Here is a 230686-nt window from a genome sequence, read left to right as displayed (position 1 = left end):
CTCGAAGAATTTCTCGCTGTACGGCGAGCGCGTCGGCGGCCTGAGCGTCGTCTGCGAGGATGCGGCCGCGGCCGAGCGCGTGCTGGGCCAGCTGGCCGGCGCGGTGCGCTCGAACTACAGCAACCCGCAAACCTACGGCGCGAAGGTCGTGGCGACGGTGCTCAGCACGCCGGCGCTGCGCCAGCAGTGGGAAGAAGAGCTCGCGGCGATGTGCCGCCGCATCGCGCGGATGCGCCAGTCGATCCACGACGGCCTGCGCGACCACGTCGGCGGCGAAGCGCTCACGCGCTACGTGAAGCAGCGCGGGATGTTCACGTACACGGGCCTGACCGAAGCCCAGGTCGACGCGCTGCGCGAAGTGCACGGCGTGTACATCCTGCGTTCGGGCCGCATGTGCGTCGCGGGCTTGAACGATTCGAACGTCGGCATCGTCGCGGAAGCGATCGGCAAGGTGCTGAAGAGCGGCGTCTGACCGCACGCCTTCGGGCGCCCGATCGTTTCGCCGAAACCGGCTGCCTCCTTCGTGGAGTCAGCCGGTTTTTTGTTGCGCGGCGGCGGCGCGGCGCTACGATGGAAGCTCGAACGCAGGACGAAGGAGCGGCATGGCAATTCGAATCGTACGGCTCGGCACGCCGCGCGCGGCCGGCGAGGGCCTGAGGATCGGCACGGTGCGGCGACCGCCGCGCGGCGTACCCAAGGCGGAATTCGCATCGCGCAACTACTATGATGTATGGTTGCCGACGCTGTCGCCGAGTCCCGAGCTCGTCGCGCAGGCGCTGGCGGCCGAAACCGACGCCGAATGGCGCGCGTTCACGCGCCGCTTTCGCGCGGAAATGGCGCATGGCGACGCGCCGAAGGTGCTGGACCTGCTGGCCGCGCTGTCGGCGACGAGCGCGTTCTCGATCGGCTGCTACTGCGAGGACGAACGCCGCTGCCATCGCGGCGTGCTGCGCGAACTGCTGGCCGAGCGCGGTGCGGCAATCGACGCGGACGCGGGCTGAACGCCGCTCCACGCCAAGCGAAGGGCGCCGCATCGTGCGGCGCAGCGAAGCCGTTGACGTGGGTCAAGCGTGCGGCCGTGCAGGCGGCTATGCTCATGTCATGGGATCGTCACGACGATGACAGGCGGACAGATGCAGATTGCCTTTCCACCGGAACCGCCCGAATATTGCGGACGCGATCTGGTTGTCGCATTTTCGGCGCTGGTCGATGGTCGCTGTGTGCAGTGCGCGATCACGGCCGAAGCGCTGGAAGATCATTTCGGCGCGCCGTCGCTGCTCGAGCGGGATCTGCTTGCTGCGTTCGAAGCGCATCGGTCGGCGATCGATGCGATGGCACGACGGATGCTCGAAGAAATCGGCGGACGGCCGGTGCTGCTGCATAGCGGTCATTTCCGGCTCGAGGACGACTGATCCCGCAGGAGGGCGCATGACACTGCAAGGTACGATTCATGAACGCGACTGGTCGGTCGAGATCGAGACGCGACCGTGCGAATCCGGCGAGTTCCGCTGTCGTGTGTCCGTCGAGCATGGCACGGGGGCGGCGCGTTTTCATCACACGTTCGAACACAGTCACGCGTATCCGACCGAGCACGAGGCGGCGATCGAAGGGCTGCGGGCCGGGATGACGTGGATCGAAATGAAGGCGTCGCAGACATTCAGCGTATGAATTCTCTCGCGCCGATGGTTGCGCGCAGGTGGGGCTGCCACGGGCAGTGAACGCCGCGTCGGTCATCGCGCCGCGTACGGGACAGGGATACACAGTGACAGGTACGCGGTCGACGGGCACCGATCTCGTCAGGAGGCGCCCCATGGGCGTGGGCATGCAGATCGTCTGCGTCGGATTCACGGGGTACGCCGCACTCGAAGCCGAGGCGGGGGCGCAACTGGTGCGGCTCGAACGATTCCGCGCACGGCTCGCCGATTGCCGGCTGACGATCGAGTCGCGCACGAGCGATGACGGCGACCGGACCTACGACGTGCGGCTCGAACTGCTGATGCGCGATCGCGCGCCGGCATCGCTGCCGTCGAGCACCGGCCACGACGTGAACGACACGATGCGCCGCGCGTTCGCGCATGCCGAACAGGCGCTGTCCGCGTGGCACGCGGACGAATCCGAAGCCGTTGCGTTACGTCAGGTCAAGACGGGTGCCGCCGCGCAATGATGCCGGCCGCACGCGCTGCCGTCAGACCTGGGCGAGCGCCTGCGCGTCGATGATCCGCACGCGCTTGCCGCGCGTTTCGACGAGCGACTCCCGATGGAACCGCGAGAACATCCGGCTCACCGTCTCGAGCTTCATGCCGAGATAGCAGCCGATTTCCTCGCGCGTCATCCGCAGGTTGAATTCCGATGCCGAATAACCGCGCGCCTCGAAGCGCGACGACAGGTTCAGCAGGAAATGCGCGACGCGCTGCTCGGCCGACATCGTGCCGAGCAGCAGCATCTGGCTCGATTCGCGGACGATCTCGCTGCTCAGCATCTGATAGAGAAAATGCTGCATCGATTTCATTTCGCGGCACGCCGCTTCGAGCGCGACGAACGGGATGATGCACACGACGCTGTCCTCGAGCGCGATCGCGTCGCAACAGTGCCGGCCGCTGCCGATGCCGTCCATGCCGAGCGTTTCGCCGGCGATCTGGAAGCCGTTCACGTGCTCGCGGCCGTCGCGATGCATCATCACCGTCTTGAACGAGCCCGCGCGCACCGCATAGATGCTCTGGAACGGGTCGTCGGTACGGAACAGCGAGTCACCCTGGCGAACGTGCCGGGTCGAGCAGATGATCGCGTCGAGGCGGCCGTATTCGTCCGCGGTCAGATCGGGCGGCAGGCACATCGAGCGCATCGCGCAGACGGAGCAGCGCGCGGCCGGATGTTTGGCGGTATCGGCGCGTGCGACCGCGTGAAGCGGCATCGGTGGCCGAGCCGCGACGGGCGGGGCGGTGGCGAAGGCGGTAGACATGAATCACTCCGGCTCGATCAGGGGCGGTGCGCGCGAGCGCGCACCAGGGATTCGATGACGCGGCATGCGGCGTCGAATTCGGCGGTCTTGTCGAAGAAATAATCGGCTCCGGCCGCCGCGCATGCCTCTCTGAATGCAAGCGCCGAGTGGTTCGTCAGCACGATCGTGACGACGGGCGGCGCGGCCTTCGACAGCATCCCGATCAGCTCGAGACCGCTGCCGTCCGCGAGCCGCAGGTCGACGATCACGACGTCCGCGCGGCTGCTGCGGATGTGCGTCCACGCGTCCTGGCCGTCCTCCGCTTCGCCGACGACCACGACGCCGCCGATCGCGCCGACGAGCAGCGCGATGCGTTGCCGCACGGCGACGGCGTGATCGACGAGGAACACCCTGAGCGCGACGGCGGGTGACAGGCTGGCATTCATGCCCGCAGTATCGTGGTGCGCCGCCGAAAATGAAATCGGCCGAATTGGAAGTTTGTGTAGGCCGCTTCGACGCGTTGTAGGGCGATTCCTACAAGCGTGGGCGAAAGCGGCGGCGGCGCGCGGGGCGGGCCGCCAGCCGTGGGGCGCGCAGGCGGATGTCGGCCGTCGCCGCCGTGGAATCAGCCGCCCAGGCGCGCGTCCAGCGCATCGCGTGCCGTGCGGCACGCGGCCAGATCCCATGCGGCACATCCGACGGTCTTGAACAGCAGCGGTCCGCTCCGCTCGAATGCGCCGCGCAGGACGTCGGCGAGCGACGCGACTTGTTGCCAGTCGACCTGCGCGACGATCAGGTCGCCGGCCTCGTGGCGCGCGCCGGCCGGGTCGTCGACGACGAGCCGGCTGTGGCGCACGGTGTCGGCGTCGATCTCGGCGGCGTCCGCGGTGAACGCGCCGACGCCGACCACGAGGCGGCCTTCGCGCGCCGCTTCGCGATAGACGGGCGTGCGGCTCGTCGTCAGCGTGACCACGACATCGATCGCATCGGGAATCGCGTCGCCGTCGAGCGGCGCGAGCCGCGGCGCCTGCGCGCGGTGCGCGGCGCAGAACGCGGCCGCGCTGTCGGCGCGCGAGCCGCGCACATGCAGGCGGGTGTCCGGAAAGATCGCCGCCAGCGCTTCCGCGTGATTGGCCGCCTGCTTGCCGGTGCCGATCAGCAGGATGTCGCGCGGCGCGGCGCCGTGCAGCGCCTGGATGCCGAGCGCGGTGATGGCCGCCGTGCGGCGCCCGGTGACGGTCGGGCCGTCGAGCACGAAGCGCATCTCGCCCGTCGTCGCGTCGTACGCGCTCACCTGGCCGAGGATCGTCGGGAGGCCGCGCGCGGCGTTGCCGGGGCACACGTTCACGAGCTTGTGGCTCGCGAGGTCGCGCGCGCTCGACGGCATCGACAGCATCACGCCGCCACCCTGCAGCGGCACGACGAGCCGTTCGGGGCTGACGATCTCGCCCGCCGCGTATTCGGCGACGGTGTGCGTGAGCGTGGCGAGCAGCGCCGGGTAGTCGAGTAGCGCGGCCGTTTCGGCGGTATCGAAAGCGGGAATCCGGGAGAGGGCGGTCATCGTGTCGGTCGGTTGGATCGGTGAGCGTGGACGACGGGCGCATCGCGCGCTCGCCACGAAAGCTGCCGGAAATAGCCACGGCAGGCGGTCTGGATCAAATCTATACCAGTTGATGGCCGCCTTGCAATCCGTAAAATCAGGCAGATTACCGATTTTGGTTCTAATATCCGTCCAGATGGGCCGTCGCACGTGCCGGCCCGCTGCGCTGCGGTATCGTGCGCCCCATTCCCGAACCACGCCCCGACCTGGCAGGAGCCCCAGATGATGTCCGCGCGTCCCGAATCCCTTGAAGCCGGTTTCCGGCCGCTGCAGATCTACGAGCAGGTCGCCGAGAAGATCCGCGACGAGATCCGCGCGGGGCGCTATCCGGCCGATTCGAGGCTGCCGTCCGAGCGCGAACTCGCGGCACTGTTCCAGGTCGGCCGGCCGGCGGTGCGCGAGGCGCTCGGCGCGTTGCAGAACGAAGGGCTGGTGTTCACGAAGCGCAATTCGGGCACCTACGTCGTGCCGGCACCGCTCGACGTGCTCGCGCAGCGCGGCGACACGCGCAGCGCGCCGGATGCCGACTTCAGCCCGACGTCGACGCTCGACGTGCGGCTCATCCTCGAGCCCGCGATCGCGCGTCTCGCGGCCGCGCATGGCCGGGCCGATCCAATCGCCGAAGGCTATCTCGCGCAGATGGAAACCATCACCGATGTCGACGACCCGCGGCAGCGCGCGCTGTGGAACGAGAGCGACCGGCTGTTCCACCGGCAGCTCGCGCTGATGACCGGCGATGCGCTGATCGTGAAGATCGCCGACGAAGTCGCGAAGACGATGGACCAGCCGCTGTGGAAACGGTTGAAGGACGACGGCATCTACGACGCGGGCCGGATCCGGCTCTATGTGTCCGAGCACCGGCTGATCTACGAGGCGATCGTGTCCGGCGACGCCGACGCGGCCGCGTTCTACGTCGAGCAGCACATTCTCCGCGTGCGGCGCGACATCACGCCGAAGTAACGCACGCCGCGGCATTCTGGTCTGAAATATGACCAGAATCGTAAATAGTATTTTGAAATTGCTTGCATCGTGACCATGCGTGTCCTACATTGGTTTCACACAAAACCAATCAGGAGACACCATGCGACACCTCATTACCGCGCTCTCGGTGGCCGTTGCTGCCGGCGCGCTGACTTCCGCGCACGCGCAGGAGGTCGTGACGATCGGCCACTCGGCGCCGCTGACCGGCCCGCAGGCCGCGAACGGCAAGGACAATGAAAACGGCGCGCGCCTCGCCGTCGACGAGCTCAACAAGGCGGGTGTGAAAGTGGCCGGCAAGACGGTCACGTTCAAGCTGGTGTCCGACGACGATCAGGCCGACCCGAAGGCGGGTGTGCAGGTCGCGCAGAGCCTGGTCGACAAGGGCGTCGTCGCGGTGCTCGGCCCGTACAACTCGGGCGTCGCGATTCCCGCGTCGCGCGTGTACGCCAATGCCGGCGTGCCGATGCTGCCGGTCGCGTCGAATCCCGCGCTCACGCGCCAGGGCTTCAAGAACATCTTCCGGATCGGCGCGAGCGACGAGCAGCTCGGCGGCACGATGGCGACCTTCGCAGCGAAGACGCTGAACGCGAAGACCGCCGTGGTCATCGACGATCGCACCGCGTACGGGCAGGGGGTCGCCGAGCAGTTCGCGAACGTCGCGAAGGCCAACGGGATCAAGATCGTCGACCAGGAGTACACGAGCTCGTCGGCGACCGATTTCCTCGGCATTCTCACCAAGATCAAGGCCAGCAATCCCGACGTGATCTTCTTCGGCGGCTATGCGGCGCAGGGCGCGCCGATGGCGAAGCAGATGAAGCAGCGCGGCTTGCGCGCGAAGCTGCTCGGCGGCGACGGCATCTGCTCGGCCGACATGGGCAAGGTCGCGGGCGAGGCCGCGTCGATCGTCTATTGCGCGCAGGGCGGCGTCGCGCTCGAGAAAACCTCGGCCGGCCGCGCATTCCTGAAGAAGTACCACGACACCTATCACACGGAGACGCAGGTCTACGGCGTCAACTACTACGACGGCATGAAGCTGCTCGCCGACGCGATGGTCAAGGCCGGCACGACCACCGACAAGGCGAAGCTGATCGCGCAACTGGCGAAATCGAACTACGCGGGTGTCGCGGGCACCTATTCGTTCGACGAACACGGCGACCTGAAGGGCGCGCCGACCACTGTCTACGTGATCCGTAACGGGCTGCCCGAGCCGTACGCGAAGTAACCGCCACCGGACGGCGCCGCGGCGCCGTCCTTCGTCTTCCCGCTTTCGATCCCCATGAAAATTTCCCGATCCCTTTCGACCGTCGAAGTCCATACCGGCGGCGAAGCCTTTCGCATCGTCACGAGCGGGCTGCCGCGCCTGCCGGGCGACACGATCGTCCAGCGCCGCGCGTGGCTCAAGGAGCACGCCGACGAGATCCGCCGTGCGCTGATGTTCGAACCGCGCGGCCACGCCGACATGTACGGCGGCTACCTGACCGAGCCGGTGTCGCCGAACGCGGATTTCGGCGTGATCTTCCTGCACAACGAGGGCTATAGCGACCATTGCGGGCACGGCGTGATCGCGCTGTCGACCGCCGCGGTCGAACTCGGCTGGGTGCAGCGCACGGTGCCGGAGACGCGCATCGGCATCGATGCGCCGTGCGGCTTCATCGAGGCGTTCGTGCAATGGGACGGCGAGCACGCGGGGCCCGTGCGCTTCGTCAACGTGCCGTCGTTCATCTGGCGGCGCGACGTGTCGGTCGACACGCTGTCGTTCGGCACCGTGACCGGCGACATCGCGTACGGCGGCGCGTTCTACTTCTACGTCGACGGTGCGCCGTTCGACCTGCCGGTGCGCGAAGCGGCGGTGGAGAGGCTGATCCGCTTCGGCGCCGAAGTGAAGGCCGCCGCGAACGCGAAGTATCCCGTCGTGCATCCGGAGATTCCGGAAATCAACCATATCTACGGCACGATCATCGCGAATGCGCCGCGCCATCCGGGCTCGACGCAGGCGAACTGCTGCGTGTTCGCGGATCGCGAAGTCGACCGCTCGCCGACCGGCTCCGGCACCGGCGGACGTGTCGCGCAGCTGTACCAGCGCGGCCTGCTCGCGGCCGGCGACACGCTCGTCAACGAGTCGATCGTCGGTACGGTGTTCAAGGGGCGCGTGCTACGCGAGACGATGGTCGGCGACATCCCGGCCGTGATCCCGGAAGTGGAGGGCAGCGCGCACATCTGCGGGTTCGCGAACTGGATCGTCGACGAACGCGATCCGCTGACCTACGGTTTCCTCGTGCGCTGAACACCGGCGCACGGCATCCGGTTGTACCAGGCTTGGCGCGCGGTCCCCTTGCGGGGCGCGCGCCTTTTTTGTTGTGAAAAGGCGCGAGCGGAGGCCATTCGCACAGGCGCCGGCTGGCCGCCGGCCGGTGGGCCGCGCGAGTTTTGGTACGATGCTGCCTTTCCAGCCGATCCCCCACCCGCGTGAATCGCCGAAACGTGTCGTCAGTGCGTGATCTCTGTGCCAAATGGGTCGCGCGCGCCCAACCCGTCGCGGCCGCTGCCGCCGTGCCCGTCAAGCGTGTGCTGGCCACCGCCTGGCGCCATCTCCGTCATCCGACGCGCCGCGGCGTGCTGCTCGCGGCCGCCGCCGTGCCGGTGCTGTTCCTGCTGTACGTGCTGGCGCTGATTCCGTTCACGCCCGGCATCGGCGACATCCGCAAGGCGCGCGTCGACCAGCCCGCGCAGGTGCTGTCCGCCGACGGCAAGCTGCTGGCGGAATTCAAGCCGTCGAACCGCGAATGGGTGCCGCTCAAGCAGATTTCGCCGCACATGGTCGATGCGCTGATCGCGACGGAGGACCACCGCTTCTACGAGCACCACGGCCTCGACTGGAAGCGCACGGCGTCGGCCGCGCTCCATACGTTCTCCGGCAACCGCCAGGGGGGCTCGACGATCACGCAGCAGCTCGCGCGCAACCTGTATCCGGACGAGATCGGCCGCGCGCCGACGCTCACGCGCAAGGTGAAGGAGGCGATCACCGCGCTGAAGATCGAGGCCATCTACAGCAAGCCGCAGATCCTTGAGACCTACCTGAACACGGTGCCGTTCCTGTACAACGCGTACGGCGTCGAGATGGCCGCGCGCACCTATTTCGACAAGTCGGCCGACCAGCTCGACGTGCTCGACAGCGCGACGCTCGTCGGGATGCTCAAGGGCAACAGCTACTACAACCCGGTGCTGAACCCCGAGCGCGCGCTGCAGCGGCGCAATACGGTGCTCGGCCAGATGGTGAAGTACGGCAAGCTGTCGCCGGCGCAGTTCGCGCAGTTGCAGCGCCGGCCGCTGCGTGTCGACTTCGAGCGCCAGAAGGAGCCGCCGGGGCCCGCGCCGCATTTCGCGCAGCAGTTGCGCAAATGGCTGATCGGCTGGGCCGACCGCAACGACTACAACATCTATTCGGACGGGCTGATCGTGCGCACCACGATCGATGCGCGGCTGCAGCAGATGGCGACTCAGGCGCTCACGCAGCAGGCGAACCAGCTGCAGGGGATCGCGAACAACGCGTGGAGCGGCCGCGACGGCTGCGGCACCGACAACGAGGTGTTCCGCACCTTCATGCGCGAGTCCCCCGAATACAAGGCCGCGCAGGACGCCGGCAAGGACGATGCGGCCGCGATGAAGCAGCTCGCCGCCGACCGAGGCTTCATGCGCGCGCTGTGCAAGGCGAAGACCGACGTGCAGGCCGGCTTCGTCGCGATCGATCCGCGCGACGGGCAGATCCGCGCGTGGGTCGGCAGCCGCGACTTCACGAACGAGCCGTTCGACCACGTGTCGCAGGCACGGCGCCAGCCGGGTTCGACCTTCAAGCCGTTCGTCTATGGCGTCGCGTTCGCGAACGGGATGAAGCCGGAGGACACGTTCGTCGACCAGGCAATCGAGATTCCGCTGAAGGGCGGCGAGATCTGGCGGCCGAATGACGACGCGCCGCCCACCGGCAAGCCGATGACGCTGCGCGACGCGGTCGCGCTGTCGCGCAACCGGATCACCGCGCAGGTGATGGAGAAGGTCGGTCCGGCGGCCGTCGCGCGGCTCGCGCGCGACATGGGCGTGCGCGAAAGCCCGCTCGAGCGCGTGCCGTCGCTCGCGCTCGGCACGAGCCCCGTGACGCTGAAGGAGATGGTCGCGTCGTACGCGACGATCGCGAACGGCGGGCTGTACGTCGAGCCGCAGATGGTCACGCGCATCGAGACCCGCCAGGGCGACGTGCTCGCCGAATACGCGCCGGCGCCGCCCGAGCGCGCGCTCGACGCCGAAACCGACAAGACGCTGCTCGACGTGATGCGCGACGTCGTCACGCGCGGCACCGGCGGCAGCATCCGCACGCGCTTCGGGATCCGCGGCGATGTGGCCGGCAAGACCGGCACCACGCAGGACAACGCGGACGGCTGGTTCATCCTGATGCAGCCCGGGCTGGTCGCGGGCGCGTGGGTCGGCTTCGACGACGGCCGCGTGACGCTGCGCAGCGACTACTGGGGGCAAGGCGCGCACAGCGCGCTGCCGATCGTCGGCGACTTCTTCCAGCGCGCGCAGCGCGCCCGGATCGTCGACACGAAGCTGAAATTCGACACCGAGCCGTCGCCCGGCTGGTTCGCGTCGGCGCGCGAACGGGTGACGGACCTGTTCGACGGGTGGTTCGGCCCGGAATCGAAGCAGGAGCCGGCGCCCGTGAGGACCCAGCGTATCGAGCGTCAGCCCGACGAGGACACAGACGAGGCGTCGGCGGCGTCCGCCGCGTCGGCGTCCGGGCCGGCATCGGGCGGCATCGTCGAGGAGTGGATCCCGGCGTCCGAGGTGGCGGCGTCGGCCGCCGCGTTGTCGGCGGGCGCGTCGCAATCGCAGCCCGTGCAGCCGCCGGCGGCGGCGGGAGGCAGCGCGGCGAGTTCGGGCAATACCGGTGGCGGCGGCCTCGGCTCCGCACCGGCGACCGCGCCTTCCGCCGTGCCGGCACCTTCACCGGCTCCGGCACCGGCACCGGCGCCCGCTTCACCCGACGCGACCAGCGGTTCGGAGTAACGAGCCGTTCAGATTTCGCGCGATGCTGCCGTAATCACGTTGTCACGACAGCTCGCGCGGCCGCTCCGCGCCATTCCGATGCCGCTCATCACCGATTACGTCGCGCTCGCGCGCGATGACGTCGCCGCCGGCGTCCCGCTCGGCTTCGATCTCTACGATGCGGGCGGCGCCGCGCTGCTGCCCGCCGGCGCCACGCTGCGCGATCCCGCGCAGCACGACTTCCTGTTCGATCACTTCCGGCCCGTTCGCAGGCGCGATGACGCCGGACCCGGAGCGTCCGACGGCGACACGGTGCCAGCGGCTGCGCACATGGGACTGTCGGCCGGCGCCGCGATCGGCATCCGCCGGCGCGTCGGTGCGGCCCGCGTGCTGCAACGCTGCCGGTTGATCGGGGTCGGCGCATCGGGCGTGCTGTTCGTCGAACCGCGGCCGTCGGCCGTGTTCGATTTTGCCCGCGGCGACGACGTCGAGGCGGTCGCGATCGGCCGCTCGGCGGTGTCGCGCTTCGGTGCGACGGTCGAGGCGGTGCAGACCGTAGGCGGCGCGCCGTTCATGGTGCTGTCGCCGCCGGGCTTCGTGGACCGGTTGCGCACGCGCGTCGAGCCGCGCGTGCCGGTACGGATCGCGGCCTGCTGCACAGGCGGGGCGGCACAGGCCGACGGTATCGGGATCGTTCACGATCTGAGCCTGAACGGATTGTCGATCGCGGTCGACCGCCCGCTCGCCGATGCCGGCGAGCCGTTTCGCGTGCAGCTGCCGTACATGGACGGAGACCGTATCGCGTTGCTGGCGCTCGACGCCACGGTGCGCGCGGTGCACGCGGAGCCAGCGACACCGGGCTGGACGCTTCATCACGCAGCATTCAGCGAAATCGCCGCGGCCGACCGGATCCGCCTGAAGGCGTTGCTGTTCGACCTGTCGGTGGAAAGCACGGAGGCCGATCACGTCCGCTGACGTGGGGTCGCCGTCCATGGCCGGCTGGATTGGCCGGCCCAGGCGCGGCCTGCTACAGCGCGCCGCAGTTTAATTGGGTGCGGATGTGACGCTAATCCTCTGATGATTTGACCGAATGCGCGGAAATTGTACGGAATTCGGTCAACAGTGAATTCGCGATTTAAGTATTTACCCTGATAGCCGAGCCGCCTAGACTTTCACTCATGCGCAACGACTACCCAGTCCGAAGCGCCTGACAAAACAATCTGGAGGTAACGCATCATGAAATCGCTGATCAAGGCAGTTGCACTGGCCGCACTGGTGGCCGCACCGATCGTATCGTTCGCTCAATCGAACCAGCAGCCGCTGACGCGCGCGCAAGTGCGTGCCGAGCTGGTCCAGCTCGAGAAGGCCGGCTACAACCCGAACGACTGGATGAACTATCCGGAAAACATCCAGGCCGCACAGGCAAAGATCGCAGCAGCCCAGAACACCGGCGCGCAGGCTGACGCCACGGGCTACGGCTCGAACCCGGTCGCGACGTCGCAGTCGGGCCAGCGCGTGACGGTGCCGGCCGCGGCCGACCGTTCGTCGGTGTACTTCGGTCACTAAGCCATTCGCTGCGCGTCCTGCGGGCCGCCGGCAACGCTATATCAAAAGGCCTGCACTCGTGTCGAGTGCAGGCTTTTTTGCGTCCGCCGCACGCGTGGCGCCGGCTGACAATCCGCGGCGCGTGCGCTAGCATCGCGGTCGGCATCGCCACGCCACGGCAGCCGTGGCGGATGGCGTGGCGCCGGCTCGTCGGCGACGCCGCGCACCGAGGCGCGGCGGCAAGCCCGGCACGAGGTTCCACCAATCAACGAAAACAAACAGGAGCATCCATGCGTGTCTTGACCGGTCTGCTGTGCGCGCTCGCGCTGACGGCGAACCTTGCCCATGCGCAGGCGAATTGTGCGGAGGCGACGGATCAGGCGGCGATGACGGCGTGTGCCGATCGCGCGTACAAGAAATCCGACGCGGAGCTGAATCGCACTTACCAGGCCGTCACCGCGCGCCTGCGCGATGCGAAGCCGCTCGCTGAGAAACTCGTGAGTGCGCAGCGCACGTGGATCGCCTACCGCGATGCCGAATGCAACTTCTCCAGCGCGAACGCCGAAGGCGGCAGCGCGTATTCGATGGTCGTGTCGACCTGCCTCGACGATCTGACGAAGATCCGCAACGAGACGCTGAAGGGGTATCTGTCCTGCGAGGAAGGCGATCTCGCGTGCCCGGTGCCGGCGAAGTAAAAGCCGCGCGGCGTCCGGCGTCCGGCCGGACCGCACGTCGCGCGGCCGGCGCAAGCCGGGGGTTAGCGTGAACAGGCGCTAGACATCGTCCGTTTCGTCGAGCAGCTTGTGCCGCATCGCATAGCGGACCAGCGCCGCTTCGTGGGGCATCTGCATCTTTTCCAGGATCCGGGTCTTGTAGGTGCTGACCGTCTTCGCGCTCACGCACAGCGCCTGCGCGATCTCGGTCAGTGTCTGTCCGGCGGCGATCCGGCGGAACACGTCGAACTCGCGATCGGACAACCGCTGGTGCGGCAGCGTCTCGGCCGGCTCGTTCAGGCTCTGCGCGAACTGCTCGGCCATCGCGAGGCTCACGTAGACGCCGCCCGACGCAACCTTCGTCACCGCGCCGACCAGTTCCGCGCTCGCGCTTTCCTTCGTCAGATAACCCGATGCACCGGCGCGGAACGCGCGCACCGCGTATTGCTGCTCCGCGTGCATCGTCAACACGAGCACCCGCAGCGCGGGCTTCTCGTCCTTGATCTGCTTGATCAGCTCGACGCCGTTGCGGCCCGGCATCGACAGGTCGAGCACCAGCACCTGCGCGGGCGTCGAACGAACCAGCGCGATCGTCGACGGGCCGTCGCACGCTTCGCCGGCCACCTCGAATCCGGTGGCGTTCTGGAGGATGTGCCGCAGACCGTCGCGCACGAGCGTATGGTCGTCGGCGATGAGCACCTTGATCATGTGAGGGTGGTTTCCTGTTGAACTGTGCCGAGCGGGAAGGCGACGGTGATCGAGAAGCCGCGCGCGAGCGCGGTGTCGATCGTCACGTTGCCGCCCAGCATGTGTGCGCGTTCGCGAATGCCGATCAGCCCGAACGATTTGTCCTCGTGGGCGCTGCCGCCCGGTGCCGCCCCGCGGCCGTTGTCCGCGACGCGCAGTACGCAGAAGCCTTCCTCGATGTCGAGCCGCAGCGCGACGCGGGTCGCATCCGCGTGGCGCGCGACGTTCGTCAGCGCTTCCTGGACGATCCGGAACAGCGTGGTCGCCCCCGCGCTGGTGAACGTGAGCCCGCCCGTTTCGATGTGGCGTTCGACGTCGATGCCGTAGCGGTTCGTGAAGTCGTTCGCCAGCCACTCGATCGCGGGCACGAGGCCGAGATCGTCGAGCATCACCGGACGCAGGTCGGCTGCGATGCGCCGCACCGACGCGACGGTTGCATCGATCAGACGGCGCATGCCCTGCAGGTGCGACAGCACGTCGTCGTTGGGTTGCGCACGGCCCGGCGCGCGCAGTTGCTGCTCGATCACCGACAGATCCATCTTCAGCGCGGTCAGTTGCTGGCCGAGATCGTCGTGCAGTTCGCGCGCGATGCGGGTCTTTTCCTCTTCGCGTACGTTCTGCAGGTTCGCCGAGAGTTCGCGCAGTTCCTCGCGCGACTGCTTCAGCGCGTTCTCCGCGCGCTGCCGCTCGGTGATGTCGCGCAGCATCACCGTATAGAGCTTGCCCGATGCATCGCGGATCTGCGAGATCGACGCCTCGATCGGAAATTCCTCGCCGTTGCCGCGCAGCCCGAACAGCACGCGCTGGCGGCCCATTTGGCGCTCGGACACGCCGGTCACGCCGAACTGGTCGACATGCTTCGCATGCGCGGCGCGAAACCGCTCGGGGATGAAGCGCGACAGCGGCGCGCCGATCGCCTCCATCGCCGACACGCCGAATACCTGTTCGGCCATCGGATTGAAGATGACAACCGTCTGCTTCTCGTCGATCGTGATGATCGCTTCCATCGACGAACGGATGATGCCCATCATCCGCGCCTCGTTGAGGATGCCGCGGCTGCTGGCGCCGGTATCGGCCGTCCCGGCGCGGCCGCGCAGCAGTGCATGGATGAGTGCCGCGAACGCGAACGACGCGATCAGCCCGGCGGCGAGCACCGTGCCCGCCGCGCGCTGCGCGCCGGTCGCGCTCGGGCGGCCGTCCGCGGAATAGGCGAGCGTCAGCACGGTGCCGCCGAAATTCAGCTGGTCGGTGCGGCGCATCAGGTCGGGCGACGTGGAGGCCTCGTCGGTCGTCGTCTCCGCGCTCGCGATCGGATGCGGATCGTCGCCGGCGCTCATCCGCAGGTCGAGCCCCCGTTCCGCGTCGAGCGCGCGCTCCACCACGCGATTCGGGCTGAGTGCCGCGAACAGCACGCCGCCGGCAGCCGTGTCATGGGCGCCGGCTGGCGTGACGGGCGTGCGCGATGAAGGCGTCGCCGGCACGAACAGCATGAGGATGCGGGTATCGCGGGACGTATCGTCGTCGGCCGGATGGATGCCGAGCGCGACATTGCCGGTGCGCAGCGCGCGTGCCAGCGGCGCCTGATCCGGTGCGCCGAAGCGCGCGCCGGCCGCGCTCGACAGCGGCGCGCTGAGCGTCGCGACCGCGAACGGGCCGGCCGGCAGCGGTGAGTCGCCGGCGAGCGCGCTGCGTGTCGCGGGCGACAGCGGCGCATAGCCGAGCTGCCGGACCGGCGAACGGCCGTTGTCGAGCTCGAGCGTGTCGGCATACCGGCGCCATTGCTCGGGTGTCATCTGCGGCGCGAGCAGGAACGCGCCGCGCGCGCTTTCGAGCACGGCGGCGCCGGTCTGCAACTCGTGGCGCAGCATCGCCGTCACGTGCGACGTGCGGCGTTCGAAGCGCGTATGCACGGCGCCTTGCCACTGCTCGCGCACCAGCAGCGCGACGCCGAGCGACAGCGCCGCGCCGGCGAACAGTGCAGCGACGCCAGCCACGAGTGGCTGGCGTAACATGGTCGGAAGGCGCGTGGGCCCTCGGGCGTCACGCGACGGGGTGCCACTGGCGGTCATTCGATTGGCCATTCTGGTGTCGGGGCCGCCCGTGGCGCGCCGGGCGGTGCGGCAAAACCGGGAAAAACTCGCACCCGCCGCGTGCTACTTTTGTTTTCAAGCTGAAATTGTGCGCGTTTTATTGGTTTTTTGTAATAGGGCCAGCTGAAAACGCGGTAGCGGGGCGGTGCAGCGGACGTTCCGGCGGCGATTGACGCGCGTCAACGGGCGCGTCGGCAGGTGGGGGCAGACTGTTCGGCAGGCGAGCCGGCATCGGGCCGGCTCGCGGTGACGGGCGCGTGGTTGCGCGATGCACGGCGCGTGCCCGGTCGGAGGGCGGACCATGTACAAGCGAATTTTCGTCGGGCTCGACGGCGGCCCAAGCGCGCGTCTCGCGCTGAACGAGGCGATCCGGATCGCGCTGGCATCCGGCGGCGAGGTGACGTGCGCGTATGTCGTCGAGCATCGGCCGCAGCTCGTCGACGTCGATGCGGGTTTTGCGGCCGAACGCGACCGCGACGCGGCGGCAACCGCCGCGGCGACGCCCGTGCTCGACGACGCGCGAGCGGTGCTCGCGCAGCAGCATGTGCCGGGCGCCGTGCGCGCGCTCGATGCATATGGCGAGGACGTCGCCGCGGTGCTGATGCGCACGGCGGCCGAGGTCGGTGCCGATCTGATCGTGATGGGGACGAGCGGGCGGCACGGCCTGCGCCGGCTGCTGCTCGGCAGTGTCGCGGAATCGCTGCTGCGCTCGGCCGACCGGCCGGTGCTGCTGGTGCGGCACGACGAGCCGGCTGCGGTGGCGACCGCGCGATGACCGGGGTGGGGTGTTGAGGCGCGGGTGGCAGAGGGCGGCCGGGCGGATGGCGGCGTGACGGCGTGACGGCGTGACCGCGTTGTCGGTCACGCGTCCGGCACATCGATCAACGGGCCGTGCATGCGCGGCCACACAGGGGCGTGATCGCATCGCCCCGGTTGCATCGTGACCGGCACTTCTGGCAGCATCGACCGGTGTCCGCTTCATCGTCGCGCGGGTTCAAGCGCGATCCAGTCGCCGCGTGCATGGCCGCGGCGATCGACGCAGCGGCACGCGACGGTGCGGGAGATTGCATATGCGATCGTCCTGCGCGGTGCGTCGCGTGCCCGGTTTCCTACCTTACCGACGTCATCCGCCATGCCGATTTCCGCCGCCGACCTGATTCACCAGTTCGATCTTCAGCCGCATCCCGAGGGCGGCTATTTCCGCGAAACCTACCGCGCGACCGATACCGTCGTGCGTCCTGCCGACGGCGCGCCGCGCGCGGCGTCGACCGCGATCTACTACCTGTTGTGCGACGGCGCGTATTCGTCGTGGCATCGGATCCGTTCCGACGAGGTCTGGCATTTCTACGCGGGCGATCCGCTCGAAGTGTGGGTGCTCGACGAGCACGACGGCCTGACGATCCATCGGCTCGGCAACCCGCTCACGCATCCGGGCACCGTGTTCCAGGCCGTCGTGCCGGCCGGACGCTGGTTCGGCGCGCGCTGCGCGTCGCCGGAGCACGTCGCGCTCGCGGGCTGTACGGTCGCGCCGGGGTTCGAGTTCGCGGAATTCGAGCTCGCGGATGCGACCGCACTGGCCGCCGCGTTTCCCGAATACGCGGAATACGTCGCGGGGCTCGCGCAGCGCCCTGACGCGTGAGCGTGCGGGCTGCCGCCGACGGCAGCCGTTCCGCGCGGCCCTCGCCAAACCCGTTTAGAATGCAGCGTGGTGCAGGGTCGGCCGCGGACCTGCCGCGGCGATCGCTGCCAGCCGTATCGACGGCCGCCTCCGTCGCACGGTCCGCATGTCTTCCAGGAGCGCCGCCGTGTGGCACTTTCCCATTGCAATTCCCTCGTCGCTCGGCCCGTGGGCCGTGTTCGCGAGCGTACTCATCACGCAGCTCGGCGTGCCGGTGCCAGCTGTGCCGATGCTGATTCTCGGCGGTACGATGGCGGCGATGGGGCAGGCGTCCTGGACGAGCATGTTCGCGGCGGCGATCGGTGCGACGATGCTTGCCGATTCGCTGTGGTTCTTCATGGGCCGCACGCGCGGGCGGCGCTTGCTGAACGGGCTCGTGCGCTTCTCGCTGTCGCTCGACACGACGCTGCGCTTCGCGCGTAATGTGTTCGAAAGATACGGCGCGCCGCTCCTCGTCATCTCCAAATTCCTGCCGGGCCTCGGCCTCGTGTCGGCGCCGCTGCTCGGCACGACCGCGATCGGCGTCGGCGTGTTCCTGTTCTGGGATCTGGCAGGAGCGTCGTTGTGGGCCGCGGTCTGGCTCGTCGGCGGCGCGGCCGTGCATGACCAGATCGTCCAGTTCGTGCTGTGGGTGCGCTCGAGCGGCGGTACGATCCTCGACGCGTTTCTCGCGATCTTCATCACGTTCGTGCTGTACCGCTGGGTGCGCCGCGTGCAATTCCGCCGCTACCTCGCGCAGTTGCGCATCTCGCCGCCGCAGCTCGTCGAGATGATGACGTCGAATGAACCGCCGCTGATCTTCGATGCGCGGCCGCGCGCGATTCGCGAACGGGAGCCGTACCGGATCGCCGGTGCGGTGCCGGTCGATCTCGATTCGCCGGACCTGCTCGATCCGGAACTGCTGAAGCGGCCGATCGTCGTGTATTGCGTGTGCCCGAACGAGGCGACCGCGAAGCGCCTGATCGCGAAAATGCAGCGCAAGAAGATGCTCCACAACATCAGGGCGCTGAAGGGCGGCCTCGATGCGTGGGAGAAGCACGGTTATCCGGTCGAACCGATGCCGGCCGATGCGGATGCGTCGCGGTATTTCGTGCGGCCGGCCCACGCCGCGCCGCTCGAGGGCGAATATACGGTGCGGGCGACGCTGTCGAAATGAATCATGCGCGCAATGCCGCGCACGTTCCGATTCCGCCACCGGTTTCCCGCTTCTCGTTCGCGCGAAACTCGGTTGGCACGAAACCCCTGATCCCATAAGCGAACCGGCGAAAATCCACCGCGCCGCGCGCCGTACACGCGCACGCAACGCGTCTCGGCCCGCACGCGCATTGATCCCGATCATGCACGCGTCGGCAGGACGTCATATCCTGTCGGAATCGCTTGTCCGCGCTTCGCGTGGCCATCCACCGATCCCGCGCCACGCCGGCCTTCCGCCCGCCGTGGGCCGCTGCCGCGCGAAGCTCCGGTCGTCGTCCGCGACGACGCGTCCACAGAGGCCTTCGCCATGCAAACCACCCCGACCACCTCGACCATCCCCCCGCTCGCGCGCATCGCGCTGGCCGTCGATCTGACGCCCGAGTCACTGTCCGCCGCGCGCTATACGCGAACGCTGCTGCGCCCCGGCATGCAGGTGCGCATCGTCTGCGCGATCGACAATCCGCGCCTCGTGCTGCCCGACATCCCGCGCGTCGACGCGCTGCTGACATCGGCGCGCGAGGAAATGATGCACGAAGCGCAGGCGACACTCGAACGCACCGCCGCACTGTTCGCCGGCAGCGGCGTGGCCGTCGAGCAGGTGATCCTCGATACGTCGGTCACGGGCGGTACGGTTGCGGATGCACTCGCGAACGAGACGTCGGGATGGCATGCCGACGTGCTCGTGGTCGGCGCGAATCCGCACCACGGGCTGTTGCGGCTCGTCGAAGGCGCGATGTCCGACACATTGGCCGCGCGCGCACGCTGCGCGCTGCTGATCGTCCCGGCCGACTATGCGCGGCCGGCGGACGGGCCGCTGCAGCGCCTGATGTTCGCGGTCGACGGCAGCGAGCCGTCGCTGCACGCGGTGCGCGTCGGGCTCGGCTTCGCGGCGCCGACGACGCTGCTGTACGCGGCCTATGTCGTCGATCGCGCGGTGCGTCTGACGGATCTCGTGCCGGTGCGCGCGCTCGAGGACGCCTATCGCGCGGAAGGCGAGGATGCGCTGGCCCGGATCGGCCCGCTGTTCCATGCGGCGGGCAACCCGGCCAAGCGCGGCATCGTCGAAACCCGTCCGACCAGTGACGACGTCGCCCATGCACTGATGCGCGACGCGGTGCACTGGCATGCGGAACTGCTGGTGGTCGGCACGCACGGCCGGCGCGGCATCGCCGCCTGGCTGATCGGCAGCGTCGCGCGCCGGGTCGCGCATCTCGCGCAGGTGCCGGTGCTGCTCGTGCGTGGCGACGCGTGAAGAGCGCAGCGCGATGCAGGTGAAGCGGGCTTTCGTTGACCTGCATCAGAAACGCCGTGCGCCGCGCGTGAGACAGTGACACAACGTCCGGCGTGGCGGACCGGCTGTCGTCCGTACGTGACGTTGCGATTGGACGCGTCGAGTCCGAGCCGCGCGAACGGACGCCGAACGCACGCATGTCCGAGATCGTTGCGATCAACCGATTTCCGGAGCCGTGCCGCGCCTCGCGTGGCGCGTGAGCCGATCAAGAACTCTCCGGCACGAGGGTAGGCAGCTAACGGCTGCCTTGGAACGACGGACGGGGTGTATCTCACCCCGTCCGCTTCCTGGCCCCGTGCAGACTACTTTCCTCGCAGGTATTGTCTTCGTCGATATCGCCGAGTGGAACGGCGTGTGGGGACACGCGATCGCGCGACGGCGGAGCGGCGCGGATGACGGCAAGCGAGGCGCGCAGCGCTCGCTGCCGAATGGGTGTAGCAGTCGACGCAGCCATCGCGCGACCCCGTGCCGCGCCTGCTGCGTTCAGGCTCTCATACGTAGCGCATCGTTCGCTGGTCGCGCCCGCGGCGGGTGATGCGGCATACGCAGGCGCCGCGACGCACGCCATGCGGACGTCCTCGTCCGCCCGGTGTGCGATTGCGCAACCGCGGCCAGCCGGGTCGTCCCTTGCGGCGTGGCTCCGCGACGGCAACGGCCGGTGTGTTGGCGTCGGCCCGCGCACGCAGCGCAGCGGCGAACCGCTGCAGCGCGAGCACCGACCCCGCGACACTCTGGTATTTTTCGCGTCCGATCTGCCCGTCGAGCATCACGAGCAAGCCCGCTTCGCGCGCGATCGCGAGCAACGCGTCGAGATCGTCGGGCGGCTGGATACCGGCCGGCGCGGCGGGCGCGGACAGCGTGTGCCGCCGTCCGTCCCGGGCCGGGAAATTGCGATGTCCCATGATTGGTCTCCTGCGCCGGACCCCGCATGCCGACTCAACGGCCGGCTGAGCGATGACCGGATATGAACGTATCGTTCATGACATCAGTATCCGTCACCGATACCTCGCTGCCAATCGGCGCGCGCTGAACTCGTTGTCAGACATTGCGTGCGGCGTATCGGAATCCGCTGACAAACGGCACCGGCGTTCGACCGCCGCGGCGCGATGCGCGGGCCGCGGCACGCCATGTGCGGCGCGGCGATGCGGTGCATAAAAACAGACGAATCGCGGCCGGCGCGCTTTGCTTGACGCAGGATTTCGACCGGTCTAAGTTGCTCACTGCATCGGCGTCACGCGACGGTTCCTCGTCTGCGCGAGCGGCGGTGCCGCGCCTCGGGGTGGCGTGGCAATCCTTCCAGTCGTTCGCGGGCCATGCGCACCGCGAATCCCGCGCGCGGGCCGATCCGGCAATCGATCGGCGCGGCGGCACGCAAGGTGCCGTTGATCGCGCGCAAACACGCTTCGGCGCATCGTACGCCGGGTGGCCATTCAGTCCTTAATCTTCCGGTAGCGTCTTTTTTTCCTTTCGTTCCTCGACCGTCAGGAGCCCGTCGATGTCACAACAGGACACCATGCTTGAAGCCTTGAAAGCCGTCGCCGAACAGCGCGAGATCGGCGACGACCAGCTGCGCACGATGCTCGACGACGAAGTGCGTGCGTTGTCGTCCGATGCCCGCGTGCACGACTATATCCACGTGTTCGCGATTCGTCACCTGCGCGAACGGATGCGCAGACAGGACGACCTCGAGCGCGACACCTCGTCCGGTACGCAGCACAAGGAGCCGGACACGCGTGCCGATCGCCGTCTGTGACGGACGCTCGCCGCGATCAACGCCACTGGTGCGCTCGGGACGCGGCCGGCGTTCGACCGGTACGCTCGCCATCTCGCAGCGCAAACCGCCGTCCGCGGGCTGACAACACGCTTACGCGCCGGCAGCGCCTTTCTTCATACGTTTCATTGAATTGCCACAACGGCCTCAAGTAAGTGGCGCGGATGCCGTTTACCCGGTGAATCCGTCCACCGGGCGGTCCCGCTTCCTTACCGAGTCGTTGCCATGTTTTCGTCCATCCGGACCCGCATTCTTGCCGCGTGCGTCGCCATCGTCGTCTTCGCGCTCGTCGCCACCACGCTGATCAACTATTTCATCGCACGCTCGTACAACGAGGACGCGATCGACCGCAACCTGACCTCCGTCGCGAGCGGCCACGTGGTCGGCATCGGCGACTGGGTCGCAACCAGGAGCCGGATGATCGCGTCGCTGCAGGACGCCGCGCTGTCGCCGGATCCACTGCCGGTGTTCAAGCAGATGGCCGCGGCCGGCGGCTTCACGAACGTGTACGCGGGCTACGCGGACAAGGTGTTCCATTTCTCCGATCCGACGGGCATCCCGCCCGACTATGATCCGACCGGCCGCCCGTGGTACAAGCAGGCCGCTCAGGCCGGCAAGCCGGTTGTCACGCCGCCTTACGTCGACGCGGGCACCGGCAACCTGGTCGTCACGTTCGCGGTGCCGATCCTGCGCGACGGGGCGCTGAAGGGTGTCGTGGCGGCCGACGTCGCGATGGATAGCGTGATCGCGAACGTGAAGTCGATCCACCCGACGCCCGCGAGCTTCGGCATGCTGATCGACAGCAACGGCCACGTCGTCGCGCATCCCGACGCGAAGCTCACGCTGAAGCCGGTGGCGGACGTGTCGCCCGACCTCGGCAGCATGAGCGCCGCGTCGCTGGCCGCGGCCACCGCGCCGGTCGAAGTGCACGTCGGCGATGACGCGAAGCTCGCGCGCGCGCAGGCCGTGCCGGGCACCGACTGGTATGCGCTGGTGCTGCTCGACAAATCGGAAGCGACGGCCGGCATGCGCTCGCTGCTGACCGCGTCGCTGGTCACGCTGGTCGTGATCGTCGGCGTCGCGTCGGTGATCATCGGCGCGATCACCACGACCGCATTCCGCCGCCTGTCGCAGGTGCGTCAGGCGATGGCGTCGATCGGCTCGGGCACGGGCGACCTGACGCAGCGCTTGCCGGCCGAAGGCCGCGACGAAGTGGCCGATATCGCGCGCTCGTTCAACAGCTTCGTCGACAAGCTGAACGACGTGATGCGGCAGATCCGCGACGCGAGCGAATCGGTGCGCACGGCCGCGAACGAAATCGCCGCGGGCAACCAGGACCTGTCGTCGCGCACCGAATCGGCGGCGGCGAGCCTCGAGGAAACGGCCGCGTCGATGGAAGAGATCACCGCGACGGTCGGTCAGTCTGCGGCGGCTGCCGGCCAGGCCGACGAACGCGCGGCCGCGGCGTCGCGGATCGCGTCGCACGGCGGCGTGGTCGTGTCGGACGTGGTGGCGACGATGGGGAAGATCGAGGAGGCGTCGGGCCGGATCGGCGCCATCATCGGCGTGATCGACGGCATCGCGTTCCAGACCAACATCCTCGCGCTGAACGCGGCCGTCGAAGCGGCGCGCGCCGGCGAGCAGGGCCGCGGTTTCGCGGTCGTCGCGCAGGAAGTGCGCAGCCTCGCGCAACGCAGCGCGCAAGCCGCGCGGGAGGTGAAGGTGCTGGTCGAGTCGACGGTGGCGAGCGTGTCGGCCGGGTCGGGGCAGGTGCGCCAGGCCGGCGACACAATGCGCGAGATCGTGTCGAACGTCGCCAACGTGACGACGATCATCTCCGAGATCACGCACGCAGCGAACGAGCAGACGCGCGGCATCCAGGAAGTGAATCGCGCGGTCTCGCAGCTCGACGAGATGGTGCAGCAGAACGCCGCCCTCGTCGAACAGTCGACCGCGGCCGCGACCGCACTTCAGACGCAGGCGAACGCACTCGCGACGACGGTCGGGCAGTTCAAGGTCGCATGACCCGCGCCGAGCGACGCAGGTCGAGCCGCCGCGCGGCGACGCTCAGGCGGGGCCGCCGTCGCGCATCAGCGCAAGCCGGTTGTAGAGCGTCTTCAAGCTGATGCCGAGCGCTTTCGCCGCTTGCGGCTTGTTGCCGTCGAAGTGGTCCAGCGTGGCCGCGATGAAGCGCTGCTGCGCGTAGTGAAGGGTCGCGCCGAGCGGCAGCGCCATTGCGTCGTCCGACGTTTGGTCGGGCAGCAGCGTCGGCTGCGGCAGCGCGACGTCGATGCCGTCGTCCGCGAGGATGTATGCGCGCTCGATCGTGTTGTGCAGCTCGCGCACGTTGCCGGGCCATGAATACGCGCGCAGCGCGGCGATCGCAGCGTCGGTCAGCCGCTTGTGCGAGCGGTGCCGCTCGTTGAGCGCGTCGACGAACTCGTGTGCGATCGCCTCGACGTCGCCGTTGCGCTGGCGCAGCGGCGGCACGTACAGCGCAAACGCGGCGAGCCGGTAGAACAGATCTTCGCGCAGCCGGCCGTCCCGGACGGCATCGGCCGGATTGTGGCGGGTCGCCGACACGATGCGTACGTCGAGCGGAATCGACTCGGTGCCGCCGACGCGCACGATCGTGTTCGATTCGAGCGCCCGCAGCAGCTTCACCTGCAGCGCCGCAGGCATTTCCGCGATCTCGTCGAGGAGCAGCGTGCCGCCGCACGCGGCTTCGAAGAACCCCTCGCGCTGCGCGATCGCGCCGGTGAAACTCCCTTTCTCGTGGCCGAACAATTGCGCTTCGGCGATGTCGGCCGGAATCGCGCCGCAGTTGACGGGCACGAACGGCCCGTCGCGGCGCGCGCTCAGGTCGTGCAGCCGCCGCGCGACGATGTCCTTGCCGACCCCGCTTTCGCCGGCAATCATCACGCTCGCGCGGGTCGGCGCGATTTTCTCGATACGGTCGAGCAACGTGCGCATCGCCGCGGAGCGGCCGGACAGCTGGCGTGCATCGGCGCGTTGCTTCGGACGGTTTGCGGTTTCAGCCATAGGCGTCAGGGGGCCGCTTTGAAAATCGGCATTGCCCGTTTCCCTCGTTGCAATATTTATCATCGACAGCGGAACGGACCAAAAGGTGCCGCGACATAGAAATTTCCAATGTCCGGTGCGATACCGGAAGAAATAGGTGATTGCAGCATCGCGATGCCGGCATGTGGCAACCTTGCGCGCCATTGGTGCCTTTTTACACCTGCTGAATGAAAATGCGAAAGGCACTTGCAAGCGCGCGTTCGGCATCACCAAAGGCGGCAGAAGGCCGAGCGCCAAGACAGTCGGGCCTCACGCAGATTACGCGGCGATGGCGCGCAACGTCGCAATCGGGCATGCGTGTTGCTGCGCCAAGTAGCTCGCCCCGGCACGCGTGACGGATGCCGACCGCCGAGTCAGCATGCCGTCGAGCGACGGTTGCCGGTGCGATGCAGGGAAACGATGAGGACCTTTACCCGTGAGCTGTTTCGGCAGGGCATATGGGTCGTGCTGGCCGTCGGGGTGGCGGCCGTGCTGCAGGCGTGGGCGATCCACGTCATCGGCATGCATGAACCGTTCGCGCCGCTGCCTTTCTACGCCGGTGTCGCGGCTGCGGCCTGGCTGACGTCGTTTGCCGGCGGCGTCGCCGCGAGCGCCGTGAGCCTCGCCGTGATCGGCGGCCTGTGGTGGCGCAATATGCCGCTGCCCGATCTCCTCTCCCAGGCCGGCGCTTTCGTCGCGATCAGCTTCGTCGAGTGCGTGCTCGTGATGGCCGTCAAGCCGCTGCTCGCCAACGACCGCTTGCGCGGCGCCGAGGATGCGGAAGAGGGCGACGCGCGCACATCGCGCCGCGAACCTGAACCTGGAAGCCTGGCGCGCTCGGTCGATGACACAGTGCTGCGCCGCGTGGTCGATGCATCGCCCGACGCGATCGTCGGCGTCGATGTCGCACGCCGGATCACGAGCTGGAACCCGGCCGCGCGGCGCCTCTTCGGCATCGACGCGGCGGCGGCGATCGGGCACGACGTCACGACGCTGATCGCGCCGCGCTGGCTGCGGTTGCATCCCGTTCCCGCATCGTTCGCGGACGCGGGCGCGCCGGCCGGCCCGCTCGACATCCTGTGCCTGCGCCGCGACGGCAGCCGCTTTCGCGCGACCTTCACGGCGTCCCCGATCATCGACGCGCAAGGCAATTGCACCGGCCTGTCGATGACGCTGCGCGAGGCGCGCGAACGCCGCCGCTGCGAGCAGCGCGATCTGCGCATGTTGCGCGGCGCGCGCGACGCGCGCGTGCAGGCCGACGAGTCGAACCGGATGAAGGACGAGCTGCTGGCTACCGTATCGCATGAACTGCGCACCCCGTTGAACGTGATCTACGGATGGGTCGAGGTGTTGCGCAGCGGCGAGGGGCAGGGCTTCGCGCATCAGGCGATCGACGCGATCGATCGCAGCGCGCGATCGCTGTCGCGGATGGTCGGCGACCTGCTCGACGCGTCATCGCTCGCGACGGGCCGGGTGCGGCTCGAACGCACGCCGGTGGACCTCGTGCGGATCGTGCAGGAGGCCGTGCGCGAAATCGGCGAGACCGCGGAGGCGAACGGCCTCGATTTGTCGACCGAGTGCGCGATGCCCAGCTGCGTGATCGCCGCGGACGCCGAGCGCCTGCGCCAGTTGCTGTCGAACCTGTTGTCGAATGCGATCAAGTTCACGCCGCGGGGCGGACGCATCAAGGTGTCGTTGAATCCGGCCGGCGCGCGCGTGCGGCTATCGGTCGCCGATACGGGGCAAGGTATTTCCGCGGAACGCCTGCCGCACCTGTTCGACACGTTCAGCCGGCCGGAAGGCGCGCCCGCGTTGCCGAAACGCGGCTTAGGACTCGGCCTGTCGATCGTGCGCAACATCGCGCGGCTGCACGGCGGCGAAGTCGCGGCGGCGAGCGAAGGCGCCGGGCGCGGTACGACCGTGACCGTCATGCTGCCGGCGGACCTGGGTGCCGACGATCCGACCGGCCACCCGGTACGGCCGAGCGGGGCGTCGACGGCGGTCGCGCTCGACGGCCGGCGCGTGCTGGTGGTCGACGACGACGCGACGTCGCGCGCCAGCCTCGCGGCCGCGCTCGAAACGTTGGGCGCCGAGGTGTCGACCGCGCAATCGGGACACGACGCGCTCGACGTGGTCGCGCGGCAGCACCCGAGCGTCGTGCTGTCCGATCTCGCGATGCCGGACGGCGACGGCTTCTGGCTGCTCGACCACATTCGCGATCTGCCGGACGGCGGCGGCCGCCTGCCCGTCGTCGCGGTGACCGCGCATGCGGGCACCGCGGACCGCAGCCGCGTGATGGCCGCCGGCTTCGACGCGTATCTGTGCAAGCCGGTCGACGTTCCGACGCTGGCCAGCGTGATCGTCGACGTATCGCCCGCCGACGCGACGGGCGGCACCGGGCGGCGCCACTGAGCGCATCGAGGGTGCATCGAGCGACGGTGCGTGGACCGATTTCTTCACGTCCGCGCATCGTCCCGCATGACGGACAGGCCACAGCGTTCGGCGAGGCCGGTCCGTCGACGAATCCGGAGGTCCGGATGAACGTGAACGACAGTAACCCGCACCGAGGCGTCGTGCTTGCCGCCACTGCGTGCATGCTGATATCGGCGATGCTCGTGGTGCTCGGCCCGCGGGCATTGACGCCGGTGCATGCGCAGGCACCGCCGGCATCGTCCATTCATGTCGCGCCGGGCGTCGTTCGGCCGGGCGAGACCCCCGACGAAGCGGAGATGACGCGGCGGCCGAGCGGCATCGACGCCGAATTCGTCGACAAGGCCGGCATCATCGGCAAGACAGCGTCGCAGGCCAGCGAGCTTGCGCTCGATCGGTCGTCGAATCCGCACGTGAAGGCCTTCGCGCGGCGGATGATCGACGATCACGACCACATGGCCACGCAGCTGCGGCGCCTCGGCGCGCAAAAGGGCGTGCCCGTGCAGGCGCGCATGGTCGTCGATCCGGAGGTGACGGCGCTGCGGACCAAGAACGGCCTCGCATTCGACAAGAGTTATGTCGCGCTGGTGGGGCCGAACGCGCACGAGGCGGCGATCAGGCTTTACGAGGCGGAAGCGCGCAACGGGCGCGACCCGCAGATTCGCGCGTTCGCGGCCGGCTCGCTGCCGACGCTGAAGGCGCACCTGAACGCCGCGCGCCAGCTCGAGAATTCGATCGCGGCGGCGCACTGATCCGCGCGGCCCACCCGCAGCGCGTCGGTCAGTGCCGCGTGCCGCTGTCCGGGCCGCCCGGCGATGCCTCGTAAGGCGGCGCGTCGAGCGGCGTTTCGCCTTCCTCGATCAGCCAGTACGGTGACGCACCGTAGTACGTGTGCAGCGCCTCGGCCCAGATCGGATCGGCCATCGCCGGCCAGTGGTCCTTGTCGAAGCCGGGGGCTTCGCGCACGCGCTCGGTCGACACAGGCAGCACGAAGCAGTGACGCTCGGCATCGAGCGTCAGCACATTCCACGGCACCGCGAGCAGCTTGTCACCGATCCCGAGAAAGCCGCCCGACGACACGACCGCATAGGCGATACGCCCGGAGCGGACGTCGAGCATGATGTTCGTGACCTTGCCGATGTCGTCGCCGTCGATCGTCAGGACGTGATCGCCCTCCAGCGTGCCGGCGGCCATCACGTCCGGCCCCGGGCCGCCGGCCGAACGGCCGCTGTCGCCGACGATGCGCGCATGCGTGGGCGAAGGTCTGTCCGTTGTCATCGCTTTCCTCCTGGTCGAAGCGGCGCGGCGAAGTGGCTCGCAGCCGCGCAGGGAAGGGCCGGCCGCGTTAGCGGCGGCGCGGCAGGGATACGTCCTCGAGCGTGTTCGCCAGCTCGTCGCGGGCCGGGCCGCCCGCGCGCGTCGCGATGTCGCCGAGCGACACGATGCCGACGATCTGGTGCTTCGCATCGAGCACCGGCATCCGGTGCAGTTGCAGGTCCGCCATCCGTTGCTGGACATCGCCGACGCCGTCGTCCTCGACACACCACTGCACGGGCGCGGAGGCGACGGCCTTCACGGGCGTGTCGGGCGAATGCCCGTGCGACAGTGCGCGCACCGCGAGGTCGCGGTCCGTCACGACCGCGACGAGTTCGTTGCCGTCGCAGACCGGCAGCACGCCGATGTCGAAGCGCTGCATCAATTGGGCTGCATGGCGAATCGTGTCGGTCGGCGCGACGCACACTACGTCGCGCGACATGATCTCGTTGACGCGATACATGAACGCCTCCTTCGTGAGCGAGACGAACCGGAAGCAGAACGCGTGCCGCGTTCAATCGGCACCCGTGCGCGCAGCGCGCCCGGGCCACGGAGAAATTTGCCAGCCAGCTTGTACATCTTCCACGACGGTGGCCGCAGCCGGCGCGCAACCGGCGATCAGTGGCCGACCCCCGTCATCACGACGATGGCGAGCACCACCGCACTCTCGATTGCGGCCAGTGCCGCGACGCCCGCGGCGCCGCTGACTTCGTTCCACGCACGTTCGATCCGTTTCATCACTTCACTCCGGTTCTGCCGGTTCCGCGCTGCGCTACCGCGCAGGGCGGGCCGGGGTGCCGCCGTCAGCCGTGATCGCGGGGCGGTGCTGGGGCGTCGGGCGCGCGACGTTCGCGTGGGCCGGACGGCTTCGCGGGGTCGATACGGGTCGCGCCGCCAACGGCGGGCGGATCGCTGGCCGGGAAACTCTCCTCGAGCCCTTCGTCGATGCGCTCCTCCGTCTTGTCCTTGGGCGGTTTGCGCGACGCGGCGAGCGAGACTATGCCGGCAGCCGGGGACACGGCATCGCGGCGGCCGGGGGCAAGAGCGATCATGATCGAACCTCCTTACACGTAATGAAAAGCGCAAGCGCCGTACCCGTGGGGGGCGGCGCGCCATGACGCTCGCGGCTCATTGAGCCGGCCGGAGTGGTAGACACATCGGCCGCTCGTCGGTGGTTGAACCACGCCGCCTACGCGGGCCGGCGAGCGCGCGGCGGCGGGGCGCTGGTCGCGCGATGCGCGGCGTGCGATCCGTTCGCGCTCGTGGTCAAGCTCGCCGCCGAAGGGCGCATCGTGTCGCTGGTGATTGGAGCTTACGCCGGATGACGCCGCGCGTGTCGGCGACGATGCGCGGGCACGCTGCTTGCGTCCGGTCGCCGCGCCAATCGACACGCGCGAGCCGCCGCGCAGGAGTGACATGAACACGCCATCCATGCTGCACCGTCCCGAACCGACACCTGACGTCGATCCCGACCCGACGCGGCCCGAGCACGACGATCCGGTCGATCCGCCCGTGCCCTTGGGGCCGCCGCATGGCGATCCGCCGTCGCAGCCGCCACCGATGCGGATGCCGGACGGACGCAGCGTAACGCGGCCGGCCGCGCGATTACTGAAAGGAGGACCATCATGGACATTCACGTGCAATCGCCGGACAAGCGCGCGATCGCCCAGGTGCTGGGCCGCTATTTCGAGTCGCGCTCGTTGCGTTATCACATCGAGGAGTTGCCGGGCGGCGTGCTGCATATCGGTTTTCGCGCCAGCGGCCGTCCGGTCGCCGTCACCGTGTCGTTCGACGATTCCGCCTACGACACCTACACGCACTGGGACGCAAGCCAGAAGCAGCTCGCGCTCGGGCGGCTCGCCGATGGGTTCTCGCGCATGATGTCCAAGCGCAGCCCGGCCGCGCTCGCCGGCGACTACCACGTCGAGCGTTTCTGATTCCGCAACCATCCGCCTGCTCGTGCCGGAAACCGGCAAAGTGCCCGTGCTCAACGGGCGCTTTGCGGGTTCGCTGCGCCTCGCGTAGGATGTTCGTTAATTCAGCGCACGCTACGTTCGCGCTGTCAGCTGCCTGCCTTGGCAGCCGGACAAGCGCGACGCGCTTTCCTGCAGGTTCGTTTCGCGCAACCGACGGAGACCGCCTTGATGACCGTTGCTCGCCCGTTGTTGTCACCCGCCACCCGGCGGCTCGTGTCCGGCCTGTCGGCCTTCGCCGCGCTCGCGGCGGCCGGCGCCCGCGACGCGTCGGCCCAGACGCCTTCGCCGCTCGGCGAATGGCAATACTCGGCGGGGGTGCCGCTGCAGAAGCTGTTCAATCCGACCGTTCCCACGTGGCAGGTCAGCGTGGGCGCCGCGATGACGCTGCAGCCGCGCTATGCGGGTTCCGACCGCTACCGCGTGATGGGCGGCCCGAATTTCGACGTGCGCTATCGCGACCTGTTCTTCCTGTCGACAGGTGACGGGCTCGGCGCGAACGTGCTGCGCGGGCCCAACTGGCGGGTGAGCCTGTCGGTCGGCTATGACCTCGGGCGCCGCTCGGCCGACGATCTCGACCACCTGAACGGGCTCGACAACATCAACGCGGCGCCGGTGATGAAGCTCGCGGCCGATTACGTGATCTCGAAGGAGTTCCCGCTCGTGCTGCGCGCGGATGTCAGGCGCAGCATCGGCGGCTCGAACGGCTGGGTCGGCGATTTCTCCGCGTACATGCCGATGCCGGGCAGCAACGAACACTTCTTCTGGTTCGCCGGCCCGACCGTGTCGTTCGCCGATTCGCGCTACATGAACGGCTGGTTCGGCGTGAATCAGGGGGCCTCCGCGCGTTCGGGGCTGCGGACCTATTCGCCGGGTGCGGGGATGAAGTCGTTCGGCGCCGGCGTGACGATGGTCTGGTTCGTCAACAAGCACTGGTTCGTCACGGTGGACGGCGCGATCGAGCAGCTCGTCGGCCGCGCACGGCGCAGCCCGATCACGCAGCAGTCGACAAACGGTGTGTTCGACATGTCGGTGAATTACCAGTTCTGACCGGATGGGCGTCGGCCCGGCGGCGCATCGGCGTGCGGCATTTGTCGTCAGATTTGATATGATTGGCACCTGTACAAACGTACAGTGATCGATCCCCGTGACGCCTGCATCGACGCCTCCGGCGTTTTACTACCTGACCAATTTCGAACGCGCGCTGGCCTGGCTCGGCGAGCGTTACGACGACCTCCTCGACGCGCACGAACACGCGTTTCTCCGGCAGTTCGCGCAACTGCCGAAGGCGTCGCGCGCGTTGCTCGTGCGGATGCTGATGCGCAGCGGATCCGACTTCCGGGCGAGCAAGCTCGTGTACGACGAAATCGGCAGCACGCTCGACGCAGCGGCGCCGCTCGTCGCACTCGGCTGGATCGATCCGGCGCCCGCGCTCACGCTCGACGAGCTGTTCGCGCTGTCGACCAAGGCCGATCTGCTGAAGGCGTTCCCGTCGCTCGCCGCGCACGCGGGCGAGCGCAAGCCCGACTGGCTCGAGCGGCTGCGGCTCGTGCACGACGTCGCGCAGCCGCTCGACGCGTGGTGCGCGCAGGCCGACGATTGCGTGCTGCGCGTGACGGTCGGCGCGCTATGCGACCGGCTGCGGCTGATGTTCTTCGGCAATCTTCATCAGGACTGGAGCGAATTCGTGCTCGCCGATCTCGGCGTGTTCCAGTACGAAAGCGTGCCGTTCGCGCCGTCCTCGCGTGCGTTCCAGCAGCGCGCCGACGTCGATGCGTATCTCGCGCTGCAGACCTGCCGCGAAGCCCTCGACGCATGGCCGGCCGACCTCCCCTTCGACGACCTGCTGCACGCGATCGAAGCGGTCGGCTGCGCGCAGCCGTGGCTTGCGACCCGCCGCTCGAAGCTGCTGTTCTCGCTCGGGCAAGCGTGCGAGCGGCGCGCCGACTGGGACGCCGCGCTCGACGCGTATGCGCGCAGCGCGTGGCCGGGCAGCCGGCATCGGCGCATTCGCGTGCTCGAGCGCTGCGGACGCGATGACGACGCACTCGCGCTGGCGCTCGACGCGCGCGGCGGTTTCGAAAGCGACGAGGAACGTCAGCGCGTCGAGCGGATGCTGCCGCGCCTGCAGCGGCGTCTCGGGCAGCGGGTCGACCGCGCGGGCCGCGCGCACGATGTGCCGCGCGAAACGCTCGTGCTCGCGCGTCCCGACGCGTTCGTCAGCGTCGAATTCGCGGTGCGCGACCATCTTGCGCAGCCCCACGCGCCGGTTCATTACGTCGAGAACACGCTGATCAATTCGCTGTTCGGGCTGCTGTGCTGGGAGCCCGTGTTCGCGGCCGTGCCCGGCGCGTTCTTTCACCCGTTCCAGCGCGGCCCGGCCGACCTGCACGCGCCCGATTTCGCGGTGCGCCGCACGGACGCGTTCGACGCCTGTTTCGCGCAGCTCGACTCGGGCGCGTACCGCGACACGATCCGCCGGCATCATGCGACGAAAGCAGGGCTGCAATCGCCGTTTGTGTTCTGGGGCGTGCTGACCGACGAACTGCTCGACGAGGCCCTGGCCTGCCTGCCGCCCGAGCACCTGCGGTTGTGGTTCACGCGCCTGCTCGCGGACATCCGCAGCAACCGTTCGGGGCTGCCCGACCTCGTGCGTTTCTGGCCCGGCGAACGGCGCTACGAGCTGATCGAGGTGAAGGGCCCCGGCGACCGCCTGCAGGACAACCAGACGCGCTGGCTCGCGTACTGCGTCGCGCACGGCATTCCGGTGCGTGTCGTCGATGTCGAATGGGCGGGCGCCGACGTCACGCAGGCCGAGGCGGCGGGGCTGTCCGCATGAGCTATGTCGTCGCCGTGCGGGCAATGTGCGAGTTCACCGCGCGACGCGGCGATCTCGACCTGCGCTTCACGCCCGCGCCGACCGCGCTCGAAGGCATCGCCGGTCACGGCGCGGTCACGTCGAAGCGCGGCGCGCGCTACGAAACAGAGATCGCGCTGACCGGCACGTGGGGCACGCTGACCGTGCGCGGACGCGCGGACGGTTACGATCCGGTCGCGAACCGGCTCGAGGAGATCAAGACCTACCGCGGCAGCCTCGATGCGATGCCGGCCAATCACCGCGCGCTGCACTGGGCGCAGGCGAAGGTCTATGCGCACCTGATGTGCGACGCACGCGGCCTCGCGGAAATTAACGTCGCGCTCGTGTATTTCGACATCGTGTCCGAGCGCGAGACCGTGCTGACGGAAACGCTGAGCGCGAGCGTGCTCGCTGCGTTCTTTACCGAGCAGTGCGCGTGCTTCGTCGGCTGGGCCGAGCGCGAGACCGCGCATCGTGCGGCCCGCGATGCCGCGCTGCGTGCGCTGGCGTTTCCGCACGGGCAATTCCGCAGCGGTCAGCGCGAGCTTGCGGTGTCCGTCTATCGGGCGGCGCGCGACGAACGCTGCCTGATGGCGCAGGCGCCGACCGGCATCGGCAAGACGCTCGGCACGGTCTTCCCGCTGCTGAAGGCGTGCGGCGAGGGCGAGCTCGATCACGTGTTCTTCCTGACCGCGAAGACGCCCGGCCGCGCGCTCGCGCTCGAGGCGGCGACGACGCTCGGCGCCGGCACGCCGGCGCTGCCGCTGCGCGTGCTGGAGCTCGTCGCCCGCGACAAGGCGTGCGAGCATCCGGACCGCGCGTGTCACGGCGAATCGTGCCCGCTCGCGCAAGGCTTTTACGACCGGCTGCCGGCCGCGCGCGACGCGGCGATCGGCGCCGGGCTGCTCGATCGCGCCACCGTGCGCGACGCTGCGCTCGCGCACGACGTCTGTCCGTATTACCTCGCGCAGGAGCTGGCGCGCTGGTCGGACATGGTGATCGGCGACTACAACTACTACTACGACGGCAGCGCGATGCTGCATACGCTTGCGCAGCAGAACCAGTGGCGTGTCGGCGTGCTCGTCGACGAGGCGCACAACCTGCTCGATCGCGCCCGCAGGATGTACAGCGCGTCGCTCGACCCGTTCGCATTCGCGGCCGCGCGCGAGGCGGCGCCGGCGGCGCTGCGCAAGGCGTTCGACCGGCTTGCGCGCGCATGGGGCACGGTCAATCGCGCACAGGCCGAGCGCTATGCGGCCTATCCGGAGATTCCGGGGCCGATCGTGTCGGCCGTGCAGAACCTCGTCGCGGCGATCGGCGAACACCTGACCGATGCGCCGCGCGCGAACGACGACGCGCTGCTGCGGTTTCATTTCGAGGCGATCCAGTTCGGCGTGCTCGCCGACGCGTTCGACAGCGCGTCGATCTTCGACGCGACGCTGCACGGCGAGCCGCTGCCGCGCCAGTCGGGGCTCGACGGCGTCGCGCCGGCCGGCCGCCAGCGCCGCATCCAGTCGACGCTGTGCGTGCGCAACGTGATTCCGGCCGCCTTTCTTGCGCCGCGCTACGAAGCCGCGCGCGCGACCGTGCTGTTTTCCGGCACGCTGAGTCCGTTTCATTTCTATCGCGACACGCTCGGGCTGCCGGCCGATACGGGCTGGCTCGACGTCGACGGGCCGTTTCGCGCCGAGCAACTGACCGTGCGCGTCGCGAGCCATGTGTCGACCCGCTGGCGCGACCGCGACCGTTCGCTCGAACCGATCGCGGACCTGATCGCCGCGCAGTATGCGACGCGGCCCGGCAACTACCTCGGTTTTCTCAGCAGCTTCGACTATCTCGGCCGCGTCGTCGCGCTGATGCAGACGCGCCATCCGGACGTGCCCGTGTGGGCGCAGGCGCCCGGCATGGCCGAAAGCGAGCGCGACGCGTTTCTCGCGCGCTTCGACGCGGGCGGGCGCGGGGTCGGCTTCGCGGTGCTGGGCGGTGCTTTCTCGGAAGGTGTGGATCTCGTCGGCGAGCGGCTGATCGGTGCGTTCATCGCGACGCTCGGACTCCCGCAGGTCAACGACGTCAACGAACAGATGCGGCGCGCGATGGAGGCGCGTTTCGGCAACGGCTACGACTACATGTATCTGTACCCGGGCCTGCAGAAGGTCGTGCAGGCTGCCGGGCGCGTGATCCGCACCGAGCACGACGAGGGCGTCGTGCACCTGATCGACGATCGTTACCGGCGGCGGGAGGTGCGCGATCTGCTGCCGCGCTGGTGGCGAATCGGGTGACCGTCAGGGGCGTATGGCGTGCGCGCTTGCGCCCAATCCCTACAGCACGTTGAGCATCGCGAGCGCGGCTTCCTGCAGATGCGGCAGCACGCGCCGCACGGCCGCATCCGTTGATTCCGTGCCGATCGGCATGTTCGTGCTCAGCGCGGCGACGACTTCGCCGTGACGGTTCTTCAACGGCACCGCGACGCCGCGCACGCCGACCTGCAGTTGCTGCTCGATGACCGCGAAGCCCGCGTCGCGCGCGTGGTCGACCTGTTCGAGCAGTCGTGCCTTGTTGGTGATCGTGTGCGGCGTGAACGGCGCGAGTTCGGCGTCGGCGAGCCACGCGCGGACGGCCTCCCGATCCGGATGATGCGCAAGCAGCACCACTCCGGGCGACGTCAGCGGCGCCGGCACGCGTGCGCCGAGCACGAAGCCGGTCGTCATCACGCGCGACACGCCGTTGCGGGCAATGAACACGAGTTCCCAGCCATCGAGCACGCTCACGTACGCCGACTCGTTCAGCGACGCGCTCAGTTGCTGCAGATAGGGCTGGACCGTGCGCGGCAGCCGCGCCGAATCGAAGTACGACCAGCCGACCCGCAGCACGCGCGGCGTGAGGCCGTACAGCTTGCCATCGGTGTACACGTAGCCGAGCGATTCGAGCGTCAGCAGGTAGCGCCGCGCGGCCGTGCGCGTGAGCCCGGTGCGGGCGGCGGCCTGGGTTGGCGTCATCCGCGCGTGCTGGCTGTCGAACGCTTCCAGGATCGCCAGGCCTTTTTCGAGGCCGGCGATCCAGTCGCGTCGGTCGAGGTCCGTTTTTTTCATCGGCGGGGGCAAAGGTGGGCGCGCGGTATTCGCGCAGATTTGGGCGATTATCGCGCGAAGTGCGGGGCGGCGCGACGTGCCGCGTTCTCCATTTGGCTAGCTGGGCGAACTTGCGGCAAGGATATACAATCATCTATGTATATCCATGGAGGTTAATATGCAGGTTGCAAAGTGGGGCAATAGCCTGGCGGTCCGCCTGCCGGCCAGCGTGGTCGATGCACTCGAGCTCCGCGAGGGAGACGACATCGAAATCGTGGTTGACAGCCCCCGCGTTTTCGCGGTGAGCCGCAAGCCGCGGCCCGACGAACTTCTGCAGCGGTTGAGGCGTTTCCGGGGCAAGCTGCCCGCTGACTTCAAGTTCAGCCGGGACGACGCAAATGAGCGGGATTGAGCCGGCGAAATCGTTCGTCGACAGCAATGTCGTGCTTTATCTGCTGTCCGAGGACGAGACCAAGGCGAATCGTGCGGAGGCGCTGTTCCTTCGGCGGCCGACCATCAGCGTTCAGGTACTCAACGAAGTTGCCAGCGTTTGCAGCCACAAATTGCGCATGCCGTGGAGCGACATAGGGCAGTTTCTGGAGCCGATCAGGAGTTTGTGCCAGGTCGTCCCGATCACGGTGGACACGCATGACCTGGCGCGAAGGCTGGCGGAGCGGCACGGTTTCTCTTTCTACGACGCGTGCATCGTGGCAACCGCTTCGATCGAGGGCTGCGAATACCTGTACACGGAGGACATGCACGACGGCTTGCGCGTGGAGGGTGGTCCGGTGTTGCGAAATCCGTTTGCCTGAGCGCCGACGATTTCGGGCACGCTGCGGAGTCATCCCGGGCGACGAAGGGGGCCGTTCGGTGTGGTCGCCTCGATCAGGCCAGCATGAGCGATGTCGCTGGCGGCGAAACGGAAGGAGGGCGGGGAGCGGCCGCGCGTCGATGCCGCCGCTCAAACATGAAAATCAGGCGAACCGGATGCGGCGCGACCACTACGCGCGCCGCATCCGTACCAACCTTACTCGCCGCTCGTCCACTCGACGTTCGCACCGACCGAACGCAGGTTTTCGACGAAGTGCGGGTGCGCGCGGCGGATCGGCAGCGCGTTCATGATTTCCGAGCGGCCTTCGATGCTCGCGGCCACCATCAGCAGCGCGATCGCGACGCGGATGATGTACGGGCTCTCGACGCGCGCCGGCGTCAGTTGCAGCCCGCCGAACGTGATCAGCCGGTGCGGATCCGACAGCAGCACGTGCGCGCCGAACTTCGACAGTTCGCCGGACCAGCCGAGCGCGCCGTCGTAGACCTTGTTCCAGAACATCGCGCTGCCTTCCGCGCGCACGCCGAGCGCGATGAAGATTGGCAGCAGGTCGACCGGCACGTACGGCCACGGCGCGGCTTCGACCTTGGTCAGGATGTTCTGCGTGAACGGCCGGCGCACGCGCAGCGGGCCGTCGCGTTCCGCGCGGGACCAGCCGTCGCGGTGCGTGACGGTCACGCCGAATTTCGCGAACGTGCGGTCGATCAGCGGGAAATGCTCCGGCGACGAGTTGCGCACGGTGATGTCGCCGCCCGTGATCGCGCCGAGCGCGAGGAACGTCGCGATTTCGTGGAAATCCTCGGCGAAGCGGAATTCGCCGCCGCCGAGCTTGCCGCCGCCCGCCACGCACAGACGCGACGTGCCGATGCCCTCGATCGAAACGCCGATCATCGCGAGGAACTGGCAGAACTCCTGCACGTGCGGCTCGGACGCCGCATTCATCAGCGTCGACGTGCCGCTTGCTGCAGTCGCGCACAGCGCGAAGTTTTCGGTGGTGGTGACCGACGCGTAGTCGAACCAGTGATGGTTGGCCGTCAGCGGGCCGTCGGCACGGACGATCAGCGAATCGGGCGTGCGCTCGATATGCGCGCCGAAGCGCTCGAACACCTCGACGTGCGGATCGATCTCGCGCACGCCGAGCGTGCAGCCTTTCACGTCGTTCTCGAGGCGCGCGACGCCGAAGCGCGCGAGCAGCGGCGGAATCAGCATGATCGACGAGCGCATCGCCTCGGGCAGGCGGTGAATGGCCGGGTCGAACGTCGTGTTGCGATGGTGGAGCTCGAGGATGCCCGTCGTGAAATCGACCGACACGTCGCTGCCGAGCGTGCGGAAGATGTCGAGGATCTTGCGCACGTCGGTGATGTCCGGCACGCCGACGAGGCGCAGCGGCTGATCGGTCAACAGGCTCGCGCACAGAATCGGCAGGACGGCGTTCTTGTTCGCGGACGGCTGGATGTCCCCGCGCAGCGGAGTGCCGCCGTGGACGATGAGATTCGACATGATATGGGGGCGTATCGGTGACTGACGTAGGCCCATATGATGCCATTGGTCGGCGCGCGGCGTGGAATGTTCAGCGGGGAAAAGGAGCTTCTGCGTGCGGGATTGACCGTGTTTGACGTTGGGCGTGCGCGGGTTGCGCCCGACTGCCGGCAGACGGAAGCCGGTGCGAAATGGCCGGCCGCGTAGCGGGCCGGCCATGCGGTCATTGCGTCATTGCGCCGCCCGCATCCGCGCGGCGACCACCAGCGAGATCAGGCAGCCCACCGCGAGATAAGCGGCGACGAAGTGCCACGAACCGCCGGCCATGCTGACCAGCGCCACCGCGATGAACGGCGTGAACCCGCCGCCGACCACACTCGCGAACTGATAGCCGACGCCCGCGCCGCTGTAGCGGTATTCCGCGCCGAACAGCTCGGTGAAGAGCGGCTGCTGGACGCTCACGACCAAGTCGTGCGCGGCATTGGCCAACAGGATCGAGAACACGACGATCCACGCGATCGAGCGCGACTCCAGCGCGACGAAGAACGGCACCGCCGACACGAGGCCGATCACCGCGCCGATGAGGTAGATGCGGCGCAGGCCGAAGCGGTCGGCGAGCCATGCGAAGCACGGGATCGTCACGCAGCTCACCGCGCCGACCAGCAGGCCGATGTTCAGGAACAGGTCGCGCGACAGGCCCAGGTTCGACGTCGAATAGCTGAGCGCGAATGCCGTGACGATATACATCGTGAACAGCTCGGCGAGCCGCAGCGCGACGATCAGCAGGAATGCCTTCGGATGGCGCGTCAGCGCTTCGAGCACCGGCAGGCGCAGCTTGCGGTTGCCGTGCTCGACCTTCTCGACGAACTCCTGCGACTCGTCCATGCTCTTGCGGACCCACAGCCCGATCAGCACCAGCACGATGCTGAACACGAACGGCAGGCGCCAGCCCCACGACTTGAACGCGGCCTCGCCGAGCGTATGGCTGAGGATCGACACGATCCCCGTCGCCAGCACGAGCCCGACGCCGTAGCCGACCTGCACGCCGCTGCTGTAGAACGCCTTCTTCTGCTTCGGCGCGCTCTCGACTGCCATCAGCGCCGCGCCGCCCCATTCGCCGCCCACCGCGAAGCCCTGGATCGCACGCATCAGCACCAGCAGCACGGGCGCCCACCAGCCGATCGTCGCGAAACCCGGCAGCAGGCCGATCGCGACGGTCGACAGCCCCATCAGCATCACGGTCAGCACGAGCATCCGCTTGCGGCCGAGCCGGTCGCCGAAATGGCCGAACACGACCCCGCCGAGCGGACGGAACAGGAAGCCGACGCCGAAGGTCGCGAACGCCGCGAGCGTGCCCATGGTCGGGCTGATCTTCGGGAAGAATTCCGAATTGAATACGAGCGCGGCGACGATCCCGTACAGCAGGAAGTCGTACCAGTCGACGACGGCGCCGACAAAGCTGCCGATTGCGGCCTTGCGGGCCTGGCTGCGCGCGCGGGCGCCGGCGGCGGCGTCGAGGGTGTCGAAGGTTGGGGTCATGGCGAAGTCTCCTGGCACGGCGCATCGTGGAATCGTGGCGGCGCCGCGTCCGATGCTGCATTAAGTCGATGGGGTGAGCGGAGAATAGGGTGCGCGCGCTGTCACGGCAATTAGCCGATCGGTCAAAATGCGCGATTATCGTTCTATTCTGTGCGATTATCGAACGCTTTTCGGGTTTGCACTAGGCGAGGCACCGATATCCCGTTTGGCCAGGGTGTGCCGCCGTGAACGAACTGGTTAAAATCTGGACCATCAAAACGTCGCCCGGATCGGGCGGATGTCCGGCCCTCGCATCGGCCGGGCGTGCCGCGCGAACCGGGCGTCATCCCCATCGACCGCCCCCGGAGACTGGAATGCCCGGCAATCCCCACCCCCTGTCCAGCGATACGCCGCCCGTCGCCGATCCGGCCGCCAATCCGCTCGGGATGGCCGGACTCGAATTCGTCGAATTCGCGGCGCCGGTGCCGGACGCGCTCGCGCAACGCTTCGAGCAGCTCGGGTTCAAGGCGATCGCGCGCCATGTGAGCAAGAACGTCACGCTGTACCGGCAAGGGCAGATGCAATTCCTGATCAACGCCGAGCCAGAATCGTTCGCGGCGCGCTATGCGGAGGAATACGGGATGGGCGTCTGCGCGATCGGGCTGCGCGTGGCGAGCGCGCGGCGCGCGTTCGAGCGGGCGATCGAGCTGGGCGCGTGGGCGTTCGAGGGCGAGCGGATCGGAGTCGGCGAGCTGAAGATTCCCGCGATCCAGGGGATCGGCGATTCGCACCTTTATTTCGTCGACCGCTGGCGTGGGCGGGACGGCCAGCGCGGCGGCGTCGGCGACATCTCGATCTTCGACATCGATTTCCGGCCGATCGACATCGCGACTGCCCATACCGATCACGATTGCGTGGGCACGGGCCTGCAGCAAGTCGACCACTTCACGCAGACGGTCGGCGCGGGGCGCATGCGCGAATGGCTCGACTTCTACCATGACCTGCTGCACTTCCGCGAAATCCATGAAATCGATGCGCACTGGCATGTATCGGAAGAATCGCGCGTGATGGTGTCGCCGTGCGGCGCGGTGCGGATTCCCGTGTACGAGGAAGGCACGCGGCGCACCGAGCTGATGCACGCGTATCTGCCGGACCATCCCGGCGAAGGCGTCCAGCACGTTGCGCTGTCGACCGACGACATCCTGGCGAGCGTCGATGCGCTGCGCGCGAACGGCGTCGAATTCATCGAGCCGCCGGCGCGCTATTACGACGAAGTCGATGCGCGGCTGCCCGGGCACGGCGTCGATCTCGACGCGCTGCGCCGCCGCGCGGTGCTGGTCGACGGCGAAATCGGCAGCGATGGCGTGCCGCGGCTGTTCTTCCAGACCTTCGTCAAGCGCCGGCCCGGCGAGATCTTCTTCGAGATCGTGCAGCGGCAAGGGCACCACGGATTCGGGGAAGGGAACCTCGCGGCGCTGGCCCGCGCCCGCGACGCGGGCTGAACGGCTGAACGGCCGAGGGGCGTGTCGGTAGCCGCGATCGCGGGGTCAGCCGCGGCTCGACCTCAACCCCCCACCGCCGACACGCAGTTCGGCGCCGGGTCGTCCAGGTGGACGACCTGCCAACGTAGCGCAGCCGCGCCCGCACCGCCTAGTCGGCGGCGCCGAGCTTGCGCGCCTGGCGGCGCATCCCGTCGAAGATCGCATCGGCCACGTCTGCCGGGAATTCCGCGGGAATGCGCGACGCGACGTCGGCGATCGCCGGTTCGGTGCGGGCGGCCACGCCGGCCATCGCCACGCGGACCTCGTCTTCGGTCAGACCGACACGCGCGCCTTGCGCGATCCAGTGGCGCGGCTGGATGTCGCCGATCACGTAATGGCGATTCTTCCCGCATACGGCCATGGCCAGCCGCGCGCGTCGCGGCGGCAGCTGGTTGCGTCGCGTGCCGATGATTGGATGCGCGGACAGCACGTCGTACAGCGGCGTGCTCCGATACGTGTTGCCGGGCAGATGCGCGATGCTGAAATTCTTCGCATGGCCGTCGATGGCTGCGAGTACCCAGAACACGAGCTGCGTGATGAAGAAGTTGTTCCGGTCCTGCGCGGCCTCGGCGGAATTCGCGAGGATGCCCATGATCGTCGCGATGCCCGGGCCGCCGTCGGATTCGTATTTCGCGCCCGACGGCGTGCCGGTCGCCTGGCACATGTCCTCCTGCGGCAGCCGCAGGATCCACGTGCCGTCGCGCGACGGGCGGCGGTCGAAGCGCTCGACGATCAGCGCCTTCTGGTCGTCGAACCGGCCGATGTCGCACGCGGCCACCGGCAGCCCGTATGCGGCGACGATCTTCGAGCACAGCCATTCGTTCTCGACCGACGTGCGCATGTCGGCCTGCATGTTCCCGACGCGTCCCAGCGGCAGCTTGAAGATATGCGTGGTGGGCGTGCTGCCCGCCGGCAGCAGCCAGCGGTTGCCGTGGCGCAGCAGCGCGGTCTTTTCCTGCGCGCCGGCGATCGACAGACGCAATTCGCCGTCCGGTTCCGCATGGCCGGGCAGCGGCGCGGCGGTTGCGTGGCGCAGCACGTCGGCGACGGCTGCGTCGTCAAGCGCGGTGCCGGCGATCGCCTGCAGGTCGACCGGCGTCTCGTCGGGCGGCAGCAACTGCAGCGCACCGACGCAATCGCGGCCGATCGACGCGAGCAGTTCGAACGGCGCCGTCGAGCCGAGCCGGTAGCGCTGCGCGATGCGGCGGCGGATCGGCTGGCTGTCCGGCAGCAGATTGTCGAAGTAGTCGGCGACGATCGCGCCCTGGTGCGGCTGGTTGCCGGGCGTGAACGGCAGGGACAGCGACAGCGGACGCCCCTGCGGATCGTCGATCCACGCCGGCAGGTAGACGAGGCGCTCGACGCCGCGCCGGACTTCCCAGTATCCGACCGGGATGCCGTTCATCCACAGGTCGAGGCGGTCGTGGCGGGGGCGGCGGGCCATCGTCACCAGTCCTCCCGCTTGGGGTTGCGGGGCTTGCCGGGTGTCGCCGCGGCAGGTCGTTTCCGCGTGGCGGCGAAGGGCGCCTTCGCGGCGGCCGGCGGGCGGACTGGTTTATCGGATAAGGCGGCCGAGCCGGACGAACCTGACTTGCGACCGCGCGCGGCCGCAGCACGCCTGGACACAGGCGTGGGCGCGGCGACGTCCGGCGTCGCCACGTCGTCCGGCGTGCCCGGATCCAGCGTCAGGTGCACCCCGAGCACGTTCAGCACCTTGAAAAACCGTTCGATGCTGACCGCGGACGGATTGGCTTCGAGCTGCGCATACGACTGCTGCGTGACGCCGAGGCGGGCGGCGAGTTGCGCCTGCGTGAACCCCGCCGACTTCCGGAAGCCGACGAGGATCGGGCGCAACTGGCTCAAGGTCTGGACAGGGAATGCCATGGGCTCTCCGCGATATGACAGGCGATCGCTTGTAATCGAAAAATACAGTCTATGGTATGTATCGTCAAAATACAAACCCGAGACTGTATTTCAGAAAAACAAACGATAGCCTGTCAGGCGGAAACTGACGGATCGATGCAACGCCGAGCGATGCGTAGGACGGATGCTTGGTCGCGCAGTCGACAACCGGATACAGCAGCAATTGGTGCGCGATCGCGATGCCCGACCCGCGCAACTGCAGCGCGGCGACCGCGGCCAGGTTGCCGCCCGCGCTGTCGCCGGCCACGGCGGTCGCGCCGTTGCGCGCACCGAGATCGCGCTCACTGGCGGCAGCCCAGCGCACGGCGTTGCACGCGTTTCGTACGCCATCGAAGGCGGGGTTCGAATGCTTCAGCTCATCGCCCGGGAAGAGACGGCGAACCTCGTCACGACCCGCGCGTCGAACGGTTCGCCCACGCCGCCAATGCCGGCCATTGCGCGCCACCGCGGCGGATGAATCCCGCGCCCGTACGGATCACGATCGCGCCGATCGCAAACGCGGCGAGATCGTCGAGACGGCCGAGGCCGACCCACGCCGCGCACATCGCCATCGCCGCCAGCAACGCGGACAGCGCGTCGGTGCGCACATGCCAGCCGCTCGCCTCGAGCAGCGCGGAGCCGGTTTCGCGCGCCTTGCGCAGCATCCAGCGCGACAGCGCGGCCTTGCCGGTCAGCGTGACGACGACGAGCGCGAGCGTCAGCGCGCCGGGCTGCACGACCGGCGGCGCATCGAACCGGTTTGCCGCGTGCCAGATCATCTGCACGCCTGTGGCGACGAGCAGCGCGCCGAGGCCTGCCAGCGCGAGCGGTTCGTAGGTCGGGCGCCGCTCGGGCGGCAGCCGCGCGTCGAGCCGGCACGCGACGAGGATCAGCGCGTCGGCCGCGAGATCGATCGCCGCATGCGCGACGTCCGCAAGCAGGCCGGACGAATGCGCGGACCACGCCGCGACCGCTTCGGCCGCGAGCAACAGCAGGTTGATCGCGAGACTGGCGGCGAGGGCGCGGGAGGTGGCCGCATAAACGTAGGGCGTGGCGCGCGCGGTGCGCTGCATGGCGGATTCGTCTGTCGAAAGCGTGAGCAGCCTCGAACGCTACCGGTCGACGATGGCAGATACGTGACAGCAGCGGCTGAAGCTCCGCAAGGAATCGTGCCGATGTGATCGGTTGGTTCCTGCACGGCGCGCCGCGTCGGAAGCGCATCGAAGCGTGCCGGCGCGCACTACGGGGCGTCGTTGCCGACCGTGGCATCCGGCCTCGTCCGTAGCGGCCTGCCGTACACCTTCGCGAGCGTCGCACCGCCCGCCGGCCGTTGACCCACATCAAGCGCCCGTCACCGGGTCGTGCGGACGCAATGCGCGACGAGTAGCCTTGAAATACGAAGCGCGCGAACACGATCGCGCGGTGGGGAGACGAGCATGCTCGCGATGATGTTTGACGGCACGACACCGCATTTGCGCGAAGCGCGCATGCCGGGTCCGTCGCCCGCTGCCGGTCAGCTCCTGATCGACGTCCATGCGTGCGGCGTCTGCCGAACCGATCTGCACGTCGTCGACGGCGAACTCGCGCATCCGAAGCTGCCGCTGATTCCGGGGCACGAAATCGTCGGAACGGTGCGCGCGCTCGGCGAGGGCGTGACGGGTTTCTCCGTCGGCGACCGGGTGGGCGTACCGTGGCTCGGCTCGACCTGCGGGCATTGCGCGTATTGCACATCGGGCCGCGAAAACCTGTGCGACAGCCCGGGCTTCACCGGCTATACGATCGACGGTGGCTATGCCGAGCGCACCGTCGCCGACCATCGGTATTGCGTGCATCTGCCGCGGCGCTATTCCGACCTGGAAGCCGCTCCGCTACTGTGCGCCGGGCTGATCGGTTATCGAACCTTGCGCATGGCGGGCGACGCTCGCCGGATCGGAATCTACGGCTTCGGCGCCGCGGCCCATCTCGTCGCCCAGGTCGCGCATCGCGAAGGACGCAAGGTGTTTGCGTTCACGAAGCCCGGCGACACCGTGGCGCAGCAGCTCGCGCTATCGCTGGGCGCCGCGTGGGCCGGCGGCAGCGACGAAGCGCCGCCCGAGCCGCTCGATGCCGCGCTGATCTTCGCGCCGGTCGGTGCGCTGGTGCCGGCCGCGCTGCGGGCGGTCGACAAGGGCGGGATCGTCGTATGCGGCGGCATTCACATGAGCGACATCCCGGCCTTTCCGTACGCGTGGCTGTGGGGTGAGCGCCGTATCGCGTCGGTGGCCAACCTGACGCGTGCGGATGCAGTCGAATTCATGCGGATCGCGGACGCGATGCCGCTGCAGGTCGAGGCCGTGCGCTATGCGCTGACCGATGCCAACCGCGCACTCGACGACTTGCGCAGCGGGCGCGTGTCGGGCGCCGCCGTGCTGGGCATGCGCGGTTGATCTCCTCGACGGAGCCAGGCGGCGCGATCAGATTTGCCGCAGGCCTTCCAGGTCGACGATCCGGATCTGCTTGCCCTGCGTCGCGACGAGCCCCTTGTGCTGGAACTTCGACAGCATGCGGCTGACCGTTTCGAGCTTCATCCCGAGATATTCGCCGATCTCGTCACGCGTCATCCGCAGCACGAATTCCGCGGCCGAATAGCCGCGCGCCTTGAAGCGCGCGGAAAGATTCAGCAGGAACGCGGCCACGCGCTGTTCGGCGGTCATCGTGCCGAGCAGCAGCATCTGCGACGATTCGCGCACGATCTCGCCGCCCATCATCTGATACACGTGATGCTGCATCGGCCGCACTTCGCGGCACATCTGCTCGAGCTGGCCGAACGGAATGATGCAGACGGTACTGTCCTCGAGCGCGATCGCGTCGCCGTTGTGGTGCCCGGTGTGCACGCCATCGAGCCCGAGCGACTCGCCGACGAGCTGGAAGCCGGTGATCTGTTCGTTGCCGTCGCGATGCATCACGATGGTCTTGAACGACCCGGTTCGCACCGCATAGATGCTGTTGAACGCGTCGCCTGCACGAAACAGCGTTTCGCCGCGCTTGACGTGGCGCGTCGTGCAGATCATCGCGTCGACGCGCGCGAAATCGTCAGGCGAGAGATCGGATGGCATGCAGACGGTACGCAATGCGCACGTCGAACAGCGGGCCGCGGCGCGCTTGGGCTGATCGGCCGGCTGGACCGCGTGCAGCGGGATGAACGGGCGTGACGGCATGGTCGTCGAGACTTCGGCACTGCTCTGCATGGTCGGCTCCAGTTGGGGCAGCGGCGGCTCGCCGTCGGGCGGAATCGCGCTGGCCGTTGTACCGGCGGCCTTGGTGTCTGCCGCCTTCCTCTCGGGAAAGCCTCATCGGACGCGCAGGAAAGACCGATACGCCGGTCTCGACGATGCTGCTGCCCTGGCTCCGTGAGGCACGTTTGCTTTTCGGAATGCAGTATGGATGTTGCGCGCCGTCAAGAAAATCAGCGGGAATTGAAGTTGCGGTAGGTGAAAGGGAAGTCTTGTAGGGAGATTCCTACAGGGGCGCGGCAACTTGTCGCGATCGGCGCTGGCAAGCGCCGGACGCGGATGGCGAGCGTTGACCGGTCTCAAGGCAACGGTGCCCGTCAGGATCAGACTGGCTCGATGAACCCATCGAACCCGCACGGCAGCAGGGAGGCAACATGTACCAAAGGATCCTCGTGGCACTCGACGGCAGCCACGGCGCGCGGCTCGCGCTCGACGAGGCGATTTCGCTCGCGCGCCATTCGGGCGGCCGGGTCATCGCCACGTGCGTGGTATCGGACGCGCTGCGGCCGGCCGGCGTCGACCATGGCGATATCGATCAGCGCGACTCGACCGGACTGGACGCGAAAAACGCCGCGACCGCGATCTCGGACGCGGAAGCCGCGTTTCGGCGGTCCGGCGTACACGGCATCGCGCGCGCGATCGATGCGTGTGGAGTGGACATTTCGGACGTGCTGGCGCGCGCCGCCGCCGAATGCGATGCGGACCTGATCGTGATGGGCACGCATGGTCGTCGCGGGCTGCGCCGGGCGTTGCTCGGCAGCGTCGCCGAATCGCTGGTGCGCATCGCGGATCGGCCGGTGCTGGTCGTGCGGGAAGGGCCGGGCGGGTGCGCCGGCGTGTTGTGACGGTCGTGACAGGAAGCGGGCAGCCGCAAGCGGCGGCCCGCTTTCACGCGCTCAGTGGGACAGCAGGACCGGCACCGTCATCGTCTCGAGGATCGTGCGCGTCGCGCCGCCGAGCACGCGTTCGTGCATGCGGGCATGGCTGTACAGGCCCATCACCAGCAGATCCGCATGCACGTCGGTCACCCGGTTCAGCAGCGTCGCGCCCACGCTCACCGATCGCTCGCGCGACGTGGTGGAGAACGACGCGCGAATGCCGTGCCGTTCGAGATACGCGGCGACATCGACGCCGGCCGGCGTTTCGTCCGGATCGGGATGCCCACGGGTGACCGTTTCGACGTGGACGAAGCGCGCGCGGGCGAGCAGCGGCAGCGCGTCGGCCGTCGCGCGGGCGGCCTCGCGTCCGCCGTCCCAGCCGATCAGCACGTTCTCGCCGAGCGTTCTCACGTCGCCCGCGTACGGGACGACGATCGCCGGCCGGCCGCTGCCCATCACGACATCCTCGACGAAATGGCGCGCCACGTAGGTCATGCGGTCGTCGGGATCTTCCTGACCCAGGATCAGCAGATCGGCGTGGCGGGCATGCAGGATCGCGGCAGCGGTCACGTCGCCGGCCGGCGCCTGCCATTCGACGCTGCGTCCGGCGCGCTCGGCGGCCATCAGGAATCGTTCTTCGGCATCCTTGCGTCGCTGCTCGCACAGGCGTTCGTAGACGGCCAGCTTGAGCGGCTCGTCCGGCCGCCGCAACGGCTCGAAGAGATCCTGACAGACCGCGTAGAGGCCGATCAGGTGCGCATTCCAGCGTCCCGCGAGTTCGAGCGCGAGGTTGACGCGCGCCTTGCAGCGGTCGCTGTCGTCGAGATGGACGAGCAGGGTCTTGTAGCTCATGACGGCTCCTTTTCGGTTGATGCGGCGGCGGTCCCGGCGGTTGCTCCGGTTGTGCAACGCGCCGGAATCATCAGCACCGGACACGTGGCATGGCGCAGCACGCGTTCGGCCACGCTGCCCAGCACGAGGCGGCGAAAGCCGCGCCGGCCGTGCGTGCCGAGCACGATCAGGTCGGCATCGATCTCGCCGGCGAAGCCGACGATCCGTTGCGCGACGTCTTCGCCGGCCGGCGCGACATTGGCGATCTGCGGCGTGCCGGCCACGTCGCGCGCCTTCATGCGTGTTGCCGCGTCCGCCGTGACGCGCAGCCCTTCCTCGCGGAATGCATCGATCAGGATCGATGGATCGTATCCGGCCGCGTCGTACGCCGGCACCAGGAAATCGACGACGTAGACGGGCGTCAGCCGTGCACGGGTCTGCGACGCGAGGTCCAGCGCGGCGTCGAGTGCGCGCGACGACGTATCGCTGCCGTCGAGCGCAACCAGAATGTTCGAGTACATGACGTTTCTCTCGAGCGGATGTCGATGGAATCATCATCGGCGCACGCGTGCGGGTCGCGCTGATCTGGATCAACCGTCGCGGTTGCCGCGCAGCACGCGCACCGCGGCGCGCGCCGCGATCCAGGCTTCGTTGGTCGGCTCGACGACCACCGTGACCGCGCTCGACGCAGACGACACGACATGGGCATGCGCGGCATTCGCGCGCGCGTCGAGCGCGATGCCGAGCCAGCCGAGCGACGTGCAGATCCGCTCGCGCAACACCGCCGAGTGTTCGCCGATGCCGGCGGTGAAGACCAGCATGTCGAGACCGCCGAGCAACGCGGTCAGCGCACCCGCTTCACGCACGATGCGATGGGCGTAGAGCGCCAGCGCATCGCGAGCCAGCGTGTCGCCGGCCGCTTCGCACGCCAGCAGCACACGCGGATCGCCCGATGCGCCCGACACGCCTTTGAGCCCCGATTCGTGATACAGCAGGTGCCCCAGCTCGTCGCCCGACAGCTTCCCGGCCTCGAGCAGGTGGAGGACGACACCCGGATCGAGCGTCCCGCAGCGGGTGCTCATCATCAAGCCGTCGAGCGCGGAGAAACCCATGGTCGTCGCGACGCTGCGGCAGTCGCGCAGCGCGCACAGGCTCGCGCCGCTGCCGAGATGGGCGGCGATCACGCGACCGTGCGCGCGCGAGCCGAACGACTCGTCGAGCGCGACGGCGAGATATTCGTACGACAGTCCATGGAAGCCGTAGCGACGCACGCCCCGGTCGAACCATGCATGCGGCAACGGCAGCAGTTGCTCGACACGGGGCAGCGTGCAATGAAACGCCGTGTCGAACACCGCGATTTGCGCGACGTCCGGAAACGCGTCGCGCAGCGCGTCGATCGCGTCCAGGCTGTGCGGCTGATGCAGGGGCGCGAGCGGCGTCAGCGTGCGCAGCGCGTCCAATACTTCGTCGTCGACGACCACCGGATCCACGTACCGCGCGCCGCCGTGCACGACGCGATGCGCGATCGCGCCGAGCGTGACGTGCGGCAACTGCACGCGGATCCACGTCGCGATCCGCGCGAGGACGGCGCGGTACGGATCGCCCGCGACGAGCGGCAGCGAATCGTGCGGCTCCGCATCGAAGCGGATCGACGCGCCGTCGCCGGTTGTGACCGCCTCACCGTCGTGCAGCGGCCGCCGCGCGGGATCGCCGTGCGGCGGATACGCAAAGACCGCGAACTTCACGCTTGACGAACCGGCATTGACGACGAGCAGCGCGAGCGTACGCATCGGACGGCTCAGTGCGACATCAGCACCGGCAGCGTCATCGACGCCAGCACCGTGCGCGTGGCGCCGCCCATCACCAGCTCGCGCCAGCGCGCGTGGCCGTAGGCGCCCATCACGAGCAGGTCGGAACCCGTTTCATAAGCGCGCGACAGCAACGTGTCGCCGACCGACGAACCGTCACCGGTATCGATATCGAGCACGTTCACGTCGCGTGCATGGCGCGCGAGCATCAGCGCGGCATCGGCGGCCGGAATCCGCGTGGCCGCGGCTTCGGAAGCGCCGTCGACCACGGCGGCGACAGTCGTGCGCTTCGCATGTTCGAGAAAGGGAGTCGCGTCGTGCGCGGCGCGGGTCGCTTCCCGGCCGCCGTCCCACGCGACGAACACCCGTTCGCCGATCGACGGGAATTCGCCGGTGTACGGCCAGAACAGCACCGGACGGCCCGCCGACAACACGAGATTTTCCGCAAACTGGTCGTCGATATAGGTCTCGGGGTCGTTGGGGTCGCTCTGGCCGGCAATCACGAGATCGGCAAGGCGTGCGGCCCGCGGCACGGCCAGGTTCGCGCGCTCGTCGGCACGTATCCAGGCTGCCGGCACTTTCGCGCGCGCCGTTTCCGCATGGAACAGCCGCTCCAGCGCGGCGCGCCGTTCGTCGCGCTGTTCGCGGTGCTCGCGGAAATAATCGGCCGACCCGGCCATCACGTAGAACGAATGCGGCTCCGGCGTGTAGACCGCGAACAGGCCGGTCAGATGCGCACCGAAGCGCCGGGCGACGCGCAATGCGAACTCGAGGCGCGAATGCGCGCGGGTGCTCGTATCGAGGTGCACGACCATGCTCTTGTAGCTCATCGGAATCGCTCCATCGACGGGTGATCCGCCAGTGCAAACCAGTCTACGAAGCAGGGTTTTCGCGGGCTTGACTCAGATCAACGGCACTCGTGCGCCGTGGCCGCACAGTGAAACGGTCGCGATGCCGATCCCGGGCACGCGGCATGCGGCGTGATGCCGACCCATTGACCGGATCGAAAGAGGGAAGCCGATGAGCACGTACGCTTTGACGACACCGAACGACGTTTGCCGCGCGGGCTGCGATCTCGCGCTGCGGATGGTCGAGCTGAACAGCGACTGGCAGCACGAATGGCATGCGCTGGCAGGGCGGCGCATCGAGCGGGACCGCTCGGCGGTGCACCAGCTGCAGCAGACGCTGGCGGACACGAACGAGTGGACGGCCTTCGGCGAGGCAACCCGGCAGGTGATGCGCGACTACGCGATCGCGAGCATCGCGATCTGGCAGGATGCCACCGAGCTTTGCATGCGTGCGCAGTACGAGAGCGCGGGCGTATGGCGTACCTGGTTGCGCGAATACGGTGCGGGTGCGCTGTCGCGTTTTCAGACCGACTGGCTGCCCGATCTGGGACGACTGGCGGTGGTGAACGAGGCCAGCATGCCGTGGGCGGACTGGATGACGTCATTGGAGCACGGGATCGAGGACGCGGCCGGTGCGAGTAACGGTGCGCCGGGTGGTCCCCGGCGCCTGAACGGCATGACCGGCGCACGGGAGAATGGCAATGTGCGCTGATCGCGTCGCATTCGTCACGGGCGGCATGGGCGGCCTCGGCGCCGCGATCAGCCGCCGCCTGCACGAGGCCGGCATGACCGTTGCGGTGTCGCATACGGAAGGCAACGACCACGTCGCGACGTGGCTCACGCACGAACGCGAAGCGGGGCGCACGTTCCATGCGTTCGAGGTCGACATCGCCGACTACGATTCGTGCCAGCAGTGCGCGGCACGCGTGCTCGCCGAATTCGGGCACGTCGACGTGCTCGTCAACAACGCCGGCGTCACGCACGACGCCACCTTCGTGAAGATGACCAAGAGCATGTGGGATGCGGTGCTGCGCACCAATCTCGACGGCATCTTCAACATGACGAAGCCATTCGCGCCGGGCATGATCGCAGCCGGTTTCGGGCGCATCGTGAACATCGGCTCGGTGAACGGTTCGCGCGGCGCATACGGGCAAGCCAACTACGCGGCCGCGAAGGCCGGGATCCATGGCTTCACGAAGGCGCTGGCGCTCGAGCTCGCGCACCACGGTGTGACGGTCAACACGGTCGCACCCGGTTACCTGGCGACCGCGATGCTCGAGTCGGTGCCGAAAGAGGTGCTCGATACGAAGATCCTGCCGCAGATACCGGTCGGCCGCCTCGGCGATCCCGACGAAATCGCGGCGCTCGTCGCCTTCCTGTGTTCCGACGCGGGGGCGTTCGCGACCGGCGCGGAATTCGACGTCAATGGCGGGATGCACATGCGTTGAGGTCGTCCTATGCCACTCCCGCCATACGCCCCGAAGGAAAGTCCCTTGGGAAGAGGCGGGGTTTCTCGGAGCAGATTCTGATGAAAGCGTCCGTTACGCGCGCCCCGCGCGGGAACGAATCGATACGGCCATCGGGCGCGGTCGAACCCGAGTCGAGCATGACCCAATGCCCGCAAGCCGGTACGACGCCCGCGGAACAATGGAACCGCGCGGCACATGCGAACGTGGCAGCGATGACGTTCGGGCTGTCGCCCGTGTCGCTGGCGCTGGCCACGCTCGACTGGGCCGCGCATCTCGCGGTGTCGCCGGGCAAATGCTTCGATCTCGCGATGCAGGCGTGCGTGGCCGCCGTTGCACCTGCGGCAGACCAGTGCGAGGCCGAGGCCGGCGAGGCGGACCCGACGGGCCTGGCCGTGCACGCGGGGCAGGCCGATCCGCGCTTCGCGGCGCCCGCGTGGGCCGGATGGCCGTTTCACGTGTACCGTGACAGCTTCCTGGCGATCCAGCGCTGGTGGCGCGACGCGACGCACGGCGTGCCGGGCGTCGAGCGGCACCATGAGGAACTGGTCGGATTCGCTGTGCGACAGTGGCTCGATGCGTGCTCGCCGGGCAATTTCCTGGCGACCAATCCGGTCGTGTTCGACGCGACGATGTCCAGCGGCGGGGCGAATCTCGCGGCAGGCGCCTTGAACTGGCTGGAGGATGCGAAGGCGCTGCTCGAACGTGCCGGCGGCACGCATGCCCATGACGCGCGGACGTATCTGCCGGGGCGCGACGTGGCCATCACGCCGGGCCGCGTCGTCTGGCGCAACGCGTTGTGCGAACTGTTGCAGTACGAGCCGACCACGGCGCGGGTCGCGCGCGAGCCGATCCTGATCGTGCCGTCGTGGATCATGAAGTACTACATCCTCGATCTGCAGCCGCACAATTCGCTGATCCGTTTCCTGGTCGATGCGGGCTACACCGTGTTTGCCGTGTCGTGGCGCAACCCCGGCGCGGAGGCGCGCGACCTCGGGCTCGACGACTATCTGCGCGACGGATGCGTGGCGGCGTTGGATGCGGCCCGGTCGGTCTGCGGCGGAGCTGTCCACGCGGTCGGCTATTGTCTCGGCGGCACGCTGCTGGCGATCGTTGCGGCGGCCCTTGCGCGCGACGGGCGGCAGCACGAAGCGCTGCGGTCCGTCACGTTGCTGGCGGCGCAGACCGATTTCAGTGAACCGGGCGAACTCGGCCTGTTCATCGACGCGAGCGAATTGTCCGCGCTCGATGCGCTGATGTGGCGGCAGGGCTATCTGGACGGCGCGCAGATGTCGGCCGCGTTCCAGCTGCTGAATGCGCGCGACCTGATCTGGTCGCGGATGATGAGCGAATACCTGCTCGGCACGCGCACGAAGCCGAACGACCTGATGTCGTGGAATGCGGACACCACGCGCATGCCGTATCGCATGCATTCGGAATACCTGACGCGGCTCTTTCTCGACAACGATCTCGCGGTCGGCCGCTACTGCGTCGACGGGCGGCCGGTCGCGTTGTCGGATATCGACGTGCCGACGTTCGTGGTCGGCACCGAGCGCGATCACGTGTCGCCGTGGGGCTCCGTCTACAAGCTCCATCTGCTCACGCACCACGCGCTGACCTTCGTGCTGACGTCGGGCGGCCACAACGCGGGCATCGTGTCGGAACCCGGTCACCCGGGGCGTCACTACCGCCGCGCGACCCGCGAGCCCGGCGCGCCGTATCGCAGCCGGCACGACTTCGTGCGGGAAACGACGGCGGTCGACGGATCGTGGTGGACATGCTGGCGCGACTGGCTGCACGAGCGTTCGTCGGGCGACGTGCCGGCCCGCACGCCGGCCGCCGGATTCGACGCGGCGCCCGGCACCTACGTGCTCGAAACATGAACGGGAATCCGTATGCCGATGCACCCGACTGCGCGCGCCTGCCCGGCCTGCTGCCGCGTGCGGACGGCGCACTGCCGTCGCTGATCGCGCGTGCATGCAACGCGCCGGCGCTCGTCGTTGCCGTCGTGCATCCGTGCGACGCGACCAGTGTCGCGGCGCTTGCCGCGCTCGCCGCTTCGCCGCTGGGGGCATCGATCGAGCCGCTGATCGTCGCGCCGCGCGCAAAGGTGCTGCGCGTCGCGGACACCGCGGGTGTCGATCTTTCGAAATGGACGATCGAAGACGTGCCGCACAGTCATGCGGCAGCGGCCCGCGCGGTGGAACTCGCGGCGGCCGGCCGCGCCGGCGCGCTGATGAAAGGCAGCCTGCATACGGACGAGCTGATGGGCGCGGTTGTCGCCGCCGGTTCGGGGCTGCGCACCGACAAGCGCATGTCGCACTGCTTCCTGATCGAGACGCCGGCGTATCCGAGGCCGTTCATCCTGACCGACGCGGCCGTGAACATCGCACCGGATCTCGCGCAGAAGGCGGCCATCACGCAGAACGCCGTCGACGTCGCACATGCGCTGGGCGTTGCCTGCCCGCGCGTGGCCGTGCTGTGCGCGGTCGAGACCGTCAATCCGGCGATGCGTTCGACGCTCGACGCGGCGGCGCTGGCGAAGATGGCCGAGCGCGGGCAGATCACGGGGGCGATCGTCGACGGCCCGCTCGCGTTCGACAACGCGATATCGCTGCGCGCCGCGCGCGACAAGGGGATCGATTCGCCGGTTGCCGGCCGCGCCGACATCCTGATCGTGCCCGATATCGAAGCGGGCAACATGCTCGCGAAACAGCTCGAATACCTGGGCGGTGCCGCGAATGCGGGGATCGTCGTGGGCGCGCGCGTCCCGATCGTGCTGACGAGCCGCGCCGACAGCGTGGCCGTCCGGGTCGCGTCCTGCGCGTTGGCGGCGCTGCTGGCGCAGGATCGGCATGCGCCGGTGTCGATGACCGAACAGGCCACCTTTTCGATGGAGTAACAGCGATGAAAGCACTCGTTTACCACGGCCCGGGGCGCAAGGCGCTCGAACAGCGGCCCAAGCCTGAATTGCAGTCGCCCACCGACGCAATCGTGCGCGTGACGCGCACGACGATCTGCGGCACCGACCTGCACATCCTGAAGGGCGACGTGCCGACGTGCGAACCGGGCCGCATTCTCGGCCACGAAGGCGTCGGCATCGTCGAGCAGGTCGGCGTCGCGGTCGACTCGCTGAAGCCGGGCGATCACGTGCTGATTTCATGCATCTCGTCGTGCGGCCGGTGCGAGTATTGCCGCCGCGGGCTGTATTCGCATTGCACGACCGGCGGCTGGATTCTCGGCCACCGGATCGACGGCACGCAGGCCGAGTACGTGCGCATCCCGCATGCGTCGACCAGCCTGTACCGGATTCCGCCAGGTGTGGACGAGGACGCACTCGTGATGCTGTCCGACATCCTGCCGACCGGATTCGAATGCGGCGTGCTGAACGGCAAGGTGCAGCCGGGTTGCTCGGTCGCGATCGTCGGCGCGGGGCCGATCGGGCTGGCGGCGTTGCTGACCGCGCAGTTCTACTCGCCCGCGCGGATCATCATGATCGACCCGGACAGCAACCGCCTCGAGGTCGCACGGCAGTTCGGCGCGACCGACTGCTTCGATGGCCGCGGCGGCGACCCGGTCGAGGAGGTGATGAAGCTGACCGACGGCGTCGGCGTGGATTGCGCGATCGAAGCGGTCGGCATTCCGGCGACGTTCGAGATGTGCACGTCGCTCGTGGCGCCGGGCGGCGTGGTCGCGAACGTCGGCGTGCATGGCGTCAAGGCGGACCTGCACCTCGAGAAGCTGTGGGATCGCAACATCTCGATCACGACGCGGCTCGTCGACACGGTCAGCACGCCGATGCTGCTGAAGACGGTGCGCGCCGGGCGGCTGGATCCAAAGCGCCTGATCACGCACCGGTTCTCGCTCGACGACGTCGAGCGGGCGTACGACACCTTCGGGCGCGCCGCACAAACCCACGCGTTGAAGGTGATCATCGAAGTGAGCTGATTGGCGGGCGGGGCGTGACAGGAACCGGGCTGGCGGGCGGGTGCTTTCGCCCCAAGCGCGGCCGGCATCACCGCATGACGCGACAGCGTCGCTATCGCGCCCTTGACGCCGGATTCAGCTGCGCGACGAACGCGACGATGCCTGAAACCAGCGTGACGATCGCGTAAGGGACGATACGCTCGTCGACCAGCATCGCGTGGACGACACCCAGCAGCGATGCGAGTGCGATGAACACGCAGGCCGTCGCAAGCGCGCTTCGGTATTGCGGTCGGATCATGATGTTCTCCCGGGAAGGCGGCCGCCGGTGACCCGGCTTGCCGCAGGCAAAGATGCCGCTAGTTGCGCAGGACATGGCGTCATGATCGCGTGCCGGGCTCCTGCACGGTTGATCTGTATCAACGGACAAAACCTGATCGCGCCCCCGTGGGCCGGGCCGACCCGGCGACGGCAATCAGCGCGCCTTGAAGCCGGCCGCCCGAAATCCCATTCCGAAACCCGCGTGACTCGGGCGCCCCGGTGCGGCGACAACGCACCCGCGACGCCATGCGATTCGGGTAAAGTGCCGCTGAACTTGCCGGCTCGGCATTACTAGACGACCGGTCTAATCGTTGCTAAGATACGCCATCATGAATGCATCTTCAGGCGCGGAAGTCCGCCAGCACATCCTGAACACCGCGAAGCCGATCATGCTCCAGAAGGGGTTCTCGGCGGTCGGTCTGAACGAGATTCTCGCCGCGGCGGGCATCCCGAAGGGCTCGTTCTACCATTACTTCGGCTCGAAGGAAGCATTCGGCGAGGCGCTGCTCGAGTCGTATTTCGAAGGCTATCTCGCGTATCTCGACAACCTGTTCAAGCATCAGGCCGGCACGGGCGCGCAGCGCCTGATGACGTACTGGAACAACTGGCTGCACATGCAGTGCGCGGACGATCCGGAAGGCAAGTGCCTCGCGGTCAAGCTCGGCGCGGAGGTGTCCGACTTGTCGGAGGCGATGCGCGCGGTGCTGCGGCGCGGCACCAGTCAGATCATCGAGCGGCTCGCGGGCGGCATCGAGGCCGGGCTGGCCGACGGTTCGCTGAGCGGCGTCGACGATCCCGCGCATACGGCCGCGATCCTGTACGAGCTGTGGCTGGGCGCAACGCTGCTGGAGAAGATCCACCGCAACCGCCAGCCGCTCGAGCGCGCGATGCTCGAAACCCGGCGGATGCTGAACCTGCCGCCCGTCGAGCCGGACGGAGCGCAGTCATAACCCGGGCGCGCACAGGCGCGCCTTGTTTTTCCGTGCGGGCTAGACGACTGGTCTACTTGCGCCGGAGTCCGATTGCTTGATGCGCCAGGCCGCGGCTGCACCGGCTGATTCGCCGGCACGGCCGCGGCCTCGCGCATCACGGTTGTCGAACATTGATCCGATCGTGCCCGTGGCACATCCATTCCTGTTGACGGAGGTTCCCATGCCGCAAACCAAGACAGCAAACCGCAGAATCGTCCTGAACGCGCGTCCGGTCGGCGCACCCACCCCAAACGACTTTCGCACCGAGACCGCCGACGTGCCGGTGCCCGGCGCCGGACAGGTGCTGTTGCGCACGGTGTGGCTGTCGCTCGATCCGTACATGCGCGGCCGCATGAGCGACGCGCCGTCGTATGCGCCGCCGGTCGGGCTCGGCGACGTGATGGTCGGCGGCACGGTCAGCCGCGTCGTCGCATCGAACCTGCCCGCGTATCGCGAAGGCGACCTGGTCGTCGCGGGCGGTGGCTGGCAGGACTACGCGTTGTCCGACGGCAGCGATCTCATTGCGCTCGGCCGCGACTTCGCGCATCCGTCGTATGCACTCGGCGTGCTCGGCATGCCGGGGTTCACCGCGTACACCGGATTGCTGAAGATCGGCGAGCCGAAGGCCGGCGAAACCGTGGTCGTCGCCGCCGCGAGCGGGGCGGTCGGATCGGTGGTCGGCCAGATCGCGAAGCTGAAGGGCTGCCGCGTGGTCGGCGTCGCGGGCGGCGCCGACAAGGTCGCGTACGTGAAGGACACGCTCGGCTTCGACGCCTGCATCGATCATCGCGATCCGCAGTTCGCGGCCAAGCTGAAGGAAGCGTGCCCGAACGGCATCGACGTCTATTTCGAGAACGTCGGCGGCGCCGTGTTCGACGCGGTGTGGCCGCTGCTCAACGATCACGCGCGCGTGCCGGTGTGCGGCATCATCGCGCATTACAACGACGCGGCGTACGACGACACCGCGGTGTCGAGCGGCCGTGACCGCGTGCCGGCGCTGATGGGGACCATCCTGCGCAAGCGCATCCGGATGCAGGGTTTCATCATTCTCGATCATTATGCGACGGGCTATGCGCCGTTCCTGAAGGAGATGAGCGAGTGGGTCGCGCAGGGCAAGGTGAAGACGCTCGAGGACGTGATCCCCGATCTCGCCGATGCGCCGAACGCGCTGATCGGCTTGCTCGCCGGCAAGAACTTCGGCAAGGTCGTCGTGCGCGTCGGCCCGGACGAACTGGCATGAGGCGGCGCGTCCGTCTGCACGCTGGCGTCACCGGATGCCGGCTTATGGCATGCTCGATCCCGTTTCCCAAGGAGTGAAAAACATGGCGCTTTATGTGATGGCATCGGTATTTCCGAAACCCGAACACGCGCAGGCCGTCGAGGCCGAACTGCGCAGCATGGTCACGGCAACCCGTGCCGAACCCGGCAATCGCCGCTACGACCTGTTCCGCGAACAGGACGGCTCGCCGGCGCTGCACCTGTTCGAGATCTACGACGACCAGGCCGCGTTCGACGCGCACCTCGCAAGCCCGCACTTCACCGCGTTTCGCATCAAGTCGGCCGAATGGTTCTCGGCGCCGCCCGTGATCAAGGTGCTGTCGGGCATCGACGCGGCCGAATAACCCGCGCGGAACCACCGCCGCGGCTCGCCCCACCCGGGCCGGGCGGCAGCCGCCGTGCACTGCGCGGCGGCGATGAACAACCCGGCGCGCCGGTCGCGCCGCTTCCCCAATACACCGGCCCCGGAGGCTGAATGGTCACCCTCAATATCAACGGCGAGAGCCGCACGGTCGACGCCCCCGACGACATGCCCCTGCTATGGGTGCTGCGCGACGTCGTCGGCCTGACCGGCACGAAATTCGGCTGCGGGATCGCGCAATGCGGCGCGTGCACCGTGCATCTCGACGGCGTCGCCGCGCGCTCGTGCGTGCTGCCGGTCGCGGCCGTCGCGGGCCGCAAGATCACGACGATCGAAGCCGTCGGCGCGACGCCGGCCGGCCAGAAGGTCCAGGACGCGTGGCGCGAGCTCGACGTCGTCCAGTGCGGCTACTGCCAGTCCGGGCAGGTGATGGCGGCCACGGCGCTGATCGCGTCCAACCCGAGCCCGAGCGATGCCGACATCGATGCGGCGATGGCCGGCAACATCTGCCGCTGCGGCACGTACAACCGGATTCGCGCGGCCGTGAAGCACGCCGCGAAGGGGAGCTGACATGTCGCGAGGACTGATCCAGGCAGGTCGGGCCGGCGCGGGCGTGTCGCGCCGTTCGTTTCTCAAGGCGGGCATGTCGCTCGGCGCGGCGGCGGGCGGCGGCCTGCTGCTCGGCTTCAGCATGCCGGCGGCCGGCGATGATGCGCGGCGCTCGGTGATCGGCGGCGATGCGGACGAAAACGCGCGTGCCGGCGTATTCGCGCCGAACGCGTTCGTGCAGATCGACCGCAGCGGCAAGGTCACGCTGGTGATGCCGAAAGTGGAAATGGGCCAGGGCGTCTACACGGCGCTGCCGATGCTGATCGCCGAGGAACTCGAAGTGCCGCTGTCGAACGTCACGCTCGATCATGCGCCGCCGAACGAGAAGCTGTTCCTCGATCCGCTGCTCGGCGGCCAGCTGACGGGCGGCTCGACGTCGGTGCGCTACGCGTGGGAACCGCTGCGCCGCGCGGGCGCGACCGCGCGCACGCTGCTGGTTGCCGCGGCCGCCAAACAATGGAGCGTCGATCCGGCCACCTGCCGCGCGGAAAACGGCGAAGTGCAGCACCCGCCGAGCGGCCGGCGCGCATCGTACGGCCAGCTCGCGGATGCCGCGTCGAAGCTGCCGGTGCCGAAGGACGTCGCGTTGAAGCAGCCGGCCGATTTCAAGCTGATCGGCAAGCCGGTGAAGCGGCTCGATTCGCCGGAGAAGGTCGACGGTACCGCGCAGTTCGGGCTCGACGTGCGCCTGCCCGGCATGCTGTACGCGGTGATCGTGAACAGCCCGGTGTTCGGCGGCACGGTTGCGAGCGTCGACGAGACGGCCGCGAGGAAGATTCCCGGCGTGCGCCAGGTGGTGCGCGTCGACAACGCGGTCGCGGTGGTCGGCGATCACACGTGGGCCGCGAAGCGCGGCGCGTCGGCGCTCGTCGTCAAATGGAACGAAGGCGCGGACGCGAAGGTGTCGACGAAGGACATCGTCGCCGATCTCGCGCAGGCCGCGGCGAACGGCAAGGGCGCCGTCGCGCGCAAGGAAGGCGACGTCGGCCGTGCGTTCACGAATGCGAAGACGCGCGTCGATGCGGTCTATGAGCAGCCGTTCCTCGCGCACGCCACGATGGAACCCGTGAACTGCACGGTGCAGGTGCGCGCCGACGGCTGCGAGATCTGGGTCGGCACGCAGGTGCCGACGCGGGCGCGCGATACGGTGCAGCAACTCACGGGGCTCGCACCCGAGAAGATCGTCGTGCACAACCATTTGCTCGGCGGCGGCTTTGGCCGGCGGCTCGAGACAGACATGATCGGACAGGCCGTGAAGGTCGCCAAGCAGGTCAACGCGCCCGTGAAGGTCGTGTGGACCCGCGAGGAGGACATCCAGCACGACATGTACCGGCCGTACTACTACGACCGGATCTCGGCCGGCCTCGACGCGAACGGCAAGCCGGTCGCATGGCAGCACCGGATCGTCGGCTCGTCGATCATCGCGCGTTTCGCGCCGCCTGCGTTCAAGAACGGCGTCGATCCCGACGCGGTCGAGGTTGCCGCCGAATTGCCGTACGACCTGCCGAACCAGCTCGTCGACTACGTGCGGCAGGAGCCGCGCCACATCCCGACCGCGTTCTGGCGCGGCGTCGGCCCGACGCGCAGCACGTTCGTCGTCGAGAGCTTCATCGACGAGCTGGCGGCGCAAACCAAGACCGATCCGGTGCAATACCGGCGCGCGCTGCTCGACAAGACGCCGCGTGCGCGCAACGTGCTCGACGTCGCGACGAAGGCGGCCGGATGGGGCACGTCGCTGCCGAAGGGGCAAGGGCGCGGCGTATCCGTGATGCACGCGTTCGGCAGCTTCTTCTCGATCGTCATCGACGTCGCGGTGGAGGAGGGCGAAGTGCAGGTCAAGCGCGTCGTGTGCGCGGTCGACTGCGGGATGGCGGTCAATCCGAGCACGATCGAGGCGCAGGTGCAGGGCGGCATCATCTTCGGGATCACGGGCGCGCTGTATGGCGAGATCACGATCGAGGACGGCCGCGTCGTGCAGACCAACTTCACCGACTACCGGATGATGCGCATCAACGAGACGCCGCCGATCGAGGTTCATCTCGTGAAGAGCGCCGAGGCGCCGGGCGGCATCGGCGAACCGGGCACCGCCGCGACCGCGGCGGCCCTGTCGAACGCGATCTTCGCGGCGACCGGCAAGCGGCTGCGCAAGCTGCCGGTCGGCAGCCAATTGAAGACGGCCTGAGGGGAGGGACGAACCATGCGAAACCTGAACCTGAACCGCTCGAATCGCGTCGCTCGTACGTTCGGCGCATCGTTGATCGCGCTGTCCGCGCTGACGGCCGGCACCGCTGCGGATGCCGCGCAAACGGCGCCGGCCGACAGCGCGCTGGTCGCACGCGGCGCATATCTCGCGAAGGCGGGCGACTGCGTGGCGTGCCACACCGCGCCGCGCGGCGCGCCGTTCGCCGGCGGCCTGAAGATGGTCACGCCGATGGGCGCGATTTACACGACCAACATCACGCCCGACCCGGAAACCGGCATCGGCGGCTATACGGAAGCCGAGTTCGCGGGCGCGCTGCGCGCGGGTGTCGCGAAGGACGGCCATCACCTGTATCCGGCGATGCCTTATCCGTCGTATGCGAAGCTGCGCGACGACGACGTGAAGGCGCTGTACGCGTACTTCATGCACGGCGTCGAGCCGGTGAAGCAGGCGAACCGTGCGTCCGAGATTCCGTGGCCCCTCGGCATGCGCTGGCCGCTGGCACTGTGGAACGCGGTGTTCCTCGACACGAAGCCGTACGCCGACAAGCCGGCCAAGGACGCGGCGTGGAACCGCGGCGCGTATCTCGTGCAGGGGCTCGGGCATTGCGGGTCGTGCCACACGCCGCGCGGCGTCGGCTTCCAGGAGAAGGCGCTGGACGAAGGCGGCGCGGCGTTCCTGTCGGGCGCGGCGATCGACAACTGGTTCGCGTCGAACCTGACCGGTGAGCACAATACGGGGCTCGGCCGCTGGAGCGATGCGGAACTCGCGCAGTTCCTGAAGACCGGCGCGAACCGCCATGCGACCGCGTTCGGCTCGATGGTCAGCGTGATCAACCACAGCACGCAGGAACTGACCGACGACGACCTGACGGCAATGTCCCGTTACCTGAAATCGCTGCCGGCGGCAGGCGGCACGGGTGCGCCGCCTTACCGTTATGATCCGAAGGCGACGCAGGTCTCGCTTGGCCGGCCGGCGAACGATCCTGGCGCAAAGGTGTATAACGCTTACTGCCTGCATTGCCATGGCGTGGACGGCCGCGGCTACGCGCCGCTGCTCGCGCCGCTCGCCGGCAACCCGAACGTGCTCGAGGCCGATGCATCGTCGCTGATCAACGTGACGCTGAACGGCAGCGAGTCGCTCGTGATCGGCGGCGTGCCGTCCGCGTATCCGATGCCGGCGTTCTCGAACCAGTTGAACGACCGCCAGATCGCCGACGTGCTGACGTTCATGCGCGCCGGCTGGAACAACGGCGCGCCGGCCGTGCAGCCGGCGGACGTCGCGAAACTCCGCAAGGCGACGGCGGCCACGCGCTGAGCGCGGCCGACCGTGGCGGATGACGACGGGCATGCGTGCCGCTTGCCCGTCGTCGAACATTGCCGGGTGCATCGCGCCCGGCAACGCAGCGCTTTCTGTCAACCGGCGCGCGGCCATTCGCGGCAGCGCGCGTTTTATCGACGCAAAGTAGGGGTGTGTGGATGGCTAACGTGACTTATACGGATACGCAACTGCTGATCGACGGCGAGTGGATCGACGCCGCGAGCGGCAAGACGATCGACGTCGTGAACCCGGCGACGGGCAAGGCGATCGGCAAGGTGGCCCACGCGGGCATCGCCGATCTCGATCGGGCGCTGGTTGCCGCGCAGCGCGGTTTCGAGGCATGGCGCAAGGTGCCCGCGAACGAGCGCGCGGCGACGATGCGCAAGGCCGCGGCGCTGGTGCGCGAGCGCGCCGACACGATCGCGCAGCTGATGACGCAGGAGCAGGGCAAGCCGCTGACGGAAGCGCGTGTCGAAGTGCTGTCGGCAGCCGACATCATCGAATGGTTCGCGGACGAAGGCCGCCGCGTGTACGGCCGGATCGTGCCGCCGCGCAATCTCGGCGCGCAGCAAATGGTCGTGAAGGAGCCCGTCGGCCCGGTCGCGGCGTTCACGCCGTGGAATTTCCCGGTCAATCAGGTCGTGCGCAAGCTGAGCGCCGCGCTCGCGACCGGCTGCTCGTTCCTCGTGAAGGCACCGGAAGAAACCCCGGCGTCGCCCGCCGCGCTGCTGCGCGCGTTCGTCGACGCGGGCGTGCCGGCCGGTGTAATCGGGCTCGTGTACGGCGATCCGGCGGAAATCTCGTCGTACCTGATCGCGCACCCGGTGATCCGCAAGGTGACGTTCACGGGTTCGACGCCCGTCGGCAAGCAACTTGCCGCGCTCGCGGGCCAGCACATGAAGCGCGCGACGATGGAGCTGGGCGGCCACGCGCCAGTGATCGTCGCCGAGGATGCGGACGTCGCGCTGGCGGTGAAGGCCGCCGGTGGCGCGAAGTTCCGCAACGCGGGCCAGGTGTGCATTTCGCCGACGCGTTTTCTCGTGCACAACAGCATCCGCGACGAATTCACGCGCGCGCTGGTGCAGCACGCCGAGGGGCTGAAGATCGGCAACGGCCTGGAGGAAGGCACGACGCTCGGCGCGCTGGCGAACCCGCGCCGGCTGACCGCGATGGCGTCGGTCGTCGACAACGCGCGCAAGGTCGGCGCGAGCATCGAGACCGGCGGCGAACGGATCGGCTCGGAAGGCAATTTCTTCGCGCCGACCGTGATCGCGAACGTGCCGCTCGAAGCGGACGTGTTCAACAACGAGCCGTTCGGTCCGGTCGCGGCGATCCGCGGCTTCGACAAGCTCGAGGATGCGATCGCCGAAGCAAACCGTCTGCCGTTCGGGCTGGCCGGCTATGCGTTCACGCGCTCGTTCGCAAACGTGCACCTGCTGACGCAGCGCCTCGAGGTCGGGATGCTGTGGATCAACCAGCCCGCGACACCGTGGCCGGAAATGCCGTTCGGCGGCGTGAAGGATTCGGGCTACGGATCGGAGGGCGGGCCGGAAGCGCTGGAGCCGTATCTCGTCACGAAGTCGGTGACGGTGATGGCGGCCTGACGATCGTTGGAGTGCGTGCGTGCCGGCGGTTGTGCGGCGCGCATGCTGTGTTGCCGCAGGCCGGGCTTTTTGCCCGGCCTTGTCGTTTCGGGTCCTTCTGCTTCGCTCAATGCCGGTTGCTGCCGCGATAGCTTTCCACTTCCGCGTCGTACGCCGCCAGAAACGCCTTGCCGAACACCGACGCGAAATCGTCCTCGATCGCGAACACCGTGTCGCGATGGGTCGCCGCGTAGCGATCCCACATCCTCGCCTTGTACAGCGCCGGCACGCGCTTCTCGTACCAGCGCAACGCATCGTCGCGCTCGCGCAGCCGTTGCGGCGAAAAGCGCGTCAGCAGGTCCATCAGCGCGGCGCGCATGCCCGCGACCATGCCGATCTGGTGCGCGTGCAGATCCTGGAACGCGTCGCTGACCGCGCTCTGCGGCGACATGAAGCCCGGCAGCGGCAGCCCGAACATCTGCCGCAGCACGGCGCCGCCATCCGGCAGCAGCTTCAGCGGATTGTTCTCGCGATCGAGCAGCATCGTCATGTGCGCCTTCACCTCCCGCTTCAGGATGCTGCGCGACGACAGCAGCTCGACCGTGCCGTGCGCGAACAGCGCCAGCAACTGTCCCGCGATGTAAAGCTGTTCGGCCGACCACTGATGCGATTCGGCGGAGGTATCGAGTCCGGCGCCTTCGAAGAACGCGTTCAGCAATTCGTCGGGCGTCGGCACGCGGCCATCCTGCGGTGCAGGCGCGTCGGCCGGCCGCGCCCCGGCGTGCGCTGCCGCCGGTTGCACGCGCACGTGCTGCGTCCACTCGGGCGCGTGGTCGGCCTGCGTCGCGGACGGTGCGCCGCGATCCGCATCGCCGCGTTCGGCCGGTGATGCCGAACCCGATCCAGCGATATCGGGCGACGACTGCGTGAACAGGTCGAGCGGATCGATCGACAGCTGATTCAGGTCGCGCGGCGATGGCACCGATGGCGCCGATGGCGCGGTGCGGCTTGCCGGCTGCGCAGCGTCCCCGCGCGCCGTGCCGGACCGGGTGCCGGCGTCCGCCGCGTTGCCGCGCGGGGCGAGGCGATCCTGCAGCAGGCTCCATAAGCGGTTGCCGGCGCCTTTCGTCTCGTCGGTTGCACGAGCAGCAGGCTCCGGCGCGCGTCGCGGGTCAGCGCTCGTGTTGGCAGCGGAGGGCATGTCGACGACCGGCGCCTCATGGCCGTCGTCACGTTCGGCGCGCAGCACGTACGGCCCGATGCGGATGATGTCGCCGCTATTGAGCGGCCGCTCCTGTGCATAGCCGACCGGCTCGCGATTCACCTCGATCGTCGACACGCTGCTCAGGTTCTTCAGCAGGCACGCATCGTCGCCGACCTGCAGCAGGGCCTGCAGCCGGGAGATCTGCCGGGTGTCGTCGCGCAGCACGAGATGGTTGTCGGTGGCCCGCCCGATGGTGCCGCCGGGCGGGTGGAACACGACGGCGTCGTAGGAGTCGCCTCCGACCGGCTCGCCGGCATGTTCGATCACGATCAGTTGCATGTCATACGTCGCTCGGTAATGAAGCGCTCGCAGGGAAACCGGTTCGGTCAGGATGACGACGCATGTCTGCGACGTGCGAATTCGAACGCGGGCCCCCAGATCGGATGTCCCTTCTCGGCGGGGGACAAGTCGAAGCGCGGGTTGAGGTCGAGACTCTTCGAGAACTCGGCGCGGCACTGCGCGATGCGGTTCGTCACGCAATAGCTGAACGCGAGCAGCTTGTGCGCGGCGACCTGCGTGTCGGTGTCGGCGCCGTCGATCTCCTTCGCCCGGTTCAGGATCGCGATCGTGCGTCCGTAGTCGCCCGCGCCATAGGCCGCACGCGCGCTGTCGACCGCGGCGCGCGCCGCAGACTGCGTGGGGGACGTGCTGCACGCGCCGATTCCCAGCAACAAGGCGCCGAGAAAAATCACGATCGATGAACGGCCTTTCATTTTGGAATGAAATACTTGCGTAATTGGATGGTGTCGCATAAGCGCTGTTGGATTCTAGTTCCAATCATGCCGGCCGATGTCGCCGTTACGTTTTGTTTCAATTGGGAAATTGCGTTCGAGTTACCACTCAAATCCATTCCCGGTTTTTGACTTGTTAATCCATAAAATCGATTCTATAGTTCGCTGTGCTTTTTGGATTCGTCAGTTGTTTGCCCGCCACCCGTCAATGGCCGGAAAAACGGGCCGTCCGTTCGGGCAACGCAAACAGCCTGGCACAACCCACAGGGCGGGACCGCCCACCGCCGACGGCTGGCAGGCTTGGGTTCAGCGTCCATACAGCAAGTGTCCATGCAATAGAACCGGGCCGCCGCGGCGAACCGGTCGGATTAACACGTCTTCTCGAAATGACCGAAATTAATTCAATTCATTGTCATCTCCCCAATTTCGATCCAGGCTCGTAATGGGCGATTTGACCCGGCTTTTTACCAGAATAAATTGCCGCATGAAATTTCAATGGAAGAGTGTGCAAGCCACGTAATTACCGGTCAATTAATTGTCCCTTTTTAATCCGGAGCCCCGATTTCGCTTATGTAAATCGGCGGGGGAATTATTGCGCTGCGAGGGTGAAATATGCGTCGGCGGTCCAGCGGGTTCATCGTATTGGGATGTGCATTGCTGTTGCCCGGCTGCGGCGCCACCGAGCGTGCCGCCGCGGTGCCGTATGCGATCGCGGTCGACGTGGCGCCCGACGTCAACCCGGACCTCAACCGCAAGCCGTCGCCGATCGTGTTGAAGGTGTTCCAACTGCGCGCGGCGTCGGCATTCGATGGCGCCGACTTCTTCTCGCTCCAGGACAAGCCCGAGAACATTCTCGGCGCAGACCTGCTCGGCACCGACCGCGTGATCCTGCGGCCGGGCGAGTCGCGCACGCTGCACTACCGCGGCAATGTCGAGGCCGGTGCGATCGGCGTGATCGCCGAGTACCGCATGCTCGAAAGGAACCGTTGGCGCCTGACGGTGCCGCTGCCGCGCGCCAGGCAGCTCAACGTATACAAGTTCTGGCAGACGTCGCCCGGCGAGCTGAAGCTGTCGATCACGGTCAGGAACGGCGGTCTCGCATTGAATGACACGCGGGGGCGCCCATGACGGAACCGACGATGTCCGCGACGCCGGTCGCCGCATTGCGCCAGCGGGTGGTGTGGACCGAAGGGATGTTCCTGCGGCCGCAGCATTTCCAGCAACTCGAACGGCACTGGGAACGCTATGTCGCGCTGCGCTGCCTGCCGCTGCAGGGGTTCTACTGGGGCTTCGATACCCTCGAGATGGACCGTGAGCAGCTGGCGCTCGGCAAGGTCGCGCTACGTGCGGCGGCGGGCGTGATGCGCGACGGCACGCCGTTCGACCTGTCGCATCCAGATGATCTCCCCGAACCGCTCGACGTACCGGCCGATGCGAAGGACCGGCTCGTCGTGCTCGCGCTACCGCTGTGGCGCGGCGGCGGCGAGGAGGTGTCGTTCGGCGCGGACGCGGGCAGCAGCGGCAACGCGGACGTCGCCCGCTACGTCGTGCGCGAATACGAAGTGGCCGATGCGAACGCGGTCGCGCTCGGCCCCGCGCTGCTGCAAACGGGGCGGCTGAACGTCCGGCTGATGCTCGACACCGAGCTGACCGGCGACTGGCATGCGCTCGGCGTCGTGCGGATCGTCGAGCGGCGCACCGACGCGCGGCTGCTCGTCGACGACGGCTACATTCCGCCGCGGCTGGTCGCGCAGCGCGACTCGGCATTGCTCGCGTACACGCGCGAACTGCATGGACTGCTCACGCAGCGCAGCGACGCGCTGGCCGAGCGCCTGTCGGAACCGGGGCGCGGCGGCGTATCGGAGGTCGCGGATTTCCTGCTGCTGCAGCTCGTGAACCGCTATCTGGCGCTGACCTGGCACGCGCAGCAGGACGTCGCGACGCATCCGGAGGCGCTGTTCCGCGACTGGCTGAAGCTCGCGTGCGACCTCAGCACCTTCACGGCGGCCGGCCGGCGCCCGCAGTCGCTCGCGGTCTACGTGCACGACGACCTGCGCACGAGCTTCGCCGAACTGATGACGGAGCTGCGCCGGTCGTTGTCGACGGTGCTGGAGCAAAACGCGATCCAGATCGAGCTGCGCGACGCGGGCAACGGCATCCGGGTCGCGACGCTCGCCGATCCCGCGCTGCGCGACACGGCCGGTTTCGTGCTCGCGGTGCGCGCGGACATACCGGCCGACAGCCTGCGCGCGCGGTTTCCCGCGCAGGCGAAGCTCGGGCCGGTCGAGCGGATCCGGGACCTGGTGCAGTTGCAGTTGCCGGGCATCACGATGCGCCAGTTGCCGGTCGCACCGCGGCAGATCCCGTACCACGCGGGACATACGTACTTCGAGATCGACAAGGGCAGCGACCTGTGGAAGCAGCTGGCGCGCTCCGGCGGTCTGGCATTTCATTTCGCCGGCGAGTTCCCCGGGCTCTCGATGGAGTTCTGGGCGATACGCGGGTGACGGCGGGACAGCGCGATGAATTCTTCCTCCGATTCGATCTCCGCCGGCGCAGGCGGATTCGTGCCACCGAATCCGGGCGGCATGCATCCGGCCGCGGCGTCCGGTGCGGCCGGGCCGACGGCCACGCAACCGCGCCCCGGTCGCTGGGCCGCGAGCGGCACGAACCCGCTTGTCGCGGCCGCGAACCCGCTACTCAATCTCGTGCCGCAGATCCGTTCGACCGTCCATCATCCGAATCCGACGTGGCTGCGCGAGCATCTCGTCGTCGAGATCCGCCAGTTCGAGGCGCGCGCGCAGGAAGCCGGTGTGCCGTCGGAGGCGATCATCGGCGCGCGCTACTGCCTGTGCACGGCGCTCGACGAAGCGGCCGCGCTGACGCCGTGGGGCGGCAGCGTGTGGTCATCGCACAGCCTGCTCGTGTCGTTCCACAACGAAACCTGGGGTGGCGAGAAGTTCTTCCACCTGCTCGAACGGCTGTCGCAGCAACCGCGTCAACACCTCGATCTGCTGGAGCTGCTGTATTTCTGTCTCGCGCTCGGTTTCGAGGGCCGCTATCGCGTGCTCGAAAACGGCCATGCGGAGCTCGACGCGCTGCGCTGGCAGCTGGCCCACACGATCCGTTCAGTACGCGGCGAATTCGATCCCGCGCTGTCGCCGCACTGGCGCGACGTCGTCACGCGCGACTCGTCGCGCCGCTTCGTCGTGCCGCTGTGGGTCTGCGTGGCGCTCGCGCTGCTGGTCGGCTTCGGCGTGTTCGTCGGGCTGCGCGTCGCGCTGGCCGGGCATTCGGACCGGCTGTTCGCGTCGATCGACGCGCTGCACGTGCCAAGGCTGCAGCCCGTGCAGGCGCCGCCGCGCCCGGCGCCGGTGCCGCGGGTCGCGAAGTTCCTGGCCCCCGAGATCGCGGCCGGCCTCGTGTCGGTGCGCGACGACGCCGATCGCAGCGTGATCGTGCTACGCGGCGACGGGTTGTTCAAGTCAGGTTCGACGTCGGTGATCGACCGTTACGCACCGGTGCTCGCACGGGTCGCGGATGCGCTGAACCACGTTCCCGGCAACGTGCGCGTGACCGGCTATACCGACGACACGCCGGTGCACACGGCACGTTTCGCGTCGAACTGGGATCTGTCGCGCGACCGTGCGGAAGCCGTGCGCAGCATGATCGCCGGGCGCCTCGATCATCCGGAGCGGCTCGCGGCCGAAGGGCGCGGCACGCTCGATCCGGTCGCGCCGAACGATACGCCCGCGAACCGCGCGCTGAATCGGCGCGTCGAGATCACGCTGCTGCCGGCGCCCGGCAGCGCCGCCGTCGGCGCGAGCGCGACGCAGGGGGCCAACTGACATGAACCAGGCTGTCGCGCGTTTCGTCCGGCCGTTGCCGTCGCGGGAGATCTGGACCTTTGCCGGTCTGCTCGTGCTCGCGTGCTTCGTGTGGCTTGCCGGGCCGCTGTTCGCGTTCGCCGAGGTCCGGCCGCTCGAGAGCGGCTGGGCGCGCGCGGTGACGATCGCGGTGCTGTTCGGCGCGTGGGGCGCGCGCGTCGCGTGGCGAAGCTGGCACGCGAGCCGCCTGAACGCGCAGCTGCTGAACCAACTACGCGAAGCCGCGCCCGGGCCGGCCACCGCCGGCGATCCGGCGAAGGCCCAGCTCGACGAGCTGCGCAGCCGCTTCGACGAGGCCGCGACGCTGCTGAAGAAAGTCCGCTTCGGGCAGGCCGATACCGCGCACAAGGGGCTGGCGCGCTGGTTCGACCGGATGTCGCGCCAGTATCTGTACCAGCTCCCGTGGTACGTGTTCATCGGCGCGCCGGGCTCGGGCAAGACGACCGCGCTCGTCAATTCCGGGCTCAGCTTTCCGCTCGCCGAGCAGTTCGGTCGCGCGGCGATTCGCGGCGTGGGCGGCACCCGGCACTGCGACTGGTGGTTCACGAACGACGCCGTGCTGATCGACACGGCCGGCCGCTATACGACGCACGAGGGCAACCGCGCACTCGACGAAGCCGAGTGGAAGGGCTTCGTCGAGCTGCTGAAGAAGTACCGCACGCGCCAGCCGCTGAACGGCGCGATGCTGACGATCAGCGTCGCCGACCTGGTCGGTGCGTCGGAGGCCGAGCGCACGCAGCACGCGATGGTGCTGCGCAAGCGGTTGCTCGAGTTGCGCGCCCAGCTCGGCATCCGGTTCCCCGTCTATCTGCTCGTGACGAAGGCCGACCTGCTGGCCGGCTTCGCCGAGTATTTCGGAACCTTCGGCCGCACGGAATGCGCGCAGGTGTGGGGCTTCACGTTTCCGCTCGCGCAGAGCGAGGCGCCGGGCTTCGACCTGCGCGCCGCATTCGACCGCGAATACCGGCTGCTCCACCAGCGGCTGAACGACGGGCTGCCCCAGCTGCTCGCCGCGCAGACCGATGCACGCCAGCGCGAAATGGCGTACCTGCTGCCGCAGCAGATCGCCGACCTGCAGGACATGCTCGGCCAGTTCGTCGCCGAGGTGTTTTCCGTGTCGAGCTTCGAGCCGATGCCAATGCTGCGCGGCGTGTATCTCACGAGCGGCACACAGGAGGGCACCGCGTTCGACCGCGTGATGAGCGGCATCAAGCGCTTCCTGAAGATCGAGGGCGTGCCGCCGGTCGCACCGGTCGGCTCGACCGGGCGCAGCTTCTTCCTGAAGTCGCTGCTGCAGGAGCACATCTTCCGCGAAGCCGCGCTCGCCGGCAGTGACCTGCGCTGGCATCAGAAGCGGCGCGTGCTGCAGATCGCCGGCTACGCGCTGCTTGCGCTCGTGAGCGTGGCCGTGCTGGCCGCATGGCTGCGCAGCTATTCGAACAATCGCGCGTATCTCGACCGGATCGCGCAGCGCGTGCCAGCCGTCGATGCGCAGATCGCCGGCGCGAAATTCTCGGATGCGGCCGACATCGCACGGCTGCTGCCGGTGCTCGATGCGCTCGGCGGGCTCGCGAATGCCGGCGGCGTCGACCGGTCGCATCCGCCGCTCGCGTACCGCTGGGGGCTCTTTCAGGGCGAGAAAATCGACGAGGCCGTCGACGCCGTGTACCGTCGCGCGCTCGACGATGTGCTGCTGCCGATCGCCGCGCGCCGGATGGAGGCTGCGCTGAGCGATGCACGGCCCGACGAAACCGACTACGCGTATGCGGCGCTGAAGGCCTATCTGATGCTGTACGACAGCGCGCACTATGATCCCGCGTTCGTGCAGGCCGTCGTCGACCTGGAAATGGAGCGCGCGTTGCCGCCCGATTTCTCGCCGGCCGAACGCTCGGCGCTGCGCGCGCATCTCGCCGCGTTGTTCGGCAACCGGGTGGCCGTGTCGCCGTATCCGATGAACGAGCGGCTCGTGGCCGACGTGCGCGACCGGCTGCGCCAGGTGCCGTTCTCGCAGCGGCTGTACCGCCAGCTCACGCGCACGCTGCGGCCGGCGACTTCCGCGTTCGATTTCAGCGTCGCGCGCGCGGTGGGGCCAGACGCATCGCTGGTGTTCCGCCGCCAGAGCGGCAAGTCGCTGTCGGAAGGCGTGCCGGGCCTGTATACACGCAACGGCTATCGCAACGTGTTCTCGCTGCGCCTTGCCGGCGAAGTCGACGGGTACGGGCGCGAGGAGGTGTGGGTACTGAACCTCGGGCTGTCCGAGATTCCCGGGCCGAACGATGCGGCCGCATGGGCGCGCGACATCCGCCAGCTGTACCTGAACGACTACCTGAAGATCTGGGACGATCATCTCGCCGACATCAAGCTGCAGCGCACGGCAACGCTCGCGCAGAGCATCCAGGTCGCTCGTGCCCTGTCGTCGGCGGACTCGCCGCTCACCCGGCTGATGATCGCGCTGGCGCGCGACACGGCGCTCGGCGATACGCCGGGCGGCGCGCGCAACCTCGCGTCGCGCGCACAGGACAAGGTCGACGAGGCGCGCAGCTCGCTGTCGCAGATCTTCGCGGGGCAGGGCGCAAGCGACGCGAATCCGTCCGCGGCGGCGCCCGCGAGCCCCGAGCAGGTGGTCGACAGTCATTTCGCCGGGTTGCGTGCGTTCGCGCCGGGCAGCGGCGACCAGGCGCAGGCATTCGACGCGGTACTGAAGTCGATCGACGCCCTTTATACGTACCTGACGGCCACCGACGACGCGCTGAGGAGCGGCGCGCAGCCGCCGCCGTCCGACGCGCCCGCGCGGCTGCGCGCGCAGGCCGGCCGGCTGCCGACGCCGTTCCGCGAGGTGCTCGACGACCTGTCGAACGTCGCGAACGGCAGCGTCGCGACCGTCGAGCAGCGCAGCGTCACGACGCGGGCCGGCGCGAACGTCGGCGATTTCTGCCGGCAGGCGATCGCGGGCCGCTATCCGTTCGCGCGAGGATCGTCGCGTGACGTCGCGCCAGCGGACTTCGCGCAGATGTTCGCGCCGGGCGGCCTGATGGACGATTTCTTCCAGAAGAACCTGCAGTCGATCGTCGATACGACGTCGCACCCGTGGCGCTTCGCGAACCGCAACGCGGACGCCGATCCGGCGGCGGCCGCGATGCTTTCGTCGTTCGAGAAGGCCGCGGTGATCCGCGACGTCTATTTCGGCGGCGGCGCGCGCACCGCGCAACTGAAGGTGCAGGTCCAGCCGCTCGAAATGGATCCGTCGATCACGGAGATGGTGCTCGACGTCGACGGCCAGATCGTCCGCTATGCGCACGGCCCGCTCGTGCAGAGCGCGGTGGACTGGCCGGGCCCGCGCGGCAGCAGCCAGGTGCGGCTGCAGGTGTCGGGGCAGGCCGGCGCGACCGACGGCTTCACGACCGGCGGCCCGTGGGCACTGCACCGGCTGTTCGACCGCGCGGCCGTGTCGGCCGGACGCGGCTCGGACCAGATGGTCGCGCGCTTCACCGTCGACGGCAAACCGCTCGTGCTGCAAGTGAACGCGGGCAGCGTCCGCAACCCGTTCAGGCTGCCCCAGATGGAGTCCTTTACATGCCCTCCGAAGCAATGAGTCGCATCCCGCCGCTCACGCGCGCCGATCGCGACGCACCGGCCTGGTACGGAAAGATTCCCGGCGCCGGCGACTTCGTGAACAGCCGGCTGCCGCATGCGCTCGCGCTGTGGTGGGAACGCTGGCTTCAGCTGGGGATGGCCGCGATGCGCCAGCGCGGCCCGGACGAGTTCGCGCGCCACTACACGGTCGCGCCGGTCTGGAATTTCCTGGTGCCGGCAGGCGCCGGCGCGTCGTACGTGCAGGCAGGCTGTCTCGCGCCGAGCTGCGATCGCGTCGGGCGTTACTACCCGGTGATCGCCACGCTGCCGATGCCGGCGGCCGATTACTGGAACGGGCTGCCGGACGCGGCCGACGCGTTCTACTGGCAGATCGGCCATGCACTGCTCGACGCGATCCGGCATGCCCGCGCACCGGTCGATCTCGAGCAGACGCTCGACCGCGTGCGGCTCGCGCCGGGCCGCGAGCTGCCTGCGGAAGGCGCCGACGGGATCCCGGCGACGCTGCCGGAGCGGCCGGCGCTCGCGGCATGGCCCGGGCTGTCCGGCTATTTCGATCCGCACGGCGGAACGAGCTTCTGGTGGACCAATCGCGCCGACGGCTCGCCGCTGCGCACGCATGCGCATACGGGCGCACCCGACAACGCGCTGTTCCTGACGCTGTTCGGCGGCTAGCGGCCGGCGGCGGGCAACACGGATGCGGTATCGCGAGGTGGACATGAAGGACCCTTTATCGAGAGACAACGAGCACGACACGGCAACCCGCGTCGACGCGCCCGAATTCACGGTGCGGCCGCTGCCGCTCGGTCATCGCCTGGGCGAGCTGCAGCTCGACGAGGTGCTGGGCATCGGCGGTTTCGGCATCGTCTATCGCGCGTTCGACCGCACGTTGCGGCGCGCGGTCGCGATCAAGGAATACATGCCGTCGATGCTCGCGACGCGCGGCGGCGACTACACGGTGTCGCTGCGCTCCGAGCGGTTCGCGCAGGCGTTCGACGCGGGACGCGGCGCATTTCTGAACGAGGCGCGCCTGCTCGCGCAATTCGACCACCCGGGGCTCGTCAAGGTGCTGCACTTCTGGGAGAGCCACGGCACCGCGTACATGGTGATGCCGTTCTATGAAGGGCGCACGCTCAAGCAGCTGCTCGACGGCGGCATACGCATGAGCGAGACGCAATTGCGCAACATCGTCGGCGCGCTGCTCGGCGCACTCGACACGCTGCATCGCGCGCAGTGCTTCCATCGCGACGTCGCGCTCGACAACGTGCTAATCCGCCCGAACGGCAGCGCGATCCTGCTCGACTTCGGCGCGGCGCGCAAACGGATCGGCGATCTCGTCGACGACGGCGCGATGATGATCAAGCCCGGCTACGCGCCGATCGAGCAGTACACCGACGATCCCGCGTTCAGCCAGGGGCCGTGGACGGATCTCTATGCGCTCGGCGCGGTGATGCACGCGATGATCACGGGCGAACTGCCGCCCGCCGCCGTCGTGCGCAGCATCAAGGACACGTACCGGCCGCTCGCGTCGCGCGAGCTGCCGGCCGGCGAGGTGTACAGCCCGGCGTTCCTCGCGGCGGTCGATCATGCGCTGCAACTGCGGATTCCGGACCGGCCGGAGTCGGTCGCGGCGTTCGCGGCCGAACTCGGGTTGCGGGATGTCGATCGGGCCGGCGGCGGGTATGGTGCGGCCGTCGTGCCGCCGTCTGCCGCACCAGCTGCGCCAGATGCGCCAACTGCCGCAAGCGACAAGGCGGAAGACGGCGCCTCGTCGGCGTCGAAGGCAGCTGCAGCGGCGGTGGCGTCGTTCGCTTCTTCTCCCACTTCTTCGTCCGTATCGCAAGCGTCGTCGCCCTCCGCGAAAACGGCCAGCCCCGAAGGGCGTGAAGTCGATGGGGAGCGCGCAAAGGACGCGCAGCAGGCTCAGCAATCAGCGTCTAAGCCCGAAGCGCATGATGGCGCCGGCATGCGATCGGCAAGCGACGGGACGAACATCGGGCAGCGCAGTGCAACGGCTAGCGGAAACCTGAACGGAACGTCAGGGCCGATTGCTAGCGCTGCTGGTGCATCCACATCGGCATCCCCGGCAGGCGCATCGCCTCCGTCCCGCGCCCCGCGCCGCCCGTCGTTCATCCCGGCCGGCAACCGGCGCATGCCAACCTACGCGGGTGGCGTGCTGCTCGCGCTGATCGTCGTCGGCATCGCCGCGACTTATCTGTCGCGACCCGCGCGTGTCGCGAGCGAACCGGACGCCGGCGCAAGCCAGCCGCTGGCCGGCGTCGCGTCCGCGGCCAGTGTTCCGGAAGCGATGCTCGCCCAGCATGGTCCGACGCCGATCGTCGTGCCGCCGTCGAGCCTGCCGGCCGGATCGTCCGCGCAGGTGCCGCCGCCATCGCTGCCCGCCGCGTCCGCGCCGCAGGTCGCGACGGCTGCCACGGCCGTCGCGGGCGCCACGCCGTCGCAAGCCGGTTCGAGCTCGACGATCGCGCCGGCCGGCAGCCTCGACGCATCGGAGCGCGTCGTCAACGCGCCGCCGTCGGAGGCCGCCGCAGCGCCGTCCGCCAACGCGTCCGTTCCGGCGCGGGCATCGCCGTCGGAGGCCGACATGGCCGTCGCCGCGGTCAGCGCGCCGGTCACCGCCGAGCAGCGCCCGCCGAAGCAGGAAACCGTGCAGGTGCGCTTCAACGTGCGCCCGTGGGGCGACGTGTACGTGAACGGCGCACGGCGCGGCGCGAGCCCGCCGCTGCGCTCGGTGTCGCTGACACCGGGCGTCTATCAGATCGAGATCCGCAACGGCTCTCTGCCGCCGTTGCACCGCACCGTGGCGATCGACTTCGGCAGCAAACCGGTCAGCATCGACTATGCATTCGAATGACGTCAGCCAGGCGGCGCTGGCCGTCGCCGCATTGTCCTCGCCGTCGCCCGGCCTGCCGGCGGCGACACAGCGCGCCGACCCGATCGGCCGTCTGCTCGCGCACGTCGCGCCCGATGCGCCGTGCGGCCCGAACCTCGAATACGACGCCGATTTCCTGCAGCTTCAGGAACGCGCGACGCCGCGCGCCGAGCAGCAGTACGGCGACACCGTGATCCCGGCCGAGACGCCCGACTGGCGCGTGGTCGAGCGCCTCGCGATCGCGCTGAGCGCGCGGACGAAGGACCTGCGCGTCGCCGCGTATCTCGCGCGCAGCTGGACCGAGCAGCGCGGCATGCCCGGCTACGCGGACGGGCTTGCGGTCGTCGCGGGCCTGCTCGAGCGCTGGTGGGACGAACTCCATCCGCGCCTCGACGCCGACGGCGAACTGGACCCGACACCGCGGATGAACGCGCTCGCCGATGTCGTCGGCGCGCACGAGTGTGCACGCGCGGCACGGCGCCAGCCGCTGTTCGACGGCGGTCCGAGCGTGCGCGATGCCGAACGCGCGCTCGACGGTCGCGACGAAGCGGGCGGGCCGGCGGCAGCCAGCCGCGACGGCCTGATCGCCGCGCTGTCGACCGCACGCGATGACGGCCGCGTGCCGATTGATGCGGTGCACGCCGCACTGCGCGCGCTGGACACGATCCGTGCGCGCGTGACGGACCGGCTCGGCCGCGAATGGTCGCCCGACGCGAGCGATACGGAAAAGGCGTTGCAACGCATCGCGCGCGCAATGCCGACGCCGGTACCGGCGGTACAGGAGTCCGCGCCTGACGGTTCGATTCCGGCCACGCCGGCCGCATCCGGCGCCGCGCAAGCCGCATCCGCGCCGGCCGTTTCATCGAACGGACAGGCCTGGCGCGATGCCGAGGTCACGAGCCGCGACGACGTGCGCATCGGCCTCGACAAGATGTGCCGCTATTTCGAACTGCACGAGCCGAGCCACCCGGCGCCGCTGCTGCTGCGGCGCGCGCAGCGGCTGCTCGCGCTCGACTTCTACGAAATCATCCGGGATCTCGCTCCGGAGAGCCTGCCGAAGCTGGACCTGCTGAGCGGCGAGCGCAGCGAATGAGGCAGAGCGCCAGGCGGCGGCCACGTACGCGCAATCTGATCGATGTGAAGGAGTAGACGATGACGGACAAAACCAAGGCGGCAGGCAGCGGACAGAAGTTCATCGCGCGCAATCGGGCGCCGCGCGTGCAGATCGAGTACGACGTCGAGACCTACGGCGCCGAGCGCAAGGTGCAGCTGCCGTTCGTGATGGGTGTCATCGCGGACCTGGCGGGCAAGCGCGCCGAACCGCTGCCGGATCTGCCGGAGCGCAAGTTCCTGGAGATCGACGTCGACAACTTCGACGAGCGGATGAAGTCGGTCGCGCCGCGCGTCGCGTTCCAGGTGCCGAACACGCTGACCGGCGAAGGGATGCTCAGCGTCGACATGACGTTCGAGCAGATCGACGATTTCTCGCCGGCGGCGATCGCGCGCAACGTCGACGCACTGCGCCGGCTGCTGGATGCGCGCACCGAGCTGTCGAACCTGCTGTCGTACATGGACGGCAAGCACGGCGCCGAACAGCTGATCGAGCGCGCGATCAACGATCCCGACCTGCTCAAGACGCTTGTGCGCGACCCGAGTGCCGACGCGCCGCGCGGCGCCGCGACCCAACCGGAGGCCCGCGATGAATGACCCTGTCCAGTCCCGCGCGGATACCCGCGACGCACGCAACGCCGCGCAACCGTCCGCCGCGCCCGGCGAGTTCGCCGCGCTGCTGCAGAAGGAGTTCAAGCCGAAGACCGCCGAGGCGCGCGAGTCGGTCGAGCGCGCGGTGCGCACGCTCGCGCAGCAGGCGCTCGAACATACGGTCGGCATGACGACCGACGCCTACGGCAGCGTGAAGCAGATCATCGCGGAGATCGACCGGAAGCTGTCCGAGCAGATCAACCAGATCCTGCATCACGACGAATTCCAGACGCTCGAAGGCGCGTGGCGCGGCCTGCATTACCTCGTCACGCACACCGAGACCGACGAACTGCTGAAGATCAAGGCCTTGCCGGCGTCGCGCAACGAGGTCGGGAGGATGCTCAAGCGCTACAAGGGCGTCGCGTGGGACCAGAGCCCGCTGTTCCGCAAGATCTACGAGGAGGAATACGGGCAGTTCGGCGGCGAACCGTTCGGCTGCCTCGTCGGCGACTTCTACTTCAATCACAGCCCGCCGGATGTCGAGATGCTCGGCGAGCTGTCGAAGATCGCGGCGGCCGCGCACGCGCCGTTCATCGCGGGCGCATCGCCCGAACTGATGCAGATGGATTCGTGGCAGGAGCTATCGAATCCGCGCGACCTGACCAAGATCTTCCAGAACACCGAATACGCGGCGTGGCGCAGCCTGCGGCAGTCGGAGGATTCGCGCTACGTCGGCCTCGCGATGCCGCGTTTTCTCGCGCGGCTGCCGTATGGCGCGCGCACCAATCCGGTCGACGAATTCGACTTCGAGGAAGACACCGACGCCGCGAACCACGACCGCTACACGTGGGCGAACTCGGCGTACGCGATGGCGGCGAACATCAACCGTTCGTTCAAGCAGTTCGGCTGGTGCTCGTCGATCCGCGGCGTCGAGTCGGGCGGGGCGGTCGAAGGGCTGCCGAGCCATACGTTCCCGACCGACGACGGCGGCGTCGATCAGAAATGCCCGACCGAGATCGCGATCAGCGACCGCCGCGAGGCCGAGCTCGCGAAGAACGGCTTCATGCCGTTCGTGCACCGGAAGAACTCGGATTTCGCGGCGTTCATCGGCGCGCAGTCGCTGTACCAGCCGGTCGAGTACCACGACCCCGACGCGACCGCGAACGCGCGGCTGTCCGGCCGCCTGCCTTACCTGTTCGCGTGCTGCCGCTTCGCGCACTACCTGAAGTGCATCGTGCGCGACAAGATCGGCTCGTTCCGCGAACGCGACGACATGGAGCGCTGGCTCAACGACTGGATCATGAACTATGTCGACGGCGACCCCGTGAATTCATCCCAGGAAACCAAGGCGCGCAAGCCGCTGGCGGCCGCGCAGGTGGTCGTCGACGAGGTCGAGGACAACCCCGGCTACTACACGTCGAAGTTCTTCCTGAGGCCGCACTACCAGCTCGAAGGGCTCACCGTGTCGCTGCGGCTGATCTCGCGGCTGCCATCCGCGAAGGCGGCCAACGAGTGAGCAGCAACGGGCATTCAATCCAGCGTTCGACCCGGCATTCAACCTGATTTCGCACCGAAACGGAGACGGCAATGGGCGTGGCAATGTTTATGAAGGTGGACGGCGTGACCGGCGAATCGGCGGACGCGCAGCACAAGGGCTGGACCGACATCGAATCGTTCACATGGGGCGCGAGCCAGCCGGGCGCGATGGCCAGCGGCAGCGGCGGCAATGCGGGCAAGGCGAGCTTCAACGATCTCGTCGTGGCCGCATACATGGACAAGGGCGCGCCCGCCATCATCAAGAACTGCGCGAGCGGCAAGCACTTGCCGAAGGTCGAGATCTCCGCGTGCAAGACCGGCGGCTCGCAGATCGAGTTCATGCGGGTGACGCTGCAGGAAGTGCTCGTCACGTCCGCGCAGGTCGCGGGCATCGACCCCGGCGACGCGGCCGACCGGCTGATGATGCATTACGGCTTCCAGGCCGCGAAGGTGAAGAAGCAGTACTGGCAGCAGAACGACAACGGCGGCAAGGGCGCCGAGGTGTCGGTCGGCTGGAACATCAAGGAAAACACCGAGATGTGACCGCGGAGCGATGACGATGGACGACCCGAACGCCCGCGACGGCCGGCACGGCGGCATGCGCGACCGGCTGCAACCCGCGCTGCTCGACCGGCTGACCGACGACGCGCCGCAGCGGACGACCGATCTGCCCGGCACGCAATGGATCGGTGCCGAGCGCCTGCGCGCGGCCGTGCTGCGCGATCTCGCGTGGCTGCTCAATACGCGCAACGCCGAGGACGGCTTCGTCGACTGGGCCGCGTTCGCGCACGCGCAGGCATCGGTGCTCAACTACGGGATGCGGCCGTTCGTCGGCAAGCCGATGTCGGGCGTCGAGCGGATGTCGGTCGAGGCGTCGATCCGCGACGCGATCGTCCGCTTCGAGCCGCGCATCGCGCCCGACAGCGTCGAGGTCCGCAGCATCGACGATGCATCGGATGGCCGCGCCGGCGAACGACGTCACAACATGCTGCTGTTCGAGATTCGCGGCACGCTGTGGTCGATCCCGCATCCGGTCGAATTCGTGCTGCGCTCCGACCTCGATCTCGAGACAGGTGCGATGTCGCTGCAGTCGTCAGCGGGAAACTGACACGATGGATACGCGCCTGCTCGACTACTACAACCGCGAACTCGCGTACCTGCGCGAACTCGGCGACGAATTCGCGCAGCAGTTCCCGAAGGTCGCCGCGCGGTTGCGGCTGCACGAATCGGGGCCGCCCGATCCGTACGTCGAACGATTGCTCGAAGGCTTCAGCTTCCTTACCGCGCGTGTGCAACTGAAGATGGACGCCGAGTTTCCGCGCTTCACGCAGGCGCTGCTCGATGCCGTGTATCCGGGTTACCTCGCGCCGTTGCCGTCGATGGCGATCGTGCGGTTCGCGCCGATGCTGAACGAAGGCAGCCTCGTGCAGGGCTGGCGGCTGCCGGCCGGCACCGCGCTGCGCGCGCGGCCGGCCGCATCCGAGCAGACCGCGTGCGAATTCCGTACCGCGCACGACCTGACGTTGTGGCCGCTCGAACTGACCGATGCGGCCGTCACCGGCGCGCCGTCGTGGCTGCCGCGCGGCGCCGTGCCGGCGCGCCAGGACGTGCGCGGTGCGTTGCGCATCCGACTGAAGGCGCGCGGCGGCGCCAAACTCTCGCAACTGCCGCTCGAGCGGCTGACCTTTCATCTCGCGGGCCCCGAGCGCGACGCGCTGCACCTGCTCGAACTGATCGCCGCGCATGCGCTCGGCGTCGTCTGCCACGATCCCGGGCAACCGCCGCGCTGGCTGCACGCGCTCGACGCCGATGCGATCGTTCACGAGGGTTTCGATCCGGCGCAGGCAATCCTGCCCGACGACGGACGCAGCTTCCACGGCTATCGGCTGTTACGCGAGTATTTCGCGTTTCCGGCGCGCTTCCTGTTTTTCAGCATCGGCGGGCTGCGCGCCGCGCTTGCGCGCGCCACCGGCGACGATTGCGAGCTGACCGTGTTGCTCGACCGGCACGATGCGGCGCTCGAGGCGGCCGTCGATGCGCGGCATCTGGCGCTGAACTGCACGCCGGCCGTGAACCTGTTCGCGCGTCGGGGCGACCGCATCCGGGTGCAGCCCGGCGCGCGCGAGCATCATGTCGTCGTCGACCGCAGCCGGCCGCTCGATCATGAGATCTATGCGGTGCAGCGGCTCGCGAGCGAGCAGCGCGACGACGGCCAGTCGCGCGAATTCCGGCCGTTTCACGCGTCGTTCGCGAGCGACGACGGCAACTACGGCGCGTACTACACGGTGCGGCGCGAGCCTCGGCTGGTGTCCGCGCAGGCACGCACGAACGGCACGCGCACGGGCTACGTCGGCAGCGAAACCTACGTGTCGCTCGTCGACAGCCAGTGCGCGCCGTACGACGAGACGATGCGCTATCTGTCGGTCGACACGCTGTGCACGAACCGCGATCTCGCGCTGCTGCTGCCGCCCGGCGACGCGAACGCGTTCACGCTGCGCATCTCGGCCCCCGTCGAGCGCATCGTCGCGATTCGCGGCCCGTCGCGGCCGCGCCCGCCGATCGCCGATGCGCAGACGGCCTGGCGGCTCATCCGTCATCTCGGGCTGGCCCGGCAGACGATGACCGATCTCGACGACGAGGAGGGCGCGCATGCGCTGCGCGAGCTGCTCGGCCTGCACGCCGACCCGGCCGATGCCGCGATGCGCCGGCAGATCGACGGCGTGCGGCGCGTCGCGTTCTCGCCCGTGTTCCGGCGGCTGCCGGCGCTCGGGCCGTTGATGTTCGGACGCGGCGTGCAGGTCGACGTGACCGTGGACGACCATGCGTTCTCCGGCGACAGCCCGTTCCTGCTCGGCGCCGTGCTCGAGCAGTTCTTCGCGCGGCATGTGTCGATCAACGCGTTCGCCGAATGCATGCTGACCAGCGCGCAGCGCGGCATGCTCGCGCACTGGCCGGCGCGCATCGGCAGGCGGCCCGCGATATGAAACACGGCACGCCGCCCGGCGCTCGGCCGGCCACCGAAGCCGCACGCCGCGATGCGTGGTGGGCGCGGCTGCGCGCCGCGCCGCATGGCTACGACCTGTTCCAGGCATTGCGCTGGCTCGATGCGCTGTCGCCCGGCCGCGCACCGCTCGGCCATGCCGCGCGGCCGCGCGACGAACCGGTGCGGCTCGGGCAGCAGCCTTCGCTCGCGTTCGCGGCGTCGATGCTGGCAGGCGTACCCGACGATGGCGGTGATGGCGGCGGCACCGCGCGGCCGCGCATCGCGATCCATGGTTTCGGGTTGTTCGGACCCAACGGACCGCTGCCGACCCACCTGACCGAATACGCACACGAGCGCGCGGCCCAGCACGACGACCCGACCTTCACCGCATTCGCGGACCTGTTCCATCACCGGCTGATCCTGCTGTTCTACCGGGCGTGGGCCGACGCGCAGCCGACGGTGAGCCTCGATCGCCCGGGGCTGGCGCGATTCGACGCGTATGTCGCGAGCCTGGTCGGGCGCGCCGCGCATGGCGACGGACCGGCCGCGCCGGCCGATGCCGGACCAACGGATGCCGACACGCTCGCGCCGCATGCACTCTATTTCCATGCGAGTCATCTCGTCCGGCACACGCGCAACCCGGAGGGGCTCGTGCAGATCCTGCGGCGCCATTTCGGTGTCGACGCGCACATCGTCGAGCATGTGCCGCGCTGGGTCGCCATCGAACGCTCGCAGCGCTGCGTGATCCGGGCGACGCGGCCAACCCTGCGCGTCGGCGGCGTCGCGCTCGGCATCGCGGTGCGCGATGCGCAATCGCATTTCCGGATCGTGCTCGGGCCGCTGTCGCTCGACGCGTACCGGCGCTTCCTGCCCAGCGGCCCGCACGCGCGGCAGCTCGCGCACTGGGTGCGCGAATACGTCGGCATCGAGTTCGACTGGGACGTGCAGCTCGAACTGGCAGCCGACGCGGTGCCGGCGATCGCACTCGGCGCACCGCACGGCCTCGGCCGTACCGCGTGGCTCGGGCAGCGGCTCGAAGCAGGGCCCGCGCGCGATCTCGTCGTCCGTTACGACGCGCGCCGTGGCGGCCCGCCGCGCACCGGCGCCGCCCTTCATCGCGAAACCGCCTAAACGGGAACCGTCATGTCCGATATCGGCCGCGTCAACCTGTTCGGAAAACTCGATCCGCTGCTCTACGAGACGCTCGAGCAGGCGACCGGCTTCTGCCGGCTGCGCGGCAATCCGTACGTCGAGCTCGCACACTGGTTCAAGCAGATGCTGCAGCGGCCCGACGGCGACCTCCAGCGCGTGCTGCGGCGGTTCGAGATCGACGAGGCCGCCATCGAGCGCGGACTCGTCGCCGCGCTCGACCGGCTGCCGCGGGGCGCGGGATCGGTGTCGGACCTGTCCGTGCACATCGACGACGCGGTCGAGCGTGCGTGGGTCTATGCCACCCTGAAATACGACGCGACGCGAATTCGCGGCGCGGTCCTGCTGCTCGCGATCCTGAAGACGCCGCAGTTGCGCAACGTTCTGTACGCGATCACACGCGAGTTCGAGCGCATCGTGCCCGACGTGCTTGCGGACGAACTCGAATCGATCGTCGACGGCTCGCCCGAGGCGCAACCGGTTGCGCGTGCCGCTGCGGGTACCGGCCTGCGCGCCGGTGACGCCACGATTCACGGTGTGCCAGCCGCGGACGGTTCGGCCCTGGCGCGCTTCGCCGTCGACCTGACCGCCCGCGCGCGGGCCGGCGAGATCGACCCCGTCGTCGGGCGCGACGCGGAGATCCGCCAGATCGTCGACATCCTGCTGCGGCGCCGGCAGAACAATCCGCTGCTGGTCGGCGAGGCCGGTGTCGGCAAGACGGCGGTCGCGGAAGGCTTCGCGCTGCGGATCGCCGCCGGCGACGTGCCGCCGTCGCTGCGCGACGTTTCGCTCTATCTGCTCGACGTTGGTCTGCTGCAGGCCGGCGCGAGCGTGAAGGGCGAATTCGAGAGCCGGCTGCGTGGCGTGATCGACGAAGCGATGTCGTCCGAGCGGCCGGCGATCCTGTTCATCGATGAAGTCCATACACTCGTCGGCGCGGGCGGGGCGGCCGGCACCGGCGACGCCGCGAACCTGCTGAAACCCGCGCTCGCGCGCGGCTTGCTGCGCACGATCGGCGCGACCACCTGGTCCGAGTACAAGCAGTACATCGAGAAGGATCCCGCGCTGACGCGGCGCTTCCAGCTCGTGCACGTGCTCGAGCCCGAAGAGGCGGCCGCCGTGACGATGCTGCGCGGCCTCGCCGCGAAGCTCGAAGCCCACCATCGCGTGCTCGTGCTCGACGACGCGCTGCAAGCCGCCGTGACGTTGTCGCACCGGTATATCCCCGCGCGGCAGTTGCCGGACAAGGCGATCAGCCTGCTCGATACGGCTTGCGCGCGCGTCGCCGTCAGCCAGCACGCGGTGCCCGCGCCGATCGAGGACGCGCGGCGGCGCATCGACGGCTTGCGCGTCGAGCGCGAACGGATCGGGCGCGAATGCGCGCTCGGCAGCGGCGACACCGCGCGCCGCGACGCGATCGACACCGAGCTTGCCGCCGTGCAGACGGAACTCGACCGGCTCGATACGCGCTGGCAGGCCGAACGCGATGCGTTGACGGCGATCGTCGAGTCGCGCGCGGCGCTGCTCGACGATAATCCGTCGCACGAACTTTCCGCCGTCGCACGCGCCGATGTTCAATCGCGCCTAACCGCCGCGCAGCAGGCGCTGGCCGAGATGCAGGGCGACGCACCGCTCGTGCTGCCCGCCGTCGACACGCATGCGGTCGCCGCCGTCGTCGCCGACTGGACCGGCATCCCGCTCGGCCGGATGGTGCGCGACGAGACGCAGGCCGTGCTGAAGCTTGCCGAGACGCTGGGCGAACGCGTCGTCGGCCAGCGCCATGCGGTCGAACTGATCGCCGAGCGAATCCAGACCGCGCGCGCGAAGCTCGACGATCCGACCAAGCCGCACGGCGTGTTCTTGCTGTGCGGGCCGTCCGGCGTCGGCAAGACCGAGACCGCGCTCGCCCTGGCCGACACACTGTACGGCGGCGAGCGCAACGCGATCACGATCAACATGAGCGAGTTCCAGGAGGCGCATACCGTGTCGACGCTGAAGGGCGCGCCGCCCGGCTACGTCGGCTACGGGCAGGGCGGGGTGCTCACCGAGGCCGTGCGCCGCCGCCCGTACAGCGTCGTGCTGCTCGACGAGATCGAGAAGGCGCATCGCGACGTGCACGAGATTTTCTTCCAGGTGTTCGACAAGGGCTGGATGGAGGATGGCGAGGGGCGCGACATCGACTTCCGCCATACGGTGATCCTGCTGACCTCGAATGTGGGCGCCGATCGCGTGATGCAGCTGTGTCGCGATCCCGAGCGTCTGCCCGACATGCAGGCGCTCGCCGATGCGCTGCGCGCGCCGCTGCTCGACGTGTTCCCGGCCGCGCTGCTCGGCCGGTTGACCGTGGTGCCGTACTACCCGCTGACCGATGCGACGCTCGCGCGCATCGTCGAACTGCAGTTGCGGCGTTTCGAGAAGCGGATCGACCTGCATCACGGGATCCGGCTCCGCTGTACCGACGCGGCGACCGCGCTGATCGTCGAGCGCTGTCGGACGATCGAATCCGGCGGCCGGATGGTCGACGCGATTCTCACGCATACCGTGATGCCGCGCATCGGCCGCGCGATTCTCGAGGCCACGCTCGAAGGGCGCGCGCTGGTGGCGATCGAGCTGAGCGCGACCGACGGCGAATTCGCGTACCGGTTCGACGAGGAGGAGGCGACTTGAATCGCGTATTCACACTCGACAGCCCGCACGGCGACGACCTGAAATTCCATACGCTCGACGGCAGCGACGAACTCGGCCGCCTGTTCGAATTCCGGATCGAGGCGCTGGCGGACAGCCACAGCCTGTCGCTGAAGGACATGCTCGGCAAGCCCGTGACCGTGCGGATCGAGCAGCAGGATCGCTCGACGCGCTACCTGAACGGGATCGTCGCGCGCGCGACGCTGGCCGGCCGGCGCGCCGAACGGCACTACGGTTACGAGCTGATCGTGCGGCCGTGGCTGTGGCTCGCGACGCGCCGCTCGGACTGCCGGATCTTCCAGAACCGCACCGTCCCCGACATCGTGCGGGAGGTGCTGGCGCCGTATGGCTTTCCGATCGAGAACAAGCTGACTGAATCCTATGCACCCCGCGAGTACTGTGTGCAGTACAACGAGACCGATGCCGCGTTCGTGTCGCGGCTGATGGAATTCGAGGGCATCTATTTCCATTTCCGGCACTCGGCCGACAGTCACACGCTCGTGCTGTGCGATGCGATGTCGTCACACGTCGCGTTGCCCGGTTACGAAACGATTCCGTACATCGCCCAGGATCGCACGGCAATCGCCGACGAGGAGCACATCGACGCGTGGCTGCCCGCGCAGGAAGTGAGCGTCGGCAAGCATCAGACCACCGACTACGACTATACGAAGCCGCGCGCCGATCTTTCGACGCAGAAAGTCGACCCGCGTGGCCACGAGCACGACAGCTTCGCGTCTTTCGAATGGCCCGGCGGGTATCGCGACGATGCGCCGGGTGCGCATTACAGCCGCGTGCGGCTCGAGGAACAACAGGCCGAGCATGAGCGCGCGAGTGCCGAGGCGGACGTGCGGGGAGCGGGGCCCGGGTATCTGTTCACGCTCGAGCATTGTCCACGTGCTGACCAGAATCGCGAGCATTTGATCGTGCGGTGCCAGTACCGCTTTCAGGAGAACGCTTACGCGAGTGATCAGGGCGCGGAGGCCGTCGTGCATCAAACGATGATGATCGTGCAGCCGTCGAGCCTGCCGTATCGGTCGCCCCGTCTCACGCTGCGGCCACACACCAATGGGCCGCAAACGGCTACCGTCGTCGGGCCGCCGGGTGAAGAAATCTGGACCGATCAGTATGGGCGCGTGAAGCTGCAGTTCCGGTGGGATCGGTATGGGCAGAGCAACCAGGATTCGTCGTGCTGGGTGCGGGTGTCGAGCCCCTGGGCCGGCGGCGGGTTCGGCGGGGTGCAGATTCCGCGTGTGGGCGACGAGGTCGTGGTCGATTTTCTCAACGGCGATCCGGACGAGCCGATCGTGACGGGGCGGGTTTTCAACGGCGAGAAGATGCCACCGTGGGGGCTGCCGGGGAGTGCGACGCAGAGCGGTCTGCTGTCTCGGTCGTCACCGGGAGGGACGACCGAGCATGCGAACGCGTTCCGGTTCGAGGACAAGAAGGGCGCCGAGCAGCTGTGGATGCATGCGGAACGGAATTTTGATGCGGAGACGGAGGCCGATCACACGCTTTCTGTCGGGAACAATCATACGCATACGGTCGGGAACGACGAGACGATGCAGGTGAAGAACAACCGGCAACGCAGCGTCGGGCAGAACGAGGCGGTGAATATCGGGCAGAACAGGACGGCACAGATCGGCGGAAACGAGACGCATAGCGTTACGGGAAGCCGCACGCGAACCGTCGGACAGAACGAAACCGTGACGATTTCCGCGAACCGCGATACGACCATCGGCGGCACGCACAGCGAGACCGTCGCGAAAAGCAAGACCGAAACGATCGGCGAAGGCAAGACACTGAACGTGACGCAGCTATATCACACGACGTCGCAGGACATGAAGACGCAGGTTGCGTCGACGCATACGGAAGAGATCGGCGCACGCACGTCGACGATCGCGAACGCGCATACGCTCACGGTCGGTGCAGACCACACCGTCAACGTCGGCGCGAACCACACGACCAGCGTGCAGCATCAGGTGCTGGTCACGGCCGGCGACCAGCTGGTGCTGATGTGCGGCGCATCGAGCATCGTGATGAGGCGCGACGGCACGATCGCGATCGAGGGAATCAACGTGACCTCGACCGGCAAGGAAAGCCACACCGTGAACGGCAAGACGGTGACGTCGTCGGCGACCGGCGAGCACACGGTCGAAGGCACCGTTTTGAAACTGAATCCGTGACGGAGGTTCGCCCCGATGCAGAACTGGCAGCCGACCAATCCGGTGGAGCGCAGGTTCATGGATGCGCATGCGGACTGGATGAATTTCGCGCGGGAGCGGGACGCGCGATTGATGATCTGGCAAACCGACGAGACGGATGCGGAGCTCGTGCGGCTGTATTTCCAGGTGCAGGACGAGACGTCGTGTGCGGTCAGGACGATGCGGGCGTCGTTCGTCAATGAAGCGCGTTATGCGAAGGCGCTGACGGACGAGCTCATTGCGTTCTACGACAGCCGGCGAGAGGCGTCCAATGGGCAGGGCGTACGCGCGGACTGGCAGGCGCCGTACGACGATGGCAAGAATCCTCTGCTGTATCTGTTCGCGGTTGCCGACAGCCTGATGCAGCACCACCCGGATATTTTTCCGGCGATGGTGTTCGTGCTGGAACCGGCGAAAGTGCGGGATGACACGGCATGGGTGCGATGGATGGACGATTTGCTGTCGATCATTGCGGTCGCGCCTGAGCTCGGTGAGCGTGTGCGCTTCGTCGTGCCGCGTACGGATGTCACACCGTTCGCAGCATTGATGCAACGGCATCGGGCAACGGTGCGCGTCGTGCAAGGCAAGTATTCGATGGCAAGCGTGCCGCGTGAACTGCTGGCGGAATCGGGCGAGCGCGGACCGAGCGGCGAGTTTCGACGGCATTTCGTGATGCTGACCGAGATAATCGAAGGCGGTAGTCCTTCTCGACTGGAGGAATTGCGTGCAGCGGCGTTGAAGGTCGCGGAGCGTGAGCAGTGGTTCGATCAATGCGTTGTCGTGCATCTGATTGCAGGGGCTGCGTATCTGAAGTGGCGTGATCGGGAGAAGGCGATCGATGCGTATCGGAGTGCCGCCGGCAGCGGCATGCGCGCGGTCGAGGCAGGGCATCCGGCGGGGCACAAGCTCGTTGCGAACGGGTTGTTCGGCGAGGCGAGCGTGCATCTGACGCACAAGGATTACGCGCACTCGGCGTATTGCTACGAGCGTGCGGCGGCGTCGACTACGGCCGCTCAGGACGGGCTGATGACGGTCGAGGCGTGGCGCATGAGCGCCGTGTGCTGGCAGCGGGCGGGGGAGCGCGAGCATGCGCTGGAGGCCGGGTTCAATGCGCTCGATGCGGGATTGATGATCGATGAGCCGATGCGGGCTAACAGTAATCTGCCGATGGTTGTCGAGTGGATGGTGTCACAGCTGGGTGCGATGGACCGGAGACGCAACGCGCTGAACGCGAAGGTCGCGGCGTTGCGTGGCGGACGCTGAGCTGGGAGGGCTGAATGGGATTGCTGGCGGTCAAGCATCTGGATCCCGTTGTCGGTATCGACGTTCATTCGGTCCTGGTTGCACCGAGTCCGACGCCCATGTTTCTGCCGCACCCGCATGTCGGGTTCATGCTCGATCTTCGGGAGTACATCGAGGCGGCGAAGGGCGTGGTCGGAAGCATCGCGATGGCGATTGCACAGGAGAAGGCGGCCGAGTATCTCGAAGACCATCCCGATGTGGCAAAGAAGCTCGACGACGCGGCCGAGTTTGCATCGGGAAAACTGACTGATATCGAGGAAAACTCGATCGTCGCGGAGGGGCTGAAACTCGAGCAGCAAGCCGCAGCGCTCCAGAGCCGCATTGGAAACATGTTCGGCGCAGGTGTCGGAATGGGCGGCGCCGCTGGACGGCCGATCTTCGTGAATGGCTTGATGCGGGCAACTGCCGGGACGCATTCATACCATGTCCCAGGGCTGCATTTTCCGCTCGGCGAGTCGTTTGCCCCGCCGCCGGAGCCGGATCCTATCCCTTCGGACGATGCGGAATCGTACATGGGCAGCCGGACGGTGCTCGCCAATAACGATCCGATGTCGTTCATGGCGCTGCCGGCGTTGAGCTGCTGGTCTATTGGCCTGGAACCGCCTGGCCACAACAGCGCGCATACCGATCGTACCTATCCGTCGATGCCGAGCTCGGTGATGCTGCCGATTCCGGCCGGACGGCCGGTGATGGTCGGGGGGCCGCCGGTGTTGAATATGGCTGCTGCGGCGAAAGGGTTGTTCAAGGCGTTTCAGGGGTCCAAGTGGGCGAAGAGCCTGGCGGACAAGCTGAATTTGAAGCCGGGGTTTCTGCGGTGCAAGGTGTTGCACGCGGAGCCGGTGAACGCAATCACGGGCGAGGTGATTTTGCAGCAGCACGATTTCACGGTTGCGGGCCGTCTGCCGCTCGAATGGAATCGTTACTATGCAAGCCACGACGAGCGCCGGGGCGCGATCGGTGCAGGCTGGCGGACGCCGGCCGATATTCACCTCGAACTGATGCGATACGAAGGCGCGATGCGTGTCGTGGCGGAGTTCCACGATAGCGCGACAGCGTTCGATTCAGTCCCTGATGCTGCCGGGTGGTCGGAACGGATATACGACCGGCAGCACGGACATGCGCTGTATCGGCGCGACAACCGGCTGGTTCTGCGCACACGCGCCGCGATCGAGTATGAATTTGTGTTGCCAGAGCCTTGGCAATACATGAGTGCCATGGTAACGACAGAGCCTGCGTTGACGCTGGCTGTCGAACGGATCGCCGACCTTAACGGTAATGCGTGGGTGTTCGAGCGCGTACGCGACGGCAGCGTGGCCCGCCTGATGGAATGGAACGTGGACGGGCCAACCGGGCGCATGATCCAGTGCGATGAACGCGCGAACCACTCGGCCGAGAACAGCGAATCCCTGCTCGCAGTGTTGACGCTGATTGATGTGGATACCCGGGCACATCCGCTCGTCCGATATGAGCACGACCACGACGGGAATTTGATTGCCGCGCTGGACGCGATGAGCCAGCCGCACCGGTTCGTATATGCAGACTGTCACCGGATGGTGCGTCATACGAGCGCGGCCGGCCTGTCTTTCCATTACCGTCACTGTCGACACGACGACGGCGTGTGGCGGGTCGATCACGCATGGGGCGACAACGGCCTCTTCGATTACCGCTTTGTTTACGACGTCGGGCATCGCGCAACGCGAATTACCGATTCGCTGGGATACGCGACGACGCTTCAGGCGAATGAGCGCGGCCTGCCAGTGGCCAGTGTCGATCCGCTTGGCGGCATAACGAGTTACAGGTACGACGCGTACGGACGAACCATCGCGGAAACCGATGCCGCCGGTTGCGTGACCACGTGGCGTTTCGATACGGACGGCAGTCCCCTTGAGCAGACACTGGCGGATGGTAGCACCGTACGGGCGGCATACGATGAGAACCGGCAACTCGTGCACGTAAGCACTCCTGGGGGCCGTCAATGGCACTACGTCTGGGACGAACGCGGCAATCTGCTACAGCACGATGCGCCCGCTCGGGCCGGATTCCGCTACGAATACGACCGATACGGCCAACTCATCGCGCATCGGGACTCCGGCGGTACGAAGATGCACTTCGACTACGATCGCGACGGAAATCTGGCGGAAGTGCTCGACGCGCTCGGCAACCGGACCCGATACATTCATGACGCGCGTGCCAATATGACCGGAATCGTCAATGCGTTCGGTCAGGCGAGCCACTATGAATACGATCGCAACGGCAATCTGACGCGCGCCGTCGAGCCAGGCGAGCGGGAAACGACTTGTTGTTATGACGCCGTTGGCAACCTGACGCGCTATCGTGATCCGAATGGCGAGGTGACGCAACTCGAATACACAGCGCTCGGGCAGGTAGCGAGGCGCTTGAAACCGGACGGAAGTGTCATCGAATTCCGATATGACACCGAGGAACAATTGACTGATGTGGTCAACGAGCGCGGCGAATGGTATCGACTGAAACGCGATGCCCTGGGCCGTATCGTCGAGGAAGTTGACTACTGGGGCCAATCGCGACGTTATGAGTACACGGCGACGAACGATTTGCGTCGAAGCATCGATCCGCTTGGTCGCGTGATCGACTATGAAACGGACCCGCTCGGCCGCATCGTGCGAAAGCGTGTGCCTGATCCACGACAACCCGAAGGCACCCGTATCGAGACATTTGTATATGACTGTGCCGGGAACATGATGGTCGCGGAGAATCCGGATAGTCGCGTCGAGTTGACATATGATCCAGCCGGTCGCGTGGTGGATGAGAAGCAGGGGGGGCGTTTCGTCATTGTCAACGCGTATGACGAAGCAGGTCATCGCATCAGTTGCGGAACTCGGCTCGACACGGGGAGGAATGTCGTTTCCCACGTGGTTCGCCACGAGTATGACCTGCTCGGTGGTATCAGATCGATTCGGATTGACGATGCAGAGGCGATGACTTTTGAACGGGATGCAGTCGGGCAGATCTGCGTCGAGCACCTCAAGGGCGATCTGCGGCGCGACCTTTCATACACGTCAGAGGGGCTGCTGGAGAAACAAGTGCTGTTTGCGGGTGCGGGCCCGCTGTTTGTCAACGAATACGCATACGATGCGAACGGCTATGTGTTAGAGAAGCGCGATTCCCGCTTTGGTATCGGACGCTATCAACATGACCCGGTCGGCAATCTGACGCAGCATCTCGATCCTGTCGGCAATCTGCACCGCTTCCTGTATGACGCGACCGGCGATCTTCTGAAGACGCGGGTCAGTCAGGGCAAGCATGCGGATGTTCGTCGTGCGGGCGAGCAAACCGACACGTGGAGCCGGGAAGGCGAGTATGGCGGCTGCCGCTATACGTTCGACCGCGCCGGCAATTTGGTGCGCAAAGTGAGTTCGCAGCAGGACTTGTCGCTGCTTTGGGATGGCGATGGGTTGTTGATCGAAACGATCAGCCTGCACCCAGCGCCGTGCGGTTCCCACAACGGTCAAGTCGCGGTCCGCACATGGTATGCGTACGACGTATTTCATCGGCGGACGGGTAAACGGACCTGGCGGAGCGCACATTTTGAGAGGACGGCGGTACCAGCATTTGACGATGCGCAAGCGTGCCACGAGAGCAGTTTCTTCTGGGATGACAATGCACTGGCCGTGGAACTTTCGACCGTCGAGGCGTCAAGCGTGTCGAGTGACGACGAAAAAGCATCGCAATACTTCCGGACGCCGAATTTGCTCACGGATATCACCCGGCAGTTTATTTACTACCCGGAGACGGTTCGGCCATTGGCGATGGTTTGTGATGCGTCAGAGGTTTATTTTTTTCATAACGACACAAATGGCGCACCTGTCCGAGTGACTGACGCGAAAGGGCTGATTGTCTGGGACGCGTGTTTCGAACCTTGGGGCACACGCAGCGACCGCGCAGAACATGCAGATATCCTGGACATTCCAATTCGGTTTCAAGGTCAATACCACGACGAGGAAACCGGATTCGACTACAACAGGTATCGCTACTACGATCCGGCGCATGGCTCCTTCATTACGCAGGATCCGGTTGGTCTCGCAGGTGGACCAAACCTGTACAGGTATGCGCCGGAAACCAGCCGATGGTCCGATCCATTGGGGCTGGCGAAATCGATTGATCCGTTTTTCATATTGCCGGACCGTGAGGACGAGTGGACGACGGGGCTACTGTACTTTACTCGTCCTTTGCCCGGCAACGGCATCGCGCTGGTCAGCGGCACGGAACGGGACAAATCAGGGCAGACAGCCGAAGGCCGTCTGTATCAGCAAACCGCAAACCGTCTGGGCGCGCAGGCACGTGGCGCGTGGACGCATGTGGAACCAAAGGCCGCCATGGAGCTCGCTGCTCATGCGTCGAAGGTGGGAGTGCTTTACATGAACAACAAGGATGGGCCGTGCCCGAACTGCCAGCGCGCGACGCCGCTGTTTTTGCCGGGCGGCAAGATTCTCTACGTCAGATATGCCGACACATATGGTCATTTTCATGGCGGCAGGAAGGGATTCGAACGAGGATTCGTGTTCAAGGGGAGCCCGTGCGAGCTATGTGACTAGTCCACTGTAAGACCTGACAAAAGTACCGCTTTCGCTAGTAGCATGATTTTACATAAGGTGAATTATCAACATTAAATCGGGGTTAAGGATCAGACCCTATAAATGGTTCCAAGGGCCCATGTCGCACCATGCCCAACCCGGACCCAAGAGCCGCCGGCCCGGCGCTCTCGATCATCCGCGATCGCTACGTCGATTTCGGGTCGACGCTGGCCTGCGAGAAGCTCCGGGAGTGTCACGGCATTCGGCTGGCCAAGGAGACGTCTATTCGTCGATGCCCGCTGCAGCAAGTGCACCACAGCGGGCCACGGCTTTCGGTCGGCCAAGGAGCAGACTCGGACGAGCGGTCCAAGGCACGCTGACGAACGTAAGCGCCCTGCCGCTCCCGGCTTGTTCCTTCAACGCTGCACGAGGGAACGACCGATGAGACATGCGACATCTGTATTTAGCTGGCGCTACGAGATCCGAATCCGGGCATGACACGATAAAAAACAGCATCCGTTCATGTCGGACTATGATTTAAAATATTTACAAATCGAAGCCAACAGGCCTTGCCGCGAGTCATCTTAAATTGATCGCACTCCCGCTGAGCGAAAACCAAATAATCTGAAAACTCAAGCATATGACAATCTATATCATTGTTATAAAATATGAAAATTAATGAAATGAAGTCCGCCTTTTCGATTGAATTTATAATCGACATAATTGTTTGAAATTTCGTGTAGCCAGTTTTTTATCTTCTCGTGCCGTGACGACACGTGCTGCGCGCCGCCGGGCAGCATGACTGGGCGCGCACGTCGCAGCAATTCGCCCTCGGGCATCGCAAAATTCTCCAATCACGCTCCGTCGATGCAACTTCACCGACACGTCCGGAGCGGCCAACCGAATCATTTCACATTCCTCACCAAATCATTCCTCGATTAACGTCTTCGATATTAAAAATTAATCTCCCTGAAAATATCTTGTAATTATAAAAGCGACCTCCTAGCATGCCTCTGCGGTTCGCGACGTGTCTTATATCAACGTCTTCACTTGATTCATTCCTCGAACATCATCCATTCATAATCTGGGGGATTGCATGAAGAAATTGTCTCGTCTGCTGCCCATCGCCGCGATTACCATTGCGAGTCTCAGCGCTTTTGCCCAGGCCGGCGACCCTTCGGCCACGGTCGACAAGGCGCTGCAACTGATCCAGCAGAATCCGTCCGCCTTCAGTCTGGCTACTGGCGGCACAGCACGCACGTTGAAGTTCGCGGGGCCGCAAGCAAGCGCGCCGACGGACGGAGATCAGTTCCAGGTACGCGACGTGATCGTCGATCCCGATGGCACCGAGCACGTGCGCTTCGATCGCTTCCATGCGGGCCTGCCCGTGATAGGCGGCGACGTCGTCGTCCATTCGCACCGAGGGCAGTTGAAGCAGGCGAGCCAGACCCAGCTCGCACCGATCAATCTCGCCGGCACGATCGGCAAGGTCGGAAACCGCTCAGTGGTACGCAACGCGCCCGACGTAGGCGCGGCCAGGGCCAAGCTCATCGCGGCCGCGCGTTTCGACTCGAACGTGCGTCGCGTCGATGACGCGGAACTCGTCGTATTCGCACGCGACGTCGCGCCGACACTGGCCTACGCGGTGCGCGTATACGGCAACGCGACCGATGCGCACGGCGATGCCGTGCTGTACTACATCGATGCGCGCACCGGCACCGTGCTCGACGCCCAGGACCTGATCAAGACCGCCGCCGCGACCGGCACCGGCCGCTCGCTGTACTACGGCAACCTGGCGCTCACGACGGACCAGACCGGCACGAACGCTTACCGGATGCTCGATCCCAGCCGCGGCGGCGGCTCGGTCTACGATGGCCGCGGCCTGAGCTCGGACGACGTCGAGCAAGCAACCGACCTGCCGATCTTCACGAGCAGCACGAACGTGTGGGGCAACAACACGACGACCGACCGGCAGACGGTCGCCGCGGACATCGACTATGGGCTCGCGTTGACTTGGGACTACTACAGGACGACGCACAACCGCAACGGCATCTTCAACGACGGCCGCGGCGTGAGGAGCTACGCTCACGTCGTATTCAACACGGGCAGCGGCACCACCGGCGCGAACGCGGCATGGCTGTCGTCGCGCGTGATGGTGTACGGCGACGGCGATCCAGGCACCCGCCTGCCGAAACCCGTCGTTTCGGTCGATGTCGCCGGGCACGAGATGAGTCACGGCGTGACCGAGGCCACCGCCAACCTGAACTATTCGGGCGACGCGGGCGGCCTGAACGAATCGACGTCCGACATTTTCGGCACGCTCGTGAAGTTCTACGCGAACAACCCGAACGATCCCGGCAATTACGTGATCGGTGCGCGCGTGACGAGCGGCGGCCTGCGCAAGATGTACAAGCAGGATCTCGACGGCCGGTCGTTCAGCTGCTACCCGTCCGGTGGCTTCTCGTGGTCTAATCCGCGCCACGATCCGCATTTCACGTCGGGTGTCGGCAACCACTTCTTCTACCTGCTGTCGGAAGGCCCGGTGGTACCGTCGACCGATACCGGCCTGTCGAGGACGCAGCTGGTGTGCAACGGCGACACGACCTTCAGTGGCCTGGGCCGGGAGAAAGCCGGCAAGATCTGGTACCGGACACTGACCGTGTACCTGAACGCCAACTCGAGCTACCCGAACGCACGGCGTGCGTCGATCCAGGCAACGAACGACCTGTATGGCGCGAACTCGGTCGAAAGTGCAACGGTCGCGCGTGCCTGGAGTGCGGTCGGGGTGAATTGACCGCGCTTGTGTGGGCGCGTGGAACGTCCGGAGATCGCGTGGTGGTATGTCGCTGCGCGCCGCACGGGCGAATGACGGGCGGGTGTCGATCGACTGCCTGCGCTTGCAGGCGGTCGATCGGCCGACAATGCTTTCTTGCTGCGGGGACGATGCTCCCCTGGTCGAGTGTTGATCAGATATGCTCTCGACCGGCGCTGACAGTCAATTCAGCGATCGGTGGTAGGTCGCGATATATCGTGCCTGCCCGAGGATGTTTCCATGCATCTGATATGCAACGACCGCCGGACTCGATGTCGATTTCACCTCGACACTCGGGATGGACAGCGCAGATACCGTCACGATATATCGATGGGATTCACCTTGCGGCGGGCATGGCCCGCCGTACTTGGATTCGCCAAAATCCGTCAGCGTCTCGAGCGCGCCCGCCGGCATTCGTCCCGCATCTCCTGACGCACCCTTCCGAATCGACGTTTCCGAAGGCGGAATATTGACGACTTCCCAATGCGTCCATCCGAGCCCTCCAGTCGGGGCATCAGGATCGTACATGGTGACGACGATGCTTCTTGTTCCAGGCGGAACGTGCGACCACGAGACTTGAGGCGAGACGTTATCGCCACGACATCCAAAACCGTTGTAGACCTGCGCGTTCGCAAACTGACCATGGTCGAGACCGTCAACCTTGACAGTAAGCGGATCAGCAAAAGCAACTGCTGGCACGACTGTGAAAAGTATCGTGGAGCAAATCCTCGATCGCAGAAAGAGACCAAATCGCATGGCGCACTCCTAAGACAGGTTCAGTGTGACGTTTCGTACGACCGGATTGACATACTCGAGATACAGCGTATGTAACGATCATCGACGCGGATTCTAGAACCGAGCTGCCAACATAAGTAGCACCACGGACGTTCCCACCATATTGCTCGGGCGACAACAATCCGCGACGTACAGAAATGTGGATTCACGTCGAGACGAATACAACGACAACCAGATTCGTCCCGATAGCGGCGCGCTGAGTCGCGTCGCAACTCCGCTTGGTCGGGCCGTTGGTGCATTTCGCGCACGACTGTATTGCCCCGTGACTCCATCGACCATGAAACGGTCGCACTCGATAATGTTCATCAGCAACGTCAACCGCGCGCAGCGCTTCCGCGCTCGACAAGCGACCTTTTCGCGGCTGGATCACCGACTGCTAATGAAACTCGACATGTCGAAAGCCCGTGAAGGTCAGCGCGTGACTAAACCATGCGGCACCCGACGCGCTGCATACCGGCCGGATTGTGGTGTTCTCCAAGGTCCGGCCGCCCTTACTGCGCGAAGGCGAAAACAATTGCTGTTTGACCGCGAGATGGATTACGTCGACATACCACTCGACCATAAAATCCGCGGAAAAGTACTGAGCCCGGTATCGGGCAGCATGACCGCGCCGCGCCGGGTGGAGGTTAACCACGGACTCGGTTCATGCCGTTGGCGGCAAGATTTTCGCTCAACTGTGGCACGTGGGTCGTGTATCGCACACAAGCCTCCAGCCTGATGGCGGTGCGCCACGCAGCGCCACGTCACGGCTTGCAAAAGACTCGATCGTGTTTGCTTACGACGCCAACGGGAAGCCGGGGTTCGTCCAGACGTCAACGCCGTCCGCATTGTCGACAATGGAGGTCGAATGCGTGGTCGAGGACTTCGTTTCCGCTGCGGCCAACGCCATCGAGGCCGGATTCGACGGCGTGGAAATCCACGCGGCAAACGGATATCTGTTCGAGCAGTTTCTGAATCCGCTGGTCAACGATCGCACTGACCGCTATTCAGCGACGACGCGCGAAAATCAGTTGCGCTTCGCGCTGGAAGTCGTTGACGGCATGCCGAGCGTATCGGCGCCGGCAAGATAGGCATCCGGATTTCACCGTATGGGCAGCTATTCGATATGCCGCACTACCCGGGCATTCTCGATACCTATGGTTCGCTTGCGTTCGAGCTCGGCATGCGGCGCATCGCGTACATCCACGTCATGGATCAGTCGAACGTCTCGGTGGCGCCCAAAGACGACACCGCCTCGGACGATCGCACGATCGAACTGCTGTCCCGCATCAAGCGTGAGGCAGCCAAGACGCCGATCATCCTCGCAGGAGGGATGACGATCAACCGTGCGAAGGCACTTCTTGATGACGGTCTGATCGATCTCGCTGCATTTGGACAGCCATTCATCGCAAATCCGGATCTCGTGCACCGACTCAAAACCGGATTGCCGCTCGCTACCGCCGATCGGGCAACGTATTACGGTGGCGGCCTGAAGGGCTACGTCGATTACCCGCCGTTCGGTGCGCAATTTTCAGCGGAACCGCTCGAAAACGTCATGTGAACAACGCTGCTGTTCGAACCCCGTCCACACAACTTTGTGGTGGCGCGCATGCCACCCGCTCTGACCAACTACATCATGAACACGCTTGCAGGAAAGGTTGCAGTCGTCACTGGCGCAAACAGCGGTATCGGATTCGCCATGGCCTCACGTTTTGCCGAAGAGGGAGCCAGTGTCGTTATCGTCGGACGCCGATCGAGCGCCGTAGACGAAGCGGTTGCACGACTCGGTGAGAATGCCACTGGTGTTTCCGGTGACCTCGCCGACGTCACGACACACGAACGTGTTGCGTCACTCGTCGCCGAGCGCTTCGGCAAGGCCGATATCTACGTAGCGAATGCCGGTATGAACGTGATTACGCCATCTGATCAAGTCTCGGTTGAAGAATACGACAGACAGTTCGCAACCAATACCAGGGCAGCCTTTTTTGGCGTGCAGAAGATTGCACCACTCCTTGGCAACAACGGTTCAATCGTGCTGATCAGCTCGATCGCAAGCAGCAAGGTGCTGGACGGGCATGCCGTTTATGCCGGAAGCAAGGCGGCGCTCGAAGCTTTCGCCCGTAACTGGGCTCTGGAGTTCAAGGAACGCCGCATCCGCGTGAATGTCATCAGTCCCGGTCCGACGGATACCCCGATCCTCGGCAAGCTTGGCATTACGGCAACGGATCGCCCTGCTTTCGAAGCCGTCATGGCGGGCGCTATTCCGTTTGGCCGACTTGGGCGCGCAGAAGAAATTGCCAATGCCGCGCTGTTCCTCGCAGGAGACGAAGGCAGCTTCATTACCGGCGTCAACCTGCGAGTTGACGGGGGAATTTCACTCGTCTGATCCCGAGGCCGGACTGGATGAATACCGTTGACATTGAGCCATCTCTTCGCCATTGTCCAGGATAACGAAGCGAGTGCAACACGATCCCTCGAGTACCTGCAAGCGCCGGCCCGGCCACGCCAGCTGCGTGCCGGGCAGCAGCGCCGCATCCACCTCGCGCAGCCGGCCGCGCGAGGCTAGCTATTCGAGCGACCACCACGCTGCCGGTGCCAAGCGAATACGCGACCACCACGCTGCGCTTGCCGCGATAACGCTCGACGAGAGCGCAAATGTTCTGCACTCGAATCGAGGCGCGCCGCTCAGGCCGGCAGCACGAGCAACGTGTTGCCGGCCTGCTGGTTCCAGTTGTCGAGCGCCTGCAGATAATCGCCCGCCGGATTCACCTTGAACGCGAGCTTCGCGGACGCCACCGTCACCACGCCCGCCTCCGACAGATTGAAGCCCCACTCCACGCCGCCCAGATAGGCGCTGTGTTGCACATCCACCGCGATCGTCACGAGCCGGACCTGCACCAGCTCGCCGACCCGCGCCGCCATTTGCCGGGGCGTATCGACGATCCATGCGCGCTGATAGCCCTTGCCGCGTCGCGAGCCCGCGCCTGACAAGGTCTGGACGCCGCTCTGCTTGATCCAGTCACGTAACTGCGGCGTGATGTTCGGCGTCAGATCGCGGATGGGCCGGGGCGCACCCAGATCATTGGTGCCGTACCAGGGCGACACACTGTTGGAATCGAGCGACCAGCCGTTCGCCGCGCGCTCCCGTTCGCGATCGTTGATCCACTGTCCCTGCGGCCGGATCAGCTGGACCAGCCGCACGTTGTCGCTGTCCCGGTCGGCTCGGAACCAGAGTGCCGTATCGACGCCCACGTTGATGCGCCCGCCCACGGGTTCGTCCGGGCTCGAGTTGTAAGGGGCATACACGGCGAACTCGAATTCGCCGCCCGAGGTGGAAATTGTCGTCATCGATTTCTCCTGGATGAATTGAGCCTGCACTGAGTTGGACGTGAGCGCGGCGCGCGCGTGAATGGCGTTGTTGGATAAATTTGAAGGGACGCGGTGAGGTTTGCGCTCGACCGCCGATTGGGCGCCCCGCTCAACAATTCGGGTTCAGGTGAGTCGTCGGGCTGTGCTTCGGAGTTGACCCCCTTCCCTTGAATTCGTCGTCCTGCGACGAAACGAGCGCGGATTGGCGACGTGTCAAGAAGGCAGCGGGTTATGGAGGGCCGCGACGGACACGGCAGAAACCGCGCAGCCACGGTCGGGAGAGATGGACGAAGAACCAGGCGAACGAAGGTGTCGGTAGCGCCAATTGCTCGCCGAGGCAGAACGCCCCGCGCGGCAAGCGCGCTATCCGAGCGGAGCGCTGACGGCGCTCCGCGAGGCTGGCGCGGATGGCACGCGGTACGGGTCGTATCGTAAGCCGCGCGAGCTCGTGTGGATCATCGGCTGCGCGATCTTCCAGTGCCTGACGCAGTCCCAAGAGCAGGACCGAAGTGATCGCGCATGCGCTGCACGACCTCCTGCTCGTCCCGCCGCTTTCCAACGATATCGGCACAGAGGAAGTGGTGATTCGCGCACCCTCGCCCTCACCGTGACAACAACGAGCCGGCGGAACGACGAACCGTTCCGCCGGACGACTACTCACCGGCCGTACAGTGCAAGATGCCCATCACCGGTCGTATTCGAGCGATTCGGAGAACAGCATGTCGCCCGTATCCGACCAGCTCAGATTCACGAACGAGAAGTCGGTGCCTCCCGTCCACCCGGCCACCGACGGAAACGCCGCGCCCTGATCACCCGGCACGTCGAGCTTGATCGCGGCGCCCGGCTGCACCGGCAACGCGCGCGCGGCGCCGTTGACGAACATCGGCGACGGCTGCCCTGCCGCGGTGGCGCGAATCTGCACGTTGCCCCGCTTGACGAACGGCACCCCCGCTTTCGACGTCCAGCTCAACGGGAACGTCGCGCCGCCCGCAAAGGTGCCGGCGCTGCCCGGCGTCAGCGCGTCGCGGGTCGACTGCGCGACGTCGTGCCATGCGTATTGACGCAACGCATCGGGCAACGGCGACGGCGTGCGCAGCCGGACCGTATAGTGCAACTTCGGCGCCGCGGTGTCTCCGTTCTGGTAAACGTCGATCGTGTACGCGCTGAACGGCTTGATGTCGGCGAGCTCGGCGGCGCTCAATTGCGGCTTCGCCCATGCGGTATTGTTGTGCGGCGCATCGCCCGGCCACGAAAGCAGGCCCTGGTTGGCCGGATCCTGTGCGACGCCCGCCAGGCGGTAATTGTTGCGGCACTGGGGCGACTTCAACAGCGCGGCAAGCTGAGCCGGGGTCTGCCCGCTCGCAATCTGTGCGCGGATGTTCAGCGTATCGCAGGTGCCGCTCGACGGCTGCAGGAACACGCCATGGCGCAACCCGGGGCCGTTGACGATCGCGAAGTCCACCGGGGTGCCCGCCGCATCGACGGTTCCTACCTGCAGGTTCAGCGAATCGATGAGCGCGTTAGTGCCGGTCATCGGGTTCGCCGAATTCAGCCAGTCCCACTTCTGCCCGTTCGCGTTCACCTTGCTCAATACCGCGCGCTGACAGGCGTTCGGCTTGTCGAGTGCCGAAGCGGCCGTTGCGGAAGCGCTGCTCTGCGGCAAGACGCCGGACGAATGCGCGGCGAGTACCGGCGTCGCGCTCACGACCATTCGCACGCAGTTGCGCGCGATCTACGAAAAGACCCATTCGCGCAACCAGGCCGAGGCCGTTGGACGCATGCTCTGGGTGCTGCCGCAGCGCAAGCGCGAAGGCTGACCCGCCGGTGCCGCGGGTCGGCCCTCGCCGCGCCGGGCTCACCCGACAATGACCTGCTGCCCCGGCGCGATCTCGCCCGGATTGCCCGCCAAGTTCCGGTTGAGCTGCAGGATCTCGTTGAGCGCAACGTTGATCCGCTGACCGTCGGACATCCGCTGCTGTTCGTCGGCCGGCACGTGGGCCGCGGCAAGCAGCGATCCTTCGTGACGTTCGGCGATCGTCCACAACGAATCGCCGGCCACCACGTTGACCGTCAGCGGTGTCGGCGTCGGGCTCGGCGAGTTCGTCGGGGCCTGCGTCGGTTGCGATGGCGCACTCGACGGCTGCGCGCCGGCCGTTGAAGTCGCCGATGCCGATGGCGACGGCGTCGCGGACGCAGTCGGCTGCGACGGCGCACTCGTCGCGCCCGGCGACGGCGCGAACGATGCACCCGGCGCCGGTGTCCCCGCATTCGAACCCGACGGTTGCGGCGACGAACCCGGCGGCTTGTGCTTGTCGTCCGGCGCGGTCGCCGACGTGTACAGGTTGATCCCCTGCATGATCCCGAAGATCGCCACCGGCGCCAGCGCGATGCCGGTCGGCAGGCGCTCCATCCACGGCGTCGCATTCGGGAAATGCGAATGCAGCCGCCCGGCGCCGAGCAGCGCGCCGGACGTCGCGATCAGCGAGCCGGTCATCGGATCCCCGGTCAGCGCGGTATGGGCCCCGGTTGCGATACTGACCGCCGACGTCAGGTAGTCGCCGGTCGCGCTCGCGATCCGCGCGAGTTGACTGCGGTTCTCGGCGTTCACGCCGCGCACGCTGCCCTTGTAGACGATGCCGGTGTAGACGGCGCTGAACGCGCCGCCGATCGCCTGTCCGCCGGCGAGCAGGTCGCCGTGCCAGATCGCCCGGCTCGCATTCATCATGATCGACCCGCCGTAGCCGCCGAGCGCCAGCACGCGACCGATCCGCCCAATCGAATGCCGCGGGCTGCCGTGGTGCAGCAGCTTCAGCGACGTCCCGCCGACCACGCCCTGCATCTGCGCGAGCATGTCGGCGGCGATCGCCTTCGTATGCGCGACGGTGTCGTCGAACGACAGCATCCCGTCGTTGTTCAGCGCGCGAAGCTGCGCGGCCATCGCCTTGCCTTCGTGCGCGATCTGTTCGAGCTGCGTGCCGCGCGCGGTCACGTCGAAGCCGTTCGCCTTCAGTTGCGCCTGCAGCCCGCGCACGAGCCGGTCGACGACGCGGTCGAACACGCGCGGATCACCATTCTTCAGGCTGGCCACCGCGCCGTGATGCAGCGCCTGGAATACCCGACCGACCCGCAGCCCCGCGTACAGCGAATTCGTCGCGGTGCGCACCGACTCTCGCCCGGCCCAGACGAGCACGCCCGCGCCGGCGCCGCCGGTGAACGTGGCCGCGGTGATGTCGCCGGCGATCCGCCGTGCCGAAGGCGGCGGCGTGTTCTCGCCGATCGGTTCGTCGTGCACCCGCAGCGCATGCAGTTCGGCCTGCGCGCGTTTCTCGTCGGGAATGTCGATCTTCCCGAGCTGGGCCGCTTCACGGCGGCTCGCACCGATCGGCTTGGTGCCGTCGTTGATCAGCACCGGATCGTGCACGACCGCGTTCCAGTGTTCGCGCGGGTCGACGGCGGACGGCCGCTTGCCGGTCGTCACGCGCTCGGGCACGTTTCCGCCGTATGCGTCCAGCCAGCGTCCGCCGAACGTGCGGGCGCCCTTGTCAGTCTTGGTGCGCGGCGCGTTGCCGTCGGCCTCCCACAGCTGCGTCGCATGCTCGATCGTCGCCTTGCGCGCCTGGTTCAGCCACACGGTCGTGTTGCCTTCATAGATCTTCTGGCGCAGCGCGGCCACCTCGGCGGGCGTCATCCCGTCCGCGATGCCGATCCGCTCGACTTCCGCGAACAGCAGCTGATGCTGGTTCGCGAGCGTCTGCCGGTCGACGCGCTCGAACACGCGCGTCAGCGCGTCGGCGCCATGCAGGCGATTGATGATGTCGGGCCGGTTGCGGTTTTCGACGATCAGCTTCGCGAGCGCGCCGGTGAGATCCTGGTTGCCGACGAAGTCGGCGCCGTGCGTGCCGTACGACAGCCCCATGTGCACCCATTCGAGCCCCTTGCGCTCGAGCACCGCACGCAGCAGTTTCTCGTGCCCGCCGCCCGGCACCGATTCCGGCACCGCGTCCCAGCCGTGGAACGTGACCATCACGTTCGGCGCCGTCGTATCCGGGTGCGCGTTCGACCAGCTTTCGAGCGCGCTCATGACCCGCACGTAGTCGTGATACGTGTCGTTGGTGCCCGACTGGAACCGGTAGTCGGCGCCGGACACGAGCGCGCGCGACGGCGCGGTCTCGAGCCGGATCGCGAAGCCGGTGCGCGCGGCCTCGTCGAGCCAGCGATGCAGGTGCGCGAGATCGTCGAGCGCGAGCGCCGTGCCGTCCGAGTCGCGCGCGGGATGGATCATCCCGTTCGCGCCATCGAACACCGCGTTCTTCTGGTCGCCGAGCGCACGCACCGCGCGCAGGAAGTCGGGATCGTGCGCCTTGCCGAGCACCGCGGCGAGCGAATGCGGATCGATCACGAGCGTGACGACCGGCATCACGCCGCCGTACCGCTCGACGAGCGCACCCATCAGCGCCGGATCGTCGCTCAGCGAGAACGAGCGCGCCATCGGCACCATGCGGTCCTGCAACGCCTCGTCCGAGCGCGTGAAGAACTGCCGGATCCGCTTGTCGGCGACGGTCGCCGCGCCCAGGTTGCGCGTCCGTGCGCGCACCTTGCCCGGCACCGGCAGGAAGCGCGACGCCGACGTCGACACGTCGCGCGCGACAAACAGCTTGTTGAGCAGCGTCCGCCACATGCCCACGTCGACCATCACGGCCTGCGGCTCGCCCTTCAGCATGAGGTTCACATTGCCCGGCCGCTGCGCCTGCTTGTTGTACGCCTCGATCTGCTCGTGCGTCGCGAAATACTGCTCGGGCTTCGCCGCGCCGTTGCGCAGGCCGAACTGGACGACGGTGGCCGAGGACAGGCCCGGCTGATACGGTTCGATCGACAGCGGCGCGGGCGCGGCGCCGTTGCGCCGCAAGCGCCGCAGGTCGCCGAGCACCTCGTTGTAGCCGTGCCGCGTGCGGGCCGCGAGCGCGCGGAACGGCGCCGAGTTCAGGCTGCGCGCTTCCGCATCCTTCCATTGATCGTGCAGCGCCTTCGCGCGCGCTTCGAGCGCGGCGACGCGGGTCGGCCGCGCGCTGTTCAGGAAGTCGCGCGGCGACAGTTGCGTGAGCAGGAAATGCACGTCCGTCCCGAAGCGATCGTTGCCGATCGGCATTTCGTCGAGCGGCACGCCCCGATGGTGCAGGTTGTTGACCTGCGGGATCTTGTCGAACCAGCGCATCTCGCCGTTGCGCTCGGCGATCACGCCGAGCGGGTCGCCGAGCGCCTCGGCCACCGCGCCGTCGGTCCTGAACACGTAGATCACGTGGCGGCCGCCGTCGAGCGCGCCGTTGCGGATCGCGCTCAGCAGGTGTGACACGCTGTTGCCGCTGAAGTCGACCGCGTTGAGCGCTGACTTCTCCGACGGCAACAGGTGCGGATCGACCGGCGGCAGCGGTGTGGCGTTCGCGGCGTTCGCGTCGTCACCCTCTTCCGCGCGCGAGAGCGGCCGGCGCACCGGCACGATCGACTGGAACAGGTCGCCGGCCGAGCGGAATGGCTTCTTCTCGACGGCGGGTGCCTCCTTCGCCGGCCGGAATCCGCCGATGCGCTCGATGGTCGCGGGCGTCACGTCGCTGACGACGAAGCGGATGCCGCGGCGCGGCGACCGGCCGACCGGAATGCCGCCCCGGCGGCGGCGTCGGAACACCGTGCGCAAATTCTGCTCGGGAATCTCGGTATCGCCGACCGACGCCTTCTCGAAGTACTTCCATTCGTGGTTCGTGTTGCGTTCCGCATAGCCGAGCACCTTGCCGGTCTCGTCGTCGACCACGTGAATCCAGCGTTGCTCGCCTGACACCGCGCGCACGGCCTGGCGCGGCCGCTTGAAGACGGGCGCGTCCTGCAGCTTCGACACGTCGGCGGCGAGCGTCTGCTCGACCGCTTGGCCCGACGTCGTCACCGGCCACGACGTCTTGCCGTCCGGCGTCTCGATCTTCGACGGGCCGCCGAACCGCACGAGTTCGTCGTGCGCGACCGGCGATACGTAGAAATCGTACTTGCCGCGTGCGCGCCGGCCGCCGCTGCCGGCGTTCTCCAGCGCCTTGGTCAGCGCGGGTGGCACGCGCTTGCCGTCCAGCATCCGCACCGGGCCGAGTGCGCCGTTCGCATCGGTCTCGAGCACGGCGACGAATGTCGGTGCCGGATGTTCGTCACTCCCGGCGGGCGGCTCGGCATGAGACGTGATCAGCACATGCGCGTTGGGGCCGAGCTGACGAGCGAGCCCGTCCAGCGTCGGCGCATGCCGGCCGTCGACGCGCGTGAGCGTGCGGCGGCCGAGCGTGTCGAGCCATGACGCGGCACGCGCCTGCTGCGTGTCGGCCACGGCGCTCGTTTCCGGTGTGGCTGGCACGGCCGAATGCCCGGGCACGGCGGCAGGCGTCGAGCCGGACGGGTCGCCCGCGGCGCTCGCGAGACGGCTGCCCGGCCCTGCCGGCCCGATCATCGGCCAGGTCGGGCTGCCGTCGACCGCGCCGACCGCACGCGTTCCGCCGGCATGCACGGCCGTATAGCCTTCCGGCAAGCCCGAACGATCGACGCCGGCAAGTTGGTACGACACGTCGCCGGTCGCCGGATCGCGGGTGCGCACGACATACATGTCGACGCCGGCCGGCTTGTACAGCTCCCCGCCGTCGGGCGTGGTGATGCGCAGCGCGCTCGCCGGATCGTGGCCGAGCGCCGACAGCAGCACGACGTCGGTCGGTGCGGCGCCCTCGACCGCGGCGAGATTCGCGGTGGCGCTGGCCGCGACGCGCTCCTGCGGCGTCAGATCGCCCTGTGCGAACGCGGTGCCATCCGGCAACGCGTCGGTCGGCACGTACGCGTGATTGCGCGGCCCGGTTTGCGCGGCATCGAGTGCCTGCGCGAGATCGTCGTGCGCGACCGTCCGCGCGCCTTCCGGCAACGCGAGCGGGGCATCGGCACCCGCGCGGCCCGGCGAGTGCGTGGCGGCCGCCGCCGGTGCGTCGGGCACCTTCCCGCTGAACCGGAACCAGCCCGCCTCGGGATCGAGCGCGCCGAAATCGGTACCGCTGCCGAGTTCGATGCTGCCGTCGTGCGTCACGAATTCGACGCGCAGGTTGGTCAGCCCGGCCGCGTCGAACGCCTGCATCACGTCGTCGATCACGCGGGTCGGTTCGGCGCCGTCGAGGAAATAACTCGGCCAGTGCTGGCTCACGGTGCCGCCGGGTTGCGTGACGCGCGCCGCGTCGCCGATCACGCCCGGCCGGTCGGCCAGCGCGGTGCGGAACGGATGGTCGAGCGTGACCGATTCGAACGTGTCGTCCGGAATCGCGGTGAAGTCGTAGTCGGGATCGGCAAACGTCGGATCGGCCACGCGCGGCACCGTGGGACGCGGCGGCGGATCAGCGATCGGGCGCGACGCGGTGCGCGTGGTCGTCGGCGCCGGTTCCGCGTGCGGCCCTGCGGGAAGCGCCGGGCGGCCCGCGCGTGCCGGGTCGCCACGGAAGCTCTGCATCGGCAGACGATCCCTGTCGACCTGCCCCGTCAGTCGCGTTCCGCGCACGGTGGTCGAACCATTGGGTTCCACGAGCAGGATGTCCGGCGGCGCCCAGACGGATATCGGCCGTCCGGTGATCTCGGACAGACGCTGGGCCAGCGCCGCCGCGAACGTCGTGCTCGCGGCCCGCACCTGGCCCGGCGCCACGCGCAGCGGATCGTGCTTGTTCGATCCGCCGAAGCACGAATACAGCGTGACGTCCTGCCCCGGCTCGAGATGCGGCGCGACGCGCTCGGCCACCTCGTCCGGCGCGAGCGGCCGGCCGTCCGGGCCGAGCATCGCGTCGGCCGACATCCCGTGTCCGAACACCACGTGATGACCGGGCGGCGACATCAGCCCGCGCGCGCCGATCGGATGCAGCGGATCGTCGGGCGGCATCAGCAGCGTATCGGCCGGACGCAGGAATTCGGGATGCTGCGTCGCGTCGACGCCGGTCACGTCGTCGAACCCGGGCTGCAACACCGACTTGCCATGGATCGTCGTCGTGACCACGCCGCCGTTGGCGATCTTGCGGTCCGTATAGACGCGGCTGGTCGGCGGATAGATTTTCTGCGTTTTCCCGGACAGCCCATCGTCGGCCTCGGCTTCGGCGACCTGCTCGGTGCGCGCGGCCCATTCGTCCGCCGTGAAGATCTGCCCTGGCCCGACCTCCACGAGCGGGGTCGGCTCGTACACGGGCGGTTCGCCCGCCTCCGGCTCGGGCGCGAGCCGCGGATGCGCGGGCTCGCCGGGCGTCACGCCCCGCCGGCCGGCATCGCCCGGCGCAGCGCCGGCGCTGCGCCGCCCGCTGTCCGCGTCCGGATCGATCTGCGTGTCGATCGGATGTACCGGCTCGACCGGCGCATCGTCATGCGCGAGCGGGCGCGGCGGCGGTCCGCCGCGCTGCGCGAACACCGTCGGCGGGTCGCTGGCATCGGGCGCCTCGGGCACATGCAGATAGAGCCGCGTCGCGACGTCGGGATCCTGCGCCGGCACGCCGATATCGTCGTCGAGCGGATAGAGTTCCAGCGCACCGGTGCCGCGCACCGAGTTGGACGAGATCGACGCGATCACCGGCGCCTGCAGCTCATACGCGAGCTCCTGCGCAAACGAATAACCGCCGGAAGCGAGATAGCAGCCCGTCAGCAGCACGCCATTGCCTTCCGTATAGGCCGGATCCTCCAGCAGCCTGCGCGCGAACTCCTTCGGCGCGATCGTCTTGCCATTCATGATGGCGATCGAGCTGTCCCAGCTGACGTCGCTCGGCTTCGTGCCGTGCGATTCGACGATATCGAAACCCGACACCTTCAGGAACTGCCGCGCGGTCGCGTGGCCGAGCAGGTTCACGACGCTCGAACCCGGCACGGGCCGCAGTTCCAGCGGATTGACGCGAACCGGCTGCGCGCGGCCCGGCGAGAACTTGCCGTTCACGTCGGGTTCGATCTGGAAGCGCGCGAGCCGGCGGTTCGGATTGGGCAGCGCACGCCACCATCCGGCCGTATCATCGTCGCCCAGCCGGCCGAATACCGGCGCCTGGATCAGGTCCGCGAATTCCTGCAGCAATTCGGGATTGGCGCCGCTGCGCGGCCCATCCAGCGCGATCGGCGTGCCCGGCGTATAGCCCTTCCACGCCAGATCCTCCAGCGCGTGCGTCATCTCGAGCGCGCTGGCGGAACGGCCGCTGCGCGGATTGATGATCGACCCGCGTTTCGTCAACATGCGCCACACGTACACGCCGAGCGGCACCCGCACGTCGCCCGCCGTCGCGCTGCCGCCCCACTGATTCGACACCGGGCGCGGCGCGACGCCGCTCCAGTTGACCGGATGCGCGCCCTGGTCGATGACCGCCAGCGCCGGCGAGAACCGATAGGTACGCGGTCCGCTGCTGACCGAATGGTCCGGCACGCCGTCCCGATCGGGCGCACCGGGCTCGATCAGGATGCCGCTCGTATAACCGGAATCGGGGCTGCCGTCGGCGCGATAGCGCGGCGAACGCCATGCGACGAAGCCGCTTGCGCCGTACACGTCGACACCCAGCACGTTCGCGAGCAATTGCGCGAGCGGACTCACGCGCGAGCCGGCGCCGCACGCATAGAGGATCACCGGCGATTTGCCGTCCCAGCCGCTCTGACGCACCATCTCGGCCAGGTCTTCCGCGCTCATCGCCTTGCCGGTCGCGCTCGCGAATGCATCGGCCCACGCGTGCGCGTACACGGCGAAGTAACCGGGCGGCACCGGCATCAACGGCCGCTCGCCCGGCGGCAGCCGGTTCTCCGGCTGGCCCGCGTTGTTCGAATAGATCGCGAGGTCGGCCTCGCGGCGCGGATAGGCGGCCCACTGCGTTTCGCTCATGCCGAACGGCGCGTTGATCACGTCGACGCGCCGGCCGTCCTCGCTGCGGATCAGTGGCTTCTGCGGATCGAAGCCGCGCGGGTACACCACGCGCAGCGTCCGGTCGTACGCATCGTTCATCGACAGCATGAACGCATCGCCGGCGTCGGTCAGCCCGACATGGCCGACGACCGCTTCGGGCGGCACCGTGCCGTCCGCGGCGAGCGCTCGCTGATCGACCAGCGCGATCCGGTAGCGGCCACCCGCGACGCCGTCGGCGCCGACCATCAGCGCGTCGTGGTACGTCGTGTAGCGTGTCACGCCGATCGTGCCGTCCTCGTCCGGCGCAGCGGCCGCGCGCGCCGCGGCGTCGTCGGCCGCCTTCGCGCGCCGTTCGTCCGCCTTCGCCGCGTTCATGTCGTCGAGCAGGTTGCCCTTTTCGGTCGCGGGCAGCCCGTCTTCCTCGGGGTTGCGCACGTTCCCTTCGGCATCCTCCAGCGCATACACGTAGTACTCGACGTCCTCGAGCCGATTGCCGCTCTGGAGGATCCGCCCGACCACTTCGCTCAGCATCGCGCGATCGGCCGCGATGCGCGCGGGAATCTCCCACGACGCGGGGTGCGCGCCGTTGGCCGGCACGCCGGCCTTGGCCGACGGCGACGCACCCTCGCCCGCCAGTGCGTCGGCGACGGCCGGCGTCGCCGCGCCGTCGATCGGTTCACCGTCGGGCGCGAGCCGCAACGCGATCGCGTCGTCGTCCGGCGTGCCCTGCGTGCGGCGCGCGCGCAGCCAGTCGGAGAAGCGCGCCCGCAGCCCCTTGTCGGCCGGCGCGACCGTGCCGCCGTCGTCGGCCGGTTCGCCGAAAGTGTGCGCCTGGTCCTCCGCGTGCTGCCACGGGTTGCCGATCTCGCCGACCGCGAGACGCTGGTTCGCCAGCCCGTTGGCGAACATCGCGTTCGCGACGTCGAACGCGACCGGCCGCGGGATCGTCGGCGGCGCGGGCGTCTTCGTGATCGCGCGGATCGGCCGCTCCATCAGCGTGTGCGAGCCGAGCCCCATCTGCGCGACGCCGATGCCGAGGTTCAGCAGTTGCTGCGCGCGGTCGGATTCGGACAATGCGTCCCAGTTCTTCACCAGCGACGCACCCTGGTCGAGCATCTGGTAGCCGCCGACCACGCCGCCCGACACGTTGAGCACGCCTGACGTGCGGCCCGTCGTCTGCGCGAGCGACTGGAACGCGTCGGCTTCCTGCGCGAAGCGGCCTAGACCGGCCACGTCGGCCGTCACGCCCTCGCCGCGTGAAGCCAGCGTGATCATGTCCGACACCTGCCCCGTCGTACGCAGCAGCGACGAGGCCTCCGCGAGCGACTTCGCCGCCACGCCGAGACCGCCACCCGCGATGCCCGCGCCGCTGCCGATCAGGCTGATCCAGTCGCCGCGCGCCTGGGCGTTGCCGAAGCCGGTCGACTGGCCGTGATCGCTCAGGTTCTTCAGGTCGGCGATCGCGGCCGGCACGCCGACGGCCATGCCCGCGCCGACCGCCGTCCACGCGGCGCCGAGCAGGAGGCCGCCGACCGGCGCGCCGATGCCGCTCGCGACCAGCACGGCGCCACCGGCCGCCGCGAGAATGCCGGTGCCCATCTCGACGTAGTGTTCGAGGTGCTGATACCACTCCGTCTTGTGCGCGTCGATCGATTCGTACTGCGAGTAACCGCCGGTCGCCCCATCGGTCGTCAGGCTCTTCGGCACGTAGAGCTTGCCGTCGTCGGACAGCGCGTTGTTGTGCTGGTAATCGTCGACGGTGTCGTACTTCCAGCCGCGATCGTCGATCAGCTTGTACTGGTCCGGATGGCCCTCGACCTGCACCTTGAACAGTGCGCTCGGCGCGGTACCCGTTCCCTTCGACACGTAGTAGATGGGCACCAGCGACACCACGGCATGATCGCCGCCGACCTTGCGGATCTGGTCGACGACGGCCTGGATCATCTGCGTCGTCGCCGAGTTCTGCGCGTACAGCGAGCGGCTGTTGACGGCCGTACCGTTCGGGAGCTGACCGTTGCTCACGATCAGCTGCTCGAGCTGCGCCATCGACGGCACGTCGTTCCGGTCGGTCGGCACGGCGCCGGGGTCGTCCGGCTGCAGCCCGAGCCCCGCGCCGACGAAGTTCGTCATCTGGTCGGAGCCGGTCGTGAACGTGTAGGACTTGTCGCCGAAGTTCTTCTGGAAGTCGTCGAAATACGCCTTCAGCTGCTTGTCAGGATCGGCCTGGAACAGCTTGTAGCTGGCGTTGGCGGTTTCCTTCTGCTGCTTGCTCTGGGCATTCTTGATGCCCTGGTCGTAACGCAGCTGGAAATCGTTCGCGAAACCGGAGCGGAACCGGTCGTCGTTCTGCATCTTCGACAGCAGCGCCTTCGACAACGCCGGATCGACACCCGACGACAGCGCCTGGCGCACGCCGTCGAACCCGTAGCCGGTGTCGCTGCCGCGCAGCGTGTAGATCAGCGTCTTCGCGTTGCCCTTGTCGTCGAGCAGCCAGTTCGCGACGTCGTCCTCGCGCTGCACGGGCACGCCGCTGTCGGTCGGCTGCTGGTCGGCGAGCCCGACCGCCGTGCTGAGCCCCTTGTAGAACTCGATGCCGTCGCCGTAGGGCTGCGGCGTGCCCGTGTTCGACTGGGTCCACTTGTTGCCGAAATCCTTCTCGACCGTGTCGAGCACGACGCCCGCGAATTCGGGCGGCGCATTGGCAAGGATGTCCTGCATCCACTTGCCGGCCTTGTCGGCATTCATCCTGCCGTCGGCACGCGCCTGCATGCTGGCCTGATCCGTCGCCTGCGAATCGGGCTTCTGCATCAGCGGATCGATCTGCGAATGGATGAAGCTCGCGTTGAAATGCGGCTGGCCGGCCTGCGTCCACAGCGTCTGGCGCTCGTCCAGCGAGAACGACGCGTTCATGTTGGTCTTCAGCACCTGAAGCGCCGCGCCGGGATTGCTGTCCGGGCCCTGCATCAGTTGCGTGACCTGCTGCTTCGTGTACTGGAGCCGCACCTCGGGCGCCGCCGCGAGCAACGTCTGGACCTGCTGATAACCGGGATTGTTCTTCTGCGCCTGAGCCTGCGCCATCGCATACGCGAACACGCCGCCCGCCTGGTCGATCTTCGCGTTCAGCGCCTTCGCGTCCGCATCGCTCAGCCCGTCCGTGTTGACCTTGATACCCGTCATCTTGACGAACGCTTCCGCGAGCGGATTCTGCTGCGCGAGCGCCTTCTCCTGCGTCGACAGCTTCGGGTCGTTCGGGTCGACGCTCACACCGGTGTCCTGCAGCAGCGCGAACGTGACCGGATCGGACTGCGCGAGCTGCTTCATCTGCGGCGACAGCGATGGATCGTCGGGATTGATCGTCGCGATCGTGCGCTTGAGCTGGCTCTCCTCGCCGAGCGCGTCGACGAGGCCGGTGTACCACATGCCGTCGTGATTCTGCTTCACCGACGCGACGACCTGCTTCTGCTCGTCGGCCGTCACGTAGGTCAGCGCGGTGTCGTCGCCGCCCGTCACGACCTTGTCGTACTGGTTCTGCGCCTGCGACAGTTCCCGCGTGATGTCGGCCTCGTCGGCGCGGCGCAGGCCGCCCGGCTCCTTCTGCCACGCCGCGTAATCGGCCTTCGCGTTGTCCAGTCGCAGTGTCGCGGCCGACGTGCTGTATTCGTGGCGCAACGCGGTGGTGAGCGCGGTGTACGCGTTGTTGGCGTTCGTGTCGGCGGTGCTGGCGGTCTGGCGCAGTTGCGCGCCGATGTCGGGATCCGCGCGCCGGACGCCGCCCGGCAACGCGTTGTATCGCTGCAAGTCGGCGTTCGCGTCCTGGTCCTTCTGCCACGCCATCGCGAGCTGGAACGCCTTCACGTTGGTCGCCCGCTCGGGCGCCGATTCGGCCGACACCGCCTTCTGCGCGTCGTCGAGCACCGAGCCGAGCACCGGATCCTTCGGCGACGCATTGCGCAGATCCGAGGCCACGCCGGCGATCGCCTTGTTCGTGTCGCCGCCGCCCTCGGCCGCGACGCGCATCTGGTTCTCGACGGCCGCCTGCACCGCGCCCCATGCGGTTTCGGCCTTCTTCACCTGCTTGTCGAGATCGGCTTGCGACGCGCCCTGGTCGTGCAGGCGCTTGAGCGCCGCCATCTCGGCCTGGGCGAGCTGGAGCAGACGCTGCGTCTCGGCCTGCGCGGCCGCGAGGGCCTGCTGTTCCGGTGTCTGGGCCGGCGGGGCGCCGCCGGTCCCCTTCTTCGGCGCCGGATCGTCGTCATTCTGCGGCTGCGGCACGCTGACCGGCCCGCCCCCGCCCACTGCCATCAACACCATGTCCGTTCTCCCGCGGCATGCGTGACGGGCCGGCACAGCGGCAGGCGAGCCACGCGCAATGGTCCATTGTGCCGAACGCTCGCGGGCGAAAAAGTCGTGCATTACGTAGTCGCCGGCCGGGTTGCGGCGGCGCGAGGAGACTCTTGCTACGAACGCGCCGGTGCTTGGTCGCCGCTTGGTCGATGATTGCCGTCGGCGGAAAAATTTGCCGGTTGTGCCGGCGTGCGTCATAAATACGTACTGCGTTCCACCGGTAACCCATGATCCGCGCGATGCCGTGACGCGATCGTTTGCCTGCGCAACCAGCTTGCGTCGCTGCCGCGCATGGCCGTCCGGTTACGGCCTGCGCTCTCCGCGGACGCGTTCGAAGCGCGGGCGATCGCGGTTCGTGCCGCGTATCGGCACGGCGGTGCCGACGCCGCGCTTCCGGTAGCCCGTCGTTAACACGCACACGCATTCGTGCCTGTGACCCGTGCGCTGGCCGCCCCCCGGCCGCGCCGCGACGTCGCGATTCCATGCGATTTCGCAGAGGACCTTTCCTGTGCAGCGCCTTAATCGACGATCGCACGATCTCCAATAATGGCCGCTCGATCCGTCGGCCACGCGCCGACGCGACCCACCGGCGATCGGGCCGGAGACCAACGATAAAAACTCCTATGTATTCCTACAAAATCGGCCGGCGCGCCCGCTTGCGCGCCGCCACGCCGCATGGCGTCCGCCGCCACCACCGCACCGTAGCACTCCCCGCGACCGCGATTGCCGCCTGCATCGCCGGCTTGATTCCGTGCGTCGCTCACGCGCAGAGCAGCGTGACGCTGTACGGCCTGATCGACACGTCGATCACCTATGCCACCAATCAGCGTACGCAAGGCGCCGGTTCGCCGGGCAGCGGCAGCGTCGCGCTGACGAGCGGCGCATTGAACGCATCGCGCTGGGGGCTGCGCGGCCGCGAGGATCTCGGTGGCGGGACGGCGGTCGTCTTCGCGCTCGAAAACGGCTTCTCCGGAACGACCGGCAAGCTGTCGCAGAAAGGCGTCGACATGTTCGGCCGTCAGGCATGGATCGGCGTGAGCTCGCGCACGGCCGGCACGCTCACGTTCGGCCGCCAGTACGACCCTATCCTCGATTTCGTGACGCCGCTCGGCGCGTCGGGCCCCGGCTGGGGCGGCAACCTCGCGGTGCACCCGTACGACAACGACGACTCGAACCGCAACCTGCGCATCAATCACGCAGTGAAGTACACGAGCGCGACGTATCGCGGCCTGACGTTCGGCGCGCTGTACGGGTTCTCGAACACGGCCGGCGCGTTCTCGAACAACGCCGTATGGAGCGCGGGGCTCGGCTATGCGAACGGACCGCTGAAGCTCGGCGCCGGTTATCTGAAGATCAGCCGCGACCGCAACGCGCCGAACCCGGACGGCGCGCTGAGCACGGTCGACGGCTCGGCGACGATCACCGGCGGCAACCAGCAGATCTGGGCCATGGCCGGCCGCTATGCGTTCGGCCTGCATTCGGTCGGCGCCGCGTGGTCGCACTCGGCCACGGACGGCGTGAGCGGCGTGCTCCAGGGCGGTGGCATCACGCCGCTGAAGGGCGAATCGCTGGCCTTCGACAATTTCACGGTCGACGGCCGCTTCTTCGTCACGCCGGCGTTCAGCCTGTCCGCCGCGTACACGTACACGATGGGCCGATTCGACACGCGCACCGGCCAGACGCGCCCGAAATGGAACCACGTGGTCACGCAGGCCGGCTATGCGTTCTCGCCCCGCACGGACGCGTATCTCGAAGCCGTCTATCAAAGCGTGAGCGGCGGAAACGGCAATCCCGCGTTCAACGCGACGGTCTGGACGATGACGCCGTCTGCCAACAGCAACCAGCTAGTCGTCGCGCTCGGGTTGCGGCACAAGTTCTGACGATCCGGCCAAGCTCGATGCGCACGCACCGAAATCGCGCATCGCGCTAGCGGATCCTGTTGCGCCCGCGCAAGCAAGAATGCGTCCCCGCGTCGTTGTTGCGTGAAATAGACGGAGAAACTGGTCACGCTGTGACATTTTTCCTAATCTAGTTGCAGCGGCGCCGTGAAATCGGCGTTCCGGCCGAGACAATCTTTCATTTGACACATCGCCGGCTTACGAAAGCGCGTCGTATTGCGCACGGGAGCCAGCACTTTTCGTGCCGTCCCGGTCGGATTCGTGACGTTGCCGCTTGGCACGCACGACGCTTTCCCCGCAGTCAACCGCAGGAGACGCCCAATGAACAAAACGAACCGGTTTGCGGTCCTGGCAGCTTTCGCCCTGCTGGCGGGTTGTCACCACGCGGCGAAAACGCCCGAGAATGCCGGCATGGCGCCGACGCCCTCGAGCGAAGCGGTCGCCACGGTGACGACCGACGATCTGAACAATCCGAACAGCCCGCTCGCCAAGCGCAGCGTCTATTTCGATTTCGACCAGTACTCGGTGAAGCCGGAATTCCAGTCGCTGCTGCAGTCGCACGCCGACTACCTGCGCAACCACCCGTCGCGCCGCGTGCTGATCCAGGGCAACACCGACGAGCGCGGCACGTCCGAATACAATCTCGCGCTCGGCCAGCGCCGGTCGCAAGCCGTGATGAGCGCGCTCGAAACGCTGGGCGTTCAGGCGACGCAACTCGAAGCGGTCAGCCTCGGCAAGGAAAAGCCGGTCGCGCTCGGCCACGATGAAGATTCGTGGGCGCAGAACCGCCGCGCCGATCTCGTCTATCGTTGACCGGAGGCCGCCGCGACGGCGGCCTCCCGGCCACGCATCACTCCTGGCCTTTCATGCGGCGAGTCGCCGGGGCGCACCGCGCGCCCCGGCTGCCCGTTGCCGTGCGATCTCGGTTCGTCCGGTTCATGCGCGCCATCGTCCCGGCCGTCACCGGTCGAACGCACGGCGCCCACTGGCCCACCGCTTCAACTCGAACGCGCGCGTTCGAGCCTTCGATGCAGCCAGTGCGACATCACGGCCGACGTCACGATCGAATCGAGTATCGCGATCACGTTGATCCCGCCGATTTCGCCGTCGTTCAGCAGATAGGACTGCAGCAGCACGTAACCGATCATCAGACCGGTGCCGACGATCGTGCCCAGCAGCACGAACCAGCGCCGCCGGATGCGCGTGCCGATCGCGCCCATGATGCCGCCCGCGAGCGTCGCCGGCAGGAAATAGCCCAGGAAGAACGACGCGCCCAGGATCAACAGCACCATGCTTGCGCAGAGTGTGAGCGTCTCCCAGTGCGGGCCGTTGATCACGGACCATGCAACCAGCATCACGGCCGGCCACACGAGCGCCGCGACCAGCGGCGCGCCGAAGGTAAATGCCAGACAGCCGAACACGACCGGATTGGACGGGCTCGATGATTTGCGCGGCGGATGCTCGCGAGTGGCGCTCATGGTTATTGTCGTGGGAATCGGAATGGCGGCGAGCCGGAGTGTACCAAGCCGCCGTGCCGGGCAGCCGATCCGGCACCGGCAGGCGGCGCACACGGATCCGGGCCGATCCTCAAAAAGGATGGAATAAACCGCGCGCCGGAAACGTTTCGTCTTCGCGCGGCGCCGGTTCATGCGAACCGCGCGGCCGCGCGGCCTGCGCGGTGCAAGGAGAGTGAAATGAAATCGGCAAGACTGGCCGCGGCACTGCTCGCGGCGCTGATGCTGGTGCTGTCGGCGGGATGTACGTCGTCGGGCGGCGGCGTATCGCAAGGAGCCGGCATGAGCCGGTATGGCGGCGCGGGCGGCAGCGGAGGCGGCGGAGGCGGCGGAGGTGGTGGAGGTGGTGGCGGCGGCTACTGAAGCGCCGCCGGACAGATGCGGGCGGAGCGTCGTGCGCGAGCGCAACCGGAAACCGGCCGGCTCGCGCGCGGCGCCGCACGACTTACTGACGCATGGCCTTCACGTCGGCCGGCGTGACGTTCGCGGGCTGGCCGCCCCAAGTCGCACGCAGGTAGTTCGCGAGCTGCGCGAGTTCGTCGTCGCTCAGCGTATGCGCGAAACCCGGCATCGCCTGCAGGTTTTCGAAGCCGGCGAACTTCTGCTCGTCGATGCCGTCGAGCATCGCGACCAGCAGGTTGCGCGAGTCGCCCTGGCGCAGCGTCGAATTGCCGTTCATCGGCACCGCCACGTGCGGCTTGCCTTCGCCGTTCAAGCCGTGACAACCCGCGCACACCGCGAGATACACCGAGCGGCCCGCCGCGAGCTGCGCGGCGTCCGCCGACACTGGTTTCACCGGCTGCGGCGCGGGCGGCATATCGCCGAGCAGGTACACGGACAGCGCGCGCAGGTCGTCCTTCGTCAGGGTCTGCGTGCTCAGGTGCACGACCGGATACATTTCCCCGAACGCCGAGCCTTGCGGCGCGATGCCGACGCCGAAGAACGTCTGCAGGTCGGCGCCCGTCCAGCCGCGCGCCGCGAGGCCGGCCGGCGTGATGTCCGGCGCGGCCACTCGGCCGAGCGCGGCGCCCGCGAACGGTTTCGCGTCGTCGAGCTGACCTGTGAACGCGCGCGGCGTGTGGCATTCCGCGCAGTGGCCGAGCGCGCCCGCCAGGTAGCGGCCGCGCTGCCAGTCGGCGGACCGGCCGCTCGACGCGTCGGGCAGGCTGTCCTTCAGGAACACCATGTCCCAGAACACCATGCCGAAGCGCAGGCTGTACGGGAACTTGAGTGCGTGCGCGCGGTTTTCCTGCGCGACCGGCCTCACCGTCTTCAGGTACGCGTACATCGCGTCGCTATCGGCACGCGTGAGCTGCCGGTACGACGTGTACGGCATCGACGGATACAGTCGCTTGCCCGGCGCCTTGCCGTCGTGCAGCGCGGCGTAGAAGTCGTCCGCACTCCAGCTGCCGATCCCGTGATCCTTGTCGGGTGTGATGTTCGAGCCATAGAACGTGCCGAACGGCGATTCGAGCGGCGCACCGCCGGCGAACGGCGCGCCGTCCTTCGCGGTGTGGCACGCCGCGCAGTCCGCGGCCTTGACGAGATAGCGGCCGCGCGCAACTTGGTCGGCGCCGGGCGCGCCGGAGGCCGCGCTCGAGACCGGCGCGTCGTGGCCGCCGCAGGCGGCGAGCAGCAGCGCGCAGACGGCCGCGAGTGCGGGCAAGCGTGCGGCCCGCACGGCACGATGAGCGAATGTGCGTTTCATGCGGCGTCCTTCACGAGTCCCGGCGTCGTCAGGATCACGTCCTTCACGGCTTCGTAGTAGCGCACGTAACCCGTGCAGCGGCAGAGGTGTGCGTTCAGCGCGTCGGTGATCGCGCGCTCGACGTCGGCCTTCGCGATCGGCTCGCGCTTCAGCCGCTCGATCAGCACCGTCGCCGCGTTGACGAAGCCCGGCGTGCAGTAGCCGCACTGGAAGCTGAAGTGCTCGAGAAACTTCTGCTGGATCGGCGACAGCTCGACCACCTCGCCCGCGTCGTTGCGCTTCGCGTGGCCCTCGATCGTCCGGATCGAACGGCCGTGGAAGAAGTGCGCGCCGGTGATGCAGGTGCGCATCTCCTCGCTCGTGCCGTCCGGCTGGTCGACGATCACGACGCACGCGTGGCAGACGCCCTGCCCGCAGCCGAGCCGCGAACCGGTGAGGCCCGCGTACTCGTGCAGGAACTCGATCATCATCAGCCCTTCCGGCACCTGCATCGGACCGACGGACTTGCCGTTGATGTTCACCGACAGCGCTTTCTGCTGGAACCGGACGAGCGGACGCTCGACGGCGGCCGGCGCGGCAGCGGGCGCGGCCGATGCGGATGCCGGGGCGGCAGAGGCCGCGTGCGGCGCGGATGCGGCGGTCGCAGCGGTCGCAGCCGCGCTGGCGCTCGCGGCCGAAGCCGCGGTTTGGGCGGTCGTCATGCGAGCACCTCCTGAATCTTTTGCGGGGTCACCGGCAAATCGGTGAAACGATGGCCGATCGCGTGCGCGATGCCGTTCACGATCGCGCCGACGACGGGGATCATCACCACTTCGGCGACGCCCTTTGGCGGATCGGTCTCGGACAGCGGCGGCAGGATGTCGCCCGTCTGCGACCATACGGCGACGTCGGTCGCGCGCGGCAGCTGATAACGGTTGAAGTTCCACGTGCCGTTGCCGGGGCCGTCCTCGTAAAGCGGCAGCGACTCGTGCAGCGCATGGCCGATACCCATCGCAAGGCCGCCCTGCAACTGGCCCGACACGAGCTGCGGCGAGATCTGGTTGCCGCACTCCATGATGGAGTGATGCGTGAGCAGCTCGACCTTGCCGGTCGCTTCGTGCACGGCCAGCTCGACGAGCGTGCCGACCGCCGTGTAGTACGTGACGGCCGCGTTGTTGCGGCTCGTCGGCGGAATGAACACGCGCTTGCGGTCCAGCACGCGGTAGCCGTTCGCAGTCGGCGCCAGCGTGCCGCGCATTGCGGTCGCACCGGCCGGCGCGGCGGTGCCGGGCAGCGGGCCGTCGTCGCCCGTTTTCGGCGCGCCGACGCGCAACGACAATCCATCGACCGGCAGACGATCGACCATGCCGCCCACTTCGAACTCGGCGTCGGTCCACTGCCAGCGGTTGAACACGTGCACGACGGCGCCGGTCGGCAGGCCGAGCGCATGCGCCTGCTTCGCGAGCTGCTCGAACGTCAGCGGCTCGAGGCCGTCGGCGGTCAGCTTGCCGTCGACCCAGCGCGCGTCCTCGATGCGGATCGTGTATGGCGCGGCCTGGCCGCCGCCGAGGCCGCGCGTCCAGATCGACATCGCGGCCGGCCACAGCCCGTAGCGGAACACCGCGCGCGCGGCTTCGCGCGTGCTGTGCGTGAAGTAGTACGCGGAGTTCGTCGCGCTCGACGGCGACGCGTAGCTCGGCGACCAGCGCGGATTCGCGCTCAGGCGATCCTGGTCGGCCTGCGACATCAGATACGGATCGCCGCTCGTCTCGATCGGCAGGTCCGGCCATTCGGTCAGCGCGACGCGCACGTCGGTCGCCGGGCGGCCGAGCCACTTCGCGACCGCGACGGCCTGCGACGTCGACATCCCGGTGCCGATCTCGGCGGCCGTGTGATGCAGCGACACCTTGCCGTTCTCGTCGAATTCGACCTTCGCGAACGATGCCTCCGCGCCCGTGCCGAAATCCTTCTGCACGCACGCGAAGCCGACGCCGTAGCGCTTGCCGGGGTTCGCGGCCTCGAATTCGGCTTTGCGCGTCGCGCGACGCGTCCACAGCGGATGCTGCTTCGCGCGTTCCAGCACTTCTTCCACGCGCAGCGCGCCGGCGGGAATCGCGCCCTGCGTGTTCTTCATCCCCGAGCGCAATGCGTTGCGCAGGCGGAAATCGATCGGGTCGAGGTTCAGTTGCGCGGCGATTTCGTCGACGGCCATCTCGGTCGCGGCCATGCTTTGCAGCGTGCCGTAGCCGCGGGCCGAGCCAGCGTCGATCGCGCGCGACGCGATCGCGACCGCCGCGAGGTCGCTCTTCGGGAAGTAGTAGATCGATTGCGCGGCCGTCGCGCCGACCATCGCGACCGACGGCGAGAAGTTCTAGCGCCCGCCGCCGTTCGCCTCGAAGTCGCCCTTGAACGACTGCAGGAGGCCCGTGTTGCGATCGACCGCGATCCGGTAGTGCATCTTGAACGCGTGACGCTTCAGCGACGTCTGGAACTGCTCGTAGCGGTCGTTCGCGAACCGCACCGGGCGGCCGTCCGCGTACAGCGCGCAGACGAGGCCGTAGAACGGCACGTTGCAGTGATCCTTCGAGCCGTAGCCGACCGTGTAGCACGGATGCACGAACAACTTCTTCACCGGGAAGCGGCATTTCGCGACCATCGCGGCCGCGTTCTCTGCCACTTCGAGCGGCGACTGGGTCGGCACGACGAGGTGCATCGACTGCGTCGCGGCGTCGTACCAGCAGTTCGCGTTGTCGGGTTCGAGCGCGGCGGTATCGACCGACTGCGTGTTGTACTCGCGCTCGAACACGAGCCAGTCGGCCGACGGATGATCGAGTTCGGCGGCGATCTGGCCGGCCAGGAACATCCCCTGCTCGTCGAGCCTGCCGTGTTCCTTGCCGTCCGGCCAGACCGGCAGATGCTTGCGCATCATGCTCGGGAAGATCGGCGCGTCCTTCAGGCTCGAGTAGACATCGTCGTCGTAGGCCGTCTTGCCGCCCACCCGCACGTAGCGGAACGTGCCCCACGGATCGCGCTCGAGCGGGCCCGTGACCGCGCCGTAGTGGATCACGTCGTCGCGGAACTTGAGCGCGTTCTTCGCGAAGCGAAAGCGCGCGAAGTCGTGGTAGATGAGGATCGCGACCGCATGGCCGAGATAGGCGGGCGTCTTGCCGGCGGGCAACAGCATGTCGTCGCCGTAGAACGTCGGGAACGCGACGCCGTCGCGCGCGAGATCGTCGGCCGTGACGACGCGGTCCGGCTTCAGTTCGTCGCCGAGCAGCGACAGGTTGAAGCCCTCGTAGAGACGGTCGGCCTGCGTGACGCGCAGGATCAGCGCGTGCGACTGCTGCTGCGGCCAGTGCGGCATGTCGGCCGCGCGCACGTCGCGGGCGAACACTTTCGAGCCCGTGACCTTCGCGATGCCGTCGATGCGGAATTGGGGGATGCCGGTGACGCTATCCCATTTGACCGGGGTGAGGAGTTTTTCTTCGAAGAGCGCCGCGAACGCGCGGCTGCCGATGGGCGCGACGTAGGCCGCGACGCCCGCCAGCACGCTGGCTTTCAGAAAACCCCGCCGTGACAGGCCGTGGTTTTGCATGTGGGGGAACCTCCTGATGCGGCTCGTACGGCGATCGGGTGTCGCGGCGTTCGGAGCGGCGCGCATTCTGGCATTGTTTTCGATATATCGCCTATAGTATTTCTCGCATGCATTACTTATTGAATTTCTTATAACGAGATTCGGGCGGGCTGCGGCGCCCGGTCGCGGCGGCCGCCCGACATCGTCCCGTCGGCAACGATCCTGCCCGCGCGCCGCCGAATCCGCAACGCGCCCGCAAGCGTGGTTTACGACTACCCGCAGACGCCCGCCGCACGGCACGCGCGGCCCGTGTTTCATGGTAATGTCGTGCGCATCCGGCTCGCCGGTCATCCCGTCACGTGCCGTGCGGGTCGCCCGGCAATGAGTCGCATCGTGTCGAGGTCAAAAGAGCCATGGCAGTCAAGGCGCGCCTCCTGAACGCCGTTCTCGCCACTCCCCCCAGCGGCAATCACCGCGTGACGGCCGCACTGCGTCCGTCGATGCTCGGCACGCTGTTCGAGGACGTGCGCCCGATGGCGCTGTCCGGCGTCGCCAGCGCGTTCGTCGCGGCGATCGCGCTGATCCGTCTGCAGCAACTCTGGTGTTTCGTGTGGCTCGTCGTCGACGTCGGCCTGCTTGTCGCGCGGCTCGCGATCGCGCGCGCGTATGCGGTACGCCGTGCCGCCGGCGACGATCGCGCCGAATACTTCGCGCGGCACTATGCGCCCGTGTCGCTCGCCGCGTGCTTGTTGCTCGGTCTCGGCGTGATGGGCTGCGTGGATGCGTCCGATGCCGAGCTCGGCACGCTGTCGGTGATGGTCGCGGGCGGCGTGTTCGGCGGGATCGCGTCGCGCAATTCGGCGCTGCCGCGGCTCGCGATGACGCAGGTCACGCTCGGCGTGCTGCCGATCGGCGTCGGCGCGCTGCTGGCCCGCCGGCCCGATGCGTGGCTGCTGCTGCCGCCGCTCGTGATCTATCTCGCGGCGATGCGCACGGTCGTGCAGCGCCATTACCGCGTGCTGGTCGCGCTGATCGCCGCGCGCCAGCGCAACGCCGAGCTCGTCGCGCGCTTCGATGCCGCACTCACCTACATGCCGCACGGCCTGTGCATGATCGACGGCGAGAGCCGCGTGATCGTCGCGAACCGCCGCACCGCGCAGCTGTTCGGCTCGCCGCGCGAGATCATGCTGGACACCCCGCTGCCCGACGTGATCGCGGCGCTCGGAGCGAACGCGGAGACCGATCCCGGCCAGACAGGCCTCGCCGCGCAGTGCGCGGTGTGGCTGAACCGCGACGAACCCGTGCCGCTCGACATCGCGCTCGCCGACGGTCGCCAGCTCGAACTGACGCGCCATCGCGTCCCGGACGGCAACGCGGTGGTCATCGTCGAGGACGTCACCACGCGCCGCCGCGCCGAGCAGCACATCCGGCACCTCGCGCGGCACGACGCGCTGACCGGCTTGCCGAACCGTCACGAATTGCATGCGGAACTCAGGCGCAGGCTCGCGCACCGGCCGCGCGTGCCGAGCCCCGCGCTCGCCGTCATGTATCTCGATCTCGACGGCTTCAAGGCGATCAACGACCGGTTCGGACACCAGGCTGGCGACGAGGTGCTCACGCAGGTCGCCGAGCGGCTCGGCAAGACGCTGCCGCCCGGCGAGCTGGCGGCTCGCATCGGCGGCGACGAGTTCGTCGTCGCGATCGACGACACGACGATGCAGGCGTGCTCGATCCTCGCCGCGCGCATCATCCGGCAGATTTCGGCGCCGTACACGCTGTCGATCGGCGCGACCGTCAGCCTCGGGATCAGCATCGGCATCGCGCTCGACGACGGACACGGCTCGCCCGACGAACTGATCCGGCAGGCCGACAGCGCGCTGTACGACGCGAAGTCGGGCGGCAAGGGGATCTACCGCTTCTATTCGGCGGGAAGCCGCCGCATGGCGCCGGCGACCGCGAACTGAGCAAGCGCGTCCCCGCATTTCCGCATCTCCGAATCTCCGTTCATTCCAGCGATTCATTTCCGAAACCGGTTGCATGAGCCGGGGCATGTGCGCATGTGTTTCGCCACGCGCGGCCATGTCACGTGACGTGTTCCGTAACATCGGCTCGCGCCGCGCGCCCCGTTCGCCGCAGAAGCCCGCACGATCGCGGCGGTGCGCTGCGGCGCGCGGCATTTCGTCGCTGGCACTCTTATTGCTCCTTGATTGGAAAACACGACGTCGGGGAGCCCAACATGAATACCGTCGAAGTCCTCAGCCGCGCGGAAACGATCGATCAACTGGACGTGATCGACGGCGCCGCGCTGATCCGGCGGCTCGTCTCCGAGCACCGCCCGCCCGCCGTCCGTGAGGCTGCGTGCGTCGACAGCCCGCCGCTGACGCTATACGGCGCATTTCGCCAAGGCATCACCGACCACGCGGCGCGGCGCGCGAATCCGTATCGCGCCGGCAGCCGTTTCTGGGCGCTGTGGGAAGAAGGCCGTATCGAAGCTGAAACGTCGGGTCGCTGACTCGAGCACGCGCGCCGGCCCTGTCGCGGCAAGGGCTGACGCGCGACCCCGCGTGCGCGGGCGACCAGCTGACACGCCGGCATGCGTATCAGCGCTGCAACATCGCGGGCGGCCGCTCCGGTTACGCATGTCGCGCCTTCGCGCATGGGCCGGTTGACGGTGTGGGCATCGCCTGCACCGCGTCCCGCCGCGCAACGGCCGTTTCCCGATAAGATGGCAGACTCCCGTTCTTCGAACGATGTCGCCATGACCGCCTCCTCCTCTTCGTCACACCGAAATCCCATCCACTGCGAAATCGATCTCGATGCGCGAGGCAAGCATGCGGGCTACCTGCGCCTGCCGCATTCCGTGCATCGCTCCGCGTACGGCTGGCTGCCGATCCCGATCGCGTCGATCCGCAACGGCGACGGCCCGGTCGCGCTCGTGATGGCCGGCAATCACGGCGACGAATACGAAGGCCAGATCATCGTGTCGCAACTGATCCGCGAGATCGAGCCGGAGATGGTCAGCGGGCAACTGATCCTGCTGCCGATGGCGAACTTCCCCGCGGCCGACGCAGGCCAGCGCGTGTCGCCGCTCGACGAGGGCAACCTGAACCGCAGCTTCCCCGGCGACCCGACCGGCACGCCGACGCAGATGATCGCCCACTACATCGAGCATGCGCTGCTGTCGCGCGCGCAGTATCTGGTCGACCTGCATTCGGGCGGCAGCTCGTTGCTGTACCAAGGCGGCAACATGCTCGCGATCGACCCGCTCGACGACGACGAGGCGGAGAAGCTCAACGGGCTGCTCGTCGCGTTCGGGTTGCCGAACGCGCTGCTGCACGCGCCGAACCCCGTGCATTCGGCCTCGGCCGCGCGGCGACAAGGCGCGATCTCGATCGTCACCGAACTCGGCGGTGCAGGCATGGCCGATCCGTCGCTGATCCGGCTCGGCCGCCACGGGCTGCTGCACTACCTCGGCCATATCGGCTTGCTGCGCGGCGCGCTCGTGCCCGACGCGCCGCCGACCGTCACGCGCTTCCTGCGCGTCGACGGCGATCGCCACTTCGTCTATGCGTACGAACGCGGGCTGTATGAACCGCTCGTCGAACTCGGCGACCAGGTGAAGGCCGGACAGCCGGCCGCGTGGGTGCACTTCCCCGACACGCCGCTGCGCGAACCGGTGCTGCATCGCTTCAAGGGCGACGGCGAAGTGGTGTGCAAGCGCGTGCCGGCGCAGGTGCAGCGTGGCGATTGCCTGTTTCAGCTGGCGGAGGCGTCGACGCCGCCGCGTGTCATCGCGTGATCACGACTGGCGCAACCCGCCCCCGCGGAGAGTAGCGACAACGCGTCACAGCCGCCGTACGCCGGCGCCCGTGCATAGGCCGACCGTCAGCCGGACGACCGTGGCAACTCATTTCCCTGCGCGGCACCGCACTGATGGCAATGCGGGAAGAAGAAGAAATTCCGGCCGCCGCATTCGCATACATTGACCCGGCTCCGCTCCGATGCTGCATGTCGACCTTGAACGGCCCCCGCCAATTGGCCGGGAACCGTCAGCGTCATATAGAATGACGCGCTTTGCCCGTCCCCCTATGTGGTTCAAGAATCTTCAGCTTCACCGTCTTCCGGCACCCTGGGCCGTGACCCCCGACCAGATGGAAAAATGGCTGGCGCCCCACGCGTTCCAGCCGGGCAGCAGCGTCGAAATGCAGAGCGTCGGATGGGCTTCGCCGCGTGACGACGGCGCGCTCGTGTATTCGATCAACCGGCAGATGCTGCTGCTGTTTCGTGCCGAGAAGAAGCTGCTCCCGGCATCGGTCGTCAATCAAGTAACCAAGGCGCGTGCGCTTGAAGTCGAGGAGCAGCAGGGTTTCAAGGTCGGCCGGAAACAACTGCGCGAACTCAAGGAGCAGGTTACCGACGAACTGCTGCCGCGCGCGTTCAGCATTCGTCGCGATACCCGCGTGTGGATCGATACGGCGAACGGCTGGCTCGTCATCGATGCGGCTGCACAGGCACTTGCCGACGACGTTCGCAGCCTGCTCGTCAAATCGATCGACTCGTTGCCGCTCTCCGGTGTTCAGGTGGCCCGTTCGCCGGTGGCAGCGATGACGGACTGGCTGCTGTCCGGCGAGGCGCCGGGCGGCTTCACCGTGGACCAGGACGCCGAGTTGCGATCGAGCGACCAAGGTGGCGCCACGGTGCGCTACGTCGGCCACGCGCTGGAAGCGAACGACATGCGCCGGCACATCGAAACCGGCAAACAATGCACGCGCCTCGCGATGACGTGGAATGACCGAATCTCGTTCGTGCTGACGCCGTCGCTGACGATCAAGCGTGTCACGCCGCTCGACGTGATCAAGGAAGCGGCGGATCCCACCGCGCAGAACGACGATGAACGCTTCGATTCGGATGTCACGCTGATGACGGGTGAATTGGGGCGGATGCTGACCGATCTTGTCGATATCCTGGGTGGCGATCGGCACGACTCGATTCATCAGGCGGCAGCCTGACTCTGTCGTCGTCGCGGGCCCTCGCCCCGCGACGGCGGGGCGTCGCGCTGACGCGCGTTCGCCCCACCGCACTCTCGCTGCAAGCCTTCTGACCTCCGCCGCGAAATCCTTATCGAAATTGCTTCGTTCGTCTTTGCCGGCCGCGCCGCTAACGTGTTCCAAACGGCGGCGGCACGCCGGATCTCTCGCAGGATTCCGAGCGGCCGCCGTCATCACGACAACCGCGTCGCGATAACGGAACCGACCGGACGGGCTGTGTGCCCGGCCCCCGCCAGGAATGTCCGCATCGCGCGCCCTTCGCGATGCCCATGGCCACGAACGACCGCATCATCGACACGACGCCGCTCGATGTCCGCGCCCAGCCGCTGATCGACGCGCTGATCGACGAATACGCGACGCGCTACGACGCGTACCGCCCCGACAGCCGCGCGTCCGCCCGCGACGAACTCGCGCGCTACCCGGCCGAGCAGTTCGCGCCGCCCGAAGGCGCGTTCGTGCTGCTGCTGCGCGACGGCGAAACGATCGGCGGCGGCGCGTTCAAGCGCTACGACGCGCAGACGGCCGAACTCAAGCGCATCTGGACCCGCGCGGACCTGCGCCGCCAGGGGCTCGCACGCGTGATCGTCGACGCCCTCGAGCAGCGCGCCGCGCAGCAGGGCTATCGGCGCGTCTACCTCACCACCGGCTTTCGCCAGCCCGAAGCGTGGGCGTTGTACGACCGCACCGGTTATACGCGCCTGTTCGATTCGTCGATCGACCCCGAAGCGTATTTCCATCTGCGCTTCGGCAAGGATCTCGCCGACCCGTCGCGCACGTCGACGCTCGCCGATCTGTGGGCGCCGCTCCCCGAACCGGTGCTGCCGCGCTGAATCGCCGCTTCATCCGACTCCGTTTCCCACGACACACAACGACAGGACGCATCCATGCAACGAGCCGTACCCTTCACGCCGCGCGTGCTACGCACGCTAGGCGCCGCGCTGATTGGCGTGACCGCGATCGCCGCGGCCGCCGCGACCTTCGACCTGAGCCCCGAGCAGCGCGGCCGCCCGCGCGGCACCGTCGATGCGGCCGTCGAACGCGCGGTGCCCGCGTCGTTCAAGTTCGCCGAAGCCGGCACGCTGACGATCGGCGTCGCGCCAAGCCTGCCGCCGATCAGCTCGTATGCGACCGACGCGCGCACGGTGATCGGCTTCGACGCGGACGTCGGCCAGCTCGTGTCCGACAGCCTCGGCCGCAAGCTGAAGATCGTCCCGCTCGCGTGGGCCGACTGGCCGCTCGCGCTCGAATCGGGGAAGGTCGACGCGGTGATCTCGAACGTGACCGTCACCGAGGAGCGCAAGCAGAAGTTCGATTTCTCGACCTACCGCAAGGACCAGGTCGGCTTCTACGTGCGCAACGACAGCAGGATCCAGTCGATCCGCGAGCCGAAGGACGTCGCGGGGCTGCGCATCGTGACCGACGCCGGCACCAACCAGGAAAAGATCCTGCTCGCGTGGGACCGCGAGAACGTCGCGCACGGCCTGAAGCCCGTGCAGGTCCAGTACTACGACGACCAGGCGATGCGGATCGTCGCCGTGCAGTCGGGCCGCGCGGATGCCGTGTTCAGCGTGAACTCGGTGCTCGCGTACCAGAGCGCGCAGCAAGGCAAGACGCGGCTCGTCGGCGCGATCAGCGGCGGCTGGCCGCGCACGGCCGACATCGCGATCGCGACACGCCGCGGCAGCGGGCTCGCCGATCCGCTGACGGTCGCGCTGAACGGGCTGATCAAGAACGGCCGCTACCAGCAGATCCTGGACCGCTGGAACCTCGCATCGGAAGCGATCGACCAGTCGCGCACGAATCCGCCGGGCCTGCCGAAAATCTGAGCGCCCCCCTCCACGCGTCGCACAGGAGCGCCGAACACCATGTCTTATTCGCTTTCATTGCTGGACAAGAGCCCGATCGCCGACGGCACGACCGCCGCCGACGCGCTGCGCTTCACGACGACCCTCGCGCGGCGCGCGGAACAGCTCGGCTACGAGCGCTTCTGGGTGGCCGAGCATCACGGCGCGCCGGGCTTTGCGAGTTCCGCGCCCGAGATCGTGGTCGCGCACCTGCTCGCGCACACGTCGCGCATTCGCGTCGGCTCGGGCGGCGTGATGCTGCAGCACTACAGCCCGTTCAAGGTCGCCGAGTCGTTCAGGCTGCTCGCGGCTCTTGGGCCGGGCCGCGTCGATCTCGGCATCGGCAAGGCGCCCGGCGGGCTGCCGCTCACCACGCGCGCGCTGCAGTGGTTTCACGACAAGGCGAACAAGCCCGACTTCGCGGGCCAGCTCGCAGCGCTCGACGCGTTCCTTGGCTGGGGCGTCGCCGAAGATCATCCGCTCGCCGGTGCGGTCGCGCTGCCGGTGCCGCCGCACGCGCCCGAGCGCATCCTGCTCGGCGGCTCGCCCGACAGTGGCGCGCTCGCCGCGCGCCACGGCTGGCGCTTCTGCTACGCGGGGCACTTCAACGGCGACGACGCGAACCTCGAGCGCTCGCTCACCGCGTATCGCGACGCGGGCGGCACGCGCGCGCTCGTCGCGCTGTACGCGGTCGCCGCGCCGACCCGCGACGAGGCCGAGCAGCTGATCGGGCCGCTGAAGATCTTCCGGCTGCAGTTCGCCGGCGGCCAGAGCTTCAACCTGGCGAGCGCGCAGGCCGCGGCGGAATTCGCGCGGCAAAGCGGCGCGTCCGACTACCGGATCGACGAGTTGCGCCCGACCGTGCTGGCCGATACGCCCGAGCGCGTGCATCGCGCGCTCGACGCGCTGAGCCGGCGGCTCGACGTCGACGCGTTCGTGATCGACTCGCCGGTGACCGATTACGCGGCGCGGCTCGCGTCGGCCGAATGGCTCGGCGGCGCGCAGTCGATCACGCCCGTGCAGGCGGCCCTTTCGGCCGAACGTTCCCTTTACCCCGACCAGAACGCGTGACGCCCCCATGACGACCCGACGATCGATTCCCCTCGGCCTGATGCTGCAAGGCGCAGGCAGCCACATGAACGCCTGGCGGCACCCGAGCAACCCGCCGGACGCGAGCATCAACCTCGACTTCGCCATCGGCATCGCGCGCAAGGCGGAAGCCGCCGGCATCGCGTTCGCGTTCGTCGCGGACGGCCTCTACATCAACGAGAAGTCGATCCCGCACTTCCTGAACCGCTTCGAGCCGCTGACCGTGCTGTCGGCGCTCGCGGTCGCGACGCGCAAGATCGGGCTCGCGGGCACGATCTCGACGTCGTACAGCGAGCCGTTTACGGTTGCGCGCCAGCTCGCGTCGCTCGACGCGATCAGCGGCGGGCGCGCGGGCTGGAACGTCGTGACGACACCGCTCGAAGGCACCGCGAAGAATTTCGGCAAGGCGCATCCCGAGCACGCGTTACGCTACGAGATCGCCGATGAATACCTCGAGGTCGTGCAGGGGCTGTGGGACAGCTGGGACGACGACGCGTTCGTGCGCGACCGCGCGACCGGGCGCTTCTTCGATCGCGACAAGCTCCATACGCTCGACCATCACGGCCGCTTCTTCCAGGTCGCGGGCCCGCTGAACATCCAGCGCTCGCCGCAGGGCCAGCCGGTGATCTTCCAGGCCGGCTCATCCGACACAGGCATCGGGCTCGCGGGCAAATACGCGGATGCCGTGTTCACGCATTCGCCGTCGCTCGACGAAACGGCCGCGTTCACGCGGCGCGTGAAGCAGAGCGCGATCGAGCACGGACGGCAAGCCGGCGACGTGAAAATCTTCCCCGGCGTCGGCCCGATCGTCGGCCGCACGGCCGCCGAAGCCGAAGACAAATACCAGGCGATCCGCGACCTGCTGACGATCGACGAGGCGCTCGCGTATCTCGGCCGCTATTTCGATCACCACGATTTCACGCAGTACGCGCTCGACGCACCGTTCCCCGAACTCGGCGACCTCGGCCGCAACAGCTTTCGCTCGACCACCGACCGGATCAAGGCCGACGCGAAGCGCAAGCAGCTCACGCTGCGCGAGACGGCGCTCGCCGTCGCGACGCCGCGCCCGAACTTCATCGGCACGGCCGAGCATGTCGCCGACGAGCTGATCCGCTGGCACGACGCCGGCGCCGGCGACGGCTTCATCCTCGGCTTCGCGGTGCAGGCGCAGGGCGTCGACGACTTCGTCGACCTCGTGATTCCGGTGCTCGAGGCACGCGGCCGCTACAGCCGCGACCTGCCGGGAAGCACGCTGCGCGACCACCTCGGCCTGCCGCGCAAGGCGAGCCGCCATGCGGCGCCCGGCGCGGTGCACAAACAGGACGACGCGGCCGAAGCGCACGCGTGACGCCGACGCGCCGTCACGCGCGGCGCGTCCGACCGACCCGATCGAGGACCTTCACCGACATGAGCGACACGACCCATCTCGGCGGCGCACTGCCGCCGCTTCCTTCGTCCCGCGTCCGCGACGCCGGCACGCGCCTGCGCATCGTGCCGGCCCGCCACCGCTCGCGCACGGCCGGCACCGTGCTCGCGCTCGTGCTGATTGCGCTCGCGCTGCATTCGATCCTCGGCAACCCGCAATGGGGCTGGCCGGTATTCGCCGAATGGTTTCTGTCGCCGCCGGTGCTGTCCGGGCTCGCGCGCACGCTGCTGCTGACGCTGCTCGGCGCGGTATTCGGCTTCGCGCTCGGCGCGTTCGTCGCGCTGGCGCGGCTGTCGCGTTCGCGCCTGCTCGCCGCGAGCGCGTGGACCTTCGTGTGGCTGTTCCGGTCGATTCCGCTGATCGTGCTGCTGCTGATCCTCAACAACCTCGGCTACCTGTACGAACACGTGCGGCTCGGCGTGCCGTTCACCGACATCGTGTGGTTCGACACGCCGACCACCGACCTGATCAGCCCGTTCCTCGCGGCCGTGCTCGGCCTCACGCTGAACCACGCGGCGTTTTCCGCCGAGGTGATCCGCGGCGGCATTCTCGCGGTCGACCAGGGGCAGCTCGAAGCCGCCGCGGCGCTCGGCCTGCCGCGCGGTCGCCAGACCACGCGGATCGTGCTGCCGCAGGCGATGCGCGCGATCCTGCCGACCGCGTTCAACGATCTCATCTCGCTCGCGAAAGGCACGTCGATGGTGTACGTGCTCGCGATGCCCGAGCTGTTCTATACGGTGCAGGTGATCTATCGCCGCAATCTCGAAGTGATACCGCTGCTGATGGTCGCGACCGTCTGGTACCTGATCATCCTGACCGTGCTGTCCGCGATCCAGGTTCAGGTCGAGCGCCACTACGCGCGCGGCGCGCTGCGCAACCCGCCGCCGTCGGCGCTGACGTTCGTGCTGGCGCGCGTCGGTGCGCTGTGGCGGCGTGCCGCGGCACGCCACGCGACCGTCGCCGCAACGGCACGCGGCGACGCCGCGGCAGCGCCGCTGCAGAGCGCAGGCGGCGAAGTCGCCGTGCACAACGTGTCGAAGCAGTTCGGCATGCAGCGCGTGCTCGACAACGTGTCGTTCGTCGCGCCGCGCGGCAGCGTGACGGCGATCATCGGGCCGTCCGGGTCGGGCAAGTCGACGCTGCTGCGCACGATCAACCATCTCGAACGCGTCGACGACGGCTTCATCGACATCGACGGCGAGCTGATCGGCTATCGGAGCGACGGCGACGTGCTGCACGAGCTGAAGGAGCGCGACGTGCTGAAGCGGCGCACGGCGGTCGGCATGGTGTTCCAGAACTTCAATCTGTTTCCGCACTTGACCGTGCTCGAGAACCTGGTGGAAGCGCCCGTCGCCGTCGCGGGCGTCACGCGCGAGGCCGCCGAGCGCACCGCCCGCACGCTGCTCGCGCGCGTCGGCCTCGCGGATAAAGCCGATGCCTACCCGCGCCAGTTGTCCGGCGGCCAGCAGCAGCGCGTCGCGATCGCGCGGGCGCTCGCACTGCGTCCGAAGGTGCTGCTGTTCGACGAGCCGACGTCGGCGCTCGATCCCGAACTGGTCAACGAAGTGCTCGACGTGATCAAGGAACTCGCACGCTCGGGCACCACGCTCGTGATCGTCACGCACGAGATCGGCTTCGCGCGCGAAGTCGCGGACAACGTGCTGTTCATGGAGCGCGGCCGCGTGGTCGAGTCGGGGCCGCCCGCCGTCGTGCTCGACGCGCCGGCTCATCCGCGCACACGCGCGTTCCTGTCGCGGGTGCTGTGATGCACGCCGCTTCCCACCTGCGAGGCGACCGACGATGATCGACCGACGCCAGTTCATGACGGCCGCGCTTGCGGCCGCAGCCGGCCTGCGCTGGCATGCCGCCGATGCATCCACGGCATCCACTGCAACGGCCGACCTCGATCCGCGCCAGAGCGGCCGGATCCGTGCGTCGCGCGACGATGCGGCGATTCGCGCGGCCAGCCACTACCGCTGGGTGCGCGACGGCGCCTTCACGGTGGCGATCTCGCCGCATGCGCCGCCGGTGTCGACCTATGCGACCGACGCGCGCACCGTGGTGGGCGCCGATCCCGACTATGCGCAGCTCGTCGCGGACGCGCTGGGCCGCACGCTGCGGCTGGTGCCGATCGCGTGGGCCGACTGGCCGCTCGGGCTCACGTCAGGCAAGTACGATGCGGTGATCTCGAACGTCGGCGTGACCGAGCAACGCAAGGAGAAGTACGACTTCACGACCTACCGGCTCGGGCTGCACGGCTTCTACGTGCGCAACGCGAGCCCGATCGCGAGGATCGCCGAACCGAAGGACATCGCGGGCTTGCGCATCATCACGGGGGCCGGGACGAGCCAGGAGCGCATCCTGCTCGAATGGAGCCGGCGCAATGTCGCGCAAGGAGCGAAGGCAACCGAGCTGCTCTATTTCGACGACGATGCGGCGGCACGCGTCGCGCTGCTGTCGGGCCGCGCGGATGCCGAGCTGAACCCGAACGCGTCGCTCGCGTACGAGGCCGCGCGCGACGGCAAGATTCGCCGGGTCGGCGTCGTCAACGCGGGCTGGCCGGCGAATGCCGATGTCGCGATCGCGACGCGTCGCGGCAGCGGGCTCGCGCCCGCCCTGACGCTCGCGACGAACACGCTGATCGACAACGGCCGCTACGGGCAGGCACTCGCGCGCTGGGGGCTGCAGAGCGAGGCACTCTCGCGCGCGCAGACGAATCCGCCGGGGTTGCCGTCGTTCTGATTCGACGGGCCGATGCATCGACACACCGACGCATGAAATGAAATCGCCCCGGCGGTCCGCGATCGACATGCCGGGGCGAGACTAAGAATCGGCCGTCGTCGCCTATGCCGTCAGCGCCGCATCCTCCCGGTCGAGTTCCGCGATATGCGCATGAATCGCCGGAATCAGATCGCGCCCATAGGCCAGCGCATCGTCGAGCGGATCGAACCCGCGTATCAGGAACGTCGACACGCCGAGCCGGTAATACGCGCCGAGCGCACGCGCGACCTGTTCGGGCGTGCCGACGAGCGCAGTCGAATTCCAGCGCGCGCCGGTCAGGTTCGCGACGCCCATCCACAACCGCTCGTCGAGCACGTCACCCTGCGCGGCCGCGGCCATCAGCCGCTGCGAACCGGAATTCTGCGGCGCGTGGCCGTCGATCGGCTGGCCGTGCGCGAGGCGTGCCGCCCGCACACGCGCGCGGATCGCCTCGGCCTTCTCCCACGCGGCGGCTTCGGTGCCCGCGACGATTGGCCGGAACGACACGCTGATGCGCGGCACGCGTGCGAACGGCGTCGCGGCGGCCCGCACGCGCGCGATCTGCTCGCGCACCGCGGCGAGCGGCTCGCCCCACGTCATGTAGACGTCCGCGTGCTGACCGGCCACAGCCAGCGCGGCCGGCGACGAGCCGCCGAAATAGATCGGCACGTGCGGCCGCTGCGCGCTTTTCACGACAGGCGACGCCCCGCGCAGCCGGTAGAACGCGCCGTCGTGATCGACCGGCGCGTCGGCGAGCCAGATGCGCTTCAGCACGTCGAGATATTCGCCGGTGCGGCGGTAGCGCGCGTCGTGCGGCACGAAATCGCCGTCGCGCTGCAGGTCGGCATCGTCGCCGCCCGACACGACGTTCAGCGCGAGCCGGCCGCCGCTGAATACATCGAGCGTCGCGATCTGCCGTGCGGCGGCCGACGGCACGATCACACCCGGCCGGTGCGCGAGCAGGATGCGGATTCGTTCGGTCGCGGCGGCCGCGAACGACGCGACGATGAAGCCGTCCGCCGCGTTGCTGAAATGGCCGACCAGGATCTGGTCGAAACCGGCGGCTTCGTGCGCCCGCGCGAAGCGCCGCACATAGTCGGGCTGGACGGCGGCGCCGCCCGGTACGTCGACCTCCGCGCCGGGCGTCGCGGTGATCATGCCGATGATGTCGACAGGCATGTCTGGCTATCCTTCTGGTGGGGAATCGGAATAGGCGGGCTCGGCGGCACCGTCACTGCGCGGCGGCGCTCTTTTGCGCGGGCGCCGCGAACGCGCCCGCATACGAGCGGTCAAGTAGTTTCGCCGTGTCGTACGCGGCCGGAATCACGCCGGCCTTGTGCAGGAAATCGGCGGTGTTCTGCGCATCCTTCGCGGCCGTGTCGTCGACGGGGCCCACCCGCTGGTGCGCGTTGTCGAGCCAGCGGTACGCGACGTCCGGCTCGAGCTTCGCGCGCTTCGCCCACAGGTCCGCGTACTCGCGCGGATGACGGTCGACCCACTGGCGTGCCGCGACCACGCGCTTCAGGAAATCGGTGATCTCCGCCCGCTTGCCGGTTGCCGCCTGCTCGTTCGCCGCGACGAAGCTGAGTGCGGGCATCAGCCCCTGCGCGGTCGTCACGGGCCGTGCGCCCTGCCGCAGCGCGAGCGTGCTGACGAACGGCTCCCACAACGACACGGCGTCGACCGAGCCGTTCGCGAGCGCGTTGGTCGCATCGATCGGCATCAGGTACGCGTACTTGACGGAATCCGCGCGCAGGCCCGCGTGTTCGAGCGCGCGCAGCACGAGCTGCTGGCTCCACGCGCCGCGCCAGACCGCGATCGTCTTGCCCTGCAGGTCGGCCACGGTGCGCACCGGCGAGTGCTTCGGCACGAGGATCGCGACGCCGTCGAGGCTCTGACGCGACACCGCGACCACCTTCACCGGCGCGCCGCGCGCGGCCAGCGTGAGCAGCGCGGAATCGCCGAGGAAGCCGATATCGATCGCGTTGCCGTTCAGGCTCTCGGCAACGGGCGCGGCCGCCTGGAAGTGCTTCCACTCGATCGTGTAAGGCAGGTCCTTCAACACGCCGGACGCCTCCATCGACGCCTGAATGTTGAAGTAGTTCTGTTCACCGACGCGCAGCGTGACGGTGTCTTTCGCGACGCCCGGCTGCGCGGCGAGCGCGAGCAGCAGCGCGGTAACGATTCGGCTCGACAACGTGATCTCCCCGGAGGTTGGCGGGCAGCCGCGCGACGTCGGCGCCCTTTGGCCCGCGCGGCCCGACGGCCGGCGGACAGGATGGAACCGGTGAAGATACGTCGATGCGCTTCATGAGACAAACGCAATATTCTGCTTTGCAAAGATGCAAATAGCTGATGAAACGCGCGGCCTTTCCGTTCCGGCATCGAATGGCATGACCGGCCCGTACCGGCGGGTCATCGTCCCGAAAGGAGGTCCGTGCCGACTCGCCACGTACTCTGCCCGCCGCGAAGTCGCTCGAATGATTCCTCGATAGATATTTCGCGCGCGAAATAATTTTCGCACTATATTTCGCATACGAAATAACTGCCCGACACGAGGACGGTCATGACGCCCGAACCCATCGAGTTTTCCGCCGCCGACGGCTACCCACTGCGTGGCACGCTGTGGTCGCCAGACGCGCCGCCGCGCGCGCTGGTGTTGATCCATCCGGCAACCGCCGTGCCGGAACGGCTGTACGCGGGCTTCGCGCGCTTCCTGACCGAGCGCGGCTTCGCGGCGCTGACCTACAACTATCGCGGCATCGGCGCGTCGCGGCCCGCGCGGCTGAGCGCGCTGCAGGCCCGCATGCGCGACTGGGTCGAGCTCGACGTCGGCGCCGCGATCGCGTGGGCACGCGAGACATACGAAGGACTGCCGCTGCTGGCGGTCGGGCACAGCGTCGGCGGGCATGCGATCGGGTTGTCGGCCGGCACCGCGCACCTGCGCGCGGCCGTGCTCGTCGCCGCGCACGCGGGCAGCACGCGGCTGATTTCCCGCACGGCGGAGCGGCTGAAGGTACGGCTGATCCTGCGCGTGCTCGGCCCGCTCGCGTCCGCGCTGCTCGGCTACGTGCCCGGCAAGCGGCTCGGGCTCGGCGAGGACCTCCCCGTCGGCGTGTTCCGCGAATGGAGCCGCTGGACCACGCTGCCGCGCTACTTCTTCGACGATCCGACGCTCGGTGCGGCCGAGCGCTTCTCGAAGCAGCAGTTGCCGATTCTCGCGCTCGGCTTCGACGACGATCCGTGGGCGAACCCGCCCGCGATCGACCTGCTGGTAAGCTACCTGACCCGCGCGGCCGTCGAACGCCGCCAGATCGATCCGCACGCCGCGGGCAGCGGGCCGGTCGGGCACATGGGCTTCTTCCGCAGCCGGCCCGGCGCCGTGCTATGGCCCGCGGTCGCCGACTGGCTCGCGCAGGCGCTCGACGCGCCGCGCGAGGCGGCCCGCCCGTCCCTTTCCATTGCTGCCGGGAACCAAGCTTGAGCGAAGACCGACGACTGTTTTTCCTGTTGAACATCGGCCAGCGGCGCGTGCAGCGCTGGGTCGACCGCAAGGCCGAGACCGATTCGCGCGCCAGCGCCGCGCAGGCCGGCGTGCTGTTCTGCCTCGCGAAGCAAGATGGTGCGCTGATCGGTGAAGTCGGCGCGGCGCTGCAACTGGCGCCGTCCGCGATGACCGGGCTCGCAGACCGGATGGCGAAGGCCGGCCTGCTCGCGCGTCACGCCGATTCGGACGACGGGCGCGCCACGCGCCTGTTCCTGACCGACGAAGGTCACGCGGCGCTCAAGCGTGCGCGTGTGGTGTTGCGCGAGTTGAACGGCAAGCTGTGCGACGGATTTTCCGACGCGGAACTCGACGTCGTCGCGCGCTGGCTGCACGCATTGCAGGACCGTTTTCCGGCTGAGCGCTGAACGGCGCGCACAACGCGTCACGTCAGTCACGCAACACCACCCCGCATCGATACGACACGCCCCATCCGCCGCGATCGAAAGCGATTGCGATTCGCATTTTCGCTTCGTTTTCCGCACCAATACTGCGGCAAATTTTGCGTTCCGGACGTGCCGCTTCGGCAACGCTTTCCGGCTACGCTCTGTTACAAAAAATTGCCTCCCGCGCCGCATGGGGATCGCCTACATTGCAATCCACTTCGCTGCATTCGCCGTATGCACCGACCTGCCTTCCTGTCGGGTCCGCATTGCAGGCTCTACCCGACAAGCAATGAAAACGAAGAGGAGTCTTGACCGACGTGCTGGCGGCATCCAGCACACGCGGATTGCGATGACCGAAACGGCTTCCTGAACGCCCCGACCCGACGCGTTGCACGGCACTCTTTGTCGCTGCGCACCGATGCGCGTCGCATCGTCGTGCCGTGCCCGGCCATCGCGGCCGCATGTCAACGAGGAGTAGTCCATGCGACGTACGATCGTGTCCCACTCGCTTGTCACCCGCCTGTCCGCCGTGATGGCGATGGCCGCCGCCGCCGCGGCGCACGCAGAACCCGTGGTCGTGTCCGGCCCGAGTCCATTCGCCGCCTGCACCATCGGCGGCCCCGGCACGAACTACGTGAACGCCGAGGTCGAACCGTGGCTGTCGGTCAACCCGGCTAACCCGACCAACATGATCGCCGTGTGGCAGCAGGACCGCTGGTCGAACGGCGGCGCCCACGGGCTCGTCGCCGGCTACACGTTCGACGGCGGCGCGACCTGGGCGCGCACGCCGCAGCCGTTCAGCGCATGCGCGCCGGGCGGGCTCAAGTACGAGCGCGCGTCCGATCCGTGGGTGTCGTTCGGGCCGGACGGCACCGCATATTCGGTGTCGATCTCGTTCAACCAGTCGAACAACAGCAATGCGGTCGGGGCTTCGGTATCGACCGACGGCGGACAGACATGGAGCAGCCCGGCCGTGCTGATCGCGAACGACGAGCCGACGACGCAGTTCTTCAACGACAAGGAATCGGTGACGGCGAATCCGGTGAAGGCCGGCACCGCCTATGCCGTATGGGACCGCCTCGAGCTGCCGAACGGCAACCCGTACGCGAACCTGCACACCGCGGCATACCGCGGGCCGACGCTCTTCTCGAAGACGGTCGACGGCGGCAAGACGTGGACCAAAGCGCGGGTCATCGTCCACGTGCCGGCGCGTCAGCAGACGATCGGCAACCAGATCGTCGTCGATCCGAAAACGGGCACGCTGTACAACTTCTTCGACCTGATCCAGCCGCCGTTCAGCAAGGCCGCCGGCAAGGTCGCGTTCATCAAGTCGACCGACGACGGCGCGACCTGGACGCAACCGCAGGTGATCGCCGGGCTGCAGACGGTCGGCGTGACCGATCCGAACACCGGCGAACCGGTGCGCAGCGGCGACATCATTCCGGAACCCGCGATCGATCCCGCATCGGGGCAGCTCTACGTCGTCTGGCAGGACAGCCGCTTCAACGGCGGCAAGTACGACGAGATCGCGCTCTCGACGTCGAAGGACGGCGGCGCGAGCTGGAGTGCGCCGCTGCAGGTGAACACGCCGACCGGGCGCCCCGCGTTCAATCCGTCGGTGCGCGTCGACAATGCAGGCTCGGTGATGGTGACCTACTACGACTTCCGCGATCTGCAGGCCGGCAACACGACGACGCTGCCGACCGGCTTCTGGCGCAAGATCTCGCATGACGACGGCGCCACGTTCGCCGACGAGCGGCGCGTCGGCGGCCCGTTCGACATGAAGCTCGCGCCGAACGCGGAGGGCTTCTTCATCGGCGATTACCAGGGGCTCGACGTGCTGCCGTCGTCGTCGTTCCATCCGCTGTTCGTGCAGACCAACAGCAACCTGACGAACCGCACCGACGTGTTCTTCGCGCCGTGATGCGCGCGTGAGCGCCGCGCTGCCGCGACGTCCCGCGCGTCGCGGCAGCGTGCCCGAGTGCGCGTCAATGCATGTCGGTCAGCACGACGCGACCGTCGATCCGGCCTTCGCGCAGCCGCGCGAATATGTCGTTGATGTTGCCGAGCCGGTCGCGATGGATATGCGCGCGCACCAGGCCATCCGCCGCGAAATCGAGCGATTCCTGCAGGTCGCGCCGTGTGCCGACGATCGAGCCGCGCACCGTGATGCCGTTCAGCACGGTCGAGAAGATCGGCAACGGGAAATCGCCGGGCGGCAAGCCGTTGAGTGCCACCGTGCCGCCGCGCCGCACCATCCCGAGCGCCTGCGCGAACGCGCTGCGCGACACGGCCGTGACCAGCACGCCGTGCGCCCCGCCGATCTCCTTCTGGATGACCTTCGCCGGATCGTCGACCGATGCATCGATCGTCAGTTGCGCGCCAAGCTGGCGCGCGAGTTCGAGCTTCGCCGGTGACACGTCGATCGCCGCGACGTGCAGGCCCATCGCGCGCGCGTATTGCACCGCCACGTGGCCGAGGCCGCCAATGCCCGAAATCGCGAGCCACTGGCCCGGGCGCGTGTCGGTGACGCGGATGCCCTTGTAGACCGTCACGCCCGCGCACAGGATCGGCGCGATCTCGTCGAACGCAACCTGCGCCGGCAGATGGCCGACGTAGTCGGGATCGGCCAGCACGTATTCGGCATAGCTGCCGTTGACCGAATAGCCGGTGTTCTGCTGCCCATGGCAAAGGGTTTCCCAGCCGGTGTGGCAGTACTCGCAGTGACCGCATGCCGTGTAGAGCCAGGGCACGCCGACGCGGTCGCCCTCGCGTACGTGCGTGACGCCCGCCCCGACCGCCGCGACGATGCCCACGCCTTCGTGTCCGGGAATGAACGGCAGCGTCGGCTTCACGGGCCAGTCGCCGTCGGCGGCATGCAGGTCGGTGTGGCACACGCCCGACGCCTTGATGTTGACGAGGATCTGGCCCGCGCCCGGCGTCGGGACCGGCACTTCCTCGATGCGCAACGGTTCGCCGAATGCGTGTACCACGGCCGCTTTCATTGTTTGTGTCACGAGTCGCTCCTGGGTGGTCGATGATCCGGCCAGTATCCGGACTCGAAACCGGAGCGCCTTGATACGCATCAACGGGGCGGGAAACGCGCGCGATGATGGCGCATTCGTCGCGAAACATGCGGCGCGGGCGGCCGGTGTCGGTACCGGTTCGACGCGCCTTTTGCCAACGCAGCCAGTTCGGCCGTTGGTCGGAAACCCTTCGGCATACCACCGTTTCGCTTGGAATTCGAAATGATATAACATATCATTTCGCGTTCTCGTCCACCTGAAGCACCTGGACCCGTTTCTATCCGGGTGGCCGAGTGACGCCGAGTCATGTCCGGACGGGTCATAGCGGGGCCACTACGCGCCGCTGACGCAACAATATATCGTATCCTGTCGTGACCCGCATGGCTCGCTTTCCGATCCGATCCAACCTAAACCAACCGATTCACCGACCATGCGCGACCTCCCTCGTCTACCGCTTCGCCCGCTCTCGCCCCTTTCGCTGATGCTGCTTGCCGCCGTCGCGCACGCGCAGGCCGATACGGCCGCCCAGCCAACTTCAACCCCGACGCAGACCACGCCGCTCGCGCCGATCTTCGTGACCGCGAACCCGCTGGGCGACACCCAATTGATCGCACCGACCGCGCAACTGTCCGGCGACGCGCTGACGCGCCGCCAGGCCGATTCGCTCGGCGAGACGCTCAACGGCCTGCCCGGCGTGTCGACCACTACCTACGGGCCGATGGTCGGCCGTCCGATCATCCGCGGGATGGACGGCGACCGGATCCGGCTGCTGCAGAACGGCGTCGCCGCCTACGACGCATCGTCGCTGTCGTACGACCACGCGGTGCCGCAGGACCCGCTGTCGATCGAGCGCGTCGAGATCGTGCGTGGACCGGCCGCGCTGCTGTACGGCGGCAACGCGGTCGGCGGCGTCGTCAACACGATCGACAACCGGATTCCGCGCGAGGCGATCGAAGGCGTGACGGGTGCGCTGGATGCGCGCTACGGCGGCGCGAACTCGGTGCGCGCGGGCGCCGCGCAGGTCGAAGGCGGCAACGGCCGCTTCGCGTTCCATGTCGACGCATTCGACCGCGAGGCCAGCAAGCTGCGGATTCCCGGCTATGCGCGCAGCGGCGCGCAACGCGCGATCGACGGCCCGGACACGCCGCAGCCGTACGGCAACGTACCGAACAGCGACGGCCGCGTGCACGGCGGCGCCGCCGGCGCGTCGTACACGTGGGCCGACGGTTTCGCGGGCCTGTCGTACAGCGGCTACGAATCGAACTACGGCTCCGTCGCCGAGGACGACGTGCGCCTGCGCATGCGCCAGGAACGGCTCGCGTTCGCGTCCGAGGTGCGCAACCTGAACGGCCCGTTCACGAAGCTGAAGTTCGACTTCGCGTACACCGACTATCGCCACAAGGAAGTCGACAACGGCGAGACGGCGACCACCTTCCGCAACCGCGGCTACGAAGCGCGCATCGAGGCGCGGCATCGCAGGATCGGCCCGTTCGAAGGCGCGATCGGCGTGCAGTTCGGCCGGAACACGTTCTCGGCGCTCGGCGATGAACTGCTCGTGCCGTCGACGCGCACGAACAGCGTCGCGCTGTTCGGCCTCGAGGAATGGCAGGTCGACCCGGCGCTGAAGCTGAGCCTCGGCGGGCGCCTCGAGCACGTGAAGGTCGATCCCGATCCGGCCGGCGTCGAGAAATTCGCGGGCGCGCAGCCGCGCGACTTCAACGCCGGCAGCGTATCGGCCGGCGCCCTCTTCTCGCTGACGCCCGTGTGGTCGGTCGCGGCGAACGTCGCCTACACGGAGCGTGCGCCGACCTTCTACGAGCTGTACTCGAACGGCCCGCACGACGCGACCGGCCAGTTCCTGATCGGCAACCCGAACGCGTCGAAGGAAAAGGCCGTGTCGACCGACCTGTCGCTGCGCTATGCGAGCGGCCCGAACCGCGGCAGCGTCGGGGTGTTCTACAACCGCTTCTCGAACTACCTGACCGAGTACAACACGGGCCGCGTCGTGGACGACGACGGCGAACCGGTCGCACCGGGCGCCGATGGCTCGCTCAACGAAGCGATCTATCGCGGCGTGCGCGCCGAGTTCTACGGCGTCGAACTCGACGGCAAGTGGCGCGCGTTCTCGCGGCGCGGCCATACGGTCGACCTGGAGTTGACCGCCGACTACACGCATGCGCGCAACGTCGACACCGGCCAGCCGCTGCCGCGCATCGCGCCGCTGCGCGCGACGCTCGCGGCCGACTACGGTTACGGCCCGTTCGGCGCGCGCGCACAGGTCACGCATGCGTGGTCGCAGCACCGCGTGCCCGACAACGACTTTCCGACGGACGGCTACACGTCGCTCGGCGTGATGCTCACGTACAAGTTCCGCGTCGGCGCGACGCACTGGCTCGCGTACCTGCGCGGCGACAACCTGACGAACCAGGAAATCCGCTATGCGACTTCGGTCGTGCGCGGCTTCGCCCCGCAGGGCGGCCGCAGCGTGATGGCCGGCCTGCGCACGACGTTCTGATCGTCGAACGGCCCGCGGCATCGGCCGCGGGGCGTTCGACCGGGGGGGCAATCCATGCGCCCTTCTTACGGGGTCGAATCGCGCGACCGGCCGCGCAAACCAAATGCGCGATTCGCCCGTCAATCAAAAATACAATCACCGATTCGATTTTCTCAATTGCCCGCTGCTTTATTAACTTCCCTGAATGGCCGGTATCGAATTGCGCGTATGAACGCAAAAATCACCGGCAATTCATTTTTTGAGACAGGTCAAAAAAAACGCTTTTCCATCACGGCCTTCCGGCGATGAAAACCCCGTAATCAGGGTTTTGGAAGGGTAAAGAAACACTCGGTATACCCGTTAATGACGGCACGAGCCCATTTCGGGCGAACAATAAAATCCCTTCGCCACCCACTTGCCCAGAGGCAAATCGTGAAAATCGCCAGAATAACCATCAAGGCAAAACTGCTTGGCGGCTTCGGATTGCTCGCCGCGGTCGTCGTGATCGTGTCCGGCATGGCGCTGAAAGCGCTGTCCGACACGAACGACGAGTTCTCCCGGTACATGAACGGCATCAACGCGCGCGCGAACCTGACCGCGCAAATCCGCACGGCGGTCGACCGGCGCGCGATCGCCGCGCGCAACCTGGTGCTGGTGACCACGCCGTCCGACCTTCAGCAGGAACTCGCCGAAGTGCAGCAGGCGCACAAGGACGTGCAGGACGATCTCGCGAAACTGAAGGGCTTGATGGCGAACGGAACCGACGTGACCGATCGCGCGCGCGAACTGGTCGCCGAAATCGCGCGCGTCGAAGCGAGCTACGGGTCCGTCGCGCTGAATATCGTCGGGCTCGCGCAGGCCGGCAAGAAGGACGAAGCAATCGCCGACATCGACAATCGCTGCCGTCCGTTGCTCGCGCAACTGATTCGCGCGACCGATGCGTATGCAACCTATACGCACGAGCGTGAAATCGCGATCGCCCAGGCATTCGCGGATCGCTATGAGACCGGGCGCAACCTGCTGCTGGCCATCTCCCTGATCGCGGTCGCGGTTGCGGTGGGCGGCGGCCTATGGCTGACGCGCAAGATCACGGTGCCGATCGTCGCGGCGGTGGACGTCGCGCGAACGGTGGCCAACGGCGATCTCGGCAGCTGCATCAGCGTGAGCGGCAACGACGAGACGCGCGACCTCCTCGAAGCGCTGGGTACGATGAATACGCGTCTGATCGACATCGTCGGCCGCGTGCGCGATTCGTCGAACAGCATCGCGCACGCGGTGGGTGAAATCGCATCGGGCAACCTCGACCTGAGCCAGCGTACCGAGGAACAGGCCGCATCGCTGCAGGAAACCGCCGCGACGATGGAGGAGTTCACGTCGACGGTGCGCCTGAACGCGGAGAATGCGCAACAGGCGAGCACGCTCGCCGCGAATGCATCGGACGTCGCGCTGCGCGGCAGCTCGGTGGTCGGCCGCGTGGTCGACACGATGACGGAAATCGGCAACCGCTCGTCGAAGATCGCGGACATCACCGGGATCATCGAAGGCATCGCGTTCCAGACCAACATCCTTGCGCTGAACGCGGCCGTCGAAGCCGCGCGCGCGGGCGAACAGGGACGCGGCTTCGCCGTAGTCGCGAGCGAGGTGCGCAGTCTCGCGCAACGTTCGTCGACCGCCGCGAAGGAAATCAAGGAATTGATCGGCGCATCGGTACAGACGATCCAGAACGGTTCCGCGCTCGCGGGCGAAGCCGGCAAGACGATGTCGGACGTGACGCAGGCCGTCGCGCGCGTCACCGATATCATGGGTGAAATCGCGGCGGCATCGGCCGAACAAAGTCGCGGCATCGATCAGGTGAATCTGACGATCACGCAGATGGATGCGACGACGCAGCAGAACGCGGCGCTCGTCGAACAGGCGGCGGCCGCGTCGAAATCGCTCGAGACGCAGGGCCGCGAGCTGTCGCAGACGGTGTCCGCGTTCCGCATGCCGGCCGGCGAAGCTGCGACGTCGGCGCATGCGCGCACGCAGGCGGCCGGCAGCGCGTCGCACTGGCAGGCGGCTACCGTGTAACGCGATCGCGCGTCATGGCGGACATGATGCGCGACGGCCGTTGTCCCACTGCGCAATTTCCGGTCCCGCACACCGAACACACGCACTGACGCGCATCGCGCCCGATGCGAGCCTGCGTTGATCTCGGTCATGCACTTTTAAATCAGCCGAATGACGAGTATCCTAAAAAAGCACTCCACGTTCGGACAGCGAATCGCGTGCCCCTGATTCCCGTCCGTTCGTATCGCGGCCCCATCGCGCCTCGCGTCGATGGCGGCGTCCGCTTCACGCCCTGGCCGCACGAACCTTCCCAAACTATTCGCAGGAGAGCTGGTGAGCCGACTCGTCGTCGTATCCAATCGCATCGCAGATCCCCGTAAAGCCGCGGCCGGCGGGCTGGCCGTGGCCGTGAAAGACAGCCTGCAGGAATCAGGCGGTGTCTGGTTCGGGTGGAGCGGCAGGCTGCGCGGTGAAGACGAACGTACCGCCCAGGGCGACGACGTGCAGATCCAGAACGTCGGCGGCATCCAGCTCGCGACGATCGATCTCGATCCGCAGGATTACGATGCGTACTATCTCGGCTACTCGAACAACGTGCTGTGGCCGGTGTTCCACTACCGGCTCGATCTCGCTCAGTTCGACCGGCGCTTCGCGGACGGCTATCGGCGCGTGAACCAGCTGTTCGCGCGCAAGCTGAGCACGCTGCTGCGCCCCGACGACACCATCTGGGTCCACGACTACCAGTTGATTCCGCTCGCCGCCGAGCTGCGCGCGATGGGCTGCAGGAATCCGATCGGCTTCTTCCTGCACATTCCGATGCCGCCGCCGCCGATCATGGCGGCGATTCCGGAGCACGAGTGGCTGATGCGCTCGCTGTTCGCGTACGACCTCGTCGGCTTCCAGACCGAATCGGACCTGCTGCACTTCGAGCACTACGTCGAGGCGGAAGCCGGTGCCGCACGGCTGCCGGACGGCCGCCTGCACGCGTTCGGCCGCACGCTGTCAGCCGGCGCGTTCCCGATCGGCATCAACGTCGACGAATTCGCGGCGCTCGCGGAGAATCGCGACGGCATCGACATGTTCGAGCGGATGCGCGACGAGTATTCGCGCCGCCAGCTGCTCGTCGGTGTCGACCGGCTCGACTACACGAAGGGGCTGCCGCAACGCGTGCATGCGTTCCGTCAGCTGCTCGAACAGTATCCGGAGAACCGCGATCGCGCGACGCTGATCCAGATCGCCGCGCCGAGCCGCGAGGATCTCGGCGCGTACGACGACCTGCGGCGCGAGATGGACAGCCTGTGCGGCGCGATCAACGGCGACTACGGCGAACTCGAATGGATGCCGATGCGCTACATCCACCGCACGGTCGCGCGCAAGCGCCTGCCGGGCCTCTATCGCGCGAGTCGCGTCGCGCTCGTCACGCCGCTGCGCGACGGGATGAACCTGGTCGCGAAGGAGTTTCTCGCCGCGCAGGACGAGGCCGACCCGGGCGTGCTCGTGCTGTCGCGTTTCGCGGGCGCGGCCGAGCAGCTGAAACCCGCGCTGCTCGTGAATCCATACGACACGCAAGGCACCGCGCAGGCAATCCAGCGCGCGCTCACGATGCCGATCGAGGAACGCCGCCAGCGTCACGACGCGCTGATGGCGATCGTGCGCAAGACCGACGTGCACTGGTGGCGCACGCGCTTTCTCGACGCGCTCACCGAAGCCGCGGAAGTCGCGGCCGCGACCGCGTCCTGACGCACGCTCACACATCGGTCGAGCGCCGCACCGCTCACCTTCTGCACTGCCACCGAAATCGGAATGCGTTAGCAAGCCCGCCAACTGCGGGAGCGATCCCCGCTTCAACGCTCCGGTTCGCGCGGCGGCCCGCATGCGACGAAATCGTGCTCGGCCGCCGACGCCTGCCCCGGCGCATTGACGCCCGTGCACGGCCCGCAATCGATCATCGAAGGCTCGGACGCAGGCACCTCGCGCCCGTCGATCAGCGCCTGCAACGCATCGCGTTCGAGCACCTCGCACGCGAGCAGCCGTCGCGCGATCCGCTCGAGCGCGTCGCGACGTGCGCCGAGCGTCGCCGCGACGCGCGCATGCGCATCGGTCAGCAGCGTATGCACCTCGTCGTCGATCACGCGCGCGGTGTGCTCGCTGCAGCGGCCCTCGCCCGCATGCCATGCACCCGGTATGCCGCTGCGCGCTTCGCCGTCGTCGAAGCTCACCAGCCCGATCTTCTCGCTCATCCCGTACTGCATGACCATGTGGCGCGCCATCGCGGTCGCGCGTTCGAGATCGTTCTGCGCACCGGTCGACACGTCGCCGAACACGAGTTCTTCCGCGACGCGGCCGCCGAGCAGCGCATCGATCCGATCGAGCAGCTCGCTGCGCCGCAGAACGTAGCGATCCTCGGTCGGCACCTGCTGCGTATAGCCGAGCGCGGCCACGCCGCGCGGAATGATCGACACCTTCTTCACCGGGTCGCAATACGCGCGGCTTTCCGCGACGAGCGCGTGACCCGCCTCGTGATACGCGATCGTCAGCTTTTCCTGCGCGTTCATCACGCGGCTCTTGCGCTCGAGGCCCGTCATCGCGCGATCGATCGCTTCGTCGAAGTCATCCATCCCGATCGCCGGCTTGCCGAGGTCGGCCGCATGCAGCGCGGCCTCGTTGACGACGTTCGCGAGATCGGCGCCGACGAAACCCGGCGTGCGCGACGCGAGTTCGCCGAGGTCGACTTCGTCCGCGAGCTTCACGCGCTTCACATGCACGCCGAGGATCTGGCGGCGCCCGTTCACGTCGGGCCGATCGATCGCGATGTGGCGGTCGAAGCGGCCCGGGCGCAGCAGCGCCGGATCGAGAATCTCCGGCCGGTTGGTCGCGGCCATGATGATCACGCCCGTGCCGGCCTGGAAGCCGTCCATCTCGACGAGCAGCTGATTGAGCGTCTGCTCGCGCTCGTCGTTGCCTGACATCGGGCCGACGCCGCGCACCTTGCCGAGCGCATCGAGCTCGTCGACGAACACGATGCACGGCGCCTTCTGCTGCGCCTGCTCGAACAGGTCGCGCACGCGCGCGGCGCCCACGCCGACGAACATCTCGACGAACGCCGAGCCGCTGATCGAGAAGAACGGCACGGCCGCCTCGCCGGCCACCGCGCGCGCGAGCAGCGTCTTGCCGGTGCCGGGCGCGCCGACCACGAGCACGCCCTTCGGGATCTTGCCGCCGAGCCGCTGGTAGCGGTCGGGGTTGCGCAGGAACGCGACGAGCTGCTGCAACTCGGCCTTCGCTTCGTCGATGCCCGCGATGTCGTCGAACGTGATGCCGGTTTCCTGCTGCACGTACACGCGTGCGCGGCTCTTGCCCATCCCGGTGAAGTCCTGCAGCCCGCCGCGCCTGCGCAGCATCAGGTTCCAGATGAACACGAACGCCACGAGCGGCGCCAGCCACGACGCGAGCGACGTGATCCAACCGGTGTCGGACGCGCCGTGAAAGCGGATGCCGGCCGCGCTCAGCGCGTCGATCAGCTGCGGGTCGGTCACGCGGTTGGTGGCGAAGCGCGGCGGCGTGCCGCCCGACTTCACGGCCGCGACTTCGGATGCCGGCAGTATCGCGCCGGCCTGCGGCATCTTCAGCGTGCCCACGATCGACGTCGAACCGATCTCGAGATCGTCGACGAGGCGGGCGTCGACGAGCCGATGGAAATCGCTGTACGCGATCATCGTCGTCTCGGGCCGCAGCATCAGCAACTGCGCGGCAAACAGCACGAAGAAGCCCGCCGCGATCAGTAATCCTGCGTAGTCGAATTTCCTGTCCATGGCATCGAGCCGGCCGGTCGCGCCGTGCGGCGCGCGCTTATGCGTACCCGCGCGCCCCGTCGGCGCGCGGTATCCGCAGCTACGCGCTCACGGACCGCATCCGCGCCATCGTCGCCTCGTTTCGTCGCATGAAAGACACCGCGAACGCGCCGCGTGGCAGCGCTCGCACGGACGTCGCGCCCACAACGCGCCGCCCGTGATTCCAGTCTAGTTCGCGCGCAGGCGTCTCGCATCGTCCGACAAACGCCTTTCATCGACCCCGCTCGCCGCGTTATAGTCGCGTTCGTGACATTTGTGTGACAGTTGGCCTAGCCCCGCGCATCGCCCCCGCGCGACGCCCGCTGTTGCGTCCCGTCCCGCGTCGCAGCCAGCCGTGCGACGCTGCCGCGCATCGAACGACAATCGCCCATTCGAGGAGCACACGACGTGAACGATACCCCCGATCGCCCCGACGACCTTCCCGTTGATCCCGACCGCCGCCGCATGCTCGGCGGCCTCGCCGCGCTCGGCGCGGGCGTCGCGCTCGGCGGCTGCGAGACGACGCCGGGCAGCGCGCCGCGCTCCGCCGCCGACCTGCGGATCGACGACGCGCTGCGCCGGCAGGTGCGCCACATCGTCGTGATCTATGCGGAGAACCGCAGCTTCGCGAACCTGTACGGCGACTTCCCCGGCGTGCGCCATCCGCTGAGCGAGGTGCGGCCCGAGGACGCGCGACAGCTCGATCGCGACGGCAAGACGCCGCTGCCGGTGCTGCCGAAGATCTGGGGCGGCCTCGTGCCGCGCGCGCAGGAAGTGGACGGCAAGCGCTACGCGATCGCCGAGCGCGACATCGACAAGCTGCCGAACGCGCCGTTCCGGATCGCCGATGCGCAAGGCAAGCCGCTGCCGAACGGCGTGATCACGCGCGACCTGTGGCACCGCTTCTACCAGAACCAGATGCAGATCGCGGGCGGCCGCAACGACCAGTTCGCCGCGTGGGCCGATTCGGGCGGCCTCGTGATGGGCCACTACCGCAATTCCGCCGACACGCTGCGGCTCTGGAACCTCGCGCGCCAATACACGCTGTGCGACAACTTCTTCATGGCGGCCTTCGGCGGCTCGTGGCTGAATCACATGTTCCTGATTTCCGCACAGCCGCCGATCTATCCGGACGCGCACAAGCATCCGCACGCGGCCAAGCTGCTGTCGAAGGTCGACGGCGACGATCCGGCCGGCACGCGGCTGACGCTCGCCGCCGATTCGCCGGCGTCCGCGCTCGACGGGCCGCCGAAGTTCGCGGTCGATGGCCCGCTGACGCCCGACGGCTACGGCGTCAACACGATGGCGCCGCCGTATCAGCCGAGCTACGTGCCGCCGGCCGATCCAGGCAACGCCGCGTATGCGGATCCGGCCGACCATCGCGTGATCCCGCCGCAAGGCCATGCGACGATCGGCGACCGCCTGTCGGAAAAGAACGTCGACTGGGCGTGGTACAGCGGCGCGTGGCAGTACGCGCTCGAGCACCGCGACACGGGCATGGTTCCCGATTTCCAGTACCACCACCAGCCGTTCAACTACTTCGCGAACTACGCGCCCGGCACCGACGCGCGACGCAAGCATCTGCGCGACGCCGGCGTCGGCGACGAACCGTCGACCAACCGCTTCATCGCCGACATCGACGCGGGCCGCCTGCCTGCCGTCACGTTCTACAAGCCGCAGGGCAACCTGAACATGCACGCGGGCTATGCGGACGTCGAATCGGGCGATCGCCACATCGCGAACGTGATCGAGCATATCCGGCGCGGCCCGCAATGGGCGAACACCGTGATCGTGATGACGCACGACGAGAACGGCGGCTGGTGGGATCACGTCGCGCCGCCGGCGGGCGATCGCTGGGGCCCCGGCTCGCGCATTCCCGCGCTCGTGATCTCGCCGTTCGCGAAGAAGGGCTACGTCGATCACACCATGTACGACACGAACTCGATCCTGCGTTTCATCAGCCGCGTGCACGGGCTCGCGCCGCTCGACGGCGTCGCCGCGCGCGACAAGGCGTTCGCGTCGCGCGGCGCCACGCCGCCGGGCGACTTGACGAACGCGCTCGATCTCGGCTGACGATCCACCGGCGTCCTTGAGACGACGACGCCCCGGTGCAACACGGTTGCCCGAGGGCCTCGTCGTTTTCGTCACGATGCTACGCGGCGCTGCGCAGCGCCTCGCTCGCCGAACGCGCGGCGTGACGGCCGGCCTGCCGGCCGAAGAAAGTCGCGTCGCGGGCGGCGCCTGATAGCTCGCCTGGTCGACCAGCAGGTAGATCCGGTCGTCGGCCTGGTGGAACGCGTGATGGCCGGTGCTGCACCGTGGCGAATCCGGCAACGCGTATCTCGTCGGCGACGAGTACCTGAGCTTCGCCGACTACTTCGCGGCCTTCTTCCGCGCGGCCGGCAATCCGCGGACGGTACCGTCGCTCGACCAGGAGCATCCTCTGCTGCCGGACATCGCGATCTATACGGGCCGCGGCAACGTCGTATCGTATGAGCCCGATCCGGCCGATGTCGCGCTGCTGCGCTACCGGCGCGGCGACGTGCAGCGCGCGGTCGACGAAGTGGTCGCGCAGTTCGGCGCCTAAGCGCACGTTCAACGGTCACGCCAAGCTGAAAACGCGGCGCAAACGACGACGTCCCGCCGCCGGCGTCGTATGCCGGCGGCGGGACGTCGATATGCCGCTACGTCGTGGTCGATGCGGCGCGTCAGCCGCCGAGGCGCTGCTCGATCTTCTTCATCGTGTCGGTCAGCTCGATCGGCAGGCGCAGCTTCAGCGTGTCGAACAGCGCCGCATGCAACTTCAGCTCCTCGCGCCATTCATCGGCGTTCATCGACGTCACCGCCTCGAACTGCTCACGCGTGAAGTCGAGCCCGTCCCAGTGTAGATCGTCATAAGCCGGCGACACGCCGAACGCATGTTCGCCGCCGCCGCCGTTGCCTTCGAGACGATCGAGCATCCACTTCAGCACGCGCATGTTCTCGCCGAAGCCCGGCCACACGAACTTGCCGTTCGCGTCCTTGCGGAACCAGTTCACGCAGTAGATCTTCGGCAGCTTCGCGCCCGCGCCTTCGAGCTGCTTGCCGATCTTCAGCCAGTGCGCAAAATAATCGCTCACGTTGTAGCCGCAGAACGGCAGCATCGCGAACGGATCGCGGCGCACGATGCCTTGCTGGCCGACGGCCGCGGCGGTCGTCTCCGAGCCCATCGTCGCGGCCATGTACACGCCTTCGACCCAATCGCGCGCTTCGGTCACGAGCGGCACGGTCGTCGAGCGACGGCCGCCGAAGATGAACGCGTCGATCGGCACGCCGGCCGGATTTTCCCAGTCCGCGTCGATCGACGGGCATTGCGATGCGGGCGCCGTGAAGCGCGAGTTCGGATGCGCGGCCTTGCGACCCGTTTCCTTTCCGATTTCCGGCGTCCACGGGTTGCCTTGCCAATCGGTCAGCTTCGCGGGCGGCGTGTCGGTCAGGCCTTCCCACCACACGTCGCCGTCCTCCGTCAGCGCGACGTTCGTGAAGATCACGTTTTCCTTCAGCGTCGAGATTGCGTTCGGATTGGTCTTCACCCCGGTGCCCGGCGCGACGCCGAAGAAACCGGCTTCCGGGTTGATCGCATACAGGCGGCCGTCGCGGCCGGGCTTCAGCCACGCGATATCGTCGCCAATTGTCGTGACCTTCCAGCCGTCGAAGCCCTGCGGCGGAATCAGCATCGCGAAGTTGGTCTTGCCGCACGCGGACGGGAACGCCGCCGCCACGTGATACTTCTTGCCGGCCGGCGACGTCACGCCGAGGATCAGCATGTGTTCGGCGAGCCAGCCCTGGTCGCGGCCCATCGTCGACGCGATGCGCAGCGCGAAGCATTTCTTGCCGAGCAGCGCGTTCCCGCCGTAGCCGGAGCCGAAGCTCCAGATCTCGCGCGTCTCGGGGAAATGCACGATGTACTTGACCGGGTTGCACGGCCAGCGCACGTCCTTCTGCCCCGCGTCCAGCGGATGGCCGACGCTGTGCACGCACGGCACGAAATCGCCGTCCTCGCCGAGCACGTCATAGACCTCGCGGCCCATGCGCGTCATGATCCGCATGTTCACGACCACGTACGGGCTGTCGGACAGCTCGACGCCGATATGCGCGATCGGCGAGCCGAGCGGGCCCATCGAGAACGGCACCACGTACAGCGTGCGGCCGCGCATCGAGCCGCGGAACAGACCGTTCAGCGTCTCGCGCATTTCTTCGGGCGCGATCCAGTTGTTGGTCGGGCCGACGTCGTCGGGCGACGGCGTGCAGATGAACGTGCGATCCTCGACGCGCGCGACGTCGGACGGATCGGATTGCGCGAGATACGAGTTCGGCCGCTTCTCCGGGTTCAGGCGCGTGAGCGTACCCTGGTCGACCATCGCCTGGCACAGCGCATCGTATTCCTCCTGCGAGCCGTCGCACCACACGACGCGTTCCGGCTCCGTGAGCGCCGCGATACGCGACACCCACTCGATCAGTTTGCGATGCTTGACGAATGCCGGGGGAGCGATCAGCGGGCTGTGCGTCGCTTCGGCCATGGTGTTATGCGACATGGAAACGTCTCCAGATTATTGGAAGGGATCGGGGATGCGGGGCGAGCCCGCCAGATGGGGGGATGCGGTCGGAGCGCAGGTTGAAGCGACGCGCAAGGCGGGACGCGCGAGCGGAGCGCGTGTCGATGCCGCGATGCGGGCGAGAGAATGTGATGTCTCGTATGAGCGTGCGAACGCGAGTTTCGCCATGCAAGCAACCTGCCGTACAACTCCATGCCGGCCAGCATACCATCGCCGTTATTGGGCGGGCGTTGCGTTGCAACAAGAAACAATTGTGACGACGCGCCGGCATGCCGCTTGCCGGCCGGTCCTTTTTTTGCGCCGACGCATTCGCTTTGGGGACGAAACGGCTCGAAACGTCCGTCCGGCAAGGGTTTCGCGAACGCGGAAAAATCGGCGCGACGCGTTCGCATGCGGCACCCCCGAACGGGCGGGGGCCGAATTGGCGTTTTCGCTACTCAGGCAAACCCTGAATTAGGTTGCGCACACAAACATCCATCGCGAACGCGTTGTGTGCGCTACCGCTCAAAGCGGCGCGCCCGGCAATCCGGGGTAATACGTGCCTGCGGCCATCCCGCCGTCGACGGCCAGCTCGGCGCCGTTGCAGTACGACGCTTCGTCGCTCGCGAGGAACAGCGTCGCGCGCGCGATTTCGTCAGGCAAGCCGACGCGCTGCAGCGGCACGTGCGTGTAGTGCTTGTTGACTTCGTCGAGCGGTGCGCCGCTCGGGTTCGACATCGCCGTGTTCACGCCGCCCGGATGGATCGAATTCACGCGCACGGCCTGATGGCCGAGTTCCAGCGCCGCGACCTTCGTCAGCCCGCGCACGCCCCATTTGCTCGACACGTAAGCGGCCAGCGCGTTCACGCCGCGCAGCCCGTCCACCGACGAAATGTTGACGGTCGACCCGCGCTGCTGCGCGATCATGCGCGACGCGATCGTGCGAATCCCGACGAACGTGCCGACCAGATTGATCGACACCGCACGCTCGAAATCGCGTTTCGACAAGTCGGTGATCGCGCCGAACATCAGCACCGCCGCGTTGTTGACGAGCACGTCGATGCGGCCGAACTGCTCGACGGTCGCATCGGCGACGCCGATGTCGCGCCGGCCGCCGGCCTGAAGCAGACCAACACGGACCCGGGCATCGACGGCATCGTCGCGGTGTGGGTCGACAGCGCGAACCCGATGTTCCGCCAGCCGTTCGACGACGCGGTGCGCACGGTCGCACCGCACATGGCCGCGTATCTCGTCACCGAGTCGCAACCGATTCCGAATACGCGCTTTCCGGCGCGGCCCGGCGAGCGCACGAGCGGCTTCTCGCAGCTCGCGTTCCTGAAGCGCCCGCCGCGCCTCACGCACGAAGCGTGGCTCGACGTGCGGCACGGCCATCACACGCGCGTCGCGATCGATACGCAGGACAACTTCCTGTACGTGCAGAACGTGGTCGTGCGCGCGCTCACGCATGCGGCGCCCGGCTACGACGCGATCGTCGAGGAGTGCTTCCCCGCCGCGGCGATGACCGATCCGTATGCGTTCTTCGATGCGGTCGGCGACGAGGAGAAGTTCCAGCGCAACGTCGCGCAGATGATGGACAGCTGCGGACGCTTCATCGATTTCGACAAGATCGACGTGGTGCCGACGAGCCAGTACGTCGTGAACGCGGTGCGCGGATAAAAAAACGCCAACCCGCGCTGAACGGGTTGGCGTCGTGCCGTGGGTACGACGATTACGAGAACTGGTTCATCGTGTTGTCCTTGCCCGCTGCCTTCAGCGCTGCTTCGCCGCTGAAGTATTCCTTGTGGTCGTCGCCGATATCCGAGCCGGACATGTTCTGGTGCTTGACGCACGCGATGCCCTGGCGGATCTCCTTGCGCTGCACGCCGGCAACGTAACCGAGCATGCCCTGGTCACCGAAGTATTCCTTCGCGAGGTTGTCGGTCGACAGCGCAGCCGTGTGGTACGTCGGCAGCGTGATCAGGTGGTGGAAGATGCCTGCTTCACGCGACGCATCGGCCTGGAACGTGCGGATCTTCTCGTCGGCGAGCGTGGCCAGTTCGGTCTGGTCGTACTCGACGCTCATCAGTTGCGCGCGGTCGTAGGCCGACACGTCCTTGCCCGCTGCCTTCATCGCGTCATACACCTGCTGACGGAAGTTCAGCGTCCAGTTGAACGACGGGCTGTTGTTGTACACCAGTTTCGCATTCGGGATCACCTTGCGGATTTCGCTGACCATGCCGCCGATCTGCGCGATATGCGGCTTTTCGGTTTCGATCCACAGCAGGTCGGCGCCGTTCTGCAGCGACGTGATGCAATCCAGCACGCAACGCGCTTCGCCGGTGCCCGGGCGGAACTGGAACAGGTTGCTCGGCAGGCGCTTCGGACGCAGCAGCTTGCCGTCGCGCTTGATCACGACGTCGCCGTTGCCGAGCTGGTCGGCCGACAGCTCTTCGCAGTCGAGGAACGAGTTGTACTGGTCGCCCAGGTCGCCCGGCGTGTTGGTCACGGCGATCTGCTTGGTCAGGCCGGCGCCGAGCGAGTCGGTACGGGCGACGATGATGCCGTCGTCCACGCCCAGTTCCAGGAACGCGTAGCGGATCGCGCGGATCTTCGCGAGGAAGTCCTCGTGCGGCACCGTGACCTTGCCGTCCTGGTGGCCGCACTGCTTCTCGTCGGACACCTGGTTCTCGATCTGGATGCAGCACGCGCCCGCTTCGATGAACTGCTTGGCCAGCAGGTACGTTGCCTCGGCATTGCCGAAACCCGCGTCGATGTCGGCGATGATCGGCACGACGTGCGTCACGTGGTTGTCGATCTTTTCCTGGATCGCGGCCTTGGCAGCCGCATCCTTGGCCGCATCCAGCTCGCGGAACAGGCCGCCGAGCTCACGGGCGTCGGCCTGGCGCAGGAACGTGTACAGCTCGCGGATCAGCGCGCTGACCGAGGTCTTTTCGTGCATCGACTGGTCCGGCAGCGGGCCGAACTCCGAACGCAGCGCGGCGACCATCCAGCCCGACAGGTACAGGTAACGGCGTTCGGTGCTGTTGAAGTGCTTCTTGATGGAGATCATTTTCTGCTGGCCGATGAAGCCGTGCCAGCAACCCAGCGACTGCGTGTACTTGGTCGGGTCCGCATCGTACGCGGCCATGTCGGCGCGCATGATCTTCGCGGTGTAGCGGGCGATGTCCAGGCCCGTCTTGAACTTGTTCTGGGCGCGCATGCGGGCAGCCGATTCCGGATTGATGGCATCCCACGCGCTGCCTTGCTTCTCCTTCAAACCAGCCACTGCCTTGATGTCGTCTTGATATTGGGACATGTCTATCTCCTGGGAACGAAGCGCATTTGAGTAAAGGGTTCAGCGTGCCCGCTCCGTGTGACGAAGCGAACTGCATGGACTTAATAGTACCGCCGCCCGGTTCGCTTTCGACCAACTCTTATATAAGACATAAGATATAAATTTCGCTGTTTTTTCAATGAGATAAGCGCGCGTTTTTGCGATGCAAAACAAGTTTTCACGCGGCGGGACAGCCCCGCGCCGGAAATTCGATTGACATCCCGCGATATGAAACGATCTTTCGGCAGTTGGTGCGACGACAGACAGGGCGATCCATGCTTCGGGCTTTTGCCATGCGCATGACAAAACGTCTATACTTGGACAATTCATCGACGGCGCCGAACGCGCCCCTTCTGCCCGGAACGACATGAGCGACTACCCCGTTTTCGACGCGCTGTATGAGCTGCTGACGACCTCCGGCGCGCGGTTCCGCGTGCTGGATCACCCGGCCGAAGGCAAATCCGACGTGATCGCCGCGATACGCGGCACGCGTCCCCAACAGGGCGCGAAGGCGATGCTCTGCACATTCAAGGACGGCGGCGACGCCACCGCGCTCGCGGTGATCCCCGGCCACCTGAAGATCGATTTCCGCAAGGTCGCCGACGCGCTCGGCCGCCGCAAGGCGACGCTCGCGCCGCCCGAACTCGCGGCCGCGGTCACGCGCTGCGTGATGGGCGCCGTGCCGCCGTTCGTGTTCGACGCGAACGTGACGCTCGTCGTCGACCCGGCTCTCATCGAACTCAACGACGAAATCGCGTTCAACGCGGGCCGCCTCGATCGCTCGGTCGTGCTCGACGCGTCCGACTACGTGCGGATCGCCCGCCCGCTGCTCGCCGACATCACGCGGCCGGACGCCGCCAACGCGCCCTCGCTGCAGGCCAACGCATGACCACGCCACGCCCCCGACCGCAACTGGAGCAGGCATCGCTGATCGAGCAGGTGCTGCGCATCGCCGAAGGGCTCGGCGCGATGTTCGCGCCGTTCACCGAGGTCGTCGTGCACGACCTGCGCACGCCGGAACACGCGATCCTCGCGATCCACAACAACCTGTCGGGCCGCGCGGTCGGCGATCCGGCGACCGAGCTCGGGCTTGCTCGCATCGAGGACGACGACTACCCACAGGTGCTCGCGAACTACGCGAACCGCTTCGCCGACGGCCGCACCGCGAAAAGCACGTCGATCGGCATCAAGGATTCGAGCGGCCGCTACGTGGCCGCGCTGTGCCTGAACGCGGACGTCACGCTGTTCCGCGGCTTCCAGGGCATGCTGAACCAGTTCTGCAGCACCGAAGGCGAACCCGTCGCAGAAACGCTCGACCCGGCCGGCGCGGACGCGATCCGGCAGCGCATCGACGCGTTCGCGACCCGCCTGGCGACCACGCCGCGCGAACTGAAAACCGACCAGCGCCGCGAGCTGATGCACGCGCTGAAGGCGGACGGCTTCCTCGAGGTGCGCCGCGCGATGGAAATCGTGTCGCAGCACCTCGGCGTGTCGCGCGCCACCGTCTACAACGATGCGAAATGATGCGCGCCCTGATGCCCCATTGACCGACCCTTCCGACGAGCGACCTTCATGAACACTCCGCCCCTCCCCACCTACGACGACGTCGCGGCCGCCGCGGCACGGCTCGAAGGCCACGCGCACCGCACGCCCGTGATGACGTCGCGCACGATCGACGAAGCGCTCGGCGCGCAGGTGTTTTTCAAGTGCGAGAACCTGCAGCGCATGGGTGCATTCAAGTTCCGCGGCGCGTTCAACGCGCTGTCGCGCTTCGACGCGACGCAGCGCCGCAACGGCGTCGTCGCGTTCTCGTCCGGCAACCACGCGCAGGCGATCGCGCTCTCGGCGCGCATCCTCGGCATTCCGGCGACGATCGTGATGCCGCAGGATGCGCCGGCCGCGAAGATGGCCGCGACGCGCGGCTACGGCGGCAACGTCGTGACTTATGACCGTTACACCGAGGACCGCGAGCAGATCGGCCGCGAGCTTGCCGAGAAACACGGGCTCACGCTGGTCCCGCCGTACGACCATGCGGACGTGATCGCGGGCCAGGGCACGGCGGCAAAGGAACTGTTCGACGAGGTCGGGCCGCTCGACGCGGTGTTCACGCCGCTCGGCGGCGGCGGCCTGCTGTCGGGCACGGCGCTCGCGACGCGCGCGCTGTCGCCGCACGCGAAGCTGTACGGCGTCGAGCCGGAAGCTGGCAACGACGGCCAGCAGTCGTTCCGGTCCGGCTCGATCGTCCATATCGACACGCCGCGCACGATCGCCGACGGCGCGCAAACGCAGCACCTCGGCAACCTGACGTTCCCGATCCTGCGGCGCGACGTCGACGACATCCTGACCGCGACCGATGCCGAGCTGGTCGACTGCATGCGCTTCTTCGCGACCCGTATGAAGATTGTCGTCGAGCCGACCGGCTGCCTGTCGTTCGCGGCCGCGCGCCGGATGAAGGACGAACTGAAGGGCAAGCGCGTCGGCATCGTGATCAGCGGCGGCAACGTCGATCTCGAGAACTTCTGCGCGCTGGTGTCCGCCTCCGCATGACCGTCGTGGCGCGCGGATGGCGTGGATGAATATCCTGTCATCCGCGTGCCGCCGCTTCTTCACGGCGCGTTAAGTTTCGCGCCCTAGACTGATTAGGTGTCCCGCATTCAGTCGCGAAGAAGGAGTCGTCATGAACACGCACGCGATCGTCGCCGCCGCCCTCGCGGCAGCCTCGCTTTCGGCGTTCGCTCAACCGGGCGTTACGTCATCCAGCCTTCCCGCCGCGTCGCCGCAAGGCCCCGTCGCGCAGTCCACCCACCGTCCGCCCGCCGCGCTGCCGCCCGCCGGCTTCGTGCTCGCGAAGATCGATCAGAACAATACGCCGCCCGATCGCGGCGGCGATCCCAACGGCCGCACGCGCTCCGGCTCGCATATGTAAAACGTGAGCCGGCCGCGTCGGACGGCCGGCCCGCATCACTGAATCACAACGACCTCACAACGACGGCAGCGACGGATCGCGTGCGGCGAGGATGTCCGCGGTGCGCCGCTGCAGCGCGCGCCGTCGATCGTCTCCGGTTGCGGAATCAGCCAGTAACGCCCGTCTCGAATGCCGTCGAACACCCGCGCGGCGAATGCGTCGGGCGTGAGTCCGTGCGCGTTCAGCATCGCGCGCATCGTATCGACGAAGCCCTGCACTTCGGGCCGGTCGTGCGTGGCGCCGAACGGGTCGTTGAAGATGCCCGGCTGCACCGGGCCGGGCGCGAGCAGCGACAGCGGATCACCGCTCATCTCGGGTTCAGCGGCGAGGAAGCGTTCCGACGGGCGTTCGTGCGATGGACGGGTATCGCGCCGAGCCGGTTCCGGCGCGATTGCGGCGCCGCCGACGTTCCGTTTCATCAGACGTGAAGGCGGTTCGAATGCGTCGAAAAAAGAAAGAACTTCGAAAGCATTCGCCGAACACTGACGTTTTTTCGCATCCCGTCGGCCGCCGACGATTGACGCGCCTGAGCGCTCGCCATTACGCTTGCGCGCTGATGGTTCCCGGGAACGGGATCAAAAGGGAACGCAGGAGGGGCCGTGCCTCGAATCTGCGGCTGCCCCCGCAACTGTAAGCGGCGAATCCGCGCCACCACACGCCACTGGGAAACCGGGAAGGCCGGCGCGAATGACGACCCGCGAGCCAGGAGACCTGCCATCGACCCGAGGTCCAAGCAGCCGCACCGGGCGGGGTGTCCCGATGCGCCGGCACCGCCTTTGGCGGTCGCCCCGTTGCATGGACGGCCCGACCTCAGGACCCTTCAGATGTCCAACCTTTCCGCATCCGCTTCCACGCCGGAAGCGTCGCGCCGTGGCGCCCCCGTCATGCGCGGCGTCTTTGCGCGCTCACGCCGTACCTGCAACACGATCACGCTCGCCGCCTCATGAATCTTCGCCACCTTCTCGCCACGTCCGCCGCCACCGCGCTGCTCTCCCCGATCGCCCATGCTGCCGGCGACACGGCGCTCACGCAGCCGCGCCAGCCCGCCGATGGCACCGACCTGCCGGCGATCACCGTGACCGACACGCGGCACCTGCCCGAATCGTTCGACCAGCGCTATGCGACGACGCAGGTGCTCACGCGCGCCGATCTCGACCGCCTGTCGCCGAGCGAGCCGAGCATCACGCAGGCGCTCGCGATGCTGCCGGGCGTGACCGTCTCGCAGACCGGCGGCCCCGGCTCGTCCGCGTCGGTCAGCATCCGCGGCTCGTCGGCCAGCCAGGTCGCGGTGTTCATCGACGGGATCCGGATCGGGTCGCCGACCACCGGCATCGCGCCGTGGGCCGACCTGCCGACCGAAGCGTTCGAGCGCGTCGAAGTGATTTCGGGGCCGGCCGCCGCATCGTTCGGCGCGAACGCGATGGGCGGCGTCGTGCAGCTGTTCACGCGCCGTGCCGCCGGGCAACCCAACCAGACGAGCGTGTCGTTCGGCGGCGGCTCGAACAAGACCTTCGACACGCAGCTGCGCACGTCGGGCACCGTGCCGTCGACCGGGCCGCTGGCCGCGCTCGGCGGACTCACTTACTCGCTCGGCCTGCACTCGTACAACACCGCCGGCATCGACGCGACGCGGCCCGTGTTGCCATACCACGAGGACGGCCGCAATCCGTATCACGCGCAGGATCTCGATGCGCGCCTCGGCTACGCGCGCGATAACTGGTCGATCTCGACGTTCGCGCTGTATCACCGCTCCGACCTGTCCTATGACAACGCCGGCTTTGCGAACCGCGAGCTCGATCATCAGCTGACGACCGGCATCGCGTTCCATCTCGACGTCACGCCCGACACGCAGTTCGACCAGTCGTTTGGTTATGCGAACGACCGCCAGTTCCTGTATGCGAGCGACCCGTCCATCCGGACCGACCGGATCGACTCGCAGCGCATCAGTTCGTCGACGTCGCTGACCCATCAGGCGCACGGCTTCCACCTGTTCGGCCTGCCGCTGTCGGGCGAGACGAAGGTTGCGTACGACTTCACGCGCGAGCAGGCGTTCCTGCCGATCGACGTGCCGGACGGCGTGCGCACGCGCAACGATTCCGCGTTCTCGCTGCATCAGTCGGCGACGCTCGGCAGCGTGACGATGTTCGTCGCGGGCCGTCACGAGATCATCGCGGGGAAAACCGTGAACACCGGCAACGCCGCGTTGTCGTGGGCGATCACGCCGGTCTATACGGCGCGCGTGTCGTACGGCAATGCATTCCGCCTGCCGTCGTTCAACGACCTGTACTACCCCGGTTACGGCAATCCGAACCTGAATCCGGAGCGCAGCGATTCGGTCGAAGCCGCGCTCGAAGCGAACACCGCGTACGGCACGTTCAGCGCCGCGATCTACGATACGCGCGTCAACAACCTGATCGCGTACAACCCGGCGACGTTCTCGCCGATGAACATCGGCCGCGCGCATATCCGCGGCATCGACCTGTCGTACAAGGGCACGATCGGCCGCACGACGCCGGTGAGCATCGCGGTGGGGATTCTCGATCCGCAGGACGAAACCAACGGCAGCTGGCTCAACCGCCGGCCGCGCCAGACGGTCAGCGTGAACATCGACCACACGTGGGACGAACTGCATCTGCATGCACTGAGCACCGGCGCATCGCTGAACTACGGCGGCACGACGTTCGACGATCCGGCCAATGCCACGTATCTGCCGTCGTATCTGACCGTGAACCTGCGCGCGTCGTACAAGATCAATGCGCACCTGACGGTGTCGGCGTCGCTGTCGAATTTGTTCGACCGTCAGTACGTGACTGCGTACGGCTACAACACGCTCGGCCGCACCGCGTTCGGTAAGGTCAGCTATACGTTCTGATCGGGGCGGTCGCGGGCGTCGGGTTCGGGCGTCCGATCGCACCGCGGTTCGCGTCAGGACCACACGATGCCGTGTACGCCCGCAATCAACTGGACCGCGCCGAACACCGCGATCACGACGGCCGACACGCGCGACAGCCCGTGCATGAACGTCAGCGGCATCTTCGTGCGCAACGCGGCGGTCGCGCTGCTCAGGCACAGCCACCACGTCGCGGAGCCGACGAACACGCCGGCGACCATCAGCGCGACCGTCGGCCCCATCGCAACCTCATGCGTGCCGGTCAGCGGGCCGAGCGCCGCGAAAATCCCGACGAACGACAGAATCGTCATCGGATTCGACAGCGTCATGCCGAACGTCGTCAGGAAATCGCGCAGCACCGTCATGCGCGGCAAGTCGCGCCGTGCCGCCGATGCGGCCGGCGCCTGCCGCGCGATGGTCCAGGCCAGCCACACGAGAAACGCGCCGCCGCCGATTTTCAGCGCGGCGGTCAGCATCGGAAACGCGGTGACGATGCCGGCGACGCCCAGCGCGCCGAGCAGCCCGTAGACCGCATCGGCGCACGCAGCGCCGATGCCGGTGGCGAATCCCGCGTGAAAGCCTCGGCTCAGGCTGCGCTGGATGCACAGCATCCCGATCGGGCCGACCGGCACCGCGATCGACAATCCCATCACGACGGACTTGATGAACAGCATGGCCGGCTCCTCGCGATTTCCCGTGGCTTCAACCGCATCGTAGGGAAAGTCCGGTCGCCGCTGAAGGCGGTTTTTAAGGAAAAATGGCGGCTTCACCTTAAAAACTCCGCCGCGATGGACGAACTCGACTGGAAGGTACTTGCGCTGCTGCAGGCCAACGGCCGCATCAGCTATACGGAGCTGGCGCGCCAGGTTCATCTGTCGGTGCCGGCGGTCACGGAACGCGTGAAGCGCCTCGAATCGGCCGGCGTGATCGACGGCTACACGGCGCGGGTCAATCCGGCGGCGGCCGGCTACCCGGTCAGCGCGCTGATCGGCATCACGGTGCCGCAGCCGGCGAAGGCGAAATTTCTGAAGCTGCTCGAGACGATTCCCGAAGTGGTCGAGTGCCATCACGTGACGGGCGCGGATTCCTACGTGATGCGGTTCATCGCGGTCAGCATGGCGCACCTCGAGCAACTGATCGAGCGCATCAACCTGTACGGCGAAACGCGCACGTCGATCGTGATGTCGACGCCGCTGCCGGCGCGCGGGCTCGCGCGTCCGGCTGCCGCGAGCAAAGGCGGTCGGGGGTGACACGAGCGCTCAAGGGTTTTCTACTTCCGTTTGAGGCTCACCGCGCCACAGGCACGATGCACGCCCAAGTGACCATTCCGTCGACGTCAGGCACATTGACCCTTACCTGAAATGAATCGATCCAACGCGAAATTCATCGGACTCATTCTGCGAGTTCTATTCGCCAGCCTCTGTGTGCTGGCCGCTGATTCGCAGGCCAGCCCTTTTACAGCACAGACCAGCAAGGTCAGTGCATCCATGTCCGACCTGCCACGTTACGAAAAACTGCCGTTGTTCAACCCGCATCGCAAGACCTTCACATGCGTGTATCAGGACCAACATGTACCGCCTGTCGATCCCCAGGCTGAATTGTGGTTTCAGCAGGCGCTGGCGCTCGATAACCCAAACATCGATTACGACAAGCGAGATTACGGGAAGATTTATCAACTCTACATGCAGGCCGCCGAGCGCAATCACTGGAAGGCCATGCTTAATATCGCCTCGATGATATTGAGCGACCGTCAGGGAGCGCCAACCCACGATCCGGAAACCGCCATCCGCTGGGTGGAAAAGGCAATGAAACTGGGCGTGCCTGACGCCTACGACATGATGGGCATCTACCATCAGAATGGGCTGGTCAAGGGCGGCGATGCCACCAGTGCCTATGCCTTCTTCCAGCGCGCTGCCGATATGGGCAGTCCATCCGCACAAACATTTATCGGGACAAAGACGGATGCGGCACATGACGACCCGGGCGGTGAATTCTGGGGCAATCTGCCTATTGCAACGCAAATGCTGGAATGTGCGCTTACTCAAGGATATGGAAATGCAGCGAAAGAGTTAGGACATGTCTACGCGAGGCCGCAAACTGCCGACGCGAGGCTGCGTGCACTCAAGGTCCTTCATGAAGGCGTCAAGTTAGGATCTGTCGAGTGCGCAAATAAGCTCTTTACTGAATTCGATGGAATGGATCTTGCTGATGGCACCAACTTAGTCGGCCATATCGACAAGGCACGCGCTGAACGTTACAGCAAGCTCGGGGATGCGCTGGAGTTTTATCAGGGCCGCCTGAAGCTGCCGAATCTCGACAAGGTACTTCCGTTGCCTCCCGCCCCGTTACCGAAATGGGATGGCAAAGTACAGACATTGATTGACGGCGCAAAGGCTGTGACCGCGCCCGCCAAACCGCAGAAGAGTATGGCGCTGCAAGGTCGGGAATTCATTCCGAGCAGGTATGCCGTGGCGGCACGAGAAGAAAGCACGATGGTCGTCACGGGTAACGATCCAGTATTGCTCGACGGCTATTGGCTCGCGCTGTATGGTCCGGCATCGACCTCCAAGGCCGACTTGATTCCCGCCCGGCAGAACACACCGGAGCGCTATCAAGTCGGCGAACGCTTTGGGGCGCCGTCATTCGACTGGCTGACAGCAGACCGGGTGCAGTGGCATTACCTTGGCGAAGCCTATCCGCTCCCACCGCAACGGTACGATTTTATGAAGCACATGATCGAAACCGGGCTGCTGCGCGAAGTCCCCGAGCCTGCTTCGCCAGTCCAATGCACCGGTCAACATCGTTGCCCGCTAACTGGAATATGGCAAGGTCACGTGGCTGCAGAGCACCCGATGGCAACGCTTTACAATCGATGGAATCGTCAAACGTTCGTCGAGAAAGGCGGGGCATTTCCGCATGCCGGAGACAGTTTCCTCGATGTCGCCATGACAGACGTGCAATGGACGTACCTCGGCAGTCCGAATGCCGAAACCGGTATGCCCGGCATCCATGCAATTGGAATGTAAATGCACGGGGCCTTCACGCCGCCGCACGCACAAGGAAAATACAAGTGGTTCGTCAGGTCATTGTGGCGGGTGATACGCTCGCGCCGCACGGCGGCACCGTTACGACAGGTTCGAATGCCGACGTGATAGACGGTAAGTCGATTGCCCGCAAAGGCGATACGGTCGAATGTCAGGAGCATGGAACGCAGACGATCGCTGAGGGCGACGCGAACGGTATGATCGGCGGCGCTCCGGTTGCGTTGCATGGACATCGTGTGACATGCGGCTGCACGTTGGTGAGTCGTTCAACCACCGTGTCGTGGTCCTGAGCGGAACAGAAACGCCGCCCGCCGGAACAATCGCATAGAAGCAAAGAGTGACCGGCACCGGTTCCTACGGGATGCGATTCGTCGCGATCGTCTTGGCGCACCGTGAGTAGCGGAGAGTCGATCAACCTGTACGGCGAAACGCGCACGTCGATCGTGATGTCGACGCCGCTGCCGGCGCGCGGGCTTGCGCGTCCGGCTGCCGCGGTCAAAGTAGTCGGGGGTGACACGATGCCCCGCGCCGCGCGATGCTGTGCCCTGCGCACCTTGCACGAACCGGACAACCTGCCATGTCAGTGATCGGAATCAATCATTACAACCTGCGCACGGATCGGGCGACGCTCGATACGCTGCGCGATTTCTATGTGAACGTCGTCGGCCTCGAGCAGGGCTATCGCCCACCGTTCCAGAGCGCGGGCTACTGGCTCTACGCGGGAACGCAGGCAATCCTCCACCTGTCGGAAGCGCGGCCCGGCGAGGTACGGCCATCGCACGTCGTCAATACGTTCGACCACATGGCGTTTTCATGCGAAAACGCCGCCGACATGGAACGGCGTCTCACCGATGCGCAGGTCCGGTACTCGCGCAGGTACGTGCCGCTCACGAGGCAGCTCCAGCTCTTTTTCGCCGACCCGGCCGGCAATGGCGTCGAGTTGAACTTCGCCAAGCCCGACCGCGATTCCGATAATGAACCGGGTTAGCACACGCGGTTCGGGCCGGCGATTCGTTCGTGCCGCCATGGCGTTGACGACGCGCCGTGCGCCGGTTGGGCGCGCTGACGGTCAGTACGGCCCCGTCACCTGCCGACCGCTCCGCCGAGCAAGCCGCCGACGAGCGACGTGACCGGCGCGAGCGGATTGCTCGTACCGCCCGACGTCGCACCGCCGCTCGTACCGGTGCCGGGACCGTTGTGCACGGTCGCCGGTATCCCGCCAACCACACTCGTCAGCAGGCCTGCCACCGGCGCGACGCCGTTTGCTCCGTTCGGATTCACGAGACCGCCCGCGTTGGTCACCGTATCGCCGACCGCTCGGACGAGTTGCCCGACATCGCCGACGACCGGCTGTGACGACGCGGCTGACACCTTCGTTCCGGCCGAGGTGATCGCCGCGCCGACCTGCCCGAGCAGGCCGGCGGCAGGCTGACCGAGGCCGGTCGCTGTGCCGACCTGTTGGGTGAGGTTGCCGGCCGTCGTCACGAGTGGCGTGATCGCCGAGCCGGCCGTCCGGGTCGCCTGCTGCACCGGACCTGACGACACGGTCGAGCCGACCATGGCGCCCGCCGACTGCAGCCCGTGGGCGACCGTGTCGAGCAGGCCGCCGACCGGCGTCGTGATGGGTGCGAGCGGCGACAGCGGCCCCGCGCCGAGCGCCCTGACCGTCTCGCTTAGGCCCAGGACGGGATTGCCCGTGGAGCTGACGACGGTGCCGAGTCCGGTGACTGTCCTGCCGACCGGGTCCGGCGTGATGCCGATCTGGCTGATGCCACCGCTCACCGCGTTCGCCGTGTCGCGGATGATCGAGCCCACGCCTGTGATGGTCGCGCCCGGGCCCGCAGTGAGGCTCTTGCCGACGCCCGGCAAAGTCACGTCGCCGACCGTGGTGCCGGCGTCGATCACGATCTGCCCGACCGTGCTGACGACACCGTTCGTGCCGGGCGCGCCGCTGGTGCCCCAACCGCCGCTCGTCGTGCCGATGGTGCCGCTGCTTGTGCCGCTGGTTCCACTGGTTCCACTGGTTCCGCTGGTCCCGCTGGTCCCGCTGGTCCCGCTGGTCCCGCTAGTCCCGCTAGTCCCGTTAGTTCCGCTGGTTCCGTTAGTCCCACTAATCCCACCGGTCACGCTCGTACTCGTGCCGATGCTATTAGCGGCCACGGTCGGTGCGGTGATGTCGCCGCCGCCGCACGCGGCCAGCGTGCATGCCGCAGCGATCGCGGCGAGCGCGACGCCGGTTCTGGTGAAATGGCGATGCATGGATGCCCTCGTCGGTTTTTTCTGATCAATGCATTCGACAAGCATCTCTCATGCCACCATGATCGGCGTCGCCGCAATTCCGCGATCGCTGCGCATCGGGCCCTCCCGGCGGCCGTTCCACGCAGGACGTGCGGCTTGCGGGCTGAAACCCACCCGTTAGATCCGCTTCGCATCGCCACCGAACGTTCACGTAACACGGGGAGCACGTTACGTAGCATCGGCACGAGACTGCGACGATACCTGCAATGGCGTCGAATCGAACATCACGAGCCCGCCGGTCATTTCGGTGACGAATTGGCGATGCGTGAACCGGCGGCCGACACTTCGGTGCAGTGGGAAAGGTAAGTGCACATGCCGACGACGAGCCATCCGTCACAGTCGCCCCCGGCACCGATCGCACCGGACATGCATCACGGCCGTTTCACAAGCGTCACGATCGTAAGCGTGCCGTTCACGCGCTCGACCCTTATCTTGACCTTGTCACCCACGTGCAGCGAATCGATCATCGCCGGGTCGCCGGCCTTGAACGCCATCGTCATCGGCGCCATCCCGACGTTCTCGAGCGCGCCGTGCTTCAGCGTCACCATGCCGTGCGCGGCATCGATCCGTTTCACTTCGGCATCGGTCAGCGCCGCATTCGACGCGGCCATCTTCATGTCGCCCATGCTCATGCCGGACATGCTGCCGGCCGCGCGCACCGGCGTGGCCACAACGGCCATCGCGCCAAAAACGGAGATGACGATGCATCGTGTCTTCATCGGGATTCTCCCGGCTGCGGCGAATGACGAATGCGCGCCGCTACACCAGCAACGTCGCGACCGCCCACGCAATCAGCACGACGCCGAGCGCGCGGCCGATGCGCTCGCCGCCCGGCAGCACCTTTTCGATCAGCACGAACAGCGACAACGCAACAATCCACACGACGTTCATCACGCCGCCGACGAACAGCAGCGCCATCAGCAGCCAGCAACAGCCCACGCAATACGCACCGTGGCGCACGCCGAGCAGGAAGCTGCCGGTGATGCCCGGCCGCCAGTACGTCGTGAGGAATCGGACCGGCGACCGGCATTGCCGCAAGCAGGCCTGTTTCAGCGGCGAAAACTGGTAGATGCCGGCCAGCGCGAGGACGATCGCGGAGAGCACAGCGCTCTTCGACCACAGCATCATCCCGGAGATCAGGCCGGCAGGCTGCAGCAGCATCTGCAGCACGGCCGCGACGACCGAGAACGCGAACCACGATGCCAGATAGCCGGCCAGCAGGAACGTCGACGTGAATGCCGATCCGCCGCCCGCCGGATCGTGATGCCGCAGCACGCGCCGGTACAGCAGCACGAGCGGTGCCGCGCCGGGCGTCATCATCGCGATCATCATCACCCACCACATCAGGATCACGGTCGCCAGCGACGGGGCCATCGCGCCCATGTCGTCGGCGAGCCGATGCGGGAACAGTGCGACCGCCGTCATGTCCAGCGCCGACATGCCGGTGCCGGCCCCCGTCCACAGGTAGGCCCAGCACGCGCCGGCGAGCGCGGTCAAGCCGAGCAGCGTGACGACGCGCTCGCGCCCGAGAACATCGTCGACGGGGATCATGCCGTGACGCGATGCCGGATCAGCCCGTGATTGTTCAGATGCAGCCGTGCGAACTGCGCGTAGCTGCCCTTGAGATCCAGCTCGATGTTGCCGTGCGACCGGCCGGTACCCGAACCGATCTCGGCCAGCTCGTATTCGAAGCCGTGCGGCAGGTCGATCCGTGCGCGATGTTCGGCGCCCGTCACCGGGTTGCGGATTGGTTCGCCGACGATGTCGAATACGCCGTCGACGCTGATCCGGCCGCGCCGCGCATCGACATCGACGTCGAACTCGATCTTCGCGAAGATCGGATCGTATGCCTGCTCGAGCGTCGACGCGAACACGGAGAACATCGTCGCGAATGGATCGGTATCCTGACCGGTCATGATCTTCAGCACGGCCTCGCATTGCGCGGGGCTCGCGCGATCGTCGACGATCGGCTGACAGCGGCCGTGGCCTTCGTGAATCGGCCCCGGCCACTGGAATACGACCGCGATCCGCACGCCGTCGAGCACCACGTCGCCGTAGTGACCGCTGTCGATTGAAATCGCACCCATTGCTTCGCAATTGCCATGCGTCGGCAGCGAATTGAACTGGCAGGGGCAACCGTATGAGCAATTGCAGTTCATTAGTTCGGTTCCCTGAATCTCCCACGGCGTCATGGCTTCACCTCGCGCGGTCGGCATACGTAACGTTTCGAATCTAGTGCACCCCACGGGGGAAAGCAAAATAAGTGCGATGCCCGTCGAATGTCGGTAAAAACAGCGTCCCCGCGGCGCGCAATGACACGTGCAATCGTTCATGTTCGGCCTATGTCGGACAAAAGCCGACGCCCCTTTTGCATCGCCACGAATGCGGGCATTCCGCATCGGTCCTGGTCCATACTGTCTCGCAATCGACCACTCCCCGACCGTCGTCGCCCCGGTTGGCTGTCATGCGCGTTCATAGTGCATTGCTCTTTCTCGTCGGCACCCTGCTTACCGCGGGCGGCTACGGCGCCACGTTCCTGCTGTCGATGCGTTTTCGCATGATCGGCGGCAGCGATCTCGATACCGGTGCGGCCTTGGCCGCCGCGACGGTCGGTACCTTCGCCGGCCTGTCGGTGGTCGGCTGGTTCTCGCGGCAGATCGGCGCCGCGCGGATCGCCGCGTTGTCGTCGCTGTGCATCGGTGCCGGCATCGTCGGCTTCGCACTCGTGGGGCGCGCGCCGTCCGCCGACTTGCTGTCCGGCTTCCTGGTCGGCTTCGGCTGGGGCGCGTTTCACCTGGCCGCGCCGATGTCGCTCGCCGAGCGCACCAGTGGCGCTGCGCGAAACGTCTGGTTCTTCCGGTCGTCCACCTTCCAGATGACGGGCATCGGCGCAGCCCCGGCATTTGCCGCGTATGCGATGCGGGTGCTCCACTGGTCGATCGACGACACGCTTTACGTGGTCGGCGCGCTATGCGCGCTCGCGTCGCTGATGCTGGAGGCGTTCGGCCGCCTGTGCCCGCGCCCGCCCGCCGCCGCGTCCGGCGGCCGCTGGGTGCGCGACCTTCGCGCCATCTCGCGCACGCGCGCAGCCGTGCCGATCGCGATGATCGCGCTCGGCACCTGCGTGTTCTCGGGCCTGATGACGTTCCAGATGTCGTTCATGCAAGGCACGCAAGCGCGCCCAGGCACATTCTTCAGCCTTTACACGGTGACGGTGGTGACCGCGCGCTGGCTGCTCGGCAAATGGGTGCGAATGGCGCGTCCGGAACTCGCGACCAAGGGGTTGCTCGTGACGATGTTGCTCGGGGCGCTCGCGATGTTCGGCGCGTCCGCGCACGCGTCGTTCCAGTCGATCGCGGCGGTGCTGCTCGGCGCCGGCTACGGGCTCGTGTATCCGGTCATCCAGGCGCAGGCGCTCAACGATTGCCCGGCCCCGCAACAGCACGGCGTGCTGACGTGGTTCGTCGCGTCGTATTTCATCGGCACGTTCGGCTTTCCGTCGGTCGGCGGCTGGGTGATGGTGCACGCCGGCAAGGGTGCGTTGCTGATGCTCATCGCGAGCTGCGGTTTAGCGGCGCTGTCGCTCGCGTTCCTGCACGACCGACCGGCGCCGGCGCGCATGCAATGAGCGGCGGCGCGATGCCGCGGCGGCTAGCTGGATTTCTTCGGTGCGCGTGCGACGGAGAACCACGCCATCGCCGCGCCCGCGACCCACGCGCAAGTCACAAGCAGGTCGAAGTCCATCATTGCCTCGAAATTCGCACTGTTCTCGAAGCTGCAATGCCGGCCGTGGAGGAATTCGATGCAACCGCTGACAACCCACTGGACGTGCATGAATACGTGATAGACGGCGAAGGCCGAAGCGATGACGGCGACGCGCAGGGGTATAGTCGTTTTCATTCGGCGCCGGAGGCGGTAGGCTGATCTGACGCCGATCTTAAGACAACGACGCCGCATCAGGCAATCGATCCCGCGCGAACGTCATGACCGGCATGCACGACAGCGATTCGCCATCCGCATAAACCCCGAGGAAACCCATGTCCGAACCTCACACGATCGCGCTGATCGTCGATCCTGAATACGGGGAGCGGATTCGTGCGGTTATATCGCGGGCGTTCGGCACGCGTGGGTCGTGACGTGACATGACGTGACATGACGTGACATGACTTGAACGACGCGCCGTCGACAAGCGCCGCTTACGCGTCGTCGATCTACCGGAGCGTCTTCAGGCAATCCACTGCGAGTTGCTGATAAACCCGCGTGCCATTCGCCCTCGCCGCGATCTCCGCGTCGCGCAGCCGCCGCACCACGCGCCCCGGCACGCCCGCGAGCAGCACGCCGCGCGGCACCTCGTAGCCGGCCTTCACGAACGCGCACGCGGCGACGATCGCCATTGCGCCGATCGTCGCGCCATCCATTACGACCGCGTTCATCCCGATCATCGTGTCCGGTTCGAGCGTCGCACCGTGCACGATCGCACCGTGGCCGATGTGGCTGTTCATGCCGAGCCGGCACGTCTCGCCGATGCCGACGTGCAGCACGCAACCGTCCTGCACGTTGCTTCCGTCGTCGACGACGATCGCGCCGAAATCGCCGCGCAAGCTCGCATGCGGGCCGATGTAGCAGCGCGCGCCGATCGTCACGTCGCCGATCACGACCGCGCTCGAATCAACGTATGCGGACGGATCGACGCGCGGGCGCATGCCGTTGAATTCGAACAGCGGCATCGCTCAGAGCACCGCGGTTGCGTCGGGCACGAGCGTGAACAGATCGCCGACGAGTCCGTAATCGGCCACGCTGAAGATCGGCGCTTCTGAGTCCTTGTTGATCGCGACGATGACCTTCGAATCCTTCATGCCGGCCAGATGCTGGATCGCACCCGAGATGCCGACCGCGATGTACAGCTGCGGCGCGACGATCTTGCCGGTCTGGCCGACCTGGTAGTCATTCGATACGTAGCCGGCGTCGACTGCGGCGCGCGACATTCTTGTCGAACTGGGCCGGCAACGGCTCGTCGGCGGCCAGGAGGACATGATCGAGGATGCTGCGCTGACGATGGTTCGAGCGCGGGCGGTGGCGGCGTAATCTGCGTAGCTTGATGGCATCGGCCGGCGTCGTCGCGGTCCGCGGGCGGCTTGACGCGCAAGCCGGCGCGGTCGCATTTCGCGACGCTCGTCGATGAGTTCCTGCGGGACGCGGCCGCTCGAGCGTTGTACACGCAGCGCGACCGGAAAAGAGGACCTTGGCCGCCGCGGCACTGCACCGCCGCCGACGACCGACGAACGGCGCTGATCACGCCGTCCATCCGGTGTGCCCGGCCGCATGAGCGGGCCGGACGGTTTCGATCGGAGCAGCGTTGCGCGCCCGACCGTTACTGCTTAGCGACGCGGTTGCCCGCTGCGCGGCGGACGCGTCGAATTCGCGTCCTTGTGACGGAAGTTGATGCGCCCCTTCGTCAGATCGTACATCGACAGTTCCAGCGTCACACGATCACCCGCGAGAATACGGATGTGGTTCTTGCGCATGCGGCCCGACGCGTACGCGCCAACCACGACGCCGTTTTCCAGCGTGACACGGTATTTGCTGTCCGGCAGCACTTCGTCGACGATTCCGTCCAGTTCCAACAGTTCTTCTTTTGCCAAACCAATTCCTCCAGAGAAGGTAAATGACCGCGGCCACGGCGAGCTCACCGGCGCCGTGGCCCGCAACGGGACGGCCGCCGGCAGGATGCCGGGTTTCAATTCGTTCAGACGGGCGACGGGCCCGTCTTGCAATCGGAGCCCGGCGCATTGCGGCGGTCGGGCGGTCAGTGGCGGCGGTGCGATCAGCACCGCGCAAAGTCGGGACCGTGCCATGTGCGGCATGGCGACGGCCTACGGGTTGCAGCATGGGCCGCTGGCGACGCGGCGAGCGCTTCGCGAGGGCGTTGAATCGCACGTCGTACGGACCTGCGATGAATGAGGGAAGCACACGACCGATGCATCGTGTGTACCGCGATGCATCGGTCGTGTGCGTCGGAACGCGCAGGACACCGGCTAGGGCCGGCATCCGCGCGAGCTCCGTCCGGCAGCGGCCGCCATTCGGCGGCCGCTGCCGACACGGCTTACTGCGGCGTGATGTTCGACGCTTGCAGGCCCTTCGGGCCACGCTTCACTTCGTAGCTGACCTTCTGACCTTCGGCCAGGGTCTTGAAGCCCGTGCCGCGAATTTCAGAGAAATGGGCGAACAGATCGTCGCCGCCGTTATCCGGGGAGATGAAACCAAAACCCTTGGTTTCGTTGAACCACTTGACGGTACCGGTATCCACAAATACTTCCTTAATACGATTGAGAACAGCGCCCGCAACGGGCACAGAAAGAATCAAAGAGGGAGAGACCAACGACTGCCGCACAATGTGCAGTGCGGCCAATGATGAGCAATCGAACTTCTTGAAGACTTCGGTCTCGGACACTACGCGGTACCGGCCGATCCGTCAAGCTCTTTTCGATACGACCAACGCGCGTGCCAGCGTGTCCGCCTTGCCTGGCGGGCCTCGGCGGCAATCGGGAGAGAGTAACGATTCCCTCCCCTTTTTTGCCGCGCGCCGCCGTTACCGCGGTTCACGTGATGCAGCGCCGGGGGCGTCCCGCCGTCGCGGATCGTCATCTCGAACGCCTTGCAGGCACGCTCGACGGCCGCACGTCGGCCGCGTCCCGGTAGAACTTCGAATACCAGTCGCGCATCTGGTACAGCGGCCCGTCGCCCTCGCACAGCAGCGGGTTGTCGATGCGCGTCTTGCTGTGCCAGATGTCGACGTACTCGTAGAACGCGCGCTGCGCTTCCTTCACGTACGCGCGTCGCGCGTGGCACGCACCGCTTCGACGCCCGCCTGCTGCAATGTCGCGAGCGCGGCGTCGAACGCGGCGCCGTCGGGTAGTTCCCAGCCCGACGCGAAATAGCGGTCGGTCGTGCCGGGGACGATCACGTAGCGGAAATCGCGCTCGTCCATCTTCAGGTACAGCGCGCCGTCGGGCGCGTCGAGCACCTGCATGCCCAGCACGTCTTGCGCGTAGCGGCGCCACGCATCGACGCGGGTCGCCTCGACGACGACGTAGCCGAGCGCACGGACATCGATCATGCCGGCCTCCTCCAGGTTCAGAATCCGTTGTTCGTGAAAGGATTCTGGCCGGTCGGGGATGGCGGCACGTCGTCTGTTGGGACGGGAGGCGGAGGGGGAATTGGCGGGAGCGGGTGGAAATCGGGGCGCGGAGGGGTGCTCCGCGCAAGCCCGGTGGAACGGGCTAGGCGCGACGGAGAAGACGGGAAGCTGGGCGGTTGCCGCGATGCCCGCGACTTCGATCAATCGAACGGGTTCAGCAGCCGGACGCCGGTGCGAGCGAAATCGTCGACATTGCGGGTGACGACCGTCAGATCGTTGATCAGCGCGGTGGCCGCGATCAGGTGGTCGAGGGCATGGGCCGGATCGGGCACGCGCAAATGGCCCCACATCTGGGCGGTCTCGATATCGACCGGCAGGATGTTCGACGCATAGCCGGACAGGATCGTCGCCATCCATGCCTCGAGCGCCGACGCCTGCGGGTGATCGCCGCGATGACGGATCAGGTCGACGCCGCGCCGCAGTTCGGCCACCGTCACGATCGACAGGTAAAGCGGGCTCGCGTCGGCCGCCGCCTGCCTGAAGAATGCGCGCACGCCGCGGTTGGTTCGCTTGCCCTTTCTGATCTCGCTGATGACGTTCGTATCAATCAAAAACACGCCTGACCTCGCCGGAATCCTGAACACGTTGGAAATCCGCGTCTTCGCCGACGTCCGGCATGCTCATCAGCACTTGCGCGAATGTCCGTCGCTTCGGCCGGCCGAGCGCCTCGGCCAGAATGGCCCGATGTTCGGCCTCGGCGCTCCTGCCGTTGGCCGCGGCCTGCTCGCGCAGGCTCTGAACGATACTGTCATCCACGTTACGCACCAGAAGATTTGCCATAGGTACCTCCATCCAGATTGCTATCAATGATAGCGCCGTGCCGGTGAATTGCAAGCATTGCTATCATCGTGACGACCAGATGGAAGCCGGAAGTCGGCGCGGGCCGCCGGCAGCAGGCGGCAGAAAGCCCCTCGCTCCGCCGCTGGCCCGACGCGTCGAACTGCTGTCGTGCACGGTAAGCCGAATCGAGGCGATGAAAAAGACGGCCGAATGGCCATGCACCGGCGGGCAGCCGAGGCAGATGCGCGTCGTCAGGCGCGCAACCGTGTCGAATCCGACGCGCGCCGTACGACCATCGCCAGCACCGCCATCAGGACCGCGGCCGCAACCGGCCACATCGTGCCGGCGATGACCGCGGCGAATGCCTGGGCGGGCGCGATCCACGCGAGTGCCAGCACGACCGATTCGAGCTGGTTCGGCCGGACGTTCCGGCAGTCGAGCAACAGGAAGGTCAGCGGCAACACCAGCCACAGCAGGTCGTAATACATGTAGTACGGCTGCACCAGCAGCGTCGCCGCGGCCAGTGCCGCCGCGCGCAGTTCGAAGCGCGCCGCGCGCCGCGTCCAGACGTACACGACGGCCGCGGCGGCAGCCACCGCGACGCACATCTGCACGCCGTACGCGAGCTGGACCGACAGGCCCGCGGCCCGCGCGCCCCCGACCAGCGACGGCATACCGCGCCACAGCGTCTCGCCGTGCTCGACCACACTGCGGTTGAATGCGGGCAGGAACGCAAGAAACGCGGTCCACGCCTGCAATCCGAATACGGCCACCGAGGTCGCGACGATCGCGGCACTGAACAAGCCCGCCGACACCAGCGCTTTCCAGTGCCGCCCGCAAATCAGCGCCAGCGGGAACAGCACGCCGTATTGCGGCTTCACCACCAGGATCGCGATGCAAGCGCCGGCGATGACCGGACGCGATCGCAACAGCAGCAATGCCGCTGCGGCCGCCGTGACGGTCAGGAACGCGTTCTGCATCGAGAGCGCGGCGCCGATGAAGCCCGGAAATGCGGCCACCACTATCCGCCACTGGCCGTCGAGCGGGCGCGTCAGCCGCGCGACGACGGCCGCGTAGCATACGATCGCCAGTACGCCGAACAGCACGAGAGCGGGCACGAACGGCAGCAGGCCGAACGGGATGACGACGAGCAGGAAGGTCGGCGGATACGGCCAGGGCGCGAAATTATCGAACGGCCGGAGCGCGGCCTCGATCGGCTGGATCCATTGCGGCGAGAAAATCGCCGTCGGGCCGTGCTCCAGCGCGACCCGCGCCGTCGCCCAGAATATCGCGAAGTCCGACCCGACCATCGGTGCGGACCGGTCGTGCAACCGGTAATAGCGGACCGCCCAGACGACGAGGCACAGCAATTGCAGCACGAGCGCCGCTGCGGCATACGTTGCGACACGCCGCGCATCGACCATGCGATCGTCCGACCCGCGTATCGTCTCCATCGCCCCACCCCGCGCGTTGTTGTTCCAGTGAAGTACAGATGACGCCCGCCGCATCGAAACATCGTGTTGCATCTCCAAGCGGCACGCCGTCGTGACCGTTTGATACCATCAACGCACAAGACCGGCGATCGAACGCCGCACGAAGCGCGCAGAAGACCTTGCATCGACGCGGACCATCCGTGCCTGAAATTCCGATCCAAGCGATCCAAGACACGAGACGCCCTTCAGTGGACCTGATTACCCCTTCTCTGGATACCCTGTTTTCCCCGACTCCCGACAAGCTCTACTTCCCGGCCTGCCTTGCGGCCGTCGCGATCATCGCGTGGCTCGTCGCGAGGCACGTACCGTTCTACCGGTCGGCCGTCGACAAATCGCTGTCGATGCGCCATCCCAACCTGGACGGATTCCGCGGCATCCTGGCGACCTCCGTCGTGTTCCATCACTTCGCGTGCAACCAGGGCTTGCTGGCGACCGGCGTCTGGGGCGCCCCTTCCGACTTCCTGCGCAATCTCGGCACGATTCCCGTCGCGCTGTTCTTCATGGTCACCGGGTTCCTGTTCTGGGAACGCGCATGTAGAGGCACGCTCGACGTGCGGAGCTTCTTCGTCGGGCGCGTGCGGCGCGTCGCCCCGCTCTACCTCTTTTACGCGATCGTCATCGTCGCCTGCACGCTGTACTGGTTTCCCCGCAATGTCGTCGACGCGCCGATCCGGTTGCTGGCCGATCTGCTCAAAGCCGTTTCTCTCGGCTGGTTCGGCGCATTCCCGGTCAACGGCGCGGAACACACCGGCTATCTGAGCGGCGTCTGGTGGACGCTCGCGTATGAATGGCGGTTCTACGTCGCGATTCCGTTTCTCGCGTGGTTCGTCGCGACGCGCGCATGGCGCAAGCTGCTCGCGTTCGCGATCGTCACGTTCTGCGCCGCGCTGTTCGGGCCGCCCGGCGGGATGGCCCTGCTGTTCGCGTTCGGCGCGCTGGCGTTCGAGGCATCGCGACATCCCGCGATCCGCTCGCTGTTCGCCACGAAATCGGCGTCCACCGTCGCGCTGCTGATTCTCGCCGTCGCCCCGTATCCGGCCGAACGCTACTCGATCGAGGGCGCGTTGCCGCTGCTCCCCGTGTTCCTGTGCGTGGCGTGCGGGAACACGTTCTACGGCGTGCTCGAAACCCGACCGCTCGCGCTGCTCGGCACCGCCAGCTTCAGCATTTACATGCTCCACATGGCGATCGTGTACGCGATCGTCCGCGCATTCAACAAGTTCGTTTTCCCGATCAATTCCGTTGACGACTCCGGCATCTGGGCGCTGTCGCTCGCGTGCGCACTGGTCGCCGTCTTCTGTGCGCTGCTGACTTACCGCTACATCGAGCACCCGTTCATCGCGAAGCGCAACGATGCGCGCCCGGCCCGCAGGACGGTCGAACCCGCACGCGAGCAAAGCACGGCCGCGCTGTGACGCCTGCGCGGCTCAGAACCGGTACGAGATCCCGATCTGGAGGACCGGATACCACCGATACCGCGACATCTTCCGATTCAGTTCATCGAGGCCGCTGGAGACCGGAATCCGGCCTTTCTGCGGGCCCGGCCGCGGCGGCCAGTGCACCGTTTGGGCATCGACCCGCCGCGAGCAGCGCATGCCGCCACGCGCAGCGGGTCCCCCGGCACGACACCTTGCAAGCAAGCTTGCTGTTTGACGGATCGAGCGTGCGGTGCCCGTTCGTGTCGCCGATACGACGCTGCGCGCGTCCGACACGTCGGGCCGCCATCCCGCGGCTCGAGCCGATCCCCGATGTTTCGATGTCGTTGCGTGCCGCTCCCGCGATTTATCGTGAATATCAGTCGCGGTTGTGACGAGCGGCACGGGGCTCACCGCAAGGCGTGTGCCATGCGGCGCGAACCCACGCGGGACAAGCGTCGCCCTCACCTGCGAAGCGTGACGGGTGGGGGAATCGACGGAAATGTTTCAGGAACGCATCTGTTTTCGATGCATCATCGCCGTGCAGATGACCGGCGGTTTCGCGCAGCGGGCGCTGCAATGCACGCCGGACACGCACAGGTGAGTCGTCGGCATACCGAGAGCGGCGATGCGTGGCGCGTGGCACGGCCGGCGGGCGCCCGGCAGGATGCGGTGCGATCGGCGGCTGTCGGGTAACCATCGGCAGCTGTCAGGTAACGCCGTGCGCTACACGCCCTGATCGGCCGCGCCGGGTGCGCGCAGGTCGCTGGTTTCCAGCAGCTCGAGCAGCGTGCCGGCCGGCTGGCTGAGCCGCTTCGCGGCGAGTGCGATGAATTCGACGTCGGGTAGCGCGGGCAGCCCGTCGCCGTTTACCGGCGTCGCCAGGCCGCGCGCCGACAGATACTGCGACGTCGCGGTGAGCCCGAGCCCGGCCCGCGCGGCCGCGATGCAGCCCGGCTGGCTGCTGCTCGAACACACGACTTCCCAGCCGATCCCCTTTTCCGCGAGCGCGTTCAGCACGACCGCGCGCGTGACGCTCGGCTCGGCCACCAGCACGAGCGGCAGCGGCCGCTCCAGGTCGACCACGGTGCCCGGCCGCGCGACCCACTCGAGCCGCGCGCGCAACAGCGGCGTGCCGCGCCGCTCGCCGAGCCGCCGCTTGCCGATCATCAGGTCGAGCGCGCCCGCATCCATCAGTTCGTAGAGCCGGCTCGTCATGCCGGTCGTGATTTCCAGCGCGACGTCGGGGTGCGCGGTGCGAAACGCCGCGAGCACGTCCGGCAGCGCGACCAGCGCGAGATCGTCCGATGCGCCGAGCCGCACGCGGCCCTGCAGCCGCGGCTTGCGAAACTGCGATTCCGCGCGGTTCAGCGCCTGCAGGATCACGTTCGCATGCACGAGCAGCGCCTCGCCGTCGGCCGTCATCGCGATCGAATGGGTGTCGCGCACGAACAGCCGCCGCCCGACGCTCTCTTCGAGACGACGGATGTGTTCGCTGACGCTCGACTGGTTGAGCCCGAGCTGCCGGCCCGCTTCGGTGAAGCTGCGGCAGTTCGTGACGGTCGCGAACGTCTTGAGCCAGACGGGATTGAGCATCCCGCATTGTCATCGCCGATTACGATGACAGTCAATGCCATCAGGCAGCTTCCCGATGACCACCGGAATCGATACCATCCAGTGCTTGTAGACCGGCCGTGCCACGTCGCCATGCCGGTCGACGCACTTCCCACTTCGTCATGTCCCGCGAACCCTCACATTCCGCGCTGCTGTGGATCGTCGCCGCCGCATTCTTCATGCAGTCCCTCGACACGACGATCGTCAACACCGCGCTGCCGTCGATCGCGCAAAGCCTGCATGCGTCGCCGCTCGCGATGCAGCCGGTCGTGGTCGTCTACACGCTGACGATGGCGATGCTCACGCCGGCGTCCGGCTGGCTCGCCGACCGGTTCGGCACGCGCCGCGTGTTCTCGCTCGCCATCCTCGTGTTCTCGCTGGCGTCGATCGGCTGCGCCGCGTCGCACACGCTCGGCCAGCTCGTCGTCGCGCGTGCCGTGCAGGGCATCGGCGGCTCGATGCTGCTGCCGATCGGGCGGCTTGCGGTGTTGCGCCGCGTGCCGGGCGAACAGTACGTCGCGGCAATCGCGTTCGTGTCGATCGCCGGGCAGCTCGGCCCGATCATCGGGCCGACGCTCGGCGGCTGGCTCACGCAGGCGATTTCCTGGCACTGGGTATTCATCGTCAACGTGCCGGTCGGCGTGGTCGGCTTCATCGCGGTGCAGCGCTTTCTGCCGCACGACCAGGCGACGCAGCCGCCGCCGTTCGACTTCGTCGGCTGTGCGTTGCTGTCGGTCGCGATGCTCGCGCTGTCGCTCGCGATCGATCCGCCGATGCCCGCGCACCGCACCGGCTGGGCGATCGGGCTCGCCATGCTCGGCATGGCGAGTGCGCTCGCGTACCTCCCTCACGCACGGCGCCGCGCGCAGCCGCTGTTCCGGCTCGGGTTGTTCCGCGAGCCGAATTTCGGCTCGGGGCTGCTCGGCAACCTGCTGTGCCGGATCGGCACGAGCGCGGTGCCGTTCATGCTGCCGCTGCTGATGCAGGTGCAGCTCGGCTATACGCCGCTGCAGTCGGGGATGATGATGCTGCCGGCCGCGATCGCCGGCGTGATCGCGAAGCGCTGGATCGCGCCGCTCGCGAAACGCTTCGGCTATGCGACGTTTCTGGTCGTGAACACGGGGATCGTCGGCTGCGCGATCGCAGGCTTCGCGCTGGTGTCGGCGCGGCCCGCGCCGGTGCTGGAGATGGCATTGCTGATCGTGTTCGGCGCCGCGAACTCGATGCAGTTCGCCGCGATGAACGCCGTGACGCTCAAGGGGCTGTCGCACGCCGACGCCGGCAGCGGCAACAGCCTGTTCACGATGATGCAGATGCTGGCGATGGGGCTCGGCGTGTCGATCGGCGGCGGGCTCGTGAACCTGTTCGCCGCGCGTTGGGGCTCGATGGCGAACGGCTTCATGTTGTCGTTCGTCTGCATGGGCTCGGTCACGCTGCTGTCGTCGGTCGTGTTCCGGCGGATCGATACTGCCGCGCCGCCGAGGCCGGTTGCGCCGGGGGCGTCGGCGTAAGCGGCGACGCGGGTGGGCGTGGCCGTCAGTTCACCTGACGCCGCTCAACAACACGCTTGAGCACCCAGCGGATCGACGAAGCGTCGGCCGGCGGCTGCGCGACGCGGTACTCGTCGACTTCCAGCACGTATTGATAGCCGGGCTGGTACGCGAAGCCTTCGATCCCCGCGTACCACAAGCTCCACGGCTCGGCCGGGCTGCTGCGCACCTGCAGGCAATCCATCGGTGCGACGCCCGTACAGCGCGCTGCCTGCGGCGCGACATAAACGGTCCTGGTCACGGGCCGGGCGTCCACCGGGCGAGCCGCGCGCGAGTCTGTCGCGGCCGCGTCGGTCTGGCATCCGGCGAGCAGCGTGCTGCCGGCAAGCACGGCCGCGCCGAGCAGCGTTCTGGTGTTGCGAATCATCTGGAGGTCCTCAGGAAGCGTTGGCGGGCCGATTAGACGAGCGCCGCTCCGGGAAAGTTCACAAACGGCTTACAGCCGGCGTGCCGCTCCCCTCACGTCTGCACGCTCGTCGCGACCGCGATGCTCGATGAGCGCTGCACGATCATGAAGACTCATTTTCTCTCGGAGGATATCTTCGCCGAATGCGACGGCCTGCGCGTGGGTGCTCACGCGCCATCCGGGCCCGCCGCTGTGGTTGGCGGTCAAGGATGCGATCGCCACGATGCCGCGCGACGATGCGCGCGCATCCTGCCACACGGATCGTACGCGCTGGGCCTTCAGCGCTGGCTCCCAGATGGCGGACGGTCGTGTCGACTCGCAGCTCATGCGCGCCAACCTCGGCCACGTATCGCCGCCGACGACGAGCCAGTATCTGCATGCGGACGACGACTGGCAGCACAGCGAAACCGAGGCAAAGCACCGGCCCGGATGGTGAACGGCCCGCCCTTTGCACGCTTCGCCCGCTTCAATACACGGCCACCCAGTGCCCCGGCACCCACGCCCAGTGGTTGCCGGCCCAGCGGTAATGGCCCTTCGCCCAGCGATAACCGGGCGCGGGCTGCGGCGGCGCCACCTCTACGACCGGCGCAGGCTGCGGCGGCCGCGCCGGTTCAACCACGCACGCGGACATCAGCGCGGCGCTCGCGCTCACCAGTACGGCAAGCGATACGGATCGGATCTTCATCGTCGATTCTCCCTGTCATGTAATCGGTTGGTGGACGCGAACGCGCGCATGCCGCGCGTCACGCCGTTGTACGAACGAGGCCCGTCATCGGCCGCGTCGTGCCGCTTTCCGCGAACAACGTGGACGCGGTACGGCCGGGATCGAGCCGCAGGCTCTCGGCGGCCGCGCCCGCGATCAGCGCGTCGAGCGACGCGGTCGGTTTCAGGTCGCGCCCTTCGTACAGGTCGCCTGGCCGCAAGCCGGGCCAGTCGGCGATCACGCGGCCGCCCGCGACCGCCCCGCCCGCCAGCATCGCGACCGACGCCTGCCCGTGATCGGTGCCGCCCGTACCGTTCGCGGCGGCTGTGCGCCCGAACTCGGTCGCGACGAGCACCGTGGTCTGCTGCCACACGGGCCCGAGTCCGTCGCGCAACGCGGCGAGCATCGTGTCGAGCGCCTTCAACTGATTCGCGAGCCGTGCGTTCTGCGCGCTGTGCGTGTCCCAGCCGCCCGTCTCGATCATCGCGATCCGCGGGCCGTCGTCGCGCGCAAGAAACGTCGCCGCGAGCTTGCCGACGCCCGCCGGGTCCTGACGCGCATGCGCATCGCCGGCGAGGCCGCGCGCGGCCATCGCCGACTGCCACAGCGGCCCGAGCTGCGCGTCGGCCTCGTAAAGCGCCGACACGCGCGCGAGCAGATCGTCCGGCGCGGCCGGCAAACCGGATGCCGCATACGACGCGGCCTGCACGCCGCCGCGCAATGCGAGCGGCACCGTCGGCGCGAATGCGATCGCGCGCTCGCGCGTCGCCGGCAACATCGCGGCGAGGCGGTTCAGCCAGCCGTCCTTCACCTGATACGGCGCGCGGCCGCCCGTCTCGAGCACGTTCTGGCCATCGAAATGCGAGCGGTCGCGATACGGCGATGCAATCGCGTGGACGAACAGCGCCTGTTTGTCGCGAACCATCCGTGCGGTCTGCACAAGCGACGGATGCAGCGCGAACGTGCCGTCGACACGTGTCGCCGTCGACGGATCGATCGCCAGCGGGCCGCGCAGCGACGCATACGCGGGCTCCGCATACGGGACGACGATGTTCAGCCCGTCGGCCGCGCCGCGCTGGATCACGAACACGAAGCGCCGGTCGGTCTCGACATTCGCGAACACGATACGCGGCGCGACGAGCATCGCACCCGCACCGGCCGCGGCAATGCTCAGGAAATGCCGACGGGTAATGGATCGAGCCATGTTCATCTCCGTTGGAAATCGGGTGACACGAGCAGCAGCGCGAGCGACGTGGTCGCGCTTTCGGCACGCGACAGCGCAGTCGCCGTCGGCTCGCTCAGTGAGCCGGCCAACAGCGTGTTGCCGAGCGTGCGTGGATCGAGCCGATCGCCCGTGCGTGCGGCGAGCCGCTGCGCGATCTCCACGCGTCGCACCAGCGCGTCGGGCGCGGCCCAGCTCGCGGCCAGGTCGTCGTAGCCGGCCGGCGACCCGGGCCGCCACACCGGCTGGCCGAGTTGCGCGAGCAGCGGCGCGGCCTTCAGGTCGCCCGCGTCGCGCCAGCCAAGCCCGCGCAGCGACGACACGGCCCACTCCCACGGCGTCTTGAACTTGCGATTGACCGGCGACCATGCGTCCGGCGCATCGACGAGCGCGCGGTAAACGGTCGGCAAATCGCCACCGCTCGTCTCGAATGCGCGGGCGAGCCGGTCGGTGAGCGCGGGCGGCGGGTTGTCGGCGACGAAATGGCGCGCGAGCTGGAACGCGACATGCCGGCCCGTTGCCGGCGAACGTGCGAGGTCGCTCAGAATCGCGCGCGCCTGCGCTTCGCCCGGCTGGTCGTAGGTGCGGCCCATTACCGTGCGCGCGCCCGGTTCGTGCAGCTTCGGGCGAAACACGAACGCGCCGGGCGCCGCATCGCCGGGCTGCGGCCCGCGTCCGCCGGCGATGCTCCAGCCGGTCAGCGCACGCGCGAATTCCGTCACGTCCGCTTGCGTATAGCCGGTCCGTACGCCGAGCGTATGCAGCTCCATGATCTCGCGCGCGAGGTTCTCGTTGAGACCGAGCCGCGCCGCCGGATCACGGGTTTCGGCGCGCATCGCGGCCGGACTGTCGGGGCCGACCGAGCGTGCCTGGTCGAGGAACAGCTGCATCGCGGGATGCTGCTCGACGGCGACGAGCATGTCCTCGAAGCGGCCGAGCACGTGTGGGCGGATCGCGTCGCGCTCGAATGCGCCCGCGTACGCGGCGACCTGCCCCTTGTCGACGGACACCGCGAAATGGTTCGCCCAGAAATGCACGAGTCGCTCGACGAACGGTGCGGGCGTGGTGAGCGCGCTGTTCAGCCGCGCGGCGACCGCACTGCGATACGCGTCGTAGCCGTCGCGACGGATCGACTGCGCGGTCGCGCGCTTGGCTGCCGCGTCGTCGCTCGTCATCGCGTTGCGGGCGTTCGCGAAGCGCGTCGCGAGCGTGACCGCGTCCGGTTCAGCGGCCCATGCGGCCGGCCGCGCGTCGTAACGGTCGAATTGAGCGATGAGCGCCGCCTTCGGATCCGCAGGCGGCGCTTCGTCGGCCCGCGCGCCGAGACCGAAGCGGTTCAGCGCGATGGCAGCCGGTGAGATGTCGTTCGGATGATCCATGACGGGGGTTCTCGCAATGCGTACCCGTGTTTAACGGACGCCGGCGGGAAATCCGTCGCGGAGATGTGAGAAATATTTTTTGGGGTGTCAGCGCGTGCGTCTTGCGATTGGTTTTCAAACGCCGGCGGGCAGTCGGGTCGTCGCGCGCTGGATTTTTGTCATGGATGGCGAAACGGCTGCCCTGCCGTGCGCACGTTCGCGGCTATCACCCCAACTCGAACGACGTCACGCCGAACACGCGATCGATCGCAATCGCGGGCACTTCTTTCGTATACATCCGCGCGGTCTCGAATACGCTCGACATGCCGTGCCGTTCCGCCAGCGCAACGGCCGCAGGATTCGTTTCAGGCACGTCGAGCGTGATTACCTCGTCGGGCATCCGCGCCGCCAGCGCACGAAACAGCCCCGTGGCGATCCCGGCATCATCGGCAAAGAGCGGGCCGATCTTGCAGCCCACCTTGCAGCGGCGTATGACACCGTAGCCGGCGACACGGCCGCCATCGATCGTTGCGAGCGCAACGGCATCCGGTTGAGTAGTCCAGGCCGAGACGAAACGCTCGCGCGCTGCGGGGAAACACCGGCGATCGTAGGCAAGCAACTGCTCGAACGGTACATCGGCCGCTGCCGCCACATGCGCGCACCCGATGCCGTCGACGCGCCCCTGATAGCGGATGTTGCGATACGCGAGCCGGAACCCGGACTTCGCGTAGCTCGCCTGCCGGGCAACGACACCGTCGAGACCGATGTTACGGTCTCCAAGGTAACGCACGCCGTGCTGCCAGATGCGCAAACCGAAGCCTTGACCGCGAAACGCGGGCTTCACGATGTAGAGACCGATGAAGCTGAAGCGCTCGTCATAGGCGACAGCGGCCAGGCACGCGACCGGCTCGCCACGACAGACGCCAACGAAAAAACCGGCCGGGTCCGCCTCCCTGAAACAATGCGGGTCGTGCAAGCCGGGGTTCCACCCTTCTGCAGCCGCCCATTCGACCGACATGGCCACCTCGTCGGCCGACATGGTGCGCACGATAAAGTCTTCACCTCGATTCATGGTTCGCCCCTGTCGCGGCCCTCGAGCTTGCCGCATCGCGTTGCGGTGGATATGTCGGGGAGGCACCGGCAGGCCGACGGAACAGGCTATGCAAACCCGGCCCGAAACCAAGACGGGCCGGCGAAATCGGTCGCCCCGGAATTCGCATGTCCTCGGACCGCTGCTACCGATCGGATCATCATAATCCCGCAGACGGGTATCTCGTAGAGCGTCGTCACGCAACGCCGCTCACTACCCTCCCACCGCCCCCTCCTTCTTCTGCAACCTCGCCGGCAGCCGCCAGTTCCCACTCCGCCGCAATCCGTCGACGAACTTCGCACGTTCATCCGGCGTCAACGTCGCCGCGAAATCGACCACGCTGCGCTCGACCTGCCCGCGCAACGCACTGTCCGCTGCTCGCGTACGATCGAGCGCCGCATCGATTGCCGGACGATCGAGCTGCGGCGCGGCCAGCAAATCCAGCACCGTGATCCGCCCATCGCGCCCTTCCCGCGCGAAATCGCGACCGTCCTTGCGCGCCACCTTCAGCGCCGCGGCGAACTGCTGCCGACGCGCATCAGACAACTGGTCAGCGGCGAACCGCAGCGCCGTCCGTTGACCAGGCATCCCGGCCGCATGCAGATCGCGATGCGTCGAGAACCACTGATACACGCCGCCGCCAATCGCGCCGAGCATGAACACGTTCAGCACGACGGACGCGACGAGAATGAATTTCCAGCCGCGTTCGGTCATTCGTCGCCTCCGTCGATGCTCGGGCCGCCGAAGGTCGTCGTCAGATAGCCCGGTTCGTGTTGCGCGATCGGCGCGCTACCGAGCATCAGCATCGACACGGCCACCGCGCCCGCCAGCGCGCCGGCCAGCCCGACGCCCGCGAACGCCGCCCCCGACCACCACACTTTTCCTCGTCGCCGCGCACGTTGCGGCGCGGGCGCCGACGCGACGATGCGTTCGACGAGCGTCGGCGCGGGCGGCGCGACCGTATCCTGCATGAGCCACGCATCGAGCTCGGCGGCATCGTCGAGCGCCGCCAGCGCGTCGCGCGGATGCGCTTGCGCCCACGCTTCGGCCGCCGCGCGTTCGTCTTGCGGCCAGCGCCGCGCATCCGAGCCGTACGCGGCGACGATGGTACGGAATCGTTCGGGTGTCATCGCTTGTCCTCGCTAGGTGGGTCGCCGGCCAGTTGCGCGCGCAGGTTGCGCCTCGCGCGCGCGAGCAGGCTTTCCAGCGCATCGACGGTGATGCCCATCAGGTTGGCCGCCTCTACATTCGACATGTCCTGATAGTACTGGAGCACGAGCGCTTCCCGCTGCCGGGGCGGCAACGCGGCGAGCGCCTGGCGCACGCGCGCATCGCGCGAGCGCAACTCCGCTTGCGCGGCCGGCTCGGGTTGCGTGTCGGGCACGTCGGGCAGCGTGTCGACCGGCTCCTCGCGCCGTCCACGCAAGCGGTCGTAGCACAGGTTCAGCACGACGCGATGCAGCCACGTGTCGAAGCGCGCTTCACCGTCCCGCCAGCGCGGCGCTTGATTCCAGATCCGCAGGAAGGTTTCCTGCGCAACGTCTTCGGCTTCGGTCCGGTCGCCGAGCATGCGCGTCGCGAGCGCAAGCAATCGCGGCAGCTTGCGGGCGACGAGCACGCGCACGGCCGACGCGTCGCGCGCGCCGACCCGCGCGACGAGTTCCGCGTCCGGATCGGCATCGCTCAACGCAGGCCGCTCCGCAACGTGCCGTGCGAACGCCGCATGCTGCAGGCGGGTATCCCCGCCGTCCGGCTGAAGCTCATCGTCGTGCTCTCCTTGCATGCGTCGCGCCGGCACCGGACGGCGCCAGGACGACGCGTCGGCTACGCGCCCGAGATCGGCCCGGGCGGTTTCGTCGACATCCGGTTCGAACGGCATATCGATCCTGTCGATCGCCCGCCGGCCGGCGCGATCAATATACGACGACCGGCGCGGGCCGGTAATACACCGGACGCGCCGGCACCACGACACAGCCGGCCAGCACGATGGCCGCTGCTGCCAGGATCACGAGAGTTCGAAAAGGCATGGCTCGACGGATGAGGTTACGTGGAAGTCCCGCCACACGGGCGCTGCGCGCCGCGCGGCACGCTGCGCATCACGCCCAGTGACCGGGCACCCAGCGCCAGTTCGGGCCACGCGCGACCCAATGCCCGGGCACCCAGTGATAACCGGCGCGCACCCCTTGCCAGTGCCCGGGAATCCACACGTAGCGGCCATGCCGCCAGTGCCAGTGGCCCTGATCCCACACGTAGCCCGCGCGCGGCGCCGGCATCACTTCGACGCGCGGCGGCGGCGGTGCGACCGGCGCGACGATGACGGCCTGGGCGAATACGGCGGACGTCGCCAGCGCGGCTGCACATCCCGCAGCAAACCGTAATGAAATGGAAAGTTTCATGCAAGACTCCGAAGCGTCGTGTATCGACCGTTCATGCCCGGAAGCGGCCGTTCATGCGTTAAACGACGCATCCGGCAAAATCCGTCGCGACACCGGCAAATAAATTTCCGCCGCGCCGGCAACAAACGAAACGAATGCCGCGCACCGCTCGACGCATCGGTCCGTGCGGTGATTAGCGCCTGTCACAACCCGGCAAAACTGCGCTTCGACAATGCGTGTCACCGGGATCCCGCTCGTTTCCGGCCCACGCCCCCGACGCGCTCGCGCACGACCGGGCGGTTCCGCACTTCGCGTGTCATTCATCGAAAATACGATCATGTCGAACCAGGACAACTTCCCCGCCGAGTCGAACGAGCCGGCCGCTTCCGTATCGCGTCGCGGCTTCCTGAAACTGGCCGGCGTCTCCGGCCTCGCCACCGCCGCGGGCGGGCTCGCGGCCGCCCGTGCCGCCGCGTCGAACCCTGACGGCACACCCGAGCAGGTGCACCTGACGTGGGGCAACGACCCGGCGTCCGAAGTCGTGATCACGTGGGCGTCGCTCGCGCCGGCCGTCAATCCGCGCGCGCGCATCGTCGCCGACGGCGAGCCGGCACGCACGGTGCATGGTGTTCAGCGCCTCTACACCGACGGCCTGAATGGCGAAACCGTGTTCACGTATCACGCCCGCGTGCATGGCTTGAAGCCGAACACGCGCTACCGCTACGAACTCACGGCCGACAACGACAGCAACGCCGCGCAGCCGTTTGCCGCAACCTTCACGACCGCGCCGCGCGGCCGCGCGCCGTTTCGCTTCACGAGCTACGGCGATCTCGCGACGCCGAACGGCGCGTGGGTGCTGTCGTCGCCGCAAAGCCGCTTCGCGGTGCAGGCCGTCGAGCAGTTCCAGCCGCTGTTCCACCTGCTCAACGGCGACCTCTGCTATGCGAACCTGAACCCCGCGCACCAGCCGGAGGTGTGGCGCGACTTCGGCAACAACAACCAGACGTCGGCCGCGAATCGCCCGTGGATGCCGTGCCCCGGCAATCACGAGATCGAATTCCACAACGGCCCGCAGGGGCTCGACTCGTATCTCGCGCGCTATACGCTGCCCGAGAACGGCACGCGCTTTCCGGGCCGCTGGTACAGCTTCCGCGTGAGCTCGGTGCTGTTCATCTCGCTCGACGCGGACGATGTCGTGTACCAGGACGCGGCCGCCTTCGTCGGCGGCCCCGACCCGCTGGTGCCGGCAGCGAGCACCGGCCACGCGCCGATCGAACCGGGCACGTCGTTCTACGTGCGCGGCTACAGCAACGGCGAGCAGACGCGCTGGCTCGAACATACGCTGCGGCACGCGTCGCACGACGACGACATCGACTGGATCGTCGTGCAGATGCACCAGGACGCGCTGAGTTCGTCGAAAACGGGCAATGGCTCGGACAAGGGCATCCGCGAGGCGTGGCTGCCGCTGTTCGACCGTTACGGCGTCGACCTCGTGCTGTGCGGTCACGATCACGACTACGAGCGCAGCTACCCGGTGCGCGGCTGCAATCACCGCGCGGGCGTCGATGCGTCGACCGGCGAAGTCGTCGAGACGCTGCAGCCGCGTCCGGTCGGATCGACGGATCCCGACCGCACGACGTTCGATACGAGCCACGGCACGATCCACCTGATCCTTGGCGGCGGTGGCACCAGCGCGCCGCTCGACGTGTACGGCGCGAACCCGGCGACCGGCTATGTGCAGGCCAAGGTCTTCACGAAGCCGAACCGGCCGGTGCCGGGCACGACGGCGAACACGTTCGTGCGCAAGCCGGCCGATGCGCTTGAGGATGCGATCTGGTCCGCGCGCCGCGATACGGGCACGGGCTACGGGATCGCCGTGTTCGATCACGATCCGGGCAAGCCGGGCGGCCACACGACCATCACGATGCGCTACTACCACGCGCCGGGCGCGGATCAGCATCCGAGCGCGCAGTACGAGTTGTTCGAGACGATCGAGCTGAGCAAGAAGCGCGGTGAGCACTGATGCGACTGCCGGCCGCCGCGCGTCATGGCGCGGCGGCCGGCGGAAAGTTCGACCCTGCGGGCAACGCGCTATCCACTTGCCCGGTCCCCATCCACCGCAAGGCGCCCCGCGATCTAGCTTCGCGACTCGAGCGCGATGCGCACGGCCAGCCCAGCCAGCACGGTCCCCATCAACCAGCGCTGCCCCCGTGCCCAGCCCGGCCGATCGGCAAGGAACCCCGCGATCGAGCCGGCCATGCTCGCGATCAGCGCATTGACGCAGACGCTGACCGCGATCTGCACGCAGCCGAGTGCCAGCGATTGCACGAGCACACTGCCGTGCCCCGGCGAAATGAACTGCGGCAGCAGCGACAGATACATCACCGCGATCTTCGGGTTCGCGAGGTTGGTGACGAAGCCCATCGTGAAGAGCCTCGCGTCGCTGTCGTGCGGCAATTGCCGGACCTGAAACGCCGAGCGGCCGCCCGGCTTGAGCGCCTGCCACGCGAGATAGGCCAGGTACAGCGCGCCGCAGAAACGCAGTGCGTCATACGCGTACGGCACGGTCAGCACCAGCGCGGTGATGCCGAATGCCGCGCAGAACATGTAGAACACGAACCCCAGTGCCACGCCGCCGAGCGACACCAACCCCGCGCGGCGCCCCTGGCAGATCGACCGGGAAATCAGGTAGATCATGTTCGGGCCGGGCGTCAGGACCATGCCGAGCGACACGAGTCCGAAAGCAATCAGGGTGGGCAAGGCCGGCACGGTGGTCTCCTGCGACGCAATGAATTCAGGGCGGGTGTCAGCAATGTATTGCATGTCGATGGCTATCGGCATGAATAAACTGCAAGCCGCGCATGAGCGCGCTTCATCGCGTCATTGCCCGCCGATGCGCTGGCTGCCCTTTTTCGTCCGTGCCTGAATCGCCTTTCCCGCCTTCGCGCGTTGCGCGTCGACCAGCTTCACGAATGCGTCGGCGACCGCATTGCCGGTCGCGTTCCACGACAGCCGCACTTTACGTTGCAGCCTGGGCGACAGCTCCAGCACCCGGCCGCCGAACCGTGTATAGGTGAGCGTGATGCGCGGGACGATCGACACGCCCATTCCCGCCTCGGCCATCGACAGGATGGTCCGCATCTCGACCACGTTGAACGCCGCGCGAAGCGACGCACCGTTGCGCTCGAAGTAATCGGCGATGACCGGCCCGCACCCGGCCTTCGAGAAAATGAACGGCATCGCGGACAACAGTTTCGCCGACACGCGCTTGCGGCCGTCGAACATGCCGTCCGCCGCCACCGCGACGAAATCCTCGTCGAGCAGCGGCAGATTGTGCGCGAAGGTCTTCGCGCCGGCGACCACGCCGATGTCGGCGGTGCCGTCCTCGAGCCACCCTTCGACTTCCGCGTCCGTGCCTTCGAGCAGCACCGCCGTCACGCCCTCGTGCGCCGCTTTCAACGCCTCGAGCGCGGGGACGACGAACGCGAGCGATACGCTCGGCAGCGACGCGACGACCAGCCGCCCTTCGAGCTTGCCGCGCGCGAGGCCGAATTGCTGGCGCAATGTCTGCGCTTCCCGGACGACGTTCTGCACATACGGCCACAGACGTTCGCCGGCGGCGGTCAGGACGACCGGCTGGCGGTCGCGCAACAGCAGCTTGACCTCGGTGAGGTCCTCCAGCTCGGTCAACGCGTGACTGATCGCCGACTGGCTGCGACTGAGCCGGTCGGCCGCGGCCGTGAGCGAGCCGAGTTCGACCACGGCCGCCAGGGCCTGCAATTGCGCGAGCGTCATCGCGCCTCCTTGTTTCGGGTCATGTATTTTTCACATGATAGGGTGGCGCGCCCGCTCCCGCGCTCAGCCGCGATCCGCAAGACGCGTTAGACTGTTCGAATGGAACAATGCCGTTATTGCCAGAGAATCCGCGATGAATGGGATTGCCACGGGGACGAATGCCGCCGGGCGATCGCGAAGGCACTGCGCCGGCAGCGCGCGGGCCTGCCGATGGTGCCCGATCGCATCCGCAACGAGCTGCCGTCCGGCGCGCCGACCCAGCAGGTAATCGCGGTCCTGTCGCGCCAGCGCCTGCGCGCGCGTCGCGGCAACGAGGAACGCCGCGAGCGCAAGGAAATCGACGACGACGGCGTCTGATTCTGCAACGCCTTCGTCCTTCCCTCTTCTGGCGCCATGCCGCCAGGCGTTCGCGCCCGCCCGACAGAACGCTTCCCCATCTTGTACACCGACTCGTTTTGCAATTCCTGCAACCTGGAATAGGGACGGAACGAATTTCTCCCGCAATTATTGCCGCGCTCGCAAGGATCTTTCGCTATAACCCGCGTTTACCGTCGATCATCCGAAGCCTACGATGTAATCAATCGCTTAAGACATTGTGTCGACAGCGAAGTCAGTAGAGAACATTGGAGGTCATCATGAAATCGCTCGTTTCCGCAGTCGTTGCCGCTGTCGCCCTGTCCGCTTCGTTCGGCGCATTCGCTCAAAGCACCGTCACCCGCGCACAAGTGCGCGACGAACTCGTCCAGCTCGAAAAGGCCGGCTACAAGCCGAGCCAGTCGAGCCCGCACTACCCGAACGACCTCCTGGCAGCCGAAGCACGTGTCCGCGCCGCCGACGGCAGCGGCTACGGCGCGCAAGCGGCCCCGGCCGTCCAGGGCGGCGCACCGGCAGTCAAGCCGCAGAACGCGCGCGACTCGGTCTACTTCGGCCACTAACCCCGCCGCTGCGCGCATCGCGCGCCGTCCGCGCAAGCTGCAACGAGCCCGTCCCGCGACGGGCTCGACGCGTTTGTGCCGCCCCAACGGCAGGCCTGCCGTCAACGGCTGCCACCCGCTGCCATGCGGCCGGCCGCATCTGCATCGACGCCACCGCCGCCGCCACCCAGCAGCTCCTGATAACGCACGCACGCGCACTGCGCGGACGCCTTCGCCGCATACATCGCCGCGTCGGCCTTCACCAGCAGTTCCTCGGCGGACGCGCCGTCGGCCGGATATTCGCTGACGCCAATGCTCGCCCCCACGGCCAGCAGCCGGTCGCCGAACTCCAGTTCCTCGGCCATCACGATCTGGATACGCGACGCGATATCGCCGATCACCGCCGACGCTCGCACGTCCGACAGCAGCACGATGAATTCGTCGCCGCCGAGCCGCGCGGCCATGTCGCCGCTGCGCAGCACCTGGCTCAGCCGTTTCGCGACCGCGACGAGCGTGCGATCGCCGGCCGCATGTCCATGCTGGTCATTGATCTGCTTGAAGCGATCGAGATCGACGAACATCACCGCCAGCCCCTCGCCCACCGCGGCCGCATGCCGGATCGCGGCATCGAGATGCTCCATGAACAACAGGCGGTTCGGCAGACCGGTCAGCGGATCGTGACCGGCGAGGTGCGTGAGCTCCAGCTGCTTCGCGCGCAGCATCGCGACTTGCGTGCGGATTTCGACGCGCATGCTGTCGAAACAGCGCGCCAGCACGCCGATCTCGTCGGCCCGTGCAACGGGCAGCCGTTCGGCGGCCGGATCGTCGAATACGTGGGTGGCCGCGCGCGCGAGCATCTGCAACGGCCGCGTGATCGCGCGCGCGAACAGGATCGCGAGAATCACCGCCGCCACGCTCAGCAACAGCACCATCCGGATGATCCGTTCGCCGAGAATCGCGGCCGGGGCCAGCACGTCCGTGAGCGGACGCGCCATGCCGAGCACGACGAAGCGGTTGCCCTCGCTGTTGCCGAACGGCGTGCGCACGAACGCGAACATCTGGCCCGGCGCATCGTCGGGCTGCGTGAGACCGTCGAGCGTCACGTTCGTGCGCGTGCCGACGAACAGCAGCCGCGTGGCGGGAAAGCTGTCCTGCATCAGCACGCGCCGCCCGCGATCGAAGCCGAACGTCTGCGACGGATCGGGATGCACGATGAAATCGCCCCACTCGTTCGCGAGATACACCGCGTAGTCTTGCGGCAGATCGCGCTCGAGCCGGTCGAACACGCGCGACAGTTCGATGTCGACGACCAGCGCGCCGACGACCTGGCCGGCCGTGTCGACGACCGGCGTGCCCACGCGCAGGATCGGCAACCCTTCGGCCGCATGCGAACCGGTCTCGTGATTGATTTCGATCGGCGACAGGTAGATATGACCGGGCGCCGTCGCGAGCGTATCGATCACGTAGGAAAACTGCCCTTTCTCCTGGAATGCATTCTCCGGCAGCACGACGATGCCGCGCGCGTCGCGATCAACGCGGATCCGTTCGAGCCCGTAGTCGCCGCGTGCGATCAACCGGATCTGCAGGTACTCGGGGTGATTTCTCATGAAGCTGCGATACACCTGCTCGAGCCGCGTGCGCGGCGCGCGATCGGCGCTGTCGCCGCCGGCGACGAGCGCCGACGACGGCAACTGCGCGAGCACGAGCGCATCGTCGGCCACGTCGGACAGCGCGGTCGTGAAGCGCTGTCCCAGCAAGTGCGTCGACATCAGCAGGCTGTGCTGCGCTTCCTGCACGAGCATCGTCCGGTTCGCGCGGTACGTGTAGTAGCCGGTGGTGCCGGACGCGATCACGCCGATGCACGCGAACAGCACCGACAGCTTCGACGTGAGCCCGAGCCTGATCATTTTTCGAACCACTCCGGCCGGTCGCCCGACACGATGCGGCTCCACAGCGACTCGCGCCGCGCGATGTCCTCGACCGGCTGGAGCCACACGAGGTGCTGGTGGCCGGTCTGTAGACTGGCTGGCGGCGCGAGCGTATTCGCGAGCCCCTGGCGCTCGGTCAGCAGCGCGCCGATCACCGGTTCGAGCATGTAATTGATCCATGCGAACGCGAGCTCGCGATGCTCGGCGCCACGCGTGACGCCCCAGCAGTCGAGCCACGCGAGCGCGCCTTCGTCCGGAATCACGTAGCCCACATCCGCGCCGGCGCGACGCAGTTGCTCGACCTGCTGCGTGCCGTAGTTGCCGAACATCAGCGCCGCGCGATGCCGGATGAACAGCGCGGTCGCTTCTTCGGGAAGCGTGTAATACGTGAGCAGGTTGCGTCGCAGGTCGATCAGCTTGTGCGCGACGGCAAGCGTCTGCGCGGGCGACAGGTGAAACGGATCGGCATAGCCGAGCGCGAGCGCGGTGAACGAAAAATTATGCTGCGCGCTGTTGAAGTCGAGCACCTTGCCGCGGTAGCGCGGGTTCCAGAGCTCGAGCATCGAGCGCGGCGGCGCCGGCACCTGCTTGCGATCGTAGATCAGCCCCATCGACGAATACGTGAACGGAATCGCGTAGGTCGAGCCGTTGCGCACGAGCCCGCCGATCGTCGCGAGCTGCTGGAAATTCGGCAGTTGCCGCCGGCGGTTCGGGATCTGCGACAGGTCGATCGGTGTAAGCAGGTCTTCGCGCGCGTAGCGCTGGATCTCGGCCGTGTTGGCCGCGAGCACGTCGTACGGCGGCGGCGATGCGCTGTGCATCCGCGTCCACAACGCTTCGTCGGAATCGACGAACGTCACTTCGACGCGTACATGAAAGTGCGTCTCAAATGCATTGACGACATCGCTGTCCGCATAGCCGGGCCACGCGAGCACACGCAGCACGTTGTCGCCGACAGTTTCGGGAGACGCGGCACACGCAGGCAGGCCCGGCAGGCCCAGTGTCAAGACGACAAACAACCCGCACACGGCACGGCGCGCACGCCGGTGCGCGCCGATTCCCCTGACCAATCGGTCCCCGTCCGAATTCCCCGTATGCATTCGACTTTCCTTTTTTCGAGTCGATGCGCGATCGTGCAACAAGACCATAAAAAATATAGCCGCGCAATTGGAAGAAGCCGCACGCATACGGTGTCCGCGCAGCCGAAACGGCATACGTGCGTTCGTTCGATTGCGTGTCGTCGCACGCAAACGATCCCGTGTCGGCGAATGAAGAATGATCAGGAGAAAGTCGTTACACGATGTCGGCGGTTGCAGTTGCAGTTGCAACGAGGGCGGCACACGGCATGTACTGCGCACGCATTCCGTGCAGTCGATGCGGGTGTCCTCGCGCGAGTATGTTGATCGCCCCGACCACATCGTCGTGGGTCATCGGCACGCCCGCACCCGACACACCCGAACGCGGAAGCACAGGAAGCGCCACGCAAGCACGACCGGCAGCCGCCGTCGCGCTTTCCTTTTCGGAGCGCCCGTCGGACAATGACCTCCCCCCGCCGGCGCGGCGTCGCACCCACCTCGCGCACGGCGGCCCCGTGCTCCCGTCCGCACCGATGAAACGCTACGAAACCCTCGCCCACACGATCGCCGACGAAATCCGCAACGGCAACCTCGCGGTCGGCACGCGCCTGCCGTCGCTGCGGCAGATCATCGCGCAACATGGCGTGAGCCAGTCGACGGTGTTTCGCGCGTACTACCTGCTCGAACAGTGGGGGTTGATCCGCGCACGCGAGCGCTCCGGTTATTACGTCGCGCCGGGCGCGAGCCCCGCGGCGAACGCGCCCGCGAAACGCCGCGCGAGCCGCGCCGGCGCGACCCGCAAGGTCGACATCAGCGATCTCGTGTTCTCGGTGCTCGACGCCGCGACGCAGCCCGGCATCGTGCCGCTCGGCTCCGCATTTCCGTCGCCGCAGCTGTTTCCGCTGCAGCGCCTCGCGAAGTCGCTCGCGCAGGCGACGCGGCTCGTCAGCCCGTGGAGCACGGTCGTCGATCTGCCGCCCGGCAACGAGGCGCTGCGCCAGCAGATCGCGCGACGCTATCTGGCGACCGGCATCGCGCAGCCCGTCGACGAGATCGTCGTCACGAACGGCGCGCTGGAAGCGCTGAACCTATGCCTGATGGCCGTCACGCGGCCCGGCGACATCGTCGCGGTCGAGTCACCCGGCTTCTATGCGGCACTGCAGGCGATCGAGCGGCTCGACCTGCGTGCGGTCGAGATTCCCGTCGATCCGCACACGGGCCTCGATCTCGACGCGCTCGCGAACGCGCTCGAGCGACACGACATCCGCGCGTGCTGGTTCATGACCAATTTCCAGAATCCGACCGGCGTCACGCTGTCGGCCGACAAGAAGCGCGCGCTCGTGGAGATGCTCGCCGCGCGCGAGGTGCCGCTGATCGAGGACGACGTGTACGGCGAGCTGCATTTCGGCGCCGACTACCCGCTGCCCGCGCGCGCCTACGACCGGCACGGCCTCGTGATGCATTGCAGTTCGTTCTCGAAGACGCTCGCGCCCGGCTACCGGATCGGCTGGGCCGCCGCCGGCCGTTTCGCGGAAAAGGTGCAGCGGCTCAAGCTGATGACCACGCTGTCGGCGAGCATTCCTGCGCAGGCCGGCATCGCGAACTACCTGGAGCATGGCGGCTACGATCGTCACCTGCGCAAGCTGCGCGGTGCGCTGCAGACGCAGCTCGCCCGCATGGACGACGCGCTGCGGCGCTGGCTGCCGCCCGGCGTGGAATGGGTGCGGCCGGACGGCGGATATTTCCTGTGGCTGTCGTTTCCCGACGCGATCGACGCGATGGAACTGCATCGACAGGCGATCGCGCGCGGCATCAGCTTCGCACCCGGGCCGCTGTTCTCGGCCGCGCACGGCTTCGAGCGCTGCGTGCGCGTGAACTTCGGCCATCCGTGGAGCCACGACATCGAACGCGCGATTCGCGTGCTCGGCGAGCTGGTCGCCGAACCGGCCGTACGCAAGGCCGGGTAAGCCCACGCAAGCTGCACGCACGCCGCCGCCGTGCAGCAGGAGCGCATCCGGGTTACATTGCGAACCCCTTCGCTCCTTCTCACGAGCCCCCTCTGATGAGCGCATTGCCCTACCTCGATCACGCCGCGCTGCTGAAGCTCGCGGCCCAAGCCGCAGGCGTCACGCAGCCATGCACCTGCACGAAGACGTCGCTGGCCGGCTGGACGAGCCTGCCGCTGTCGCTGCCGGACGCGCAGCTCGCCGAAGTGGCGACGCTCGTGCCACCGGACGACCCCGAGCCGACCTACGACGAATACCATCCGGCCGGCACGCGCTACGCGTCCGACGACGCGCCGATCGCGCCGCGCCACTTCCCGTACAACCGCTGCAACGTCAGCCGCTGCGTGACGTGCGGCCGGCTGTATCTGCGCTACCAGGAAGGTGGTGGCTACTTCATCGACCAGCGCATCCGCGCACTCGATCCGGCGTTGATCGTCGACGCACCCGCGCAAGCCTGAGTCTCACCCGGGCATGCGCCGCGCATGCCCCGCGTTCGCCCGCGCGGCATCGATCTGCTGCGCCCTTTTCGTCCCGATCTGCTGCTTGTCCCGCCGCGCCGCGTTCCCTACGCTGTCTCCGGTTGCCCGACACCCGTCGCAACGTCCCCTTCCGAGCGGCGTCCCTGCGTCGCCGCTCATCTCGCGTATCACGTCATGTACCGATATACCGATTTCGACCGGGCGCTCGTGCACAGCCGCGCCGCCCAGTTCCGCGACCAGCTCGAGCGCTGGCAGCACGGCACGCTGAGCGAGGACGCGTTCCGGCCGTTGCGCCTGCAGAACGGCTGGTACGTGCAGCGCCATGCGCCGATGCTGCGCGTCGCCGTGCCGTACGGCGAACTGTCGAGCGCGCAGCTTCGCGTGCTCGCGCGGATCGCACGCGACTACGACGTGCCCGACGACGCCACCTATCGCGCCGCCTGCGACGCGCAGGCGTTGCTCGGCACGCTGCGCCTGCCGACCGGCAACGCACACTTCACGACCCGCACCAACGTGCAGTTCAACTGGATTCCGCTCGCGAAGGCGGCTGACGTGATGGACCTGCTCGCGACCGTCGACATGCACGGGATCCAGACGAGCGGCAATTGCATCCGCAACATTTCGTGCGACGAACGCGCGGGCGTCGCGCCGGACGAGATCGCCGATCCGCGTCCGTTCGCCGAGGCGATGCGCCAGTGGACGACGCTGCATCCGGAATTCGCGTTTCTGCCGCGCAAGTTCAAGATCGCGATCACCGGCGCGGCCGAGGACCGTGCGGCGACCGACTGGCACGACGTCGGGCTGAAACTCGTGCGCAACGACGCCGGCGAACTCGGCTTTCGCGTGAGCGTCGGCGGCGGCATGGGTCGCACGCCATTGGTCGCGACACTGCTGCGCACGTTCCTGCCGTGGCAGCACGTGATGAACTACATCGAGGCGATCGTCCGCGTGTACAACCGCTACGGGCGCCGCGACAACAAGTACAAGGCGCGCATCAAGATCCTCGTGAAGAGCGAGGGGCAGCGCTATATCGACGACGTCGAGGAAGAGTTCCGCCAGATCGTCGAGCATGACGGCGGCCCGCACACGATCCCGCAGGCCGAGTTCGACCGCATCGCGGCATCGTTCGTCCCGCCGCGGCTGAAGTCGCGCACGCTCGACCTCGACGCCGCCGAAGCGCGCATGACCGCCCACGCCAATCGCCATCCGGCGTTCGCGCGCTGGCTCGCGCGCAATGTCGCCGCGCACCGCGACCGCGCGCTGCGCATCGTCACGCTGTCGTTCAAGCGCCGCCTGCAGGCGCCCGGCGACGCGTCGCCCGAGCAGCTCGACGCACTTGCCGAGCTCGCCGACCGCTTCTCGGCCGGCGAGGCGCGCGTCACGCATGCGCAGAACGTGGTGCTTCCGTGGGTGCATGTCGACGACCTGTTCCTGCTGTGGGAACACGCGCGCGCGATCGGCCTGGCCAGCGCGAACGTCGGACTCCTGACCGACATGATCGCGTGCCCGGGCGGCGACTTCTGCGCGCTCGCGAACGCGCGCTCGATCCCGATCGCCGACGCGATCGCCGAACGGTTCCAGGATCTCGACATGCTGCACGACGTCGGCGACATCGACCTGCACATCAGCGGCTGCATCAACTCGTGCGGCCACCATCACAGCGGACACATCGGCATCCTCGGCGTCGACAAGGACGGCGCGGAGTGGTACCAGGTGACGCTCGGCGGCTCGGACGGTTCGAGCGCGAGCGGCACCGCCCGGCCGGGCAAGGTGATCGGACCGTCGTTCTCGGCGGACGAGATCGTCGACGTCGTGGATGCGCTCGTCAACGTGTATCTCGACGCGCGGCTCGACGCCGACGGGCGCTGCGAGCGATTCATCGACACGGTGCGCCGCATCGGCGCCGAGCCCTTCAAGGCCGCGGCGAACGACGCACGTCACCACGCGGAGCACGCATGAAACCGACCGACGAACGCGCGGGCACGCACCCGCGCATCCGGCTGCTGACACCGGCCGAACACGCCGACGACGCAAACGCGTCCGGCACCACTGCGCTGACGATCCTGACGATCGGCAACGACGAGGAACTGCCGCCGCTCGCCGCACGGATCGCGCAGGCCGCGCGCATCGACCTGCATTTCCCGTCCTTCACCGACGGCCGTGCGTATAGCCAGGCGTACCTGCTGCGCAAGCGCTTCGGCTTCGCCGGCGACCTGCGCGCGACGGGCGACGTGCTGATCGATCAGCTGCTGCTGATGGAGCGCACCGGGTTTTCGAGCGCGGTGCTGGCTGCCGATGCCGATCTCGCGGCCGCGCAGCGTCAGCTCGACCGGTTTCCCGGCTTCTATCAGCGCGACGCGAGAACGGCGACGCCGCGGCAGGACGCCGCGACGCAAGCGGAAAAGGAAACGAAAAAATGAAAACGGGCGGCCCGCAGGCCGCCCGTTCGATGAGCCGCAAGCACCGCGCCCGCCGCGAAGCGGACGCCGGCGTTCAGCGCGCCGCCACCGGCTTGCCGAACGCGCCGAGGATCTTCTTCTCGAGCGCGATGTAGTCGTGGCCGAAGTGGTGGTCGCCGCCCGTCTTGATCACGTCGGCGCCGGTATTCGCGAGCGCCGGGCACATCGTGTCCTGCTCTTCCGCGCCATAGAAACACTGCACGAGCGACGGCGGCACCTTCGCGATTTCCGGCGCGACCTTCATCGCCTTGTCGCTCGCCGGCATCCCGAGCCAGCCCGTCACGCGGATCTGGAAATCCGCGGCCGGCGCGAAGCCGAGCAGCGACATCACGGCGACCTTGTCACGCAGGTCGGCCGGCAGCCGGTTGTACGCGAACGGCATCACGTCCGCGCCGAACGAGTAGCCGACCAGCGCCACGCGGTTCGCATGCCAGCGCGCCATGTACGTGCGCATCACGCGCGCCAGGTCGCGGCTCACCTGTGCGGGCGGCTTCTCGCTCCAGAAGTAGCGCAGGCTGTCGATGCCGACCACCGACACGCCGTCGCGCTGCAGCGCCTCGGCGATCGTCTTGTCGAGATCGCGCCAGCCACCGTCGCCCGAGATCACGATCGCGAGGCGGTCGCTGCCGCCCTTCGCCGGCAGCTCGACGAGCGGCAGATCCGACACGTCGAGCTCGTCGTTGCTGCTGGTGTCGTGCAGGTGCGACGTGACGAGCGACACGAGCTTCGCGGTGTCGCCGGCCGCGGCCGTTTCGACGAAGCCCGGCATCGCGCGGCGCACGATCGTCGGATCGGGCGGGCACGGCTTGAAGCGCGCATCGAGCTTCGCCGCCGGCTGGACCGACACGACGCCGGCGATCGTATTCTCCGGCGCCATCGACAGGATCTGCGTCGCGATCGCGCCGCCCTGGCCCACGCCCGCGACGATCGGCGTGTAGTAACGCGCCGATTGCGCGAGGCGTTCGAGCTGGTGGCTGACCGCCTCGGCGTCGCCGTCGAGGTGGTGACAGGTTTCCTGCTTCGCGGCTAGATTCGCCGCATAGCGCGCCGAATCCACGCCGACCGTCATCGCGCCCGCTTTCGCGAGCGCGTCGGCCGCCTGCTGGTCGGCGGCGCCCCAGCCGCGCTCACGCGAGAACAGCACGACGAAGCCGCGCAGCGGACCGCTCGGCTTCGTCACGGTCACAGGGCCGTAGCGGCCGCCCGACACGGTTTCCGGTTTCGCCGCCGCCGGCTGCGCCGCGAACGCGGCGCCGGCCAGCATCATTCCCGCGCAGGCGACTGCCGCCTGCGCGATACCCTTCTTCAACATCATGAGCGCCGACCTCCAGCCAGCAGGGATAGATCCGCGAGCGTGACGAACACGCCGACCGAGCCCGAGGCCGCGAGATAACGCGGCTCCCAGTGCGGCTCGAACTTGCTCTTGAATGCACGCAAGCCACGGAAGTTGTAGAAACGGCCGCCGAAGCGCCAGACCATCAGCCCGAGCCGGTGCCACGGCGACGGCATCTTCGCCGCCCCCATCCCCGAGAACGGCGCGATACCCAGGCTCAGCTTGCGGAACCCCGCTTCCTTCAGATGCAGCGCGAGCTGCGTAAACAGATACTCCATCGCATATGGCGACGCTTCCGGCAGATGACGCATCACGCCGACCGTCGCCTCGGTGTTGAGGTCGGTCGTCATGAACGTGACGAATGCAATCGGCTTGTCGGCCTGGCGCACCAGCATCACCGACTGCGTCGCGAGATAGCCGTCGTGGAACGCGGCCACCGAGAAGCTCTTCTCGCGCGCATCGCGGCTGTCGAGCCAGCCGTCCGAGATGTCGCGCAGCGACGGCAGCGCGGCCGGCACGTCGCACGGCGCGATCACCTCGACCGTCAGCGCGTCCTTGTCGCCGCGGCGCAGCGCGTAGCGCAGATGCGAACGGTTCGAACCCTTCAGGTCGAACCGGTCGAGCGCGATGTGCGCTTCCTCGCCGAGCTTCATCAGCGTGAGCCCCGCGTCGAGGTACAGCGGCAGCGCGTTCGCGCGCACCTGGTAGAACGCCGCGCGGCCGCTGTGCGCGTGCGCCAGCGCAATGAACTTGCTGATCAGCGCCGGCCATTCCTCGCGCGGGCCGACCGGATCGTGCAGCGCGGCCCACGTGCGGCCGTTTTTCGCGTACATCAGGAACGCGCGGCGCGATTCGGAGAACAGGAACGACTTGTCGCCCATCAACGCGAGGCCCGCGTCGCTGCATTCCTGCGCGCGGATGATCTGCTCGGCGTCGAGCAAGTCCTGCGCGACCGGCTTCACGAAGCGGCCCGGCGCGGGGCGCAGCAGCTGCCACAGCGCGAACAGCGCGACGAACACGCCGGCCGCGAGCGTGGCGCGCAGCGCGCGCGGCGCGCGTGCGTCGAACGAGAAATGCGACCACAGATCGCGCGTGTACGGCACATCGCGGAACGCGAAGCACAGCACCCATACCGCGAGGATCAGCACCATCGTCACCGACACGAACCAGCTCACCGTGAAGCGCTCGGCGAGCAGCGACGAATGCCGGCTGAAGCGGCGGCGGCTGACGAGCAGCAGCACCAGCAGCGTGCCGAGCACGCCGGCCTCGACGAACGCCAGGCCCTTCGCCAGCGACAGCGCGAGGCTCGCGAGCGTCAACGCGAAGGTCATCCACCACGCGCCGTCCAGCCGGCGCAGCAGCCCGCGCGCGACGAACAGCAGCGCGACGCCCAGCACGCTGCAGATCACCTGCGAGCCTTCGAGCACCCACAGCGGCACGATGTTGCGCAGGATCGCGATACGGTGCCAGAACGCGGGCGTCGCGCTCGAGATCACCAGCATCCCGCCGACCGCGAAGGTCACGAGGCTCAGGAACAGCGGCGCCAGTTGCGACACGCGCGCGGCCTGCCGCGACACGAGCCGGCGCCGCAGCGCGCGGCCCTCGAAGCCGGCCAGCAGGCCGGCCGACAGCACGAGCGGCACGCCGAAGTAGATCGCGCGATAGGCGATCAGCGCGGCGACCATCGCGTGCGCGGGCACTTCGCGGCCCAGCGTGAACACCATCGCGGCTTCGAACACGCCGATCCCGCCCGGCGTATGACCGATCATCCCGAGCAGCAGCGCGGCCGCGTAGACCGTGATGAAGGTCGGGAAGCCGACCGGCGCGACCGGCAGCAACACCCACAGCGTCAGGCCGGCGGCCACGACATCGAGCACCGCGTAGACGACTTGCGCGACGAGGTCGCGCCGTGCCGGCACGTCGAACGCGAGCCATTTGAAGCGCGTGACGACCGGACGCGCGGTGTTGCCGCACATCGCGACCACGACGGCCAGCAGCACGAGCAGCGCGCCGCCGCTCCACGTGAGCACGCCCGGCGCGACATGCAGCATCGCGGCGAGCGTCTGCGGCACGCAGACCATGCCGACCGCCGTCATCAGCACCAGCGCGAGCGCGAGCGTGCCGCTCGTGAATACCGTCATCCGGCCGATCTGCGCGGGCGTGACGCCCGACACGCCGTACACGCGCGCGCGCACGGCGCCGCCCGTGAGCGCGCCGAAGCCGGTCGCGTTGCCGAGCGCCGAGCCGGCGATCGAGCCGATCCACAGCGCGGCGCGCGGCACCTTCGCGGCGACGTAGCGCAGGCCGACCGCATCGCGGGCGACGAGCGCGAGATAGCTGAGGGCCGTCGCGGCGAGCGATGCGCCCCATTCGCCGACGGACATGTGGCGCAGCTGGCGGATCACCGACCGGTAGTCGACGGATTCGGACAGGTGCTGGAAAACCACGATCAGCAGCAGGCCGATGCCGAGCGCGAGCAGCGGCGACAGCACGCGCTCGTTGCGGATCAGCGTCGACACACGGGCGATCGCCGCCGCGGCGCGGCCGGGCGGACCAGAGTGGCGGGAAGACATAGATTGTTCAGTGGCGGTGCATAGCTTGTCGCGGCGCGGGACGGCCGGGCGGCGACGAATCTGGTTGTTGTGCGAGGGCGGCCGGCCTAGGTCCGAAGCACGGGCGCCTGAATCAGAACCGACGAGTATACGGAATTTATGTTACAGAGTCTTTCGGTCTCGCACCGGGCGGTTTGGGCGCGCCGGCCGCATCAATGGCGCATCAAATCATGCGCACGGTGCGCATCATACCGGGAACCGCCGGTGATTTTTCGTCAGTTGAATGACGAATCGCGCAATCGGGAAGAATTCTCCCGGCCGCCCCGCCCGAATGAGCAAAAACCGCGAGCCCGAGCGGGTTTCAGGGAAAGGGGACGGATCGTGACGCATCGTCACTTTGCCCGCTCGTGCTCTGCCAGCCCAATCGCCTTGTAGTCGTAGGTCGGGTAGAACTCGGTCCGGTACGCGCCCCACGCCGTGTCCTCGAGCACGCGATTGACCTCCCGCACGCGCGATGCCGGTAGCCGCAGCACGACGATCTGCCCGATTCCCATCGTCACGGTCCAGCTCACCACCTCCACCCCCGGCGGCGGAAACGCCTTGTAGAACCCCTGCTTCGCAAGTTGCGCGTTGAGTTCGGCGAGCGGGCGCGACTGGTCGTGCTTGAGAAAGACCGTCAGCAGCACCGCGTTGTCGGGCGTCGCGGCAGCCGTGCCCGTCGGCACGGTCGACGTCTGGGCGGCAGCCGGCGCGCAGCCGAGTGCGGCGGCGGCCAGCGATGCGGCCATCACGAGAGTTCGAAGCGGGAAATTCCGGCGTGCCGTCATGACGCGACTCCTGGGCTGCGTGAGTGAAGCCGCCATCATGCGCCGTCCGGCGCATCGTTGCAGGGCCGGCCGTGGCGCCGGCACGATCCGGCCGGGACGCCGATACGCTCAATACACGTCCCGCATGTAGCGCCGCGCCTTCGCGAGCCGCGCGACGTAGTCGTTCGCGGCTTCGTCCGACATCCCGCCGTGCTCGGCGACGACCGCCTTCAGCGCGGTATCGACGTCCTTGGCCATGCGCGCGGCGTCGCCGCACACGTAGAAGTGCGCGCCCTCCTCCAGCCACTTGTACAGCTCGGCGCCCTGCTCGCGCATCCGGTCCTGCACGTAGATCTTGTCGGCCTGGTCGCGCGAGAACGCGAGATCGAGCCGCGTCAGGAAGCCGCTGTCGCGCATCGCTTCGAGCTCGTCGCCGTAGTAGAAGTCGGTCTGCGCATGCTGCTCGCCGAAGAACAGCCAGTTGCGTCCGCGCGCGCCGCGCGCCTGCCGTTCGTGCAGGAAGCCGCGGAACGGCGCGACGCCCGTGCCGGGGCCGACCATCACGACCGGCACGTCGCCGTTCACCGGCGGCCGGAAATGCGCGGACTTCTGCACGAACACCGGCACGCGCCCGTCGTCCGCGCGATCGGCGAGGAACGTCGACGCGACGCCTTTGCGCGCGCGCCGGCCGTTGTGATAGCGCACGGCCGACACCGTCAGATGGATCTCGCCCGGATGCGCGCTCGGGCTCGACGCGATCGAATACAGGCGCGGCTGCAGCCGCTTCAGCATCGCGACCAGCTCCGCGCCCGACAGCTCGACCGGAAACTCGTGCAGCACGTCCGCAAGCTGTTGTCCCCACAACCATTGCTTAAGGTCGGCCTTGCGATCGTCGCCGAGCAGCGCCTTCAGCGCGCCGTTCGCGCTGCGCGACGCGATGAACGCGAGCGTATCGGGGTGCGGGCGCGTGATGTCGAAGTGGCGCGCCAGTGCGTCGCCGAGGCGCATGTCGCCGACGCCCTCGATCGACACCGGCGCGTCGGCCTTCAGCGCGGTGACCGACAGCAACTCGTCGACCAGCTCGGGGCAGTTGGTCGGCCACACGCCGAGCGCGTCGCCGGCTTCGTATTCGAGGTTCGCGCCTTCGGTCGACAGCGACACGTAGCGCGTGTCCTTCGCGGCGCCCGGCCGGTTGAGCCGCAGGTTCGCGACGAGCTTCGACGGCGCCGGACGCGCCTTGGTCGGCAGCAGCCCCGACGCGCTCAATCCGGCGGACGGCACCGCGTGCAGCGCCGCATCCGCGTCCTTGATCCGCGCGACCACGCGCTCGAGCCACTGGTCCGCATCGCGCTGGAACTCCACGTCGCAATCGACGCGTGCGCACAAGCGCGCCGCGCCCAGCTCCGCGAGCCGCGCGTCGAGCCGGCGGCCGTGGCCGCAGAACTGGTCGTAGTTGCGATCGCCAAACGCGAGCACCGCGAAGTGCACGCCATCGAGGCGCGCGGCGCCGTCGGCCTGCAGCGCATCCCAGAACTCGCTGCCGTTGTCGGGCGCATCGCCGTCGCCGAACGTGCTCGTCATCAGCAGCACGTATTGCGCGCCGGCCAGCGACGCGACCGGATAGTCGGACATGCACGCGGTGCGGATCTCGAAGCCCGCGTTCATCAGCTGCGTCGCGTAGTCCTCGGTCAGCGATTCGATGTTGCCCGTCTGCGACGCCCACAGCAGCACGACCTTCGGACGCGTGCGCACGATCCGCACGCCGCCGGGCGCGGCGGCCTCGCCCGGCAGCGCGGGCGCCGCACCGTCCGTCGGGTGGGCGGGCAGCGAGCGGCTGAACAGCCCCGCGAGCATCCCGTCGAGCCAGAACCGCACCGGCGGCGCGAGCGGCGCGCCGGCCGGCAGCACCGGCACGCCGCCTTCGCGCCGGCCGGCGCTCGCCTTCAGCCCGCTGACGAGGCCGGCCACGTACAGGCGCTCCGCCTCGGTGAGCGGCGGCGGCGCGAGATCGGCCACGCCGAGCGCCGCCGCGAAAGTGTCGAGGTCTGCCATGTCGGATTCCTGTGAAGCCGTGATCTGCACCGTCGCCGGCGCGGGCCGCGCATCGGCATCGGCAGCGGTGGCATCGGGCTGCGCCGTGCTGTCGTCGTCGGACGCAAACGCGTCCGTGTCGACGCGCGTCAGCGCGACCGCGCAATATTTCAGTTCAGGTTGCTGCGATTCCGGATCGATCGCGTCGTTCGTCACCGCGTTGATGCACAGGTCGTCGCCGTACACGTCGTTCCAGTGCATCGGCGCGAAGCAGTTGCCGCGCTGCACGCGCTCGGTCACGACGGCCGGCAGCACCGCGCGGCCGCGCGCCGAACGGATCTCGACGCTGTCCTTCGTCGCGATGCCGAGCGCGAGCGCGTCGTCCGGATGCAGTTCGACGAACGGGCGCGGATTGAGCTTGTTCAGCATCGGCACCTTGCCCGTCTTCGTCATCGTGTGCCATTGATGCTGCAGCCGCCCGGTGTTCAGCACGATCGGGAACGTGTCGTCCGGCAGTTCGGCCGGCGCGACGTGCGGCCGCGCGAAGAAGCGCGCCTTGCCCGACGGCGTCGGGAACGCGATGCGCGGCGCGTCGTGCCCGCCGTCGGCCGCGCGCGCCGTCTGGCTCACGCCGTCGTTCAGGTAGCGGATCGGGTGCCGCTCGCGCGCGGTGCCCGGCGCGACCGGCCATTGCACCGGGCCGTCGCGGAGCGCCGCGTGGCTTGCGCCGCGCAGGTCGTAGCCGGTCGCCGGATTCGAAAAGCGCACGATCTCGTCGAACACGTCGGCCGCCGACGCATAGTCGAACGCATCGCCGAAGCCCATCGCGCGCGCGACCTCCGCGACGATGCGCCAGTCGGGCAGCGCGTCGCCGGGCGGCGCGATCGCGGCGCGCATCAGCGTCATGTTGCGCTCGGAGTTGACCATCACGCCGTCGCCCTCGGCCCACAGCGCGCCGGGCAGCAGGATGTCCGCATAGCGGTTGGTCTCGGTGTCGAGGAATGCGTCCTGCGCGATCACCAGCTCCGCGGCCTGCAACCCCGCGATCACGTTCTGCCGGTTCGGCACGGTCGCGACCGGATTCGTACAGACGATCCAGCACGCCTTGATGTCGCCGGCCGCCATCCGCTCGAACAGGTCGACCGTGCCGTTGCCGGTTTCCTTGCGCAGCGTGCCGGCCGGCACGCGCCACAGGTTCTCGACGAAGCGCCGGTCGTCGTCGGACAGCACCGAACGCTGGCCGGGAAGGCCCGCGCCCATGTAGCCCATCTCGCGCCCGCCCATCGCGTTCGGCTGGCCGGTCAGCGAAAACGGCCCGCTGCCCGGGCGGCAGATCGTGCCCGTCGCAAGATGCAGGTTGCAGATCGCGTTGGTGTTCCACACGCCGTGCGTGCTCTGGTTGAGCCCCATGGTCCAGCAGCTCATCCACTCCTGCGCGTCGCCGATCCATTGCGCGGCCGTGCGGATGTCGGCTTCGGCAAGGCCCGTGATTTCCGCGACGCGCTCAGGCGTGTAGTCGGCGAGAAACGCGGGCATCGCGTCCCAGCCTTCGGTGTACGCGTCGATGAACGCGGCATCGGTGCGGCCGTTCGCGTGCAGCAGGTGCAGCAACCCGTTGGTCAGCGCGAGATCGGTGCCCGGCCGGATCTGCAGGAACAGGTCGGCCTTGTCGGCGGTGCCGGTGCGGCGCGGATCGACGACGATCAGCTTCGCGCCGGCCTTCACGCGATCCATCATCCGCAGGAACAGGATCGGATGGCAGTCGGCCATGTTCGCGCCGATCACGAAGAACAGGTTCGCGCGATCGAAGTCCTGGTACGACCCGGGCGGGCCGTCCGCGCCGAGCGACTGCTTGTAGCCGGTGCTCGCACTCGCCATGCACAGGCGCGAGTTCGACTCGATGTTGTTGGTGCCGACGAAGCCCTTCGCGAGCTTGTTCACGAGGTATTGCGCCTCGATCGACATCTGCCCCGACACGTAGAACGACAGCGCATCGGGCCCGTGCGTGTCGAGCACCGCGCGCAGCCGCCGCGCGGTCTCGGCGATCGCGTCGCGGGCCGGCAGCGGCACGAGATCGTCCTCCCGCGCGCGCCGCACGAACGCGCGATCGAGCCGCCCGGAGCGGCGCAACGCGACGTGCGCGGACGAGCCCTTCGTGCACAGCCGCCCGAAGTTGGTCGGATGCTCGGAGTCGCCGGACACCTTGACGACCTCGCCATCCTCGACGTGCAGCACCATTCCGCAGCCGACGCCGCAGTACGGGCACACGCTCTTGACGGGGGTGGCGCTCATGCGTGCTCCGGCGCGCTCAGGCGGCAATCCACACGAACCCGTCCTCGACCCGCGACGGATACGCGCTCACTGACTTCTCGGGCGCTTCGAGGCATTCGCCGGTACGCAGGTCGAAATGCTGCTTGTACAGCGGCGACGCGACGACGACGCGCTCGCCGAGGCTGCCGATCAGCCCGCGCGACATCACGGCCGCCTGCGACACGGGGTCGACGTTGTCGATCGCGAACACGCCGCCGGCTTCAGCATGCGCGACGTGAAACACCGCGACCTGCTCGCCGTTGACGAGCGCGCACACGCCGGTGTTCGGCACGATGTCGTCGAGCGGGCACACACGGGTCCAGGACAGGGGAAGACGATCGTTCATGATGGGCTCCTTGAAAAGACGCAGGTGTCGGTCAGGATCAAACGGTTGCAGATTCGGTGGCCGCTTCCGCGACGACCGGAATCCGCACGGGCCTGCCGCCCACGCGTTCGTCGGGCGTCGCGGGACGGATCTGGCCGCGCGTCTCGACGAAGGCGATGTTCGCGTCCGGCGCGTCGCTGTTCACGAAGTGGCGGAAGCGCTTGCGCGTTTCCGGATCGGTGACGGCCTTCTTCCATTCGCATTCGTAGGTATCGACCACGTGCTGCATGTCGGCCTCGAGTTCCGCCGCGATACCGAGCTTGTCGTGCACGACGACGTCGGTCAGGTAGTCGAGCCCGCCTTCGAGGTTGTCGCGCCACACGCTGGTGCGCTGCAGTCGGTCGGCGGTGCGCACGTAGAACATCAGGAAGCGGTCGATGTAGCGGATCAGCGTGGCACGGTCGAGGTCGGACGCGATCAGTTCCGCGTGGCGCGGCTTCATCCCGCCGTTGCCGCACACGTACAGGTTCCAGCCCTTCTCGGTCGCGATGATCCCGATGTCCTTGCCCTGCGCTTCCGCGCACTCGCGCGTGCAGCCCGACACGCCGAACTTGATCTTGTGCGGCGCGCGCAAGCCCTTGTAGCGGTTCTCGATGTCGATCGCGAGACCGACCGAATCGTCGACGCCGTAGCGGCACCACGTCGAGCCGACGCACGACTTCACGGTGCGCACCGACTTGCCGTACGCATGACCCGATTCGAAGCCGGCGGCGATCAGCTCTTCCCAGATCGACGGCAGCTGCTCGACGCGCGCGCCGAACAGGTCGACGCGCTGGCCGCCCGTGATCTTCGTGTAGAGGCCGTACTTGCGCGCGACCTGGCCGACCGCGATCAGCCCTTCCGGCGTCACCTCGCCGCCCGGCATGCGCGGCACGACCGAGTACGTGCCGTCGCGCTGGATGTTCGCGAGGTAGTAGTCGTTCGAGTCCTGCAGCCCCGCATGCTCCTTCTTCAGCACGAACTCGTTGAAGCACGACGCGAGGATGCCCGCGACGGCCGGCTTGCACACGTCGCAGCCCAGGCCGCGGCCGTGCTTCGCGAGCAGCTCGTCGAAGGTCGTGATGCGCTCGACGCGGATCAGGTGGAACAACTCCTGGCGCGAATGCGGGAAGTGCTCGCACAGATGGTTGTTGACCGCGAGGCCCTGCTTCTTCATCTCGGCCTTCATGATCTGCGTGACGAGCGGCACGCAGCCGCCGCACGACGTGCCCGCGCCCGTGCACGACTTCAGTGCGCCGAGGCTCGTCGCGCCATCGGCCACCGCCGCGCAGATCTGCGACTTCGACACGTTGTTGCACGAGCAGATCTGCGCGCCTTCCGGCAGCGCATCCACGCCGATCGCGGGCTTCGCCGCGCCGTCCGACGACGGCAGGATCAGGAACTCCGGCGACTCGGGCAGCTCGATCCGGTTCAGCATCATCTGCAGCAGCGTGCCGTATTCGGCCGCGTCGCCGACCATCACCGCACCGTGCAGGAACTTGCCGCAATCCGACACCACCAGCTTCTTGTAGACCTGGCGACGCTCGTCCGCGTACTGGTAGGTGCGGCTGCCGGCCGTCGTGCCGTGCGCGTCGCCGATGCTCGCGACGTCGACGCCCATCAGCTTGAGCTTCGTGCTCATGTCGGCGCCGGCGAACGCGGCCGCGGCCGCTTCGTCAGCGTCACCCGCGAGCTGCTTCGCGACCACGCGCGCCATGTCGTAGCCGGGCGCGACGAGGCCGTACACCATCCCGTTCCAGGCCGCGCATTCGCCGATCGCGTAGATGTCGGCGTCGCTCGTGCGGCACGCGTCGTCGATCGCGACGCCGCCGCGCGGGCCGATGTCCAGGCCGCACGCGCGTGCCAGTTCGTCGCGCGCGCGGATGCCGGCCGAGAACACGATCATGTCGGTGTCGAGATGCGAGCCGTCGGCGAACGCCATCCGATGGGTACCTTCCTCGCCATCGACGATCTCGAGCGTGTTCTTGCCCGTATGCACGGTCACGCCGAGCGCCTCGATCTTCGCGCGCAGCATGCGGCCGCCGCCGTCGTCGACCTGCACGGCCATCAGCCGCGGCGCGAATTCGACGACGTGCGTCTCGAGCCCCATGTCGCGCAGCGCCTTCGCGCATTCGAGGCCGAGCAGCCCGCCGCCGATCACGACGCCACGCTTCGCATGCGCGCCGCACGCCTGCATCGCCTCGAGATCCTCGATCGTCCGGTACACGAAGCAGCCCGCGCGATCGCGGCCTGGCACCGGCGGCACGAACGGACGCGAGCCCGTCGCGAGCACCAGCTTGTCGTACGCGAGCGTCTCGCCCGACGCGAGCGTGACCGTGTGCGCGGCGCGGTCGATCGACGCGACGCACGCGTTCAGGCGCAGGTCGAACCGCGGATGGCGTTCGAAGAAGCCGGGCTCGACGAGCGACAGGTCGTCCGCCGACTTGCCCGCGAAGAATTCCGACAGGTGCACGCGGTCGTACGCCGGGCGCGGCTCCTCGCCGAGCACCGTGACCTGCAGCGCATCCGCCGTGCCGGCTTGCGCCGCGACGCATTCGAGGAGCTTGTGGCCGACCATCCCGTGGCCGATGACGATGAGTTTCATGATGGCGTTTCCTCGGTCGATCAGTTCGCGGCCTGGGCGGCGGCCAGCGCGCGATCGCGCAGCTCGGCCTCGCGTGCCTTGTGTTCTTCGCTGAAGCGCACGGCCATCGCGCACAATGCGGTCGCGGTGACGGCGAGCCCGAGCAGGCTCAGCGTGTGCTGCACGTCGCCGACGCCCTTCAGCAGGAACGACGCGGCCACCGCGCCGACGTTGCCGCCCGCGCCGATGATCCCCGCGACGCCGCCGAGCGCCTTGCGGTCGATGAACGGCACGAGCGCATAGGTCGCGCCGCAGGCCATGTGCGTGAAGAGGCCGAAGGTCAGCATCGCGACGAGAGCCATGCCGATGCCTTGCGCATGCGAGAACCAGATCAGCCCGAGCCCTTCGCCGATGATCAGCGCGCACAGCAGCGCCGCGCGCACGTCGAGGCTGCGGCGCGTGGCGATCTTGTCCGACAGCCAGCCGCCGAGCGCGCGGGCGAACAGCGCGAGCATCCCGAACAGGCCGACCGCGAAACCGGCATCCTTCAGCGACAGGTGGAAGTGGTCGACGTAGTACAGCGCGGCGATGTTGTGGATGAACACCTCCACGCCGAAGCACGCGCCGTACGTGACGAACAGCATCCACACGCGATAGTTGCCGCACGCCGCGAAGAAGCTCGCCCAGCCGCCCTTCTTGCCGCTGTCGACCGTCACGCCCTGCTTGCGCAGCGCGACGAAGTCGCCTTGCGGGCAGTCCTGCGTGAAGCGCCAGTACGCCCATGCCATCGCGAGCATCGCGACGCCCGGCACGATCAGCGCGATGCGCCACGACGCGCTGTCACCGAAGCCGAGGATCAGGCCGGCCGCGACGAGCAGCGGCATCATCGCCTGCGTCGCGCCCGCGCCGGCGTTGCCCCAGCCGGCCGTCGTCGCGTTCGCGGTGCCGACCACGTTCGGCGCGAACATCACCGACGTGTGGTACTGCGTGATCACGAAGCCCGCGCCGATCGCGCCGATGCCGAGGCGGCAGATCAGGAACCACAGATAGTCGTGCGTGAACGACACCGCGAACACGGGAATCGCGCCGAGCACGAGCAGCCCGGCATACACGCGACGCGGGCCGAAGCGGTCGCACAACGGGCCGACCAGCAGCCGCACGGCGATCGTCGCGGCCACCGCGGCGATGTTGATGTTAGCGACCTGCGCCGCGGTGAGGTGGAATTCGCGCGCGATCAGCGGCATCAGCGGCGCGCATGCGAACCATGCGAAGAAGCACACGAAGAACGCCATCCACGTCATGTGGAATGCGCGCATCGGCGCGGTGCGGAACGAGAAGAGATCGATACGGGTAGCTTTGTCGGTCATGTCATCCGCCAAACGAAAAACGGCGTCCTGCGCACCCGGTCTCGTCGAGAGACCTGATGCGTAGGACGCCGTTGCCCATGAAGAAGCCCGTTGCCGGGCGCGTTCAGTAATCGGTGCTGCAGACGAATCGCCGTTGATTCGCCCGGACCACCTAACGCAAGCGCCGTGCCATGTCGGCCCGAATCGCGCCGAAAGCCCCGCCGCACAACGCTCGACGCCCGCCGCTCGGCTCTTTGCGGCGCGCCGCGTGCGATTCGTTGGAATGCATCGAGGCACAGATGTGGTGCGCTGCAGCACTGTCGCCGTGCGACATCGCGGTGCGCGCGGACGGGGCGTGATGCACGCCGATGCGTCAGCGCGTGTGCCCTGACCCTTCGGCCGCATGCGTGCGCGGCACCGGCGCAGCCATCGGGCGGGCGCATGGCGGCACGCGCGCCGTACCGTTCGCGCAGGGTGGCCCGGATATTGCTGAATCGAATGCACACACCGGCAACGGAGCCGGTAGGCGGTCCCCCGCAACGCGGGCGCGCCGTCGCAGGCAGGTACAGCAGACCGGACAACGACGTCCCTCCCGTGCACGGCACGGCCGGATGCCGTGGTCGCTTCGACCGCCCGCCGCCGCCGCGCGCACCGATACGCACTCGACCGCCGCACGCACGCGGTACAGGAACACGACATGACGACTGGCAAAGTCACGCTGCTGGGCGCCGGCCCCGGCGATCCCGATCTCCTCACGCTGAAGGCCGTGAAGGCGCTGGCGGCCGCCGACGTGCTGCTGCTCGACGATCTCGTCGCGCCCGGCATCGTCGAACTCGCGCCGCACGCGCGCGTGATCCGCGTCGGCAAGCGCGGCGGCTGCCGCTCCACGCCGCAGGCGTTCATCGAGAAACTGATGCGCCGCTACGCGCTGCGCGGCGCACACGTCGTGCGCGTCAAGGGCGGCGACGCACTGCTGTTCGGCCGTGCCGGCGAAGAGCTCGCGACGCTGCGCGCCGCCGCGATTCCGGTGGACATCATCAACGGCATCTCGTCGGGATTCGCGGCCGCCGCGAGCCTCGGCATCTCACTCACGCACCGCGAGCACTGCCAGGGCGTCACGTTCGTCACCGCGCACCGCCAGGACCACGGCGAGCCCGACTGGGCCGCGCTCGCGGCCACCGGCACCACGCTCGCGATCTACATGGGGATGAGCCGCGTCGACAGCATCGCGGCCGGCCTGCTCGCCGCCTTGCCTGCGTCGACACCGGCCGCCGCCGTGCAATGGGCCGGCACGCCGCACGAGCGCCGCTGGACCGGCACGCTCGGCGGCCTCGCACGCGGCGTCGCGGCAGCCGGGCTCGGCAGCCCGGCGGTGATCCTCGTCGGCGGCGCAATCGGCGAAGCGGCCGTGCAGCGCGTGCCGGATGCGGGCACCGCGATCGAGACGGCGTTCTCCCGTGCCGCGTAGCATGTTCGACGCCACGCGGCACCGGCCGCCCGCCTATCATGAAAACAGCGGTGCCGATGGCGCCGGCCGCCGGACCGCCGCGTGCTGCGGCGGCCCGGTTTCCGCACGAGGCCGCCGCGCCCGATCCGCGCATCGCACCACGATTTCGCCGCCGCCGTTCGCCTCATGAGTACGCCTGTTCCTCCCCTCCGCCTGCGCGTGCTGCTTGTCACCGACACCGACAAGCCGATCGGCGAGCTCGGTGACGCGCTCGCGCGCCTCGGCTACGAAATGCTCAACGACGTCGCGACGCCCGCGCGCCTGCCGGCCGCCGTCGAGGAGCAGCGCCCCGACGTCGTGATCATCGACACCGATTCGCCGTCGCGCGACACGCTCGAGCAACTCGCCGTGATGCACGCCACGGCGCCGCGCCCCGTGCTGATGTTCAGCCACGATGCCGATCAGGACCTGATTCACGCGGCGGTCGGCGCGGGGGTCAGCGCGTATCTCGTCGAAGGGCTGTCGGCCGAGCGTCTCGCGCCGATCCTCGAAGTCGCGCTCGCGCGCTTCTCGCACGACGATGCGCTGCGCCGCCGGCTCGCCGACGTCGAGCGCGAACTCGCCGAGCGCAAGCTGATCGACCGCGCGAAGCGCCTGCTGATGGACCAGCGCAAGCTGTCCGAACACGATGCGTATGCGTTCCTGCGCAAGCGCGCGATGGATCAGGGGCTGCGCATCGTCGACGTCGCCCGTCAACTGCACGACGCGTCATCCCAATCTTGAATGCCATGACACCTTCGCCTCCCGCCGCGCCGGAACGCGCGCATCTTCGTCTCGGGTTCGTCGCGCTGAGCGACGCGGCCCCGCTGATCGTCGCGCAGCAGTTGAACCTCGGCGCACGCCATGGCCTGACGCTGGAACTGAGCCGCCAGCCGTCGTGGGCCACCGTGCGAGACAAGCTGCTGACCGGCGAGCTCGACGCCGCGCATGCGCTGTACGGGCTCGTGTGCGGGCTGCAGCTCGGCATCGGCGGCCCGCAGACCGACATGGCCGCGCTGATGGTGCTGAACCGCAACGGCCAGGCGATCACGTTCGCGCGCGGCCTCGCCGACGCGTATCGCGAAAGCGGCGACGTGCGCGCGGCGCTTGCGACGCTCGGCCGCAAGCCGCTGCTCGCGCAGACCTTTCCGACCGGCACGCATGCGATGTGGCTGAATCATTGGCTCGCGTCGCACGGCGTCGATCCGCTGCGCGACGTGCGCAGCGTCGTGATTCCGCCGCCCGAGATGGTCGCGGCGCTCGCAAGCGGCGAGCTCGACGGCTTCTGCGCGGGCGAGCCGTGGCACGCGGTGGCCGAGGCCTGCGGCGCGGGCCGGACCGTCGCCGTCACGAGCGAGATCTGGCCCGATCATCCGGAGAAGGTGCTCGCCGCGCGGCGCGAATTCGTCGCGCTGTATCCGGCCACGGCGCGCGCGCTGATCCGCACGCTCGTCGATGCGTGCGCGTGGCTGGACGATCCCGCGCACCGCCGCGAGGCGGCCGGCTGGCTCGCGTCGCCCGACGCGCTCGGCGTGCCGGCCCGGCTGATCGCGCCGCGCCTGCTCGGCGACTACGGCGCGGGGCCGTTCGCGCAGCCGCCGCTGCCGATCCGCTTCCACGACGGCGGCGCCGTGAACCGGCCGGATCCGCGCGACGGCCAGTGGTTCCTGTCGCAGTACCGGCGATGGGGCATGCTCGACGGCGCGCGCGACGACGCGGGGATCGCCGCGGCGATCGCGCAGACGGCGTTGTATGATGCTGCGGTCGCCGAAGGCGGTTCAGCGGGCGAGTGATCCTTCCGATTCGCAGGATGCCGGCGCCATAGGGCCGCAGGGTCGACGCACCACGCGATGCCGCGCCCTGCGGAACGCCTGACGCGATGCGCCGGGCGGCCCAGGCTCCCCGCGCCGCCCGGACGCCGTGATATCCGCACCGCCCCTTCCGTCCCCGTTCAGAATCGATGCCGAAACGAACGCGCACGCCGCTCGACGTGCTGCTCACTGAAATCCGCGCGTGCCGCGCCTGCGAAGCCGAGCTGCCGCTCGGCCCGCGGCCCGTCGTGCGCGCCCATCGCGACGCACGCGTCCTGATCGTCGGGCAGGCGCCCGGCGCCCGCGTCCATGCGAGCGGGATCCCGTGGGACGATGCGAGCGGCAAGCGGCTGCGCGACTGGCTGGGCGTCGACGCCGACACCTTCTACGACGAGACGCGCTTCGCGATCGTGCCGATGGGCTTCTGCTACCCGGGCCGCGGCGCGAGCGGCGACAACCCGCCGCGCCCCGAATGCGCGCCACTGTGGATCGACCGGCTGCTCGCCGAACTGCCGTCGATCCGGCTGACGCTGCTGATCGGCCAGTACGCGCAGCGGCATTTCCTGCGCGGCACGCGCAAGGCGACGCTGACCGACACCGTCCACGCATGGCGCGACTACGGCCCCGACGTGCTGCCGCTGCCGCATCCATCGCCGCGCAACCAGGCGTGGTTCAAGCATCATCCGTGGTTCGACGCCGAGGTCGTGCCCGAGCTGCGCCGGCGCGTCGCGCCGCTGGTGGCGGGCTGACGGCAGCCGCACGCATCGCGCTCCCCATCGACATGAATCACCACGACATCGACTTTTCATGCACCGGCTGCGGCCGCTGCTGCCACGACCTGCGCATTCCGCTGACCGTCGCCGAGGCCGCTGCGTGGCTGCGGCGCGGCGGCCACGTGGAGCTGCTGTGCGACGCCATGCCATGGCCCGTCGAACCGGCCGCCGACGACGCGTTCGCCGCGTACAAGCGGGCACGTTCGTCGCCCGCGCTCAGCGGCACGCTGCCGATACGGGTGACCGCCCTGCTCACCGCGTCGCATGCGGGGCCGTGCCCGAACCTGCGCGACGACCTGCGCTGCGGCATCTACGACGAACGACCGCTGGTGTGCCGGATCTACCCGGCCGAGGTCAATCCGTTCGTGCCGCTGATGCCGGACGGCAAGCAGTGCCCGCCCGACGCGTGGCAGCACGCGCCGCTCGCGCGCCACGGAACGATCGTCGATGTGCAAACGCGCGAGAACATCGCGCGCTCGCGGGAAGCCAGTGCGGCGGAGACGCCGCTGCGCGCGCGACTGTGCGCGGCGCTCGGCATCGACGTCGCCGCCGTTGCAAACGAAGGTTTCGCGATTCATGCGCCGCCCGCCGACAGGCTGCTGCGCGAACTGAGCGCGCTGCCCGATCCGTACACGGCGCCGGCGGAGGTGGCCGACGATCGCGCGACTCCGGCGTGGACACTGCTGACGAATCGCACCGCGACTGCCGACACGCTCCGCTCGGTCGGCGCATCAAGCCTGCTCGCGAACGACGAGGCCGGCACGCGCTGCGGCTACCTCGGCTTTCATCCGGCGGCCTGATTCGTCATCGCCGCGCCGAGCACCCCACCAACCCGGCCGGCCCACGCGGATCGACCGGCGGATTCCGGCCGCGCGCGGTTCGCTGTACCATCGCGGCTCAACCGCGTCACGAACAGCACAATCCTTCATGCCCTCCACCGCCCCGCCGCGCCTGTACGGGATGCCCGAACGCAGCGACCGGCTCGATTTCTACATCCGTGACCAGGCGTCGCGCCAGGCGATCACCGAGCCGCACCGTCACGCGTATTTCCAGATCCAGTTCAACCTCGGCGGCGACACCGAGCAGCGGATCGGCGGCGTCACGCGGCCGTTTCCGCGCGGCGCGCTCGCGTTCGTGCTGCCGCACCGCGAGCACCTGATTCCGCATCCGGACGGCGCGCACTTCATCGTGATCAACTTCAGCCAGGCGTTTCTGCGCGCCGATCTCGACGTCGATCCGCTCGATCTCGAGGACGTCCCCGCGCACCGCTTTCCCGAGCTCACGCCGTTCCGCTTCCAGGAGCATCTCGACTTCATCCTGACCGGCGACGCGTTCGACGAGGCGCGCCGCCTGGCGCTGTGCATGCTCGACGCCGACCGCGTGCGCACCTTCGGCTCGACCACGCTGCTGCGCGGCTACCTGCTGCAGCTGATCGGGCTCGTCTGTACGCAGTACGCGGGCGCGCTCGACAAGCTCGCGCAGCGCGGCGCCCAGCGCGCGGGCCGGCGCGACGCACTCGCGCGCGTGCTGCGCCACGTGCGCGCGAACCTGACCCGCGAGGACCTGACGCTCGCGGCCACCGCCGAGGCCGCATTTCTGTCGCCGAACTACCTCGCGCACCTGGTGCGCAAGGAAACCGGCAGCACCTTCACCGATCTCGTGACCGAGCGCCGGATCGCGCTCGCGCAATCGCTGCTCGCGCATACGAGCCGCCGCATCGCCGACATCGCGCGCTCGGTCGGCTTTCGCGACGAAGGGTATTTCGCGCGGCGCTTCCGCGCGCGGGTCGGCGTGTCGCCGAAGGCGTACCGGGACGCCAATGCCGCGTTGCCGGACGCCGACGCGGCGCCGGTGGCAAGCGACGCGTAGATTTGTCCGGTTAAAACGCAGTTGCGTCGCATCCGGGCGCGCATGCGTCGGGTATCGTTCCATGCATGCCGGCCCGCGGCGCACTGCGCGGGCGGCGGCATCCGTCTTTCCATCGAACGAGGCCATCCGATGTCCGCATACGTCATCGACGCTTCCGAGCGTCCTTCCGTCGAAGTCGACCAGTCGTCCGCGCGCTTTCCGGTGCGCCGCGTGTTCTGCGTCGGCCGCAACTACGCCGATCACGCGCGCGAAATGGGCGCCGATCCCGACCGCGAACCGCCGTTCTTCTTCACGAAGCCGGCCGACGCGATCGTCCCGGCCGGCGGCACCGTCCCGTATCCGCCGCTGACCAGCGATCTGCATCACGAAGTCGAGCTGGTCGTCGCGATCGGCAGGGACGGCCGGTCGATCGACCCGGCCGACGCGCTGTCGCACGTGTGGGGCTACGGCGTCGGCGTCGACCTCACGCGCCGCGACCTGCAGGCCGAGGCAAAGAAACTGAGCCGGCCGTGGGACTGGGCGAAGGGCTTCGACGCGTCGGGCCCCGTGACCGCGCTGCGCTCGGCGAGCGTCACCGGCCATCCGGCGAGCGGGCGGATCTGGCTCGCTGTAAACGGCGAAACGCGCCAGCAAGGCGATCTCGCCGACATGATCTGGGCCGTGCCGGACGTGATCGCGTACGTGTCGCGCTCGGTCGAGCTGAAGGCCGGCGACCTGATCTTCACCGGCACGCCGGCCGGCGTCGGCGCACTTCAGCCGGGCGATCGCGTGACGGGCGGCGTCGATGGGGTGGCGGCATTCGAGTTCGTGATGGGAGCGAAGCCGTAAGGGGATATCCATGCCCATGCGACGCGACCGTCCATCCGCCGGCCGTCGCGTCGATCCCTGCCGATCCGCGCGGCGAAGCCATCGCGCCGGATCGGCATGCCGTTCATGCGTGCCGTCGATCACGCATCCTGTTCGCGTGCGTCGAAGATGCAGATGCACCCCGCCGCCGCCAACGCGATTGCCGCCGACAGCAACATCACGACCAAAGGCGCATAACCCGCGTTGCGCACGGTCAGCACCGCGCCCGTCAGCGACGACAGCGCGGCTCCACCTGCGATCGTCATCGCCCCGACCAGCCCCGATGCACTACCGGCCAGGTCCGGCCGCACCGACATCGCGCCGGCATGCGCACCGGGATTCGACAGCCCGTTGCCGACGCCGATCAGCACGCACGGCCCGAACCATGCGATCGCATGCGTCGCACCGCCAAACAACAGCGCGAGCCCGATCACCGGCCCCATGCAGGCGATCACGCGAGCGCACAGGATCGTCGTGGCGAGCGGATAGCGGTGCGCGTGACGCGCGGCCAGAAAGCTGCCGCACACGAAGCCGGCCGTGATCGTCCCCATGTACACGCCGATTTCCGCCGGCGGGATGCCGAACTTCGCTTGGGCGGCGAGCGGCGCGCCGGCCAGGAACGCGTAGAACGCGCCGGTCGAAAAGGCCATGCAAAGCGCATACGCCCAGAAGCGGCGCGCACGCAGCAGCGCCGGATACGCGCGAAGCTGATGGGCCAGCGTGGTGGCGCGCTTCGTATGGGTTTCCGCGAGATCGAACCCGCACCAGCCGAGCAGCGCGATACCCGCCGCGCCGAGCAGCCAGAAGCTCGACCGCCAGCCGACCGTCTGATCGAGCACGCCGCCGAGTGTCGGGCCGATCATCGGCGCGAACGCGGCCGCCATCGCCGCATAGCCGATGCGGCTCGCCGCGCGTTCGCCGCCGGCGGTGTCACGCAGCGTCGCCATCGACACCGGATAGACCGACGTGATCGCCGCCTGCATCAGCCGGCACGCAAGGAACATTTGGATATCGGTCGCCATCGCGCAGCCCAGCGACCCGAGCGTGAAGACACCGAGGCTCGCGAGCATGATCGGCCGTCGCCCGAACCGGTCCGAAAACGGCCCCATCACGAACTCGAGCGACGCGGCAACCGCCGCGTACCCGCCGAGCGCCAGCGCGACGAGCCCGTAGTCGGCGCGCAGGTCGCGCGCGATCGCGGGCAGCGACGGCAGCAACATGCTCAACGGCAGCACGGAGAATGCGCACAACAGGATCAGCGTCGCGTGTCGGGGCGAAGCCGGTTCGGAAGCGATCGGCAGGTTCGGTTGCAAGCGGATGCCCTCCTCGCACGCGCCGCGAGGCCGTGCGCAATGCAAAAAAAACCCCCGAGCAAGTCGGGGGCGCATGGGTGCCGGCGCGGTGCCGCTACCGGACCCTGCGCCTGCGTACTACCACGTTGAAGTTTGCCGCTTTCATGCCGGATGGCTCCTGAACGCCCGAATCACGGGCAGCGATGTGGGACGATGTTAGGCGCACGCCTCCGCTCCCGTCAACGCCCTACCGCGCCCGCACCGACACGAACTTGCGCGCGTTCTCGCGCTGGATGAGCACCGCGATCACGCCGCCGCTCGCTTCGAGCGCCGGCACGTCTTCCGGCGTTTCGAGCAGCGTGTCGTTGAGTTCCAGCACGACATCGCCCGGCCGGATGCCCGCGCGCGCGGCCGGCCCGCGCACCGCGTCCACCATCATCCCGACCGCGAGCCCGGTCGAACGCCGTTCGGCATCGCTTAGCGGATGCATCGTCAGCCCGAGCCGATCGCCGCCATCGGCCGGCCGCGCGGCGGCCATCGCCACGCCGGCGGCGCCGGCCGTACCGACCATGCCTGCGCTGCCCGTCGCGGGCGCGTTGTAGGGCGCGTTGTAAGTCGCGTTGTCGATCGCGTCACCGGTCGCCGCTCCCGTGACCGTCAGCCGCATCGGCGTGCGATTGCGGATCAGCCGCAGCGGCACCTTCCCGCCAGGCGGCAACGCGGCGGCCAGGTCGTTCAGCTCGGCAGCCTGGCCGATCGGCCTGTCGCCGAACTGCACGATCACGTCGCCGGGCTTCACGCCGGCCGCGGCGGCCGGCGAGCCGGGATCGACGCCGTTGACGAGCGCGCCGACCGGACGCGGCAGCCCGAACGCGGCGGCCAACCCGGCGCCGACATCCTGTACGTCGACGCCCAGCGCGTTGCCCGACGACACGGACGACATGCGCTGCGCCTGCGCGTTGGTCCGCATCTGCGCCTGCGCTTGCGCACGCACCTTCATGGCGAACGCGATCGGGATCGCGAACGTCGTGCTCGCGTAGCGGTCGGCGCCGGTGTAGACCTGCACCGCGATGCCGATCACCTCGCCCGCACGGTTGAACACCGGGCCGCCCGAGTTGTCGGGATTCACCGCGATGTCGGTCTGGAAGAACGGAAACGCGCTGCCGTCCGGCAGCGAATGCGCCGTCGCGCTGACGATGCCGGCCGTCACCGTATTGCCCGAGCCGTCGGGGGCGCCGATCGTCATCACCGGTTCGCCGGCGCGCACCCGCGCCGAATCGCCGATGCGCACGAACGGCAGCTTCGTCGCGTCGACGCGCAGCACCGCGACGTCGCTCTGCGGATCGACCGCCAGCACCGTCGCCTTCAGGTCGCGACGATCGGCCAGTCGCACCGTGACGTCGGTCGCGTCGGCGACGACATGCGCGGACGTCAGGATCAACCCGTCGGGGCTGACGATGAAGCCCGAGCCGCTGCCCGCGATCGCGCGCGGCGACGTATCGGGCAACGGCGCCTGCGGGCCCTGCCCGGGCATGAGCGGAGGTGGCGGCGCAGGCGGCTGCGCGCCGCGGCGGAAGAACCCGGCGAGCGGATCGTCGGGTTCGAGGATTGCGAAGGCGGGGCCACCGGGCTGCTGATCGGGCCCGGTGGTCATGATGGTCACGACCGCCGGGCCGTAGCGGTCGACGATCGCCGGAAAGTCGACCGGCATCGAGTAAGCGCGGGCGGCGGGCCTGCTTTTCATGACAGGCGGTGGGGCGGGCGTCGCGACGGTCCCCGCACGGGTTGGCGGCGACGACGACAAAATGCCGGCGAATACGCCCCCGATCAACGCGGTGCGAAGCACGGCGCGAGCAAGCGTCTGGCGAACCACGGTGCACCTCCCCCGGCAGTCGCGGCGACGTCTCGCGCGAGACACGCGGACGCCCGGCAGGCGCCGGTACACGCATCCATTTATAGTCCACGCCGCGTCGGCCATATACGATTCGGAAACCCGCATGCCGGCGGTCGAATGGCGGCAAAACCGCCCCGGCGTTCGTTGCGGACAAGTTTCGCGGTTCGTCAATCGGAATATTCACCACACATTGCATGCAGTACGCGTGGCCGTGACAGGTCCCGCACCACCTTCCCGCGCTACCACGCAAGCGCCAGAAAATTGCGCACCACCGCGGACGGATCATCGCGTCGCGACGCGATCGCGAGCCTCGCGCGCAAACCATCGCCCGCGACCGGCCGATACACGACGCCCGCGACCTGCACCTGCGTGATCGCCTTCGGCACGATCGACACGCCGAGCCCGGCCGCGACGAGCGTCACCGCCGACGTGATCTGCGGCGCGGGCTGCGCCATGCGCGGTTGAAACCCGGCGGCATTGCACGCGGCGACGATGTCGTCGAACAGCGCGCTGCCGGCTTCGCGCGGCACCTGCACGAATGCTTCGTCGGCCAGCTCCGCCAGATCGATCCGACGCCGCTGCGCGAGCCGATGCCCGACCGGCAACGCGACGAACATCGGCTCCTCGTCCCAGTCCGCCGCCACCAACGTGTCGGCGATACGCCGCTCGGGGCGCACGATCGCGACATCGAGCCGCCCGGCCTCCAGCGCCTCGAGCAGCACGCCGGAGGTCGCCTCCTGCAACGTCAGCTCCGCGTCCGGAAACGCTTCGCGAAAACGGCGAATCAGGTCGGCCACTTTCGAATTGAAAGCGGCCGTGCCGGTGAAACCCACTCGAAGCTGCCCGATTTCCCCGCGCGCGGCCCGCTTTGCCGCCCGCGCCGCGCGCTCGGCGTCGTCGAGCACGCGGCGCGCCTCTTCCGCGAACACCTCGCCGGCGACGGTCAGTTCGGCGCCGCGTGCGGTCCGCTTGAACAGTTCCACGCCGAGTTCGCTCTCGAGCGCCTTGATCTGCTGGCTCAGCGGCGGCTGCCCCATGCCGAGCGTTTCAGCGGCCTTCGTGAAGTTCGACGTGGCGGCCACGGCCAGAAAGTATCGGAGATGCCGAAGTTCCATGTGCAATGTGATCCCGGGGGGATGGAAGCGCGGCGTGCGCGTCCAGGTCAGTCGTAAAACATATCGCTGCGGTTTCTTTCATATATTGGACATATGTATGAGCGTGCGCAAGAATTCGGGGTATTCCCTGGACAATCAGGTGCAAACCATGTCTTCCCCTGCGATTCCGCCCGTCGCGACCCGCATCCCGAACGCCACGCCCGATGCGCTGCCCGCCGGCGTGTCGCCGCGCTCGGC

The 230686-nt window shown here is 67.8% G+C and carries 185 protein-coding genes, 12 pseudogenes and 1 riboswitch (2 of these 198 running past the window's edge); of the genes and pseudogenes, 116 read left to right on the top strand and 81 right to left on the bottom strand.

What is annotated here, in order from left to right:
- The 5 genes from FFI87_RS23580 to FFI87_RS23560 form a co-directional block, all read left to right on the top strand.
- Positions 1 to 472, top strand: partial view of an amino acid aminotransferase gene (locus FFI87_RS23580; RefSeq protein ID WP_138848834.1) — the 3' portion only. It extends 731 nt beyond the left edge of the window; the window shows 472 of its 1203 coding nt (coding positions 732-1203); its start codon lies off the left edge, out of view; the stop codon is at positions 470 to 472.
- A 130-nt stretch (positions 473 to 602) separates the two neighbouring features.
- The gene (locus tag FFI87_RS23575) at positions 603 to 1001 is read left to right on the top strand and encodes a DUF488 domain-containing protein (RefSeq protein ID WP_011658771.1); all 399 of its coding nucleotides are present in this window, start codon (positions 603 to 605) and stop codon (positions 999 to 1001) included.
- Positions 1002 to 1118: 117 nt separating this feature from the next.
- Positions 1119 to 1412 carry a DUF1488 domain-containing protein gene (locus FFI87_RS23570; RefSeq protein ID WP_011658772.1) on the top strand — a complete coding sequence of 98 codons (294 nt, stop codon included), beginning with the start codon at positions 1119 to 1121 and terminating at the stop codon, positions 1410 to 1412.
- A 16-nt stretch (positions 1413 to 1428) separates the two neighbouring features.
- Positions 1429 to 1668 (top strand): hypothetical protein, encoded by a 240-nt coding sequence (locus FFI87_RS23565; RefSeq protein WP_006752669.1) that lies wholly within the window; start codon positions 1429 to 1431, stop codon positions 1666 to 1668.
- 142 nt (positions 1669 to 1810) lie between these two features.
- On the top strand, positions 1811 to 2164 hold the full coding sequence (locus FFI87_RS23560) for a hypothetical protein (protein WP_012366029.1): 354 nt from the start codon (positions 1811 to 1813) through the stop codon (positions 2162 to 2164).
- Positions 2165 to 2185: 21 nt separating this feature from the next.
- On the opposite strand, the gene FFI87_RS23555 is transcribed toward FFI87_RS23560, so the two are convergent.
- From FFI87_RS23555 to lhpI, 3 genes are all read right to left on the bottom strand, one after another.
- Entirely contained in the window at positions 2186 to 2959 is a 774-nt protein-coding gene (locus tag FFI87_RS23555) for a helix-turn-helix domain-containing protein (protein WP_138848835.1), read from the bottom strand.
- 17 nt (positions 2960 to 2976) lie between these two features.
- On the bottom strand, positions 2977 to 3384 hold the full coding sequence (locus FFI87_RS23550) for a response regulator (protein WP_012366031.1): 408 nt from the start codon (positions 3382 to 3384) through the stop codon (positions 2977 to 2979).
- A 179-nt stretch (positions 3385 to 3563) separates the two neighbouring features.
- Positions 3564 to 4499, bottom strand: a complete 936-nt coding sequence (gene lhpI, locus FFI87_RS23545; protein WP_138848836.1) for a bifunctional Delta(1)-pyrroline-2-carboxylate/Delta(1)-piperideine-2-carboxylate reductase — start codon at positions 4497 to 4499, stop codon at positions 3564 to 3566.
- 261 nt (positions 4500 to 4760) lie between these two features.
- On the opposite strand from lhpI, the gene FFI87_RS23540 reads away from it, so the two are divergent.
- The 7 genes from FFI87_RS23540 (at position 4761) to FFI87_RS23510 (ending at position 12796) form a co-directional block, all read left to right on the top strand.
- On the top strand, positions 4761 to 5498 hold the full coding sequence (locus FFI87_RS23540; RefSeq protein ID WP_006755371.1) for a FadR/GntR family transcriptional regulator: 738 nt from the start codon (positions 4761 to 4763) through the stop codon (positions 5496 to 5498).
- A 121-nt stretch (positions 5499 to 5619) separates the two neighbouring features.
- Positions 5620 to 6741 carry a branched-chain amino acid ABC transporter substrate-binding protein gene (locus FFI87_RS23535; protein ID WP_012366034.1) on the top strand — a complete coding sequence of 374 codons (1122 nt, stop codon included), beginning with the start codon at positions 5620 to 5622 and terminating at the stop codon, positions 6739 to 6741.
- Positions 6742 to 6795: 54 nt separating this feature from the next.
- Complete coding sequence (gene lhpH, locus FFI87_RS23530) at positions 6796 to 7803, top strand: trans-3-hydroxy-L-proline dehydratase (RefSeq protein WP_138848837.1); 1008 nt, start codon at positions 6796 to 6798, stop codon at positions 7801 to 7803.
- A gap of 197 nt (positions 7804 to 8000) precedes the next feature.
- The gene (locus tag FFI87_RS23525) at positions 8001 to 10577 is read left to right on the top strand and encodes a penicillin-binding protein 1A (RefSeq protein ID WP_186381728.1); all 2577 of its coding nucleotides are present in this window, start codon (positions 8001 to 8003) and stop codon (positions 10575 to 10577) included.
- A 78-nt stretch (positions 10578 to 10655) separates the two neighbouring features.
- Positions 10656 to 11531: a PilZ domain-containing protein gene (locus FFI87_RS23520; protein ID WP_138848839.1), complete on the top strand. Its 876-nt coding sequence runs from the start codon at positions 10656 to 10658 to the stop codon at positions 11529 to 11531.
- Positions 11532 to 11792: 261 nt separating this feature from the next.
- Positions 11793 to 12122, top strand: coding sequence for a DUF4148 domain-containing protein (locus FFI87_RS23515; protein ID WP_011658781.1), 330 nt, complete (start codon positions 11793 to 11795; stop codon positions 12120 to 12122).
- A 269-nt stretch (positions 12123 to 12391) separates the two neighbouring features.
- Entirely contained in the window at positions 12392 to 12796 is a 405-nt protein-coding gene (locus tag FFI87_RS23510; RefSeq protein WP_138848840.1) for a lysozyme inhibitor LprI family protein, read from the top strand.
- Between the two features lie 78 nt (positions 12797 to 12874).
- On the opposite strand, the gene FFI87_RS23505 is transcribed toward FFI87_RS23510, so the two are convergent.
- On the bottom strand, positions 12875 to 13522 hold the full coding sequence (locus FFI87_RS23505) for a response regulator transcription factor (protein ID WP_006755659.1): 648 nt from the start codon (positions 13520 to 13522) through the stop codon (positions 12875 to 12877).
- On the bottom strand, positions 13519 to 15630 hold the full coding sequence (locus tag FFI87_RS23500; RefSeq protein ID WP_138848841.1) for a PAS domain S-box protein: 2112 nt from the start codon (positions 15628 to 15630) through the stop codon (positions 13519 to 13521). Before FFI87_RS23500 ends, FFI87_RS23505 begins: the two co-directional genes overlap by 4 nt.
- A gap of 322 nt (positions 15631 to 15952) precedes the next feature.
- Between FFI87_RS23500 and FFI87_RS23495 the strand changes: the two genes are divergently transcribed.
- The 4 genes from FFI87_RS23495 to FFI87_RS23480 all read left to right on the top strand — a co-directional run bounded on the left by FFI87_RS23495 (position 15953) and on the right by FFI87_RS23480 (position 19775).
- A complete protein-coding gene (locus FFI87_RS23495; RefSeq protein ID WP_138848842.1) occupies positions 15953 to 16426 on the top strand; it encodes a universal stress protein in 474 nt (157 codons plus the stop codon).
- A 357-nt stretch (positions 16427 to 16783) separates the two neighbouring features.
- Positions 16784 to 17290, top strand: coding sequence for a cupin domain-containing protein (locus FFI87_RS23490; protein ID WP_138848843.1), 507 nt, complete (start codon positions 16784 to 16786; stop codon positions 17288 to 17290).
- Positions 17291 to 17456: 166 nt separating this feature from the next.
- The gene (locus FFI87_RS23485; protein ID WP_012366042.1) at positions 17457 to 18485 is read left to right on the top strand and encodes a DedA family protein/thiosulfate sulfurtransferase GlpE; all 1029 of its coding nucleotides are present in this window, start codon (positions 17457 to 17459) and stop codon (positions 18483 to 18485) included.
- 345 nt (positions 18486 to 18830) lie between these two features.
- A complete protein-coding gene (locus FFI87_RS23480; RefSeq protein WP_006750993.1) occupies positions 18831 to 19775 on the top strand; it encodes a universal stress protein in 945 nt (314 codons plus the stop codon).
- A gap of 530 nt (positions 19776 to 20305) precedes the next feature.
- Here FFI87_RS23480 and FFI87_RS23475 read toward each other — a convergent pair.
- Entirely contained in the window at positions 20306 to 20716 is a 411-nt protein-coding gene (locus FFI87_RS23475; protein WP_012366043.1) for a hypothetical protein, read from the bottom strand.
- Between the two features lie 329 nt (positions 20717 to 21045).
- On the bottom strand, positions 21046 to 21210 hold the full coding sequence (locus tag FFI87_RS34575; RefSeq protein WP_186381727.1) for a hypothetical protein: 165 nt from the start codon (positions 21208 to 21210) through the stop codon (positions 21046 to 21048).
- A 99-nt stretch (positions 21211 to 21309) separates the two neighbouring features.
- Here FFI87_RS34575 and FFI87_RS23470 point away from each other — a divergent pair, with 99 nt between their 5' ends.
- Together FFI87_RS23470 and FFI87_RS23465 are read left to right on the top strand one after the other, a co-directional pair.
- The gene (locus tag FFI87_RS23470) at positions 21310 to 21567 is read left to right on the top strand and encodes a DUF3562 domain-containing protein (RefSeq protein WP_011658797.1); all 258 of its coding nucleotides are present in this window, start codon (positions 21310 to 21312) and stop codon (positions 21565 to 21567) included.
- A 243-nt stretch (positions 21568 to 21810) separates the two neighbouring features.
- Positions 21811 to 23610 (top strand): methyl-accepting chemotaxis protein, encoded by a 1800-nt coding sequence (locus FFI87_RS23465; RefSeq protein ID WP_138848844.1) that lies wholly within the window; start codon positions 21811 to 21813, stop codon positions 23608 to 23610.
- Positions 23611 to 23652: 42 nt separating this feature from the next.
- Here the strand turns inward: FFI87_RS23465 and FFI87_RS23460 are convergent, their stop codons facing one another.
- The gene (locus FFI87_RS23460; RefSeq protein WP_041490035.1) at positions 23653 to 24690 is read right to left on the bottom strand and encodes a sigma-54 interaction domain-containing protein; all 1038 of its coding nucleotides are present in this window, start codon (positions 24688 to 24690) and stop codon (positions 23653 to 23655) included.
- A gap of 375 nt (positions 24691 to 25065) precedes the next feature.
- Here FFI87_RS23460 and FFI87_RS23455 point away from each other — a divergent pair, with 375 nt between their 5' ends.
- Positions 25066 to 27057, top strand: a complete 1992-nt coding sequence (locus tag FFI87_RS23455; protein ID WP_138850188.1) for an ATP-binding protein — start codon at positions 25066 to 25068, stop codon at positions 27055 to 27057.
- Between the two features lie 125 nt (positions 27058 to 27182).
- Positions 27183 to 27827: a DUF4142 domain-containing protein gene (locus FFI87_RS23450; RefSeq protein WP_138848845.1), complete on the top strand. Its 645-nt coding sequence runs from the start codon at positions 27183 to 27185 to the stop codon at positions 27825 to 27827.
- A 28-nt stretch (positions 27828 to 27855) separates the two neighbouring features.
- Here the strand turns inward: FFI87_RS23450 and FFI87_RS23445 are convergent, their stop codons facing one another.
- The 3 genes from FFI87_RS23445 to FFI87_RS23435 all read right to left on the bottom strand — a co-directional run bounded on the left by FFI87_RS23445 (position 27856) and on the right by FFI87_RS23435 (position 29441).
- Positions 27856 to 28353 carry a PRC-barrel domain-containing protein gene (locus tag FFI87_RS23445; protein WP_138848846.1) on the bottom strand — a complete coding sequence of 166 codons (498 nt, stop codon included), beginning with the start codon at positions 28351 to 28353 and terminating at the stop codon, positions 27856 to 27858.
- A 67-nt stretch (positions 28354 to 28420) separates the two neighbouring features.
- The gene (locus FFI87_RS23440; RefSeq protein WP_105785220.1) at positions 28421 to 28852 is read right to left on the bottom strand and encodes a CBS domain-containing protein; all 432 of its coding nucleotides are present in this window, start codon (positions 28850 to 28852) and stop codon (positions 28421 to 28423) included.
- Between the two features lie 340 nt (positions 28853 to 29192).
- Positions 29193 to 29441 carry a hypothetical protein gene (locus FFI87_RS23435; protein WP_138848847.1) on the bottom strand — a complete coding sequence of 83 codons (249 nt, stop codon included), beginning with the start codon at positions 29439 to 29441 and terminating at the stop codon, positions 29193 to 29195.
- Between the two features lie 573 nt (positions 29442 to 30014).
- Between FFI87_RS23435 and FFI87_RS23430 the strand changes: the two genes are divergently transcribed.
- The 4 genes from FFI87_RS23430 (at position 30015) to FFI87_RS23415 (ending at position 35498) form a co-directional block, all read left to right on the top strand.
- Entirely contained in the window at positions 30015 to 30326 is a 312-nt protein-coding gene (locus FFI87_RS23430) for a hypothetical protein (protein ID WP_006750981.1), read from the top strand.
- Between the two features lie 207 nt (positions 30327 to 30533).
- Positions 30534 to 31412, top strand: coding sequence for a MipA/OmpV family protein (locus FFI87_RS23425; RefSeq protein WP_012366053.1), 879 nt, complete (start codon positions 30534 to 30536; stop codon positions 31410 to 31412).
- A gap of 97 nt (positions 31413 to 31509) precedes the next feature.
- A complete protein-coding gene (locus tag FFI87_RS23420) occupies positions 31510 to 33201 on the top strand; it encodes a VRR-NUC domain-containing protein (RefSeq protein ID WP_138848848.1) in 1692 nt (563 codons plus the stop codon).
- Positions 33198 to 35498 carry an ATP-dependent DNA helicase gene (locus tag FFI87_RS23415; protein ID WP_138848849.1) on the top strand — a complete coding sequence of 767 codons (2301 nt, stop codon included), beginning with the start codon at positions 33198 to 33200 and terminating at the stop codon, positions 35496 to 35498. The genes FFI87_RS23420 and FFI87_RS23415 overlap by 4 nt, the downstream gene beginning before the upstream one ends.
- 39 nt (positions 35499 to 35537) lie before the next feature.
- Here the strand turns inward: FFI87_RS23415 and FFI87_RS23410 are convergent, their stop codons facing one another.
- On the bottom strand, positions 35538 to 36308 hold the full coding sequence (locus FFI87_RS23410) for an IclR family transcriptional regulator C-terminal domain-containing protein (RefSeq protein ID WP_012366056.1): 771 nt from the start codon (positions 36306 to 36308) through the stop codon (positions 35538 to 35540).
- Between the two features lie 157 nt (positions 36309 to 36465).
- On the opposite strand from FFI87_RS23410, the gene FFI87_RS23405 reads away from it, so the two are divergent.
- Together FFI87_RS23405 and FFI87_RS23400 are read left to right on the top strand one after the other, a co-directional pair.
- Positions 36466 to 36699: an AbrB/MazE/SpoVT family DNA-binding domain-containing protein gene (locus tag FFI87_RS23405; protein ID WP_012366057.1), complete on the top strand. Its 234-nt coding sequence runs from the start codon at positions 36466 to 36468 to the stop codon at positions 36697 to 36699.
- Positions 36686 to 37099 carry a PIN domain-containing protein gene (locus FFI87_RS23400; protein ID WP_138848850.1) on the top strand — a complete coding sequence of 138 codons (414 nt, stop codon included), beginning with the start codon at positions 36686 to 36688 and terminating at the stop codon, positions 37097 to 37099. Before FFI87_RS23405 ends, FFI87_RS23400 begins: the two co-directional genes overlap by 14 nt.
- A 215-nt stretch (positions 37100 to 37314) precedes the next feature.
- Here the strand turns inward: FFI87_RS23400 and FFI87_RS23395 are convergent, their stop codons facing one another.
- Positions 37315 to 38616 (bottom strand): UDP-N-acetylglucosamine 1-carboxyvinyltransferase, encoded by a 1302-nt coding sequence (locus FFI87_RS23395; protein ID WP_138848851.1) that lies wholly within the window; start codon positions 38614 to 38616, stop codon positions 37315 to 37317.
- 210 nt (positions 38617 to 38826) lie between these two features.
- A complete protein-coding gene (gene shiA / locus FFI87_RS23390; protein ID WP_138848852.1) occupies positions 38827 to 40134 on the bottom strand; it encodes a shikimate transporter in 1308 nt (435 codons plus the stop codon).
- Between the two features lie 353 nt (positions 40135 to 40487).
- On the opposite strand from shiA, the gene FFI87_RS23380 reads away from it, so the two are divergent.
- On the top strand, positions 40488 to 41615 hold the full coding sequence (locus FFI87_RS23380) for a 4-hydroxyphenylpyruvate dioxygenase family protein (RefSeq protein WP_012366060.1): 1128 nt from the start codon (positions 40488 to 40490) through the stop codon (positions 41613 to 41615).
- 148 nt (positions 41616 to 41763) lie between these two features.
- Here the strand turns inward: FFI87_RS23380 and FFI87_RS23375 are convergent, their stop codons facing one another.
- From FFI87_RS23375 to FFI87_RS23360, 4 genes and pseudogenes are all read right to left on the bottom strand, one after another.
- Positions 41764 to 43098, bottom strand: coding sequence for a type II toxin-antitoxin system HipA family toxin (locus tag FFI87_RS23375; RefSeq protein WP_138848853.1), 1335 nt, complete (start codon positions 43096 to 43098; stop codon positions 41764 to 41766).
- A 2-nt stretch (positions 43099 to 43100) separates the two neighbouring features.
- Positions 43101 to 43538, bottom strand: coding sequence for a helix-turn-helix domain-containing protein (locus FFI87_RS23370; protein ID WP_138848854.1), 438 nt, complete (start codon positions 43536 to 43538; stop codon positions 43101 to 43103).
- A 142-nt stretch (positions 43539 to 43680) separates the two neighbouring features.
- Positions 43681 to 43896 (bottom strand): annotated as a pseudogene (locus tag FFI87_RS23365) (alpha/beta hydrolase fold domain-containing protein); the annotation flags it as partial.
- Between the two features lie 67 nt (positions 43897 to 43963).
- On the bottom strand, positions 43964 to 44629 hold the full coding sequence (locus FFI87_RS23360; protein ID WP_138848855.1) for a cation diffusion facilitator family transporter: 666 nt from the start codon (positions 44627 to 44629) through the stop codon (positions 43964 to 43966).
- A gap of 363 nt (positions 44630 to 44992) precedes the next feature.
- Here FFI87_RS23360 and FFI87_RS23355 point away from each other — a divergent pair, with 363 nt between their 5' ends.
- Positions 44993 to 45982 carry a zinc-dependent alcohol dehydrogenase family protein gene (locus tag FFI87_RS23355; RefSeq protein ID WP_138848856.1) on the top strand — a complete coding sequence of 330 codons (990 nt, stop codon included), beginning with the start codon at positions 44993 to 44995 and terminating at the stop codon, positions 45980 to 45982.
- Between the two features lie 27 nt (positions 45983 to 46009).
- On the opposite strand, the gene fnr is transcribed toward FFI87_RS23355, so the two are convergent.
- Positions 46010 to 46783 carry a fumarate/nitrate reduction transcriptional regulator Fnr gene (gene fnr / locus FFI87_RS23350; RefSeq protein WP_012366065.1) on the bottom strand — a complete coding sequence of 258 codons (774 nt, stop codon included), beginning with the start codon at positions 46781 to 46783 and terminating at the stop codon, positions 46010 to 46012.
- Positions 46784 to 47202: 419 nt separating this feature from the next.
- Between fnr and FFI87_RS23345 the strand changes: the two genes are divergently transcribed.
- Positions 47203 to 47673 (top strand): universal stress protein, encoded by a 471-nt coding sequence (locus tag FFI87_RS23345; RefSeq protein WP_138848857.1) that lies wholly within the window; start codon positions 47203 to 47205, stop codon positions 47671 to 47673.
- Positions 47674 to 47724: 51 nt separating this feature from the next.
- On the opposite strand, the gene FFI87_RS23340 is transcribed toward FFI87_RS23345, so the two are convergent.
- From FFI87_RS23340 to FFI87_RS23325, 4 genes are all read right to left on the bottom strand, one after another.
- Positions 47725 to 48558, bottom strand: a complete 834-nt coding sequence (locus tag FFI87_RS23340) for a universal stress protein (RefSeq protein WP_138848858.1) — start codon at positions 48556 to 48558, stop codon at positions 47725 to 47727.
- Positions 48555 to 49058 carry a universal stress protein gene (locus tag FFI87_RS23335; RefSeq protein WP_138848859.1) on the bottom strand — a complete coding sequence of 168 codons (504 nt, stop codon included), beginning with the start codon at positions 49056 to 49058 and terminating at the stop codon, positions 48555 to 48557. Before FFI87_RS23335 ends, FFI87_RS23340 begins: the two co-directional genes overlap by 4 nt.
- A gap of 69 nt (positions 49059 to 49127) precedes the next feature.
- Entirely contained in the window at positions 49128 to 50327 is a 1200-nt protein-coding gene (locus tag FFI87_RS23330) for an acetate/propionate family kinase (protein ID WP_138848860.1), read from the bottom strand.
- 8 nt (positions 50328 to 50335) lie between these two features.
- The gene (locus FFI87_RS23325; RefSeq protein ID WP_138848861.1) at positions 50336 to 51175 is read right to left on the bottom strand and encodes a universal stress protein; all 840 of its coding nucleotides are present in this window, start codon (positions 51173 to 51175) and stop codon (positions 50336 to 50338) included.
- A 190-nt stretch (positions 51176 to 51365) separates the two neighbouring features.
- Between FFI87_RS23325 and FFI87_RS23320 the strand changes: the two genes are divergently transcribed.
- The 5 genes from FFI87_RS23320 (at position 51366) to FFI87_RS23300 (ending at position 56607) form a co-directional block, all read left to right on the top strand.
- Positions 51366 to 51905, top strand: a complete 540-nt coding sequence (locus tag FFI87_RS23320) for a hypothetical protein (RefSeq protein ID WP_138848862.1) — start codon at positions 51366 to 51368, stop codon at positions 51903 to 51905.
- Positions 51895 to 52641, top strand: a complete 747-nt coding sequence (locus tag FFI87_RS23315) for a beta-ketoacyl-ACP reductase (RefSeq protein WP_138848863.1) — start codon at positions 51895 to 51897, stop codon at positions 52639 to 52641. The genes FFI87_RS23320 and FFI87_RS23315 overlap by 11 nt, the downstream gene beginning before the upstream one ends.
- An 80-nt stretch (positions 52642 to 52721) precedes the next feature.
- Positions 52722 to 54542 carry a PHA/PHB synthase family protein gene (locus FFI87_RS23310; RefSeq protein WP_138848864.1) on the top strand — a complete coding sequence of 607 codons (1821 nt, stop codon included), beginning with the start codon at positions 52722 to 52724 and terminating at the stop codon, positions 54540 to 54542.
- Positions 54539 to 55561, top strand: a complete 1023-nt coding sequence (locus tag FFI87_RS23305; protein WP_138848865.1) for a bifunctional enoyl-CoA hydratase/phosphate acetyltransferase — start codon at positions 54539 to 54541, stop codon at positions 55559 to 55561. The genes FFI87_RS23310 and FFI87_RS23305 overlap by 4 nt, the downstream gene beginning before the upstream one ends.
- Before the next feature lie 5 nt (positions 55562 to 55566).
- Positions 55567 to 56607, top strand: coding sequence for a zinc-dependent alcohol dehydrogenase family protein (locus tag FFI87_RS23300; protein ID WP_138848866.1), 1041 nt, complete (start codon positions 55567 to 55569; stop codon positions 56605 to 56607).
- 91 nt (positions 56608 to 56698) lie between these two features.
- Here FFI87_RS23300 and FFI87_RS23295 read toward each other — a convergent pair whose 3' ends face one another.
- On the bottom strand, positions 56699 to 56884 hold the full coding sequence (locus FFI87_RS23295; RefSeq protein WP_006752850.1) for a DUF2964 family protein: 186 nt from the start codon (positions 56882 to 56884) through the stop codon (positions 56699 to 56701).
- 349 nt (positions 56885 to 57233) lie between these two features.
- Between FFI87_RS23295 and FFI87_RS23290 the strand changes: the two genes are divergently transcribed.
- The 7 genes from FFI87_RS23290 to FFI87_RS23260 all read left to right on the top strand — a co-directional run bounded on the left by FFI87_RS23290 (position 57234) and on the right by FFI87_RS23260 (position 65247).
- On the top strand, positions 57234 to 57854 hold the full coding sequence (locus FFI87_RS23290; RefSeq protein WP_138848867.1) for a TetR/AcrR family transcriptional regulator: 621 nt from the start codon (positions 57234 to 57236) through the stop codon (positions 57852 to 57854).
- Positions 57855 to 58056: 202 nt separating this feature from the next.
- Positions 58057 to 59115, top strand: coding sequence for an NADP-dependent oxidoreductase (locus tag FFI87_RS23285; RefSeq protein WP_138848868.1), 1059 nt, complete (start codon positions 58057 to 58059; stop codon positions 59113 to 59115).
- Positions 59116 to 59197: 82 nt separating this feature from the next.
- Positions 59198 to 59497 carry a putative quinol monooxygenase gene (locus FFI87_RS23280; protein ID WP_138848869.1) on the top strand — a complete coding sequence of 100 codons (300 nt, stop codon included), beginning with the start codon at positions 59198 to 59200 and terminating at the stop codon, positions 59495 to 59497.
- 131 nt (positions 59498 to 59628) lie between these two features.
- A complete protein-coding gene (locus FFI87_RS23275; protein ID WP_011658833.1) occupies positions 59629 to 60084 on the top strand; it encodes a (2Fe-2S)-binding protein in 456 nt (151 codons plus the stop codon).
- A gap of 1 nt (position 60085) precedes the next feature.
- Positions 60086 to 62305 carry a xanthine dehydrogenase family protein molybdopterin-binding subunit gene (locus tag FFI87_RS23270; RefSeq protein WP_138848870.1) on the top strand — a complete coding sequence of 740 codons (2220 nt, stop codon included), beginning with the start codon at positions 60086 to 60088 and terminating at the stop codon, positions 62303 to 62305.
- Positions 62306 to 62320: 15 nt separating this feature from the next.
- Positions 62321 to 63640 carry a c-type cytochrome gene (locus tag FFI87_RS23265; protein WP_138848871.1) on the top strand — a complete coding sequence of 440 codons (1320 nt, stop codon included), beginning with the start codon at positions 62321 to 62323 and terminating at the stop codon, positions 63638 to 63640.
- A 161-nt stretch (positions 63641 to 63801) separates the two neighbouring features.
- Positions 63802 to 65247, top strand: a complete 1446-nt coding sequence (locus FFI87_RS23260) for an NAD-dependent succinate-semialdehyde dehydrogenase (RefSeq protein ID WP_138848872.1) — start codon at positions 63802 to 63804, stop codon at positions 65245 to 65247.
- A gap of 106 nt (positions 65248 to 65353) precedes the next feature.
- Here FFI87_RS23260 and tagH read toward each other — a convergent pair whose 3' ends face one another.
- Together tagH and FFI87_RS23250 are read right to left on the bottom strand one after the other, a co-directional pair.
- Positions 65354 to 66769, bottom strand: a complete 1416-nt coding sequence (gene tagH, locus FFI87_RS23255) for a type VI secretion system-associated FHA domain protein TagH (protein WP_138848873.1) — start codon at positions 66767 to 66769, stop codon at positions 65354 to 65356.
- Between the two features lie 47 nt (positions 66770 to 66816).
- The gene (locus tag FFI87_RS23250; RefSeq protein ID WP_138848874.1) at positions 66817 to 67203 is read right to left on the bottom strand and encodes a TssQ family T6SS-associated lipoprotein; all 387 of its coding nucleotides are present in this window, start codon (positions 67201 to 67203) and stop codon (positions 66817 to 66819) included.
- A gap of 630 nt (positions 67204 to 67833) precedes the next feature.
- Here FFI87_RS23250 and tssJ point away from each other — a divergent pair.
- From tssJ to FFI87_RS23155, 18 genes are all read left to right on the top strand, one after another.
- The gene (gene tssJ, locus FFI87_RS23245; RefSeq protein WP_138848875.1) at positions 67834 to 68349 is read left to right on the top strand and encodes a type VI secretion system lipoprotein TssJ; all 516 of its coding nucleotides are present in this window, start codon (positions 67834 to 67836) and stop codon (positions 68347 to 68349) included.
- On the top strand, positions 68346 to 69728 hold the full coding sequence (gene tssK / locus FFI87_RS23240; RefSeq protein WP_138848876.1) for a type VI secretion system baseplate subunit TssK: 1383 nt from the start codon (positions 68346 to 68348) through the stop codon (positions 69726 to 69728). The genes tssJ and tssK overlap by 4 nt, the downstream gene beginning before the upstream one ends.
- 15 nt (positions 69729 to 69743) lie before the next feature.
- Positions 69744 to 71069: a DotU family type VI secretion system protein gene (locus FFI87_RS23235; protein WP_138848877.1), complete on the top strand. Its 1326-nt coding sequence runs from the start codon at positions 69744 to 69746 to the stop codon at positions 71067 to 71069.
- Position 71070: 1 nt separating this feature from the next.
- A complete protein-coding gene (gene tssM, locus FFI87_RS23230) occupies positions 71071 to 74700 on the top strand; it encodes a type VI secretion system membrane subunit TssM (protein WP_138848878.1) in 3630 nt (1209 codons plus the stop codon).
- Positions 74697 to 75374, top strand: a complete 678-nt coding sequence (gene tagF, locus FFI87_RS23225; RefSeq protein ID WP_409995120.1) for a type VI secretion system-associated protein TagF — start codon at positions 74697 to 74699, stop codon at positions 75372 to 75374. The genes tssM and tagF overlap by 4 nt, the downstream gene beginning before the upstream one ends.
- 43 nt (positions 75375 to 75417) lie before the next feature.
- Positions 75418 to 77574: a serine/threonine-protein kinase gene (locus tag FFI87_RS23220; protein WP_138848880.1), complete on the top strand. Its 2157-nt coding sequence runs from the start codon at positions 75418 to 75420 to the stop codon at positions 77572 to 77574.
- Positions 77561 to 78685 carry a type VI secretion system protein TssA gene (gene tssA, locus FFI87_RS23215; RefSeq protein WP_138848881.1) on the top strand — a complete coding sequence of 375 codons (1125 nt, stop codon included), beginning with the start codon at positions 77561 to 77563 and terminating at the stop codon, positions 78683 to 78685. The genes FFI87_RS23220 and tssA overlap by 14 nt, the downstream gene beginning before the upstream one ends.
- 59 nt (positions 78686 to 78744) lie before the next feature.
- Entirely contained in the window at positions 78745 to 79299 is a 555-nt protein-coding gene (tssB, locus tag FFI87_RS23210; RefSeq protein ID WP_138848882.1) for a type VI secretion system contractile sheath small subunit, read from the top strand.
- Complete coding sequence (gene tssC, locus FFI87_RS23205; protein ID WP_138848883.1) at positions 79292 to 80809, top strand: type VI secretion system contractile sheath large subunit; 1518 nt, start codon at positions 79292 to 79294, stop codon at positions 80807 to 80809. The genes tssB and tssC overlap by 8 nt, the downstream gene beginning before the upstream one ends.
- Before the next feature lie 71 nt (positions 80810 to 80880).
- Entirely contained in the window at positions 80881 to 81372 is a 492-nt protein-coding gene (locus FFI87_RS23200; protein WP_057927224.1) for an Hcp family type VI secretion system effector, read from the top strand.
- 16 nt (positions 81373 to 81388) lie between these two features.
- Positions 81389 to 81937 (top strand): type VI secretion system baseplate subunit TssE, encoded by a 549-nt coding sequence (gene tssE / locus FFI87_RS23195; protein WP_138848884.1) that lies wholly within the window; start codon positions 81389 to 81391, stop codon positions 81935 to 81937.
- Between the two features lie 4 nt (positions 81938 to 81941).
- Positions 81942 to 83813, top strand: coding sequence for a type VI secretion system baseplate subunit TssF (tssF, locus tag FFI87_RS23190; protein ID WP_138848885.1), 1872 nt, complete (start codon positions 81942 to 81944; stop codon positions 83811 to 83813).
- Entirely contained in the window at positions 83810 to 84943 is a 1134-nt protein-coding gene (gene tssG, locus FFI87_RS23185; RefSeq protein WP_138848886.1) for a type VI secretion system baseplate subunit TssG, read from the top strand. The genes tssF and tssG overlap by 4 nt, the downstream gene beginning before the upstream one ends.
- A 12-nt stretch (positions 84944 to 84955) precedes the next feature.
- Positions 84956 to 87628: a type VI secretion system ATPase TssH gene (gene tssH / locus FFI87_RS23180; RefSeq protein ID WP_138848887.1), complete on the top strand. Its 2673-nt coding sequence runs from the start codon at positions 84956 to 84958 to the stop codon at positions 87626 to 87628.
- On the top strand, positions 87625 to 89829 hold the full coding sequence (tssI, locus tag FFI87_RS23175) for a type VI secretion system tip protein VgrG (RefSeq protein ID WP_138848888.1): 2205 nt from the start codon (positions 87625 to 87627) through the stop codon (positions 89827 to 89829). The genes tssH and tssI overlap by 4 nt, the downstream gene beginning before the upstream one ends.
- Before the next feature lie 15 nt (positions 89830 to 89844).
- Positions 89845 to 91110, top strand: coding sequence for a hypothetical protein (locus tag FFI87_RS23170; protein ID WP_138848889.1), 1266 nt, complete (start codon positions 89845 to 89847; stop codon positions 91108 to 91110).
- 14 nt (positions 91111 to 91124) lie between these two features.
- A complete protein-coding gene (locus tag FFI87_RS23165) occupies positions 91125 to 95723 on the top strand; it encodes an RHS repeat-associated core domain-containing protein (RefSeq protein WP_138848890.1) in 4599 nt (1532 codons plus the stop codon).
- Positions 95724 to 96798: 1075 nt separating this feature from the next.
- Positions 96799 to 98496: a M4 family metallopeptidase gene (locus FFI87_RS23155; protein WP_138848892.1), complete on the top strand. Its 1698-nt coding sequence runs from the start codon at positions 96799 to 96801 to the stop codon at positions 98494 to 98496.
- 201 nt (positions 98497 to 98697) lie between these two features.
- Here FFI87_RS23155 and FFI87_RS23150 read toward each other — a convergent pair whose 3' ends face one another.
- A complete protein-coding gene (locus FFI87_RS23150) occupies positions 98698 to 99270 on the bottom strand; it encodes a YbhB/YbcL family Raf kinase inhibitor-like protein (RefSeq protein ID WP_012366086.1) in 573 nt (190 codons plus the stop codon).
- A 701-nt stretch (positions 99271 to 99971) separates the two neighbouring features.
- Between FFI87_RS23150 and FFI87_RS34720 the strand changes: the two genes are divergently transcribed.
- From FFI87_RS34720 to FFI87_RS23140, 3 genes are all read left to right on the top strand, one after another.
- Positions 99972 to 100379, top strand: a complete 408-nt coding sequence (locus FFI87_RS34720) for a hypothetical protein (protein WP_222430045.1) — start codon at positions 99972 to 99974, stop codon at positions 100377 to 100379.
- Positions 100380 to 100414: 35 nt separating this feature from the next.
- Complete coding sequence (locus tag FFI87_RS34715) at positions 100415 to 100849, top strand: hypothetical protein (protein WP_261378576.1); 435 nt, start codon at positions 100415 to 100417, stop codon at positions 100847 to 100849.
- 75 nt (positions 100850 to 100924) lie between these two features.
- Positions 100925 to 101674 (top strand): SDR family NAD(P)-dependent oxidoreductase, encoded by a 750-nt coding sequence (locus FFI87_RS23140; protein ID WP_138850189.1) that lies wholly within the window; start codon positions 100925 to 100927, stop codon positions 101672 to 101674.
- 299 nt (positions 101675 to 101973) lie between these two features.
- Here the strand turns inward: FFI87_RS23140 and FFI87_RS23135 are convergent, their stop codons facing one another.
- Positions 101974 to 102636, bottom strand: a complete 663-nt coding sequence (locus tag FFI87_RS23135; protein ID WP_138848893.1) for a hypothetical protein — start codon at positions 102634 to 102636, stop codon at positions 101974 to 101976.
- A gap of 706 nt (positions 102637 to 103342) precedes the next feature.
- Positions 103343 to 104191: a hypothetical protein gene (locus FFI87_RS23130; protein WP_261378648.1), complete on the bottom strand. Its 849-nt coding sequence runs from the start codon at positions 104189 to 104191 to the stop codon at positions 103343 to 103345.
- A 70-nt stretch (positions 104192 to 104261) separates the two neighbouring features.
- Here FFI87_RS23130 and FFI87_RS23125 point away from each other — a divergent pair.
- Positions 104262 to 104474 (top strand): annotated as a pseudogene (locus FFI87_RS23125) (helix-turn-helix transcriptional regulator); the annotation flags it as partial.
- 38 nt (positions 104475 to 104512) lie between these two features.
- On the opposite strand, the gene FFI87_RS23120 reads toward FFI87_RS23125, so the two are convergent.
- Positions 104513 to 116869 (bottom strand): LWXIA domain-containing protein, encoded by a 12357-nt coding sequence (locus tag FFI87_RS23120; RefSeq protein WP_138848894.1) that lies wholly within the window; start codon positions 116867 to 116869, stop codon positions 104513 to 104515.
- A 656-nt stretch (positions 116870 to 117525) separates the two neighbouring features.
- On the opposite strand from FFI87_RS23120, the gene FFI87_RS23115 reads away from it, so the two are divergent.
- The gene (locus FFI87_RS23115) at positions 117526 to 118782 is read left to right on the top strand and encodes a porin (protein WP_138848895.1); all 1257 of its coding nucleotides are present in this window, start codon (positions 117526 to 117528) and stop codon (positions 118780 to 118782) included.
- 339 nt (positions 118783 to 119121) lie between these two features.
- On the top strand, positions 119122 to 119613 hold the full coding sequence (pal, locus tag FFI87_RS23110; RefSeq protein WP_011658855.1) for a peptidoglycan-associated lipoprotein Pal: 492 nt from the start codon (positions 119122 to 119124) through the stop codon (positions 119611 to 119613).
- A gap of 185 nt (positions 119614 to 119798) precedes the next feature.
- Here the strand turns inward: pal and FFI87_RS23105 are convergent, their stop codons facing one another.
- Positions 119799 to 120278 carry a hypothetical protein gene (locus FFI87_RS23105; RefSeq protein ID WP_012366092.1) on the bottom strand — a complete coding sequence of 160 codons (480 nt, stop codon included), beginning with the start codon at positions 120276 to 120278 and terminating at the stop codon, positions 119799 to 119801.
- Between the two features lie 216 nt (positions 120279 to 120494).
- Between FFI87_RS23105 and FFI87_RS23100 the strand changes: the two genes are divergently transcribed.
- Positions 120495 to 120677, top strand: coding sequence for a hypothetical protein (locus FFI87_RS23100; RefSeq protein ID WP_138848896.1), 183 nt, complete (start codon positions 120495 to 120497; stop codon positions 120675 to 120677).
- Positions 120678 to 120759: 82 nt separating this feature from the next.
- Here FFI87_RS23100 and FFI87_RS23095 read toward each other — a convergent pair whose 3' ends face one another.
- The 3 genes and pseudogenes from FFI87_RS23095 to FFI87_RS23085 form a co-directional block, all read right to left on the bottom strand.
- Positions 120760 to 122022: a cytochrome c gene (locus tag FFI87_RS23095; protein ID WP_138848897.1), complete on the bottom strand. Its 1263-nt coding sequence runs from the start codon at positions 122020 to 122022 to the stop codon at positions 120760 to 120762.
- Positions 122019 to 122723 (bottom strand): (2Fe-2S)-binding protein, encoded by a 705-nt coding sequence (locus tag FFI87_RS23090; protein WP_138848898.1) that lies wholly within the window; start codon positions 122721 to 122723, stop codon positions 122019 to 122021. The genes FFI87_RS23095 and FFI87_RS23090 overlap by 4 nt, the downstream gene beginning before the upstream one ends.
- Positions 122720 to 125596: pseudogene (locus FFI87_RS23085) on the bottom strand (xanthine dehydrogenase family protein molybdopterin-binding subunit). The gene FFI87_RS23090 and the pseudogene FFI87_RS23085 overlap by 4 nt, the downstream one beginning before the upstream one ends.
- 392 nt (positions 125597 to 125988) lie before the next feature.
- Here FFI87_RS23085 and FFI87_RS23080 point away from each other — a divergent pair.
- The 10 genes from FFI87_RS23080 to FFI87_RS23035 all read left to right on the top strand — a co-directional run bounded on the left by FFI87_RS23080 (position 125989) and on the right by FFI87_RS23035 (position 137724).
- Complete coding sequence (locus tag FFI87_RS23080; protein ID WP_138848899.1) at positions 125989 to 127539, top strand: sensor domain-containing diguanylate cyclase; 1551 nt, start codon at positions 125989 to 125991, stop codon at positions 127537 to 127539.
- Between the two features lie 272 nt (positions 127540 to 127811).
- The gene (locus FFI87_RS23075; protein ID WP_006754413.1) at positions 127812 to 128087 is read left to right on the top strand and encodes a hypothetical protein; all 276 of its coding nucleotides are present in this window, start codon (positions 127812 to 127814) and stop codon (positions 128085 to 128087) included.
- Between the two features lie 246 nt (positions 128088 to 128333).
- Complete coding sequence (locus tag FFI87_RS23070; RefSeq protein ID WP_138848900.1) at positions 128334 to 129374, top strand: succinylglutamate desuccinylase/aspartoacylase family protein; 1041 nt, start codon at positions 128334 to 128336, stop codon at positions 129372 to 129374.
- A 289-nt stretch (positions 129375 to 129663) separates the two neighbouring features.
- Positions 129664 to 130584, top strand: a complete 921-nt coding sequence (locus FFI87_RS23065; RefSeq protein ID WP_138850190.1) for a recombination-associated protein RdgC — start codon at positions 129664 to 129666, stop codon at positions 130582 to 130584.
- Positions 130585 to 130892: 308 nt separating this feature from the next.
- The gene (locus FFI87_RS23060) at positions 130893 to 131453 is read left to right on the top strand and encodes a GNAT family N-acetyltransferase (protein WP_006754410.1); all 561 of its coding nucleotides are present in this window, start codon (positions 130893 to 130895) and stop codon (positions 131451 to 131453) included.
- A 54-nt stretch (positions 131454 to 131507) separates the two neighbouring features.
- Positions 131508 to 132449, top strand: coding sequence for an ABC transporter substrate-binding protein (locus FFI87_RS23055; protein WP_138848901.1), 942 nt, complete (start codon positions 131508 to 131510; stop codon positions 132447 to 132449).
- A gap of 39 nt (positions 132450 to 132488) precedes the next feature.
- Positions 132489 to 133538 (top strand): LLM class flavin-dependent oxidoreductase, encoded by a 1050-nt coding sequence (locus tag FFI87_RS23050; RefSeq protein WP_138848902.1) that lies wholly within the window; start codon positions 132489 to 132491, stop codon positions 133536 to 133538.
- Between the two features lie 7 nt (positions 133539 to 133545).
- Positions 133546 to 134904, top strand: coding sequence for an LLM class flavin-dependent oxidoreductase (locus FFI87_RS23045; protein ID WP_138848903.1), 1359 nt, complete (start codon positions 133546 to 133548; stop codon positions 134902 to 134904).
- A 59-nt stretch (positions 134905 to 134963) separates the two neighbouring features.
- Positions 134964 to 136748, top strand: a complete 1785-nt coding sequence (locus FFI87_RS35255) for an amino acid ABC transporter permease/ATP-binding protein (protein WP_138848904.1) — start codon at positions 134964 to 134966, stop codon at positions 136746 to 136748.
- A gap of 34 nt (positions 136749 to 136782) precedes the next feature.
- A complete protein-coding gene (locus FFI87_RS23035; RefSeq protein ID WP_012366106.1) occupies positions 136783 to 137724 on the top strand; it encodes an ABC transporter substrate-binding protein in 942 nt (313 codons plus the stop codon).
- A 102-nt stretch (positions 137725 to 137826) separates the two neighbouring features.
- Here the strand turns inward: FFI87_RS23035 and FFI87_RS23030 are convergent, their stop codons facing one another.
- On the bottom strand, positions 137827 to 138921 hold the full coding sequence (locus FFI87_RS23030; RefSeq protein WP_138848905.1) for an LLM class flavin-dependent oxidoreductase: 1095 nt from the start codon (positions 138919 to 138921) through the stop codon (positions 137827 to 137829).
- Between the two features lie 52 nt (positions 138922 to 138973).
- The gene (locus FFI87_RS23025) at positions 138974 to 139939 is read right to left on the bottom strand and encodes an ABC transporter substrate-binding protein (RefSeq protein WP_138848906.1); all 966 of its coding nucleotides are present in this window, start codon (positions 139937 to 139939) and stop codon (positions 138974 to 138976) included.
- Between the two features lie 369 nt (positions 139940 to 140308).
- Between FFI87_RS23025 and FFI87_RS23020 the strand changes: the two genes are divergently transcribed.
- The 3 genes from FFI87_RS23020 (at position 140309) to FFI87_RS23010 (ending at position 143596) form a co-directional block, all read left to right on the top strand.
- Complete coding sequence (locus tag FFI87_RS23020; RefSeq protein WP_138848907.1) at positions 140309 to 141226, top strand: serine aminopeptidase domain-containing protein; 918 nt, start codon at positions 140309 to 140311, stop codon at positions 141224 to 141226.
- Positions 141223 to 141654: a MarR family winged helix-turn-helix transcriptional regulator gene (locus FFI87_RS23015; RefSeq protein WP_011658874.1), complete on the top strand. Its 432-nt coding sequence runs from the start codon at positions 141223 to 141225 to the stop codon at positions 141652 to 141654. Before FFI87_RS23020 ends, FFI87_RS23015 begins: the two co-directional genes overlap by 4 nt.
- A 499-nt stretch (positions 141655 to 142153) precedes the next feature.
- On the top strand, positions 142154 to 143596 hold the full coding sequence (locus FFI87_RS23010; RefSeq protein WP_012366110.1) for a sialidase family protein: 1443 nt from the start codon (positions 142154 to 142156) through the stop codon (positions 143594 to 143596).
- A 64-nt stretch (positions 143597 to 143660) separates the two neighbouring features.
- Here FFI87_RS23010 and adhP read toward each other — a convergent pair whose 3' ends face one another.
- Entirely contained in the window at positions 143661 to 144689 is a 1029-nt protein-coding gene (adhP, locus tag FFI87_RS23005; RefSeq protein WP_138848908.1) for an alcohol dehydrogenase AdhP, read from the bottom strand.
- 439 nt (positions 144690 to 145128) lie between these two features.
- Between adhP and FFI87_RS23000 the strand changes: the two genes are divergently transcribed.
- The 3 genes from FFI87_RS23000 (at position 145129) to otsA (ending at position 150981) form a co-directional block, all read left to right on the top strand.
- Complete coding sequence (locus FFI87_RS23000; protein WP_261378647.1) at positions 145129 to 147213, top strand: TonB-dependent receptor; 2085 nt, start codon at positions 145129 to 145131, stop codon at positions 147211 to 147213.
- A 411-nt stretch (positions 147214 to 147624) separates the two neighbouring features.
- Positions 147625 to 149262, top strand: a complete 1638-nt coding sequence (locus tag FFI87_RS22995; protein WP_138850192.1) for a methyl-accepting chemotaxis protein — start codon at positions 147625 to 147627, stop codon at positions 149260 to 149262.
- 312 nt (positions 149263 to 149574) lie between these two features.
- Positions 149575 to 150981, top strand: a complete 1407-nt coding sequence (gene otsA / locus FFI87_RS22990) for an alpha,alpha-trehalose-phosphate synthase (UDP-forming) (protein WP_006753584.1) — start codon at positions 149575 to 149577, stop codon at positions 150979 to 150981.
- A gap of 104 nt (positions 150982 to 151085) precedes the next feature.
- Here otsA and ftsH read toward each other — a convergent pair whose 3' ends face one another.
- A complete protein-coding gene (ftsH, locus tag FFI87_RS22985; protein WP_138848909.1) occupies positions 151086 to 153053 on the bottom strand; it encodes an ATP-dependent zinc metalloprotease FtsH in 1968 nt (655 codons plus the stop codon).
- 426 nt (positions 153054 to 153479) lie between these two features.
- On the opposite strand from ftsH, the gene FFI87_RS22975 reads away from it, so the two are divergent.
- A complete protein-coding gene (locus FFI87_RS22975; RefSeq protein WP_138848910.1) occupies positions 153480 to 155144 on the top strand; it encodes an acid phosphatase in 1665 nt (554 codons plus the stop codon).
- A gap of 229 nt (positions 155145 to 155373) precedes the next feature.
- Positions 155374 to 155658 (top strand): annotated as a pseudogene (locus tag FFI87_RS22970) (nucleoside-diphosphate sugar epimerase); the annotation flags it as partial.
- 121 nt (positions 155659 to 155779) lie between these two features.
- On the opposite strand, the gene FFI87_RS22965 reads toward FFI87_RS22970, so the two are convergent.
- Both FFI87_RS22965 and FFI87_RS22955 read right to left on the bottom strand, forming a co-directional pair.
- Positions 155780 to 157645 carry a phosphoenolpyruvate carboxykinase (GTP) gene (locus FFI87_RS22965; RefSeq protein ID WP_138848911.1) on the bottom strand — a complete coding sequence of 622 codons (1866 nt, stop codon included), beginning with the start codon at positions 157643 to 157645 and terminating at the stop codon, positions 155780 to 155782.
- 525 nt (positions 157646 to 158170) lie between these two features.
- A pseudogene (locus FFI87_RS22955) lies at positions 158171 to 158740 on the bottom strand (SDR family NAD(P)-dependent oxidoreductase); the annotation flags it as partial.
- On the opposite strand from FFI87_RS22955, the pseudogene FFI87_RS22950 reads away from it, so the two are divergent.
- Positions 158732 to 159322, top strand: a pseudogene (locus tag FFI87_RS22950) (EthD domain-containing protein); the annotation flags it as partial. The pseudogenes FFI87_RS22955 and FFI87_RS22950 sit on opposite strands and share 9 nt — an antisense overlap.
- A gap of 52 nt (positions 159323 to 159374) precedes the next feature.
- Here the strand turns inward: FFI87_RS22950 and FFI87_RS22945 are convergent.
- Positions 159375 to 160961: an isocitrate lyase gene (locus tag FFI87_RS22945; protein ID WP_012366119.1), complete on the bottom strand. Its 1587-nt coding sequence runs from the start codon at positions 160959 to 160961 to the stop codon at positions 159375 to 159377.
- Positions 160962 to 161346: 385 nt separating this feature from the next.
- On the opposite strand from FFI87_RS22945, the gene FFI87_RS22940 reads away from it, so the two are divergent.
- The 4 genes from FFI87_RS22940 to FFI87_RS22925 all read left to right on the top strand — a co-directional run bounded on the left by FFI87_RS22940 (position 161347) and on the right by FFI87_RS22925 (position 163905).
- Positions 161347 to 161868, top strand: coding sequence for a YbaK/prolyl-tRNA synthetase associated domain-containing protein (locus FFI87_RS22940; protein ID WP_138848912.1), 522 nt, complete (start codon positions 161347 to 161349; stop codon positions 161866 to 161868).
- A complete protein-coding gene (locus FFI87_RS22935) occupies positions 161865 to 162503 on the top strand; it encodes a transcriptional regulator (RefSeq protein WP_011658887.1) in 639 nt (212 codons plus the stop codon). The genes FFI87_RS22940 and FFI87_RS22935 overlap by 4 nt, the downstream gene beginning before the upstream one ends.
- A 48-nt stretch (positions 162504 to 162551) precedes the next feature.
- Positions 162552 to 163526 carry a threo-3-hydroxy-L-aspartate ammonia-lyase gene (locus FFI87_RS22930; RefSeq protein WP_138848913.1) on the top strand — a complete coding sequence of 325 codons (975 nt, stop codon included), beginning with the start codon at positions 162552 to 162554 and terminating at the stop codon, positions 163524 to 163526.
- A 130-nt stretch (positions 163527 to 163656) separates the two neighbouring features.
- On the top strand, positions 163657 to 163905 hold the full coding sequence (locus tag FFI87_RS22925; protein WP_138848914.1) for a hypothetical protein: 249 nt from the start codon (positions 163657 to 163659) through the stop codon (positions 163903 to 163905).
- A gap of 35 nt (positions 163906 to 163940) precedes the next feature.
- Here the strand turns inward: FFI87_RS22925 and FFI87_RS34940 are convergent, their stop codons facing one another.
- Positions 163941 to 164255: a hypothetical protein gene (locus FFI87_RS34940; protein WP_249177158.1), complete on the bottom strand. Its 315-nt coding sequence runs from the start codon at positions 164253 to 164255 to the stop codon at positions 163941 to 163943.
- On the opposite strand from FFI87_RS34940, the pseudogene FFI87_RS34935 reads away from it, so the two are divergent.
- A pseudogene (locus tag FFI87_RS34935) lies at positions 164241 to 164372 on the top strand (AraC family transcriptional regulator); the annotation flags it as partial. The gene FFI87_RS34940 and the pseudogene FFI87_RS34935 sit on opposite strands and share 15 nt — an antisense overlap.
- 112 nt (positions 164373 to 164484) lie before the next feature.
- Positions 164485 to 164678: riboswitch (cobalamin riboswitch) on the top strand.
- A 209-nt stretch (positions 164679 to 164887) separates the two neighbouring features.
- Complete coding sequence (locus FFI87_RS22910) at positions 164888 to 166816, top strand: TonB-dependent receptor domain-containing protein (RefSeq protein ID WP_138848915.1); 1929 nt, start codon at positions 164888 to 164890, stop codon at positions 166814 to 166816.
- A 53-nt stretch (positions 166817 to 166869) separates the two neighbouring features.
- Here FFI87_RS22910 and FFI87_RS22905 read toward each other — a convergent pair whose 3' ends face one another.
- The gene (locus tag FFI87_RS22905; RefSeq protein ID WP_138848916.1) at positions 166870 to 167508 is read right to left on the bottom strand and encodes a LysE family translocator; all 639 of its coding nucleotides are present in this window, start codon (positions 167506 to 167508) and stop codon (positions 166870 to 166872) included.
- A 114-nt stretch (positions 167509 to 167622) separates the two neighbouring features.
- Here FFI87_RS22905 and FFI87_RS22900 point away from each other — a divergent pair, with 114 nt between their 5' ends.
- The 5 genes and pseudogenes from FFI87_RS22900 (at position 167623) to FFI87_RS22880 (ending at position 170866) form a co-directional block, all read left to right on the top strand.
- Complete coding sequence (locus tag FFI87_RS22900) at positions 167623 to 168084, top strand: Lrp/AsnC family transcriptional regulator (protein ID WP_012366127.1); 462 nt, start codon at positions 167623 to 167625, stop codon at positions 168082 to 168084.
- A 111-nt stretch (positions 168085 to 168195) separates the two neighbouring features.
- The gene (locus tag FFI87_RS22895; RefSeq protein ID WP_261378644.1) at positions 168196 to 169860 is read left to right on the top strand and encodes a tetratricopeptide repeat protein; all 1665 of its coding nucleotides are present in this window, start codon (positions 168196 to 168198) and stop codon (positions 169858 to 169860) included.
- Between the two features lie 44 nt (positions 169861 to 169904).
- Entirely contained in the window at positions 169905 to 170168 is a 264-nt protein-coding gene (locus FFI87_RS22890; protein WP_138848917.1) for a PAAR domain-containing protein, read from the top strand.
- A gap of 47 nt (positions 170169 to 170215) precedes the next feature.
- Positions 170216 to 170369 (top strand): annotated as a pseudogene (locus FFI87_RS34930) (AsnC family transcriptional regulator); the annotation flags it as partial.
- A gap of 86 nt (positions 170370 to 170455) precedes the next feature.
- Complete coding sequence (locus FFI87_RS22880; protein WP_138848918.1) at positions 170456 to 170866, top strand: VOC family protein; 411 nt, start codon at positions 170456 to 170458, stop codon at positions 170864 to 170866.
- A 95-nt stretch (positions 170867 to 170961) separates the two neighbouring features.
- On the opposite strand, the gene FFI87_RS22875 is transcribed toward FFI87_RS22880, so the two are convergent.
- The 4 genes from FFI87_RS22875 to FFI87_RS22860 all read right to left on the bottom strand — a co-directional run bounded on the left by FFI87_RS22875 (position 170962) and on the right by FFI87_RS22860 (position 174368).
- The gene (locus tag FFI87_RS22875; protein ID WP_138848919.1) at positions 170962 to 172137 is read right to left on the bottom strand and encodes a collagen-like triple helix repeat-containing protein; all 1176 of its coding nucleotides are present in this window, start codon (positions 172135 to 172137) and stop codon (positions 170962 to 170964) included.
- Positions 172138 to 172547: 410 nt separating this feature from the next.
- The gene (locus FFI87_RS22870; protein WP_138848920.1) at positions 172548 to 172895 is read right to left on the bottom strand and encodes a copper-binding protein; all 348 of its coding nucleotides are present in this window, start codon (positions 172893 to 172895) and stop codon (positions 172548 to 172550) included.
- Between the two features lie 40 nt (positions 172896 to 172935).
- Positions 172936 to 173727 (bottom strand): DUF2182 domain-containing protein, encoded by a 792-nt coding sequence (locus FFI87_RS22865; RefSeq protein ID WP_138848921.1) that lies wholly within the window; start codon positions 173725 to 173727, stop codon positions 172936 to 172938.
- Positions 173724 to 174368 carry a DUF1326 domain-containing protein gene (locus FFI87_RS22860; RefSeq protein WP_138848922.1) on the bottom strand — a complete coding sequence of 215 codons (645 nt, stop codon included), beginning with the start codon at positions 174366 to 174368 and terminating at the stop codon, positions 173724 to 173726. The genes FFI87_RS22865 and FFI87_RS22860 overlap by 4 nt, the downstream gene beginning before the upstream one ends.
- 272 nt (positions 174369 to 174640) lie before the next feature.
- Here FFI87_RS22860 and FFI87_RS22855 point away from each other — a divergent pair, with 272 nt between their 5' ends.
- Positions 174641 to 175804 (top strand): MFS transporter, encoded by a 1164-nt coding sequence (locus FFI87_RS22855; RefSeq protein ID WP_138848923.1) that lies wholly within the window; start codon positions 174641 to 174643, stop codon positions 175802 to 175804.
- A 23-nt stretch (positions 175805 to 175827) separates the two neighbouring features.
- On the opposite strand, the gene FFI87_RS22850 is transcribed toward FFI87_RS22855, so the two are convergent.
- From FFI87_RS22850 to FFI87_RS22840, 3 genes and pseudogenes are all read right to left on the bottom strand, one after another.
- Positions 175828 to 176076 (bottom strand): hypothetical protein, encoded by a 249-nt coding sequence (locus FFI87_RS22850; protein WP_012366135.1) that lies wholly within the window; start codon positions 176074 to 176076, stop codon positions 175828 to 175830.
- A gap of 311 nt (positions 176077 to 176387) precedes the next feature.
- On the bottom strand, positions 176388 to 176903 hold the full coding sequence (locus FFI87_RS22845) for a transferase hexapeptide repeat family protein (protein WP_138848924.1): 516 nt from the start codon (positions 176901 to 176903) through the stop codon (positions 176388 to 176390).
- A 3-nt stretch (positions 176904 to 176906) separates the two neighbouring features.
- A pseudogene (locus tag FFI87_RS22840) lies at positions 176907 to 177158 on the bottom strand (electron transfer flavoprotein subunit alpha/FixB family protein); the annotation flags it as partial.
- Between FFI87_RS22840 and FFI87_RS22835 the strand changes: the two are divergent.
- A pseudogene (locus tag FFI87_RS22835) lies at positions 177151 to 177261 on the top strand (4-hydroxy-2-oxovalerate aldolase); the annotation flags it as partial. The pseudogenes FFI87_RS22840 and FFI87_RS22835 overlap by 8 nt on opposite strands.
- Before the next feature lie 293 nt (positions 177262 to 177554).
- On the opposite strand, the gene infA reads toward FFI87_RS22835, so the two are convergent.
- The 7 genes and pseudogenes from infA to FFI87_RS22800 all read right to left on the bottom strand — a co-directional run bounded on the left by infA (position 177555) and on the right by FFI87_RS22800 (position 181608).
- Positions 177555 to 177818 carry a translation initiation factor IF-1 gene (infA, locus tag FFI87_RS22830; RefSeq protein ID WP_006751842.1) on the bottom strand — a complete coding sequence of 88 codons (264 nt, stop codon included), beginning with the start codon at positions 177816 to 177818 and terminating at the stop codon, positions 177555 to 177557.
- A gap of 461 nt (positions 177819 to 178279) precedes the next feature.
- Positions 178280 to 178483, bottom strand: coding sequence for a cold-shock protein (locus FFI87_RS22825; protein ID WP_006751843.1), 204 nt, complete (start codon positions 178481 to 178483; stop codon positions 178280 to 178282).
- Between the two features lie 293 nt (positions 178484 to 178776).
- Positions 178777 to 179009: pseudogene (locus FFI87_RS22820) on the bottom strand (3-ketosteroid-9-alpha-hydroxylase); the annotation flags it as partial.
- Positions 179000 to 179293 carry a hypothetical protein gene (locus FFI87_RS22815; protein WP_249185575.1) on the bottom strand — a complete coding sequence of 98 codons (294 nt, stop codon included), beginning with the start codon at positions 179291 to 179293 and terminating at the stop codon, positions 179000 to 179002. The gene FFI87_RS22815 and the pseudogene FFI87_RS22820, both read right to left, overlap by 10 nt.
- A 221-nt stretch (positions 179294 to 179514) precedes the next feature.
- Positions 179515 to 179931: a type II toxin-antitoxin system VapC family toxin gene (locus tag FFI87_RS22810; protein WP_186381761.1), complete on the bottom strand. Its 417-nt coding sequence runs from the start codon at positions 179929 to 179931 to the stop codon at positions 179515 to 179517.
- Positions 179918 to 180154: a FitA-like ribbon-helix-helix domain-containing protein gene (locus FFI87_RS22805; protein ID WP_006753828.1), complete on the bottom strand. Its 237-nt coding sequence runs from the start codon at positions 180152 to 180154 to the stop codon at positions 179918 to 179920. The genes FFI87_RS22810 and FFI87_RS22805 overlap by 14 nt, the downstream gene beginning before the upstream one ends.
- A gap of 251 nt (positions 180155 to 180405) precedes the next feature.
- Complete coding sequence (locus tag FFI87_RS22800; protein ID WP_138848926.1) at positions 180406 to 181608, bottom strand: glycosyltransferase family 87 protein; 1203 nt, start codon at positions 181606 to 181608, stop codon at positions 180406 to 180408.
- A 227-nt stretch (positions 181609 to 181835) separates the two neighbouring features.
- Here FFI87_RS22800 and FFI87_RS22795 point away from each other — a divergent pair, with 227 nt between their 5' ends.
- Complete coding sequence (locus FFI87_RS22795) at positions 181836 to 183062, top strand: acyltransferase family protein (protein ID WP_138848927.1); 1227 nt, start codon at positions 181836 to 181838, stop codon at positions 183060 to 183062.
- A gap of 726 nt (positions 183063 to 183788) precedes the next feature.
- Here FFI87_RS22795 and FFI87_RS22790 read toward each other — a convergent pair.
- Entirely contained in the window at positions 183789 to 184658 is an 870-nt protein-coding gene (locus FFI87_RS22790; RefSeq protein ID WP_138848928.1) for a LysR family transcriptional regulator, read from the bottom strand.
- Positions 184659 to 184798: 140 nt separating this feature from the next.
- Here FFI87_RS22790 and FFI87_RS22785 point away from each other — a divergent pair, with 140 nt between their 5' ends.
- A complete protein-coding gene (locus FFI87_RS22785; RefSeq protein ID WP_138848929.1) occupies positions 184799 to 186187 on the top strand; it encodes a DHA2 family efflux MFS transporter permease subunit in 1389 nt (462 codons plus the stop codon).
- A gap of 25 nt (positions 186188 to 186212) precedes the next feature.
- Here FFI87_RS22785 and FFI87_RS22780 read toward each other — a convergent pair whose 3' ends face one another.
- The gene (locus FFI87_RS22780) at positions 186213 to 186593 is read right to left on the bottom strand and encodes a DUF4377 domain-containing protein (RefSeq protein ID WP_138848930.1); all 381 of its coding nucleotides are present in this window, start codon (positions 186591 to 186593) and stop codon (positions 186213 to 186215) included.
- Positions 186594 to 186798: 205 nt separating this feature from the next.
- Between FFI87_RS22780 and FFI87_RS22775 the strand changes: the two are divergent.
- A pseudogene (locus FFI87_RS22775) lies at positions 186799 to 187068 on the top strand (hypothetical protein); the annotation flags it as partial.
- 30 nt (positions 187069 to 187098) lie between these two features.
- Here the strand turns inward: FFI87_RS22775 and FFI87_RS22770 are convergent.
- The 8 genes from FFI87_RS22770 to FFI87_RS22735 all read right to left on the bottom strand — a co-directional run bounded on the left by FFI87_RS22770 (position 187099) and on the right by FFI87_RS22735 (position 193401).
- The gene (locus FFI87_RS22770; protein WP_138848931.1) at positions 187099 to 187317 is read right to left on the bottom strand and encodes a YXWGXW repeat-containing protein; all 219 of its coding nucleotides are present in this window, start codon (positions 187315 to 187317) and stop codon (positions 187099 to 187101) included.
- Positions 187318 to 187375: 58 nt separating this feature from the next.
- A complete protein-coding gene (locus FFI87_RS22765) occupies positions 187376 to 188539 on the bottom strand; it encodes a DUF1501 domain-containing protein (protein WP_138848932.1) in 1164 nt (387 codons plus the stop codon).
- A gap of 2 nt (positions 188540 to 188541) precedes the next feature.
- A complete protein-coding gene (locus tag FFI87_RS22760; RefSeq protein WP_138848933.1) occupies positions 188542 to 189936 on the bottom strand; it encodes a DUF1800 family protein in 1395 nt (464 codons plus the stop codon).
- Between the two features lie 205 nt (positions 189937 to 190141).
- A complete protein-coding gene (locus tag FFI87_RS22755) occupies positions 190142 to 190987 on the bottom strand; it encodes a GNAT family N-acetyltransferase (RefSeq protein WP_041490048.1) in 846 nt (281 codons plus the stop codon).
- Between the two features lie 231 nt (positions 190988 to 191218).
- Positions 191219 to 191719, bottom strand: a complete 501-nt coding sequence (locus FFI87_RS22750; protein ID WP_138848934.1) for a periplasmic heavy metal sensor — start codon at positions 191717 to 191719, stop codon at positions 191219 to 191221.
- Entirely contained in the window at positions 191716 to 192135 is a 420-nt protein-coding gene (locus FFI87_RS22745; protein WP_012366150.1) for a hypothetical protein, read from the bottom strand. Before FFI87_RS22745 ends, FFI87_RS22750 begins: the two co-directional genes overlap by 4 nt.
- Complete coding sequence (locus tag FFI87_RS22740; protein WP_138848935.1) at positions 192132 to 192884, bottom strand: RNA polymerase sigma factor; 753 nt, start codon at positions 192882 to 192884, stop codon at positions 192132 to 192134. Before FFI87_RS22740 ends, FFI87_RS22745 begins: the two co-directional genes overlap by 4 nt.
- Positions 192885 to 193101: 217 nt before the next feature.
- Entirely contained in the window at positions 193102 to 193401 is a 300-nt protein-coding gene (locus FFI87_RS22735) for a YXWGXW repeat-containing protein (RefSeq protein ID WP_012366152.1), read from the bottom strand.
- A gap of 316 nt (positions 193402 to 193717) precedes the next feature.
- Here FFI87_RS22735 and FFI87_RS22730 point away from each other — a divergent pair, with 316 nt between their 5' ends.
- On the top strand, positions 193718 to 195403 hold the full coding sequence (locus tag FFI87_RS22730; RefSeq protein WP_138848936.1) for a purple acid phosphatase family protein: 1686 nt from the start codon (positions 193718 to 193720) through the stop codon (positions 195401 to 195403).
- A 113-nt stretch (positions 195404 to 195516) separates the two neighbouring features.
- Here the strand turns inward: FFI87_RS22730 and FFI87_RS22725 are convergent, their stop codons facing one another.
- Both FFI87_RS22725 and FFI87_RS22720 read right to left on the bottom strand, forming a co-directional pair.
- Positions 195517 to 196149: a LysE family translocator gene (locus FFI87_RS22725; protein WP_138850194.1), complete on the bottom strand. Its 633-nt coding sequence runs from the start codon at positions 196147 to 196149 to the stop codon at positions 195517 to 195519.
- Positions 196150 to 196260: 111 nt separating this feature from the next.
- Positions 196261 to 197175, bottom strand: coding sequence for a LysR family transcriptional regulator (locus FFI87_RS22720; protein ID WP_138848937.1), 915 nt, complete (start codon positions 197173 to 197175; stop codon positions 196261 to 196263).
- Positions 197176 to 197274: 99 nt separating this feature from the next.
- Between FFI87_RS22720 and FFI87_RS22715 the strand changes: the two genes are divergently transcribed.
- Positions 197275 to 197532 (top strand): hypothetical protein, encoded by a 258-nt coding sequence (locus FFI87_RS22715; RefSeq protein ID WP_006478949.1) that lies wholly within the window; start codon positions 197275 to 197277, stop codon positions 197530 to 197532.
- Positions 197533 to 197810: 278 nt separating this feature from the next.
- Positions 197811 to 198110, top strand: a complete 300-nt coding sequence (locus tag FFI87_RS22710) for a DUF4148 domain-containing protein (RefSeq protein ID WP_138848938.1) — start codon at positions 197811 to 197813, stop codon at positions 198108 to 198110.
- A gap of 101 nt (positions 198111 to 198211) precedes the next feature.
- Here FFI87_RS22710 and FFI87_RS22705 read toward each other — a convergent pair whose 3' ends face one another.
- Together FFI87_RS22705 and FFI87_RS22700 are read right to left on the bottom strand one after the other, a co-directional pair.
- Entirely contained in the window at positions 198212 to 199996 is a 1785-nt protein-coding gene (locus FFI87_RS22705; protein ID WP_138848939.1) for a sensor domain-containing diguanylate cyclase, read from the bottom strand.
- The gene (locus FFI87_RS22700) at positions 199993 to 201117 is read right to left on the bottom strand and encodes an extracellular solute-binding protein (RefSeq protein ID WP_138848940.1); all 1125 of its coding nucleotides are present in this window, start codon (positions 201115 to 201117) and stop codon (positions 199993 to 199995) included. The genes FFI87_RS22705 and FFI87_RS22700 overlap by 4 nt, the downstream gene beginning before the upstream one ends.
- A gap of 509 nt (positions 201118 to 201626) precedes the next feature.
- Between FFI87_RS22700 and FFI87_RS22690 the strand changes: the two genes are divergently transcribed.
- From FFI87_RS22690 to FFI87_RS22675, 4 genes are all read left to right on the top strand, one after another.
- On the top strand, positions 201627 to 203060 hold the full coding sequence (locus FFI87_RS22690; protein WP_138848942.1) for a PLP-dependent aminotransferase family protein: 1434 nt from the start codon (positions 201627 to 201629) through the stop codon (positions 203058 to 203060).
- A 95-nt stretch (positions 203061 to 203155) separates the two neighbouring features.
- Positions 203156 to 203557, top strand: a complete 402-nt coding sequence (locus tag FFI87_RS22685) for a hypothetical protein (RefSeq protein ID WP_138848943.1) — start codon at positions 203156 to 203158, stop codon at positions 203555 to 203557.
- A gap of 195 nt (positions 203558 to 203752) precedes the next feature.
- The gene (locus FFI87_RS22680; RefSeq protein ID WP_138848944.1) at positions 203753 to 205537 is read left to right on the top strand and encodes a nitrite/sulfite reductase; all 1785 of its coding nucleotides are present in this window, start codon (positions 203753 to 203755) and stop codon (positions 205535 to 205537) included.
- Positions 205534 to 205998 carry a DUF934 domain-containing protein gene (locus FFI87_RS22675; RefSeq protein WP_138848945.1) on the top strand — a complete coding sequence of 155 codons (465 nt, stop codon included), beginning with the start codon at positions 205534 to 205536 and terminating at the stop codon, positions 205996 to 205998. Before FFI87_RS22680 ends, FFI87_RS22675 begins: the two co-directional genes overlap by 4 nt.
- 73 nt (positions 205999 to 206071) lie before the next feature.
- Here FFI87_RS22675 and FFI87_RS22670 read toward each other — a convergent pair whose 3' ends face one another.
- The 7 genes from FFI87_RS22670 to FFI87_RS22640 all read right to left on the bottom strand — a co-directional run bounded on the left by FFI87_RS22670 (position 206072) and on the right by FFI87_RS22640 (position 219384).
- Complete coding sequence (locus tag FFI87_RS22670) at positions 206072 to 207352, bottom strand: virulence factor family protein (RefSeq protein WP_138848946.1); 1281 nt, start codon at positions 207350 to 207352, stop codon at positions 206072 to 206074.
- On the bottom strand, positions 207349 to 209943 hold the full coding sequence (mprF, locus tag FFI87_RS22665) for a bifunctional lysylphosphatidylglycerol flippase/synthetase MprF (RefSeq protein WP_138848947.1): 2595 nt from the start codon (positions 209941 to 209943) through the stop codon (positions 207349 to 207351). The genes FFI87_RS22670 and mprF overlap by 4 nt, the downstream gene beginning before the upstream one ends.
- Positions 209944 to 210314: 371 nt before the next feature.
- Positions 210315 to 210749, bottom strand: a complete 435-nt coding sequence (locus tag FFI87_RS22660; protein WP_006752741.1) for a hypothetical protein — start codon at positions 210747 to 210749, stop codon at positions 210315 to 210317.
- Between the two features lie 108 nt (positions 210750 to 210857).
- Entirely contained in the window at positions 210858 to 215051 is a 4194-nt protein-coding gene (locus FFI87_RS22655) for a bifunctional nitrate reductase/sulfite reductase flavoprotein subunit alpha (protein ID WP_138848948.1), read from the bottom strand.
- A 16-nt stretch (positions 215052 to 215067) separates the two neighbouring features.
- Positions 215068 to 215415 (bottom strand): nitrite reductase small subunit NirD, encoded by a 348-nt coding sequence (nirD, locus tag FFI87_RS22650; RefSeq protein ID WP_006761456.1) that lies wholly within the window; start codon positions 215413 to 215415, stop codon positions 215068 to 215070.
- Positions 215416 to 215452: 37 nt separating this feature from the next.
- Positions 215453 to 218038 carry a nitrite reductase large subunit NirB gene (gene nirB, locus FFI87_RS22645; protein ID WP_138848949.1) on the bottom strand — a complete coding sequence of 862 codons (2586 nt, stop codon included), beginning with the start codon at positions 218036 to 218038 and terminating at the stop codon, positions 215453 to 215455.
- 20 nt (positions 218039 to 218058) lie between these two features.
- Positions 218059 to 219384, bottom strand: a complete 1326-nt coding sequence (locus FFI87_RS22640; protein WP_126225493.1) for an MFS transporter — start codon at positions 219382 to 219384, stop codon at positions 218059 to 218061.
- A 676-nt stretch (positions 219385 to 220060) separates the two neighbouring features.
- Here FFI87_RS22640 and cobA point away from each other — a divergent pair.
- The 7 genes from cobA (at position 220061) to FFI87_RS22600 (ending at position 226130) form a co-directional block, all read left to right on the top strand.
- The gene (gene cobA / locus FFI87_RS22630) at positions 220061 to 220831 is read left to right on the top strand and encodes a uroporphyrinogen-III C-methyltransferase (protein ID WP_138848951.1); all 771 of its coding nucleotides are present in this window, start codon (positions 220061 to 220063) and stop codon (positions 220829 to 220831) included.
- 165 nt (positions 220832 to 220996) lie between these two features.
- Positions 220997 to 221593, top strand: coding sequence for an ANTAR domain-containing response regulator (locus tag FFI87_RS22625; RefSeq protein WP_006756002.1), 597 nt, complete (start codon positions 220997 to 220999; stop codon positions 221591 to 221593).
- A gap of 5 nt (positions 221594 to 221598) precedes the next feature.
- Positions 221599 to 222642 (top strand): CmpA/NrtA family ABC transporter substrate-binding protein, encoded by a 1044-nt coding sequence (locus FFI87_RS22620; RefSeq protein WP_138848952.1) that lies wholly within the window; start codon positions 221599 to 221601, stop codon positions 222640 to 222642.
- Positions 222643 to 222809: 167 nt separating this feature from the next.
- The gene (locus FFI87_RS22615) at positions 222810 to 223409 is read left to right on the top strand and encodes a uracil-DNA glycosylase family protein (protein WP_012366171.1); all 600 of its coding nucleotides are present in this window, start codon (positions 222810 to 222812) and stop codon (positions 223407 to 223409) included.
- A 32-nt stretch (positions 223410 to 223441) separates the two neighbouring features.
- Positions 223442 to 224233 carry a YkgJ family cysteine cluster protein gene (locus FFI87_RS22610; protein WP_012366172.1) on the top strand — a complete coding sequence of 264 codons (792 nt, stop codon included), beginning with the start codon at positions 223442 to 223444 and terminating at the stop codon, positions 224231 to 224233.
- Between the two features lie 127 nt (positions 224234 to 224360).
- Positions 224361 to 225302 carry a helix-turn-helix transcriptional regulator gene (locus FFI87_RS22605; protein WP_012366173.1) on the top strand — a complete coding sequence of 314 codons (942 nt, stop codon included), beginning with the start codon at positions 224361 to 224363 and terminating at the stop codon, positions 225300 to 225302.
- 129 nt (positions 225303 to 225431) lie between these two features.
- Positions 225432 to 226130 carry a fumarylacetoacetate hydrolase family protein gene (locus tag FFI87_RS22600; protein WP_138848953.1) on the top strand — a complete coding sequence of 233 codons (699 nt, stop codon included), beginning with the start codon at positions 225432 to 225434 and terminating at the stop codon, positions 226128 to 226130.
- 119 nt (positions 226131 to 226249) lie between these two features.
- Here the strand turns inward: FFI87_RS22600 and FFI87_RS22595 are convergent, their stop codons facing one another.
- The 3 genes from FFI87_RS22595 to FFI87_RS22585 form a co-directional block, all read right to left on the bottom strand.
- Positions 226250 to 227461, bottom strand: a complete 1212-nt coding sequence (locus tag FFI87_RS22595; RefSeq protein ID WP_138848954.1) for an MFS transporter — start codon at positions 227459 to 227461, stop codon at positions 226250 to 226252.
- A gap of 226 nt (positions 227462 to 227687) precedes the next feature.
- Positions 227688 to 229313, bottom strand: coding sequence for a trypsin-like peptidase domain-containing protein (locus tag FFI87_RS22590; protein ID WP_138848955.1), 1626 nt, complete (start codon positions 229311 to 229313; stop codon positions 227688 to 227690).
- A gap of 260 nt (positions 229314 to 229573) precedes the next feature.
- Positions 229574 to 230449 (bottom strand): LysR family transcriptional regulator, encoded by an 876-nt coding sequence (locus FFI87_RS22585; RefSeq protein WP_012366177.1) that lies wholly within the window; start codon positions 230447 to 230449, stop codon positions 229574 to 229576.
- Between the two features lie 148 nt (positions 230450 to 230597).
- Between FFI87_RS22585 and FFI87_RS22580 the strand changes: the two genes are divergently transcribed.
- Positions 230598 to 230686: the beginning of an MFS transporter gene (locus FFI87_RS22580; protein ID WP_138848956.1), read on the top strand. 1165 nt of this gene lie beyond the right edge of the window; 89 of the gene's 1254 nt are visible here — the first part of the coding sequence; the start codon lies at positions 230598 to 230600; its stop codon lies beyond the right edge, outside the window.

The sequence above is a fragment of the Burkholderia sp. KBS0801 genome, assembly GCF_005937855.2.
GTDB classification, from domain to species: domain Bacteria; phylum Pseudomonadota; class Gammaproteobacteria; order Burkholderiales; family Burkholderiaceae; genus Burkholderia; species Burkholderia ambifaria.
This window is presented reverse-complemented; position numbering and strand designations above follow the sequence as displayed.

Excerpts from the sequence above, each read along its gene's own strand:
- FFI87_RS23455 (WP_138850188.1), top strand. The coding sequence starts at position 25,066 with ATGAGGACCTTTACCCGTGAGCTGTTTCGGCAGGGCATATGGGTCGTG.
- FFI87_RS22790 (WP_138848928.1), bottom strand. The coding sequence starts at position 184,658 with ATGCTCAATCCCGTCTGGCTCAAGACGTTCGCGACCGTCACGAACTGC.
- mprF (WP_138848947.1), bottom strand. The coding sequence starts at position 209,943 with ATGTCTTCCCGCCACTCTGGTCCGCCCGGCCGCGCCGCGGCGGCGATC.
- FFI87_RS22765 (WP_138848932.1), bottom strand. The coding sequence starts at position 188,539 with ATGGCTCGATCCATTACCCGTCGGCATTTCCTGAGCATTGCCGCGGCC.
- FFI87_RS23010 (WP_012366110.1), top strand. The coding sequence starts at position 142,154 with ATGCGACGTACGATCGTGTCCCACTCGCTTGTCACCCGCCTGTCCGCC.
- tssG (WP_138848886.1), top strand. The coding sequence starts at position 83,810 with ATGAAACACGGCACGCCGCCCGGCGCTCGGCCGGCCACCGAAGCCGCA.
- tssC (WP_138848883.1), top strand. The coding sequence starts at position 79,292 with ATGAATGACCCTGTCCAGTCCCGCGCGGATACCCGCGACGCACGCAAC.
- FFI87_RS23080 (WP_138848899.1), top strand. The coding sequence starts at position 125,989 with ATGGCAGTCAAGGCGCGCCTCCTGAACGCCGTTCTCGCCACTCCCCCC.
- FFI87_RS22945 (WP_012366119.1), bottom strand. The coding sequence starts at position 160,961 with ATGTCCCAATATCAAGACGACATCAAGGCAGTGGCTGGTTTGAAGGAG.
- FFI87_RS22760 (WP_138848933.1), bottom strand. The coding sequence starts at position 189,936 with ATGGATCATCCGAACGACATCTCACCGGCTGCCATCGCGCTGAACCGC.
- FFI87_RS34940 (WP_249177158.1), bottom strand. The coding sequence starts at position 164,255 with ATGAGCGGTGATCCGCTGTCGCTGCTCGCGCCCGGCCCGGTGCAGCCG.
- FFI87_RS23435 (WP_138848847.1), bottom strand. The coding sequence starts at position 29,441 with ATGATCGCTCTTGCCCCCGGCCGCCGCGATGCCGTGTCCCCGGCTGCC.
- FFI87_RS23360 (WP_138848855.1), bottom strand. The coding sequence starts at position 44,629 with ATGCAGCGCACCGCGCGCGCCACGCCCTACGTTTATGCGGCCACCTCC.
- FFI87_RS23200 (WP_057927224.1), top strand. The coding sequence starts at position 80,881 with ATGGGCGTGGCAATGTTTATGAAGGTGGACGGCGTGACCGGCGAATCG.
- FFI87_RS23300 (WP_138848866.1), top strand. The coding sequence starts at position 55,567 with ATGAAAGCACTCGTTTACCACGGCCCGGGGCGCAAGGCGCTCGAACAG.
- FFI87_RS23305 (WP_138848865.1), top strand. The coding sequence starts at position 54,539 with ATGAACGGGAATCCGTATGCCGATGCACCCGACTGCGCGCGCCTGCCC.
- FFI87_RS22940 (WP_138848912.1), top strand. The coding sequence starts at position 161,347 with ATGAGCGACTACCCCGTTTTCGACGCGCTGTATGAGCTGCTGACGACC.
- nirD (WP_006761456.1), bottom strand. The coding sequence starts at position 215,415 with ATGAACGATCGTCTTCCCCTGTCCTGGACCCGTGTGTGCCCGCTCGAC.
- FFI87_RS23045 (WP_138848903.1), top strand. The coding sequence starts at position 133,546 with ATGACGACCCGACGATCGATTCCCCTCGGCCTGATGCTGCAAGGCGCA.
- FFI87_RS23430 (WP_006750981.1), top strand. The coding sequence starts at position 30,015 with ATGGACATTCACGTGCAATCGCCGGACAAGCGCGCGATCGCCCAGGTG.
- FFI87_RS22605 (WP_012366173.1), top strand. The coding sequence starts at position 224,361 with ATGCCCTCCACCGCCCCGCCGCGCCTGTACGGGATGCCCGAACGCAGC.
- fnr (WP_012366065.1), bottom strand. The coding sequence starts at position 46,783 with ATGCAGAGCAGTGCCGAAGTCTCGACGACCATGCCGTCACGCCCGTTC.
- FFI87_RS22905 (WP_138848916.1), bottom strand. The coding sequence starts at position 167,508 with ATGCTGTTCATCAAGTCCGTCGTGATGGGATTGTCGATCGCGGTGCCG.
- FFI87_RS23490 (WP_138848843.1), top strand. The coding sequence starts at position 16,784 with ATGCCGATTTCCGCCGCCGACCTGATTCACCAGTTCGATCTTCAGCCG.
- FFI87_RS22705 (WP_138848939.1), bottom strand. The coding sequence starts at position 199,996 with ATGATCAGGCTCGGGCTCACGTCGAAGCTGTCGGTGCTGTTCGCGTGC.
- tssH (WP_138848887.1), top strand. The coding sequence starts at position 84,956 with ATGTCCGATATCGGCCGCGTCAACCTGTTCGGAAAACTCGATCCGCTG.
- FFI87_RS23375 (WP_138848853.1), bottom strand. The coding sequence starts at position 43,098 with ATGGCCCGCCGCCCCCGCCACGACCGCCTCGACCTGTGGATGAACGGC.
- FFI87_RS22845 (WP_138848924.1), bottom strand. The coding sequence starts at position 176,903 with ATGCCGCTGTTCGAATTCAACGGCATGCGCCCGCGCGTCGATCCGTCC.
- FFI87_RS22715 (WP_006478949.1), top strand. The coding sequence starts at position 197,275 with ATGGAACAATGCCGTTATTGCCAGAGAATCCGCGATGAATGGGATTGC.
- FFI87_RS23055 (WP_138848901.1), top strand. The coding sequence starts at position 131,508 with ATGCAACGAGCCGTACCCTTCACGCCGCGCGTGCTACGCACGCTAGGC.
- FFI87_RS23340 (WP_138848858.1), bottom strand. The coding sequence starts at position 48,558 with ATGAGCTACAAGACCCTGCTCGTCCATCTCGACGACAGCGACCGCTGC.
- FFI87_RS23370 (WP_138848854.1), bottom strand. The coding sequence starts at position 43,538 with ATGGCATTCCCTGTCCAGACCTTGAGCCAGTTGCGCCCGATCCTCGTC.
- FFI87_RS22620 (WP_138848952.1), top strand. The coding sequence starts at position 221,599 with ATGACACCTTCGCCTCCCGCCGCGCCGGAACGCGCGCATCTTCGTCTC.
- FFI87_RS23000 (WP_261378647.1), top strand. The coding sequence starts at position 145,129 with ATGCGCGACCTCCCTCGTCTACCGCTTCGCCCGCTCTCGCCCCTTTCG.
- FFI87_RS23405 (WP_012366057.1), top strand. The coding sequence starts at position 36,466 with ATGCAGGTTGCAAAGTGGGGCAATAGCCTGGCGGTCCGCCTGCCGGCC.
- FFI87_RS23310 (WP_138848864.1), top strand. The coding sequence starts at position 52,722 with ATGAAAGCGTCCGTTACGCGCGCCCCGCGCGGGAACGAATCGATACGG.
- FFI87_RS23280 (WP_138848869.1), top strand. The coding sequence starts at position 59,198 with ATGGCGCTTTATGTGATGGCATCGGTATTTCCGAAACCCGAACACGCG.
- FFI87_RS23410 (WP_012366056.1), bottom strand. The coding sequence starts at position 36,308 with ATGAAAAAAACGGACCTCGACCGACGCGACTGGATCGCCGGCCTCGAA.
- FFI87_RS34715 (WP_261378576.1), top strand. The coding sequence starts at position 100,415 with ATGCCGCACTACCCGGGCATTCTCGATACCTATGGTTCGCTTGCGTTC.
- FFI87_RS35255 (WP_138848904.1), top strand. The coding sequence starts at position 134,964 with ATGAGCGACACGACCCATCTCGGCGGCGCACTGCCGCCGCTTCCTTCG.
- FFI87_RS23345 (WP_138848857.1), top strand. The coding sequence starts at position 47,203 with ATGTACCAAAGGATCCTCGTGGCACTCGACGGCAGCCACGGCGCGCGG.
- FFI87_RS22930 (WP_138848913.1), top strand. The coding sequence starts at position 162,552 with ATGAACACTCCGCCCCTCCCCACCTACGACGACGTCGCGGCCGCCGCG.
- FFI87_RS22880 (WP_138848918.1), top strand. The coding sequence starts at position 170,456 with ATGTCAGTGATCGGAATCAATCATTACAACCTGCGCACGGATCGGGCG.
- FFI87_RS23140 (WP_138850189.1), top strand. The coding sequence starts at position 100,925 with ATGAACACGCTTGCAGGAAAGGTTGCAGTCGTCACTGGCGCAAACAGC.
- FFI87_RS22600 (WP_138848953.1), top strand. The coding sequence starts at position 225,432 with ATGTCCGCATACGTCATCGACGCTTCCGAGCGTCCTTCCGTCGAAGTC.
- FFI87_RS22625 (WP_006756002.1), top strand. The coding sequence starts at position 220,997 with ATGAGTACGCCTGTTCCTCCCCTCCGCCTGCGCGTGCTGCTTGTCACC.
- tagF (WP_409995120.1), top strand. The coding sequence starts at position 74,697 with ATGAGTCGCATCCCGCCGCTCACGCGCGCCGATCGCGACGCACCGGCC.
- FFI87_RS23540 (WP_006755371.1), top strand. The coding sequence starts at position 4,761 with ATGATGTCCGCGCGTCCCGAATCCCTTGAAGCCGGTTTCCGGCCGCTG.
- tssB (WP_138848882.1), top strand. The coding sequence starts at position 78,745 with ATGACGGACAAAACCAAGGCGGCAGGCAGCGGACAGAAGTTCATCGCG.
- FFI87_RS22710 (WP_138848938.1), top strand. The coding sequence starts at position 197,811 with ATGAAATCGCTCGTTTCCGCAGTCGTTGCCGCTGTCGCCCTGTCCGCT.
- FFI87_RS23170 (WP_138848889.1), top strand. The coding sequence starts at position 89,845 with ATGCAGAACTGGCAGCCGACCAATCCGGTGGAGCGCAGGTTCATGGAT.
- FFI87_RS22680 (WP_138848944.1), top strand. The coding sequence starts at position 203,753 with ATGTACCGATATACCGATTTCGACCGGGCGCTCGTGCACAGCCGCGCC.
- pal (WP_011658855.1), top strand. The coding sequence starts at position 119,122 with ATGAACAAAACGAACCGGTTTGCGGTCCTGGCAGCTTTCGCCCTGCTG.
- FFI87_RS22675 (WP_138848945.1), top strand. The coding sequence starts at position 205,534 with ATGAAACCGACCGACGAACGCGCGGGCACGCACCCGCGCATCCGGCTG.
- FFI87_RS23330 (WP_138848860.1), bottom strand. The coding sequence starts at position 50,327 with ATGCGTACGCTCGCGCTGCTCGTCGTCAATGCCGGTTCGTCAAGCGTG.
- FFI87_RS23570 (WP_011658772.1), top strand. The coding sequence starts at position 1,119 with ATGACAGGCGGACAGATGCAGATTGCCTTTCCACCGGAACCGCCCGAA.
- FFI87_RS23030 (WP_138848905.1), bottom strand. The coding sequence starts at position 138,921 with ATGCCTGTCGACATCATCGGCATGATCACCGCGACGCCCGGCGCGGAG.
- FFI87_RS23520 (WP_138848839.1), top strand. The coding sequence starts at position 10,656 with ATGCCGCTCATCACCGATTACGTCGCGCTCGCGCGCGATGACGTCGCC.
- FFI87_RS22585 (WP_012366177.1), bottom strand. The coding sequence starts at position 230,449 with ATGGAACTTCGGCATCTCCGATACTTTCTGGCCGTGGCCGCCACGTCG.
- FFI87_RS22730 (WP_138848936.1), top strand. The coding sequence starts at position 193,718 with ATGTCGAACCAGGACAACTTCCCCGCCGAGTCGAACGAGCCGGCCGCT.
- FFI87_RS23395 (WP_138848851.1), bottom strand. The coding sequence starts at position 38,616 with ATGTCGAATCTCATCGTCCACGGCGGCACTCCGCTGCGCGGGGACATC.
- FFI87_RS22610 (WP_012366172.1), top strand. The coding sequence starts at position 223,442 with ATGAATCACCACGACATCGACTTTTCATGCACCGGCTGCGGCCGCTGC.
- FFI87_RS22895 (WP_261378644.1), top strand. The coding sequence starts at position 168,196 with ATGAATCGATCCAACGCGAAATTCATCGGACTCATTCTGCGAGTTCTA.
- FFI87_RS23020 (WP_138848907.1), top strand. The coding sequence starts at position 140,309 with ATGACGCCCGAACCCATCGAGTTTTCCGCCGCCGACGGCTACCCACTG.
- FFI87_RS23500 (WP_138848841.1), bottom strand. The coding sequence starts at position 15,630 with ATGACCGCCAGTGGCACCCCGTCGCGTGACGCCCGAGGGCCCACGCGC.
- FFI87_RS22640 (WP_126225493.1), bottom strand. The coding sequence starts at position 219,384 with ATGACCGACAAAGCTACCCGTATCGATCTCTTCTCGTTCCGCACCGCG.
- FFI87_RS22925 (WP_138848914.1), top strand. The coding sequence starts at position 163,657 with ATGAACACGCACGCGATCGTCGCCGCCGCCCTCGCGGCAGCCTCGCTT.
- FFI87_RS23260 (WP_138848872.1), top strand. The coding sequence starts at position 63,802 with ATGGCTAACGTGACTTATACGGATACGCAACTGCTGATCGACGGCGAG.
- FFI87_RS22850 (WP_012366135.1), bottom strand. The coding sequence starts at position 176,076 with ATGAAAACGACTATACCCCTGCGCGTCGCCGTCATCGCTTCGGCCTTC.
- FFI87_RS22660 (WP_006752741.1), bottom strand. The coding sequence starts at position 210,749 with ATGACGGCACGCCGGAATTTCCCGCTTCGAACTCTCGTGATGGCCGCA.
- FFI87_RS22685 (WP_138848943.1), top strand. The coding sequence starts at position 203,156 with ATGAGCGCATTGCCCTACCTCGATCACGCCGCGCTGCTGAAGCTCGCG.
- FFI87_RS22865 (WP_138848921.1), bottom strand. The coding sequence starts at position 173,727 with ATGATCCCCGTCGACGATGTTCTCGGGCGCGAGCGCGTCGTCACGCTG.
- FFI87_RS23440 (WP_105785220.1), bottom strand. The coding sequence starts at position 28,852 with ATGTATCGCGTCAACGAGATCATGTCGCGCGACGTAGTGTGCGTCGCG.
- FFI87_RS23505 (WP_006755659.1), bottom strand. The coding sequence starts at position 13,522 with ATGATCAAGGTGCTCATCGCCGACGACCATACGCTCGTGCGCGACGGT.
- FFI87_RS23380 (WP_012366060.1), top strand. The coding sequence starts at position 40,488 with ATGCCCGGCAATCCCCACCCCCTGTCCAGCGATACGCCGCCCGTCGCC.
- FFI87_RS23235 (WP_138848877.1), top strand. The coding sequence starts at position 69,744 with ATGAATTCTTCCTCCGATTCGATCTCCGCCGGCGCAGGCGGATTCGTG.
- FFI87_RS22750 (WP_138848934.1), bottom strand. The coding sequence starts at position 191,719 with ATGACCGAACGCGGCTGGAAATTCATTCTCGTCGCGTCCGTCGTGCTG.
- FFI87_RS22860 (WP_138848922.1), bottom strand. The coding sequence starts at position 174,368 with ATGACGCCGTGGGAGATTCAGGGAACCGAACTAATGAACTGCAATTGC.
- FFI87_RS22855 (WP_138848923.1), top strand. The coding sequence starts at position 174,641 with ATGCGCGTTCATAGTGCATTGCTCTTTCTCGTCGGCACCCTGCTTACC.
- FFI87_RS23120 (WP_138848894.1), bottom strand. The coding sequence starts at position 116,869 with ATGGTGTTGATGGCAGTGGGCGGGGGCGGGCCGGTCAGCGTGCCGCAG.
- FFI87_RS22655 (WP_138848948.1), bottom strand. The coding sequence starts at position 215,051 with ATGAGCGCCACCCCCGTCAAGAGCGTGTGCCCGTACTGCGGCGTCGGC.
- FFI87_RS23065 (WP_138850190.1), top strand. The coding sequence starts at position 129,664 with ATGTGGTTCAAGAATCTTCAGCTTCACCGTCTTCCGGCACCCTGGGCC.
- FFI87_RS23060 (WP_006754410.1), top strand. The coding sequence starts at position 130,893 with ATGGCCACGAACGACCGCATCATCGACACGACGCCGCTCGATGTCCGC.
- FFI87_RS23135 (WP_138848893.1), bottom strand. The coding sequence starts at position 102,636 with ATGACGACAATTTCCACCTCGGGCGGCGAATTCGAGTTCGCCGTGTAT.
- FFI87_RS22740 (WP_138848935.1), bottom strand. The coding sequence starts at position 192,884 with ATGCCGTTCGAACCGGATGTCGACGAAACCGCCCGGGCCGATCTCGGG.
- tssJ (WP_138848875.1), top strand. The coding sequence starts at position 67,834 with ATGCGTCGGCGGTCCAGCGGGTTCATCGTATTGGGATGTGCATTGCTG.
- FFI87_RS23285 (WP_138848868.1), top strand. The coding sequence starts at position 58,057 with ATGCCGCAAACCAAGACAGCAAACCGCAGAATCGTCCTGAACGCGCGT.
- FFI87_RS22815 (WP_249185575.1), bottom strand. The coding sequence starts at position 179,293 with ATGATCGATGTCCGTGCGCTCGGCTACGTCGTCGTCGAGGCGACCCGC.
- FFI87_RS23575 (WP_011658771.1), top strand. The coding sequence starts at position 603 with ATGGCAATTCGAATCGTACGGCTCGGCACGCCGCGCGCGGCCGGCGAG.
- nirB (WP_138848949.1), bottom strand. The coding sequence starts at position 218,038 with ATGAAACTCATCGTCATCGGCCACGGGATGGTCGGCCACAAGCTCCTC.
- tssE (WP_138848884.1), top strand. The coding sequence starts at position 81,389 with ATGGACGACCCGAACGCCCGCGACGGCCGGCACGGCGGCATGCGCGAC.
- FFI87_RS23275 (WP_011658833.1), top strand. The coding sequence starts at position 59,629 with ATGGTCACCCTCAATATCAACGGCGAGAGCCGCACGGTCGACGCCCCC.
- tssK (WP_138848876.1), top strand. The coding sequence starts at position 68,346 with ATGACGGAACCGACGATGTCCGCGACGCCGGTCGCCGCATTGCGCCAG.
- FFI87_RS23070 (WP_138848900.1), top strand. The coding sequence starts at position 128,334 with ATGACCGCCTCCTCCTCTTCGTCACACCGAAATCCCATCCACTGCGAA.
- FFI87_RS23445 (WP_138848846.1), bottom strand. The coding sequence starts at position 28,353 with ATGACAACGGACAGACCTTCGCCCACGCATGCGCGCATCGTCGGCGAC.
- FFI87_RS22800 (WP_138848926.1), bottom strand. The coding sequence starts at position 181,608 with ATGGAGACGATACGCGGGTCGGACGATCGCATGGTCGATGCGCGGCGT.
- tssF (WP_138848885.1), top strand. The coding sequence starts at position 81,942 with ATGGATACGCGCCTGCTCGACTACTACAACCGCGAACTCGCGTACCTG.
- FFI87_RS23290 (WP_138848867.1), top strand. The coding sequence starts at position 57,234 with ATGAATGCATCTTCAGGCGCGGAAGTCCGCCAGCACATCCTGAACACC.
- tagH (WP_138848873.1), bottom strand. The coding sequence starts at position 66,769 with ATGCAACTGATCGTGATCGAACATGCCGGCGAGCCGGTCGGAGGCGAC.
- FFI87_RS23130 (WP_261378648.1), bottom strand. The coding sequence starts at position 104,191 with ATGACCGGCACTAACGCGCTCATCGATTCGCTGAACCTGCAGGTAGGA.
- FFI87_RS23400 (WP_138848850.1), top strand. The coding sequence starts at position 36,686 with ATGAGCGGGATTGAGCCGGCGAAATCGTTCGTCGACAGCAATGTCGTG.
- FFI87_RS23105 (WP_012366092.1), bottom strand. The coding sequence starts at position 120,278 with ATGAGCGCCACTCGCGAGCATCCGCCGCGCAAATCATCGAGCCCGTCC.
- lhpI (WP_138848836.1), bottom strand. The coding sequence starts at position 4,499 with ATGACCGCCCTCTCCCGGATTCCCGCTTTCGATACCGCCGAAACGGCC.
- FFI87_RS23480 (WP_006750993.1), top strand. The coding sequence starts at position 18,831 with ATGCAAACCACCCCGACCACCTCGACCATCCCCCCGCTCGCGCGCATC.
- FFI87_RS23035 (WP_012366106.1), top strand. The coding sequence starts at position 136,783 with ATGATCGACCGACGCCAGTTCATGACGGCCGCGCTTGCGGCCGCAGCC.
- FFI87_RS23075 (WP_006754413.1), top strand. The coding sequence starts at position 127,812 with ATGAATACCGTCGAAGTCCTCAGCCGCGCGGAAACGATCGATCAACTG.
- shiA (WP_138848852.1), bottom strand. The coding sequence starts at position 40,134 with ATGACCCCAACCTTCGACACCCTCGACGCCGCCGCCGGCGCCCGCGCG.
- FFI87_RS23150 (WP_012366086.1), bottom strand. The coding sequence starts at position 99,270 with ATGCGATTTGGTCTCTTTCTGCGATCGAGGATTTGCTCCACGATACTT.
- FFI87_RS23355 (WP_138848856.1), top strand. The coding sequence starts at position 44,993 with ATGCTCGCGATGATGTTTGACGGCACGACACCGCATTTGCGCGAAGCG.
- FFI87_RS23565 (WP_006752669.1), top strand. The coding sequence starts at position 1,429 with ATGACACTGCAAGGTACGATTCATGAACGCGACTGGTCGGTCGAGATC.
- FFI87_RS23250 (WP_138848874.1), bottom strand. The coding sequence starts at position 67,203 with ATGAAAGGCCGTTCATCGATCGTGATTTTTCTCGGCGCCTTGTTGCTG.
- FFI87_RS22900 (WP_012366127.1), top strand. The coding sequence starts at position 167,623 with ATGGACGAACTCGACTGGAAGGTACTTGCGCTGCTGCAGGCCAACGGC.
- FFI87_RS22720 (WP_138848937.1), bottom strand. The coding sequence starts at position 197,175 with ATGACGCTCGCGCAATTGCAGGCCCTGGCGGCCGTGGTCGAACTCGGC.
- FFI87_RS23535 (WP_012366034.1), top strand. The coding sequence starts at position 5,620 with ATGCGACACCTCATTACCGCGCTCTCGGTGGCCGTTGCTGCCGGCGCG.
- FFI87_RS23465 (WP_138848844.1), top strand. The coding sequence starts at position 21,811 with ATGTTTTCGTCCATCCGGACCCGCATTCTTGCCGCGTGCGTCGCCATC.
- FFI87_RS23100 (WP_138848896.1), top strand. The coding sequence starts at position 120,495 with ATGAAATCGGCAAGACTGGCCGCGGCACTGCTCGCGGCGCTGATGCTG.
- FFI87_RS23270 (WP_138848870.1), top strand. The coding sequence starts at position 60,086 with ATGTCGCGAGGACTGATCCAGGCAGGTCGGGCCGGCGCGGGCGTGTCG.
- FFI87_RS23320 (WP_138848862.1), top strand. The coding sequence starts at position 51,366 with ATGAGCACGTACGCTTTGACGACACCGAACGACGTTTGCCGCGCGGGC.
- FFI87_RS23415 (WP_138848849.1), top strand. The coding sequence starts at position 33,198 with ATGAGCTATGTCGTCGCCGTGCGGGCAATGTGCGAGTTCACCGCGCGA.
- FFI87_RS22910 (WP_138848915.1), top strand. The coding sequence starts at position 164,888 with ATGAATCTTCGCCACCTTCTCGCCACGTCCGCCGCCACCGCGCTGCTC.
- FFI87_RS22875 (WP_138848919.1), bottom strand. The coding sequence starts at position 172,137 with ATGCATCGCCATTTCACCAGAACCGGCGTCGCGCTCGCCGCGATCGCT.
- tssA (WP_138848881.1), top strand. The coding sequence starts at position 77,561 with ATGCATTCGAATGACGTCAGCCAGGCGGCGCTGGCCGTCGCCGCATTG.
- FFI87_RS23155 (WP_138848892.1), top strand. The coding sequence starts at position 96,799 with ATGAAGAAATTGTCTCGTCTGCTGCCCATCGCCGCGATTACCATTGCG.
- FFI87_RS23555 (WP_138848835.1), bottom strand. The coding sequence starts at position 2,959 with ATGTCTACCGCCTTCGCCACCGCCCCGCCCGTCGCGGCTCGGCCACCG.
- ftsH (WP_138848909.1), bottom strand. The coding sequence starts at position 153,053 with ATGGACAGGAAATTCGACTACGCAGGATTACTGATCGCGGCGGGCTTC.
- FFI87_RS22670 (WP_138848946.1), bottom strand. The coding sequence starts at position 207,352 with ATGATGTTGAAGAAGGGTATCGCGCAGGCGGCAGTCGCCTGCGCGGGA.
- FFI87_RS23325 (WP_138848861.1), bottom strand. The coding sequence starts at position 51,175 with ATGAGCTACAAGAGCATGGTCGTGCACCTCGATACGAGCACCCGCGCG.
- FFI87_RS22770 (WP_138848931.1), bottom strand. The coding sequence starts at position 187,317 with ATGAAGATCCGATCCGTATCGCTTGCCGTACTGGTGAGCGCGAGCGCC.
- FFI87_RS22745 (WP_012366150.1), bottom strand. The coding sequence starts at position 192,135 with ATGACACCCGAACGATTCCGTACCATCGTCGCCGCGTACGGCTCGGAT.
- FFI87_RS23460 (WP_041490035.1), bottom strand. The coding sequence starts at position 24,690 with ATGATAAATATTGCAACGAGGGAAACGGGCAATGCCGATTTTCAAAGC.
- tssM (WP_138848878.1), top strand. The coding sequence starts at position 71,071 with ATGAACCAGGCTGTCGCGCGTTTCGTCCGGCCGTTGCCGTCGCGGGAG.
- FFI87_RS23095 (WP_138848897.1), bottom strand. The coding sequence starts at position 122,022 with ATGAAACGCACATTCGCTCATCGTGCCGTGCGGGCCGCACGCTTGCCC.
- FFI87_RS23550 (WP_012366031.1), bottom strand. The coding sequence starts at position 3,384 with ATGAATGCCAGCCTGTCACCCGCCGTCGCGCTCAGGGTGTTCCTCGTC.
- FFI87_RS23470 (WP_011658797.1), top strand. The coding sequence starts at position 21,310 with ATGTCACAACAGGACACCATGCTTGAAGCCTTGAAAGCCGTCGCCGAA.
- FFI87_RS22785 (WP_138848929.1), top strand. The coding sequence starts at position 184,799 with ATGTCCCGCGAACCCTCACATTCCGCGCTGCTGTGGATCGTCGCCGCC.
- FFI87_RS22805 (WP_006753828.1), bottom strand. The coding sequence starts at position 180,154 with ATGGCAAATCTTCTGGTGCGTAACGTGGATGACAGTATCGTTCAGAGC.
- FFI87_RS22700 (WP_138848940.1), bottom strand. The coding sequence starts at position 201,117 with ATGCATACGGGGAATTCGGACGGGGACCGATTGGTCAGGGGAATCGGC.
- FFI87_RS23495 (WP_138848842.1), top strand. The coding sequence starts at position 15,953 with ATGTACAAGCGAATTTTCGTCGGGCTCGACGGCGGCCCAAGCGCGCGT.
- FFI87_RS22780 (WP_138848930.1), bottom strand. The coding sequence starts at position 186,593 with ATGATTCGCAACACCAGAACGCTGCTCGGCGCGGCCGTGCTTGCCGGC.
- FFI87_RS23265 (WP_138848871.1), top strand. The coding sequence starts at position 62,321 with ATGCGAAACCTGAACCTGAACCGCTCGAATCGCGTCGCTCGTACGTTC.
- FFI87_RS22755 (WP_041490048.1), bottom strand. The coding sequence starts at position 190,987 with ATGAATCGAGGTGAAGACTTTATCGTGCGCACCATGTCGGCCGACGAG.
- FFI87_RS22690 (WP_138848942.1), top strand. The coding sequence starts at position 201,627 with ATGAAACGCTACGAAACCCTCGCCCACACGATCGCCGACGAAATCCGC.
- FFI87_RS23515 (WP_011658781.1), top strand. The coding sequence starts at position 11,793 with ATGAAATCGCTGATCAAGGCAGTTGCACTGGCCGCACTGGTGGCCGCA.
- FFI87_RS23050 (WP_138848902.1), top strand. The coding sequence starts at position 132,489 with ATGTCTTATTCGCTTTCATTGCTGGACAAGAGCCCGATCGCCGACGGC.
- FFI87_RS23560 (WP_012366029.1), top strand. The coding sequence starts at position 1,811 with ATGGGCGTGGGCATGCAGATCGTCTGCGTCGGATTCACGGGGTACGCC.
- FFI87_RS22965 (WP_138848911.1), bottom strand. The coding sequence starts at position 157,645 with ATGTCGCATAACACCATGGCCGAAGCGACGCACAGCCCGCTGATCGCT.
- FFI87_RS23335 (WP_138848859.1), bottom strand. The coding sequence starts at position 49,058 with ATGTACTCGAACATTCTGGTTGCGCTCGACGGCAGCGATACGTCGTCG.
- FFI87_RS23315 (WP_138848863.1), top strand. The coding sequence starts at position 51,895 with ATGTGCGCTGATCGCGTCGCATTCGTCACGGGCGGCATGGGCGGCCTC.
- cobA (WP_138848951.1), top strand. The coding sequence starts at position 220,061 with ATGACGACTGGCAAAGTCACGCTGCTGGGCGCCGGCCCCGGCGATCCC.
- FFI87_RS23090 (WP_138848898.1), bottom strand. The coding sequence starts at position 122,723 with ATGACGACCGCCCAAACCGCGGCTTCGGCCGCGAGCGCCAGCGCGGCT.
- FFI87_RS22935 (WP_011658887.1), top strand. The coding sequence starts at position 161,865 with ATGACCACGCCACGCCCCCGACCGCAACTGGAGCAGGCATCGCTGATC.
- FFI87_RS23295 (WP_006752850.1), bottom strand. The coding sequence starts at position 56,884 with ATGATCCGACCGCAATACCGAAGCGCGCTTGCGACGGCCTGCGTGTTC.
- FFI87_RS23475 (WP_012366043.1), bottom strand. The coding sequence starts at position 20,716 with ATGGGACATCGCAATTTCCCGGCCCGGGACGGACGGCGGCACACGCTG.
- FFI87_RS23115 (WP_138848895.1), top strand. The coding sequence starts at position 117,526 with ATGTATTCCTACAAAATCGGCCGGCGCGCCCGCTTGCGCGCCGCCACG.
- FFI87_RS23165 (WP_138848890.1), top strand. The coding sequence starts at position 91,125 with ATGGGATTGCTGGCGGTCAAGCATCTGGATCCCGTTGTCGGTATCGAC.
- FFI87_RS22615 (WP_012366171.1), top strand. The coding sequence starts at position 222,810 with ATGCCGAAACGAACGCGCACGCCGCTCGACGTGCTGCTCACTGAAATC.
- FFI87_RS23510 (WP_138848840.1), top strand. The coding sequence starts at position 12,392 with ATGCGTGTCTTGACCGGTCTGCTGTGCGCGCTCGCGCTGACGGCGAAC.
- FFI87_RS23425 (WP_012366053.1), top strand. The coding sequence starts at position 30,534 with ATGACCGTTGCTCGCCCGTTGTTGTCACCCGCCACCCGGCGGCTCGTG.
- FFI87_RS23450 (WP_138848845.1), top strand. The coding sequence starts at position 27,183 with ATGAACGTGAACGACAGTAACCCGCACCGAGGCGTCGTGCTTGCCGCC.
- FFI87_RS22735 (WP_012366152.1), bottom strand. The coding sequence starts at position 193,401 with ATGAAACTTTCCATTTCATTACGGTTTGCTGCGGGATGTGCAGCCGCG.
- FFI87_RS22870 (WP_138848920.1), bottom strand. The coding sequence starts at position 172,895 with ATGAAGACACGATGCATCGTCATCTCCGTTTTTGGCGCGATGGCCGTT.
- lhpH (WP_138848837.1), top strand. The coding sequence starts at position 6,796 with ATGAAAATTTCCCGATCCCTTTCGACCGTCGAAGTCCATACCGGCGGC.
- FFI87_RS23220 (WP_138848880.1), top strand. The coding sequence starts at position 75,418 with ATGAAGGACCCTTTATCGAGAGACAACGAGCACGACACGGCAACCCGC.